The sequence below is a fragment of the Allobosea sp. GW821-FHT12C12 genome (genome assembly GCF_058807355.1).
Genome location: NZ_JBXAQP010000002.1, coordinates 54,605 through 278,901, shown reverse-complemented (window position 1 = coordinate 278,901; position 224,297 = coordinate 54,605). Strand labels below are relative to the sequence as shown.

218 protein-coding genes, 2 tRNA genes and 2 pseudogenes (2 of these 222 running past the window's edge) are annotated in these 224,297 nt (G+C 67.6%); 122 read left to right on the top strand and 100 right to left on the bottom strand.

Annotation, left to right across the window (positions count from 1 at the left end; translation table 11 throughout):
* The 7 genes from AC1RRW_RS04295 to AC1RRW_RS04265 form a co-directional block, all read right to left on the bottom strand.
* Window positions 1-679 carry the 5' portion of an SOS response-associated peptidase gene (locus tag AC1RRW_RS04295; protein ID WP_492899292.1) on the bottom strand. It extends 50 nt beyond the left edge of the window, so the window shows 679 of its 729 coding nt (coding positions 1-679); the start codon lies at window positions 677-679; its stop codon lies beyond the left edge, outside the window.
* Between the two features lie 245 nt (window positions 680-924).
* The gene (locus AC1RRW_RS04290; RefSeq protein ID WP_492899291.1) at window positions 925-1,245 is read right to left on the bottom strand and encodes a hypothetical protein; all 321 of its coding nucleotides are present in this window, start codon (window positions 1,243-1,245) and stop codon (window positions 925-927) included.
* A complete protein-coding gene (locus AC1RRW_RS04285) occupies window positions 1,242-1,532 on the bottom strand; it encodes a hypothetical protein (protein WP_492899290.1) in 291 nt (96 codons plus the stop codon). The genes AC1RRW_RS04290 and AC1RRW_RS04285 overlap by 4 nt, the downstream gene beginning before the upstream one ends.
* Complete coding sequence (locus AC1RRW_RS04280; RefSeq protein WP_492899289.1) at window positions 1,532-2,812, bottom strand: Y-family DNA polymerase; 1,281 nt, start codon at window positions 2,810-2,812, stop codon at window positions 1,532-1,534. Before AC1RRW_RS04280 ends, AC1RRW_RS04285 begins: the two co-directional genes overlap by 1 nt.
* Window positions 2,809-3,231: a LexA family protein gene (locus AC1RRW_RS04275; protein WP_492899288.1), complete on the bottom strand. Its 423-nt coding sequence runs from the start codon at window positions 3,229-3,231 to the stop codon at window positions 2,809-2,811. Before AC1RRW_RS04275 ends, AC1RRW_RS04280 begins: the two co-directional genes overlap by 4 nt.
* Before the next feature lie 217 nt (window positions 3,232-3,448).
* Entirely contained in the window at window positions 3,449-7,621 is a 4,173-nt protein-coding gene (mobF, locus tag AC1RRW_RS04270; protein ID WP_492899287.1) for a MobF family relaxase, read from the bottom strand.
* Window positions 7,622-7,888 (bottom strand): hypothetical protein, encoded by a 267-nt coding sequence (locus AC1RRW_RS04265; protein WP_492899286.1) that lies wholly within the window; start codon window positions 7,886-7,888, stop codon window positions 7,622-7,624.
* Window positions 7,889-8,134: 246 nt separating this feature from the next.
* Here AC1RRW_RS04265 and AC1RRW_RS04260 point away from each other — a divergent pair, with 246 nt between their 5' ends.
* Window positions 8,135-8,833, top strand: a complete 699-nt coding sequence (locus AC1RRW_RS04260; protein ID WP_492899285.1) for a hypothetical protein — start codon at window positions 8,135-8,137, stop codon at window positions 8,831-8,833.
* A gap of 43 nt (window positions 8,834-8,876) precedes the next feature.
* On the opposite strand, the gene AC1RRW_RS04255 is transcribed toward AC1RRW_RS04260, so the two are convergent.
* Window positions 8,877-9,698, bottom strand: a complete 822-nt coding sequence (locus tag AC1RRW_RS04255) for a hypothetical protein (RefSeq protein ID WP_492899284.1) — start codon at window positions 9,696-9,698, stop codon at window positions 8,877-8,879.
* A gap of 58 nt (window positions 9,699-9,756) precedes the next feature.
* On the opposite strand from AC1RRW_RS04255, the gene AC1RRW_RS04250 reads away from it, so the two are divergent.
* Window positions 9,757-10,230 (top strand): hypothetical protein, encoded by a 474-nt coding sequence (locus tag AC1RRW_RS04250; RefSeq protein ID WP_492899283.1) that lies wholly within the window; start codon window positions 9,757-9,759, stop codon window positions 10,228-10,230.
* A gap of 331 nt (window positions 10,231-10,561) precedes the next feature.
* Here the strand turns inward: AC1RRW_RS04250 and tam are convergent, their stop codons facing one another.
* From tam to AC1RRW_RS04200, 10 genes are all read right to left on the bottom strand, one after another.
* Entirely contained in the window at window positions 10,562-11,350 is a 789-nt protein-coding gene (gene tam, locus AC1RRW_RS04245; RefSeq protein WP_492899282.1) for a trans-aconitate 2-methyltransferase, read from the bottom strand.
* 43 nt (window positions 11,351-11,393) lie between these two features.
* Window positions 11,394-12,185 carry an MBL fold metallo-hydrolase gene (locus AC1RRW_RS04240; RefSeq protein ID WP_492899281.1) on the bottom strand — a complete coding sequence of 264 codons (792 nt, stop codon included), beginning with the start codon at window positions 12,183-12,185 and terminating at the stop codon, window positions 11,394-11,396.
* Entirely contained in the window at window positions 12,182-13,048 is an 867-nt protein-coding gene (locus AC1RRW_RS04235) for an amidohydrolase family protein (RefSeq protein WP_492899280.1), read from the bottom strand. Before AC1RRW_RS04235 ends, AC1RRW_RS04240 begins: the two co-directional genes overlap by 4 nt.
* A gap of 2 nt (window positions 13,049-13,050) precedes the next feature.
* On the bottom strand, window positions 13,051-15,681 hold the full coding sequence (gene acnA, locus AC1RRW_RS04230; protein ID WP_492899279.1) for an aconitate hydratase AcnA: 2,631 nt from the start codon (window positions 15,679-15,681) through the stop codon (window positions 13,051-13,053).
* Between the two features lie 5 nt (window positions 15,682-15,686).
* On the bottom strand, window positions 15,687-16,676 hold the full coding sequence (locus AC1RRW_RS04225) for a Bug family tripartite tricarboxylate transporter substrate binding protein (protein ID WP_492899278.1): 990 nt from the start codon (window positions 16,674-16,676) through the stop codon (window positions 15,687-15,689).
* Window positions 16,677-16,719: 43 nt separating this feature from the next.
* Window positions 16,720-17,382, bottom strand: coding sequence for an aspartate/glutamate racemase family protein (locus tag AC1RRW_RS04220; RefSeq protein ID WP_492899277.1), 663 nt, complete (start codon window positions 17,380-17,382; stop codon window positions 16,720-16,722).
* A 10-nt stretch (window positions 17,383-17,392) separates the two neighbouring features.
* The gene (locus AC1RRW_RS04215; RefSeq protein WP_492899276.1) at window positions 17,393-18,460 is read right to left on the bottom strand and encodes an ABC transporter ATP-binding protein; all 1,068 of its coding nucleotides are present in this window, start codon (window positions 18,458-18,460) and stop codon (window positions 17,393-17,395) included.
* The gene (locus AC1RRW_RS04210) at window positions 18,453-20,138 is read right to left on the bottom strand and encodes an ABC transporter permease (RefSeq protein WP_492899275.1); all 1,686 of its coding nucleotides are present in this window, start codon (window positions 20,136-20,138) and stop codon (window positions 18,453-18,455) included. The genes AC1RRW_RS04215 and AC1RRW_RS04210 overlap by 8 nt, the downstream gene beginning before the upstream one ends.
* Window positions 20,139-20,164: 26 nt before the next feature.
* Window positions 20,165-21,268, bottom strand: coding sequence for an ABC transporter substrate-binding protein (locus AC1RRW_RS04205; RefSeq protein ID WP_492899274.1), 1,104 nt, complete (start codon window positions 21,266-21,268; stop codon window positions 20,165-20,167).
* 150 nt (window positions 21,269-21,418) lie between these two features.
* The gene (locus AC1RRW_RS04200) at window positions 21,419-22,318 is read right to left on the bottom strand and encodes a GntR family transcriptional regulator (protein ID WP_492899273.1); all 900 of its coding nucleotides are present in this window, start codon (window positions 22,316-22,318) and stop codon (window positions 21,419-21,421) included.
* Window positions 22,319-22,457: 139 nt separating this feature from the next.
* Here AC1RRW_RS04200 and AC1RRW_RS04195 point away from each other — a divergent pair, with 139 nt between their 5' ends.
* The 6 genes from AC1RRW_RS04195 to pyk are packed head-to-tail and all read left to right on the top strand — an operon-like array spanning window position 22,458 to window position 28,089.
* The gene (locus tag AC1RRW_RS04195; protein ID WP_492899272.1) at window positions 22,458-23,534 is read left to right on the top strand and encodes an isocitrate/isopropylmalate dehydrogenase family protein; all 1,077 of its coding nucleotides are present in this window, start codon (window positions 22,458-22,460) and stop codon (window positions 23,532-23,534) included.
* 49 nt (window positions 23,535-23,583) lie between these two features.
* Complete coding sequence (locus AC1RRW_RS04190; protein WP_492899271.1) at window positions 23,584-24,318, top strand: transporter substrate-binding domain-containing protein; 735 nt, start codon at window positions 23,584-23,586, stop codon at window positions 24,316-24,318.
* A gap of 45 nt (window positions 24,319-24,363) precedes the next feature.
* Complete coding sequence (gene otnK / locus AC1RRW_RS04185; RefSeq protein WP_492899270.1) at window positions 24,364-25,638, top strand: 3-oxo-tetronate kinase; 1,275 nt, start codon at window positions 24,364-24,366, stop codon at window positions 25,636-25,638.
* Window positions 25,635-26,267 carry a 3-oxo-tetronate 4-phosphate decarboxylase gene (gene otnC, locus AC1RRW_RS04180; RefSeq protein WP_492899269.1) on the top strand — a complete coding sequence of 211 codons (633 nt, stop codon included), beginning with the start codon at window positions 25,635-25,637 and terminating at the stop codon, window positions 26,265-26,267. Before otnK ends, otnC begins: the two co-directional genes overlap by 4 nt.
* Before the next feature lie 3 nt (window positions 26,268-26,270).
* Window positions 26,271-26,651, top strand: a complete 381-nt coding sequence (locus AC1RRW_RS04175; protein WP_492899268.1) for a methylglyoxal synthase — start codon at window positions 26,271-26,273, stop codon at window positions 26,649-26,651.
* Between the two features lie 10 nt (window positions 26,652-26,661).
* The gene (pyk, locus tag AC1RRW_RS04170; protein WP_492899267.1) at window positions 26,662-28,089 is read left to right on the top strand and encodes a pyruvate kinase; all 1,428 of its coding nucleotides are present in this window, start codon (window positions 26,662-26,664) and stop codon (window positions 28,087-28,089) included.
* A 786-nt stretch (window positions 28,090-28,875) separates the two neighbouring features.
* On the opposite strand, the gene AC1RRW_RS04165 is transcribed toward pyk, so the two are convergent.
* From AC1RRW_RS04165 to AC1RRW_RS04140, 6 genes are all read right to left on the bottom strand, one after another.
* On the bottom strand, window positions 28,876-29,682 hold the full coding sequence (locus AC1RRW_RS04165; RefSeq protein WP_492899266.1) for a sugar phosphate isomerase/epimerase family protein: 807 nt from the start codon (window positions 29,680-29,682) through the stop codon (window positions 28,876-28,878).
* Between the two features lie 55 nt (window positions 29,683-29,737).
* Window positions 29,738-30,538: an SDR family NAD(P)-dependent oxidoreductase gene (locus AC1RRW_RS04160; RefSeq protein WP_492899265.1), complete on the bottom strand. Its 801-nt coding sequence runs from the start codon at window positions 30,536-30,538 to the stop codon at window positions 29,738-29,740.
* 69 nt (window positions 30,539-30,607) lie between these two features.
* Window positions 30,608-32,125 carry a UxaA family hydrolase gene (locus tag AC1RRW_RS04155; protein WP_492899264.1) on the bottom strand — a complete coding sequence of 506 codons (1,518 nt, stop codon included), beginning with the start codon at window positions 32,123-32,125 and terminating at the stop codon, window positions 30,608-30,610.
* A 90-nt stretch (window positions 32,126-32,215) separates the two neighbouring features.
* Window positions 32,216-32,890, bottom strand: a complete 675-nt coding sequence (locus AC1RRW_RS04150; RefSeq protein WP_492899263.1) for a hypothetical protein — start codon at window positions 32,888-32,890, stop codon at window positions 32,216-32,218.
* Window positions 32,891-32,994: 104 nt separating this feature from the next.
* The gene (locus tag AC1RRW_RS04145; RefSeq protein WP_492899262.1) at window positions 32,995-34,002 is read right to left on the bottom strand and encodes a Gfo/Idh/MocA family protein; all 1,008 of its coding nucleotides are present in this window, start codon (window positions 34,000-34,002) and stop codon (window positions 32,995-32,997) included.
* Between the two features lie 34 nt (window positions 34,003-34,036).
* The gene (locus tag AC1RRW_RS04140) at window positions 34,037-34,798 is read right to left on the bottom strand and encodes an SDR family NAD(P)-dependent oxidoreductase (RefSeq protein ID WP_492899261.1); all 762 of its coding nucleotides are present in this window, start codon (window positions 34,796-34,798) and stop codon (window positions 34,037-34,039) included.
* Between the two features lie 68 nt (window positions 34,799-34,866).
* Here AC1RRW_RS04140 and AC1RRW_RS04135 point away from each other — a divergent pair, with 68 nt between their 5' ends.
* From AC1RRW_RS04135 to AC1RRW_RS04105, 7 genes are all read left to right on the top strand, one after another.
* Window positions 34,867-35,718 (top strand): IclR family transcriptional regulator, encoded by an 852-nt coding sequence (locus AC1RRW_RS04135; protein ID WP_492899260.1) that lies wholly within the window; start codon window positions 34,867-34,869, stop codon window positions 35,716-35,718.
* 151 nt (window positions 35,719-35,869) lie between these two features.
* The gene (locus tag AC1RRW_RS04130) at window positions 35,870-36,922 is read left to right on the top strand and encodes an ABC transporter ATP-binding protein (RefSeq protein WP_492899259.1); all 1,053 of its coding nucleotides are present in this window, start codon (window positions 35,870-35,872) and stop codon (window positions 36,920-36,922) included.
* A 62-nt stretch (window positions 36,923-36,984) separates the two neighbouring features.
* Window positions 36,985-37,923 (top strand): carbohydrate ABC transporter permease, encoded by a 939-nt coding sequence (locus AC1RRW_RS04125; protein WP_492899258.1) that lies wholly within the window; start codon window positions 36,985-36,987, stop codon window positions 37,921-37,923.
* A 10-nt stretch (window positions 37,924-37,933) separates the two neighbouring features.
* On the top strand, window positions 37,934-38,782 hold the full coding sequence (locus AC1RRW_RS04120) for a carbohydrate ABC transporter permease (RefSeq protein ID WP_492899257.1): 849 nt from the start codon (window positions 37,934-37,936) through the stop codon (window positions 38,780-38,782).
* A gap of 80 nt (window positions 38,783-38,862) precedes the next feature.
* Window positions 38,863-40,137, top strand: a complete 1,275-nt coding sequence (locus tag AC1RRW_RS04115) for an ABC transporter substrate-binding protein (RefSeq protein ID WP_492899256.1) — start codon at window positions 38,863-38,865, stop codon at window positions 40,135-40,137.
* A gap of 72 nt (window positions 40,138-40,209) precedes the next feature.
* Window positions 40,210-41,058 (top strand): fumarylacetoacetate hydrolase family protein, encoded by an 849-nt coding sequence (locus AC1RRW_RS04110; protein ID WP_492899255.1) that lies wholly within the window; start codon window positions 40,210-40,212, stop codon window positions 41,056-41,058.
* Between the two features lie 128 nt (window positions 41,059-41,186).
* Window positions 41,187-41,945 carry a hypothetical protein gene (locus AC1RRW_RS04105; protein ID WP_492899254.1) on the top strand — a complete coding sequence of 253 codons (759 nt, stop codon included), beginning with the start codon at window positions 41,187-41,189 and terminating at the stop codon, window positions 41,943-41,945.
* 306 nt (window positions 41,946-42,251) lie between these two features.
* Here the strand turns inward: AC1RRW_RS04105 and AC1RRW_RS04100 are convergent, their stop codons facing one another.
* The 9 genes and pseudogenes from AC1RRW_RS04100 to AC1RRW_RS04060 form a co-directional block, all read right to left on the bottom strand.
* Window positions 42,252-42,413: a hypothetical protein gene (locus tag AC1RRW_RS04100; protein ID WP_492899405.1), complete on the bottom strand. Its 162-nt coding sequence runs from the start codon at window positions 42,411-42,413 to the stop codon at window positions 42,252-42,254.
* A 227-nt stretch (window positions 42,414-42,640) separates the two neighbouring features.
* Window positions 42,641-43,016, bottom strand: a pseudogene (locus AC1RRW_RS04095) (PrpF domain-containing protein); the annotation flags it as partial.
* A 90-nt stretch (window positions 43,017-43,106) separates the two neighbouring features.
* Window positions 43,107-43,835: an amino acid ABC transporter ATP-binding protein gene (locus AC1RRW_RS04090; RefSeq protein WP_492899399.1), complete on the bottom strand. Its 729-nt coding sequence runs from the start codon at window positions 43,833-43,835 to the stop codon at window positions 43,107-43,109.
* A gap of 38 nt (window positions 43,836-43,873) precedes the next feature.
* A complete protein-coding gene (locus AC1RRW_RS04085; protein ID WP_492899253.1) occupies window positions 43,874-44,521 on the bottom strand; it encodes an amino acid ABC transporter permease in 648 nt (215 codons plus the stop codon).
* Complete coding sequence (locus tag AC1RRW_RS04080; protein ID WP_492899252.1) at window positions 44,514-45,191, bottom strand: amino acid ABC transporter permease; 678 nt, start codon at window positions 45,189-45,191, stop codon at window positions 44,514-44,516. Before AC1RRW_RS04080 ends, AC1RRW_RS04085 begins: the two co-directional genes overlap by 8 nt.
* Window positions 45,192-45,243: 52 nt before the next feature.
* Window positions 45,244-46,047, bottom strand: coding sequence for a transporter substrate-binding domain-containing protein (locus AC1RRW_RS04075; RefSeq protein ID WP_492899251.1), 804 nt, complete (start codon window positions 46,045-46,047; stop codon window positions 45,244-45,246).
* 35 nt (window positions 46,048-46,082) lie between these two features.
* Window positions 46,083-47,231, bottom strand: coding sequence for a pyridoxal phosphate-dependent aminotransferase (locus AC1RRW_RS04070; RefSeq protein WP_492899250.1), 1,149 nt, complete (start codon window positions 47,229-47,231; stop codon window positions 46,083-46,085).
* Window positions 47,232-47,257: 26 nt separating this feature from the next.
* On the bottom strand, window positions 47,258-47,941 hold the full coding sequence (locus AC1RRW_RS04065) for a TetR/AcrR family transcriptional regulator (RefSeq protein WP_492899249.1): 684 nt from the start codon (window positions 47,939-47,941) through the stop codon (window positions 47,258-47,260).
* 162 nt (window positions 47,942-48,103) lie between these two features.
* A complete protein-coding gene (locus AC1RRW_RS04060; protein ID WP_492899248.1) occupies window positions 48,104-48,649 on the bottom strand; it encodes an amino acid ABC transporter ATP-binding protein in 546 nt (181 codons plus the stop codon).
* A 192-nt stretch (window positions 48,650-48,841) separates the two neighbouring features.
* Between AC1RRW_RS04060 and AC1RRW_RS04055 the strand changes: the two are divergent.
* Together AC1RRW_RS04055 and AC1RRW_RS04050 are read left to right on the top strand one after the other, a co-directional pair.
* A pseudogene (locus AC1RRW_RS04055) lies at window positions 48,842-49,543 on the top strand (helix-turn-helix domain-containing protein).
* A gap of 116 nt (window positions 49,544-49,659) precedes the next feature.
* Window positions 49,660-49,992, top strand: a complete 333-nt coding sequence (locus AC1RRW_RS04050; protein ID WP_492899247.1) for a molybdate ABC transporter substrate-binding protein — start codon at window positions 49,660-49,662, stop codon at window positions 49,990-49,992.
* Between the two features lie 19 nt (window positions 49,993-50,011).
* On the opposite strand, the gene AC1RRW_RS04045 is transcribed toward AC1RRW_RS04050, so the two are convergent.
* Both AC1RRW_RS04045 and AC1RRW_RS04040 read right to left on the bottom strand, forming a co-directional pair.
* Entirely contained in the window at window positions 50,012-50,662 is a 651-nt protein-coding gene (locus AC1RRW_RS04045; RefSeq protein ID WP_492899246.1) for a YcbK family protein, read from the bottom strand.
* A gap of 2 nt (window positions 50,663-50,664) precedes the next feature.
* A complete protein-coding gene (locus tag AC1RRW_RS04040; RefSeq protein WP_492899245.1) occupies window positions 50,665-50,985 on the bottom strand; it encodes an HdeA/HdeB family chaperone in 321 nt (106 codons plus the stop codon).
* A 329-nt stretch (window positions 50,986-51,314) separates the two neighbouring features.
* Between AC1RRW_RS04040 and AC1RRW_RS04035 the strand changes: the two genes are divergently transcribed.
* The 21 genes from AC1RRW_RS04035 (at window position 51,315) to AC1RRW_RS03935 (ending at window position 70,023) form a co-directional block, all read left to right on the top strand.
* Window positions 51,315-51,695 carry an NADH-quinone oxidoreductase subunit A gene (locus AC1RRW_RS04035; protein ID WP_492899244.1) on the top strand — a complete coding sequence of 127 codons (381 nt, stop codon included), beginning with the start codon at window positions 51,315-51,317 and terminating at the stop codon, window positions 51,693-51,695.
* A gap of 65 nt (window positions 51,696-51,760) precedes the next feature.
* Complete coding sequence (locus AC1RRW_RS04030; protein WP_492899243.1) at window positions 51,761-52,345, top strand: NuoB/complex I 20 kDa subunit family protein; 585 nt, start codon at window positions 51,761-51,763, stop codon at window positions 52,343-52,345.
* Between the two features lie 3 nt (window positions 52,346-52,348).
* Window positions 52,349-52,600: a hypothetical protein gene (locus AC1RRW_RS04025; RefSeq protein ID WP_492899242.1), complete on the top strand. Its 252-nt coding sequence runs from the start codon at window positions 52,349-52,351 to the stop codon at window positions 52,598-52,600.
* Window positions 52,597-53,202 carry an NADH-quinone oxidoreductase subunit C gene (locus tag AC1RRW_RS04020; protein ID WP_492899241.1) on the top strand — a complete coding sequence of 202 codons (606 nt, stop codon included), beginning with the start codon at window positions 52,597-52,599 and terminating at the stop codon, window positions 53,200-53,202. The genes AC1RRW_RS04025 and AC1RRW_RS04020 overlap by 4 nt, the downstream gene beginning before the upstream one ends.
* A gap of 12 nt (window positions 53,203-53,214) precedes the next feature.
* The gene (locus AC1RRW_RS04015; protein WP_492899240.1) at window positions 53,215-54,405 is read left to right on the top strand and encodes an NADH-quinone oxidoreductase subunit D; all 1,191 of its coding nucleotides are present in this window, start codon (window positions 53,215-53,217) and stop codon (window positions 54,403-54,405) included.
* Window positions 54,402-55,007, top strand: coding sequence for a Uma2 family endonuclease (locus AC1RRW_RS04010; protein WP_492899239.1), 606 nt, complete (start codon window positions 54,402-54,404; stop codon window positions 55,005-55,007). Before AC1RRW_RS04015 ends, AC1RRW_RS04010 begins: the two co-directional genes overlap by 4 nt.
* A gap of 4 nt (window positions 55,008-55,011) precedes the next feature.
* Entirely contained in the window at window positions 55,012-56,220 is a 1,209-nt protein-coding gene (nuoE, locus tag AC1RRW_RS04005; RefSeq protein WP_492899238.1) for an NADH-quinone oxidoreductase subunit NuoE, read from the top strand.
* Between the two features lie 10 nt (window positions 56,221-56,230).
* A complete protein-coding gene (locus tag AC1RRW_RS04000) occupies window positions 56,231-56,485 on the top strand; it encodes a hypothetical protein (protein WP_492899237.1) in 255 nt (84 codons plus the stop codon).
* Between the two features lie 8 nt (window positions 56,486-56,493).
* Window positions 56,494-57,798 carry an NADH-quinone oxidoreductase subunit NuoF gene (gene nuoF, locus AC1RRW_RS03995; RefSeq protein WP_492899236.1) on the top strand — a complete coding sequence of 435 codons (1,305 nt, stop codon included), beginning with the start codon at window positions 56,494-56,496 and terminating at the stop codon, window positions 57,796-57,798.
* Window positions 57,799-57,803: 5 nt separating this feature from the next.
* On the top strand, window positions 57,804-58,172 hold the full coding sequence (locus tag AC1RRW_RS03990; protein ID WP_492899235.1) for a bleomycin resistance protein: 369 nt from the start codon (window positions 57,804-57,806) through the stop codon (window positions 58,170-58,172).
* Between the two features lie 14 nt (window positions 58,173-58,186).
* A complete protein-coding gene (gene nuoG / locus AC1RRW_RS03985) occupies window positions 58,187-60,247 on the top strand; it encodes an NADH-quinone oxidoreductase subunit NuoG (protein ID WP_492899234.1) in 2,061 nt (686 codons plus the stop codon).
* A 4-nt stretch (window positions 60,248-60,251) separates the two neighbouring features.
* Window positions 60,252-61,271 carry an NADH-quinone oxidoreductase subunit NuoH gene (nuoH, locus tag AC1RRW_RS03980; protein ID WP_492899233.1) on the top strand — a complete coding sequence of 340 codons (1,020 nt, stop codon included), beginning with the start codon at window positions 60,252-60,254 and terminating at the stop codon, window positions 61,269-61,271.
* Window positions 61,271-61,510: a hypothetical protein gene (locus tag AC1RRW_RS03975; protein WP_492899232.1), complete on the top strand. Its 240-nt coding sequence runs from the start codon at window positions 61,271-61,273 to the stop codon at window positions 61,508-61,510. The genes nuoH and AC1RRW_RS03975 overlap by 1 nt, the downstream gene beginning before the upstream one ends.
* A gap of 21 nt (window positions 61,511-61,531) precedes the next feature.
* Complete coding sequence (locus AC1RRW_RS03970; protein ID WP_492899231.1) at window positions 61,532-62,587, top strand: M15 family metallopeptidase; 1,056 nt, start codon at window positions 61,532-61,534, stop codon at window positions 62,585-62,587.
* A gap of 9 nt (window positions 62,588-62,596) precedes the next feature.
* On the top strand, window positions 62,597-63,085 hold the full coding sequence (gene nuoI / locus AC1RRW_RS03965) for an NADH-quinone oxidoreductase subunit NuoI (protein WP_492899230.1): 489 nt from the start codon (window positions 62,597-62,599) through the stop codon (window positions 63,083-63,085).
* Window positions 63,086-63,233: 148 nt separating this feature from the next.
* Window positions 63,234-63,857, top strand: coding sequence for an NADH-quinone oxidoreductase subunit J (locus AC1RRW_RS03960; protein WP_492899229.1), 624 nt, complete (start codon window positions 63,234-63,236; stop codon window positions 63,855-63,857).
* Window positions 63,854-64,162, top strand: a complete 309-nt coding sequence (gene nuoK, locus AC1RRW_RS03955; protein WP_492899228.1) for an NADH-quinone oxidoreductase subunit NuoK — start codon at window positions 63,854-63,856, stop codon at window positions 64,160-64,162. The genes AC1RRW_RS03960 and nuoK overlap by 4 nt, the downstream gene beginning before the upstream one ends.
* Window positions 64,163-64,173: 11 nt before the next feature.
* On the top strand, window positions 64,174-66,198 hold the full coding sequence (gene nuoL / locus AC1RRW_RS03950) for an NADH-quinone oxidoreductase subunit L (protein ID WP_492899227.1): 2,025 nt from the start codon (window positions 64,174-64,176) through the stop codon (window positions 66,196-66,198).
* Between the two features lie 4 nt (window positions 66,199-66,202).
* Window positions 66,203-67,714 carry an NADH-quinone oxidoreductase subunit M gene (locus AC1RRW_RS03945; RefSeq protein ID WP_492899226.1) on the top strand — a complete coding sequence of 504 codons (1,512 nt, stop codon included), beginning with the start codon at window positions 66,203-66,205 and terminating at the stop codon, window positions 67,712-67,714.
* 12 nt (window positions 67,715-67,726) lie between these two features.
* A complete protein-coding gene (nuoN, locus tag AC1RRW_RS03940) occupies window positions 67,727-69,157 on the top strand; it encodes an NADH-quinone oxidoreductase subunit NuoN (RefSeq protein ID WP_492899225.1) in 1,431 nt (476 codons plus the stop codon).
* 101 nt (window positions 69,158-69,258) lie between these two features.
* Window positions 69,259-70,023: a biotin--[acetyl-CoA-carboxylase] ligase gene (locus tag AC1RRW_RS03935; protein WP_492899224.1), complete on the top strand. Its 765-nt coding sequence runs from the start codon at window positions 69,259-69,261 to the stop codon at window positions 70,021-70,023.
* Here AC1RRW_RS03935 and AC1RRW_RS03930 read toward each other — a convergent pair.
* From AC1RRW_RS03930 to AC1RRW_RS03920, 3 genes are read right to left on the bottom strand one after another with little or no spacing between them, the layout of a single operon-like run.
* Window positions 70,020-70,613 (bottom strand): DUF3109 family protein, encoded by a 594-nt coding sequence (locus tag AC1RRW_RS03930; RefSeq protein ID WP_492899223.1) that lies wholly within the window; start codon window positions 70,611-70,613, stop codon window positions 70,020-70,022. The genes AC1RRW_RS03935 and AC1RRW_RS03930 overlap by 4 nt on opposite strands.
* 4 nt (window positions 70,614-70,617) lie before the next feature.
* The gene (locus AC1RRW_RS03925; protein WP_492899222.1) at window positions 70,618-71,070 is read right to left on the bottom strand and encodes a GNAT family N-acetyltransferase; all 453 of its coding nucleotides are present in this window, start codon (window positions 71,068-71,070) and stop codon (window positions 70,618-70,620) included.
* Between the two features lie 11 nt (window positions 71,071-71,081).
* Entirely contained in the window at window positions 71,082-71,912 is an 831-nt protein-coding gene (locus AC1RRW_RS03920) for a D-alanine--D-alanine ligase family protein (protein WP_492899221.1), read from the bottom strand.
* 212 nt (window positions 71,913-72,124) lie between these two features.
* Here AC1RRW_RS03920 and AC1RRW_RS03915 point away from each other — a divergent pair, with 212 nt between their 5' ends.
* From AC1RRW_RS03915 to AC1RRW_RS03860, 12 genes are all read left to right on the top strand, one after another.
* Window positions 72,125-73,123, top strand: a complete 999-nt coding sequence (locus AC1RRW_RS03915) for a D-alanine--D-alanine ligase family protein (protein ID WP_492899220.1) — start codon at window positions 72,125-72,127, stop codon at window positions 73,121-73,123.
* Complete coding sequence (locus AC1RRW_RS03910) at window positions 73,120-73,536, top strand: hypothetical protein (protein WP_492899219.1); 417 nt, start codon at window positions 73,120-73,122, stop codon at window positions 73,534-73,536. Before AC1RRW_RS03915 ends, AC1RRW_RS03910 begins: the two co-directional genes overlap by 4 nt.
* A gap of 138 nt (window positions 73,537-73,674) precedes the next feature.
* Entirely contained in the window at window positions 73,675-75,345 is a 1,671-nt protein-coding gene (locus tag AC1RRW_RS03905) for a ribonuclease J (protein ID WP_492899218.1), read from the top strand.
* A 27-nt stretch (window positions 75,346-75,372) separates the two neighbouring features.
* Window positions 75,373-75,777 (top strand): methylmalonyl-CoA epimerase, encoded by a 405-nt coding sequence (gene mce / locus AC1RRW_RS03900; protein WP_492899217.1) that lies wholly within the window; start codon window positions 75,373-75,375, stop codon window positions 75,775-75,777.
* A gap of 5 nt (window positions 75,778-75,782) precedes the next feature.
* Window positions 75,783-76,196, top strand: coding sequence for a RidA family protein (locus tag AC1RRW_RS03895; RefSeq protein ID WP_492899216.1), 414 nt, complete (start codon window positions 75,783-75,785; stop codon window positions 76,194-76,196).
* Window positions 76,193-76,423, top strand: a complete 231-nt coding sequence (locus AC1RRW_RS03890) for a DUF1467 family protein (RefSeq protein ID WP_492899215.1) — start codon at window positions 76,193-76,195, stop codon at window positions 76,421-76,423. The genes AC1RRW_RS03895 and AC1RRW_RS03890 overlap by 4 nt, the downstream gene beginning before the upstream one ends.
* Window positions 76,424-76,801: 378 nt before the next feature.
* A complete protein-coding gene (locus tag AC1RRW_RS03885) occupies window positions 76,802-77,344 on the top strand; it encodes a peptidylprolyl isomerase (protein WP_492899214.1) in 543 nt (180 codons plus the stop codon).
* 15 nt (window positions 77,345-77,359) lie between these two features.
* Window positions 77,360-78,022 carry a UCP034077 family protein gene (locus tag AC1RRW_RS03880; RefSeq protein WP_492899213.1) on the top strand — a complete coding sequence of 221 codons (663 nt, stop codon included), beginning with the start codon at window positions 77,360-77,362 and terminating at the stop codon, window positions 78,020-78,022.
* Complete coding sequence (locus tag AC1RRW_RS03875) at window positions 78,022-78,492, top strand: peptidylprolyl isomerase (RefSeq protein ID WP_492899212.1); 471 nt, start codon at window positions 78,022-78,024, stop codon at window positions 78,490-78,492. The genes AC1RRW_RS03880 and AC1RRW_RS03875 overlap by 1 nt, the downstream gene beginning before the upstream one ends.
* Window positions 78,493-78,501: 9 nt before the next feature.
* A complete protein-coding gene (queA, locus tag AC1RRW_RS03870; RefSeq protein WP_492899211.1) occupies window positions 78,502-79,599 on the top strand; it encodes a tRNA preQ1(34) S-adenosylmethionine ribosyltransferase-isomerase QueA in 1,098 nt (365 codons plus the stop codon).
* A gap of 169 nt (window positions 79,600-79,768) precedes the next feature.
* On the top strand, window positions 79,769-79,969 hold the full coding sequence (locus tag AC1RRW_RS03865; RefSeq protein ID WP_492899210.1) for a hypothetical protein: 201 nt from the start codon (window positions 79,769-79,771) through the stop codon (window positions 79,967-79,969).
* Window positions 79,970-80,035: 66 nt separating this feature from the next.
* On the top strand, window positions 80,036-81,271 hold the full coding sequence (locus tag AC1RRW_RS03860; protein WP_492899209.1) for a glycosyltransferase family 4 protein: 1,236 nt from the start codon (window positions 80,036-80,038) through the stop codon (window positions 81,269-81,271).
* Window positions 81,272-81,409: 138 nt separating this feature from the next.
* On the opposite strand, the gene glnA is transcribed toward AC1RRW_RS03860, so the two are convergent.
* Window positions 81,410-82,819 carry a type I glutamate--ammonia ligase gene (gene glnA / locus AC1RRW_RS03855; protein ID WP_492899208.1) on the bottom strand — a complete coding sequence of 470 codons (1,410 nt, stop codon included), beginning with the start codon at window positions 82,817-82,819 and terminating at the stop codon, window positions 81,410-81,412.
* A gap of 98 nt (window positions 82,820-82,917) precedes the next feature.
* A complete protein-coding gene (locus AC1RRW_RS03850; protein WP_492899207.1) occupies window positions 82,918-83,256 on the bottom strand; it encodes a P-II family nitrogen regulator in 339 nt (112 codons plus the stop codon).
* Between the two features lie 293 nt (window positions 83,257-83,549).
* Between AC1RRW_RS03850 and AC1RRW_RS03845 the strand changes: the two genes are divergently transcribed.
* Window positions 83,550-85,070 (top strand): NAD(P)H-hydrate dehydratase, encoded by a 1,521-nt coding sequence (locus tag AC1RRW_RS03845; protein ID WP_492899206.1) that lies wholly within the window; start codon window positions 83,550-83,552, stop codon window positions 85,068-85,070.
* 76 nt (window positions 85,071-85,146) lie between these two features.
* Here AC1RRW_RS03845 and AC1RRW_RS03840 read toward each other — a convergent pair whose 3' ends face one another.
* Window positions 85,147-85,719: a PRC-barrel domain-containing protein gene (locus AC1RRW_RS03840; protein WP_492899205.1), complete on the bottom strand. Its 573-nt coding sequence runs from the start codon at window positions 85,717-85,719 to the stop codon at window positions 85,147-85,149.
* A gap of 559 nt (window positions 85,720-86,278) precedes the next feature.
* A tRNA-Lys gene (locus AC1RRW_RS03835) sits at window positions 86,279-86,353 on the bottom strand.
* Window positions 86,354-86,501: 148 nt separating this feature from the next.
* Here AC1RRW_RS03835 and AC1RRW_RS03830 point away from each other — a divergent pair.
* The 16 genes from AC1RRW_RS03830 (at window position 86,502) to AC1RRW_RS03755 (ending at window position 101,848) form a co-directional block, all read left to right on the top strand.
* Window positions 86,502-86,813, top strand: a complete 312-nt coding sequence (locus tag AC1RRW_RS03830; protein ID WP_492899204.1) for an FtsB family cell division protein — start codon at window positions 86,502-86,504, stop codon at window positions 86,811-86,813.
* Between the two features lie 296 nt (window positions 86,814-87,109).
* A complete protein-coding gene (gene pdhA, locus AC1RRW_RS03825; protein ID WP_492899398.1) occupies window positions 87,110-88,090 on the top strand; it encodes a pyruvate dehydrogenase (acetyl-transferring) E1 component subunit alpha in 981 nt (326 codons plus the stop codon).
* Between the two features lie 85 nt (window positions 88,091-88,175).
* Window positions 88,176-89,597: a pyruvate dehydrogenase complex E1 component subunit beta gene (locus tag AC1RRW_RS03820; protein WP_492899203.1), complete on the top strand. Its 1,422-nt coding sequence runs from the start codon at window positions 88,176-88,178 to the stop codon at window positions 89,595-89,597.
* Window positions 89,598-89,649: 52 nt separating this feature from the next.
* On the top strand, window positions 89,650-89,994 hold the full coding sequence (locus tag AC1RRW_RS03815; RefSeq protein ID WP_492899202.1) for a hypothetical protein: 345 nt from the start codon (window positions 89,650-89,652) through the stop codon (window positions 89,992-89,994).
* Window positions 89,995-90,045: 51 nt separating this feature from the next.
* Window positions 90,046-91,428, top strand: coding sequence for a pyruvate dehydrogenase complex dihydrolipoamide acetyltransferase (locus AC1RRW_RS03810; protein ID WP_492899201.1), 1,383 nt, complete (start codon window positions 90,046-90,048; stop codon window positions 91,426-91,428).
* 7 nt (window positions 91,429-91,435) lie between these two features.
* A complete protein-coding gene (locus tag AC1RRW_RS03805) occupies window positions 91,436-92,128 on the top strand; it encodes an SGNH/GDSL hydrolase family protein (protein WP_492899200.1) in 693 nt (230 codons plus the stop codon).
* A gap of 81 nt (window positions 92,129-92,209) precedes the next feature.
* Window positions 92,210-93,649, top strand: coding sequence for a dihydrolipoyl dehydrogenase (gene lpdA / locus AC1RRW_RS03800; protein WP_492899199.1), 1,440 nt, complete (start codon window positions 92,210-92,212; stop codon window positions 93,647-93,649).
* A gap of 147 nt (window positions 93,650-93,796) precedes the next feature.
* Complete coding sequence (locus AC1RRW_RS03795; protein ID WP_492899198.1) at window positions 93,797-94,189, top strand: hypothetical protein; 393 nt, start codon at window positions 93,797-93,799, stop codon at window positions 94,187-94,189.
* A gap of 48 nt (window positions 94,190-94,237) precedes the next feature.
* A complete protein-coding gene (locus AC1RRW_RS03790; protein WP_492899197.1) occupies window positions 94,238-94,465 on the top strand; it encodes a hypothetical protein in 228 nt (75 codons plus the stop codon).
* A 41-nt stretch (window positions 94,466-94,506) separates the two neighbouring features.
* Entirely contained in the window at window positions 94,507-95,637 is a 1,131-nt protein-coding gene (locus tag AC1RRW_RS03785; protein WP_492899196.1) for a septal ring lytic transglycosylase RlpA family protein, read from the top strand.
* A 49-nt stretch (window positions 95,638-95,686) separates the two neighbouring features.
* Window positions 95,687-96,916, top strand: coding sequence for a D-alanyl-D-alanine carboxypeptidase family protein (locus AC1RRW_RS03780; protein ID WP_492899195.1), 1,230 nt, complete (start codon window positions 95,687-95,689; stop codon window positions 96,914-96,916).
* Window positions 96,877-97,578, top strand: a complete 702-nt coding sequence (tmk, locus tag AC1RRW_RS03775; RefSeq protein WP_492899194.1) for a dTMP kinase — start codon at window positions 96,877-96,879, stop codon at window positions 97,576-97,578. The genes AC1RRW_RS03780 and tmk overlap by 40 nt, the downstream gene beginning before the upstream one ends.
* Window positions 97,578-98,648, top strand: a complete 1,071-nt coding sequence (locus AC1RRW_RS03770) for a DNA polymerase III subunit delta' (protein WP_492899193.1) — start codon at window positions 97,578-97,580, stop codon at window positions 98,646-98,648. The genes tmk and AC1RRW_RS03770 overlap by 1 nt, the downstream gene beginning before the upstream one ends.
* 22 nt (window positions 98,649-98,670) lie before the next feature.
* A complete protein-coding gene (gene metG / locus AC1RRW_RS03765; RefSeq protein WP_492899192.1) occupies window positions 98,671-100,242 on the top strand; it encodes a methionine--tRNA ligase in 1,572 nt (523 codons plus the stop codon).
* Window positions 100,236-101,036 carry a TatD family hydrolase gene (locus AC1RRW_RS03760; protein ID WP_492899191.1) on the top strand — a complete coding sequence of 267 codons (801 nt, stop codon included), beginning with the start codon at window positions 100,236-100,238 and terminating at the stop codon, window positions 101,034-101,036. The genes metG and AC1RRW_RS03760 overlap by 7 nt, the downstream gene beginning before the upstream one ends.
* A gap of 14 nt (window positions 101,037-101,050) precedes the next feature.
* On the top strand, window positions 101,051-101,848 hold the full coding sequence (locus AC1RRW_RS03755) for an MBL fold metallo-hydrolase (protein WP_492899190.1): 798 nt from the start codon (window positions 101,051-101,053) through the stop codon (window positions 101,846-101,848).
* Window positions 101,849-102,002: 154 nt separating this feature from the next.
* On the opposite strand, the gene AC1RRW_RS03750 is transcribed toward AC1RRW_RS03755, so the two are convergent.
* Window positions 102,003-102,509 (bottom strand): class I SAM-dependent methyltransferase, encoded by a 507-nt coding sequence (locus tag AC1RRW_RS03750; protein ID WP_492899189.1) that lies wholly within the window; start codon window positions 102,507-102,509, stop codon window positions 102,003-102,005.
* Between the two features lie 182 nt (window positions 102,510-102,691).
* On the opposite strand from AC1RRW_RS03750, the gene AC1RRW_RS03745 reads away from it, so the two are divergent.
* A complete protein-coding gene (locus AC1RRW_RS03745; RefSeq protein WP_492899188.1) occupies window positions 102,692-103,672 on the top strand; it encodes a Bug family tripartite tricarboxylate transporter substrate binding protein in 981 nt (326 codons plus the stop codon).
* 24 nt (window positions 103,673-103,696) lie between these two features.
* Here the strand turns inward: AC1RRW_RS03745 and AC1RRW_RS03740 are convergent, their stop codons facing one another.
* Together AC1RRW_RS03740 and arfB are read right to left on the bottom strand one after the other, a co-directional pair.
* A complete protein-coding gene (locus tag AC1RRW_RS03740; protein ID WP_492899187.1) occupies window positions 103,697-104,257 on the bottom strand; it encodes a regulatory protein RecX in 561 nt (186 codons plus the stop codon).
* Window positions 104,257-104,676 (bottom strand): alternative ribosome rescue aminoacyl-tRNA hydrolase ArfB, encoded by a 420-nt coding sequence (gene arfB, locus AC1RRW_RS03735; RefSeq protein WP_492899186.1) that lies wholly within the window; start codon window positions 104,674-104,676, stop codon window positions 104,257-104,259. Before arfB ends, AC1RRW_RS03740 begins: the two co-directional genes overlap by 1 nt.
* A gap of 36 nt (window positions 104,677-104,712) precedes the next feature.
* Between arfB and mazG the strand changes: the two genes are divergently transcribed.
* Window positions 104,713-105,546, top strand: a complete 834-nt coding sequence (gene mazG, locus AC1RRW_RS03730; RefSeq protein ID WP_492899185.1) for a nucleoside triphosphate pyrophosphohydrolase — start codon at window positions 104,713-104,715, stop codon at window positions 105,544-105,546.
* Here mazG and hflX read toward each other — a convergent pair.
* The 7 genes from hflX to dusB form a co-directional block, all read right to left on the bottom strand.
* Window positions 105,543-106,928, bottom strand: a complete 1,386-nt coding sequence (gene hflX, locus AC1RRW_RS03725) for a GTPase HflX (RefSeq protein ID WP_492899184.1) — start codon at window positions 106,926-106,928, stop codon at window positions 105,543-105,545. The two genes, mazG and hflX, sit on opposite strands and share 4 nt — an antisense overlap.
* Window positions 106,929-106,944: 16 nt before the next feature.
* Entirely contained in the window at window positions 106,945-107,193 is a 249-nt protein-coding gene (hfq, locus tag AC1RRW_RS03720) for an RNA chaperone Hfq (protein ID WP_068184459.1), read from the bottom strand.
* Between the two features lie 216 nt (window positions 107,194-107,409).
* Window positions 107,410-108,777 carry a nitrogen assimilation response regulator NtrX gene (gene ntrX, locus AC1RRW_RS03715; RefSeq protein WP_492899183.1) on the bottom strand — a complete coding sequence of 456 codons (1,368 nt, stop codon included), beginning with the start codon at window positions 108,775-108,777 and terminating at the stop codon, window positions 107,410-107,412.
* Window positions 108,774-111,062, bottom strand: a complete 2,289-nt coding sequence (locus AC1RRW_RS03710; protein ID WP_492899182.1) for a sensor histidine kinase NtrY-like — start codon at window positions 111,060-111,062, stop codon at window positions 108,774-108,776. The genes ntrX and AC1RRW_RS03710 overlap by 4 nt, the downstream gene beginning before the upstream one ends.
* A 132-nt stretch (window positions 111,063-111,194) precedes the next feature.
* Window positions 111,195-112,643: a nitrogen regulation protein NR(I) gene (gene ntrC / locus AC1RRW_RS03705; protein ID WP_492899181.1), complete on the bottom strand. Its 1,449-nt coding sequence runs from the start codon at window positions 112,641-112,643 to the stop codon at window positions 111,195-111,197.
* A gap of 19 nt (window positions 112,644-112,662) precedes the next feature.
* Window positions 112,663-113,805, bottom strand: coding sequence for a two-component system sensor histidine kinase NtrB (locus AC1RRW_RS03700; RefSeq protein ID WP_492899180.1), 1,143 nt, complete (start codon window positions 113,803-113,805; stop codon window positions 112,663-112,665).
* Between the two features lie 17 nt (window positions 113,806-113,822).
* Window positions 113,823-114,815, bottom strand: a complete 993-nt coding sequence (dusB, locus tag AC1RRW_RS03695) for a tRNA dihydrouridine synthase DusB (protein ID WP_492899179.1) — start codon at window positions 114,813-114,815, stop codon at window positions 113,823-113,825.
* Between dusB and AC1RRW_RS03690 the strand changes: the two genes are divergently transcribed.
* The 3 genes from AC1RRW_RS03690 to AC1RRW_RS03680 are packed head-to-tail and all read left to right on the top strand — an operon-like array spanning window position 114,739 to window position 116,746.
* The gene (locus AC1RRW_RS03690) at window positions 114,739-115,062 is read left to right on the top strand and encodes a hypothetical protein (RefSeq protein WP_492899404.1); all 324 of its coding nucleotides are present in this window, start codon (window positions 114,739-114,741) and stop codon (window positions 115,060-115,062) included. The two genes, dusB and AC1RRW_RS03690, sit on opposite strands and share 77 nt — an antisense overlap.
* Window positions 115,059-116,246: a bifunctional 2-C-methyl-D-erythritol 4-phosphate cytidylyltransferase/2-C-methyl-D-erythritol 2,4-cyclodiphosphate synthase gene (locus tag AC1RRW_RS03685; protein ID WP_492899178.1), complete on the top strand. Its 1,188-nt coding sequence runs from the start codon at window positions 115,059-115,061 to the stop codon at window positions 116,244-116,246. Before AC1RRW_RS03690 ends, AC1RRW_RS03685 begins: the two co-directional genes overlap by 4 nt.
* 5 nt (window positions 116,247-116,251) lie before the next feature.
* Window positions 116,252-116,746 carry a CinA family protein gene (locus AC1RRW_RS03680; RefSeq protein WP_492899177.1) on the top strand — a complete coding sequence of 165 codons (495 nt, stop codon included), beginning with the start codon at window positions 116,252-116,254 and terminating at the stop codon, window positions 116,744-116,746.
* A gap of 4 nt (window positions 116,747-116,750) precedes the next feature.
* Here AC1RRW_RS03680 and AC1RRW_RS03675 read toward each other — a convergent pair whose 3' ends face one another.
* The 6 genes from AC1RRW_RS03675 to AC1RRW_RS03650 all read right to left on the bottom strand — a co-directional run bounded on the left by AC1RRW_RS03675 (window position 116,751) and on the right by AC1RRW_RS03650 (window position 119,617).
* Window positions 116,751-117,230, bottom strand: coding sequence for a type II toxin-antitoxin system RatA family toxin (locus AC1RRW_RS03675; RefSeq protein ID WP_492899176.1), 480 nt, complete (start codon window positions 117,228-117,230; stop codon window positions 116,751-116,753).
* Between the two features lie 15 nt (window positions 117,231-117,245).
* The gene (gene lipA, locus AC1RRW_RS03670) at window positions 117,246-118,238 is read right to left on the bottom strand and encodes a lipoyl synthase (RefSeq protein WP_492899175.1); all 993 of its coding nucleotides are present in this window, start codon (window positions 118,236-118,238) and stop codon (window positions 117,246-117,248) included.
* A gap of 101 nt (window positions 118,239-118,339) precedes the next feature.
* Window positions 118,340-118,618: a GlsB/YeaQ/YmgE family stress response membrane protein gene (locus AC1RRW_RS03665; protein ID WP_492899174.1), complete on the bottom strand. Its 279-nt coding sequence runs from the start codon at window positions 118,616-118,618 to the stop codon at window positions 118,340-118,342.
* A gap of 53 nt (window positions 118,619-118,671) precedes the next feature.
* Complete coding sequence (locus AC1RRW_RS03660) at window positions 118,672-119,010, bottom strand: GlsB/YeaQ/YmgE family stress response membrane protein (protein ID WP_492899173.1); 339 nt, start codon at window positions 119,008-119,010, stop codon at window positions 118,672-118,674.
* A 101-nt stretch (window positions 119,011-119,111) separates the two neighbouring features.
* Window positions 119,112-119,342, bottom strand: a complete 231-nt coding sequence (locus AC1RRW_RS03655) for a YdeI/OmpD-associated family protein (RefSeq protein ID WP_492899397.1) — start codon at window positions 119,340-119,342, stop codon at window positions 119,112-119,114.
* A gap of 185 nt (window positions 119,343-119,527) precedes the next feature.
* Window positions 119,528-119,617 (bottom strand) — tRNA-Ser (locus AC1RRW_RS03650).
* Between the two features lie 267 nt (window positions 119,618-119,884).
* Between AC1RRW_RS03650 and kdpF the strand changes: the two genes are divergently transcribed.
* The 19 genes from kdpF to rimO all read left to right on the top strand — a co-directional run bounded on the left by kdpF (window position 119,885) and on the right by rimO (window position 139,643).
* Entirely contained in the window at window positions 119,885-119,971 is an 87-nt protein-coding gene (kdpF, locus tag AC1RRW_RS03645) for a K(+)-transporting ATPase subunit F (protein WP_492899396.1), read from the top strand.
* 27 nt (window positions 119,972-119,998) lie between these two features.
* Window positions 119,999-121,708 carry a potassium-transporting ATPase subunit KdpA gene (gene kdpA / locus AC1RRW_RS03640; RefSeq protein WP_492899172.1) on the top strand — a complete coding sequence of 570 codons (1,710 nt, stop codon included), beginning with the start codon at window positions 119,999-120,001 and terminating at the stop codon, window positions 121,706-121,708.
* A gap of 22 nt (window positions 121,709-121,730) precedes the next feature.
* A complete protein-coding gene (gene kdpB / locus AC1RRW_RS03635) occupies window positions 121,731-123,785 on the top strand; it encodes a potassium-transporting ATPase subunit KdpB (RefSeq protein WP_492899171.1) in 2,055 nt (684 codons plus the stop codon).
* A 48-nt stretch (window positions 123,786-123,833) separates the two neighbouring features.
* The gene (gene kdpC, locus AC1RRW_RS03630) at window positions 123,834-124,430 is read left to right on the top strand and encodes a potassium-transporting ATPase subunit KdpC (RefSeq protein WP_492899170.1); all 597 of its coding nucleotides are present in this window, start codon (window positions 123,834-123,836) and stop codon (window positions 124,428-124,430) included.
* A 184-nt stretch (window positions 124,431-124,614) separates the two neighbouring features.
* The gene (locus AC1RRW_RS03625) at window positions 124,615-127,338 is read left to right on the top strand and encodes a DUF4118 domain-containing protein (RefSeq protein WP_492899169.1); all 2,724 of its coding nucleotides are present in this window, start codon (window positions 124,615-124,617) and stop codon (window positions 127,336-127,338) included.
* On the top strand, window positions 127,335-128,030 hold the full coding sequence (locus tag AC1RRW_RS03620) for a response regulator (RefSeq protein ID WP_492899168.1): 696 nt from the start codon (window positions 127,335-127,337) through the stop codon (window positions 128,028-128,030). The genes AC1RRW_RS03625 and AC1RRW_RS03620 overlap by 4 nt, the downstream gene beginning before the upstream one ends.
* Before the next feature lie 180 nt (window positions 128,031-128,210).
* Window positions 128,211-128,525, top strand: coding sequence for a 2Fe-2S iron-sulfur cluster-binding protein (locus AC1RRW_RS03615; RefSeq protein WP_492899167.1), 315 nt, complete (start codon window positions 128,211-128,213; stop codon window positions 128,523-128,525).
* Window positions 128,525-128,881 carry a DUF2849 domain-containing protein gene (locus AC1RRW_RS03610; protein WP_492899166.1) on the top strand — a complete coding sequence of 119 codons (357 nt, stop codon included), beginning with the start codon at window positions 128,525-128,527 and terminating at the stop codon, window positions 128,879-128,881. The genes AC1RRW_RS03615 and AC1RRW_RS03610 overlap by 1 nt, the downstream gene beginning before the upstream one ends.
* Window positions 128,881-130,551, top strand: coding sequence for a nitrite/sulfite reductase (locus AC1RRW_RS03605; RefSeq protein ID WP_492899165.1), 1,671 nt, complete (start codon window positions 128,881-128,883; stop codon window positions 130,549-130,551). The genes AC1RRW_RS03610 and AC1RRW_RS03605 overlap by 1 nt, the downstream gene beginning before the upstream one ends.
* On the top strand, window positions 130,538-131,059 hold the full coding sequence (locus tag AC1RRW_RS03600) for a DUF934 domain-containing protein (protein ID WP_492899164.1): 522 nt from the start codon (window positions 130,538-130,540) through the stop codon (window positions 131,057-131,059). Before AC1RRW_RS03605 ends, AC1RRW_RS03600 begins: the two co-directional genes overlap by 14 nt.
* Before the next feature lies 1 nt (window position 131,060).
* Window positions 131,061-131,303, top strand: a complete 243-nt coding sequence (locus tag AC1RRW_RS03595) for a hypothetical protein (RefSeq protein ID WP_492899163.1) — start codon at window positions 131,061-131,063, stop codon at window positions 131,301-131,303.
* Entirely contained in the window at window positions 131,300-132,751 is a 1,452-nt protein-coding gene (gene cysG, locus AC1RRW_RS03590; RefSeq protein WP_492899162.1) for a siroheme synthase CysG, read from the top strand. Before AC1RRW_RS03595 ends, cysG begins: the two co-directional genes overlap by 4 nt.
* Window positions 132,752-132,956: 205 nt before the next feature.
* Window positions 132,957-133,994 carry a sulfate ABC transporter substrate-binding protein gene (locus AC1RRW_RS03585; protein ID WP_492899161.1) on the top strand — a complete coding sequence of 346 codons (1,038 nt, stop codon included), beginning with the start codon at window positions 132,957-132,959 and terminating at the stop codon, window positions 133,992-133,994.
* A 3-nt stretch (window positions 133,995-133,997) separates the two neighbouring features.
* Window positions 133,998-134,849, top strand: a complete 852-nt coding sequence (gene cysT, locus AC1RRW_RS03580) for a sulfate ABC transporter permease subunit CysT (protein WP_492899160.1) — start codon at window positions 133,998-134,000, stop codon at window positions 134,847-134,849.
* The gene (gene cysW / locus AC1RRW_RS03575; protein WP_492899159.1) at window positions 134,842-135,732 is read left to right on the top strand and encodes a sulfate ABC transporter permease subunit CysW; all 891 of its coding nucleotides are present in this window, start codon (window positions 134,842-134,844) and stop codon (window positions 135,730-135,732) included. The genes cysT and cysW overlap by 8 nt, the downstream gene beginning before the upstream one ends.
* A 17-nt stretch (window positions 135,733-135,749) precedes the next feature.
* Window positions 135,750-136,796 carry a sulfate/molybdate ABC transporter ATP-binding protein gene (locus AC1RRW_RS03570; protein WP_492899158.1) on the top strand — a complete coding sequence of 349 codons (1,047 nt, stop codon included), beginning with the start codon at window positions 135,750-135,752 and terminating at the stop codon, window positions 136,794-136,796.
* Window positions 136,797-136,914: 118 nt separating this feature from the next.
* Complete coding sequence (locus tag AC1RRW_RS03565) at window positions 136,915-137,352, top strand: OsmC family protein (RefSeq protein WP_492899157.1); 438 nt, start codon at window positions 136,915-136,917, stop codon at window positions 137,350-137,352.
* Between the two features lie 2 nt (window positions 137,353-137,354).
* Window positions 137,355-138,218 (top strand): sulfurtransferase, encoded by an 864-nt coding sequence (locus AC1RRW_RS03560; protein ID WP_492899156.1) that lies wholly within the window; start codon window positions 137,355-137,357, stop codon window positions 138,216-138,218.
* 105 nt (window positions 138,219-138,323) lie between these two features.
* The gene (rimO, locus tag AC1RRW_RS03555) at window positions 138,324-139,643 is read left to right on the top strand and encodes a 30S ribosomal protein S12 methylthiotransferase RimO (RefSeq protein WP_492899155.1); all 1,320 of its coding nucleotides are present in this window, start codon (window positions 138,324-138,326) and stop codon (window positions 139,641-139,643) included.
* A gap of 229 nt (window positions 139,644-139,872) precedes the next feature.
* Here rimO and AC1RRW_RS03550 read toward each other — a convergent pair whose 3' ends face one another.
* Both AC1RRW_RS03550 and AC1RRW_RS03545 read right to left on the bottom strand, forming a co-directional pair.
* Window positions 139,873-140,919, bottom strand: coding sequence for a hypothetical protein (locus AC1RRW_RS03550; RefSeq protein ID WP_492899154.1), 1,047 nt, complete (start codon window positions 140,917-140,919; stop codon window positions 139,873-139,875).
* A gap of 127 nt (window positions 140,920-141,046) precedes the next feature.
* Entirely contained in the window at window positions 141,047-142,021 is a 975-nt protein-coding gene (locus AC1RRW_RS03545; protein ID WP_492899153.1) for a quinone oxidoreductase family protein, read from the bottom strand.
* 153 nt (window positions 142,022-142,174) lie between these two features.
* On the opposite strand from AC1RRW_RS03545, the gene AC1RRW_RS03540 reads away from it, so the two are divergent.
* Complete coding sequence (locus tag AC1RRW_RS03540) at window positions 142,175-143,347, top strand: UbiH/UbiF family hydroxylase (RefSeq protein ID WP_492899152.1); 1,173 nt, start codon at window positions 142,175-142,177, stop codon at window positions 143,345-143,347.
* On the opposite strand, the gene AC1RRW_RS03535 is transcribed toward AC1RRW_RS03540, so the two are convergent.
* A complete protein-coding gene (locus tag AC1RRW_RS03535; protein WP_492899151.1) occupies window positions 143,344-144,465 on the bottom strand; it encodes a CaiB/BaiF CoA transferase family protein in 1,122 nt (373 codons plus the stop codon). The genes AC1RRW_RS03540 and AC1RRW_RS03535 overlap by 4 nt on opposite strands.
* A gap of 41 nt (window positions 144,466-144,506) precedes the next feature.
* On the bottom strand, window positions 144,507-145,481 hold the full coding sequence (locus AC1RRW_RS03530; protein WP_492899150.1) for an AEC family transporter: 975 nt from the start codon (window positions 145,479-145,481) through the stop codon (window positions 144,507-144,509).
* Between the two features lie 303 nt (window positions 145,482-145,784).
* On the opposite strand from AC1RRW_RS03530, the gene AC1RRW_RS03525 reads away from it, so the two are divergent.
* Window positions 145,785-146,834, top strand: coding sequence for an HpcH/HpaI aldolase/citrate lyase family protein (locus AC1RRW_RS03525; protein ID WP_492899149.1), 1,050 nt, complete (start codon window positions 145,785-145,787; stop codon window positions 146,832-146,834).
* A gap of 113 nt (window positions 146,835-146,947) precedes the next feature.
* Window positions 146,948-147,277: a heat shock protein HspQ gene (gene hspQ, locus AC1RRW_RS03520; protein WP_492899148.1), complete on the top strand. Its 330-nt coding sequence runs from the start codon at window positions 146,948-146,950 to the stop codon at window positions 147,275-147,277.
* A 117-nt stretch (window positions 147,278-147,394) separates the two neighbouring features.
* Here the strand turns inward: hspQ and AC1RRW_RS03515 are convergent, their stop codons facing one another.
* Window positions 147,395-148,210, bottom strand: a complete 816-nt coding sequence (locus AC1RRW_RS03515) for an invasion associated locus B family protein (protein WP_492899147.1) — start codon at window positions 148,208-148,210, stop codon at window positions 147,395-147,397.
* Window positions 148,211-148,452: 242 nt separating this feature from the next.
* Between AC1RRW_RS03515 and AC1RRW_RS03510 the strand changes: the two genes are divergently transcribed.
* Entirely contained in the window at window positions 148,453-150,306 is a 1,854-nt protein-coding gene (locus tag AC1RRW_RS03510) for an extracellular solute-binding protein (RefSeq protein WP_492899146.1), read from the top strand.
* A 10-nt stretch (window positions 150,307-150,316) separates the two neighbouring features.
* Window positions 150,317-151,336, top strand: a complete 1,020-nt coding sequence (locus tag AC1RRW_RS03505) for an AMP-binding protein (protein ID WP_492899145.1) — start codon at window positions 150,317-150,319, stop codon at window positions 151,334-151,336.
* 30 nt (window positions 151,337-151,366) lie between these two features.
* Here the strand turns inward: AC1RRW_RS03505 and mfd are convergent, their stop codons facing one another.
* Together mfd and AC1RRW_RS03495 are read right to left on the bottom strand one after the other, a co-directional pair.
* Window positions 151,367-154,915 (bottom strand): transcription-repair coupling factor, encoded by a 3,549-nt coding sequence (mfd, locus tag AC1RRW_RS03500; protein WP_492899144.1) that lies wholly within the window; start codon window positions 154,913-154,915, stop codon window positions 151,367-151,369.
* 189 nt (window positions 154,916-155,104) lie between these two features.
* Window positions 155,105-155,401, bottom strand: coding sequence for an FAD assembly factor SdhE (locus tag AC1RRW_RS03495; RefSeq protein WP_492899143.1), 297 nt, complete (start codon window positions 155,399-155,401; stop codon window positions 155,105-155,107).
* A gap of 146 nt (window positions 155,402-155,547) precedes the next feature.
* Here AC1RRW_RS03495 and recG point away from each other — a divergent pair, with 146 nt between their 5' ends.
* A complete protein-coding gene (gene recG / locus AC1RRW_RS03490) occupies window positions 155,548-157,650 on the top strand; it encodes an ATP-dependent DNA helicase RecG (RefSeq protein WP_492899142.1) in 2,103 nt (700 codons plus the stop codon).
* Here recG and AC1RRW_RS03485 read toward each other — a convergent pair.
* From AC1RRW_RS03485 to glmU, 3 genes are all read right to left on the bottom strand, one after another.
* The gene (locus tag AC1RRW_RS03485) at window positions 157,628-158,344 is read right to left on the bottom strand and encodes a DUF502 domain-containing protein (RefSeq protein WP_492899141.1); all 717 of its coding nucleotides are present in this window, start codon (window positions 158,342-158,344) and stop codon (window positions 157,628-157,630) included. The two genes, recG and AC1RRW_RS03485, sit on opposite strands and share 23 nt — an antisense overlap.
* 354 nt (window positions 158,345-158,698) lie before the next feature.
* Window positions 158,699-160,525: a glutamine--fructose-6-phosphate transaminase (isomerizing) gene (gene glmS, locus AC1RRW_RS03480; protein ID WP_492899140.1), complete on the bottom strand. Its 1,827-nt coding sequence runs from the start codon at window positions 160,523-160,525 to the stop codon at window positions 158,699-158,701.
* A 119-nt stretch (window positions 160,526-160,644) separates the two neighbouring features.
* Entirely contained in the window at window positions 160,645-162,018 is a 1,374-nt protein-coding gene (gene glmU / locus AC1RRW_RS03475; protein ID WP_492899395.1) for a bifunctional UDP-N-acetylglucosamine diphosphorylase/glucosamine-1-phosphate N-acetyltransferase GlmU, read from the bottom strand.
* A gap of 314 nt (window positions 162,019-162,332) precedes the next feature.
* Between glmU and AC1RRW_RS03470 the strand changes: the two genes are divergently transcribed.
* Window positions 162,333-163,880 (top strand): OpgD/OpgG family glucan biosynthesis protein, encoded by a 1,548-nt coding sequence (locus AC1RRW_RS03470; protein WP_492899139.1) that lies wholly within the window; start codon window positions 162,333-162,335, stop codon window positions 163,878-163,880.
* 47 nt (window positions 163,881-163,927) lie between these two features.
* Window positions 163,928-166,069 carry a glucans biosynthesis glucosyltransferase MdoH gene (gene mdoH / locus AC1RRW_RS03465; RefSeq protein ID WP_492899394.1) on the top strand — a complete coding sequence of 714 codons (2,142 nt, stop codon included), beginning with the start codon at window positions 163,928-163,930 and terminating at the stop codon, window positions 166,067-166,069.
* 111 nt (window positions 166,070-166,180) lie between these two features.
* Here the strand turns inward: mdoH and AC1RRW_RS03460 are convergent, their stop codons facing one another.
* The 7 genes from AC1RRW_RS03460 to tpiA all read right to left on the bottom strand — a co-directional run bounded on the left by AC1RRW_RS03460 (window position 166,181) and on the right by tpiA (window position 172,608).
* Window positions 166,181-167,062, bottom strand: coding sequence for a VOC family protein (locus AC1RRW_RS03460; protein WP_492899138.1), 882 nt, complete (start codon window positions 167,060-167,062; stop codon window positions 166,181-166,183).
* Window positions 167,063-167,144: 82 nt separating this feature from the next.
* Window positions 167,145-168,314: a glutathionylspermidine synthase family protein gene (locus AC1RRW_RS03455; RefSeq protein WP_492899137.1), complete on the bottom strand. Its 1,170-nt coding sequence runs from the start codon at window positions 168,312-168,314 to the stop codon at window positions 167,145-167,147.
* 3 nt (window positions 168,315-168,317) lie between these two features.
* Window positions 168,318-168,929, bottom strand: coding sequence for a DUF1190 domain-containing protein (locus AC1RRW_RS03450; protein WP_492899136.1), 612 nt, complete (start codon window positions 168,927-168,929; stop codon window positions 168,318-168,320).
* A 16-nt stretch (window positions 168,930-168,945) separates the two neighbouring features.
* Window positions 168,946-169,347 (bottom strand): DUF350 domain-containing protein, encoded by a 402-nt coding sequence (locus AC1RRW_RS03445; RefSeq protein ID WP_492899135.1) that lies wholly within the window; start codon window positions 169,345-169,347, stop codon window positions 168,946-168,948.
* A gap of 148 nt (window positions 169,348-169,495) precedes the next feature.
* On the bottom strand, window positions 169,496-171,124 hold the full coding sequence (gene pyrG / locus AC1RRW_RS03440) for a CTP synthase (protein WP_492899134.1): 1,629 nt from the start codon (window positions 171,122-171,124) through the stop codon (window positions 169,496-169,498).
* Between the two features lie 155 nt (window positions 171,125-171,279).
* The gene (secG, locus tag AC1RRW_RS03435; protein ID WP_492899133.1) at window positions 171,280-171,681 is read right to left on the bottom strand and encodes a preprotein translocase subunit SecG; all 402 of its coding nucleotides are present in this window, start codon (window positions 171,679-171,681) and stop codon (window positions 171,280-171,282) included.
* Between the two features lie 165 nt (window positions 171,682-171,846).
* On the bottom strand, window positions 171,847-172,608 hold the full coding sequence (tpiA, locus tag AC1RRW_RS03430) for a triose-phosphate isomerase (protein WP_492899132.1): 762 nt from the start codon (window positions 172,606-172,608) through the stop codon (window positions 171,847-171,849).
* A 188-nt stretch (window positions 172,609-172,796) separates the two neighbouring features.
* Between tpiA and AC1RRW_RS03425 the strand changes: the two genes are divergently transcribed.
* The 8 genes from AC1RRW_RS03425 (at window position 172,797) to lexA (ending at window position 181,273) form a co-directional block, all read left to right on the top strand.
* A complete protein-coding gene (locus AC1RRW_RS03425) occupies window positions 172,797-174,710 on the top strand; it encodes a SurA N-terminal domain-containing protein (protein WP_492899131.1) in 1,914 nt (637 codons plus the stop codon).
* Between the two features lie 2 nt (window positions 174,711-174,712).
* Window positions 174,713-176,227, top strand: a complete 1,515-nt coding sequence (gene trpE, locus AC1RRW_RS03420) for an anthranilate synthase component I (RefSeq protein ID WP_492899130.1) — start codon at window positions 174,713-174,715, stop codon at window positions 176,225-176,227.
* Window positions 176,228-176,296: 69 nt separating this feature from the next.
* Window positions 176,297-176,944, top strand: a complete 648-nt coding sequence (locus tag AC1RRW_RS03415; RefSeq protein WP_492899129.1) for an anthranilate synthase component II — start codon at window positions 176,297-176,299, stop codon at window positions 176,942-176,944.
* Window positions 176,945-176,960: 16 nt separating this feature from the next.
* A complete protein-coding gene (gene trpD / locus AC1RRW_RS03410; protein WP_492899128.1) occupies window positions 176,961-177,974 on the top strand; it encodes an anthranilate phosphoribosyltransferase in 1,014 nt (337 codons plus the stop codon).
* A 7-nt stretch (window positions 177,975-177,981) separates the two neighbouring features.
* The gene (gene trpC, locus AC1RRW_RS03405; RefSeq protein WP_492899127.1) at window positions 177,982-178,794 is read left to right on the top strand and encodes an indole-3-glycerol phosphate synthase TrpC; all 813 of its coding nucleotides are present in this window, start codon (window positions 177,982-177,984) and stop codon (window positions 178,792-178,794) included.
* Window positions 178,791-179,273, top strand: coding sequence for a cyclic pyranopterin monophosphate synthase MoaC (gene moaC, locus AC1RRW_RS03400; RefSeq protein ID WP_492899126.1), 483 nt, complete (start codon window positions 178,791-178,793; stop codon window positions 179,271-179,273). The genes trpC and moaC overlap by 4 nt, the downstream gene beginning before the upstream one ends.
* Complete coding sequence (locus tag AC1RRW_RS03395; RefSeq protein WP_492899125.1) at window positions 179,273-180,484, top strand: molybdopterin molybdotransferase MoeA; 1,212 nt, start codon at window positions 179,273-179,275, stop codon at window positions 180,482-180,484. Before moaC ends, AC1RRW_RS03395 begins: the two co-directional genes overlap by 1 nt.
* 84 nt (window positions 180,485-180,568) lie before the next feature.
* Window positions 180,569-181,273, top strand: coding sequence for a transcriptional repressor LexA (gene lexA / locus AC1RRW_RS03390; RefSeq protein ID WP_492899124.1), 705 nt, complete (start codon window positions 180,569-180,571; stop codon window positions 181,271-181,273).
* Window positions 181,274-181,418: 145 nt separating this feature from the next.
* Here lexA and AC1RRW_RS03385 read toward each other — a convergent pair whose 3' ends face one another.
* The gene (locus AC1RRW_RS03385) at window positions 181,419-183,698 is read right to left on the bottom strand and encodes a ComEC/Rec2 family competence protein (protein ID WP_492899123.1); all 2,280 of its coding nucleotides are present in this window, start codon (window positions 183,696-183,698) and stop codon (window positions 181,419-181,421) included.
* 176 nt (window positions 183,699-183,874) lie between these two features.
* Here AC1RRW_RS03385 and gltX point away from each other — a divergent pair, with 176 nt between their 5' ends.
* The 3 genes from gltX to AC1RRW_RS03370 all read left to right on the top strand — a co-directional run bounded on the left by gltX (window position 183,875) and on the right by AC1RRW_RS03370 (window position 188,019).
* Window positions 183,875-185,299, top strand: coding sequence for a glutamate--tRNA ligase (gene gltX, locus AC1RRW_RS03380; RefSeq protein WP_492899122.1), 1,425 nt, complete (start codon window positions 183,875-183,877; stop codon window positions 185,297-185,299).
* Window positions 185,300-185,578: 279 nt separating this feature from the next.
* On the top strand, window positions 185,579-186,868 hold the full coding sequence (gltA, locus tag AC1RRW_RS03375; protein WP_492899121.1) for a citrate synthase: 1,290 nt from the start codon (window positions 185,579-185,581) through the stop codon (window positions 186,866-186,868).
* 167 nt (window positions 186,869-187,035) lie between these two features.
* Window positions 187,036-188,019: a Bug family tripartite tricarboxylate transporter substrate binding protein gene (locus tag AC1RRW_RS03370; protein WP_492899120.1), complete on the top strand. Its 984-nt coding sequence runs from the start codon at window positions 187,036-187,038 to the stop codon at window positions 188,017-188,019.
* Between the two features lie 11 nt (window positions 188,020-188,030).
* On the opposite strand, the gene lpxB is transcribed toward AC1RRW_RS03370, so the two are convergent.
* From lpxB to AC1RRW_RS03300, 14 genes are all read right to left on the bottom strand, one after another.
* The gene (lpxB, locus tag AC1RRW_RS03365) at window positions 188,031-189,212 is read right to left on the bottom strand and encodes a lipid-A-disaccharide synthase (RefSeq protein WP_492899119.1); all 1,182 of its coding nucleotides are present in this window, start codon (window positions 189,210-189,212) and stop codon (window positions 188,031-188,033) included.
* On the bottom strand, window positions 189,209-190,042 hold the full coding sequence (locus AC1RRW_RS03360; RefSeq protein WP_492899118.1) for an LpxI family protein: 834 nt from the start codon (window positions 190,040-190,042) through the stop codon (window positions 189,209-189,211). Before AC1RRW_RS03360 ends, lpxB begins: the two co-directional genes overlap by 4 nt.
* Before the next feature lie 26 nt (window positions 190,043-190,068).
* A complete protein-coding gene (gene lpxA / locus AC1RRW_RS03355; protein WP_492899117.1) occupies window positions 190,069-190,878 on the bottom strand; it encodes an acyl-ACP--UDP-N-acetylglucosamine O-acyltransferase in 810 nt (269 codons plus the stop codon).
* Between the two features lie 38 nt (window positions 190,879-190,916).
* A complete protein-coding gene (fabZ, locus tag AC1RRW_RS03350; RefSeq protein ID WP_492899116.1) occupies window positions 190,917-191,375 on the bottom strand; it encodes a 3-hydroxyacyl-ACP dehydratase FabZ in 459 nt (152 codons plus the stop codon).
* Between the two features lie 181 nt (window positions 191,376-191,556).
* A complete protein-coding gene (lpxD, locus tag AC1RRW_RS03345) occupies window positions 191,557-192,621 on the bottom strand; it encodes a UDP-3-O-(3-hydroxymyristoyl)glucosamine N-acyltransferase (protein WP_492899115.1) in 1,065 nt (354 codons plus the stop codon).
* A gap of 41 nt (window positions 192,622-192,662) precedes the next feature.
* Window positions 192,663-195,167, bottom strand: a complete 2,505-nt coding sequence (bamA, locus tag AC1RRW_RS03340; protein WP_492899114.1) for an outer membrane protein assembly factor BamA — start codon at window positions 195,165-195,167, stop codon at window positions 192,663-192,665.
* Window positions 195,168-195,392: 225 nt separating this feature from the next.
* On the bottom strand, window positions 195,393-196,541 hold the full coding sequence (gene rseP, locus AC1RRW_RS03335) for an RIP metalloprotease RseP (protein ID WP_492899113.1): 1,149 nt from the start codon (window positions 196,539-196,541) through the stop codon (window positions 195,393-195,395).
* A 146-nt stretch (window positions 196,542-196,687) separates the two neighbouring features.
* Window positions 196,688-197,845 carry a 1-deoxy-D-xylulose-5-phosphate reductoisomerase gene (gene dxr / locus AC1RRW_RS03330; RefSeq protein ID WP_492899112.1) on the bottom strand — a complete coding sequence of 386 codons (1,158 nt, stop codon included), beginning with the start codon at window positions 197,843-197,845 and terminating at the stop codon, window positions 196,688-196,690.
* Between the two features lie 7 nt (window positions 197,846-197,852).
* The gene (locus AC1RRW_RS03325; protein WP_492899111.1) at window positions 197,853-198,713 is read right to left on the bottom strand and encodes a phosphatidate cytidylyltransferase; all 861 of its coding nucleotides are present in this window, start codon (window positions 198,711-198,713) and stop codon (window positions 197,853-197,855) included.
* Window positions 198,710-199,501 carry an isoprenyl transferase gene (locus tag AC1RRW_RS03320; RefSeq protein WP_492899110.1) on the bottom strand — a complete coding sequence of 264 codons (792 nt, stop codon included), beginning with the start codon at window positions 199,499-199,501 and terminating at the stop codon, window positions 198,710-198,712. The genes AC1RRW_RS03325 and AC1RRW_RS03320 overlap by 4 nt, the downstream gene beginning before the upstream one ends.
* 140 nt (window positions 199,502-199,641) lie before the next feature.
* Window positions 199,642-200,205: a ribosome recycling factor gene (gene frr, locus AC1RRW_RS03315; RefSeq protein WP_492899109.1), complete on the bottom strand. Its 564-nt coding sequence runs from the start codon at window positions 200,203-200,205 to the stop codon at window positions 199,642-199,644.
* 92 nt (window positions 200,206-200,297) lie between these two features.
* Window positions 200,298-201,005: a UMP kinase gene (gene pyrH / locus AC1RRW_RS03310; protein ID WP_492899108.1), complete on the bottom strand. Its 708-nt coding sequence runs from the start codon at window positions 201,003-201,005 to the stop codon at window positions 200,298-200,300.
* Window positions 201,006-201,124: 119 nt separating this feature from the next.
* Window positions 201,125-202,048: a translation elongation factor Ts gene (gene tsf, locus AC1RRW_RS03305; protein ID WP_492899107.1), complete on the bottom strand. Its 924-nt coding sequence runs from the start codon at window positions 202,046-202,048 to the stop codon at window positions 201,125-201,127.
* Between the two features lie 192 nt (window positions 202,049-202,240).
* Window positions 202,241-203,260, bottom strand: coding sequence for a 30S ribosomal protein S2 (locus AC1RRW_RS03300; RefSeq protein WP_492899106.1), 1,020 nt, complete (start codon window positions 203,258-203,260; stop codon window positions 202,241-202,243).
* On the opposite strand from AC1RRW_RS03300, the gene AC1RRW_RS03295 reads away from it, so the two are divergent.
* Complete coding sequence (locus AC1RRW_RS03295) at window positions 203,254-203,598, top strand: BrnA antitoxin family protein (RefSeq protein WP_492899105.1); 345 nt, start codon at window positions 203,254-203,256, stop codon at window positions 203,596-203,598. The genes AC1RRW_RS03300 and AC1RRW_RS03295 overlap by 7 nt on opposite strands.
* Before the next feature lie 9 nt (window positions 203,599-203,607).
* On the opposite strand, the gene AC1RRW_RS03290 is transcribed toward AC1RRW_RS03295, so the two are convergent.
* The 3 genes from AC1RRW_RS03290 to AC1RRW_RS03280 are packed head-to-tail and all read right to left on the bottom strand — an operon-like array spanning window position 203,608 to window position 206,085.
* Window positions 203,608-204,090: a gluconokinase gene (locus AC1RRW_RS03290; protein WP_492899104.1), complete on the bottom strand. Its 483-nt coding sequence runs from the start codon at window positions 204,088-204,090 to the stop codon at window positions 203,608-203,610.
* A gap of 52 nt (window positions 204,091-204,142) precedes the next feature.
* Complete coding sequence (gene gnd, locus AC1RRW_RS03285; RefSeq protein WP_492899103.1) at window positions 204,143-205,129, bottom strand: phosphogluconate dehydrogenase (NAD(+)-dependent, decarboxylating); 987 nt, start codon at window positions 205,127-205,129, stop codon at window positions 204,143-204,145.
* 47 nt (window positions 205,130-205,176) lie between these two features.
* Window positions 205,177-206,085 (bottom strand): LysR substrate-binding domain-containing protein, encoded by a 909-nt coding sequence (locus AC1RRW_RS03280; protein WP_492899102.1) that lies wholly within the window; start codon window positions 206,083-206,085, stop codon window positions 205,177-205,179.
* A 138-nt stretch (window positions 206,086-206,223) separates the two neighbouring features.
* Here AC1RRW_RS03280 and argH point away from each other — a divergent pair, with 138 nt between their 5' ends.
* Genes argH through AC1RRW_RS03260 form a run of 4 tightly spaced genes read left to right on the top strand, consistent with a single transcriptional unit; the run spans window position 206,224 to window position 210,159 of the window.
* The gene (argH, locus tag AC1RRW_RS03275; protein ID WP_492899101.1) at window positions 206,224-207,648 is read left to right on the top strand and encodes an argininosuccinate lyase; all 1,425 of its coding nucleotides are present in this window, start codon (window positions 206,224-206,226) and stop codon (window positions 207,646-207,648) included.
* Window positions 207,645-208,514, top strand: a complete 870-nt coding sequence (locus AC1RRW_RS03270) for an amino acid ABC transporter permease (RefSeq protein WP_492899100.1) — start codon at window positions 207,645-207,647, stop codon at window positions 208,512-208,514. Before argH ends, AC1RRW_RS03270 begins: the two co-directional genes overlap by 4 nt.
* Window positions 208,507-209,283: an amino acid ABC transporter ATP-binding protein gene (locus tag AC1RRW_RS03265; RefSeq protein WP_492899099.1), complete on the top strand. Its 777-nt coding sequence runs from the start codon at window positions 208,507-208,509 to the stop codon at window positions 209,281-209,283. The genes AC1RRW_RS03270 and AC1RRW_RS03265 overlap by 8 nt, the downstream gene beginning before the upstream one ends.
* Window positions 209,284-209,319: 36 nt before the next feature.
* Entirely contained in the window at window positions 209,320-210,159 is an 840-nt protein-coding gene (locus tag AC1RRW_RS03260) for an ABC transporter substrate-binding protein (protein WP_492899098.1), read from the top strand.
* A 43-nt stretch (window positions 210,160-210,202) separates the two neighbouring features.
* On the opposite strand, the gene urtE is transcribed toward AC1RRW_RS03260, so the two are convergent.
* From urtE to urtA, 5 genes are all read right to left on the bottom strand, one after another.
* Complete coding sequence (gene urtE / locus AC1RRW_RS03255; RefSeq protein WP_492899097.1) at window positions 210,203-210,898, bottom strand: urea ABC transporter ATP-binding subunit UrtE; 696 nt, start codon at window positions 210,896-210,898, stop codon at window positions 210,203-210,205.
* A gap of 2 nt (window positions 210,899-210,900) precedes the next feature.
* Window positions 210,901-211,677, bottom strand: coding sequence for an urea ABC transporter ATP-binding protein UrtD (urtD, locus tag AC1RRW_RS03250; RefSeq protein ID WP_492899096.1), 777 nt, complete (start codon window positions 211,675-211,677; stop codon window positions 210,901-210,903).
* Window positions 211,678-211,682: 5 nt separating this feature from the next.
* A complete protein-coding gene (gene urtC / locus AC1RRW_RS03245) occupies window positions 211,683-212,801 on the bottom strand; it encodes an urea ABC transporter permease subunit UrtC (RefSeq protein WP_492899393.1) in 1,119 nt (372 codons plus the stop codon).
* A gap of 23 nt (window positions 212,802-212,824) precedes the next feature.
* Window positions 212,825-214,426, bottom strand: coding sequence for an urea ABC transporter permease subunit UrtB (gene urtB / locus AC1RRW_RS03240; RefSeq protein ID WP_492899095.1), 1,602 nt, complete (start codon window positions 214,424-214,426; stop codon window positions 212,825-212,827).
* A 221-nt stretch (window positions 214,427-214,647) separates the two neighbouring features.
* Entirely contained in the window at window positions 214,648-215,931 is a 1,284-nt protein-coding gene (gene urtA / locus AC1RRW_RS03235) for an urea ABC transporter substrate-binding protein (protein WP_492899094.1), read from the bottom strand.
* A 640-nt stretch (window positions 215,932-216,571) separates the two neighbouring features.
* Here urtA and rnr point away from each other — a divergent pair.
* From rnr to AC1RRW_RS03210, 5 genes are all read left to right on the top strand, one after another.
* Window positions 216,572-218,920, top strand: a complete 2,349-nt coding sequence (gene rnr / locus AC1RRW_RS03230; protein WP_492899093.1) for a ribonuclease R — start codon at window positions 216,572-216,574, stop codon at window positions 218,918-218,920.
* Window positions 218,920-219,360 carry a DUF983 domain-containing protein gene (locus AC1RRW_RS03225; protein WP_492899092.1) on the top strand — a complete coding sequence of 147 codons (441 nt, stop codon included), beginning with the start codon at window positions 218,920-218,922 and terminating at the stop codon, window positions 219,358-219,360. The genes rnr and AC1RRW_RS03225 overlap by 1 nt, the downstream gene beginning before the upstream one ends.
* The gene (locus tag AC1RRW_RS03220; RefSeq protein ID WP_492899091.1) at window positions 219,357-220,091 is read left to right on the top strand and encodes an NUDIX hydrolase; all 735 of its coding nucleotides are present in this window, start codon (window positions 219,357-219,359) and stop codon (window positions 220,089-220,091) included. Before AC1RRW_RS03225 ends, AC1RRW_RS03220 begins: the two co-directional genes overlap by 4 nt.
* 174 nt (window positions 220,092-220,265) lie before the next feature.
* Window positions 220,266-220,433: a 50S ribosomal protein L33 gene (gene rpmG / locus AC1RRW_RS03215; RefSeq protein WP_038367996.1), complete on the top strand. Its 168-nt coding sequence runs from the start codon at window positions 220,266-220,268 to the stop codon at window positions 220,431-220,433.
* A gap of 421 nt (window positions 220,434-220,854) precedes the next feature.
* Window positions 220,855-221,055 (top strand): hypothetical protein, encoded by a 201-nt coding sequence (locus tag AC1RRW_RS03210; protein ID WP_492899090.1) that lies wholly within the window; start codon window positions 220,855-220,857, stop codon window positions 221,053-221,055.
* Window positions 221,056-221,325: 270 nt separating this feature from the next.
* Here the strand turns inward: AC1RRW_RS03210 and AC1RRW_RS03205 are convergent, their stop codons facing one another.
* Both AC1RRW_RS03205 and AC1RRW_RS03200 read right to left on the bottom strand, forming a co-directional pair.
* Entirely contained in the window at window positions 221,326-222,702 is a 1,377-nt protein-coding gene (locus AC1RRW_RS03205; protein ID WP_492899089.1) for a PleD family two-component system response regulator, read from the bottom strand.
* An 18-nt stretch (window positions 222,703-222,720) separates the two neighbouring features.
* Window positions 222,721-223,089, bottom strand: a complete 369-nt coding sequence (locus AC1RRW_RS03200) for a response regulator (RefSeq protein ID WP_492899088.1) — start codon at window positions 223,087-223,089, stop codon at window positions 222,721-222,723.
* 153 nt (window positions 223,090-223,242) lie between these two features.
* Between AC1RRW_RS03200 and AC1RRW_RS03195 the strand changes: the two genes are divergently transcribed.
* Together AC1RRW_RS03195 and AC1RRW_RS03190 are read left to right on the top strand one after the other, a co-directional pair.
* Complete coding sequence (locus tag AC1RRW_RS03195) at window positions 223,243-223,521, top strand: DUF3572 domain-containing protein (protein ID WP_492899087.1); 279 nt, start codon at window positions 223,243-223,245, stop codon at window positions 223,519-223,521.
* A protein-coding gene (locus tag AC1RRW_RS03190; RefSeq protein ID WP_492899086.1) for a DNA polymerase IV crosses the window boundary here: on the top strand, window positions 223,518-224,297 show its 5' portion. It continues 591 nt past the right edge of the window; only the first 780 of its 1,371 coding nucleotides appear in the window; the start codon lies at window positions 223,518-223,520; the stop codon falls past the right edge of the window. Before AC1RRW_RS03195 ends, AC1RRW_RS03190 begins: the two co-directional genes overlap by 4 nt.

The following is a 224,297-nucleotide window of genomic DNA, read 5'->3' as shown; positions in this document are numbered from 1 at the left end:
ATGAGCCGTCCGGCATCGGTCGCTGCAGCGCCTTGGCTTGCTCCCATGGCGCCGTCATCCAGATCTCGACCTCCTCCGGCAGCGTCAGGATCACCGGCATGGCCTTGGGGTGAATGGCACCGACCTCGGCGTTGGGATCCGTCGTGAGGAAGGCGTAGAGGTCGGTCGTCTCAACGCCGGTCTTGATCTTCCTGACGCCTGTCCAGCCTGCCGTCCAAATGCCGGCAAAGAAGGCGAGCGGGCGGTCTTCCCCGAGCGCGAACCAGATGTCCTGCTTCGCTGCGTGATCGAACTCGCTGAACGATGTCAGCGGCACCACGCAGCGGTTAGCCACGCCCAGCCATGGCTTCCAGTGCGACGACGCGGTGTTGCGGACATTCGTTGTCCCGCTGTCCGGCTCCATACGTAGGAGTTCGTCGAAGTTGACGCTCTTTCCCTTGGCCTCCAGCTTCCCGGCCCGCTTCTTCGCAGCCTCGAAGATCGCCTTCTTCGACGACGGCATTCCCCAGCGGACCATGGCGAGCTCGCGCATGCCGTCAGGAGCGTTTCTGACGATCGGTGCGGGGTAATCCGGAAAGATCCCGGGAAGCGGCGGCAGATTGCCCGTGGTGTCCCGCATGGCCCGCGCCAGATCGCGGATCGCTTGCTGGCCCCTGGTCATCGCGTAAAGATTGCACATGCTGTCGTCCTGGCTCGCCCGCCGCCGCGCATATCAGGCTCTCGTCGACGCCGAGGCAACCCGGTTGGTCGATGCGGAAGGAGGAACTGGCTATTACACAGCACGTCAAGTTGCGCGTCTTGCCCGCGAGCGCGGCGACGTTCCCACCGCGAGGCTATGGAGCCGGGTCGCCCGACAGGTCGCCGACCGAACCGGTTTGGTTCCCGGGCATTCCAAGATCGGGCGGCCCGAAAGCGAATGGTAGATCAGGACTTCAGTGAGGTCGCCCACTCTGCGTAGGACGTGTTCTTGGCCAGATGTCGGTTGAGATCAGGCGCGCCGTCGTCCCACCAGACCGGACCGCGCTCGCCCAAGGCGACCTTGGCCGCGTCGACAGCTTGTCGCGCGGCGCGAATGTCGCCCTTGCCCCGCTTGGCCTCTTTCACGGACCTACGAGCATCCATCAGTTCGGCGACGAGCCGATGACGACGCTCCTCAGGAATGGCTGGGTTTGTGGACCGCCACAGCCGCCCTGCGACCAGGAAGTAACGGCCATCGGGCGTGGTCGGATAGGAGCGGCCGTTCAATCTGGATACTCGCGCGCCAGCCGCTCATAGGCGTCCTCGTCCGCGACGTCGCGGGACATGGCTTGCTCAAGCTCTCGGTCATCGACAAGGACGCCGCCGAAGTGGCCGATGAAGGCCCGCGCCAGACGCTGCTCTTCGAACGCGATGCGGATCGTCTCCGAACCCGGGAAGCGGTCCAGAACCCGAAAGCTTATCTCCCAGTCTGCGCACCAGCTTTCGATCCGCCGGAGCCGCCCGGTCGCGTCCTTGGCCGCAAGCTTCATCTCAATCTGATGATCGAACCCCATCACGCTCTTCCGATCACGGGCACTTCCTCCAGCCGCGTCGTGTACCGCGGCGACCGCATCTCGAATTTCGTGACCCAAGCCTTCTTCTGGCGAGCGATGCCCGCCGCTGCGGGGAAGACAACGCCACGTCCCAGCTTCCGGTTGCAGGCGTCCAAGGCTTCCATCAGCCGGCCGGACTTCTCCCGATCGAGGGCACCAATCAATGCCCGCTGCGAGGCCTCCAGCGGCACGAGGTCGACCGTCATCAGCCCGGCCTTGGCGTAGCGGTAGCCGGACTTCCAGATCCGTCTTGCGCCCCACTTGGCCGCGCGGACAAGAGAGAGCGTGTCGTTGCTCGCCTCGGGGAAATCGACGGTGGTCGAGACGGAGCGCGAGGGCCCACGATCGTGCGGTGACGTGTGGAAGAAGACCGTGACGTGATCGGTCGCCAGCCCATGATGACGCAGCTTCTCGCCGAGCCTCGTCGCATGGGCGGCAATGGCTTCCTGCATCATGTCCAGGCTCTCGACGCGGCCCGCAAAGCTTCGCGTGACGGCGCAGCCCTTCCGGGTTGGCGCCACGCTCTCCAGGTCGATGCAAGGCGCGCCCCGAAGTTCATGGATGATGCGCTTGCCGACGACTGTCAGGCTTTTCCGGGCGAGCTTGGGATCGAGCGCGGCGACGTCGGCGGCGGTTCGACACCCGAAGGCGGCAAGCTTGGCCTGGCTCGCGCGGCCGATGCCCCAGACATCTTCGAGATTGACCAATGGCATCCATTCCGATCGGGCCTCATCATTGGTGAGGTCGCAGACGCCACGCAGCTGTGGCGTGCTCTTGGCAATCTTGTTGGCCAGCTTGGCCAGGGTCTTCGTGGGACCGATGCCGACGCAGGTGGGAACGCCTGTCCAGGTCGAGACGGTCGAGCGCAGGTCCCGTGCCATTTCCTCGCGTTGGCCGCGTGCCACCGGGCTCATGTCGAGGAAGCTTTCGTCGATCGAGTAGACCTCGATGTCTGAAGCGAACCGCTCATAGACCGTGTTCATCCGGCGGCTCATGTCGCCATAGAGCGTGTAGTTCGACGAGAATACCACTACGCCCTCGCGCTGGCAGAGATCGCGGATCGTAAACATCGGCGCCCCCATCCTGATCCCGAGCGCCTTCGCCTCGGCCGTGCGCGCAACAGCGCAGCCGTCGTTGTTCGACAGCACAATGACCGGGCGCCGGCGCAGCTTCGGATCGAAGACCCGCTCACAGGAGCAGTAGAAGCTGTTCCCGTCGATCAGGGCGAAGGACCGGGTCATCGACGCAAGCGCCGCACCGCGTTGGTCACGACGCCAAAGATGTCGATCTCGGCATCCGGGCCGGGATCGTACTCGGGGTAGCGTCGGTTGCCGAACGCCAGGCTCGATCGTCCTCCGACGATCCTGAAGACCTTGATGCTGCGCTCCCCATTGACGTCGACCACGACAGCGTCGCCGTCCTTCGGCACCAGGCTGCGGTCGACCGTGATCAGACTGCCGTCGAAGATGCCGACGTCGATCGCGCTATCGCCGGCCACCGTCATGATGAAGGTCGCCGGGGCATTCTGGATGAGCGTTCGGGACAGATCGATCGGTTGGTCCAGGTAGTCGTCTGCCGGGCTCGGGAAGCCCGCCCGCACCGCCTTCAGATAGACCGGCAGGAAAATCGGTGGGCCGAGGAAGGCGGGCGACATGTGCATCGGCACGAGCTCCTATAGAGAACATAATAGGAACATCAGTCTCTCTGCCCGGAGTCAAGGTGGGGATTTCGCCACACGCGGCCTTTGGCGGAGTGCCGAGCCGCAAGCGGACGAGAATAGCCGCTTCGTGCGCTGAACCCCCTCGATGGTGATCACCAATGTCAGGAGGTGGTAGCTCTGGTCAGCTAACCACCAACCAGAGGTACGCCATCTCGGTTCATTCGCGATCCCGGTCCGGCCTCTTCCTGATACGCGGCCAGAAGCGCTTCCTCTTCGGCTTGGAATGGCCGGGCGATAACGGTGGAACAGCCGTTGGGAACTGCGGTTGCATCTGGGGTGGTTTCCCGTCCGCAGAAGCCATGGTCTCGGGGAGGCGATCCGGCGACTGCCAAGGCTCTGTCAGCTCTGTCTGCTGTCGCGCATGCGTTTCGGGGACGTTTCCGGCCGCCGCGCTAGGCTGCTTACGATCGGCGAGCGGGCGAGAACCCGTCTCCTGCCGCGAAGGCGGAAGTGTCGGGAGAATTTCGTGGGCGATCATGCTGGTTTCGACGCGTGCGATCATTTCCGCGAACGTGCTAGCGCGCGGGGGCGGTCGCCTGGCCCGCGGCTGTGGCGTCACATCGGGCGCTGGTGCTGTCTCGTCTGAGGCGGTTTGGCGGGGAGCGGTCGGAGTGTGCGCGTCGTCAGGCGCCAATTGCGGCGAGCGTGAGGGGCGACCATCAGCGCTGCTGCGGGCCTCATCTTGCGCCGGCGTTGTGAGAGAGGTGTACGGGCTGGGCGTGGTGCTAGACTCCACTTTGACCACGCTGTCGGCCTGATGTCGATCGAGAGGCGGCGGAGCGAGCTCGGTAGCCGCAACAGTTTCAGGAGACTGTTCCGGCACAGGTGACGAGGGGGAGTGCCGCGCGGCCTCGGCATCCCTCGCAGCCCATTGTTCAAACCGGCGCAAGCGCCTTGCGGCGCGTTCCTGATTTTCGACTCCGGCCGCGTGCTCAGCAGCCTGCTGGGCGTCGGCCGCCGCCATCGTCCGCCAGCGTTGAAGCCGGCGCTGCCGCCGCATCTCCCGGTCGTCGATCTCGGGCGTGGTCGCCCACGGCGGCGAGCGCCTGGGTGCTTCGCCCTCGATCGTGTCCTGATGCTCGCGGACGCGGCGATCCCTGGCGTGAGCCGCAGCGGCGAGGGGATTAAGGCCGCGCAATCCGAAGCTGCGCCGCACCCACGCTCGCGCCCACCGCAGGGGCTTCTGCAGGAGCAGGATCGCCATCTGCACGATCGGGTGATCCTGCATGGCACGGCATCGGGCGAGCGCCTGTCGCTGATCGGCCGACCAGTCGGGGAGGTTTCCAGTAAGCGTGATGGTGATGCCGGCGCCATCATGATGCAGGCGGGAAGGCGCAACGGCGCTCAGCTGGAATGCCTTCAGGACTGGCTCTGAGGTGAGCGGGATCGCATCAAGGCGAGCCATTTCCGCCTTGGAGAGAACTGTCGCATCACCTGACGCAACGATTTCCGGGGCTCTAGGCATCACGGGACCGATGCCGCCACGGCGGCCGCGACGCGTGATTTGCCGCTGGAATTCCTCGACGGGATCGTTCGAGGCGAGCCAGGCCGCTTTGTCGAAGATATGGAACGACGGGTTCGGATCGGTCTGAGGGCGGCGCATGCGGGCCTTGGCGAGCGCGATGGCGGCATCGCGCTCCTCCTTGGTCAGCATCACAGTCGCCCGATCCGGCGCTCCATCGTCGACAAGTTCGTTGCGCTTCGAGACACGTAAGACCTCGCGGCGGCGGCGCGACAGGCTCTTCTCCGCGCTGAGGTGGATGGACAGGCGATCACGATGTCGGGTCATCCCGACATAGGACGCCTCGGCGCTTAAGCCCTCGACGTCGACGAGCACGGATCGCTCGACTGTCGCACCCTGCGATCCGTGAACTGTCATCGCATAAGCATGCTGCAACTCGGGCACGCCGGCTTTGCTGAAGCGCGAGACGAGCTCGCTGTACCGCACCATGAAGGAGAGGGGCTGCCCATCGTCGTCTCCGCGATCAAGCACGAATGTCAGGCGCGGGTCGATGGAGTCGGAGTCGATCGCCATGATGCGCGCGACGTCGGAGTTGAAGATGGTGCGCGCGCGCAGCTCGAGGCGGGCGCCGAAGACGATGCGGTCGCCTACGGCGAGTGGGATTGTGACCGGCTCGCTGCCCTCGCGCTTGCCGCGCGGCAATGCCTTCACGTGCACGAGATCGGGGCCGAGCTGGCCAGTGGCCTGGAGCCGTTCGCGAACGCGTTCGTTGAGTGCGGCGACATCGCGGTTGCGAGACGTGATCAGTAAATGCAGACCGAGCGCGTCAGCCGCAGTGTCGTCGGCAGCCTGTCGCACATAGTCGTCCGCAGCGGCATCGAGCGTGCCTTCCCGGTCGACATGAACGGCAACGCAGCCGGCCTTGTCGTAGGCATCGACGGCTTGATCGGGACGATGCGCCGCAAGTTCGACCGAGGCTTCGCGCATCCAGTCGTGGCGCTGCCGGCGGATAGAGATCATCTCGGCGAAGCCGAGTTCTGAGGCGAGTGCCCGCATCGGTGCGCCGGATGCGACCGGCTGCAACTGCCGGACGTCACCAACCAGCACGATCTTAGCTTTCGCCTCACTGGCCATCCTGACGAGATCGGCGATGACGGCGAGGGGCGCCATGCCGGCTTCGTCAACGATGATGACGGTATGCTCGTTCAGGAGGAGACGGCCCTTGCCTATCTCAGCCATCAGCTTGGCGAGCGAGAAGGTATTGTCGGTGGAGAGGCTGGCCTCTCGCCGCAGGACCTGAGCAGCGGTCCAGGCGGCCGATGTGCCGATGACTCGCAGTCCATGATGCTCAGCGACACGTGCGATCGAGAAGGACATGAAGCTCTTGCCGGATCCGGCCGAGCCGTTGACGACGCAGACTCGATCCCGGTTGAGCGCATGCCTGACCGCAACATGCTGTTCGTTCGATAGCGTCGGAAAGGCCTTCAGCGCCGCTTCGACCTGTGGAGCTGTCAGCTTCGTCCAACGTGAGCGACCCTCGACGGCTCGCTTCAGCAGGTCGTGCTCGGCCCTGACGATGGCGGCAGAGGTGTAGACCGGCTCGCCATGGTCATGGTCAGGTAAAGCGATCAGCCGCGTGCGAAGCGCCTCGGCCATGGCGATCGCCTCGTCGGCATTGGCCGCGATCTGAACCTGGCGTGCGACATGGGCAAGCAGGTTTGGCCAGCTGAGCCTGGCATCGCGGGCGAAAGCCGTCTCGAGCAGGCGATCGGGATCGTGGCTCGCCAGCGGATCGGGTCTGGTCGGCGAGGACGTATGGCGCAAGACGGCCGCCTCGATTGGCGACATGAAGCTGTCAGGATCATGCCCGATCTGGCGAGCTTCCTGCTTCCATCCGGCACGCAGGCCATCGGCTGTGATCCCTTTCGCCTTCGATCGGCGGGTGTCGTAGCTGACTTTCTGGGCCGCCTTGCGGTCCTTACCCGGCTCGAAGCCGCGCGCTTCTGCCTCTTCCTGGATCGCGCGCCGGCGCTTCGAGAACAGTGTCACGACAGCTTCCGGAATCGCTGGCAGGCTGAAGCCATGCTCTTCCTTCTTGACCTCGAGACCGAGTTCGCGGTGGAGGATGGCGGCGAGCTCGGCCCGGTAGAGTTCGGTCATGGCGCTGCCAAAGGCGACGATCCGGCTGGTATCGACCGTTCCGATCGACCCGTCAGTGCGGCGGCAGAGGTTCATCGCCAAGCAATGGGTATGCAGATGCGGATCGTTCGCGCGGCTCAAGGTGTGGAAGTAGCCGGCGATCAGGGCATCTGCGACCGGTTCGCGCCTCAATCCGTCCTGCCCGGAGCGAGACTCGATCAGCCCATTCTCGCGGATGAAGGCCAGGGCTCTTACGACGGCGCGGTGATGGGCGGCGGCGAGGAGCGCGCGCAAGGGCGAGGAGGCGAGGGCCCAGAGAACGCTCACGTACTTTGGTGCGTTGATCTGGATGTCATGACCGACGACCTGTTGGGCATGTTTTTGAACGGCCTTCAGCCATCGCTTCTGATGTCGTAGCCGCAGCTTTCGGCCGGTTCTGGGGTGACGACGGTCAGCGATCCGGCGGATGATGGTCGTCTCCGCCACCGTTCCCGTGTCCAGTCCGGCGAAGAGGCTGCGCGGATCGCGGTCGCCACGGCACAGCCTTTGGAAGGTCCCAACCCCCTCTTCAACGCCATGATCATAGTAGCCGAGCCCGTCACGCCGGGTCTCGCGAGCTCTCCGCCCGCGGATCAGTGTGCGCTTCGCCCTGTCGACGAGGCGGCCCACATCCCCTGCGAGGGTGTCGTAGTATTCGATCGCGTGCACCGGCGAGACGTGTAGGACCATTCAGAACACCTCATCGTCGCCATGCCGCGCCATGGTTTGGCGGCGAGGGCCGGCTCCGTCGCGGTATCGGATGGTCGCGAGGAAGGCCGCGATCGGTTCGATTTGCGCAGCGAGCATCGCAACGTCAGTTTGCATCCGTTCGAATGACGAGCCGATCGCTGGCGGCAGGCCGTCGCTGCTGAGGTAGAGCGCGAGGGCTTTCTCGACGACCATTCGAAGGCCGATGCCTTCGCGCTTCGCCTGAGCCTGCGTCCGTTCCAGCAGCAAAGGATCAACGTCCGTGCTGAGCGACGATCTTGAGCGGGGTTTTGTCATAGGCAGGAAAACCTCAATGGCTTCAGCTGCTTGATCCCTGTTCCGCACCGAAAGGGTGCTCAGCGTATCGTGGCCCAGCTGGATAGTTGCTCAACCTGATAGCGGAGCCGTGTTTGACTCGCAAGCTCGATTGCGGCCAAGTTGACGAGCGAGCAGGTGGTCTGATTCGCCGTGTGTGGTGTTGAGCAGGAGGTTGCGATGAGTGGGAAGCAGGTGCGCAAGCCTGAGGAGCTGTCAGTCAACGGGCCGGCGTTTCGGTCGGTTCTCGAGCAGGCGCGGAAGCGTCAAGCGGTCAGGATCGGGCTGCGCGCGATGATCGATGAGGCGGGTATGGAGTTGCGGGATATCGTTCTGCGGCCGGGCGCGATCGAGGCGATGAAGAATGATTTGAGGGATAACCTGCGCGCGAAGGGCGAGCCCGGCGCCGACGAGCAGGCGAACGAGTTCGAGGCCATGCTCGTCGAGATCCGCCGCAGGGTAGAGCAGGGTATTCTTCGCTTCAGCCGGAAGACATCCGGGAAGGGGGCAGCCGCTAAGGATGCCGCATCGTCGAGTGGCGAAGCGACCGGTCAGAACGGGCTCGGCTCTTACGCAGTCCCTGAGGGGGAGCGCGGCGAAGAGGAAACTCCTCCTGCGAATGAGTCCGGGGATAGGCCTCAGGATCAGGCGTTCAGGACGAACGCCGAAGTTGATCCGACCGATAACGACGATGATGAAGGCGGGCTCGATGAGTCGAGCCAGTCGCCGGAACCTGAGACCGCTGAGATGGCGGAGGAGGATTCCGACAGTCGTAAGGACGACCAGGAGGAAGGCGACGGCCGAGCTTCTCAGCCTGATGCGCGAGCCACGGACTGGCGGAACCTGCCCGGTGGCGATGGTTCACGCGATGACAGCTGAACACCGGTCGCCATGTCGAGGCGCGCACGCCTATGAAGCCGGATCAGCCGAGCTCGATCAGCCGCGCCTTGACGTCGGCCGCCGGTGGACCGATCTGGTCGAGCACGCGGTTCGCGACCTCGAGGTCCTCGGACAGCCCGCAGAGCAGGAGTGCGTCGAAGCCGAGCCGGGCGTAGCCGGCGAGCGTCAGGATGGTCTGTGCGATCAGGGTCGCAGTCCGGGGCCGCTCGGCCTGGTGCGAAAGGATGGACACCAGCAGCATGGTGCATTCGCGCCGCGAGAAAACCAGATGCAGGATCGGCAGATGGTCGAGGCGGGCGAGAGCGCCCGGCGGCCGGTCGAAGCGCGATCCGGGAGGTCCCCAGCCGCGTCCCGCCCAGGCCAGTTGCGCTCCTGGGAAGAGCGAGGTGACGAGTTCGGCGGCCTTGGTCGAGGCATAGCTCTGCCAGGCCCGGTCGGTGGCGGCCATGACCCGTTCGCCTGTTCGCCGGTCCGTCTCTTCCGCGGCCGTCAGGCTGGCGAGGTTCAGCTCTCCAGCGACCAGCTTCCTTGCGGCGCGCATGGCGCGGTCCGGACCGTAGTTCGCCCAGCGGGCCAGCACGCTGACGCAAGTGAGGGGCTGGGTGCGCAGCCTGTTTGGAAGATCGCCCTGGTTCCAGTTCTCGGCCTCGGTGAGAAACCGATGGGCGCGAGCCAGCCGGCGCGGAACATGAATACTGACGCCCATCTCGCTGGCGATGCGCCGGTAAATGCTCTCGCGATCGCCATGCTGGGTGGCGTCGATCTCAGCGATCACCCGCGTGGCGAGCACATACCAATCGTCAGCCGTCGCCACCAGCGGCCGCTTCGCTGCTGCCCGTGCCACTTCAAGCATCCCTCTAAGCGAGCCCGCCGCCTGCGGACCAACAATAGGAGCGCGTAACATGAGCGACCATTCCTCCACCAGCGACGACGCCGATCGCTGGGGTCTCGGTCTCGCGAAGCCCAACAGTGACCGGCGCAAGGAACTCGAGGATCCCGAGACCGGCGATCCGCATCAGTACAGGCTGAGCGACGCCGCGATAGGACGCCGGAACTCCGAGGTTGCAGTCGAGCTGCTGCGGATTTTTTCGCACCAGGGCCGCGTGTTTCTAACGCCTGACGCTGCAGGGATCTATGCGGTAGCGATCAACGCGGTGACCTCGAGCAAGGATGCGATCGCGTTGTTCGATGGGATTCGGGAAGGCAGCATTACTATAGGCTCGGTCATGAAATTAGTGAGAGAGCTCGATGATGCTGCGAAGCGCCAGCGAATCGATGCCAAAACGCGGGCGGAAGCCGAAGCCCAAGCTGACGCCGACGCTTATCAAGGTCGAAAAGCGCCCGCATCGGGTTTTGCTGACCGGATCAAGCAGTAGCGTGGAGGAGTGCCAATGAGTGCCGCAAATCCGCTCGCGACGACCGTGAAAGTCACCGTTCCTGTGATTGGTTCGATCGTGGGTGGGCATTTCGACCACGCCCGAGCGCCGATTGTCGCGATGTCGCCGTCCCGCCGGTCTGGAGCCGAGACCAGAATCCGCGCCTGACGTCGCATCCTTCGGACCTGCGATCCCGCAGGCCAGATCGTGAGAATTGTTGTCTCGATCCCGCATGCGTCGTCAAAGTTCGACTGCCCACGACGGCGGATGCGACCCGGCCGGACCGAGGCGAACGCAGTCCAATCCTGCGGATTAATTGGAGCCACTAAGCTCAATGTGGCCCTCGGGTCGCAATAATAAACAGCCGCGGGAAACGCAGCAACACGCGCCCGTCGGGTTCCGCCGGGTAGGCGTCCGCGATCCTCGCGCGGTAGCGTTCAAGAAAGAGGGCACGCTCCGCCTCGGGCAGCGGATCGATGTAGGGCTTAAGCCCTGTACTCATGAACCAGTCGACGATGGCTTGGTGGCTCGCCAACGCATGAACGTACGTGGTCTGCCAGAGATCGGTGGTGCAGTCCGCCTCCGCGAGCCAGCGGCGGTAATCGGAGAATGAGCCGATCGGCGCCTTGGCCTTGGCCGCCTCCGCCAGCCGCTCCGCCCACGGTTCGTCGGCCGCGACCTCGGCCATCGAGACATGCGATGGCTCCGAAAGGTTGTTCGGCATCTGAACGGCAAGGACGCCACCGGGCGCGAGGCAGCCCGCCAGCCGCGCGAACAGCACGGCATGATCCGGGATCCATTGCAGAACGGCGTTGGCGAAGATCAGGTCGTAGGGCTCGGCGGCCGACCAGCTCTCGAGATCCGCGAGCTCGAATTCGAGCTTCGGGAGGCGCTTGCGGGCTTTCTCGATCATGTCCGGCGACGAATCCAGACCAACCGTGACGGCTCCCGGGAAGCGCGCGGCGACGAGCTCGGTGCTGTTGCCAGGGCCGCAACCGAGATCGATGCAGCGCAACGGCGCATCGAGCCGCACCCTGTGGATCAGGTCGATGGAAGGCCTGGTGCGCTCGTCCTCGAACCGGAGATAGAGGTCGGCATTCCAGTCGGCGCGCGCGGTCATCGTGTCGGTCCGTCGTTCTGTGGCAGGTGTCGGATTGTGGGGATCAGCCGGTTCCGGTGGCCGCCAGATCCAGCTCGGTCAGCGTCGTCATGTCGTCGCCGAACCAGGCCCGGATCGAGGCCTTGCGCTTGCCGAGGTATTGCGGCTTGCCGTCGACGAGAACCATCGGCAGATCGTGGCCTGGAACGACGACGGTGCCGGGACGGGCTCGCCAGCGCTGCCGGATCATCTCGATCGAAGCGCGACTGATCGCGGCGTCGTAGGTCATGTCGGTGTCGCCGGAGACCAGCTCCGCCCGGTTCTTGGCGGCATCCCCGGTGAAGATGATGTCGCGCTTCGGTGTCCGCCAATGGAAAATCAGGCAACCCGGCGTATGGCCGGGAGCCAGATGCGCGGTCATGCCCGGGAACACCTCGGCGCCGTCGGCGACCTTCTCGCAGGTCGGCCAATCGTTGAGCGCGCGCACGTAGAGTTCCGGGACCGGGGTCTCGCCCCAGGGTTCGTCGAGCGCCCAGTCAAGCTCGACGGCGCCGACCATGATCCGCGCGTCCCGGAACAGCGTCCAGTTGACCGAGTGGTCGTAATGCGAGTGCGTCAGCAGCAGGTCGGTGACCTGGGCGGGCTTCAAGCCACGCTGGCCGAGCTGCTCTATGATGAGCTTGCGCATGCCGAAATTGCCGGCGTCGACCAGGGCGATGCGATCCCCCGAGCGCAGGATGGCCACCGTGCTCCAGCCCAGACCGCCATGACAGGCGGACTTGCCCGGGAAGCCGCAGATGACGAGGTCGAGGTTGGATTCCGCCAGCTCGGGCGGGGTATCGAATGGCCTGGTCATCGCTCGAATCCATAAAGCCGCGCCGGATTGGCAACGAGGATGCGGTGAAGCGTAGCCTGATCGCCGATTGCGTGCGACAGGGCCGCCAGCGAGGCCGCGTCGTCGATCTCGGAGAACGGCTCGATCTCGTCGATCGAGCGCTTGTCGCGCCCGTCGCCGGTATGCGGCCAGTCCGATCCCCAGACGAGGCGATCGGGACGCGTCTCGACCAAGGCGCGCACGAAGGGCGCGATTCTGTCCTGCGGCCGTGACGCGCACAGGCGCCCGATCGACGAGAGCTTGACCCACACGTTGCCCGTGCCGAGCAGCCGCAGCAGCGCCGGGAAGCCGGATTGATCGATGGGGCCGTCGATATCCGGGCGCCCAAAATGGTCGATTACGAGGGGCGCGGGGAGGGTGGCGATGCGGGACTCCAGCGCCTCGATCACCGACAGGCGCGTCAGGATCTGAGTGTGCCATCCCAGGCGAGCGCAGCGCTCGGAGTCGGCTACCAGCGCTGCCCATACTGATTCCGGCTCGATTACGCCCCCGGTATCGACGTTGAGCCGCAGGCCGGAGACACCCGCCGCCTTCATCGCGATCAGCTCAGGCTCCGGAGCATCCCCGGACGCGACCGCTACGGCCCGGGCCCGCTCGCCCAGGCGGGTGAGGGCGGCCAGCATGCACGCGTTGTCGAAACCGTAGGGGCTGGGCTGGATCAGCACGACGCGGTCGATTCCGAGACGACGATGCAGGGCGAGCAGCATCTCCTCGTCCGCCTCGCCTGGGGTGTAGACCCGATCCGAGGCGAAGGGGTAGCGCTCCGGCGGCCCGAAGACGTGGACGTGGCAGTCGCAGACCCCCTCCGGCAGCGCCGTCGCCATGATCATGCCGCTCCCTTCGCCAACTCCGGTGCCTCCAACAGGCCCGACAGCACGTGCGGGATCAACCCGCCGGATTTGAGTAGGGTGACCTCGAGCGAGGTTTCGATCCCCGCCCGCAGGACCAGATGCTGCCTACGGCCGTCGGCCTTCACGATGGCGAACGGCACGTCGCAGCGCGGCGCCAGTCCCTCCGGGGACAGGTCGATCTCGAAAGCATCCGTTGACGCCAGATCGAGCGACCCGGGACTGGTTCCCTCCGGCAGCAGGAGCGGCAGCACGCCCATACCGATCAGGTTCGTGCGGTGGATGCGCTCGATACTCGAGGCGATGACCGCGCGCACGCCGAGCAGGGCGACGGCCTTCGCGGCCCAGTCGCGCGACGAACCCATGCCGTAACGCTCCCCGGCGAAGAGCAGCAGCGCCGTCCCCTCGCGGTGATAGCGCTCGGCGGCTTCGGTCAGCGTTACCACGTCGCCCGAAGGTTCGTGTCGTGTCATCCCGGCAGGTGCCTCCAGGACGAGCCGGTTGATCGCGAGGCGGTTGGTGAAGGCACCGCGTACCATCACCTCGAAATTGCCGCGCCGCGAGGCATAGACATTGAGATCGGCGGGATCGCCACCGCGCTCGACGATGTGGCGACCGGCAGCGCTGTCCGGGCGGATCTGGTTGGCCGGCGAGATGTGGTCGGTCGTAACGTCGTCGCCGAGCACGAGCAGCGCGCGGGCGGATCCTTGGGACGGCGGCAATTCGGCCGGCCGTACAAAAGGCGGTCGACGCAGATAGGTCGAGGCCTGATCCCAAGGGAAGCGCGGCCCCTTTGGGGCGTCGAGGTCGACCCAGAGTGGGCGTGTCGCGGCCTCGCGATAGGCAACATCGAAATCCCCGACGTCCCAGCCGCCTGCGACCGCCTCGTCGATCTCCAAACCGGTCGGCCAGATGTCGCGCAGCATGACCGGCTGTCCATCCGCCGCGACGCCGATCGGTTCGCGGGTGATGTCGATGTCGGCCGTCCCGGCCAAGGCGAAGGCGATCACGAGCGGGGGCGAGGCCAGGAAGCCGTATTCGAGGTCGGGATGGACACGCCCCGGGAAGTTCCGGTTGCCGGAGAGCACAGCGACCGGTCGAAAGCCGGGACGCCCGAGTTCGTTGCGGACCATCTCGGGCAGGGCGCCGGAATTGCCGATGCAGGTGGTGCAGCCGTAGCCGACGATGCCGAAGCCGAGCGCCTCGAGGTCCGCCATCAACCCGGCCCGACGCAGGAAGCGCTCGGCCGTCGGCGACCCAGGCGCCAGCGAGGTTTTGACGTAAGCCTTGGGTCGGAGCCCCAGCGCCCGCGCCTTGCGAGCGAGCACGCCTGCCGCCGCGAGCATGCTGGCATCGGAGGTGTTGGTGCAACTCGTGATGGCGGCGATGACGACCGCGCCGTCCGGGACAGAAGCGTCGCCCGTAACCAACGGCGGCGTGAAGCAGGCGCGAGTGTCGCCCGCCGGGTGGCGGTCCTGGGGACGACGAGGCCCGGCGACGCTCGCCCCGATGACGTCGAGGTCGATCGTGATGCTCCGGGTGAAGCGGATCGCGGCATCGGGATCGAACCAAAGCCCCGCGGCCTTGGCGTAGGCATCGACCAGTGCGCAATCGGCTTCGGAGCGGCCGATCTTGGCGAGGTAGGCCAGCGAGGCCGCGTCGATCGGAAAATAGCCTGTCGAGGCGCCGTATTCCGGCGCCATGTTGGCGATCGCTGCCCGCTCGCCGACGGAGAGCGTGGCGACGCCGGGGCCGTGGAACTCGACGAAATCGCCGGTCACGCCGATCTCGCGTAGCGCGCGCGTGACCTCCAGCGCGAGGTCGGTGGCCATCGCGCCACTGCGCAGCCGTCCGGTCAGCCGCACGCCGATCACGTCGGGGATGCGCAGTACCACGGGGACGCCGAACAGGGCGCCCTCGGCCTCGAGCCCGCCGACGCCCCAGCCGAGCACGCCGAGGCCATTGACGGTCGGAGTATGGCTGTCGGTCCCGATCAGCGCGTCGGGAAAGGCGTAATGCCTGCCGTCACGGGTTCCCCGGACGACCACGCGCGACAGGCGCTCGAGGTTGATCGTGTGCATGATGCCGGACCCGGGCGGGTGGACCCGGATCCCCGGCATCGCCGCGGATGCCCATTTCATCAGCCGGTAGCGCTCTGCGTTGCGCCCGAACTCCTTCTCCAAATTGCGCTGGAAGGCGTCGGCGCGGCCGAAGAAATCGACGCCCGAGGAATGATCGGTCGAGACGTCGACCGGGATCCGGGGCATCAGCAGATCGGGGTCACGGCCGTGCTCGCTCAGGACGTCGCGCATGGCGGCGATGTCGACCAGGGCAGGGCCGCAGGTCGTGTCGTGCATCATGATGCGGTTCGGCAGGAACGGGATCTCGGCGAGGCTCGTGCCGTCGGCCAGCCATTCCCGGAAGACTTCCGGCAGGTGTCGCGTTTCCGCCGCCGGTGCCGTCCGCATGGCGTTCTCGAACAGGATGCGCAGCACGTGCGGCAGCCTGCGGTAGTCCGGGCCGAGCAGCGATGCGCAATCGAGGTGGAGGATGCTCTGACCTCCAACCTCGAAAGGCGCCCAGTGTTGAGTTCCGTCTTCGTATTCCACGTCGATTAATCGGGCTTGAAACCCGCCTTGTTGAGGATCTCGGCCCAGCGGTCGATTTCCGAGTTCACGAGTTTCTGCATCGCTGCGCCGCCGCGCTCGTCGGCATTCGGCACGCGTGCGCCGATGGTGGTCAGCCGCTTCCCCACCTCGGGATCGCTGAGGGCGGTGGCCACGGCCTTTTCCAGGATGCTGCGGATCGGCGCGGGCGTGTTCGCGGGAACGAAGAGCCCGGTCCAGGTCTCCGCCTGGAACTCCGGAATTCCGGCCTCGACCGCGGTCGGAACGTCGGGCAGGGTCGGCGAGCGCTCCTTGGTTGCAACGACCAGTGCCTTGACGAGCCCCGATTGGGCCTGCCCCGCGACGGATGCGACAAGATCGCAGGAACCATCGATCTTGCTGCTGATGATGTCGTTGACCGTTTGCCCGAAGCCTCGATAGGGCACGTAGGTCGGCGACACCTTGATCAATCCGAAGAAGAACAGGCAGGTGATGTGCGAGGCCGCGCCGTTGCCCGAGTGGCCGAAGGTGATGTCGGACTTCTTCTGCTGCGCGAGGGCGATGAACTCCCGCGCCGTCGCCACGGGCAAGTCCTTGCGGACGAAGATGACGTTCGGGGTCGAGGCTACGACGCCGAGATAGGCGAAATCCGTTTTGGGATTGTGCGGCAGCTTCGGCGTAACGGTGACGGCGGCAGCAAGCGTTCCGGTATGGCCAAGCCCGATCGTATAGCCGTCTGCTTGAGCATTCTTCACCCGCGTCGACCCCGTCGCGCCGCCGGCACCGCCGACGTTCTCGACGACGATGCTCTTGCCGAGTGCGCGCGACATCCCCTCGGCCAGGATACGTCCCGTCGCATCGGCGGCGCCGCCGGCCGCGAACGGGACGATCATCGTGATCGGCCGCTCCGGGAAGGTCTGCGCACTGGTAGACGCCACTCCTACGCACAACAGGACACCCGCGAGGATCGCCTTGGCTCCGGCCGTTTTCATCGTCATCTAGGCCTCCCTGGTTACGGCTCGGCTTTGCGAGCTTCGTTCTTTAGTTCTCCAGCAAGCGCCGGAGCTTCCGGACAGCAGCATCAGGCGATGAGAGGACGGGACGGGAGGTGGTGGCCTTGCACGCCGCCAAAGCCCTCGATGTCGAAAAGTGAGCGAGCAGGATGGCGTCGCATTCGCCGAGTTTGGTTGCGCCTTCGGCTACGCTGCGGTTGTGCGTTTCCGCGTCACCGCCGCGCAGGGCCTCGATCGCCCCAGTGGCCAGATGCGTTCTGATCCGGGCGGTCGGCCTCATCCGCTTCGCTTCCTCAACGAACTCCTCCTCCATCCCGGCAACCGCGGGTCCGAAGGTCGCGACCATGCCGATGTCGTCGCCGAAGCCGAGGGCCTCCTCGAACATCGCCTCATTCGGCTTCAGCACCGGGATCCGCAGCGAGCGGGCGGCGGCCTCGATCGCCGTACCGAAGGCGGAGCAGGTGAAGAGGATGGCCTTCGCGCCGGTCGAGGCTCCGTAAGTGGCGAGCGCGCCGATGCGAGCCGAGAGTTCGTCGGTCAGTGCCCCCGCAGCGGCGCGATCGATGGCCAGCCCTTCGTCGAGGACGCCGAGCGGCTCCGCTTCCGGCCAGAGGTCCCGGAACGACTGCGCGATCGGATCGACGGCCACCGGGGTGGCGTGGATCAGGGCGATACGGGTGCGCTTTATCATCGAGTGAACGTCACGGGTTGAACAGCCAAGTCGCCGAGGCCGGAATCCGGCAGTGGGCGACGGGGCCGGGGAGTTCGTCATGGCCCTGGGCGCGCAGGCGCAGGTCACCGCGCTTTAGGCGGTATTCCCATTTCTCGCCGAGATAGATGCAGCCTTCGACATCGAACGGAGCACTGTCGGGAACCGCATCCGCCGTCACCGAGATGGCCTCCAGCCTGATGACGGCCTTGACCGAGGCAGGATCGGCCGGCGGCTCCCTGTCCTTCCAGACGCCGGCGAGGGACAGCCCGGCGCAGTCGATCGCATCGGGCTTGCCGGCGTCACGGACGAGCTTGCCTGCGAGGACGTTGTTCGCGCCCATGAAATCCGCGGCGTAGAACGTCTCCGGCTTGCCGTAGATCTCGCGCGGGCTACCGGACTGCACGATGCTGCCGCCCTTCAGCAGGAGCACTTGGTCGGCGATGGCGAGCGCCTCGGCCTGATCATGCGTCACCATGATGGCGCAGATCTCGAGCTCGAGGATCAGCTTGCGGATCCAGAACCGCGCTTCCTCGCGCAGTTTGGCATCGAGATTGGAGAGCGGCTCGTCGAGCAGCAGGACCTTGGGTTCGTAGACGAGCGCCCGGCAGATCGCGACGCGCTGCTGCTGGCCGCCCGAGAGCTGGTCGGGATAGCGCGCGGCGAGATGGGCAAGCCCGAGCTTGTCGAGGATCGCCTCGACCTTCGTCTTGATCTCGCTCTCGGGCAGCTTCCTGAGCTTCAGACCATAGGCGACATTCTCGAAGACGGTCCGGTGCGGCCAGAGCGCGTAGGATTGGAAGACAAGCCCGATCTTCCGCTGTTCGGGAGGCAGGGCGATGCCCGCCTTGTCGTCCAGAACCGGCGTGCCGCCGATCGTGATGCGGCCGATTTCCGGCTGTTCGAGGCCTGCGATGCAACGCAGCAGCGTAGTCTTGCCGCTGCCCGAGGCGCCCAGCAGCGCGACGATGCGGCCCTTCTGCGCGGTGAAGCTGGCGCCGGAGAGGATTTGAAGGCCACCCAGCCATTTTTGGACGTTTTCGACAACGAGATCAGTCATGGATCTTGGCTCCGAGGCGCAGGGCGAGCGTGAGCCCGACCGCGGTCAGCAGGATCGAGATGAAGGAGAGCGCGGCGATCTGGTCCATCGCGCCGGAGGTCAGAAGTGAAACCATCAGCGAGCCGATGACCTCGGTTCCGGAGCTCATCAGGTAGACGCCGGTCGCGTACTCCCGAAGGAAGACGATCATGATCATCGCCCAGGCCCCGGCGAGGCCGGGCCTGACCAGCGGGATCACGACGTCGCGCCAGGTCCTGAAGGTGGTGGCGCCGGCGGTGCGCGCCGACTCCTCGAGTTCGGGAGCGACCTGCAAGAGCGTCGCCTGGATGATGCGCAGCCCGTAGGACAGGCCGACGATGATGTAAGCGATCAGCAGGCTGAACAGCGTCGTGCGCAGCGGCACGAGGAACGGCACGAACAGGAACAGCCAGAAGAAAGCGAGGCCGACGATCAGCCCCGGCAGGGCGCGCGGGATCAGGACGGAATAATCCAGCAGCGTGCCGGTCTTGCCGTGGTTGCGGTGACCTGCAAGGCCCGCCATCAGATAGAAGCCGACGGCAACGGCGCCACCGACCGCTGCCAGCAGGATCGTGTTGATGATGCCGCGCGACAGGCTGGGCAGTTCGAAGATGCGCCTGAAGTTGTCGAGCGTGAGTTGATCGGTGATGCGAATCCCTTCGCCCCAGTTCTCGACGAAGGCACGCAGGATCACGCCGCCGACGGGGAGGAAGACCGAGACGATCAGCCAGATGCCGATGATCGAGATCGCGATCACCTGTCCGGTTCGACCGAGCTTGAGCAGGTTGGTGCGCGCGCCCTTGCCACCGACGGCCGCGAAGCGGCGCGCATGGCGCAGCAGTCTGCGCTGGATGAAGACGAGCGGCAGCGTGATCAGGATCAGGAAGACGGTGACCGCAGCCATGACCTGGTAGGTCGGCGCACCGAAGATGGTGTTGACCTTGTAGATATAGGTCGTGAGCACGAGGATGCCGTTGGGATCGCCGAGGACGAGCGGGATACCGAAGGTCTCGAAGCCCAGCAGCAGGTTCAGCGCCGCGCTGAAGACCAGCGCCGGCAGCACCATCGGCAGGGTGACGTCGAGCGAGACGCGCCAGATGCTTGCGCCCGCGGTCCGGGCAGCTTCTTCCAGGTCGCTCGGCAAGCGGCGCATTGCCGATGCGACATAGAGATAGACAGTCGGGACGTGGCTCAAGCCCCCGATCAGGATGATGCCCGGCAGCGTGTAGATGCTCCACGGCGCCGATCCGAAGATGCTCTTGAACGCGATCGTGACGAAGCCGGACGGTCCGATCGCGACCGTGTAACCGAAGGCGAGCACGATCGAGGACAGGAACATCGGCACGAGCACGAGAGGCTCGAGCCAGCCGCGCCCCTTCAGATCCGTCCGCGTGATCAGGAAGGCCAGGATTCCGCCCAGCGGCACGGCGACGAGCACCATGCCGAAGGCGTAGAGCGTGGTCGTCCAGAGCGCCCGGTAGAACTCGGGATCGGTGAGGATGAACTCGTAGGCTTCGAAACTCGGCCGGGCGGCTTCGTCGAAGAACGGCGCATTCAGGAAGCTCTGGTAGATGATCAGGACGGCCGGAGCCGCGACCATCGCGAACAGGGCCAGGATGACGGTGGCCCTGTAGCGAGGTGCTTGAACTGCGAGAGACATGATGGTGGCTCCGGGAACTGCGCGGCTCAGCCGCGCAGCGCCTCCTTCCAGCGGCGGAAGAACTCAGCGCGGTTCTTCGGCTCCGTGGCCTCCAGCAAAGTGGTCGTGATCGGGATCGGCTTCAGATTGCCGTTCGCCATCTCGTTGAGCTTGGCGAGGTTGAGGCCGCTAGTGACGTCGGTGCGGATCGACGGAGCCCCGTTGGCCGCCAGCGCGGACTGCCCGGCGGACGAGAGAAGGAAGTCAAGGAAGACGCGGGCCGCGTTGGGATGGGGAGCGCCCTTCGAGATATTCGCCACGCGCGAGAAGGCTGCCGTGTAGTCCGAGGTCAGGATGTAGCCGAGTGCCGGGTTCTTGGCTGCCCATTCGATCGCGTAGGAGGCGATGATGTTGAAGGCGAAGACGTGCTCGCCGGAGACGATCTTCTCGCGCATCGCGCCCGAGCTGCCGTAAATCTTGCCGTCGGCGGCGCCGAAGGCCCGGACGAGATCAAACGTGTCGGACCGCGTCTTCGCGTCGTTGTTGAAGAACAGGAACCCGGTCCCGCTCTTCTCGGGATCGAAGGTCGCGAGCTTGCCCTTCAGCGCGTCCTTGTTGTCCTTCATGAAGGCGAGCAACTCGACGCGCGTCTTCGGCAATTTCAGCGATGCCGTCTGCGCCTTGTTGTAGAGAATCCCGACCGGCTCGGCCGTCGTGCCGTAGAGCGTGTCGTTGAAGTTCGCCCAGTCCGGGAGCTTCCCGGTCTCCGGAGACTTGTAGGCCTCGGCCAGACCACGCTGCACGAGAACCATCTGGAGATCCATCGCGGACGTCCAGACGACGTCGGAGCCGACCTGCTTGGCGGCGGCTTCGGAGATGACGCGGTTATAGGCGCCGTTGGTGCCGATGTCGTTGTAGTCGACGCGGATGCCGGGGAAGGCGGCCTTGAAGGCCTCGACCAGCGGGCGCCCCTGCACATCATCCGTCGACGTGTAGATCGACACCGCGCCTTCGGCTTTCGCCTTCTCGACGATGTCCTTGTAGTCGGCCGGATAGCCGGCGGGGATCGTTTGGGCCCCGGCGGGGAACCCGAAGCTCAGTGCGCTCACACCAGCCGCGGAGCCGAGAACGAAGTGGCGACGATTGATCATGCTGAAGCCTCCCGAATGGTTGTTGTTATCCGGGCAACTTAGCATCAAGATTGGTTTTAGCAATATCTAAAACCAACTTACTTGGTATGTAGTTCGTCTGACCCCGGAATGCGGGGCATATCGAGGATCGCGAATGAGTCCGGGGAGGCTCTAGATCGGCTCGTGCCGCGGGTGAATGACCGGCGATTTTGATGCAAGGGCGCCGCTCAGGTGTCGCCGCATCAGATGCGCGGCTTCCAGATTGTCGCCGCGGGCAAGGAGGTCGAGGATCTGAAGGTGCTCGAGGCTTTGCAGCGAGATGCGCCGGGGATCGACTTTCAGGCGATACTCCGCCAGGCGGCGCAACTGGTTCGCCCGCTCCAGGGCCTGGAAGAACATCGGATTATTCGACATCCGGATGATCGTCTCGTGAAACTCGGCGCCAGCGGCGGTCATCGCTGCTGGGGCCATGCCTTCGAGCTTACCGGATGCAAGTCGCTCCTGGGTTTTCCGGAGGGCCGAGGCGGCGCGCTTGTCGAAGCAGAAGGTCGGCTCCAGCAGAGCTGCTGGCTCAATCACGGCGCGAAACCGGTAGATCGCTTCAAACGCCTCCGCTGTCTTGGCAACCTGGCGCAGCTTCCAGCCGTAGCCCGGCTTGGGCTCGGCCCATCCTTCCCTGGCGGCTCTCAGCAGAAGTTCCTGGGCCTGAGCGCGCGAAAGGCCGTACCGGTCCCGGATTGCCTGCTCTGTCTGGTCGGCGCTGATCCTGTCGTGCAGCCAATCCTCTGCAAAAAGGTAATACGGCTCGTCGACGGCCGGAACCAATGGCTCGATCGCGTTCCCGCCGTTTCCGGAGTGTGTCGGAAGAACGAAGAACCCGCGATTCCGGCGGCTTTCGATCAGCCCTTTGCTTGACAGAAGCGACAGCGCTTCCCGAACAGGCGAGCGCGAGACTTCGAAACGCGCAGCCAGGGCCTCCGTCGCGAGGTGTGAGCCGGGTTCGAGCTCGCCCATGCCGATCTGGGCGACGATGTCGTTGGCGATACGAAGGGCGAGTGGGCTGCTTGCCATGCTCGGGGCGTGTGACCGTGATGTTGGACGTGTGAGTCTAATACCGATCCAAATCGGCTAAAGCCATCTTGACCGATGATTGGTTTTATACGATGCAATAGCCAATTCCAGGGCCTGGGCCGGAAACTGAGGAAACATCATGAAGATTCTCGTCTTGCCATGCGATGGCATCGGGCCGGAAATCGTTGCCGCGTCGATCGAGGTTCTGGAGGTCGCCAGTGACAAGTTCGGCCTCGAGCTTGCTTTCGATTACGACGAAGTCGGCTTCAAGAGCCTCGAGAAGCACGGTACCACGCTGCGCGAGAGCGTGCTGGACAAGGCCCGCGCCGATTACGACGGGGTGATCCTGGGCACCCAGTCCCACGCCGACTATCCGGCGCCGGAGAAGGGCGGTCGTAACGTCTCGGCGGGCTTCCGGATCGGGCTCGACCTTTATGCCAATGTCCGGCCTGCGCGCACACGCTCCTTCATCGAATCCAACATGAAGCCCGGCAAGACGATGGACCTCGTCATTATGCGCGAGGCCACCGAAGGCTTCTACCCCGATCGGAACATGCATCTCGGCTGGGCGGAGCTCATGCCCTCGCCGGACATGGCGATCTCGCTCCGCAAGATCACGGCGCACTGCTCGAACCGGATCGCGCGCCGCGCCTTCGAACTTGCCGCCAAGCGCCGCAAGAAGGTCACCGCCGTGCATAAGGTCAACAGCTTCCACCAGACCGACGGGCTGTTCCTGCGCGAGGTCCGCAAGGTGGCTCAGGAGTTCCCGGACGTTCAGCTCGATGACCTGCTGATCGATGCCTCGACCGCGCATCTGGTGCGCAACCCGGAGCGCTTCGACGTCATCTGCGCGACCAACTTCTACGGCGACATCATCTCCGATCTGGCCAGCGAGCTCTCCGGAAGCCTCGGCCTGGCGGGTTCGATGATGGCGAGCGATACCCACTGCTGCGCCCAGGCCCAGCACGGCTCGGCGCCTGACATCCAGAACAAGGACAAGGCGAATCCGGTCTCGATGATCCTGTCCTGCGGCATGCTCTTGCAGTGGGTGGGTGAGAAGCGCGGTCTCCCGGCGTTCGAACAGGCCTTCCACGCCATCGACAAGGCGATCGACGAGGTCCTGACCGACCCGGCGTCCCGCACCCCGGACCTCGGCGGCAAGACCGGCACGAAGCGCTTCGGCCAGCTCGTCGCCGAGACCCTGAAAGCCGCCTGAGATGTCCTCGGCAGTGGAGAGCCTGAAGGCCAAGCTCGGACCCGCTCCGATGGCGGTCCGTTCCGCCCTCTCGCGGCACGGCAAGCTCCGGGCTGGGATCAACCTCTCGAACTTCCTGCTCGTTTCCAGCCAGACGCCCGACGGCGGTCCGGCCGGAGTGTCCCCGGATATGGCGGCGGCCCTGGCCGCTTGTCTCGAGCTGCCGCTGGAATACGTCTCGTACGAGAACCCGGGCAAGCTTGCCGATGCGGCCGAGCGCGATGAGTGGGATGTCGGGCTGGTCGCGGCCGAGCCGCAGCGCGCCGCGGTGATCGACTTCACCTCGGCTTATGCCGAGATCGAGGCGACCTATCTGCTGCCGCCGGGATCCACCCTCCGGGAGGTCTCGGACGTCGATCGGAAGGGCCACCGGATCGCGGCCGCGGCGCGTACCGCCTATGGCCTCTGGCTCGAGCGAAACGTCCACGAGGCCGAGATGGTCTGGGGCAATGGCTTCGACGAGACCTACAGGTTGTTCATCGACGGCAAGCTCGATGCCTTGGCCTGTCTTCGCCAGAAGCTGATCGAGGAGCAGGCCCGGTTGCCTGGGTCGAAACTGCTGACGGGCCGCTTCATGTCCGTGATGCAGGCGATCGGAACGCCCAAAGTATCCGGCATCGCTATCGACTATCTCCGCGCCTTCGTGGAGGCAGCAGTCGATATCGGCCTCGTTGCTGAGTTGATCGCGAAGCATGGCGTCATTGGTTTGACGATCGCTACCCGGGAAGTGGGTCGAGCGGCCTGAGCCCCTCGACCGATCCCCTTTCGCAACGTTACGGATGAGTGCGACATGCTGATCGGCGTCATCGCGGACGACTTCACCGGCGCGAGCGACATCGCGAACACCCTAGCCAAGGGCGGCGGGGGGACCCCGGGGCTCGCAACCACGCAATTTCTCGGCGTACCGTCGCGGCCCGCAGATCCCGAATGCCAGGCGGGTGTGGTCGCACTCAAGAGCAGGTCGATCCCTGCCGGGGAGGCCGTGGAGCAATCCCTCGCGGCTCTCGCCTGGCTCCGGCAGCAGGGCTGTCGTCAGATCGTCTTCAAATACTGCTCGACCTTCGACTCGACGGCCGAAGGCAATATCGGTCCCGTCGGTGAGGCGATCGCCGCGGAGCTCGGGGTTCGCGGCGTGGTCGCGTGCCCGGCCTTCCCGGGTGCCGGTCGCAGCGTCTACATGGGAAATCTCTTCGTCGGTGACGTGCCGCTCAACGAGTCGAGCCTCCGGCATCATCCGCTCACGCCAATGACGGACAGCGACATTCGTCGCTGGCTGCGCTCACAGTCACGCCAGCCGGTAGGTTTCGTGCCTTGGACCACGGTGTCGAAAGGTGGCGCCGAGCTGCGCGCCGCGTTGGCGAAATGCGCTGCCGATGGCGACACGCTGGTTATCGTCGATGCTCTCACCGATGAGGACCTGCTCGCCATCGGTGAGGCATGCGCTGAAGCAGCCTTCATCACCGGAGGGTCGGGAATTGCGATCGGCCTGCCGCGGAATTTCCATCGCGCCGGTCTGGTCGAGACGGCGCAGAGGACCTTCCGTCCGGTCTCTGGGCGCGAAGCCATACTGGCGGGAAGCTGTTCGCAGGCGACGCTCGCGCAGATCGCCGAACACGAGAAGGCGCATCCGGTGCTCCGATTGCCCGTGTTCGAAATCGTCGAGGGCAGCGTCACCGCGGCGGATGTGATCGACTTCGTCGAGCGCAACGAGGGCAGGGCGCCTCTGGTCAGCACATCGCAGCCTCCCGAAGACGTTCGCGCCTTACAGGCCCGCTTCGGATCCGAAGTCGTCGCGCACGCGATCGATCGCCTGTTCGCCGAATCCGCCTCGGCCCTCGTTTCCGGAGGGCTCCGGCGCCTGGTCGTTGCCGGCGGCGAGACCTCCGGCGCGGTGGCTTCGGCGCTGGGTGTCGAATCCTTGAACATCGGGCCGGAGATCGCTCCCGGAGTGCCCGCCGTGTCGACACAGAATGGTCGCCTTGCGCTCGCCCTCAAATCCGGGAACTTCGGGCAGGTCGATTTCTTCGCGCGCGCGCTGGCGAAGCTCGAAGGAACCGTGCGATGAGCGAAGCCGCTACGCGTGCCGAACTCGTGAGGTTCTCCCGCTCGCTGTTCGAGCGCGGCTACTCGGTCGGGTCCTCTGGCAACATCAGCGTCGCTGTCGACGATGGCATCCTGATCACCCCGACGAACTCCTGCCTTGGCTTCCTCGAAGCGGATCGCATCGCCAAGATCGACCGTGACGGGCGCCATGTCTCGGGGGACAAGCCATCGAAGGAGATTTTTCTTCACAAGGCCTTCTACGAGACGCGACCCGGCACCGGAGCCGTGGTTCATCTCCATTCGACCTATGCGACTGCCATTTCCTGCCTGAACGGCATCGACGAGGACGACGCCGTTCCCTCGTTGACGCCCTACGTCGTGATGCGCGTCGGAACAGTCCGGCGGTTGCCTTACGTGCGTCCCGGCGATCCGAAGATAGGCGAGATGATCCGGGACCTAGGTGGGCGCAAGGCGGCGGTTCTGCTCGCCAACCACGGTCCGGTCGTCGCAGGAAAGGATCTCTTGAGCACGGTATACGCGGCGGAGGAACTGGAGGAGACAGCGAAGCTCCTGATGCTGCTCTCCGGGCGCAACCACGATCTGCTCGGCGATGCCGAAGTCGAAGAGCTCCAGCGCGTGTTCGGTAACTGAGACATGACGCTGACCATCGGCATGGTGGCTCATGACAGCAAGAAGCCGGATCTCGTGGCCTGGGCCGAGCGTCACGCCGGGTCGATTGGTAGACATCGCATCGTTGCGACCGCCACGACCGGTAGCCTGCTTCGCGCCGCGATGCCCGACGCAGCAATCCGTCTCGTCAAGAGCGGCCCGCTCGGTGGCGACCAGCAGATCGGCGCGATGATCGCGCAGGGCGAACTAGACGTGCTGCTGTTCTTTCCCGATCCGCTCGCCGCGCAGCCGCACGACGTGGACGTCAAGGCGCTGCTGAGGCTGGTACTCGTCTACGATCTTCCCGCGGCGTTCAGCCCGAGCACCGCGACGGCCTTGGCCGGTTCCGGCCTTTTCGACCAGTGAAAGTGACAGGATGCGACGCACACGCCATGCCAAGATCGTCGCGACGATCGGTCCTGCAAGCTCGTCGCCCGATCGCCTGAGGGAGCTGTTCGCCGCCGGGGTCGACACCTTTCGGCTCAACTTCAGCCACGGCTCCCACGCCGATCATGCCGCGGTCTTCGCGGCGATCCGCTCGCTGGAGCACGAGGTGGCGCGCCCGATCGGCATTCTCCAGGATCTTCAGGGACCCAAGATCCGGATCGGCCAGGTGCGAAATGGCGGTGTTGCTGTCGCTCAAGGCGATATCATTCGGTTTCGGGTGGATGGCGTCGAGGGAGATCAGACGGCGATCCCGCTGCCGCACCCTGAAATCTTCGAAGCTGTCCTGCCCAACCAGCATCTGTTGATCGACGACGGGCGGATTCGCGTCGAGGTCACCGGATTGGAAGCTCGCTGCATCGAAGCGAGAGTCCTGGTCGGGGGAATCCTCAAGGACCGCAAGGGCGTCAACCTTCCCGGAACGCTGCTAAAGGTCTCGCCCTTGACCCGTAAGGACCGCGAGGATCTCGCGTTCGGCCTCGACCTTGGCGTCGACTGGGTCGCGCTTTCCTTCGTGCAGACGCCGTCGGACGTGATCGAGGCCAAAGCGCTGATCGGTGACCGTGCCGGGTTGATCTCGAAGATCGAGAAGCCGTCCGCGCTCGAGCGGATCGACGACATCGTTCGCCTCTCGGACGGCATCATGGTCGCGCGCGGCGACATGGGTGTGGAGTTGCCGCAGGAGGAGGTGCCTGGTCGGCAAAAGGAGCTGATCAGGGCCTGTCGGGAGGCTGGTCGACCGGTGATCGTCGCGACACAGATGCTGGAGTCGATGGTCTCGTCGCCGACGCCCACGCGCGCCGAAGCATCGGATGTTGCGACGGCGATTTTCGATGGCGCGGATGCGGTCATGCTGTCGGCAGAGTCGGCGACGGGACAATACCCGGTCGAGACGGTGCAGATGATGGATCGCATCATCCGGCAATCAGAGAAGCACCGCTTCTTCCGCTCCCTGGTGCATGCGGCGGAGCCCAATCTTGAAACGACGCCTCCGCACGCCGTCGCCGCAGCGGCCGCACAGTTGGCCGAGACGCTGTCCGCCGACGCCGTTGTGGCGTATACCGCGACCGGAACGACGGCCACCCGTGTCGCTCGCGGCCGTCCCATTATACCGGTTCTTGCCCTTACGCCCAGCGAACTGGTGGCGCGGCAATTGACGCTGCTCTGGGGGACGCACAGCCTGAAGGTGGACGAACTGGTCGATGAGACCGACATGCTCGAGCAGGCAATTAAAGCCTGCGCCACCGAAGGCTTCGTCGACAGCAATGGAGTTGCGGTTATCGTCGCTGGGATACCATTCGGAGCAAGTGGCGGGACGAACAACATCCGGCTTGCCACCATACGGCAGAGGCCAACTTAGTTAGCCAAGCCTGTCGGAGTAACGCGACTATGGATCCGCTACGCCGGACCTCTACAGGTGCCGGTTCTTGGTATTGGAAATACTAAATTTGTATTAGTGTTACGTTCTTTTCTGTAGAAAACTTATCTAGGGGCCTATGTTGACCTATTTCGGATTTGTGATACTAATTGTGCGGGATAAAATTAAGGCAATAACAATAGTCCCGCAAAGGTCACGCCGGCGGCCTTGACGACCTCGAGATCGATCACGCTCAGTAGCCAAGGGAATGAGGGATAGCGGCCGTCAGGGGGCGTGTTGGCCAGTAGCGCACCGAGTCCGCCGATCCTGTCACTCGTCGCCGTCCTGAGGGCATTGGCCGGATTGGGCATTCCCGCTAGGTGACGCATCGCCGGAAAAGCGGGACGAGATATCAAATAGGCCTTCCGGTCGGATGGCGACCACGGACGGGCCGATCCCCGGGCGCTAGACCCGACCGGCAAGGGCGCCCGCGTAACCGTCGGCGGGTAACACTTGATCGGAGCCGCCGGAACGCTGGGCGTCTGCGCTCATAATGGTTCTCCCGTTCATCTGTCGCAGGGTCGGGCTGTGCCGAGCGCGGTACGCCTTCGGCGGGGTACAGCTCGCGCGCCGAGCCGGAAAGTCAGGGATGGGTTCGTTTGTCCGAGAGCCATACACGTGATAGAAGTTCCTTCTTGTCGCGTCAGCCGACTGTCCGGCTAGAACTGGTCCGAGCCGCGCCGTTTCTGAGGCGTTGTCCGCGAGTTGCACGATGCGCGATCAGGGGCATCACAGCTTCCATCCCCTGTTCTTAAGCTCAGCGATGCCTTTCTGGATCTCCAGCAGTGGTTGCTGATCCCGAATGATTTCGAGGACCACGTTCTCGATCCCGCACGTCTGGTCGACCGCCTTCGCCAAACCTTCGAAATCGATAACGCCGGTGCCGATCGGGTCGTGACCCCACACATCGAGCCCAGTGTCTGAAATATGCACCAGAGCAATTTCTTGATGGCCGGAGAGCAGGCAAGCCACGGGGTCCTCGTTGATGTAGGCGGCATTGGCCACGTCGTAGACGATCTTCAGATTGGCGTTGCCGTAGTCCCTGACGAGCCCCGCCATTTCATCGAAAGTGGGCCTGAAGCAGTAAGGCGTGTTCTCCAGCAGCAGCCTCACACCGGCCTGCTCGGCCTGCGGCAGCAGCACATCCAGGCTTTCGTAGAGCCAGCCGAACGTCTTTTCGAGCGAGGGCGAGATCATCGGGCGTCGCGTGCCCGGCGAAATCACGACGTCGACCGTACCCCACTCATGAGCCAGTTCGATCACGTGCTTGATGTGGTCCGTGCTCTTGCGCCTCATATTCGCGGCCGGGCTCGCCAGATTGATGTCGTACCCGCCTGCATTGAGCGACCTGATACTGGCGCCGCAGTCCTCCAGGCGCCGCTTCGCCGTCGCACGTGCGGACGGATTCATCTCGTCCGGCCAGCAATGCGGCGAACTGACGGGCACCTCGAAGACGCTGAACCCGTGGCCGCTGAGCTCGACGATGGCGTCGATCGCGGTCGACGACCAAAGGTAGGAAAATGTATTGATGATCATCGGATGGTCTCCCTGGGCATCGCCCATGCGCGACGCGTCGACGTCGCGATCGGCGTCACGCGTTCTGGGGCGTGGAGCTCGGTCGCCCGGGGATGTGGCTCAGGATCGAACTGCTGAAGCCGCCGTCGACGCACAGATCCTGTCCGGTCACGTAGCCTGCCAGCGGGCTGACCAGGAACTCAATAGCGTTGGCGATATCGATCGGCTGGCCGATTCGCGCGAGGGGAATGAGCTTCTCTCGCGCGGCCTTGATCGCCGGATCGGCATACATCTTCTCGGACATTGGCGTGTGAGTCATGCCGGGCGAGACGACGTTGACGCGGATGCCGTCCGGCGCCCATTCGAGCGCCAGCGTCCGCGCAAGCATCGCCAACGCAGCCTTGGTCGGGCTATAGGCGCCCGAGCCGGCATGGGGCACCCGGCCCGACATCGACGAGGTGAAGCAGGCTGCGCCGCGGCTCGCCTTGAGATGGGGATAGGCATGTTTGGCCACGAGCCAGGGCCCGCGCAGGTTGATCGCGAACATTCCGTCCCAATCGTCGAGCGAGAGGTCGCTGATCTTGCCCGGCTTCGCCACGCCGGCGTTCGCGACCAGAGCGTCGAGGCCCCCAAACTCCGCAATGGCCGCATCGACCAGCTTCGCGGGCGCATCCACGTCTCCCATGTCTCCGCTGAGAGCAATCGCCTCGCCCCCAAGCTCGCGTACCCTGGCGGCGATCTCTTCCTGCTTGTCGGAGGCGTCGCGGCCGCACACGGCGATGCGGGGCCGTTCGCCCCTTGCGAGCGCAGCTTCGGCTATACGCACGCAAACCGCCGCTCCGATCCCGCGGCTTCCGCCGGTCACCAAGGCTCTCATCAATCGTTCCTCCTTTAGAATCTGCTTGTTTTCGAAGATGTTGCCCGCATGGGTCTGCCGTCGCGGCGCCTAGACCGTGACGCCTAGCGGCCAGGGCGCGAACTCGGCCGATCCGGAATCGAACATTTCGCTCTTCGTGCGCTCGCCGGACGCGGTCCGGAGAATGAGGTCGAAGATTTTCTGTCCGGCTCCCGCGACGCTCTCCTCGCCGTCGAGGATCGCGCCGCAGTTGACGTCCATGTCCTCCTCCATCCGTGCGTAGAGAGGCGAGTTGGTCGCGATCTTAATCGAGGGAGCCGGCTTGCAGCCGAACACGCTGCCTCGCCCCGTCGTAAAGCATACGACATTGGCGCCGCCGGCGACCTGGCCGGTCGCCGAGACGGGGTCGAAGCCAGGCGTATCCATGAAGACGAAGCCTTTCGCGGTCACCGGATCGGCGTAGCCGATCACGTCCACCAAGTTGGTGCTGCCGGCCTTCGCCATGGCGCCGAGCGATTTTTCGAGGATTGTCGTCAGGCCCCCGGCCTTGTTGCCGGGAGAGGGATTCGCGTTGATCTCGACCCCGTGCCTGCGGGTGTAGTCCTCCCACCAAATCATCAGATCGACGAGCTTCTCGCCAACCGCCTGGCTGACGGCCCTGCGGGTGAAAAGATGCTCGGCGCCGTATGTCTCCGTCGTTTCCGATAGGATAACCGTGCCGCCATTGCGCACGACGAGATCGCTCGCCACTCCGAGAGCCGGGTTGGCCGAGACGCCAGAGTAGCCATCGGAGCCACCGCATTGCAGCGCGATCTTGAGCTCGCTGGCTGGGACCGTCTCGCGGCCCACCTGGTTTGAATCGGCCAGCACGTCCCGCACGAAATCCATCCCGGCTTCGACCGTCTTGCGAGTGCCGCCCATGGCCTGGATATCCATGTTGCGGATTCGGTCGCTCAGATTGTGCTCTTTCAGCATCGCGCCGATCTGGTTGACCTCGCAGCCCAGGCCCAGCACAACGATATGGGAGAAGTTCGGATGCCGGGCGTAACCGGCGAGTGTGCGCCGCAAGAGCTTCAGCGGTTCTCCCTCCGCCATGCCGCAGCCGGTCTTGTGCGTCAGCGCGACAACGCCATCAACGTTCGGATAGTCGGTCAGGCGCTCGATGCCGATCATCGGATGGCGCTTGAAGGCGTCGGCGACGAGGCCGGCCACGTGGGCGCTGCAGTTCACCGAGGTGAGGATGCCGATATAGTTGCGTGTCGCGACGCGGCCATCCGGCCGGCGGATGCCCTCGAATGTGGCCGGCACTGCGACATAGTCGGTCGGCTTGACGTCCCGCCCGTAAGCATAGTCCTTCGCGAAATCGCCCATGCCCAGGTTATGGACATGGACGTGCTCTCCCGCGGGGATATCGACTGTGGCCACGCCGATCACCTGATTATAGCGGCGCACCTGTTCGCCACGTGCGATCGGCCGCGTCGCGACCTTGTGTCCCGCGGGAATGCGGACGGAGGTGACGACACCGTTTCCGACCGGCGTGTCGGTCGGCAACGCTACGCGCGCAATGGCGACATGGTCGGAGGGGTGAAGGCTGATGACGTGGTGCATCGTCCCGGTTTCCTGTTCGTCGAACTGTGCGTCTGCCGTTGCCGGCTCGCGAACCGGTTCGGGCGCATGCGAAGCGACAGCCTGCTCTCGTCAGCTGCCGACGAGGTCGAACTGGAGCTGGTAGATCCCCTGCAAGGCATCGGGAGCCCCGAGTCGATCGAGCGTGGCGGGGCTGAGATGGGCCGACAGGACATGCTCGACCGCTTCCCGCGTGGCGCCTTCCACCAGCAGCACCCAGCGCGGAACCATGTTGGCAGCGCGCCCCTTCTGCTCGGCCGTCTTGAGGTTGCTGGCGCCCTCGTCGGCGCGGCAGATATGCGCAGCCGAGATCGCGGGCGCCTTTGTGATATCCGGTATGACGGACCCCGACAGCGTTTCTAGGATGGCGGGATCCCGAGAGGGCTCGCAATCGAAGCGGACCGTCCCGATGAATCCACCGGACCCCGCTCCCAGCGAAACCTCGACGTCGCACAGCGACCGAGAGGTGTTGCGGAAGTGCTGGACCGAGCGCGTGGTCCATTCGGTCGGGCTGTTCAGCCGCGCGAGATAGTCCGCGCCAGTGAGCACCGATTTGTGCTCGACCTCATAGAGCGTGAAATACTCCGGCGTGCCCGACAGGGCGATGTAACGGCGGCCGCGCAGAAAGCCCGGAATGCCGACCCGCTCCGGAATATGCTCGCGGTCGTGCCATTCGTAGAAATTGGCACGACCCTCATCGGTGATGTCGTTCCAGATGGCGATAACGCCCGATCCTGACAAAGCCATGAAAAGCTCCTCGCTTGTTGGTTGTCCCGTTGCATTCGTCCGACCCGAGAGGGCAGGGAACGCGATGGAGTCGCATCGTGATTGGTCGCTGGGCGGTTGGAGACCTAAGCTGCGTGTTCGACCGTCTGGGGTATGCCGCCGTCGGCCGCGGAACGGTATGCCGCCTCGAGCACGGCGATCGCGTGTTCCGCCTCTCGCAGACCTGCGACTGGCGCTCGGCCTTCGGCCAGATCCGCCCAGCTGCGCCGGAGAAACACCGGGTAATATTCGTCGGTGTTGTACTCGACAGTGGTGGAGCGCCCGGGCTGCTGGTCGCGCCCTTTCACATGGAGCTGATCGGCATAGGCTCGCACATAGGCTGAGCTGTGCGAGATCGAGAACGCGAAATCGCGCTGGTCTTCCGCCGTCGAGGGATAGAGGTAGCCGGTTTCGATCAGGCCGATCTGGCCCGCCGCATTCCGGCAGGTCAGGATGGCCTGCTCGTCGACGGTGACGTCGGGCCGGAACGTCCGTGCCTGCGCCGAAACATGCGTGATTGGAGCGCCCGTCAAGGACGCGATCAGATCGACAAAGTGAATGCCGACATTCAGGAGGGAGCCGCCGCCTGCCTGCCGCTTGTCCAGCATCCAGCCGTTTCCGTTTCGCTCGTAGCGATCAGCCAGGCCAACGATGAATCTGAAGGACAGATGCTCAAATCCTTCCGGCGCGAACCCTTTGGCCGGCGACAGATGTGAAGCCCAGTCGCTGACCCGGTTGATGAAGGGGACGCTGACGTGCACGCGCCGCTGCTCCGCCAGCTGCCGAATGCGGCGGACCTCCTTCAGATCGAGACCGCAAGGCTTCTCGATCAGAAACGGAATGCCGCGATCGATCAATCGCTCAGCCAAGGCGGCCATTCTGGAATGACGGCTGAACACGAGCGCGAAGTCGAAATCCTCATCGAAAAGCGCTTCGTTCGAGTTGAAGAGCTTGTAGTTCAGCCGCTGTGCGAAGCGCGCACCCGAAAATGCTTCGCTGTCGGAAATGCCGACGATTTCGATCCCTGGATCGCTCAGCGCCGGGATATAGAGCGGAAAATGCCAGTGGCTGACGTCGAATAGTGCGATCTTCATGGGAAGCTCCGTGACAGCGGGAGTGTCGAACCACTCAATCCATGTAGGAGCCGCCGTTGACGCTCAGGGTCTCGCCGAAGATGTAGCTGGCGTCGTCGGAGACGAGGAAAGCCGTCGCCCGACCGATTTCCTCGGGACGACCGAGGCGGCCGGCGGGAATTCGCGAGATGGTCGTCGCCTTCATCTCGCTGCTCATCCCGTCGGTGAGCTCTGTCGCGAAAAGTCCAGGCGCGACGGCATTGACGTTGATGCCGAACGGGGCGGCGTAGAGCGCCAAAGATTTCGTCAGGCCGATGATCCCGGCCTTGGCTGCGGTATAATGCGCGTTGCCGATGAAATCGCCGCGCTTGCCTGCGACGGAACTGATGTTGACGATCTTTCCGTAGCCCCGATCCTTCATGCCCGCCAGAACGGCCTGGCAGCAGTTGAACGAGCCCTTCAGGTGAATATCGAGCATCCGGTCCCATTTCTCGGGGCTGATCTCCGGAAAGCTGACAAAGTCGCCGATCCCGGCGTTGTTGACGAGAATGTCCACGCGGCCGCGCTCTCTCCGGATCGTCTCGAATGCGTTATTGACCTGGGTCGAGACGGCCACATCGAACGCGATGGCGCTGGCGCTATCACCTCGTGCCCGCACCGCAGCTGCGGCCTCTTCAGCCGGCTCAAGGGTCAGGTCGTTGACGACGACATGGGCGCCTCGGGCCGCGAGCACATCGACTATGGCCTTGCCCAGGCCCCGTCCCGCCCCGGTGACCACGGCGATCTTCCCCGACAGATCCTGCTGAACTGACCGCATGTTGACTCCCAGTATCGCCCGGCTGGTTATCGGGCCGCCGCGTTTGCGAGAACCGGCGAGTTATGCTATTGGAATATCGTTCCAGCAACCTCTTGCTACGTGGTGCCATGCGGCTTGTCAAATCCCTCGTCGAGCGCTGCTTCGACCTCATCAACCTGCTAAGCGAACACGCTGGCGCCATGCCTCTCGGCGAGATCAGCCGCCGTCTGGAGGTGCCCAAGAGTGCGGCGCACCGCCTTCTGACGACCCTATGCGAACTGGGGTGGGCCGAGCAGGACGCAGATAGCGGCTTCTATCGCCTGTCCTTGCGCCTGGCGATCGTGGGCCAGCGGCTCCTGGTGGCGACACGTATTCCTGATATATGTCAACCAATTCTCGATCGATTAGCAAATGAAACTGAAGGTCTTGGCCGGATCGCAATCGTCGATTCCGATGGTCTAACTTGGATTGCGCAGTCACAAGGTGCGAGGTTTGGGTTGATTTACCAGCCAGAAATTGCAGCGAAAGTTCCGCTTCACATGACGGCAAATGGCAAAGCTTGGCTTGCGACGCTGGATCGCGATGAAGCTTTGGCGCGAGCCATCGCCAGTGGGCTCGGACGAACCGATCTCGGCGGACCCCGGGTCATTACGACCAAGCCGACGTTCTCAGCTGCGCTGGACGAGACTGTTGAGCGCGGCTGGGGCGCGGCGATCGAGGAAGCCGAGCCGGGCGTCGCTGCAGTTGCGGCCGCGATCCGTGTTGGCGGGCAGGTCGTCGGAACGGTCAGTGTTGCCGGCCCCCTCCATCGCTTTTCACCTATGATCGTTCCCGAAGTCGCGCAGCGGGTCACGGCGACTGCGCAGGAGCTTTCTGATCTCTGGCCATACCGCATTGCGCCGCAGCAGAGACTGCCAGTAGCCGCCACCGCAAGCGCCTGACAAGTCTCAATAAATTTCGACCAAACCGAAGGAGAGCACTTTCCGTCGACATTGGAATTGACAAAACAGTGGTTAACGGAATAGCGTTCCATTAACAGCCGGTTGCCGGCCAATGAGAAAAGCGGCTCGTCATGGGCCAGGGGAGAGAGCAGTGGCGAATGTAGAGCTGCAGGCCGTCCGCAAGTCGTATGGCACCGCGCCCGTGATTCACGGCGTAACCGTCGACATCGACGATGGCGAGTTCGTCACGCTGGTCGGGCCGTCCGGATGCGGAAAATCGACGTTGCTGCGCATGATCGCCGGTCTCGAAGACATTTCGGGCGGGCAGATCCGGATCGGCGGCAGGACGGTGAACGGCATTCCGCCCAAGGAGCGCGACATCGCGATGGTGTTCCAGAACTACGCGCTCTATCCGCATATGACCGTGGCCGAGAACATGGGCTTCTCCCTGAAGCTGAAGAAGGCGTCCCGGGACGAGCGCGATGCGGGCGTGAAGCGCGCCGCCGAGATCCTCAGCCTCACCAAGCTGCTCGATCGCTATCCCCGCGAGCTCTCCGGCGGCCAGCGTCAGCGCGTGGCGATGGGACGCGCGATCGTCAGAAACCCACAGGTCTTCCTGTTCGACGAGCCGCTCTCCAATCTCGACGCCAAGTTGCGCGTTCAGATGCGCACCGAGATCAAGGAGCTGCATCAGCGTCTCAAGACCACAACCGTCTATGTCACCCACGACCAGGTCGAGGCCATGACGATGGCCGACAAGATCGTGGTGATGCATGATGGCTTGGTAGAGCAGATCGGCGCTCCGCTTGAGCTCTACAATCACCCAGCCAACATGTTCGTCGCGGGCTTTATCGGATCGCCGGCGATGAACTTCCTGAAGGGTCGCTGCGAGAAGGGGCGGTTCATGCTGGACGACGGCTCAGCCCTGCCACTGCCGGCCGAGCTGCAGCATCTTTCATGCAGCGCAGTCTACGGCGTCAGGCCCGAGCATCTCGTCAGGAGCGACGACGGCCTGGCTTTGACGGTTGCGGTCGTCGAGCCGACGGGGGCCGAGACGCAGGTCATCGCTCGCCACGGTTCGCAGAGCATCGTGTGCATCTTCCGGGATTCCGAACTTCCGCATCCCGGCGAGACGATCCGCGTCAGGCCGGACGTCACACGCGTCCATGTGTTCGACGAGGGCGACGGCAACCGCCTGTCCTGAGCGGCGGGCAATCCGCCTGCCGCCCGCAACGGCTGCCGCGCGAAGATTTTACGGGACACATCATGTCAGCAAGCCGCACACAGTCGGTGGTCGACACCTCCAGAGCCGGCGTCCTGGGCGGAACGCCCGAGACGCGCAGCCCGGCGCGCATCTCATGGGCGCCGTTTTTCTGGTTTGCGCCGGCGATCCTGATACTGTTTCTGGTGACGCTCTATCCGACGGTTTTTGTCGGCTGGTTGAGCTTTCAGAAGACGAGATATTACGATCTGACGGGCTTCGTTGGTCTGGCAAATTACGTCGAAGTCTTCAGCTCCCCGGCCTTCTGGAACACGGTCTATGTCTCCTTGGGCTATGTCGCGGGGTCGCTTGCGGGCGCGGTGATCCTGGGTATGGCCGCCGCACTCGTGCTGAACAATGCCGGGTCGACCGGGACGGTCCTGCGCGTATTCATCCTGTTCCCCTGGACGCTGTCGATGTCGGTCGTCGGCAGCATCTGGCTGTGGCTGCTCAACCCATCCTTTGGACCCATTCCATATCTGATGCAGCTGACTGGCATCGATCCCGGCCTGATGCTGGGCGATCCGGGCCTGGCATTGCCGCTGATCATCATCGTCACTGCATGGTGGTCCTTCCCCTATGTCATGGTCATGGCGACCGCCGCCATGCAGTCGATCCCCAAAGAGCTTTACGAAGCGGTGGAGATCGATGGCGGCGGCGCGCTGGTGAAGTTTCGGTATGTCACGCTGACGCAGATCCTGCCGACGCTGGGCAGCACCGCGCTCACCTTGTCGATCATGTATCTGACCCTGATGACGCTGATCATCGTCATGACCGGCGGCGGACCGCTCGGATCCACCACGACACTGAGCTTCGAGGCGTTCCGCGGAACCGTTCAGGCCGTCAACATCGGCCCCACCGCGGTGGTCTCAATCGTCGTCCTGCTGATCAATGTCGGCCTCGGGGTGGTCTACACCCGGCTGACCGGCCGCGTCACCGGATAGGATTTCGCAGATGAGTGCCGCTATATCCTCCGGTCGCCCCACCAACCGTGCCCCCGCGATCCTGATGTCGCTCTTCTTCGCGGTCATCGTCCTCGGGCCCGTCGCCTGGGCGCTGGCGACCTCGTTCAAGACGGAGGTTGAGGCGGTGGCCGTCCCGCCGACGCTCTGGCCCAACAAGGCGACGATCGAAAACTACCTCAAGGTTTTCCGGGACCAGTCTTTCGCCCGCGATTTTTTGAACTCGGTGCTCTATGCCGTCGGTGCCGTGGTCCTCGCATTGCTCGTCGGGATACCGGCCGGCTATGCGGCCGCGCGCTTCACCTTCAAGGGCAAGCGCGCCTTGATGCTCGTCATCCTGGCAACCTCGATGGTGCCGGGCGTCGCGCTCCTGGTTCCCACCTATTACCTGCTCGACACGATCGGGCTGCTCAACAGCGGCATCGTCGTGACGATCATCCTGTCGGCGCGGATCATCCCGCAGACCGTCTGGTTCATCGCCAACTTCGTCGAGGCCGTTCCCGTCGAGATCGAGGAATCGGCCTTCATGGACGGTGCGAACCGCTTCGAGATCATCTGGAATCTCATTTTGCCCCTGATCCGGCCTGGCATCGCAGCCGTCGCGACGATCGGGATCGTCACGACCTGGAACGACTACATCACCGTCGCGGTCTTCGCTCCGGATGTCGCCAAACGGACGCTGCAGGTCGCGCTCGTCAACCAAGTCTTCGACGCGGTTGGCATCTCGTGGTCGTACATGATGGCCTTCGTCGTCATCGCCTCGATGCCAGTCATCCTCATGTTCGGTCTCGTACAAAAGTGGTTCATCTCCGGCCTTACGGCAGGAGCGGTAAAGGGCTGACCGCAATACCAGCCTTCGATCTGCATGCAAGACAAAAAGCGAGAGGGGAAACACAGATGACTGCTACATCAAGACGCGCAATGATCAAGGCAGCGGCAGTATTAACCGTCTTCACCGGCGTGTCGGCCGCATTGATCGACCGTGCGAGCGCTCAGGCGACGGAAATCGTCTACTCGACCTTCCTCGATCCCAACAACGCTAACGATCCTCGGGCGGCAGCCCAGACGAAGATGATCCAGGAGTTCGAGAGCAAGAATCCAAGCATCAAGATCAAGCTTCTCGTCGATCCGACGGGCGCGACCGTGACGAGGGCAGTAAAGACCCGCAGTGAAACGCCCGACGTCATCCGTGTAGTGAGCTTCGGTCTTCCCGAGTACGCGGCAACCGGCAATCTTGTTCCGCTCGACGACCTGGTGAAGAAGGACGGCATTCCTGAGGACGACTGGCTCCTGCCGCTCTCGACAGGCCAGATCGACGGCAAGCTCTACGCCCTTCCGCAGGATTTCCGCATTCCGATCCTGACCTATCGCAAGGGCGCCATTCAGGAAGCAGGCGTGACGCCGCCCAAGACCTGGGACGAGGTCTGCGCCGCGGGCGCGAAGTTCAAGCAGCCGAACGTCAATGGGTTTGCCGTTCCGCTTGGTGCCACCGGCGGCATCGGCGGTGCCCAGAGCCTTGCAGAATTCTTTCTGAGCACGATGCTGGTCGGCTCCGACGGCCGGTACTTCGCGCCCGATGGGAAGATCGCCTTCTCGAAGGAAAACTTCATCCGAGCTGGCCTGACGATCAAGGATCTCTTCACGAAGTGCAAGGTCACGTCGCTCCGCAGCGCCCAAATGGGGATCAACGAGGTCCATGACGGGCTCCGATCCGGCACGATCGGGATGACGAACTTCGGTCTCTATCGCTTCAAGACTCTCCAGGCGCAGGGCGCGGGCGAGGATCTCGGCTGGGCGCCTGCGCCATCATACAGCGAGGCCGACAAGCAGACCGTCTACAGCTACACCATCGCACTGAACAAGCAGTCGAAGAAGCAGGATGCAGCCTGGACCTTCATGAAGTTCGTAATTTCGCCCGAGGCGCAGGCGATCGCGGCAGAAGGCGGCGAAGTGGTGTCCCGGAAGTCGGCCTACAATACGCCTTATCTCCAGAGCGATGTGGGCAGGAACCAGAAGCAGTGGGCCGATCTGGTGAGCCAGCGCGGCCGCGCGGTCGCCTACTCGCCGATCCTGTCGACCTTCCACACCATTCTCGGCGAGGCGTTCCAGCGGATGGTGCTGCGCGACGAGACGCCTGAGAACGCCTATGCCGAGGTCGTCAAGCGCTACGATGAGGCCCTGACCAAGGCGCAGTAACTGCAAAACGGTGTCGAGCGGGCGGGTTGGCTCAAGGGTCAATCCGCCCCCGACCGAACGAGGGGCTAAACCATGAAATTGTTGCGATACGGACCCGCGGGCGCGGAAAGGCCCGCTCTCCTTGAAGCCGATGGTACCGTGAGGGATCTGAGCGGCCTCGTCCCAGACGTCAACGGTGCGGCCGTGACCCCCGAGATGTTGCGAAAGATCGCTGGAAGCGATCCCAAAGCGCTGCCCGTCGTAACTCAAATCGATCGTATCGGCCCCTGTCTCAGCGGTGTCGGCAAGTTCATCTGCATCGGTCTCAATTACATCGATCATGCCCGGGAAACGGGCAACCAGGCGCCGGCCGAGCCCGTCGTGTTCATGAAGGCGACGAGCGCGATCGTCGGGCCCAATGACGACATCGTCCGCCCCCGTGGCTCCAAGAAGCTCGACTGGGAAGTCGAACTGGGCGTTGTGATCGGAACGAAGGCGAAGTATGTGTCGCAGGAGCGCGCGCTTGCCCATGTGGCGGGCTATTTCCTGGCGAACGATGTATCCGAAAGGGCGTTCCAGACCGAGGGGACAGGTCAATGGACCAAGGGCAAGAGCTGCGACACCTTTGGCCCGATCGGGCCATGGTTGGTCACCGCCGATGAGATCCCGAATCCCCAGTCATTGCGGCTCTGGCTCGATGTCGATGGCGTCCGGCGCCAGGACGGCACGACGGAGAACATGATCTTCAGCGTCGCCGAGATCGTGAGCTATCTCAGCGGCCTGATGACGCTTCACCCCGGCGATGTGATCATCACGGGGACGCCGGCCGGTGTCGGCCAGGGCATGAAGCCTCCGCTCTACCTCGAACCCGGCCAGGTGATCACGCTCGGTATCGAAGGACTCGGTGAACAGAGGCAGACGGTCGTCGCGGACGCCGCCTGATCCTTGCGCACGGTGAGCGATCCCCGGTGCTGACGGCCTCGGCGGGTCGTCGGCTGCCGGTCGTATCGTCATCTATTCCGAATATGGGCGTTGGCCTTTCACAAACCATATCGAATTGACGGGTCACCATGGATCGCGATCATCCATCCACATTCGACCGCGCTTCCGTCGTCGAACTGCTCCGTGCGCATTCGACAGGGCTAAAGCTTTCTGTCGGTCTGCCCACTCCCGATAGTGCCGGCGCGGCCATGGGCGTTCAGGCCGGGGTCCAGAAGGGGCTGGCGAAGCCCGTGACGGGCTGGAAGGTGGCGATCGGGCCGCAGCAGCTGCCGGTCGCGGCGCCATTGCTGGACATCTATGCTAACGGCGCCGAGGTTTCGGCATCTCCGCACTGCCTGGTCGAAGTCGAATTCGCCGTGCGGCTCTCGAGGGATATTCCGGCGAGACGGGAGCGCCCCTACGCCCGCCACGACATGCTCGACGCCATCGAGAGCGCGTTCCTGGGGATAGAGGTGGTGGACGGACGTTTCGACGGCGCTGCCAATGTGCCGTTCCTGACGTTCCTCGCCGATCACCTCGGCAATCGCGCTTATATCGTGGGAGACAGCGTCCCTGTCTCGGCGCTCGACGAGCTTGGTGGTGTGGAGTGCCAGGTCGCTCTTGACGGCCTGTCACTCCATAAGGCCCAGGCCGTTCATCCGGCCGGCGATCCTCTTTTGCCGCTGCTGGCTTATGCAAACGCTCAGATTGACGACCTCGGGGGACTGAGGGCGGGGCAAGTGGTAACTACGGGCAGCCTGTGCGGGGTGCTGCCGATCCACGCAAGCGGTCGATTAACGGCGCGTGTGTGCGGTTTGGGCGAGGTCTCTGCAACCCTTCTGCTCTAGGGTCGAGACTCTGAATCTAACGCGTTGAGATGGTGCTGCGAATTCCGTCGACAGTGCGGAGGCGAGCAATAGCGAAACGCATAAATGACCTGTTCATGGGCCTGTGAACCAAATCTGAACTCGAAAATAAAGGTCGGACTGCCGTTACACTTTCTAATCGATTGTGGTCGGTTCTGACCGTGAAATGTGTAACGGCTCATTGTAACTGTTATGAGAATTCTGGCCTGTCACGCCGGAGGTCGCGGGTTCGAGCCCCGTCGCCCACGCCATTAAATCAATGACTTAGCCCGATTGATCTCTCGATCATTACACTTTTACAGCGGGCTCATTACACTTTTCGCCTCGGTTGTTCTTTCTGAGCTTGGCCCGGCCTTCGCGACGGTTGGCGTCGACGTCGCGTACCGTGGCGATGTTGACGGGGTTGTAGGTCTGCTGAAGCCGGGTCGAGGCGGCCAGCGTATTGGCCATCTTGGTGGAGATGGCCTGAGCGCTCGCACCACCCGCCGTCGCCTCGACAGTTCCGGATCTGCGCATGTCGGCGAGTTGCCTCGTTTCGTCCGGACCGAACTCGGCGATGCGAACGACACGGAAATCGAAACCGAGCTTGTTCTTCGAGTAGGGGGCTGGCTGGGGTGGTTTGCCTGACCCGGCGCGCCGTCGATGCGGACATCGCCGCCATAGTTCACCCGCCCGCCGGGCGTCTCGATCAACAGCTCGGCAATGGTGCCGGTGTTGACGGTGCGGACGCGGACCCGCGTCTGGTCTCCCGCCGGCGCGATCAGCCCGCGCTCGATCGCGAATGGGCCGACGCCGGAAAGGGTGTTGCCGCAATTTGGCGTGTGTCGATGACCGGCTGGGCGATGCCGACCTGGCCGAAGAGGAAGTCGATGTCGCAATCCGGCAACGTCGAACGCGAGACGATCGCGGTCTTGCTGGTCAGCGGATGAGTTCCGCCGACGTCGTCGACCTGGCGCGGCCGAAGATGCTGAGTAGCAGCCGGTCGCGCGCGGCAGGGTCCGACGGCAGCTCCTCAGCGAGGAAATAAGCGCCCTTGGACGTGCCGCCCCGCATCAGCATGCATCTGACGGGAATCTGCATCGTTGAACCTCCCTTGCCTCGTGGCCGCCGCCCGGCGCCGAACCGTTCTCGTGGTGCATGGCTTCAATGCGCCAGGATCTTCGACAGGAACTCGCGGGCGCGCTCGCTGGCGGGCGCCGCGAAGAACGGCTCCTTGGCCGCGTCCTCGACGATGCGGCCCTGGTCCATGAAGATGACGCGATCGGCGACACGCCGGGCGAAACCCATCTCATGGGTCACGACCACCATGGTCATGCCCTCGCCGGCGAGTTCGATCATCACGTCGAGCACTTCGCTGATCATCTCCGGATCCAGCGCCGAGGTCGGTTCGTCGAACAGCATCACCTGCGGGTCGAGCGCCAGCGCGCGGGCGATGGCGACACGCTGCTGCTGGCCGCCGGACAGGTTAGCCGGCCTGGAATCGGCCTTGGCCTCCAGCCCCACCCGCTTGAGCAGGCTGCGCGAGCGGGCCTCGGCCTCGGCGCGCGAGCGCTTTAGGGCGCGGACCTGCGCCAGCATGATGTTCTCCAGCGCCGTCATGTGCGGGTAGAGTTCGAAATGCTGGAAGACCATGCCGATGCGCATGCGCAGGTTCGGCAGGTTGGTATGGGGCGAGCCGACCTCGACCCCCTCCACCTTGATGCTGCCGGTCTGGAACGGCTCCAGCCCGTTGACGCATTTGATCAGTGTACTCTTGCCGGAGCCCGAAGGGCCGCAGACGACCACGACCTCACCCTTGCCGATGCGCGTGCTGCAATTGCGCAGCACCTGCGCCGGGCCATAGGCCTTGGAGACGTCGTCGATGACGATGATGGGGTTGTCCATGCGGGAAACCTTGTAAGCGGAGGCCATCAGCTCAGCGCCAGCCGCGCATAGAGCCAGCGGCCGATCCCGGACAGGATCAGGCAGATCACCAGATAGGTGAGCGCGACAAAGGCGAGGATCGTCACCGGCTGGAACTCGCGGGCATTAACGAGCATGGCGTTGCCGGTGAACTCCGACACGCCGATGACCGAGGCCACCGAGGTGAACTTGAAGAGCCGGACATATTGGTTGAACAGCGTCGGGATGATCCGGCGTATGGCGATCGGGACTACGACGAAGCGCAGGGCCTGGCCGCGCGTCAGCCCGGTCGCCTGCGCGGCCTGGGCCAGCGTCGGCTTCACCGTCCTCAGGCCGCTGCGGATGTCCTCGGCCAGATAGGCGCCGATGAACAGGATGAAGGCGACGATCGTCGCCTTGTAGGCGGTGGTCTGGTAGCCGAACAGGGCGGGCAGGCCGAAGAAGGCGATGAACAGCACGACCAGCAGCGGCGTGCCGCGGATGAACTCGATATAGACACGCGACACCGCCGAGAGCACCGGTACGCGGCTGTAGAGGATCACGGCGACCGCGAGCCCGAGCAGCGTGCCGCCGAGTGCCACGATGCCGGAGATCTGCAGGCTGGTCGCCAGGCCCTGCAGCATGAAGGGCAGGTTCTTGAGGATGACCTCAGGCATCGGCGACTCTCCGGGCGAGGCCGTCGCCGCGGGTGCCTGCCAGGATAGTCAGCGTCTGGCTGACCACGGTCACCAGGGCGAGGTAGAGCAGGCAGACGGTGATGTAGATTTCGAAGGTGCGGAAGGTCTGTCCCTCGATGGCACTCGCCTGATAGGTGATGTCGGCGACCGCGATGACCGAGGCGAGCGAGGAATCCTTGATGAGCTGCGAGAACACGCTGGCGAGCGAAGGGATGATGGCGCGGATCGCCTGCGGATAGACGACGAAAAGCATGGCCTGCGCGTTCGTCAGGCCGCTGGCGAGCGCCGCCTGGCGCTGCCCGCGCGGTACGCTGCCGATGCCGGAACGCACGATCTCCGCGACATAGGCACCCGAATAAAGCGAGAGCCCGAGGACGCCGCACCAGAACGCCGGAATCTTTAAGAAAGACAGGCCGTTATACCAGAAGTACATATGGATCAGCAGCGGGATGTTCCGCATCGACTCGACATAGGCGATCGAGAGCGCGCGCGCCGTCCGGCCCTGCGCCGTCGCCGCCGTCCCGATGACGATACCGATCAGGATGGCGAGCACGAGCGCCGCAGCCGAGAGCAGGATCGTGGTGACAAAGCCGTCTAGGATAAGGGCGCGGTTGTCCCAGATCGGGTCGAACTGCAGGGTATAATTCACCGGTCAGACCTTCTGTGCCGGCGGGCCTTGCGGCCCGCCGAATCTCGTTCGCTCACGGCCAGGTTTCGATGGGATAGGTCGGATCCGCGTTGAACCACTTGCGGTAGAGCGCGGTGTATTCGCCGGAGGTCCAGAGATCCTGGAGGGTGAAGTTCACGGCGTCGCGCAGCTCGGAATCACCTTGGCGGATGCCGATGCCGAAAGGCTCGATGCTGAAGAGCTCGCCGACGATCTTGAACTTCGGGTTGTCCTTCTGGAAGCCCTGCAGGATGTTGAGGCTACCGGTCAGCGCCTCGACGCGGCCCTGGGCCAGCGCCAGCCAGGCGCTGTTGTAGTCCTTGAAGGCGATGACCTTGGACTTGGGCGCGGCCGCAGCGATGTTCTTCTCCAGCGTCGTACCCTGTTGGACCGCGACCTCTTTGCCGTCGAGGTCCTTCAGGCCGGCGACCTTGCTGTCGCTCGCCACCATCAGCGACTGGCCGCCGGTATAGTAGGTGATGCTGAAGTCGATCGCCTTGTCGCGTTCGCGGGTATGGGTCATCGAGGCCGCGACGATGTCGACATTGCCGCTGACCAGCAGCGGCACGCGGGTCGGCGAGGTCACCTTCACGAACTCGACCTTGACGCCGAGCTTCTCGCCGATCTTGCGGACGATGTCGAGGTCGAAGCCGGCGGGCTCGTTTTTGTCGTCGAGGAAGCCGAAGGGCGGGGTGTCGTATTTGACGCCGGCCCGGATCGTGCCGCGCTCCTTGATCTTGGCCATGCTGTCGGTCTGCGCCTGCGCGGCGCCTAGCGGCACCAGCGTCGCCGCTGCGGCAAGAGCCGCCGCGAACTGGAATTGTCTGCGATCAATCATGTTTCGGTTCCCCTTGTTTTGGTTGACGACGTGGTTCAGGCAGCCAGGCCGATGCGCGCGATCCGGTCGAGGGCTTCCTCGAGATCGGCATCGGGGCAGGTCAGCGACAGGCGCAGATGGTTCTTGCCGGGCGCGCCGAAGAAGGAGCCGGGCAGGGACGAGACGTTGACCTCGTCGAGCCAGCGCTTGGCCACGGCGACGTCGTCGCCGGCGATCGCGGGGAAGAGATAGAAGGTCGCCAGCGGCATTCTCGCCTCGATGCCGTCGATCTTTGACAGACCGGCCACCGCGATCTCCAGCCGGCGGCGAAAGGTCTCGCGATACTGCGGCACGACCTCGTCATAGAGCGAGAGCGCCGCGATGCCGGCGAGCTGGATGAAGTCCGGCACGCAATAGACCGAATGCTGTATGAACTTGAGAACCGCCTTGGAGAGGCCGGCCGGCATCATCAGCGCGCCGAGCCGCCAGCCCGTCATGCCGAAGGTCTTGGAGAAGCTGTCGACGACGAAGGTGCGCTCGCGACCGCCCGGCAGCGCCTGCGGGCTCGGGAAGCGGCCGCTGTGCAGCAGGTCGCAATAGACCTGGTCGAAAATGATCCACATGTCGTGGCGAACGGCGAAGTCGACGAGGCCGGAGATCTCATCAGTGCCGAGCACCCGCCCGGTCGGATTCACCGGCGAGTTGACGATGATGGCCTTGGTTCGCGGGGTGACGGCGCGCTCCAACATCTCCAGATCGAGCCGGTCGAGCAGCGAGAGCGGCACGGGCGTGCCGCCGCAGAGCCGGACGCAGGGGCCGTAGCTGACCCAGCCGGGCTCCGGCACCAGCACCTCGTCGCCAGCCTCGACAGTGGCCATCAGAGCGGTGAGCAGCGCGAACTTGCCGCCGAGCGTGACGATGATGTCCGCAGGATCATAGGCTGCGCCGGAGCGGATCTGCTCGCGCTGGGCGATAGCCTCGCGCAGTGCCGGCAGACCGGCGGCCGGCCCGTAATGCGTGGCGCCGCCGCGCATGGCACGCTCGGCCGCGTCGATAATGCGCGGATCGGTGTCGATGCTCGGATCGCCGCTCGACAGTGCCAGGATGCGACGGCCGGAAGCCCGCGCCGCACGTACTCGCTCCGTCATCTCGACGGTGGCGGACGGTTTCAACGAGGTGACGCGGTCGACGAGGGAGCGTGGCATAACGGCAGTTTCCTGGAGACAGACGTTCAGGCGGATGCGGGAGCGGGGGGTGTGAGATCGAGCAGCGCCCTGTCGCAGGGCGGGGCGCGAAAGCCGGCTGCGGCGAAGGCGACCATCTCGGCGAGCGCCGCGTCGAGATCGGCCGGGTCGCACTGGCCGTCGGAGAGCGCCTGAATGCGGCCGGGATTCGACAGCGTGTAGTAGTGCGCGCCGAGCAGGAAGTGGAAGCGCCAGTAGACGTCGTTGGCCGAGAGATGTGGCGTCGCGGCGGCGATGGCGGCGATGAAGCGCTGGCTCGTCGCGTTGAAATGCTTGGCGATCAGGTTCTTCGACAGCTCGGCCTGCTCATGCGCGACGACCGAGCGCAGCCGCATGAAGCGCCGCGCGCCCTCGTCGTCGGAGGGCTGCGCAAAAGACGGGCGCAGATAGGCCGCGAGTACCTGCTCAAGCACCGGGGCGCGGTCCGGCCCTTCGGCACAAACATCCAGCAGCGCGAGGCGCGCCGCGTTGATGGCGCCCGAGCGCCGCGCGAAGATCTCCTCCAGCAGGATCTGCTTCGAGCCGAAATGATAGTGCACGGCGGCGATATTGGCGTCGCAGGCGCGGGTGATCGAGCGCAGCGAGACGGCCCGATAGCCCTGCTCCGCGAACATCTCCTCAGCCACATCCAGAATGCGATCTGCCGTGGCAGCCGGCTGGCTATCACCCATGCCAATCCCGTTCACACGACCTATTCAATCACCTTATTGAAATAGGTGTTTGCGGAAGTCAAGCCGCCCTGATCGAAGCAAGAGGTGTTCCGGACACGCGGCAACGTTCAGACGCCGCTCTCGATGGCGCCTGGCGTCGGTTGCGATATGCGCGGGGTCAGTTCAAAGGCCGGCGCTTTCGAAGAAGCGCTTGGACCGTTCCGATGAGGGACGGGTGAAGATGTCCATGGCCGGGGCGAACTCCGTCACCCCCTCGTGATCGAGCATTATCACATGGGAAGCGACGTCGCGTGCGAAGCTGAGCTCGTGCGTTACGATCAACGAGGTGCGGCCGCCCAGCGCCAGCCCCTTGATCCCGTTCAGAACCTCTGCCGTGAGCTCCGGATCGAGCGCCGAGGTCGGCTCGTCCAACAGCATGATCGAGGGCTCCATCATCAGGGCCCGCGCGATCGCGATGCGTTGCTGCTGGCCGCCGGAGAGGCGGTATGGATAGGCTTCCTCCTTGTCGGCCAGCCCGACCTTGGCCAGCAGTTCGCGCGTCCGCCCGACCGCCTTCTCCCGGCTCCAGCCGAGCACGCCGATCGGCGCCTCGATTAGGTTCTTCAGGACATTGAGGTGCTGGAACAGGTTGAACGATTGAAACACCATGCCGATGCCGGTGCGATACTTGGGCAACTGTCGCTCGGTCAGCCGCCGGCTGCCGCGCAAGGCTCCGTTCGGCGTCAGGCCTCTCCGAGACGTTCACCCAGATCTGCCTGCCCGACTGCATGACGCTCTTGGCGCGCGGGGGTAAGAGACTGCGCGTATGGACGTCATAATACCAACGGCCTCCTGCTTTGCCTCAAGAGGGTAGCGGGGGGCGATTGTAGTGATTCTCTTGGCGCGAGGAGGATTCGCGCCATGCCTGCCGCCGTTTCGCTGAGGAGCGATTTCAGCGCTTCCGCCCTTCGTCGTCCTGCTGCGAGCTCGCGCCACGCCAACCAGAGCCGACGCCCGCTGTCGCTGGCGGTGGTGCTGGACGGGATGAACCATGATGCGGCGGCCCGGATCGGCGGCATGGACCGTCAGACGCCGCGCGACCGGGTCCACCGCTTCAACGAGCACGGTCCCGACGGGCTGAAGGACATCCGCTCGAAGGGACATCCGCCACGGCTTTCGGCCGATCAGATGGCGGCCTTCGCCGCCCCTTTGTCGAAACCGGTCCCGACCGCGCGGTCGATGGCGTCGTCCGCTGGCGGCGGATCGACCTGAAGCGGGTGATCGAGGAACGCTTCGGCGTCGCCTGCCACGAGCGCACGATCGGCAAGCTGCTCAGGCAGATCGGCTTTTCCCATGTCGGCGCGCGGCCGCGCCACCCCGCTCAGGATGAGCGCGTGATCGAGATGTATAAAAAATCGTTTCCTCCCGTCGCGCTCCCCGGAGCTCAATCCGGTCGAGAACATCTGGCAATGCCTGCGCGCGAACTGGCTCTCGAACCGCGTCCTCGGCGCCTATGCCGACATACTCGATGCCGCCTGCGAGGCTTGGAACTGGCTCACCGCCATGCCGTCCGTCATCGCTTCCATCGGCGCCAGGAAATGGGCCAATATCGGTCAGCCATGAGGCCCGCTGGTATTACTGAGCAATTTCCAGCCTGTCACGCCGGAGGTCGCGGGTTCGGACCCCGTCGCCCGCGCCATTTTCTTTCAATCATATCAAGGATTTGCTGCCCGGCGGCCATGGTCGTTCGCAGCGGCGCATCCGAGACGATGGGCATCGCCGACAACGTGAAGGCCAAGGCCGTGCTGGCGCCGGGCGGGCTCGTGGCGCAGCGCCTCGCCACGGGCGAGGCCGATCTCGCCATCCACCAGATCAGCGAGATCCTCGCCGTGCCGGGCGCGACGCTGGTCGGGCCGCTGCCGCGCGAGATCCAGAACTACACCGCCCATGCCGGCGGACTCGGCACGGGGGCGGCGCAGCCCGACGCCGCGATGGCTCCGATCGCGTTCCTCGGCGGCGATGTCGCGCGGCGCGTGCTGGCCGAGAAGGGCATGGAGGCTGCGGGGAGCTGATGTGCCCGACCGCCCGGCCTCACCAGGGCCGACGCGGGCCGGTGTCGATGTGGATCAGCCCGTTCCAGTAGACCTTGTTGCCGCCGACCTCGGGCAATGAGCGGGCGTAATCCAGCACGGTGCGCGGGCGCATGCCCGGCACGCGGAAATCCATCGCCTCGCAGCGCTTGTGATAGGAGCCGCGCCGCGACCGCCAGGGCGGCCGCCATGTCGAGGTCACCTTCACCGCGCCGAACCTGTCGCCGATCTTGCCGAGGATCGCCTTCTGGGTCTGCGGCAGGCAGACGATCGAGGTGCCGGGATCGGTCGAGATGCCGGGTTTCTCCGGCTTCTCGTCGGGATCGAAGAACGGCTCGGCCCCCGCCTTCTGGCCGGGCGCGAGTTTCGGCCATTCCGGGCCCTCGTCCTCGTCCGGCTCGATCGCGTTCGGCGCGCCCGCATTCGTGGCCGGCGTGGCCGGGTTCACCGACGCGGCGGGCGGCGGCGCGACGGGCGCGGCCGGAACGACGATGACAGGCTGGCGCTGAGGCGGCGGCAGATCGAGGTCGAAGGGGCGCGACGGAGGCAGGGGCGCGCGCACGCTCTGTCCGTCCTGCCCCAATGCGGAGGCCGCGGCGGCGAGCAGGCAGGCGAGCGCCAGCAGCGGCGCGGCGCGACCCGGGATCGGCACCGTCAGGGCGCCGCGGGCGAGACGAAGACGGCGCGCGTTTCCGCGCCGATCAGCGGAGCCTGCGGCGTCTTGGCGCAGAGTTCGGCCAGGGCTGCGGGCGCAGCCGTGATCTTCTCGATGTCGAGCATCGGACGCTGCGCCGCGCCGGCGAAGTATCCCGCGAGCCAGAGCGAGATCTGGTCGCGGTCGGCTCCGTTCATCGCGACGAAATCGGCGCATGATGCGCGCATCAGGTCGATCGGCTCGGCCCTCGCCACGCCGGCGCAGCACAAGGCCGCCATGACGCCCGCCAGTCTCAGGGCCTGTCGCCAACGCAGCACCATGGAACGCCTTTCCGGAAACAGGTCTTCAAGCGGCCTGCAGCGATTCGCAGGCAGTGTGTCGCGACAGGATGCGATCTGCCAGCGCGCTGCCGGCGATATGCGGCAAAATTCCTGTTTCGTCGATCCTGCCGGCACGGCTCGCGGCACGAGAGTCTCCGGCTGACGCGATATTCCCGCCAGACGGGTCGCTTCTGCGCGAATGACGACATTGTGCGACGCGGCATACTCTTGCTTCATTCCAAAGCAGGGTCTAATCGACGGAGCGACAAGGGTTTGGGCAAGGGCCCTGGGCCGCGCGCAGGCGCGATGCCGCGCGAGAGGAGACCGTGATGCAGACACTCCAGGCGCCGTCGCTGCTGAACGACTACCTGCCGCTGGCGATCTTCATCGGCGTGTCGGCGTTCATCGGCCTCGCCCTGCTGGTCGCGCCCTTCGTCATCGCCTATTCCAAGCCCGACGCCGAGAAGCTCTCGGCCTATGAATGCGGTTTCAACGCCTTCGACGACGCCCGCATGAAGTTCGACGTGCGCTTCTATCTGGTCGCGATCCTGTTCATCATCTTCGATCTGGAGGTCGCCTTCCTGTTCCCCTGGGCGGTCGCGTTCGGCGGGCTCGGCTGGTATGGTTTCTGGTCGATGATGATCTTCCTCGGCGTGCTGACCGTCGGCTTCGTCTATGAATGGCGCAAGGGCGCGCTGGAGTGGGACTGACCGTGGCGTACCGGTTTCGCGCAGGGCGCATCATCTGACGGTCGAGGCTTCACGAGGGTAACAGAATGGCAGTCACAGCGATCGATCGCGGCGACCCGCTGGTCGCGCCGGCGCCCAAGGGCCTGCTCGGCCCCGACGGCAAGCCGGTCGGCGCGCGCGACCCGTTCTTCACCTCGATCAACGCCGAACTCGCCGACAAGGGCTTCCTCGTCACCGCGACCGACGACCTGATCAACTGGTCGCGCACCGGCTCGCTGATGTGGATGACCTTCGGGCTCGCCTGCTGCGCCGTCGAGATGATACAGCTCTCGATGCCGCGCTACGACGTCGAGCGCTTCGGCTTCGCGCCGCGCGCGAGCCCGCGCCAGTCCGACGTGATGATCGTCGCGGGCACGCTGACCAACAAGATGGCGCCGGCCCTGCGCAAGGTCTACGACCAGATGCCGGAGCCGCGCTACGTCATCTCGATGGGCTCCTGCGCCAATGGCGGCGGCTACTACCACTACAGCTATTCGGTGGTGCGCGGCTGCGACCGGATCGTGCCGATCGACATCTACGTGCCGGGCTGCCCGCCGACGGCGGAGGCGCTGCTCTACGGCGTGCTGCTGCTGCAGAAGAAGATCCGCCGCACCGGCACGATCGAGAGGTGAGCCATGGCTGAGCCAACGGACATGATTTTGCCTATGCTGCGCGAAATGCGGGCGGATCTAGTGGCGCGCCTCGACCAGCATTCGACCCGCTTCGATCTCGTCGATAAGCGCCTTACGAAGATTGAGGGACATATCGAATCCTTTCGGCATGCTCTGACCGCGGACACGCTGATGAGCAAACTGGTCACCGGCGAGTTTGAAGAGCGCATCGAGGCGCTTGAAGCTAAGGTTCGCGAACTGGAGACCCCCAAGTGAGCGAGGCTCTCATCGCACTTGGCGAAGAGATCAAGGCGGCGCTGCCCGGCGCGGTCACGGACGCGATCGTCGCCTTCGACGAGCTGACGATCCATGCCGAGGCCGCCGCGATCGTCGAAGTGCTGCGCACGCTCTATGCCGAGCCGCGCTTTCGCTTCGTCAACTTCACCGATATCGCAGGCGCCGATTATCCCGGCCGCGAGAGGCGCTTCGACGTCGTCTATCACCTGCTCGCGCCGCATCATAACCGGCGCGTCCGGGTCAAGGTCCAGACCGACGAGGCGACGCCCGTTCCCTCCGTGATCGACGTCTTTCCGGCGGCGAACTGGTACGAGCGCGAGGCCTACGACTTCTACGGCATCCTGTTCTCGGGCCATCCCGACCTGCGCCGCATCCTCACCGACTACGGCTTCGAGGGCTATCCGCTGCGCAAGGATTTTCCGCTGACCGGCTTCGTCGAGGTCCGCTACGACGACGAGCAGAAGCGCGTCGTCTACGAGCCGGTGAAGCTGAACCAGGAGTTCCGCAACTTCGATTTCCTCTCGCCCTGGGAAGGCACGGACTACGTGCTGCCAGGCGACGAGAAGGCGAAAACGGCCTGATCGGATCCAGCGATGACGGAACACAACATCCGCAATTTCAGCATCAATTTCGGCCCGCAGCACCCGGCGGCCCATGGCGTGCTGCGCCTGGTGCTGGAGCTCGACGGCGAGGTGGTCGAGCGCGTCGATCCGCATATCGGCCTGCTGCATCGCGGCACCGAGAAGCTGATCGAGGCCAAGACCTATCTGCAGGCGCTGCCCTATTTCGACCGGCTCGACTATGTCGCGCCGATGAACCAGGAGCACGCCTATTCGCTCGCGGTCGAGAAGCTGATGGGCGTGACCGTGCCGCGCCGCGGCCAGCTCATCCGCGTGCTCTATTCCGAGATCGGCCGCATCCTCTCGCACCTCCTCAACGTCACCACGCAGGCGCTGGACGTCGGCGCGCTGACGCCGCCCTTGTGGGGCTTCGAGGAGCGCGAGAAGCTGATGATCTTCTACGAGCGGGCCTGCGGCGCGCGCATGCATGCGGCCTATGTCAGGCCGGGCGGCGTCCATCAGGACCTGCCGGTCTCGCTGATCCACGACATCGCCGAATGGTGCGACCCCTTCCTCAAGGTCTGCGACGACCTCGAGACGCTGCTGACCGACAACCGCATCTTCAAGCAGCGCAATGTCGACATCGGCGTGGTCGATCTCGAGACCTGCTGGAAATGGGGCTTTTCGGGCGTGATGGTGCGCGGCTCCGGCGCGCCCTGGGACCTGCGCAAGGCGCAGCCCTACGAGTGCTACGAGGAGATGGAATTCGACATCCCCGTCGGCAGGAACGGCGACTGCTACGACCGCTACCACATCCGCATGGAGGAGATGCGCCAGTCCGCCTCGATCATGAAACAGTGTTGCGAGAAGCTGCTCGCGACCGATGCCGGCGGGCCGGTCTCCTCGCTCGACGGCAAGATGGTGCCGCCCAAGCGCGGCGAGATGAAGCGCTCGATGGAAGCGCTGATCCACCATTTCAAGCTCTACACCGAGGGCTACAAGGTTCCGGCAGGCGAGGTCTACGCCGCCGTCGAGGCGCCCAAGGGCGAATTCGGCGTCTATCTCGTCTCCGACGGCACCAACAGGCCCTATCGCTGCAAGATCAAGGCGCCGGGCTTCGCGCATCTCCAGGCCATGGATTTCATGTGCCGCAAGCATATGCTGGCGGATGTCAGCGCGATCCTTGGTTCGCTGGACATCGTGTTCGGGGAGGTCGATCGGTGAGCGGCGCGGCAACGCAATGGCCCGAAGGCCGGCTCTCGATCGAGCAGTATCTGGCCTGGGTCGAGACCGATCCGCCGGGCCGGCACGAACTCGTCGATGGATTGGTGGTCGCGATGTCGCCCGAGCGGGTGAGGCATAACCGAGCCAAGAGAACGATCTTCCGCGCGCTCGAAGAGGCGGTGGAGAAAGCGGGCCTACCCTGCGAGGTCTTTACAGACGGGGTGGCCGTGCGCACCGGCGAAGCGACGCTTCGCGAGCCAGATGCGTCGGTCCAGTGCGGCGTCTCGGCCGATCCAGACACGATGATCCTGGAACGACCGCTCATCGTGGTTAAGGTCGTGTCGCCCGGCTCCGGTCTGATGGATACCGGGCGAAAGCTGGTTGAGTATTTCGGTATCGAGAGTGTGCGCCACTATTTGATCGTCGATCCGGAACTCGGGGCTGTCGTGCATCACGCCCGTATCGGCGAGGCGGTTAGCACCAGCATCCACCGCGGAGGTTCGATCCGGCTCGACCCACCCGGTCTCGCCCTTGCGCTCGATCCAGTGATCTCAGCCGGCGCCCTTGGCAGCCGCAACGCCGTCGATCGGGAGACGAAGTAACACCATGTCCGTCCGTCGTCTCGCCCCCGATCACGTCCAGCCCGCCTCCTTCGCCTTCGACGCGGCGAACGAGAACTGGGCCGATCGCGAGATCGCCAAATATCCGCAGGGCCGGCAGGCCTCGGCGGTGATCCCGCTTTTGTGGAAGGCGCAGGAGCAGCATCACGGCTGGGTGCCGCGCGCCGCGATCGAGGCGGTGGCGAGGAAGCTCGACATGGCGCCGATGCGCGTCATGGAGATCGCGACCTTCTACACCATGTTCAACCTGCAGCCGGTCGGTGAGCATTATGTGCAGCTCTGCGGCACGACGCCCTGCGCCTTGCGCGGCGCCGAGGCCCTGAAGAAGGTCTGCGAGGAGGTCATCGGACCGCAATCGACCGTCTCGGCCGACGGCAAGCTGTCCTGGCTCGAGGTCGAGTGCCTCGGCGCCTGCTGCAACGCCCCGATGGCGCAGATCGATTTCGACTATTACGAGGACCTGACGCCGGACAATTTCCGGGCGCTGCTCGACGATCTGCGCCATGGCCGGCCGGTCAAGCCCGGCCCGCAGAACGACCGCTCCTGCTCGGAGCCGCTCGGGGGCGGCGAGACGCTGAAGGATGCCGGGCTCTACGACGGCTCGATGATCGGCGCGGGCGACTGGCAGAAGCGCGTTCTCGACCAGCGCAAGGCCGCGGCCGAGGCCGCCGCCGCCAAGGCCGCCGCCGAAGCCGAGGCGAAGAAGGCCGAGGCGACGCCTGCGGCCGTCGAGGCCAAGCCCGCGAGCGAAACCGCCGCCGCCGGCCGGCCGAAGCCGTCTGCGCCGGCGCAGCCGTCGAGCGCCGCCAACGATACGCCGGCGGCGCATGGCAAGGTCGACGCGAAGGCCGCGGCCGAGGCCGCCAAGCCGTCTGCCGTCGCAAAGCCCGCACCGGCCGCGGTTCCCGTCGCCGAGGCCAAGCCCGAGCTGCTGACCGCCGCTCGCGACAACAAGCCCGACGATCTCTCGCTGATCTGGGGCGTAGGTCCGAAACTTGCGACGATGCTCAACGCGATGGGCGTCTGGCATTTCGACCAGATCTCCGCATGGAAGGCCGAGGAACTCGCCTGGGTCGATGCAAGGCTGACCGGCTTCAAGGGCCGCGCCACCCGCGACGACTGGATCTCGCAGGCGAAGAAGCTGGCGACGGGCTGGCGGCCGGATTCGGCCCTCGGCGACAAGCCGGTGAAGTAAGGGGGTGGCGATGGCCGAAGTCACCAACGAGCCGATCTGCGAGGCGCTGAAAGCCGTTCAGGCGCGGCTCGGCAATCTCGATGAAGCAGTGCGCGACGAGCGTGGCCAACTGGCCGCGATCCGTGGCGATCTGCGCGCCGTCCATGCCGAAATTGCCTCGGTCAAGACCGATGTCGGCAATATCTACCAGACACAGGGCGCGATGGATTCGCGGCTGGCGCGGATCGAGCGTCGGCTGGAAATCATCGACAGCCCGGTCAGTTGAGGCCCGACATGCTCGCAGACCGCGACCGGATCTTTACCAATCTCTACGGCCGTCACGACCTGTCGCTGAAGGGCGCGATCGCGCGCGGCGCATGGGACGGCACGAAGTTCCTGCTGGAGCAGGGCCGCGACTGGATCATCGACGAGATGAAGAAGTCGGGCCTGCGCGGACGCGGCGGGGCCGGCTTTCCGACCGGGCTGAAATGGTCGTTCATGCCAAAGCAGAGCGACGGCCGGCCGCACTATCTCGTGGTCAACGCCGACGAATCGGAGCCCGGCACCTGCAAGGATCGCGAGATCATGCGCAACGACCCGCACACGCTGGTCGAGGGCTGCCTGATCGCCTCCTTCGCGATGGGCGCGAACGCGGCCTATATCTACATCCGGGGCGAATACATCCGCGAGCGCGAGGCGCTGCAGCGCGCCGTCGACGAGGCCTATGAGGCCAAGCTCATCGGCAAGGACAACAAGCACGGCTACCCCTTTGATCTCTATGTGCATCACGGGGCAGGGGCCTATATCTGCGGCGAGGAGACGGCGCTGCTCGAAAGCCTCGAAGGCAAGAAGGGCATGCCGCGCCTGAAGCCGCCGTTTCCGGCCAATGTCGGCCTTTATGGCTGCCCGACGACCGTCAACAACGTCGAGTCGATCGCGGTCGCGCCGACCATCCTGCGCCGTGGCGCGGCCTGGTTCTCCTCGCTCGGCAATCCGAACAATGTCGGCACGAAGCTGTTCTGCGTCTCGGGGCATGTGAACAAGCCCTGCAATGTCGAGGAGGTGATGGGCATCCCCTTCCGCGAGCTGATCGACCGCCATTGCGGCGGCATTCGCGGCGGCTGGGACAATCTGCTGGCGGTCATCCCGGGCGGCTCCTCGGTGAGGATGGTGCCGGCCGAACAGATCATCGACACGCCGATGGATTTCGATTCGCTGTCCAAGCTGAAATCGGGTCTCGGCACGGCGGCCGTCATCGTGATGGACAAGTCGACCGACATCGTCCGGGCGATCGCGCGCATCAGCTATTTCTACAAGCACGAGAGCTGCGGCCAGTGCACGCCCTGCCGCGAGGGCACCGGCTGGATGTGGCGCGTGATGACGCGCATGGCCGAGGGCAGGGCGCAGAAGCGCGAGATCGACATGCTGCTCGACGTCACCAAGCAGATCGAGGGCCACACCATCTGCGCGCTGGGCGATGCCGCCGCCTGGCCGATCCAGGGCCTGATCGCGCATTTCCGTCACGAGATCGAGAAGCGCATCGACGACTATTCGGCCAATCCGCATTCCGAGCCGGCGCGGCTGATGGCGGCGGAGTGAGAGCGATGGCAAAAGTGACGAAAGCCTGCCCGATCCTGCCCGCCGCGGACGTCGCCGCGACCGCCGCATGGTATCGCGACAAGCTCGGCTTCGAGCTTCATCTCGACCATGGCGATTACGCCATCCTGATCCGCGACGGCGTCGAACTGCATTTCTGGCAGTGCGCCGACCGCAACATCGCCGAGAATTCCTCGGCCTATCTGCGGGTCGAGGATATCGACGGCGTCCATGCCGCGCTGAGCCGGGCAGCCGAGGGCGGCCGCATCTCCCCGGTGGCCGACCGGGAATGGGGCATGCGCGAGTTTTACGTCTGGGATCCGAACGGCAATCTTCTGCGCTTCGGCGTGCCATCGGCCGCGCGCAAGATCGCCTGAGGGGAATCGAGCGAATGACCAAACTCCTCATCGACGGCATCGAGGTCGACGTTCCCGCCGACTACACCGTGCTCCAGGCCTGCGAGGCCGCCGGCGCCGAGGTGCCGCGCTTCTGCTTCCATGAGCGGCTCTCGATCGCCGGCAATTGCCGCATGTGCCTGGTCGAGGTGAAGGGCGGCCCGCCCAAGCCGCAGGCCTCCTGCGCCATCGGCGTGCGCGATCTGCGTCCCGGCCCGAACGGCGAGCCGCCGGTGGTCTCGACCAGGTCGCCGATGGTCAAGAAGGCCCGCGAGGGGGTGATGGAGTTCCTCCTCATCAACCATCCGCTGGATTGCCCGATCTGCGACCAGGGCGGCGAATGCGATTTGCAGGACCAGGCGATGGCCTATGGCGTCGACACCTCGCGCTATGCCGAGAACAAGCGCGCGGTCGAGGACAAATATATCGGCCCGCTGGTCAAGACCTCGATGACGCGCTGCATCCAGTGCACGCGCTGCGTCCGCTTCACCACGGAAGTCGCCGGCGGCGCCGACCTCGGCGCGATCGGACGCGGCGAGGACATGGAGATCACGACCTATCTCGAACAGGCGATGACCTCCGAGCTGCAGGGCAATGTCGTCGATCTCTGCCCGGTCGGCGCGCTGACCTCGAAGCCCTATCAGAACAAGGCCCGTCCCTGGGAGCTGACCAAGACGCAGTCGGTCGACGTGATGGATGCGGTCGGCTCGGCGATCCGGGTCGATTCGCGCGGCCGCGAGGTGATGCGCATCTTGCCGCGCCTCAACGAGGCGGTGAACGAGGAGTGGATCTCCGACAAGACCCGACACGTCGTCGACGGCCTGCGCACGCAGCGGCTCGACCGGCCCTATATTCGCGTCGGTGGGGCGCTGAAGCCCGCAAGCTGGGCCGAGGCCTTCGCGCTGATCGCCGGCAAGGTGAAGGCCGCGACGCCTGCGAGGATCGGCGCGATCGCCGGCGATCTCGCCGCGGTCGAGGAGATGTTCGCGCTGAAGGCGCTGATGGCCTCGCTCGGCAGCGCCAATCTTGACTGCCGGCAGGACGGCACGAAGCTCGATCCGAAGTTCGGCCGCGCATCTTACGTGCTGAACGCCGGCATCGCTGGGCTGGACGAGGCGGAGTCGCTGCTGATCATCGGCGCGAATCCGCGCCGGGAAGCGCCGATCCTGAACGCGCGCATCCGCAAGCGCTGGCTGCGCGGCGACTTCAAGATCAGCGTCATCGGCGAGCAGGCCGACCTAACCTACGCCTATGATTATCTCGGGGCCGGTCCGGATTCCCTGGCCGAGCTGGTCAAGTCCGCGGCCGCCGGCAAGGCGAAACCGATGGTGCTGGTCGGGCAGGGCGCCCTGGCGCGGCCCGATGGCGAGGCGATCCTCTCGATGGCGGCGAAGGCCGCGCAGCGTCTGGGCGCCGCCGAAGGCTGGAACGGTTTCGGCGTGCTGCACACGGCCGCCGCGCGCGTCGGCGGTCTCGATCTCGGCTTCTTTCCCGGCGAGGGCGGGCTCGACGTCGCCGGCATGCTCCAGCCCGGCGCGCTCGACCTGCTGTTCCTGCTCGGGGCCGACGAGATCGAGGTTCCCGCCGGAGCCTTCGTGGTCTATCAGGGCACGCATGGCGACAAGGGCGCGCATCGCGCCGACGTCATCCTGCCGGGCGCGGCCTACACCGAGAAATCGGGCACCTACGTCAACACCGAGGGCAGGGTGCAGATGACCGACCGCGCCACCTTCCCGCCGGGCGACGCCCGCGAGGACTGGGCGATCCTGCGGGCGCTGTCGGCGACGCTGGGCAGGACGCTGCCGTTCGATTCGCTCGCCGGCCTGCGCAAGGCGCTCTATGGCGAGCATCCGCATCTCGCCGCGCTCGACTCGGCGCCGGTCAACGACGCAGGCGTTCTCGCCTCGCTCGCCGACCTCGGCGGCAAGGCGGAGAAGGCCGGCTTCGTCTCGTCCGTCGTCGACTTCTACCAGACCAACCCGATCGCGCGCGCATCCGCCGTGATGGCCGAATGCTCGGCGCTGGCCTCGGGCCGCATGCGGCAGGCGGCGGAGTAGGGCCATGAACTGGAATCTCGTCCTCGACCTCCTGATCTTGCTGGGCAAGAGCTTCCTGCTCATCGCCTGCCTGCTCGTCTTCATCGCCTATATCCTGCTGGCCGACCGCAAGATCTGGGCGGCGGTGCAGCTCAGGCGCGGCCCCAACGTGGTCGGGCCCTTCGGCCTGTTCCAGAGCTTCGCCGACCTTTTGAAATTCGCCTTCAAGGAGCCGATCATCCCGTCGGGCGCCAACAAGGGCGTGTTCCTGCTGGCCCCGCTGGTGACCTGCCTGCTGGCGCTCTCGGCCTGGGCGGTGATTCCGGTGGCCGAAGGCTGGGCGATCGCGGACATCAATGTCGGCATACTCTACGTGCTGGCGATCTCGTCGCTCGGCATCTACGGCGTGATCATGGCCGGCTGGGCCTCGAACTCGAAATACCCGTTCATGGGCGCGCTGCGCTCGGCGGCGCAGATGGTCTCCTACGAGGTCTCGATCGGCTTCGTCATCATCACCGTGCTGCTCTGCGTCGGCTCGCTCAACCTCTCGGCCATCGTCGAGGCGCAGAATTCGCGGGCGGGCCTGTTCGGCTGGTACTGGCTGCCGCTGTTCCCGATGTTCGTGATCTTCTTCATCTCGGCGCTGGCCGAGACGAACCGGCCGCCCTTCGACCTGCCGGAGGCGGAATCGGAGCTCGTCGCCGGATACATGGTCGAATACTCGTCGACGCCCTATCTCCTGTTCATGCTCGGCGAGTACGTGGCGATCATGACCATGTGCGCGCTGATGACGGTGCTGTTCCTCGGCGGCTGGCTGCCGCCGTTCCCGGTCGCGCCCTTCACCTGGCTGCCGGGCGTGGTCTGGTTCGCGCTGAAGGTCTGCGCCGTGTTCTTCATGTTCGCCATGGTGAAGGCCTTCGTGCCGCGCTACCGCTACGACCAGCTGATGCGGCTGGGCTGGAAGGTGTTCCTGCCGCTATCGCTGGCGTCGGTGGTGGTGGTGGCGCTGGTGCTGCAGCTCACGGGCTGGGGGCCGGTGCGCTAGTGGCAGCCTATGCAGGCCCGATCGGAGCCTTGATCGGCCTCGTGCTGGGCCTGGTCGAATACAAGCTGATCTCCGGCGTCGTCGTCTCGGCGCTGCGTCGGACGAACAGCTCGGCGACCGAAGCCGAGCACGAGGACTACGAGCGTCGCATCCGCATCCTGCGGGTGGCGCTGATGGCGATGACGATCGGCGCGATGCCGCTCGTGGGTTATTTCGTCGGCCGGGCGTTGTTCGGCTAATGCGAGGAGCAAAGTTCTAGAATGGCCATCGAGGGAGTCGATAAGTTGACTGCTGAGCAGGTAGTCGCACTGAATCGGCGCCAGCAAAACATTGGCCTTGTTCAGATCATCCTCGTCGGCTTTCTCGTTGCGGTGGTCACTGTGGCCGCTCCGAACATCGTCGCTTGGATTCAAGCACAGCTGGCGTACCAGCAGAAGCGTCAGGAAAACGAGATAAGCGGTTTCAACGCCAGACGTGAGTTCGCACGAACGTTCCTTGAACAGGGTACGTCGGCAGACATTGAAGTCCGCATTCGAGCAGCCGAATATTTTGCTGCGGTGTCTGAAGAAGAGGATCGCAAGCGCTGGGATATCTATCTCAGTAAACTCATCGCTAACCGCGACGCGAGCTTACAGGCAATCCGTGGGCTGCATGAGACGCTCCGGAGTCTGAATGCCGACGATCCCAAACGCGCGGATATCGATCGCGAAATCGAATGGGCCTATGCGCGGATTGGAGCGATCCGCCAAAACGAAAGCACGGTCGTTCGCGATATTCGTCGAACCGCGAGCTTGCCGGCGCTTGGGGTCGCCGCTGCGAACCCGGCGTTTCTGCTAGAGCGCTTGGGTAAGCCGCGTGACAGCTTCACCGAGGACTGCCAGCCGATCACCAATCCACAACTTGCGCCTCTCGTCGAGCGGCGGAATGTGGGACCGTTTACGGTGCAACTACTCAAGCCGGCTCTCGACAGCCTAGCGGCTGCTTTCTCCGACCTGCGGCTGACGAAGCCTGATCTATTTGCTCGCCTTTCGCTGATGGGCGGGATATGTGCGCGCTTCGTGAGAGGCAGCAACTCCGCCATCTCGAACCATTCTTGGGGCGTTGCCATCGATATGACGCTCGGTGGCAATTTTCCGGCGATGGGCTCGGTGCTCGACGGTCAGGAGCGGGATGATTGGATCCAACTCGCGATCGTGCTCGCCCGTCACGGATGGTATTGGGGCGGACACTTCCGCATCCCGGAGTGGGGCCACTTTGAAGTAGGTCGCGACAAGATTGACGAGTGGCTTGCGTCTGGCCAATTGCCCAAGCCATAGGAGCCAAAGATGACACTCGCGCAAGCCGCCAAGGGCCTGCTCCTCAAGGAGTTCGTCTCGGCGTTCGCCTTGTCGATGCGCTATCTGCTGAAGCCGAAGGCGACGCTGAACTACCCCTTCGAGAAGGGGCAGCTTTCGCCGCGCTTCCGCGGCGAGCACGCCTTGCGGCGCTATCCGAACGGCGAGGAGCGCTGCATCGCCTGCAAGCTCTGCGAGGCGATCTGCCCGGCGCAGGCGATCACGATCGAGGCCGGGCCGCGCCGCAACGACGGCACGCGCCGCACGACGCGCTACGACATCGACATGACGAAGTGCATCTATTGCGGCTTCTGCCAGGAGGCCTGCCCGGTCGACGCCATCGTCGAGGGGCCGAACTACGAGTTCGCGACCGAGACCCGCGAGGAGCTGTTCTACGACAAGGACCGGCTGCTCGCGAACGGCGCGCGCTGGGAGCGCGAGATCGCCCGCAACATCGCGATGGATGCGCCGTATCGGTAGGAACCGGGCAGCAGGCAGCGGCACGCGATCCTTCGACCGCCGATTGCCTACTGCCGGCTGCCCTGACTATAGACGCTCGAAACTGCATCCGACTCGATTGGAAGCAGTTCAACATGGGCCGCCCGCGAGGGCGGAAAGGCTGGCCAGGATGAACGCCGCAGCGGCTTTCTTCTATCTTTTCGCGGGCGTCACGGTCGCATCCGCCTTCATGGTGGTGACCTCGCGCAATCCCGTGCATTCGGTGCTGTTCCTGATCCTCGCCTTCGTCAACGCGGCGGGGCTGTTCCTGCTGCTCGGAGCCGAGTTCCTCGCGATGCTGCTGATCGTCGTCTATGTCGGCGCGGTGGCGGTGCTGTTCCTGTTCGTTGTGATGATGCTCGACGTCGACTTCGCCGAGTTCCGCCAGGGCTTCCAGAACTACCTGCCTTTGGGCGCGCTGATCGGGCTGATCTTCGCGGTCGAGCTCCTGCTCGTCGTCGGCGCCTGGGCGATCGACCCGCGGATCGTGCGGACGCCGGTCGCGGCGATCCCGGCGACGATGAGCAACACCGAGGCGTTGGGCCGGGTGCTCTACACGCAGTATATCTACTACTTCCAGGCGGCCGGCCTCGTGCTGCTCGTCGCCATGATCGGCGCGATCGTGCTGACCCTGCGCGACCGCCCCGGCGTCAAGCGCCAGGACATCCCGACCCAGAACGCGCGCACCAAGGCGGCCGCGATGGACGTCAGGCAGGTGCCGTCGCGCGCCGGCGTGCCCGAGGAGATGGCGTGATGATCGGCCTCGGACACTATCTCGCCGTCGCCGCGATCCTGTTAACGCTCGGCGTGCTCGGCATCTTCCTCAACCGCAAGAACGTCATCGTCATCCTGATGTCGGTCGAGCTCATCCTGCTCGCGGTCAACATCAATTTCGTCGCGTTCTCCAGCTTCCTGAACGACATCGTCGGGCAGGTCTTCGCGCTGCTCGTGCTGACGGTCGCGGCGGCCGAGGCCGCCATCGGGCTCGCCATCCTCGTCGTCTACTTCCGCAACCGCGGCACGATCGCGGTGGAAGACATCAACATGATGAAGGGCTGAGCGGGCCGGCCATGTATCACGCGATCGTCTTCCTTCCCCTGATCGGTTTCCTGATCACCGGCCTGTTCGGCCGGCTGATCGGCGCGCGCGGCTCGGAGATCGTCACCACCTCGCTGCTGATGGTTTCGGCCGTCCTGTCTTGGATCGCCTTCTTCAATGTCGGCTTCGGCTCCGGCACGACGCGGGTGCAGGTCGCGACCTGGATGGCCTCGGGCGACCTGCGCGTCGACTGGGCCTTCCGGATCGACACCCTGACGGTCGTGATGCTGGTCGTGGTCAACACCGTGTCGTCGCTCGTGCACCTGTACTCGATCGGCTACATGCACGAGGACGAGCACAGGCCGCGCTTCTTCGCCTATCTCTCGCTCTTCACCTTCGCCATGCTGATGCTGGTGACGGCCGACAACCTCGTCCAGATGTTCTTCGGCTGGGAGGGGGTCGGCCTCGCCTCCTATCTGCTGATCGGCTTCTGGTACGGGAAGCCCTCGGCCAACGCCGCCGCGATGAAGGCCTTCATCGTCAACCGCGTCGGCGACTTCGGCTTCGCGCTCGGCATCTTCCTCGTCTTCGTGCTGTTCGGCTCGGTCGGTTTCGACGCGATCTTCCCCCGTGTCGGCGAGATGACGAACCAGACATTCCGCTTCATCGGCTACGAGTGGAACGCGCTGACGCTCGCCGCGCTGCTGCTGTTCATGGGCGCGATGGGCAAGTCGGCCCAGTTCCTGCTGCATACCTGGCTGCCGGACGCGATGGAGGGGCCGACCCCGGTCTCGGCGCTGATCCATGCCGCGACCATGGTCACGGCCGGCGTCTTCATGGTGGCCAGGCTCTCGCCGATCTTCGAATACGCGCCGGCGGCGCTCACCGTCGTCGTCGTCATCGGCGCGACCACGGCGTTCTTCGCAGCCACCGTCGGCCTCGTCCAGAACGACATCAAGCGCGTCATCGCCTATTCGACCTGCTCGCAGCTCGGCTACATGTTCGTCGCGCTCGGCGTCGGGGCCTATTCCGCCGCCATCTTCCACCTCTTCACCCATGCCTTCTTCAAGGCGCTGCTGTTCCTCGGCGCGGGCTCGGTCATCCACGCGATGCATCACGAGCAGGACATGCGCAAGATGGGGGGCTTGCGGAAGCATATCCCGCTGACGGCCGCCGCCATGACGATCGGCACGCTGGCGCTGACGGGCTTTCCGCTCTTCGCCGGCTACTTCTCCAAGGACGCGATCATCGAAAGCGCCTTTGCGGCCCGGAAGGGCTTCGCGAGCGAATACGCCTTCGTGCTGCTGGTCGCCGCCGCCTGCATGACCTCGTTCTACTCGTGGCGGCTCTACTTCATGACCTTCGAGGGCAAGCCGCGCTGGGGCGCCGGGGCGCATGCCCATGGGCACGATGGGCATGCGCATGCCGCCACTGCCCATGGCGACCATGCCCATGCCGCGCATGATGGCCATCATGGCCACGGTCATGACCACACGCCGCATGAAAGTCCGCTCGTCATGCTGATTCCGCTGGGCGTGCTGGCGCTCGGCGCCGTCTTCGCCGGACTGGCCTTCAAGGGCGTCTTCCTCGGCGACGGCTATGAGGGCTTCTGGAAGGGCTCGCTGTTCACGGGCAAGGACAACCAGATCCTGCAAGCCGTCCACGAGAGCCCGAAATGGGTGGTCTGGTCGCCCTTCGCCGCCATGGTGGTCGGCCTCGGGCTGGCGCTCTGGATGTACGTGCTGCGCACCGACATCCCCGGAAGGCTCGCCGCCGCCAACCCGGTTCTCTACAAGTTCCTGCTCAACAAGTGGTATTTCGACGAGCTCTACGACTTCCTCTTCGTCCGGCCGGCGAAATGGCTCGGCCGCTTCCTCTGGAAGAAGGGCGACGGCATGGTCATCGACGGGCTGGGACCGGACGGCATCTCGGCCCGCGTCGTCGACGTCACCAACCGCGTGGTGCGGCTGCAGACCGGCTATTTGTATCACTACGCCTTCGCCATGCTGATGGGCGTGGCCGGATTGGTGACCTGGTATCTCCTGGTTCGCGGGTGAGATGATGTTCGGCTTCGGTATCCTCACCGGACTTCTCGTCCTGCCGCTGGTCGGCGCGGCCTTCATCCTGGCGCAACGCGGCGACCAGGCCTCGGTCGATTCCAATGCCCGCTATGCGGCGCTGGCGGCCACGGTCGCGACCTTCGTTCTGGCGCTCGTCGCCTGGACGCGCTTCGACGCGGCCAATCCCGGCTTCCAGCTCGTCGAGAGCCATGGCTGGGTGTCGGATCAGATCAAGTTCAAGCTCGGCGTCGACGGCTTCTCCTTCCCGTTCATCGTGCTGACCGCATTCCTGATGCCGTTCTGCATCCTCGCGTCGTGGAACTCGGTGACGAAGCGGGTGCGCGAGTACATGGTCGCGTTCCTGATCCTCGAGACGCTGATGATCGGCGTGTTCGCGGCGCTCGACCTCGTGCTGTTCTACCTGTTCTTCGAGGCCGGCCTGATCCCGATGTTCCTGATCATCGGCATCTGGGGCGGCAAGCGCCGGGTCTACGCCTCCTACAAGTTCTTCCTCTACACGCTGCTCGGCTCGGTGCTGATGCTGCTCGCCCTGATGGCGATGTACTGGAACGCCGGCACGACCGACATCCCGACGCTGCTGGCGCACAAGTTCCCGCCCGGCATGCAGACCTGGCTCTGGCTCGCCTTCTTCGCCTCCTTCGCGGTGAAGATGCCGATGTGGCCGGTCCACACCTGGCTGCCAGACGCCCATGTCGAGGCGCCGACCGCCGGCTCCGTCATCCTGGCGGCGATCCTGCTGAAGATGGGCGGCTACGGCTTCATCCGCTTCTCGATCCCGATGTTCCCCGAGGCGTCGCTCTATTTCGCCCCGCTGGTCTATGCGCTCTCCGTCATCGCCATCGTCTACACCTCGCTGGTCGCGCTGATGCAGGAGGACATCAAGAAGCTGATCGCCTACTCGTCGGTGGCGCATATGGGCTTCGTCACCATGGGCCTGTTCACCATGACGCCGCAGGGCATCCAGGGCGCGATGTTCCAGATGATGAGCCACGGCCTCGTCTCCGGCGCGCTCTTCCTCTGCGTCGGCGTGGTCTACGACCGGATGCACACCCGCGAGATCGCCGCCTATGGCGGGCTGGTCAACCGCATGCCGATTTACGCCGTGATCTTCATGGTCTTCACCATGGCCAATGTCGGCCTGCCGGGCACGGCCGGTTTCGTCGGCGAGTTCCTGACGCTGATGGGCGCGTTCAAGGCCAATCCCTGGATCGCCCTCATCGCGACCTCTGGCGTCATTCTGTCCGCGGCCTACGCGCTCTGGCTCTATCGCCGCGTCATGTTCGGCGAACTGGTCAAGCCCGAGCTCAAGGGCATCGCCGACCTCAACCGCCGCGAGATGGCGACGCTGGTTCCGCTCGTCGTGCTGACGATCTGGTATGGCGTGCGCCCCGGCACGATCCTCGACGCCTTCGCCGCGCCGACCGAAGCCCTCATCAAGAACTATCAGGCCGCCATCACCGCCGCGAAAACGGCGATGCTGGCGGTCCAGTAAGGTTTGGCCGCGATGACCACCGTTCACGCCCTTGGCCCGGCTCTGCCCGAGATCATCCTGGCGCTCGGCGCCATCGCCATGGTGCTTTATGGCGCGATCCGGGGCGAGCGTTCGACCCGCCTCCTGGAATACGCCGCGATCGCGCTGTTCGGGCTCGCGCTGGTTCTCGTGCTGTCTGGAACCGGCAAGGCCGTGACCTTCAACGGCGGCTTCGTCGCCGACGGATTCGCCCGCTTCATGAAGGTGCTGACGCTGCTCGGCGCGGCGGCCGCGATCCTGCTCTCGTCGGATTCGCTGCGCCGCGACGGGACGATGCGCTTCGAATTCCCGATCCTGATCGTGCTGTCGACCATCGGCATGATGATGATGATCTCGGCGAGCGACCTGATCAGCCTCTATGTCGGCCTCGAACTGCAGTCGCTGGCGCTCTATGTCGTCGCCGCCTTCGACCGCGACAACGCCAGGTCGACCGAGGCCGGGCTGAAATACTTCGTCCTCGGCGCGCTCTCCTCGGGGATGCTGCTCTACGGCGCGTCGCTGGTCTACGGCTTCACCGGCACGGTGAACTATGCCGGGATCGCGGCCGTGGCGCAGGGCGGCGAACCCGGACTCGGGCTGATCTTCGGCATCGTCTTCGTCGCGGCCGGTCTCGCCTTCAAGATCTCGGCCGTGCCGTTCCACATGTGGACGCCCGACGTCTACGAGGGCGCGCCGACCCCGGTCGCGGCCTTCTTCGCCGCCGCGCCGAAAATGGCGGCGATGGCGATGACCGTGCGCGTCTTCGTCGGGGCGTTTCCCGGCGCGCTGCACGAATGGCGGCAGATCGTGATCTTCATCTCGATCGCCTCGATGGCGCTCGGCGCCTTCGCGGCGATCGGGCAGATCAACATCAAGCGGCTGCTGGCCTATTCCTCGATTGCCAATATGGGCTATGCGCTGGTCGGTCTGGCTGCCGGCACGGCTGGCGGCGTGCAGGGCGTGATGGTCTACATGGCGATCTATCTCGCCACGACGCTCGGGGCCTTCGCCTGCGTGCTGATGATGCGGCGCGACGGCAGGCCGGTCGAGGACATCGGCGAGCTCGCCGGCCTGTCGCGGACCAATCCCTGGATGGCCTTCGCGCTGGCGATGATGATGTTCTCGCTCGCCGGCATTCCGCCGCTGGCCGGCTTCTGGGCGAAGTTCTACGTCTTCCTCGCGGCGATCGACGCCAAGCTCTACACGCTCGCCGTCGTCGGCGTCGTGACCAGCGTGGTTGGGGCCTACTACTATCTGCGGCTCGTCAAGATCATCTATTTCGACGAGGCCAGGCCCGCCTTCGAGCGCGGCGATCCCGGCGTGCGCGCCGTGCTGCTGGTCTCGGCCGGCTTCGTGCTGGTGCTCTCGCTCGCGCCGGCGCCGCTGTTCGACTCGGCGGCGGCGGCGGTGAAGTCGCTGTTTTGAGTTTCACTCGTCATTGCGAGCGCGGCGAAGCAATCCAGACGTCTCGCTCGACGTTGCCTGGATTGCGTCGTCGCGTCGCTCCCCGCAATGACGGTTGAACGATGCTCTCCGACGCCGCCCGCGCCGCCGGCTACCGGCTGATCGTCCGCGACGCCGTCGGCTCGACCATGGAGGAGGCGCGCCGCGCGCTCCGCGACGACGATGCCGGAAACCTCTGGATCGTCGCGCGCGAGCAGACCTCCGGGCGCGGCCGACATGGCCGGGTCTGGGGGTCTCCGCCCGGCAATCTCTATGCGAGCCTTCTATTGACCAATCCGTGCGAGCCGGCGCTCGCCCCGCAACTAGGCTTCGTCGCGGGGCTGGCGCTGCATGACGCGGCCTTGCGGGTGCTGGGCGCTCCGGCGGCAGCCGGCCTCGCGCTGAAATGGCCCAACGATCTTCTGGTCGGCCGCGCCAAGACCGCCGGCCTGCTGCTGGAAGGCGAGAGCCGGGCAGGCCGGCTCGACCTGATCATCGGCTTCGGCGTCAACATCGCCTCCTTCCCGACGGACACGCCCTATCCGGCCACCGCGCTCGCCGCGCACGCGCCGGGGGCGACCGTCGAGGCGATGCTGACCGCGCTGAGCGAGGCGTGGGTCTCGCGCCACGCGGCGTGGTCGCGGCCCGGCGGCTTCGGGCCGACGCGTCAGGCCTGGCTCGAACGCGCGGCCTTCCTGGGCGAGACCATCGCCGTCAGGCTGACGGACCAGCCGCTGACCGGCCGCTTCCTCGGGCTCGATCCCTCCGGCCGTCTCCGGCTCGATACCGATCAGGGACCGCGGCTGGTCGATGCCGGCGATCTCTATCTGCTGCCGGACTCAGGCTAGGACGACGTCCGTCCGGAGACGGGCCGATCCGGCTCGGAGCCTCCGTCGGGCCGGCCTGCCTCGTTCAGCGAAAGGCCTTGCGCCAAGGCGATCTCCTCCCGCAGGGAAGCAACGGCTGGCGTGTCGGTGCGCTCGGGGTCGAGACAAAACAGGTCCCACGCTTCCCGGTTATGACCCCATTGCCTGACATGCCAGCGGTCGCGGCTGTCCTTGGCCAGCGGGAACAACGCGCAGGGCGCTGGCTTGTAGCGATGTTTCTCGCCTTCCTCCGCGCCGAGCTTGTGAAGCACGCAGCCCCCGTTGAAGAACACGCACCAGCCCGAGACGACGCGGAGCATCGGCTGATCCTTGAGCCCGCGCCGACTGAGATAACCCTGCTTTTCCAGCAACGCCCGCGCCTCGGGACGAAGCCGCGGCAGGATTCTCGCGATATTCGCGTCGATCCGCGCCGATTCGGCTCCGGTCACGGGCGGCCGGCCGTTGCGGCAGCACAACCCGTCGCATCCGCGCCCATAAGTGCATTCGAACCGCGCCGTTCCGGCATTGACGATGACGAAGTCGGGCGACTTTCCGGGCTCCGGTTCGCTCATGCGCTCACTCCCCGGCCAGCGGCTTGGAATAGATGACGCAGTCGTCGTTGCGATCGTAGAAGTCCGGAATGCGGCCGACTTCGGCGAATCCGGCCTTGCGGTAGAAGCGTCGCGCAGGCGCGTAATCCGGCCGTCCGCTCGTCTCGAGGACCAGCCTCGCTCCACCACGCTCGCGAATGGCGGCCTCGACGGCCGATTGCAGCCGGCGACCCAGGCCTTTCGCCTGCGCATCGCGCGCGATGCAGATCCAGTAGAGATACCAGGAACGAAGGGTCAGAGGCGCGGGCCCGAAGCAGGCATAGCCATGCAGAGCCGCGCCGTCCGCCACCGCCAGCAGCTCATACTCGCCGTCGAGACCGGACTGCACCATGTCGAGCGCGGTCCGCACCTCGATGCCGGTGAACGCGCCGCATTCCAGCAGCATGGCGCGCACCGGCTCGCGGTCGGCCGACGTCATCGCCCTGATCGTCACGCCCATTCGACTTGCTGTCGCACGAAGCGCTCCCAGCTCCATCCAGCCTCCTCGGCCGCGCGCGCGATCCCGACGCCGGGTCCGAGGTCGGGATTGGGATTGACCTCCAGAACCACAGGCTTGCCGGACGTGTCGAGCCGGATGTCGACCGTCAGATAACCACGCGCGCCGACGGCCTTCCAGGCCGCGATCGCCGCGGCGAAGAGCTTGCGCCGCAGGTCCGGGTCGGCCGTCGCGTAAAGATAGGGCGAGTTGGCGAATTCGGCGCTGTGCTCGTCCCATTTCGCGCGATAGGTGGTCAGCCGCAACCCGTTGAGGAACCGCGTCTCGGTCAGCGAGACATGGTCTGGACGGTCGCGCCCCCAGAGCGCAACCGCGAACTCCCGGCCGGGGATGAATTCCTCGATCAGCGCAGGGCCAGGCAGGCGCGCGGTCGCACGCGCCACGGCGGCCTCGTCCTCGCACACCGAATTCGCGAAGATGCCGGCGGACCCATCCTCATCCACCGGCTTGACGATGCAGGGGAACCCATTCGCGCGCGGAACCCGTATGCCGGCGGCCGCCAGAACGGCCTTCGCCCGATCCTTGCGCCGGCACAAGGCGAGGGTTTCGCTGCCGCAGCCGGTGAAGCGCACGCCGAGCCATTCCAGAACGGCCGCGACATGCGCCTCGAGGTCGGGCCGGCCGAGCGGCGCCTCACAGGCGTTGAATACGACGTCCGGCTGCTGGGCCGCGAGGCAGGCGAGGAGTTCAGCCACTTCGCCCCTGATGCCGGCGACGACAGCCGACGGCAAGGCCGCCGCGACCTCTTGGGCGGCTTCGCTCAAGTCGAACTCATAGGGAGAACGATCGCCGATGGCGGACGGCGGAAGGCTATGGAGCACGAGAACCTTCACGCGCGGCTCCGGGAAGGTTCGCAACGCTTCCCGCAACGCAGGAATTCTGCTGATCTGACCGTCGGCCCCACGAGTGGTTTCATCCCGATGCGTCCCTGCCGCCGGTTTCGATATTCAAGGCCGCGGCCAGAGGACGACCCGCCATGAGAATTGCGGTGCTGCACAACCCCCGGCCAGAAGAGCTCGCCGACGGGCTGCCCGACGACATGTTCGAGGAGTATGATACGCCCGAAACCATCGAGGCAATCTGCGCGGCGCTGGGCGGCCTCGGCGTCAAGCCAGTGCCCGTCGTGGCCGACAGGAGCCTTGCCCGGACGTTGGAGGCGGGCGATTTCGGCTTCGCCTTCAATCTAGCCGAGGGCGAAGGCCGTCGCTGTCGCGAAGCCCTTGCCGCGGCGGTCTGCGAACTGCTCGGCCTGCCGTTCACGGGCTCCGACGCCCTGACCTTGGCGGCGGCCCAGGACAAGGCGATCGCCCGCCGGATCGTATCGCCCGACGTGCCTGTCCCGTCAGGGTGTCTGATCGTCGATGAAGCGGATGAGCCCGCGCTCGCAAACCTGACCTATCCGGTGATCGTCAAGCCGAACGACGAAGGATCGAGCAAGGGAATCGGCCGGGGATCGCTCTGCGGCTCGGCCGGGGCCGCGGCAAGCCGTTGCCGCTGGGTGCGCTCCCGCTACGGCGCGCCGGCGCTCGTCGAGGAGTTCCTGCCCGGCATGGAGGTGACGGTCGGTCTTCGCGGCAATGGCGCAGAGCGGAGCATCCTCGCGCTGATGGAGATCGCGCCGGCCGAGCCTCACGGTTCAGCCAAGCCGTTTCTGTACGACATCGAGACCAAGCGCGACTGGCGACGCCAAGTCCGCTATCACGTTCCCGCCCGCCTGCCGGCGGCGACGCGTCAGTCGATCGAGGCCCATGCGCTGCGCGCCGCCGCGTTGCTCGGCTGCCGCGACATCGCGCGGATCGATTTCCGGCTCGACAGCGAGGGCAGGCCGTTCTTGCTGGAGTGCAATCCGCTGCCGGGATTGAACCCGCATCATAGTGACATCGTGATCTTGTCGAGGCATGATCTGCCCTACGACGATCTCGTTCGCGGCGTTCTGCTGGATGCCGCACGACGCGTCGGGATATCGATCGGATGAAGACCTCCCGGTTTGCTTGGCGGAGTTGGCCCTGCAAACCTGGCTTCCATAGCCAAGGCTTTGCGTCTGGTTGCGATCCTTGCTGGCAATGGGAGGCGCTTGCGATGCCTGCTGTGTATCCGCCGCTGCTGCGAGCGGTCCTCGCCAACATCAAGCAGGTCGGCTGGGTCGAGGTCGATGGAGACGACAAGCTCGAATGGTTTTCCCTCAAGCCGAGAGGAATTCCGGACTGGGTGCTGTTTCAGAAGCTGTCAGGAACATGGCTGAAGATCGTCACGCGGGCCGGCAAGCCTCAATTCGCACTGGTCTATTGCCGCTTCGGACCCAATGCCGGCCTCTGGCTGCATTACCTCTCCACGCCGCGACTGCGCGCCGAATATCAGGCCGCCTGCGAAGAGATCTATTACTGGTAGACGCGCTGGCGAACATCGCGCCGGCGCGCTTCGCCGGTTTGCTTGGGGCGCGCTATGGAGGCTGCCTTGCTGGCGTGCTAGGGGTCCGCCCGCTGCCTGGCGCGACGGCGCCCCCAAACACCCCAGTCAGGACTTTTCGTGACGCGCTCCCCGGACCAACTCGTCTTCGTTCCCCTCGGCGGCCTCGGCGAGATCGGCATGAACGCCGCGCTCTACGGTTTCGGGCCGGAGGGCCGGCGAAAATGGATCCTGGTCGATTGCGGTCTGTCCTTCGCCGGGCCGGAGGCGCCGGGCGTCGACATCATCCTGCCGGACCTAAGCTACATCGTCGCCGAGCGCGCCAACCTGCTCGGCATCGTCATCACCCACGCGCATGAGGACCATATCGGCGCGCTCGCCGCTCTCTGGCCGTCGCTTCGCGCGCCGGTCTACTGCACGCGCTTCGCCGCAGGCCTGCTGGCGACGCGCCGGCTCTCGGAGCCCGGCGCGCCGAAGGTGCCGATGAACGTGATCAACCAGGGCGGGCGCTGCACGCTCGGACCGTTCGACATCGAGTTCGTCCCAGTAGCGCATTCGATCCCGGAATCCTGCGCGCTGGCCATCCGCACGCCCGCCGGCCTCGTCGTCCACACCGGCGACTGGAAGATCGACCCGACGCCGCAGGTCGGGCTGCCGACCGACGAGAAGCGCCTGCGCGAACTCGGCGAGGAGGGCGTGCTCGCCCTGATCTGCGATTCGACCAACGTCATGCGCGACGGCGCCTCGCCGAGCGAGGCCGATGTCGCGGCCAAGCTGAAGGAACTGGTGCATTCGGCGCCGGGCCGCGTCGCGGTCACCACCTTCGCCTCGAACGTCGCGCGGCTGAAGGCGGTGGCCGAGGCCGCCATGGCCGACGGGCGCGAGGTCGTCGTGGTCGGCCGCGCCATGGACCGCGTCATCGATGTCGCGCGCGAATGCGGCTATCTCGACGGCATCCCGGCCTTCCGCTCGGCCGACACCTATGGCTACCTGCCGCGCGACAAGGTCGTGGCGCTCCTGACCGGCAGCCAGGGCGAGCCGCGCGCCGCGCTCTCGCGAATCGCCTCCGACGACCACCCCGAGATCGCGCTCTCGCCCGGCGACCGGGTGATCTTCTCCTCGCGCACCATTCCGGGCAACGAGAAGGCCGTCGGCAACATCCACAACGCGCTGGCGCGCGACGCTATCGAGATCGTCACCGACCGGACCCATCTCGTCCATGTCTCGGGCCATCCGCGGCGCGAGGAGATGGCCAGGCTCTATGGCTGGCTCAAGCCCCGGATCGTGATCCCGGCTCATGGCGAGGACCTGCATCTCTCCGAGCACGCGACCTTCGCGCGGGGGCTAGGCGTCAAGACGGTGGTGCGCGCCGGCAACGGCGACGTCGTCGCGATCGGTCCCGAGGGCGCGAGCAAGATCGACGAGGTCAACCACGGGCGGCTCTACCAGGACGGCAGCCTGCTGGTGAACGCGCTGGAGAAGACCATTTCGGAGCGCCGCAAGCTCTCCTTCGCCGGCATGATCTCGGTCGCGGTCGCGGTCGACGAGAAGGGCGGCGTCGCCGGCGATCCGGAGATCGCCGTGCTCGGTCTGCCGCCGCGCACCCGCGACGGCATCGATTTCGACGAATATGTCGCCGACGCGGTCTCGGAACTGCTCGACAACATCCCCAAGGCGCGCCGGCGCGACCCCGAGGCCCTGCGCAACGCGCTGGAGCGCGGCCTGCGCAGCGCCGTCAACGAGGAGTGGGGCAAGAAGCCGCTGGTGCATGCGCTGGTGATCGAGGTCTAGAATGGTCCGGCTCGCGGGGAACATCGCATGATCGGACGCCTCAACCACGTCGCCATCGCCGTGAAGGATCTCGGCGCCTCGACCGCGCTCTATCGCGACACGCTCGGCGCGCGCGTCTCGCAGGCGCTGCCGCAGCCCGGGCATGGCGTCACGGTCGTCTTCGTCGAGCTGCCCAACACCAAGATCGAGCTGCTGGAGCCGATGGGCGCGGATTCGCCGGTGGCGAAATTCCTGGAGCGCAACCCCGACGGCGGCATCCACCATATCTGCTACGAGGTCGACGATATTCTGGCGGCGCGCGACAAGCTGAAGGCGGACGGCGCGCGCGTTCTCGGCTCCGGCGAGCCGCGCATCGGCGCGCATGGCAAGCCGGTGCTGTTCCTGCACCCGAAGGATTTCTGCGGGACGCTCGTCGAGCTCGAACAGGCGTGAGCGCGATGGAGGACGGAGCCATCGACTTCCTCGGCCAGCCGCCGGCCGGCTCGCCGCGGCCGTTCAGCGAGGCGACGCGGGCCGGCGGGCTTGTCTTCGTCTCGGGCCATTCGGCTCCGCACGACCCCGAGCGCGGCCTCCATCGCGGCGAGACCCCGGCCGACGAGGTCCGCAACGCCCTGGCCAAGGTGGCCGCGATCCTCAGCGGGGCCGGCAGCTCGCTCGATCGCGTCGTCCAGATGACCATGCTGATCACCGATCCGGCCGACTACGCCGCCTGCAACGCCGAATATGTGAAGCATTTTCCGGGCGGCCTGCCGGCGCGTCACACGGCCCGCTTCGGCGTGCCGACGCAGGCGCGCGTCGCCTTCGCCTGCATCGCGCTGGCCAGCGATGCGTCGAAAGGACATGACTCATGACGATCGCCGGCGGGCTCGCGGTCTATTTCGTGATCTGGTGGACGGTGCTGTTCGTCGTGCTGCCCTTCGGCGTGCGCAGCCAGGCCGAGGCGGGCGAGGTGACGCAAGGCACCGATCCGGGCGCGCCGCCGCCGCCGCCCCTGCTCAGGATCGCGCTGATCAACTCGGTGATCGCCGGCCTCGTCTTCGCGCTGGTCTGGTATATCTGGGCGACATTCGAGCTGTAGTCTTCGTGTCCTGGTCTGCAAAACAAAAGGGCAAGGCCAAAGCCTTGCCCTTCAAGTCTGTTTTTACCGCAGTATCGGCGCGCATCGGGTGTGCGCGACTCATATACTAGGCGGCCATTTGTTCCTCCCGAGACCTGGTCCGCGGCGCTCAAGTCGAACCGAGCGTGCCCAGCGCCTTTTGACTAGCCGATTGTGACACGCCTGTCACCACTTTAGGCAGGCGAAGCCTCATCTTTTTGCATATTTATTCTCCAATCCGCTTGTGCGCTGCAACATTGTTCCTGTCAGGCCATGGGAGCGCCTTGTTCGCGCCCGAGGATGCCGCTACCAAACCCGCCGTCGAACCTGTCGAATCCAGCGGCAGGCAGGAGAAAACCCATGCTGCGCACATCCATCGCCATCCTCGCTCTCGCCGGGGCGCTCAGCGCAGCCCAGGCCCAGGCGCCAGACCCGAAAAACACGCTGATCCTCGAGACCAAGGATGGGCCGGTGACGATCCGCCTGCGTCCCGATCTCGCGCCCAAGCATGTCGCTCAGATCAAGGCGCTGACGCAGAAAGGCTTTTACGACGGCATCGTCTTCCATCGCGTCATCGACGGCTTCATGGCTCAGACCGGCGACCCGACCGGCACCGGCACCGGCAAGTCCGATCTGCCGAACCTGCCGGCCGAGTTCACGCCGACGCCCTACAAGGTCGGCTCCGTCGGCATGGCGCGGTCGAGCTCGCCCGACTCCGCCAACTCGCAGTTCTTCATCTGCTACGAAGGTTGCGGCCCGCTGACCGGCCAATATACGCTGTTCGGCGAGGTCGTTTCCGGCATGGACGCGGTGCGCAAGATCAAGAAGGGCGCACCGGGGTCGGGACAGGTGACGGGCCCGGACAAGATCATCCGCATGCGTGTGCAGGCCGACGTCAAGTAGGACCGCCGCGGTTCGATGCGCGCCCTGAACGCTTTGGTTTTCGCGCTCGTCCTGCCCGCTTTGGCGGGCGGTGCGGGCGCGGTCGGCGCGCAGGGCACGATCGACCTCGGCCTGCCGCCGCCCTCCGGCTCGCAGAACCCCGTCCTGCCGCCGCCATCGGGCTCGCAGAACCCGGTGCTGCCGCCGCCGTCCGGCCAGCGCTACGGACCCGGCATCGGCGGCCGCTTCGGCGGCGACGACGACATTCCGGGGCTGCGCCAGCGGCCGCTGCCGCCGGCGCCGGGCGCCGGCAGCGCAGAGCTTGGCCTATCCGGCTCGCTTTCGCCGGCGACCGTGCCGAACGGCGCGGGCCAGGAAATCGACAGGCTTGCCGATCTCGGGCCGGCGCTGCGGCGTTGCTGGGACCCGCCGCAACCGGATGGGCCGACCGCCGGCGCCATGGCGACCGTGCGTTTCAGCCTGCGCCGGGACGGCTCGCTGTTCGGCCAGCCGCGCGTGGCCTGGGGCACGCGCCGCACCGACCCGGCTCCGCGGGCGAGCTTTGCCAGATCCGTCGTCCGCGCCGTGCGCGACTGCACGCCGTTGAGGTTGTCGCCGCGTCTCGGAGCGAGTATCGCGGGGCGACCCTTGTCCATCCGCTTCCACGGCCGCGCGCCGTTCAACGAAAGGCCGACCTGATGTCGCTCGATCCCGAGAACACCCTCGTCATGGAAACCACCAAGGGCAAGGTGGTGATCAGGCTGCGCCCCGACCTCGCGCCCGCCCATGCCGAGCGCCTGAAGGTGCTGTCGCGTCAGGGCTTCTACGACGGCATCGTCTTCCACCGCGTCATCGACGGCTTCATGGCGCAGGTCGGCTGCCCGCACGGCACCGGCACCGGCGGCTCCGACCTGCCCGACCTCAAGGCCGAGTTCAACGCCGAGCCGCATGTGCGCGGCATCTGCTCGATGGCCCGCTCGCAGAACCCGAACTCGGCAAACAGCCAGTTTTTCATCGTCTTCGAGGACGCCCGCTTCCTCGACAAGCAGTACACGGTCTGGGGCGAGGTCGTCGAAGGCATGGAGAATGTCGACAGGATCAAGCGCGGCGAGCCGGTTCGCGATCCCGATTCGATCGTCTCGATGAAGGTGATGGCCGACGCGGCCTGAGCCGGAGCCGTGGATGTCGATCTCTTCGATTTCGACCTTCCCGAAGACCGAATCGCGCTGAGGCCGGCGAACCCGCGAGATTCGGCGCGCCTGCTCGTCGTCGATCCCGGCGCGGCGCGGCCTTTCGAGGATCGCGGCGTGCGCGACCTCGTCGCCCTGCTGCGACCGGGCGACGCGCTCGTCCTCAACGATACGCGCGTGATCCCGTCGCGGCTCCATGGCCGCCGCTGGCGCGGCGAGGCCTCGGCGCGCATCGAGATCATGCTGCACAAGCGCGACGCCGCCGATCGCTGGCTCGCCTTCGCCCGGCCGGCCAAAAAGCTCGTCCTCGGCGAGACCATCGTCTTCGGCTTCGGCGACGCGGCATCGAACGTCTGCGAACTCGGTCGGCTGGAGGCCGTCGTCGTCGCGAAGGCCAAGGGCGGCGAGGTCGAGCTGCGCTTCGCCCTGGCAGGGCCGGCGCTCGACGAGGCCATCGCCCGGCTCGGCGAATTGCCGCTGCCGCCCTACATAGCCGGCAAGAGACCGACCGACGGGCGAGACGCGCTCGACTACCAGACGATGTACGCGCGGGAGGACGGCGCGGTCGCGGCGCCGACGGCTGGCCTGCATTTCACGCCGGAGCTGGCGGCGGCGCTGGAGGCGCGCGGCGTCTCGCGCCATTTCGTGACGCTGCATGTCGGGGCAGGGACCTTTCTTCCGGTCAAGGCGGCCGATACGCGCGACCACCGCATGCATGCCGAAACCGGAACCGTCTCTGCCGAGACGGCCGCGGCGCTGAACGTCGTGAGGGCGCGAGGCGGGCGCATCGTCGCGGTGGGCACCACATCGCTGCGGCTGCTCGAAAGCGCGGCCGGCGAGGATGGCGTGATCGCGCCGTTTTCGGGCGACACCGCGATCTTCATCACGCCGGGCTATCGCTTCCGCGCGGTCGACCTGCTGATGACCAATTTCCACCTGCCGCGCTCGACGCTGTTCATGCTGGTCTGCGCCTTCGGCGGGCTCGACCTGATGCGCCGGGCCTATGCCCATGCCATCGCGCAGGGTTACCGCTTCTACTCCTATGGCGATTCCAGCCTGTTGGCGCGGGCGGATCCGTCGGGCTGAGACTGCCGGATAGCCACGTCGCATCACCGTCATCCGTTCATGCGACCAGCCGTCCATCGGGCTGAAACCGATTCAGGCTTCGTTCAGGGCGGTATGCGAAAGTGGCATGGCTGGCAGGCTTTCCGTCCTGGCTGTTCCTGCGCTAGGCTTGCCGCTAGGGGAGAGTGTCGTGGCGTTGCGCTCGTCGGTCGCGAGGATCAGGATTTCGGGGCTGGAGCGGACGGCGCGTCTCGCCGGCGAATCCTTCGGCCATGAGGAACTCGGCCGGCTCGACCAGCTCCGCCTGACGCCGACGCCGTCCACGCGCTGGCTCTGGGGCATCGCCGCGCTGCTCTCCGTCGTCGGGCTGAGCCTGCTCGCCCTGCGCTGAGACGTCCGAGCCGCTCCGACGAAAAATCAACCTTTGCGGCCTAGCCTCCCGCGCGGAGGACTTGCCATGCGTTGCGTCATCATCAGCGATTTCGGTTCCGTCAACGGCGGCGCCGCCAAGGTGGCCATCGAGAGCGCGCGCGGGCTGGCCGAGGCCGGCGTCGACATCGTCTTCGCCTGCGCGATCGGCCCCGTCTCCGAGCGGCTGACGCATCCGCGCATCGAGATCGCGATGTTCCGGGGGGAGGAAATCTGGAAGGTCGGCAGCAAGATCGCCGCCGCCCGGCAGGGCATCTGGAACGCGCCGGCCCATGCCTTCCTGACCGAGCTGCTGGCGCGCCAGCCCAAATCCGGGACGCTGGTCCACCTGCATCAGTGGACCAAGGCGTTCAGCCCGGCGGCGCTGTCGGCGGCCGGCGAGAGCGGTTTGCCGGTCGCGGTGACGATGCACGACTATTTCTCGTTCTGCCCGACCGGCGGCTATTTCGATTTCAAGGCCGGCGCGCCATGCCGGCAGAAGCCGATGTCGGCGGGCTGCGCCAGCTCGAACTGCGACCGCGCCTCCTACATCCACAAGCTCGTCCGCGTGGCGCGGCAATGGCGCTCCGACGAGGCGATGCGCGGGCTGAGCGCGCCGCTCTTCATCCATGTCAGCGATTTCGCGCGCGATTTCGCCGCGCCGTTCCTGCCGAGGCATGCCCGCCATGTCGTGGTCGAGAACATGATGGAGGCCGAGCGGCTGGCGCCGGCGGACGTCGCGGCCAACCGGCACGCCCTGTTCCTCGGGCGCTTCACCCAGGAAAAGGCCCCCGACATTCTGGCGGCGGCGGCCGCGCGCGCCGGCATGCCGGTGCGCTTCGTCGGCGAGGGGCCGCTGTCGGACGCGATAGCAAGCGCCAATCCGGCCGCCGAGATCCGCGGCTGGGTCTCGGCCGAGATGGTGTTCGAGGAGATCGCCAAGGCGCGCTGTCTCGTGCTGCCGTCGCTCTGGTACGAGCCCGGTCCGCTCGTCATCGCCGAGGCGCGCTCGCTCGGCGTGCCGGTGGTGCTGGCGCGGACGACCGGGCCGGCAAGCTGGATCGCGGACGGCCGGGACGGCATCCTTGTCGACGGCGGCGACGCGGCCGGGCTTTCGGCCGCGCTGACGCGGCTGAAGGACGATCGCGTCGCGTCCGCTATGGGCGCGAGCGCCTATCGCCGCTACTGGGCCGACCCGCTGACGACGCAGCGCCATGTCGCGCGGACGGTCGAGGCCTATCGCGGGCTGGTCGCCGGCGATACGAAGCGCGGCGCGGTCGCCTGAGCACGACAGATCCAATGAAAAACCGGGGCGTCGCCGCCCCGGTTGGAAGGTGGACCGCGAACCCTTCGCGGTCGGGAGGAAGCTCGTCTTCCCCTGAGCCAGGCTCAGCAGGAGTAGTAGCTCAGTAAGAGTAGTAGCTCAGTAAGAGTAGTACATGGCGAACTCGACCGGGTGCGGCGTCATCTCGAAGCGCGCCACGTCCTGCATCTTGAGTTCGATGTAGCTTTCGATGAAGTCGTCGTTGAAGACGCCGCCGGCCTTGAGATAGGCGTTGTCCTTCTTGAGCGACTCCAGCGCCTCGCGCAGCGAACCGCAGACCGTCGGGATCTTCTTCAGCTCGCGCGGCGGGAGGTCGTAGAGATCCTTGTCCATCGCCGGGCCGGGATCGATCTTGTTCACGATGCCGTCGATGCCGGCCATTAGCATGGCGGCGAAGGCGAGATAGGGGTTCGCCATCGGGTCGGGGAAGCGGACCTCGACGCGCTTGGCCTTGGGCGAGGTCGTCCACGGGATGCGGCAGGAGGCCGAGCGGTTGCGCGCCGAATAGGCGAGAAGCACCGGGGCCTCATAGCCCGGGACGAGGCGCTTGTAGGAGTTGGTCGAGGGGTTGGTGAAGGCGTTCAGGGACTTGGCGTGCTTGATGATGCCGCCGATGTACCAGAGGCACTCCTGCGAGAGATCGGCATATTTGTTGCCGGCCATCACTGGCTTGCCGCCCTTCCAGATCGACTGGTGGACATGCATGCCCGAGCCGTTGTCGCCATAGATCGGTTTCGGCATGAAGGTCGCGGTCTTGCCGTAGCTCTGCGCGACGTTGTGGATCGCGTATTTGTAGACCTGCATCTGGTCGGCCATGTGCGTCAGCGTGTCGAACTTCATGCCGAGTTCGTGCTGCGCCGAGGCGACCTCATGATGGTGCTTCTCGACCTTGACGCCCATGGCCGCCATGGCCGCCAGCATCTCGCCGCGCATGTCCTGGGCGGAATCCTGGGGCGGCACCGGGAAGTAGCCGCCCTTGGTGGCGATGCGGTGGCCGAGATTGCCGCCCTCGTACTCGGTCTGGCCGTTGATCGGCAGCTCGACGTTGTCGAGCTTGAAGCCCGTATTGTAGGGATCGGCCGAAATCTTGACGTCGTCGAAGACGAAGAATTCGGCTTCCGGACCGACATAGACGGTGTCGCCGATGCCGGTCGACTTGAGATAGGCCTCGGCCTTCTTGGCCATGCCGCGCGGATCGCGGCCATAGGGCTCGCCGGTCGCGGGCTCGAGCACGTCGCAGGTGACGACCATCGTCGCGGCCGAGAAGAACGGGTCCATGCAGGCCGTCGTCGGGTCCGGCATCAGCAGCATGTCGGACTCGTTGATCGCCTTCCAGCCGGCGATCGAGGAGCCGTCGAACATGGTGCCTTCGGCGAAGATGTCCTCGTCGATCATCGTGACGTCGAAGGTCACGTGCTGCCACTTGCCGCGCGGGTCGGTGAAGCGGAAGTCCACATATTTGACGTCGTTGTCCTTGATCGCCTTGAGGACATCCTTGGCGCTCTTCATCTCAGCATTCCTCTCGCAAGCAGTTTCTCAGATTCACTCGATCCGCGGGGTCTTTCAGGAACCGCCGGGACACGCATCTCTCGGGTCGGGAAAACGCCTCAGATCGCATCCGCGCCGGTCTCGCCGGTGCGGATGCGGATCGCCCCCTCCACCGTCGATACAAAAATCTTGCCATCGCCGATGCGACCCGTCTGGGCCGCTTTCTTGATCGCCTCGATGGCGGCGTCGACCATCTCGTCGGCCAGGACGATCTCGATCTTCACCTTGGGCAGGAAATCGACGACATACTCGGCGCCGCGATAGAGTTCGGTGTGGCCCTTCTGCCGGCCGAAACCCTTGGCCTCCAGCACGGTGATGCCCTGCAGGCCGACCTCCTGAAGCGCCTCCTTCACCTCGTCCAGCTTGAACGGCTTGATGATCGCTTCGATCTTTTTCATGCGCCGACCGGCCTCCCTTGCGCGTTGACGTGAGTTGGGACTTTGCCTGAGCCCGTCCTCGCGGATCATCCGCAGCCCTGCATGAGCCGGACCAGCTTTTCGATCCGTCGGATCCGCATCCGCACTCTGCTCATAGCATCGGCGCATGCGCCTCGCCATGCGGAAGAAAGCCGTGAAACGCCTGATCGGAAGGCAATAAACAGCTCATAAAATATGCAGATGACTATCTAAAGGGCAATCTCGACCGTCCCGGCCCGCTTGCTCCGCGCAGCCGCGTCTCCGATGATGCTCGCGTGCAAACTGACGACAAAAGCGCGGCGGCGCTGCTGAGCGTCGCCGAGATGGCGGCCGCCGACAAGGCCGCGATCGCGGCCGGCACGACGGGCGCGGCGCTGATGGAACGCGCCGGCCGCGCCGTCGCGGATGCGGTGAGCCGCCGCCTGCGGCCGGGCGAGCCGGTGCTGGTGGCCTGCGGGCCGGGGCATAACGGCGGCGACGGCTTCGTCGCCGCGCGGCTCCTGCGCGAACGCGGCCTGCGCGTGACGCTTGCGCTCGCGGGTGAGCGCGACGCCATCCGCGGCGATGCGGTCGCGGCCGCGGCGCGCTGGCCAGGCGAGGTCGGCACGCTCGCCGCTGCCGAGCCCGGCGAGCATGCGCTCGTGGTCGATGCGCTGTTCGGGGCCGGGCTGAACCGGCCGATAACGGGCGCGGCCGCCGACCTGATCGCGCGCGTCAACGCCAGCGGCAGGCCGGTCGTGGCGGTCGACGTCCCCAGCGGGCTCTCGGGCGATGGCGGGCCGGCGGCCGGACCTGCGATCCGGGCGGCCGAGACCGTGACCTTCTTCCGGCTAAAGCCCGGCCATCTGCTCTATCCTGGGCGGGCGCTCTGCGGCGTCGTCACGCTCGCCGATATCGGGATTGCGCCCGGGACCGCCTTCGGCGCGGGCGGCATCGTCCCTACGGCGTTTCGCAACGATGCCGCGCTCTGGCGCGAGCATCTGCCCGCGCATGCCGGCGATACGCACAAATACCGGCGCGGTTCGGCGCTGGTCGTCGCCGGCGGTTTGCCCGGCGTCGGCGCGCCGCGCCTGTCCGCCCGCGCGGCGCTCAGGATCGGCGCGGGCCTCGTGACGATAGCCTGCCGTCCCGACGCCCTGGCGGCTCATGCCGGACAGGACCCCAACGCGTTGATGCAACGGAGCTACGCCGACGAGGCGGAGCTTGCCGCTCTGCTGGCGGAGCGTCGGCTGGGAGCCGTCGTCGCGGGGCCGGCGCTCGGCCTTGACGCACGGGCGCGCGCCGCGACGCTTGCCGTGCTGCGCGGCGCCGTTCCCGCCGTGCTCGACGCGGACGCGCTGACGCTGTTGGAGGGACGGACCGGATCGCTGGCGCGGCTGGCCGCGCGCCGGGGCGCGGCTTGCGTGCTGACGCCGCATGAGGGCGAGTTCCAGCGCCTGTTCGGCGAGCAGATCGCGCCCGACGCCGGCTCGAAGCTCGACAGGGCCCGGCTCGCGGCGCGGCGGTCCGGTTGCGTCATCGTTCTGAAGGGCGCCGACAGCGTGATCGCGGCGCCGGACGGCATGGCGGCGATCAATGCGACCGGCTCGCCGGCGCTGGCGACGGCAGGCTCCGGCGACGTGCTGGCCGGCATGATCGCCGGTTTGCTGGCCCAGGGCATGCCTGCCTTCGAGGCGGCCTGCGCGTCCGCGCATCTGCATGGGCTCGCCGGCGAGGCGCTGGGCATGGGCCTGATCGCCGACGACCTGCCGGAGGCGATTCCGGCGGTCCTGAAGGCGTTGTCCGAGCCCGGCTAACCATTCTCGCATCGAAAAAGCCCGCCCTCTTTGGAGGGCGGGCCGCTTTTGACTGAACCTTATCGGCTGGCGCCGATCAGCTTCCCGTGAAGCTGGCGGCCGGGGCGCTGGTGAGCTGCTCCTTGGTCATGGTGACGACGCCATGATCGGGATACATGTTCGGCGCTTTCGGAGCGCTCGCCGCCGGAGCGGCCGACATCGAGGTCGAGCCCGCGCCCGGCGCCGTCGAGCCGGAACCCGAGCCGGCCATGCCGCCCGACGGAGCCGGGGCAGGAGCCGCCGCCGACATCGGCTGGTCGCTCCAGGTGATCTGGCCGAACGGGATCGCGACATCCTTGGAGCCGATGCCGAGGAAGCCGCCCACGCCGATCGTCACGGTCTCGATCGCGCCGGACTTGTCGAACACGACCTCGGTGACGTCGCCGATCTTCTTCTGGTCGGGACCATAGATGTCGACGCCGATCAGCTTGGAGGCGCGCCACTTGCCCGGAACGGCGAGGTTCTGTGCCGGCTCCTTCGCGGCAGGCGCCGTCGTCGCCGAAGGGGCGCCGGACGGAGCGCTCGGAGAAGGCGCGCCGGTCTGAGCCATCGCGGTGGTGGCGAGCATGGCAAAACCGATCGTGCCGATCGCGATATGACGTTTGAACATGATGTCCTCCTGATTGTCTCCGCACCGGGCGGTATGTCGGGACAACGCGGCACATCAGGTTTGGTTCGCGTCGGATCAGCGAAAAGCCGCGGGCCGAACGCCGATTCGGATCGCGCATCGGGCTACCCAGATTTGCCGAGCGACGTTGAGGATTTTCTCAGGATTGAGGGCGCTTTTGGAGTGGAGAGGGTCAAGACAACGGAGTAGCCATGAGGCCTCTCGCCCCGCCGCACGGACCGTCGCGCCATCGCCGGCGGAGCCGGCGCTCCTCGCGATGACGCCCGCCGTTCTCGCGCTGATCGCCGGAACCGCGGACGCGGCTGCGTTCTGGTAACGCTCGCAGTGGTCGCGCTGCACGGATGCGCGGACGGCGGCGGAAGCGAACACATATCGCTGCCGGCAGCTCGGCCCGACCGTGACGGCTTCGGCCATGCCGCCTATGGCGGCGCTCCGGGCGGTTAGGAGGGCGGCCGGTCCCGGCCGGGGCGATGCGGCGTGGCGAGTCGTGGTCAGGCGGCTGGGCTAGCGCCGCGGCGCTGCCTCAAACAGGGCGCCGTCGTGGTGAGCGGGGAGGGGATCGAACCCTCGACCACATGATTAAAAGTCACGTGCTCTACCACTGAGCTACCCGCCCTCACTGGGGCGCTGACATAGGCAGGCCGGCGGGCGCGGTCAACCGCTTGCGCCGCTTTCCCGCCGGCTACGCGGCGAGCGGCGTAATCCCGCTCTTCGGCAGCCATCCGTTAACGCCTTGGAAACCAAGGCCGCGCCATCGTGGCGCCATGGTCATCCGTCGCGGCATCCGCTCGATCGTTATTGCGCTGGCGCTCTACCTCGTCTCAGGCGGGGCGGTGTCCTATTTCCTGTTCCATGCCCAGCGCGGCGCGCGCGGCCTCGACGCGCGCGACGAGCTCAAGGATGTGCTCAAGGTCCAGCAGGCCGAGCTCGACGCGCTCACGGTCGAGCGCAAGACCTGGGAGCAGCGCCTGACGTTGATGCGCGACGAATCCGTCGACCGCGATCTCTTGGAAGAGCAGGTCCGGTACACGCTCGGGCGGATCCACCGCAACGACGTCATCCTGATGGGCCGCTAAGTAGCCCCGGCAATGCCGCGAATGGTTCCGCGCGCGCCGATCAACTGAAATCCAGTTAATCGAAGAAAGTGCATGTCTTGCAGCATCTTGGCTGATGCTGCATTGCGAGATGGCTTACTCGCCAAGGGTTTTGCGATCCTCTACAACCGGAGACGACGTTCTCTGGAGGACCGCCGATGGCCGTTGCCGCGCGCAAGACGAAAGCCCCCGCCCAAGCCAAGGCCCCGGCGGCCAAGTCGGCGGCGAAATCCGCAGGCAAGTCGCAAGGCAAGCCGGCGACGAAGTCGCTGAGCAACATGCCGGTCTTCAGCAAGGAGGAGGAGCTTCACGCCTATCGCGAGATGCTGCTGATCCGCCGCTTCGAGGAGAAGGCCGGCCAGATGTACGGCATGGGCCTGATCGGCGGCTTCTGCCACCTCTATATCGGGCAGGAAGCCGTCGTCATCGGCATGCAGATGGCGTCCAAGGAAGGCGACCAGGTCATCACCGGCTATCGCGACCACGGCCACATGCTGGCCTGCGGCATGGAATCGCGCGGCGTGATGGCGGAGTTGACCGGCCGGCGCGGCGGCTATTCGCGCGGCAAGGGCGGCTCGATGCACATGTTCAGCCGCGAGAAGAACTTCTATGGCGGCCACGGCATCGTCGGCGCGCAGGTCTCGCTCGGGGCGGGCCTCGGCTTCGCCAACTGGTATCGCGAGGACGGCCGCGTCTCGATGGCCTATTTCGGCGACGGCGCGGCCAATCAGGGCCAGGTCTACGAGAGCTTCAACATGGCCCAGCTCTGGAAGCTGCCGGTCGTGTTCGTGATCGAGAACAACCGCTACGCCATGGGCACCTCGGTCAGCCGCGCCTCGGCGCAGACCGATTTCTCCAAGCGCGGCGTCTCCTTCGGCATTCCGGGCGAGCAGGTCGACGGCATGGACGTGCGCGCCGTGCGCGAGGCGGCGACGCGGGCGATCGAGCATGCCCGCTCCGGCAAGGGCCCCTACATCCTCGAGATGCAGACCTATCGCTATCGCGGCCACTCGATGTCCGACCCGGCCAAGTATCGCTCCAAGGACGAGGTCCAGCGCATGCGCGAGGAGCACGATCCGATCGAGCAGGTGAGGGGGCGACTGACCCGCGACTTCAAGGTCGGCGAGGACGAGCTCAAGGCGATCGACGCCAAGGTGCGCGAGATCGTCAACGACGCGGCCGAGTTCGCGACGCATGATCCCGAGCCCGATCCCTCCGAGCTGTGGACCGACATCACGCTGGAAGCCGCCCGCGCCTGAGGGCGCAATCCTGCTCCGCGAAGCCGCCGGGTCCTCCAGGCGGCCTTCACCACTTCCCGCGTCTCTCGAAAATCCGGGTGCGTTCATGCCGATCGACATTCTCATGCCTGCCCTTTCGCCGACCATGGAACAGGGCAAGCTCGCCAAATGGCTCAAAGCCGAGGGCGACAGCGTCAAGGCCGGCGACATCATCGCCGAGATCGAGACCGACAAGGCGACCATGGAGGTCGAGGCCGTCGACGAGGGCATCCTCGCCAGGATTCTGATCGCGGACGGCACCGAGAACGTCGCGGTCAATACGCCGATCGGCGTCATCGCGGCCGAGGGCGAGGACGCCGGCGCCGCGAGCAAACCGGCCGCGAAACCGGCCGAGCCGTCGCCGCCGGCGGCGCAATCGGCTCCGCCAGCGACCGAGGGCGAGGGGCCGAAGGCGGCCGCCGCGCCCAAGGCCGAATCGGCCGTCGCCAATCCGCCGGCGACGCCCAGGAGCTACGACGCCTCGGCCGAGTTCCCGGCCGGCGCGGAGGTCGTCTCGATGACCGTGCGCGAGGCGCTGCGCGACGCCATGGCCGAGGAGATGCGCCGCGACAAGGACGTCTTCGTGATGGGCGAGGAGGTCGCCGAATACCAGGGCGCCTACAAGGTCACGCAGGGGCTGCTGCAGGAGTTCGGGGCCAAGCGCGTCATCGACACGCCGATCACCGAGCACGGTTTCGCCGGCATCGGCGTCGGCGCGGCGCTGACGGGCCTGAAACCCATCGTCGAGTTCATGACCTTCAACTTCGCCATGCAGGCGATCGACCAGATCATCAACTCCGCCGCCAAGACGCTCTACATGTCGGGCGGGCAGATGGGCTGCCCGATCGTGTTCCGCGGGCCCAACGGGGCCGCCGCCCGCGTCGGCGCGCAGCACAGCCACGACTACGCCGCCTGGTATTCCAACGTGCCGGGGCTGAAGGTGATCGCGCCCTACAGCGCGTCGGACGCCAAGGGCCTGCTCAAGAGCGCGATCCGCGACCCGAACCCGGTCATCTTCCTCGAGAACGAGATCCTCTACGGCCGCCAGTTCGAGGTGCCCAAGGGCGACGACTTCCTGATCCCGCTCGGCAAGGCCAAGGTGGCGCGGCCGGGCACGGACGTCACCATCGTCTCCTTCGGCATCGGCATGACCTATGCGCTCGCCGCCGCCGAGGCGCTGGCCAAGGAAGGCATCGAGGCGGAGGTGATCGACCTGCGCACGATCCGGCCGATGGACATCGAGACGGTGATCGCCTCGGTGCGGAAGACCCATCGCTGCGTCGCGGTCGAGGAGGGCTTTCCGCAGTCCGGCGTCACCGCCGAGATCGGCATGAAGATCATGGAGGCCGCGTTCGACTATCTGGATGCGCCGGTCGCCCGCGTCACCGGAAAGGACGTGCCGATGCCCTATGCGGCGAACCTGGAGAAACTCGCGCTGCCGAATGTCGGCGAGGTCGTCGCGGCGGCCAAAGCCGTCTGTTATCGGTGACGCGTCATGACGCGGGTGGCCTCGCTGTGTTGTGCCGGTGTCTGTCGATGGGATGCGTCGCCCTGCTGGGCATCGCCTTGCCGCAAACGGCATCGGCGCAACGCTGCGGATCGATCCGACGCCTTTCACGCATGCCGAATTCGAGCGCCTCGCCCCGTCAGCCCGGTCCCGCGCGATCAATGCGATGGCGCGGGAGCGCTGGGGCAGGCCATGCGCCGCCTCCCAACAGACGCTCGCCGCCCTGGGCCCGAAAGCCGCGTCATGGCATGTCGCCTGCGACGGCAGCGGGGTGCTCGACTATATGCTGCTTCTGCCGACCCGTTCGCGGGACGAGGGAGCGCGATTCATCTACTGCGGCCCATCCACCGCTGGCGGCCGCGCCTGTGCCCTCAACTGAGTCGTCTCGTAGCGCTGATCCGCGCCCCGTCGTCGAGAGTGAGCTGACGCCATGCCCGTGAACATCCTGATGCCCGCGCTCTCTCCGACGATGGAGAAGGGCAATCTCGCCAAATGGCTGAAGAAGGAAGGCGACGCGATCAAGTCGGGCGACATCATCGCCGAGATCGAGACCGACAAGGCGACCATGGAGGTCGAGGCCGTCGACGAGGGCATCCTGGCCAGGATCCTGGTGCCGGACGGCACGGCCGACGTCGCGGTCAACGAGATCATCGGCGTGATCGCGGCCGAGGGCGAGGACGCCAAGGCCGCCGCCGCGCCGGCCAAAGCCGAGCCCCCGAAGGCGGACGCCAAGCCGGCGGACGCGCCCAAGTCTTCCGAGGCCAAGTCTTCCGACGCCAAACCTGCCGACGCCAAGCAGCCGGCGGCCGTGTCGCAGCCGGCTATGACCGCCGAGGCGGGCATGAACACCGGCGGCAAGAGCGTCGCGGGCGACCGGCCCTTTGCCTCGCCGCTGGCGCGGCGTCTGGCCAGGGAGGCCGGGCTCGACCTGGCGCAGGTGCAGGGTTCGGGTCCGCACGGGCGCATCGTCGAGAAGGACATCGCGGCGGCGAAGGCCGGCGGCGGCGCTAAGGCTCCGGCAGCCGCCGCGGCTCCCTCCGCGCCCAAGCCCGCCGCCGCGCCGCTCGCGACCGGGCCTTCCGACGAGCAGACCAAGAAGCTCTTCGCGGCCGGATCCTACGAGGAGGTTCCCCATGACGGCATGCGCAAGACGATCGCGCGCCGCCTGCTGGAGGCCAAGCAGACCGTCCCGCATTTCTACGTCACGGTCGATTGCGAGCTCGACGCGCTCCTGAAGCTGCGCGGCGAACTCAACTCCGCCGCGCCCGAGAAGGACGGCAAGCCGGCCTACAAGCTCTCGGTCAACGACATGGTGATCAAGGCGCTGGCGCTGGCGCTGCGCGACGTGCCGGACGCCAACGTCTCCTGGACCGACAACGCCATGCTCAGGCACAGGCACGCCGATGTCGGGGTCGCGGTCTCCATCCCGGGCGGGCTGATCACGCCGATCATCCGCGACGCCTGCCACAAGACGCTGTCGCAGATCTCCAACGAGATGAAAGACATGGCCGCACGCGCCAAGGCGCGCAAGCTCAAGCCCGAGGAGTATCAGGGCGGCACCACGGCGGTCAGCAATCTCGGCATGTTCGGCGTCAAGGATTTCGCCGCGATCGTGAACCCGCCGCATGCGACGATCCTGGCGGTCGGCGCCGGCGAGCAGCGGGCGGTGGTCAAGGGCGGCCAGCTCGCGGTCGCGACCGTGATGTCGGTGACGCTCTCGACCGACCACCGCGCGGTGGACGGGGCGCTGGGGGCGGAGCTGCTCGCGGCGTTCAAGGGCTATGTCGAGAAGCCGATGGCGATGCTGGTGTGAGCGCGCCATGACCCGCCCGGCGCGCATCCTGGCCTTCGGCGACTCCCTGACCTGGGGCCGCATCGCGAACCAGCCCGGGCGGCATGGCGACGACGTGCGCTGGCCGCGCGTGCTGGAGAAGGCGCTCGGCGGCCATGCCACGGTGATCGAGGAAGGTCTGAACGGGCGGAGGATCGCGCTCGACGATCCCTTGCGTCCCTATCGCTCTGGCCTCTCCCTGCTGCCGCTGTTCATCGAATGCCATGCGCCGCTCGATCTCGTCATCCTGATGCTCGGCACCAATGACTGCCAGCGGCAGCATTCGCTCGCGCCCTATGACGTCGCCCGCTCGATGCGGATGCTGGCGCAAATCGCGCAGCGCCCGCCCCTCGAGCCCGGCATGCCGGCGCCGCAGGTGCTGATCGTTGCGCCGCCGCTGGTGCGACCACCCGACGATCCGGAGCACGAGGCGCATTTCTTCATGGAAGGCGCCGCGGAGAAGACGGCTCTGCTGGCAGGGTATTACCATCGGATAGCAGCCGAGATCGGCGCCGCCTGTTTCGACGCCGCGAGCGTCGCGACCGTGACGGGGGCGGACGGCATCCATCTCGACGCGGAGAACACGCGGGCGATCGGACGCGCATTGGCGCCGCTCGCGGCCGGACTGCTCGGCCTGCCGCTGCCGGCGATGGCGCCGCCGCTGCGGATCGCCGGCTCGTGAGCCCGACGATTTCAACCGGGGCTCCCGCCCCGATTCCCGACCCCTCTCCGCGCCGGAGAAGGGAAAGCGGAGGAGCTTCCCATGGCTGACTACGACATCATCATCATCGGCTCCGGCCCGGGCGGCTATGTCGCCGCCATCCGCGCGGCGCAGCTCGGCTTCAGGACCGCGATCGTCGAGCGCGAGCATCTCGCCGGCATCTGCTCGAACTGGGGCTGCATCCCGACCAAGGCGCTGCTGCGCTCGGCCGAGATCCTGCATTACGGCCAGCACGCCAAGGATTACGGGCTGGTGCTGGAGGGCACGTTCAAGGCCGATCTCGACGCGGTGGTGAAGCGCTCGCGCGGCATCGCGGCAAGGATGAACAACGGCGTCCAGTTCCTGATGAAGAAGAACAAGGTCGACGTGATCTGGGGCGAGGCCAGGCTGACCAAGCCGGGCTCGATCGCCGTCGCGCCGACCAAGAAGCCGGCGATGCAGCCGCAGGTGCCGCCGCCCAAGGGCGCGAAAGGCGAGGGGACCTACACCGCCGATCACGTCATCGTCGCGACCGGCGCGCGGCCGCGCGCGCTGCCCGGCATCGAGCCGGACGGCAAGCTGATCTGGACCTATTTCGAGGCGATGGTGCCGGCCAAGATGCCGAAATCGCTCCTGGTGATGGGCTCGGGCGCGATCGGCATCGAGTTCGCCTCGTTCTACCGGACGATGGGCGTCGAGGTCACGGTCGTCGAGGTGATGCCGCAGGTCGTGCCGATCGAGGACGCCGAGATCGGCGCGTTCGCGCGCAAGGCCTTCGAGAAGCAGGGCATGAAGATCCTGACCGGGGCCAAGGTGACCAAGGTCGAGAAGGGCGCCGACTCCGTCACCGCCCATGTCGAGGACGAGAAGGGCGGCAAGCAGACCATCACGGCCGACCGGATGATCTCGGCCGTCGGCGTCGTCGGCAATATCGAGAACCTCGGCCTCGAGGCGCTCGGCGTGAAGACCGATCGCGGCTGCATCGTCATCGACGATTTCTGCCGGTCCAACGTCAAGGGCGTCTACGCGATCGGCGACGTGGCCGGCCCGCCGATGCTGGCGCACAAGGCCGAGCACGAGGCCGTGATCTGCGTCGAGGCGATCAAGGGCCTGCACCCGCACCCGATGGACAAGCTGATGATCCCGGGCTGCACCTATTGCCACCCGCAGATCGCCAGCGTCGGCCTGACCGAGGCCAAGGCGAAGGCGGCCGGGCACGCGCTCAAGGTCGGCCGCTTCGGTTTCGTCGCAAACGGCAAGGCGGTGGCGCTGGGCGAGGAGGGCGGCATGGTCAAGACGATCTTCGACGCCAGGACCGGCAAGCTGCTGGGCGCGCACATGGTCGGCGCGGAGGTGACCGAGCTGATCCAGGGCTTCGTCGTCGCGATGAACCTCGAGACCACGGAGGAAGAACTGATGCACACGATCTTCCCGCATCCGACCATCTCCGAGACGATGAAGGAGAGCGTGCTGGACGCGTATGGGAAGGCGCTGAACGCGTAGCAGGCCGTCCGATGCAGGTCTCGCCCCGATCCCGTCTGCGCGAGCGCGACGCTTCCTGCTTACCCTCTCCGATCACGCCTCGTTGATCGATCGCATCCGGCAGGCCGCTTGCATCGTATCGAGATGAGGTTGCGACGGAGCTCCGCGATGACGAAGCTGAAATTCCATGGGCTGACGATCTGCCTCGCGATCGCGGCCGCCGGCGTTGCGCTCGCCAATACGCCCGTCGAGGGCGACGCCATCAGGCAGCTCGTCTCCGGCAAGCGGATCTATCTCGCCGCGCCCGCGGGCGGCGAGTTTCCGCTGTTCTATCGGCCGGACGGTCAGGTCGACGGGTCAGGCGAGGCCGTCGGTCTCGGCCGATTCCTCAAGCCCAACGACAAGGGGCGCTGGTGGGTGAACGGCAAGAATCTCTGCCAGAAGTGGGACACGTGGTACGACGGCAAGACGATCTGCTTCACCTTGACCGATCTTGGCGGCAACAAGGTGAAATGGGTCCAGGACAACGGAGACACCGGCATCGCCCGGATCGGCAACTGAGCCGTTCAGCGCCGTTTTTGGGCCGAAATGGCCTGATTCCGGCGCGATATGGCGAAGTCCGCCTCGGCGGTGCTGTTTCGTTGCGCGAAAGTCACGGCGCCGGGCAAAATCCCGGCAGTCCACCGGCTCCTTGACACCCGCCGCATTTCCGACACCTTTGTGACCGCTCAACGGCAGTATGGAGTCCGTCAAGCGCAGGGCCGCGCCGGCCGCTCGCTTAACGACTCCTTAACGGAAATGCCTGAAAACTTCGGTTTCGCCGCAGCCGCGGCCTGACCGAAACGATGTTTTTCGGCGAATGGCGGAACGATGGAATGATGCGCGGCGAAAGCTCTTCGGCCCCGAACGTTTCCAGCGATATCCGGGACTCGTCGAACGATTCGAGCCAGGGCGAGTTCGCCGGCCGCGCCGCAAAGCTGGGCTGCGTCGTCCTCGCCGGCCTGTTCCTCGCCAATTGCGCCAACGACAAGGTCGCCCGCAGCGGCGGCAAGTCCAAGGAGATCGGCGCCTTCTCGCATCCGAAATACGGAACCCCCAGCCCGCGCGTCGTCGCCGAAGGCGAGGAAGTGCCCAAGGGCGGCGGCCGCCAGCTGATCGGCAAGAGCTATTCGGTCGCCGGAAAGCGCTACACGCCTTATGTAAAGCCGATCGGCTACACCGCGATCGGAACAGCCTCCTGGTATGGCGAAGCGTTCCATGGCCGCCGCACGGCCAATGGCGAGATCTATGATCGCAATGGCATCAGCGCCGCGCATCCGACGATGCCGCTGCCGGCCTATGCCCGCGTCACCAACATGCTCAACCAGCGCTCGATCATCGTGCGGGTCAATGATCGCGGTCCCTATTATGGCGGCCGCGTGATGGACGTGTCGCAGCGCACGGCCGACGCGCTCGCCTTCCGCCATCTCGGCACGGCCCGGATCAAGGTCGAATATCTCGGCCAGGCCTCGCTTGGCGGATCGGACGACAATCTCCTGCTGGCGACGCTGCGCACGGACGGCCAGCCGGCCGCCATTCCCGGCACCAGCGCCCGAACCATGGTGGCGAGCTCGATCGATGTCGCGCCGGCACGCTCGCAGACCGCCGATCTCGACGACGCTTCCGCCGAACGCCAGCAGCCGGTCGTCCAGGCCTACGCGCCTGTCCGCACGGCTGCGTCCGCGGCGCCTGTCGCCGCGACGCTCGTCTCCACAGCGCCGCCCGGCGGCACTCCGGTGCGCGCCGCGCCGCTGCCGCCGAGCCGCCCGTTCGATCTCGACACCATCGCCAACGCCGGCACGCCGGTTCTGGTTCCCGCCACGCTGCGCAGCATGCCGCCGCCGGCCCGCACCACGGTCGCGAGCCTCTTCGCGGCTCCCGAACGGACGCCTGCCGAGCGTTTCACGAAGTCGCACCCGCTGGTCCGCGATCTCGCGCCGCAGACCCTGCAGCCGCTGTCGCGGAATTGAAGCGCGCGAGGCTTGACCGGCCTCGCTTGTCTCTGCTTCTGATCGCGACATGAGTTCGCGTCCCGATCCTGGAAAGAGCGTCTTCGGGCCGAGCTGTCCGGCGCTTCTGCTGTCCGTCGTCCTGGCGTTGCTTGCCTCGTGCTTCGCCACGCCAGCCGCCTTCGCGCAGAGCTTCCAGTCCTCGGCCCCGCACGCCGTGCTGATGGACGCCGCCAGCGGCGCGATCCTCTACGAGAAGGCCGCCGACGAACTGATGGCGCCGGCCAGCCTCGCCAAGATCGCGACCGCGCTCGTCGCCTTCGAGGAGATCGCGCAGGGGCGCATGACGCTCGACACCGAGATCGGCATCTCCGAGAACGCCTGGCGCAAGGGCGGCGGCGTCTCCGGCGGCTCGACCATGTTCGCGCAGCTCAACAGCCGCGTGAAACTCTCCGACATCCTGCAGGGCATCATCGTCCAGTCCGGCAACGACGCCTCGATCGCGCTCGCCGAAGCCGTCGCCGGCGACGAGGCGAGCTTCGCCCGGCTGATGACGGAGCGGGTGAGGGCGATCGGCCTAACGAAATCGGTCTTCCGCAACGCGACCGGCATGGGCGACCCGCAGCAGAAGGTCACGGCCCGCGAGCTGGCGCGGCTCTCCGACCACATCATCAGGACCTATCCGGACCTCTACAAGATCTTCGGCCAGCGCGAGTTCACCTGGAACAGGATCAGGCAGCAGAACCGCAATCCGCTGCTGACCATGGAGATCGGCGCCGACGGCCTCAAGACCGGCAATATCGACGAGTCCGGCTTCGGTCTGGTCGGCTCGGCGGTTCAGAACGGCCAGCGTCTGATCGTGGTGGTCAACGGCCTCAAGACGGCGCGCGACCGGGCGCAGGAAGCCCGCAAGCTGCTCGAATGGGGCTTTCGCGCTTTCGAGGCGCGCCGCATCTTCGGCGAGGGCGATATCGTCGGCGAGGCCAGCGTCTTCGGCGGCGAAAAGGGCCGGGTGGGCCTGCGCGCGAAGGGGCCGGTCAGCCTGCTGCTGCCGCGCGGCGGCGGCGAGCGGATCAGCGCCAGCATCGTCTATCGCGGCCCTCTTCCGGCGCCGGTGCGGGAGGGGGCCGAGATCGGCCGCCTCCTCGTCACCCGCGGCGACGTCAAGACGCTGGAGATCCCGCTCTATGCCGCCGAGGCGGTCCAGCCCGGTTCGCTGCGGCAGCGCGCGCTCGACGCCCTGCTGGAGATATCGACCGGATGGGTGCGCAAGGCGCTGGGGCGAAGCTGGGCGACGTGACGCCCGGGCGCTTCATTACGCTGGAAGGCGGCGAGGGCGCCGGCAAGTCGACGCTGGCGAAAGCGCTGGCCGAACGGCTGCGGGCGCGCGGGCTCAAGGTCGACCTGACCCGCGAGCCCGGCGGCTCGCCAAAGGCCGAGGCGATCCGCGAGACGATCCTGTCCGGTCAGGTCAAGCCGCATGGGTCCTTCGTCGAGGCGCTGATGTTCGCCGCCGCCCGCATCGACCATATCGACCGCCGCATCCGGCCGGCGCTGATGCGCGGCGACTGGGTGATCTGCGACCGTTTCATCGATTCGACGCGGGTGTATCAGGGCGCGCTCGGCAAGATCGAGCCCGGTCTCCTCGACGAACTGGAGCGCGTGACGATCGACGGACTCGTGCCGGATCTGACGCTGATCCTCGATCTCGACCCCGCCGCCGGGCTGGCGCGCGCCGCCAGGCGCCGCCGGCCGGGCGAAGTCACCGACCGCTTCGAGAGCGAGGCGATCGACTTCCATGCCCGGCTACGGCAGGCCTATCTCGCCATCGCCGGGGCGGAGCCGGAGCGCTGCGTCGTGCTCGACGCCGCCCTGCCGCCCGACGCGCTGGCGCAGGCGGCGTGGGAGGCGCTATCACGGCGGCTGCCGATTCCCGAAACACCTGACCAGATCGACGCCTGATGCTCCAGACGAGCGACGAACCCGACCGCCTGCCGAGCGCGCCGCATCCGCGCGAGACGCTGGCGCTGATCGGCCGCCAGGCTCAGGAAGACGCCTTCCTTGGCGCGCTGCGCTCGGGCCGGATGCATCATGGCTGGCTGCTCGGCGGCCCGGAAGGCGTCGGCAAGGCGAGCTTCGCCTATCGCGCCGCCCGCTTCATGCTGGCGGCCGGCGATCCGGTCGCGCGGGCGCGGGCCGCGCAGGACCTCGCCATGCCGGAGCAGGATCCGGCCACCCGCCGGGTGATGGCGCAGTCCCATCCGGACCTGCATGTGCTGCGGCGCTCGCCGAAGCAGGACGGCAAGGGTTTTACCAGCAACATCCCGGTGCCGGCGGTGCGCCGCGTGCTCGACCGCTTCGGCTCCAGCGCGGCCGAGGGCGGCTGGCGGGTCTGCATCGTCGATTGCGTCGAGGATATGGACCGGCCCTCGGCCAACGCCTTCCTGAAGCTGCTGGAGGAGCCGCCGCCGCGCGCGCTGTTCCTGATCGTGTCGCATGCGCCCGGCCGCCTGCTGCCGACGATCCGCTCGCGCTGCCGGCTGCTCGGCTTTTCGACGCTGAACGAGGACGCCGTCGCGCAGGCCGGCCTCACCGCGCTGGAGCGAATGGGCGGGCCGTTCGACGCCTCGGCGCTGGCGCGGGCCGCGAGACTGTCGGAGGGTTCGGTCCGGCGCGCGCTGACCTATGTCGCGCCCGAGACGCTGGCGCTGGTCGAGGCGGTGCGCGCCAGGCTCGACGCGCTGCCCGGGCTCGACATGGCGGGTCTCCTGGCGCTGGCCGAGGACGTCGCCGGCAAGGCGGGCGAGGGCGGCTTCGCGATCATGATCGAGACCGTGCAGGCCTGGCTCGGCGCCCATGTCCAAGCGCATGCGGGTGCGGGCGCCGGCCGCCTTGCACCGCTGGCGGAGGTATGGGACAAGCTCTCGCGCGCGGCCCGCGAGGTCGAGACCTATAATCTCGACCGCCGCCCGCTCGTGCTGACGATGTTTCATGATCTGTCGGATGCGGTCGCCCGCTCGCGCGCAGCGTGAAGCGCAAGCCTCCGGACAGACCATGGCCACGGCCCCGAAATTCTATCTGACGACCGCGATCCACTATACCAACGGGCCGCCGCATATCGGCCACGCCTATGAGATGGTGACATCGGACGCGATCGCGCGCTTCAAGCGGCTCGACGGCTACGACGTCTTCGCCATGACCGGCACCGACGAGCACGGCCAGAAGGTGCAGCGCACCGCCGCCGCGGCCGGACTGACGCCGAAGGACTTCGTCGACGGCATCGCCAGGCGCTTCGAGGAGATGGAGCGGCGGCTGAACTGCTCCTTCGACCGCTTCATCCGCACCACCGACGCCGACCATCTGCCCTCGACGCAGGAACTCTGGCGGCGGATGGAGGCCAATGGCGACATCTACCTCGCCAAGTATTCCGGCTGGTACTCGGTCCGGGACGAGGCCTTCTATGGCGAGGAGGAGACGAAGCTGCTGCCCGACGGCACGCGGCTCGGCGGGCAGGGCACGCCGGTCGAATGGGTCGAGGAGGAAAGCTATTTCTTCAGGCTGGGGTCCTATCAGGACAAGCTGCTGAAGCTCTATGCCGACGTGCCCGACTTCGTCTCGCCGGAGACGCGGAAGAACGAGATCGTCTCCTTCGTCAAGGGCGGGCTTGAAGACCTGTCGATCAGCCGGACCACCTTCGACTGGGGCCTGCCCGTTCCGGGCGACCCGAAGCATGTGATGTATGTCTGGGTCGATGCGCTGAACAACTACGTCACCGGCACGGGCTTCCCCGATCCGGCGGACCCGCGTGCGCATTACTGGCCGGCCGATGTCCATGTCATCGGCAAGGACATCGTGCGCTTCCACGCCGTCTACTGGCCGGCGATGCTGATGTCGGCCGGGCTGCCGCTGCCCAGGCGCGTCTTCGGCCATGGCTTCCTGCTCTCCAGGGGCGAGAAGATGTCGAAGTCGCTCGGCAACGTCGTCGATCCCTTCGATCTGGCCGAGGTCTACGGCGTCGACCAACTGCGCTATTTCTTCCTGCGCGAGGTCTCGTTCGGGCAGGACGGCAACTACAGCCACGAGGCGATCGTCGGGCGTATCAACGCCGACCTCGCCAACGACCTCGGCAATCTGGCGCAGCGCTCGCTCTCAATGATCGCCAGGAACTGCGAGGGCAGGACGCCGCCCCGCGGGACGCTGACCGATGCGGACTCGGCCATGCTGGCGCAGGCCGACGGCGCGCTGGCCAAGGCGCGCGCCGCCATGGGCGATTTCGCGCTGCATGTGCTGCTGGCCGATCTCTGGGCCGTCATCGCCGAGGCGAACCGCTATTTCGCCGCCAACGAGCCCTGGCGGCTGACCAAGACCGATCCGGCGCGACGCGACACCGTGCTCTACGTCACCGCCGAGGTGCTGCGGCAGGTCGCGATCCTGGTCCAGCCGGTGATGCCAGAGGCCATGGCCAAGCTGCTCGATCTGCTCGGCGTTCCGGCCGACGCGCGCAGCTTCGCCGCGCTGGGCGAGGGTGGTCGCCTGCTCTCCGGCACGGTCCTGCCGCCTCCAAGCGGCGTCTTCCCGCGCTTCGTCGAGCCCGAACCCCGACCCGAGGCCAAGGCCCGATGCTGATCGACAGCCATTGCCATCTCGACTTCCCGGACTTCGCCGCGGAGTTGCCGGCCTATGTCGCGCGCGCCGAGGCCGCCGGCGTCGGCCGGATGGTGACGATCTCGACCCGCGTGGCGCGCTTCGAGAGCTATGCCGGCCTGGCCGAGCGCTTTCCCGCCGTCTGGTGCAGCGTCGGCACGCATCCGCATCAGGCGCATGAGGAGCTTGACGTGACAGTCGAGCAACTCGTTGCGCTGTCGGCGCATCCGCGCTGCGTCGCGATCGGCGAGGCGGGTCTCGACTACCATTACGACAAGAGTCCGCGCGCGGCGCAGGCCCGAGGCTTGCGCACCCATATCGCGGCCGCCCGGGTCACGCAGTTGCCGCTCGTGATCCATTCGCGCCAGGCCGATGACGACATGATCGCGATCCTGCGCGAGGAGAGCGCCAGGGGCGCGTTCCCGGCGATCCTGCACTGCTTCACCGCAGGCGAAGCGCTGGCGCTGGCCGGCGTCGATCTCGGCTTCTACGTCTCGTTCTCCGGCATCCTGACCTTTAAGACTTCCGACGAGCTGCGCCGGATCGCGCGGCTCGTGCCGCGGGACCGGCTGCTGGTCGAGACGGATGCGCCCTATCTCGCGCCCACGCCGTTCCGGGGCAGGCGCAACGAACCGGCCTATGTCGTTGAGACCGCGAAGGTTCTCGGAGAGACGCTCGGCGTCGGCTTCGACGAAATAGCCGCTCTGACCACGGCCAATGCGCGGCGCTGCTACTGGAAGATGGACAACGCCGCGCCGCTCGCGGCCGTCGCCTGAAGCGGCCGCACAGCATGGCGCTGACCGTCACCATCCTCGGCTGCGGATCGTCGGGCGGCGTACCGCGTCCGGGCTCGGGCTGGGGCGCGTGCGATCCCGCCGAGCCGAGGAACCGGCGTCGCCGCTGCTCGATCCTGGTCGAGCGAGGGGGGGCTGGGGGCACGACAAGCCTGCTGGTCGATACCTCACCCGATCTCCGCGAACAGCTTATCGGCGCCGACATCCGGCATCTCGACGCGGTGCTCTACAGCCACGACCACGCCGACCATACCCACGGCATCGACGACATGCGCGCGCTGGTGCTGCATATGCGCCGCAAGGTCCCGGTCCATGCCGACGCCCGCACCGCCGCCACGCTGATGCGGCGCTTCGGCTACGTCTTCGAGACGCCGCCGGGCTCGTTCTATCCGCCGATCCTCGAACTGCGCCCGCTCAGTGCCGGGCGGGTCCTGGCGATCGAGGGCGCCGGGGGCGAGATCGCGGCGCTGCCGTTCGCGGTCGAGCATGGGCCGGGCTATGAGTCTCTCGGCTTCCGGTTCGACGATCTGGCCTATCTGCCCGATGTCAGCCTCGCGCCGGACGCAGCCAGGGCCGCCATGGCCGGGCTCGACATGCTGATCCTCGACTGCCTGCGCGAGACGCCGCATCCGAGCCATTTCAACCTGGACCAGTCGCTCGACCTGATCGCCGAACTGAAGCCGCGCCGCGCGATCCTGACCAATCTCCATAGCGATCTCGATTATGCGAGCCTTCTCAGTCGACTGCCGGAAAATGTTGACCTGGCGTATGATGGGATGGTCGTCGCGGCGTGATCTCCGGCCGTCGGGACGCCGGTTCAGGGCATCGGATTCAGTTCCATAATATGTCTTATGCGAATCACGGATATGATTGCGCGGGAGGTCGTACGAGATACCGGCCCTCGGGCCATCTCCTTCCTCATCGCGGCAGCCGAGGCTGGATTGTCGGTCACTCCGTTGCCGCCTCTCCCCGCCGCCGATAAGCGAAGTAGCGCTCCGCCTGCACGCCGTCGGGCAAGCCGACCGCGATCAACGCCGGATGCTCCAGCGCCGCTCCCGCGATCACCAGCGCATCGTCGGCCGCCAGCGCCGCGACATGGCCCGGCAGCCAGGCGAGCTCGACGCGGTCGCGTTCCGGCACGCCGGTCGTCGCGTCGACATGGATCAGCACGGCGTGCCGGCCATGGCGCGCCGCGAATGCCGGCAGCGTCTCCTGCATGTCGCCGAGCACCAGCATCTCGTGCGGCGGCATCGAGCGCGGGTTGGCGCTCAGCTTGCGCTCGAAGACGTGGATCGCCCGGTCCGGAACGATCTCGCGCAAATGGTCGTAGGTCCGGCCATTGCCGAGGCCGAGCTCCAGGACAAGGCCCGGCCGGTCGGATACCTGCTCGGCGGCCCAGTTCAGGATCAAGCGCTGCGCCTGAAGTCGCCTGATGAAGCTGTCGAGACGGCTCATGAGCGCAGTGATCGAAGGCCCTCACGCATAAGTCAAATGATGCGTCGCAAGTCGATGGCCGACCCGGCTTGCCATCGGCCTTTCGGAATGCCCTACTCACAGGATGCGGGCCGGGATCGGCCTGTCCTGATCGAAGGGCCGCCAAGAGCCTGTTCGAACGCTCTCCGGGAGGACTTCAATCCATGACCACGTCACGCCGTCTCGTGCTTCTCGCCGCCGCCAGCGGGCTTGCGCTCGCGGCCGGCGCGCCGGCCTTCGCCCAGGCCTGGCCGCAGCGGAACATCAACTTCATCGTGCCGTTTCCGGCCGGCGGCGGCACCGACGCCTTCGCGCGGCCGCTTGCGGCGCAGCTCGAACAGCAGCTCGGCCAGCGCATCATCATCGACAACCGCGGCGGCGCGGGCGGCACGGTCGGGGCCTCGGCGGCGTCGAAAGCCACGCCCGACGGCTACACCTTCCTCGTCGGCGCGGCCCATCACACCATCGCGCCGGCGCTCTATCCGAAGCTCGACTACAACCTCCAGACCGATTTCATCCCGATCGCCGTGATCGCCCAGCCGCCGCAGGTCATCGTCGTTCATCCCGGCAAGGTTCAGGCCAAGACGCTGGCCGAGCTGATCGCCTTCGCCAAGGCCAATCCCGACAAGCTGAACTACGCCTCGGCCGGCAACGGCACGACGCATCATCTCGCCGGCGAGCTGTTCAAGCTCGCCGCTGGCGTCAGCCTGACCCATGTGCCCTATCGCGGCGCCGGTCCGGCGATGCAGGACCTCGTCGCCGGCCAGGTCGACGTGATGTTCGACGGGCTCGGCTCGTCGGCGCCGCAGATCCAGAGCGGCGCGCTGCGCGGCCTGGCGGTGGCGGCTCCCGCCCGCTCGCCCGCGATCCCCGACGTGCCGACCGCCAAGGAAGCGGGGCTCGAGGGCTACGAGGTCGCGACCTGGTATGCGCTCTGGGCGCCGAAGGGGACGCCGGCCGAGGTGGTGACGAAGATGCGGGCCGAGGTCGCCAAGGCGCTGCAGGCCAAGATGATCTCCGACGCCTGGGCCAAGAACGGCTCGCCGATCCCGACGCTCGCCGGCGACGAGTTCGGCAAGTTCGTCGGCGCCGAGATCGCGCGCTGGGGCAAGGTCGTCGCCGACGCCAAGGTCAAGCTCGACTGAGATAGCCGACGCCACCAGCCTCCTTTACGTCTCGTCCTCGCCCGCGCCGTCGATCACGGCGCGGGCGATCGTCATTGGGAAGCCGGCCCGCGCCAAGGCGGCGAGTTGCTTCTGGCGCGACGCCATTCGATCTCCCCTCGCCCAAGGACCGAGCCGCTTACGCTTCCCCGCGATCCGGGCGGCGGCGAGTTCGTCCTCGGCCTCCACGGCGCTGGCCTGCGTCGCAAGTTCGCGTCCCACGCCCGTGGCGGAGAGTTTCGCCGCGACCATGCGCGACGACTGCCCGCGCCGGCGCAAGGTAGCGGCCCGCCCCTCGGCGAAGCGCCTGTCGTCGACGAGCCCGGACGACACGCAGCTCGCTACGACCTCGTCGAGCATGGCGTCGAATGCGCCCGGATCGTCGCCATGATGCCGGCAGCTCAGCGCGACCTTGCGCGCCAGAACGCGGCGCAGTTGCGCGGCCGGCGCGGCGTAGCTTTCGAGATAGTGCTTGGCGGCGCGGCGCAGATAGTCTGGCGTGATCTTGCACGGGGGCCGACGCTCGGTCCTGTCGCGGCGCGGCGGCGGAGCGCCCTCCTCCGCCACTAGTCGTCTCCCGGCTTGGCGCGAGCGGCCTTGATCGAGGCGCGCTTGTCCTTGGAGACGAGCCGCCTCTCCTTCGAGGCCTTGGTCGGCTTGGTCGGCCGGCGCGTCAGCGGCTTCACCGCGGCCTCGCGGATCAGCTCCAGCAGGCGCTCCAGCGCCTCCTCGCGGTTGCGCTTCTGGCTGCGCCGCGCCTGCGCCACGATGACGACGACGCCGTCCTGCGTCAGCCGGCTGCCGGCGAGCTTCATCAGCCGGATCGCGACGTCGTTGGGCAAAGAGGGCGAGCGCCTGATGTCGAATCTGAGCTGGACCGCGCTCGAGACCTTGTTGACGTTCTGCCCGCCCGGCCCCGAGGCGCGCACGAAGCTCTCCTCGATCTCGCTTTCGTCGATGGCGATGGACGGGGTGACCTGAATCATGGGAGCAGGCTAGCTCACCTTAAGGAGTTTTGCAGCGTGGAGCCTTCTCGCGACATCGGCCGCCTGATCGAGATCATGGCGGCGCTGCGCACGCCCGGGAGCGGCTGCCCCTGGGATCTGGAGCAGGACTTCGCCTCGATCGCGCCCTACACGATCGAGGAGGCCCATGAGGTCGCGGACGCGATCGCGCGCGGCGACAAGGTCGATCTCAGGGACGAGCTCGGCGACCTGCTGCTGCAGGTGGTCTATCACGCGCGGATGGCGCAGGAGGAAGGCTCATTCGCCTTTCCCGACGTGGTCGAGGCGATCACGAGGAAGCTGATCCGCCGACACCCGCATGTCTTCGGCGACACGCGCAATCTCTCGCCGGCCGAGGTCAAGGCGCTCTGGCACGGCATCAAGGCGCAGGAGAAGGCCGAGAAGGCGGCGGCGCGCCATGCCGCCGGTTTGCCGGAGACAATCGAGGACAAGGGCGTGCTCGCCGGCGTGCCGCGGAACTTGCCCGCACTGACCCGCGCCTGGAAGCTGCAGGCCAGGGCGTCGACCGTCGGCTTCGACTGGAACGACACGACGCTGGTGCTGGCCAAGGTCCGCGAGGAGACCGCCGAGATCGAGGAGGCGCTGGCGTCGGGCGACACGGCCCAGGTGAAGGAGGAGATCGGCGACCTGCTCTTCGTGCTGGCCAACCTCGCCCGCCACGTCGATGCCGAGCCCGAGGGCTGCCTGCAGGCCGCCAACGCCAAGTTCGAGCGCCGTTTCAGGGGCATCGAGCAGGCGCTGGAGGCGCAGGGCCGGTCGGTGAAGGAGGCGAGCCTCGACGAGATGGAGACGCTCTGGCAGGCGGTGAAGGCTGCCGAGAAGACCGCCTAGATCCGCTCTGCCTCCGGGAACCTCGCCCCAAACGCCCCTTCCCGCTCCGGCGGCAGCCGCACGGTCAGGCCGAGCGCGCCGTCGTCGCCGTCCGCACGCTCCAGCACTTCGCCATTGGCGTGGAGCCAGGCGAGCGACTTGCCGTCGCCCGGCGCGAGCCGCAGGCGGTAGACCGGGCGGCTCCTGGCGATGCGGCTCTCGATCGCGTCGCAGAGCGCCGGAACGCCCTCCCCGGTCAGCGCCGAGACCAGCACCGGTCGCGACGCCTCGGGCTTCAACGCCGCCAACCCGTATTGCCGTTCGCGCTCCCCGGGCGCGAGCAGGTCGGACTTGTTCCAGACCTCGAGCACGCGCTGGCCGTCGTCGGGGTCGATGCCGAGATCGCGCAAAATGCCCTGCACGTCGGCGGCCTGGGCCTGCGTGTCGTCATGGGCGACGTCGCGGACATGCAGCAGCACGTCGGCCTCGATCGCGTCCTCCAGCGTGGCGCGGAAGGCAGCCACCAGTTGCGTCGGCAGGTCCGAGATGAACCCGACCGTATCCGAGAGCATGATGCGCGCGCCATGCGGCAGCTTGATCGCGCGGGCGGTCGGGTCGAGCGTGGCGAAGAGCATGTCCTGCGCCAGCACCTCGGCCGAGGTCAGGCGGTTGAACAGCGTCGACTTGCCGGCATTGGTGTAGCCGACCAGCGCGACGACCGGATAGGGCACGCGCTTGCGGCTGGCGCGATGCAGCGAGCGGGTGCGCTTCACCGCTTCCAGATCGCGCTCGATCCTGGTCATGCGCTCCTGGATGATGCGCCGGTCGGCCTCGATCTGGGTCTCGCCGGGACCGCCGAGGAAGCCGAAGCCGCCGCGCTGGCGTTCCAGATGGGTCCAGGACCGGACCAGCCGGCTCTTCTGGTAGTTCAGATGCGCGAGCTCCACCTGCAGCGCGCCCTCGCGGGTGCGCGCCCGGCGGCCGAAGATCTCGAGGATCAGCCCGGTGCGGTCGATGACCTTGCAGCCGAAGGCCTTTTCGAGATTGCGCTGCTGCACCGGCGAGAGCGCGCAGTCCATCACGACGAGGCCGATCTCCTCGATCCGGATGCGTTCGGCCAGTTCCTCGACCTTGCCCTTGCCGAGATAGGTCGCGGGCCGCAGCGCGCCGAGCAGAACCTGGATCGGCTCGATCACGGTCAGGTCGATCGCGGCGGCGAGGCCCACCGCCTCGTCGAGCCTCGCCGCGAAGGAGCGCTGGTTGGCCGCGGAGGCCGCGCCGCGCTGGACATAGGGGCCGACGACATAGGCGCGGGTCCTCGCCGCGATGTCGCGTTCGATCTCGTCGAGAGGCTTGGCGACGGGCGGCGTCTCGGACGGTCCGCCGCGTCCGGCCCTGGCCATCAGGACTGCCTGACCATCAGGACTTGTCCGTGTCCTCCGGCTCGAACAACTGCACCGGATGTCCGGGCATGATGGTCGAGATGGCGTGCTTGTAGACGAGCTGGGAATGCCCGTCGCGACGCAGGAGAACGCAGAAATTGTCGAACCAGGTGACGACGCCCTGCAGCTTGACGCCGTTGACGAGAAATATCGTCAGCGGGATCTTCTGCTTGCGAACGTGGTTGAGGAAGGTGTCTTGAAGGTTTTGTGCCCGCTCGGCGGCCATGGTCAGCACCTGTTGTTGGGATCGCTCATCGGGTTCAATCCCGCGATCCATTTCGTTCCGTTCGCGGGCCCGAAGTCAGCGCCGGCCCGCATCGGAACACCGATGATCCATTAGATCGTCGAGTTTCGTCACAAAGCAAGGGTCGCGCCGTCTGCATTTGACGCATCGATCCTGCGTATTGCGCAGATGGGCATGCAAGCAGCGCCGGGCGACGGGTCAGCCGACGCCGAGCGACTTGAGTTTGCGGTGAAGCGCCGAGCGCTCCATGCCGATGAACTCCGCCGTGCGCGAGATATTGCCGGAAAAACGCGCGATCTGCGCGATCAGATACTCCCGCTCGAAGATCTCGCGGGCGTCGCGCAGGGGCAGGCTCATCAGCCGCTCGCCGCCGGAGCCGGACGGCGTCGTCGGCACCATGGCGCCGACCTCGGCCGGCAGCATCTCGATCGTGATGTCGGCGGTCGGGTCGCCCTTGGTCAGGATCATCAGCCGCTCGACGTTGTTCCTGAGCTCGCGGACGTTGCCCGGCCATTGATGCGACTGCAGCACGGCCATGGCGTCGGAGCCGATGCGCCGCTGCGGCAGCCCGGTCGCGACCGAGATCTGCTCCATGAAGAAGTCGATCAGCTCCGGCACGTCCTCGCGCCGCTCGGACAGCGCCGGCACCCGAACGGGCACGACGCTGAGGCGGTGATAGAGATCCTCGCGGAAATGGCCCTCGCCGATCAGCTTGGCGAGGTCGCGCGCGCTCGACGAAATGATCCGGACGTCGACATGGACGCGGGTCGTGCCGCCGACGCGCTGGAAGTTCTGGTCGACCAGCACGCGCAGGATGCGATTTTGCGTCTCGCGCGGCATGTCGCCGATCTCGTCGATGTAGAGCGAGCCGCCATGGGCCTCCTCCAGCGCGCCGACGCGGCGCGAGCGCCCCTCGCCCGCCTCGACGCCGAACAGTTCCTCCTCCATCGTCTCGGGCGTGATCGTCGCGGCGTTGATCACGACGAAAGGCGCCGAGGCGCGGCTCGAGGCCTCGTGCAGCGTGCGCGCGGTCAGTTCCTTGCCGCAGCCCGGCTCGCCGGTGATCAGCACGCGCGCATTGGTCGGCGCGACCCGCTCGATCGTCTGGCGCAGCTGGTTGACCACGGTCGAGCGGCCGACGATGCGGCTCGCCTGGACCGAGCGCGTCTTGAGCTCGCGGACCTCGCGCCTGAGCCGCGAGGCTTCCAGCGCGCGCTCGGCGACCAGCACCAGCCGGTCGGCCTTGAACGGCTTCTCGATGAAGTCGTAGGCGCCGCTCTTGATGGCGGAGACGGCGGTCTCGATGTTGCCGTGGCCGGAGATCATCACGACGGCGAGGTCGGGGTGGCTCTCCTTGACCAGTTCGAGCACCTGCAGCCCGTCGAGCCTGCTGCCCTGCAGCCAGATGTCGAGGAAGACGAGGTTGGGCCGGCGCGCCGCGATCGCCGCCAGGGCCTCGTCGGCGGAGCCGGCCTTGCGCGTGCGGTAGCCTTCGTCCTCGAGCAGGCCGGCGACGAGTTCGCGGATATCGGCCTCGTCGTCGACGACCAGAATGTCAGCGCTCATGCGAGTATCCCGTTGTCATGGTGTTGTTGGCTCGGGGCAGCGCGGTCGCGCCCGGCGGGCTTCTGGTCTTTCGGCTCCTTCCTGGGTCCATTCTCCGGGAACCAGAGCCTGATGCGCGCCCCGCGTTTGCCCTCGGCGGCGTCGGGCCTGTCGAGCAGTTCGATGCCGCCGCCATGGTCCTCGAGGATCTTGCCGACGATGGCGAGGCCGAGCCCCGTGCCGCCCTCGCGGGTGGTGATATAGGGCTCGAGCAGCTTCTGACGCTGATCGGCGGGCAGACCCTTGCCGTTGTCGATGACGTCGATGACGATCCGCCCGTCCTCCTGCCGCTCGAAGGCGACGTCGATCCGGCCCGCGCCGCGTTCCTCGACCGGCACCGCCTCGATCGCCTCGGTCGCGTTCTTGATCACGTTGGTCAGCGCCTGCGAGATCAGCCGCCGGTCGAACTGCGCCGGCACCGGCGTCTCCGGCAGGGTGTCGGCGATGGTCAGCTCCGGATTGCCGACCCGCATCAGGAAGACGATCTGGCGCACGGTCTCGACGATGTCCTCGCGCGCCAGCGAGGGCTTGGGCATGCGCGCGAAGGACGAGAACTCGTCGACCATGCGGCGGATGTCCTCGACCTGGCGGACGATCGTGTCGGTGCACTGGTCGAAAACGTCCTTGCCGTCGGTAATGACCTTGCCGAACCGGCGCTTGATGCGCTCGGCCGAGAGCTGGATCGGCGTCAGCGGGTTCTTGATTTCATGGGCGATGCGGCGCGCCACGTCGGCCCAGGCGGCGGTGCGCTGCGCCGAGACGAGGTCGGTGATGTCGTCGAGCGTCACGACGAGGCCGGCGCCCGCCCCCTCGCCTTCGCGGACGGCGCGGACATTGACCATCCGGTCGCGCCCGCCGCGCGTGATCGCGACCTGGCCGGAGACCAGCCGCTGGCGCCCGAGCAGGGCATCGGCGACGCAGGCCGCGATCTCGGGCGCGGCGCGCGCGATCGGCTCGCCGAGCAGCCGCCCGCCGCCGCCCAGCAGGCTCTCGGCCGAGCGGTTGACGATGGTGATGTGGCCGTCGCCATCGAGGCCGAGCACGCCCGACGAGACGCCCGACAGCACGGTTTCGGTGAAGCGCCGCCGGCGGTCGATGACGTCGCTGGCGGTGATCAGCCCGTCGCGCTGGCGGCGCAGCTCCGCCGTCATCTTGTTGAAGGTCTCGCCGAGATGGGCGAGATCGCCTTCCGAGCGGCGGATCGGCACCTGGACATAGAAATTGCCGCTCGACACCTGGTCGGTGGCGTGGATCATCCGCCGGATCGGCGCGACCAGCCGGTTGGCGAAACTCAGGCCCAGCCAGATCGCCGAGAGCAGCAGGATGACGGCGATCAGCGCATACATCGAGGCGAAGGCGATCTGCACGCCCTTCCGGCGCGCGTCCAGCGCCAGATATTCGACCGCCGCGCCGCGCGCCACCGTCGGGAACTCGACCGCCAGCGGATCGACCTCGCGCGCGATGTGCAGGAAGCCGTTCTCATAGGCCGGCAGCCTGACGAGCGCGCCGAAGACGCGGCCCTCGCGCGGCACGATGCAGATCGGCTCGGGCGCGGCCCTGGCGTCGTCGAACGCCGCTTGGTCGGGCTTGGCCGCATCGCGCAGCACGTCGATATTGGCGCGCGCGACGACGATATCGGGCGGCTGCATGAGGGCCGCGACCGGAGTGCCCAAGGCGGTGGCGCGCGCCGTCAGGAAACTGTCGAACCATCGGCGGTCGACGTCGAATGCCGGCTTGGCGCGGGTCAGATCGTCGGCGAGGATGCGGATCTCGCGGCCGAGACCGCTGCACTGGCTGGCGGTATAGGCGTCGGCGACGTCGACGGATTTGGCGATCGCGTCGCGCATCCGGTCGGAGAACCACGGCGCCAGCCCACGCTCGATCGTGACGGTGGCGATGACCGCGACCAGCACCGCCGGCAGGGCCGCGACGATGCTGAACAGGCTGACGATGCGCACATGCAGGCCGGCCGCCGCCGCGCCCGCCCGGCGCGCCCGGATCAACACCGCGGCCTCGAAGGCGACGGTGATCAGCAGCAGCAGGATCAGCAGGCCGTTGAGGATGAAGACGCCGACCACGACCTCGTGGACCGGCACGATGGGCGTGACGCCGGACAACACCAGGAAGGTGACCAGCGCCGAGATGAGCGCGAACGCGACGACGACGGCGCCGAGCCAGCCCGAAACGCGCCGCGGCGGGTCTTCGGCCCGCGGCATGATCCTGATGTCGGTATTGGAAGCGGACACGGCGGTTCGACAACTCCGGTGGGGTCTGCCAGGCGATGGCCGGGACCCGGCGCACCGCACTGATGCGCCGCCGCAACGGTGTTGTCAAAATATGACATGGGAAAGGCAGCGGCCCGCGCGCCGCCTCGCTCGTCAGCGCGGCGAGCGCACCACCTGCATGTCGAGCTCGCGAATTTTCTTGCGCAGGGTGTTCCGGTTGAGGCCGAGAAGCTCGGCGGCGCGGATCTGGTTGCCGCGCGTCGCCGCGAGCGCGGCCGCGATCAGCGGCGGCTCGACCTCGCGCAGGATGCGGTGATAGAGGCCGGGCGGCGGGATATTGTCGCCGAAGCCGCCGAAATACTGGTTGAGATGGCGCTCGACCGAGCCCGACAGCGTCTCGGCCCGCTCCTGAGCCGGCCCGCCGGAAAAACTGCTCGACGATGTCGCCGGCTGCAGCTCCGCGTCGACGATCGGCGCGGTGATGGTTTCCTGGGGATAGAGCGCCGCCAGCCTGCGGACCAGGTTCTCCAGCTCGCGGACGTTGCCGGGCCAGCGATAGCGCCGCAGCACGTCCATCGCTTCCGAATCGATCTGCTTGCGCGGCAGGCCCTCCTTCTCGACCAGCGCGAAGAAGTGGCGCACCAGATCGGGAATGTCCTCGACGCGCTCGCGCAAGGGCGGCAGCCGGATCGGCACGACGTTCAGCCGGAAGAACAGATCCTCGCGGAACAGCCCCTGCGCGATCGAGATGCGCAGATCCTTGTTGGTCGCCGCGACGATGCGGACATTGGTCTTGATCGGCGTGCGGCCGCCTACGGTGGTGTATTCGCCCTGCTGCAGCACGCGCAGCAGCCGCGTCTGCGCCTCCATCGGCATGTCGCCGATCTCGTCGAGGAAGAGCGTGCCGCCCTCGGCCTGCTCGAAGCGGCCCGACGAGCGCGTCAGCGCGCCGGTGAAAGCGCCCTTCTCGTGGCCGAAGAGCTCGGACTCGATCAGATCCTTCGGGATCGCCGCCATGTTGATCGCGACGAACGGCCCGTTCTTGCGCTTGCCGTAGTCGTGCAGCGCGCGCGCGACCAGCTCCTTGCCGGTGCCGGACTCGCCGTTGATCATCACGGTCAGGTCGATCGGCATCAGCCGGGCGAGCGCGCGGTAGACGTCCTGCATCGCCGGCGAGCGGCCGATCAGCGGGATGTCGTCGGGCTCGGCGGGATGGGAGCGGGCGCTGTCGCCGCGCGGCCGCGACAGGGCGCGGCCGACGATCGCGACCAGCTCCTTCAGGTCGAAGGGCTTGGGCAGATATTCGTAGGCGCCGCGCTCGGAGGCCTTGATCGCGGTCATGAAGGTGTTCTGCGCGCTCATCACGATGATCGGCAGCTCGGGCCGGACGCGCTTGATGCGCGGCAGCAGGTCGAAGGCGTTGCCGTCTGGCATCACCACGTCGGTAATGATGAGGTCGCCCAGCCCCTGCGCGGCCCAGGTCCAGAGCGTCGCCGCCTGGCCGGTGGTCCGCACCTCGTAACCTGCCCTGGCGAGGGCCTGGTTGAGCACCGTGCGGATCGCGGCGTCGTCGTCGGCGACGAGAATGTTACCAGTCGGCATTCAATCTGGTCCTGTAGCCCTAAACCGTCTGCCGGACGCGCGGCTGGTGCAGCGGCAGCAGAATTCTGAAAGTCGTCCGGCGGGGGACGGATTCGCATTCGACGATCCCGCCATGGTCGCCGATCACCTTGGCGACGAGTGCAAGTCCAAGGCCACTGCCTTGCGCCTTGGTCGTCACGAACGGATCGAACAGATGCGGCAGCAGGTCGGACGGCACGCCTGCCCCGTTGTCGCGGATGCCGATCTCGAGCGGCAGGGCGATGCGGCCGGGCGAGCCGGCGAGCTGCATCCGGATGCCGGGGCGGTAGGCGGTGGTCAGGCTGATCTCGCCGTCGATCGCTTGTGTGCCAATGGCTTCGGCCGCGTTCTTCACCAGGTTCAGCAGCACCTGGACCAGCTGGTCGCGGTTGCCGGCGACCGGCGGAAGCGAGGGATCGTAGATCTCGTTGAAGCGGATGTGGCGCGCGAAGCCCGACTGGGCGAGGCGCTTCACATGGTCGAGAACGTCGTGGACATTGACCGCGTCGCGCTCGCTCGGGCGTTCGTCGCCGAAGAGCTCGACCCGCTCGACGAGCTTCACGATCCGGTCCGTCTCGTCGCAGATCAGCTGGGTCAGGACCCGGTCGCCGTCCGGCGCCGAGGCTTCGAGCAGCTGCGCCGCCCCGCGGATGCCGGAGAGCGGGTTCTTGATCTCATGGGCGAGCATGGCGCCGAGCGCCGTGATCGAGCGCGCTGCCCCGCGATGGGTCAGCTGTCTGTCCATTTTTTCAGCAATTGTCCGTTCTTGAAGCATAAGCACGACGACATCGCCCTGGCTCGGCAAGGGAGAGGCGAAAACATCGACGACACGATCCATGCCGAGGCGCGGCGAGCCGAGGTCGAGCCGGTATTCGCTGACGCTCGCGCCGCGCCGCCTGACCTCGTCGACCAGCGCCAGCACCGGCGAGCCGAAGGCGATCAGGTCGTCGATGCGCTGCCGCTTCAGGACGACGGCGCTCGCCTGGAAGAAATCCTCGGCCGCGGTATTGGCATAGAGCACGCCGTGCTCCTCGCCGACGACCAGGACCGGCATCGGCAGCACGTTGAGGGCCTGGATTTCGAGCGAGTCGACCAGGAAGCCCTCCCCACTTGCTCCGCCAGCGTCGATGAACGCCATCGCCATACGCAACATCCCTCGTTTCAGGCCGCGACGCGGCCGCGCTCACGCGTGTAAAGACCGTCGAGCGCGGCCAGAACGGCGGCCGGCTCGGCGGATGTCAGGAGGGTTCGCCGCAGCCCGGCATCGGCGGCGCGGCCGCTGGCGAGCGCCTCGTCGGCATAGGCCGCAAGGTGCTTGCGGGCATGGCGCACGCCATGGGCGACGCCCATCAGGCTCAGCAGCCCCTCGTAGTGCTCGCGCGCGATCGCATGCTTCCGCGCGATCGACAGCCGGGGCGGCGTCCGGCCGGAAAGCCCCGCCCCGATCTCGCCGGCGAGCCAGGGTCGCCCGAGCGCCGCGCGACCGACCATGACGAAATCGGCCCCCGATCGGGCGAGACAGGTTTCGGCGTCGTCGAGGTCGTGGATGTCGCCATTGGCGACGAGCGGGAACGCGCCCTGCTTCCGGACGGCGGCGATGGCGCGCCAGTCCGCCGTGCCCTTGTAGAATTGCTGCCGCGTGCGGCCGTGAACCGTGATCATTGCGGCGCCGGACGCCACAGCGCGGCGCGCGAGTTCGGGCGCGTTGCGCGAGGCGTCGTCCCAGCCCAGCCGCATCTTGACGGTCACCGGCACGGACACAGCCTTCACGGCCGCCTCGACGAGCGCGAGCGCGTGGTCGGGATCGCGCATCAGCGCCGAGCCGGCCCAGCCGCCCGTGACCTTCTTGGCCGGGCAGCCCATGTTGATGTCGACGATCGCGGCGCCGTTGGCCTCGGCCAGCTTCGCCGCTTCGCCGAGCCAGCGCGGATCGCAGCCGGCAAGCTGCACGACATGGGGATGAATGCCCTCGCCCTCGGCGCGGATGCGGTATTCCTCGCTGCCGCGCACGAATTCGTCGGACGCGACCATTTCGGAGACGACGAGGCCGGCGCCATGGCGGGCCGCGATCCGGCGCATGACGATGTCGGTCACGCCCGACATCGGCGCGAGGAACGCCCGCGACGCCAGGACATGGCGGCCGATCGAAGGCATGCCCGACGCTTCGCGCCCGGCGCTCGCTAAAGTTGCGCCTGAATTAGAGGCAATTTCCATTGTGCATATTTATTGGACATCGCTGCGCGAGCGCAAGGGGCGCGGGCTGATATTGCAGTGCGTCATCGCCGCACCCGCGCCGCACCCGTCCCGCCGGGCCAAACCGCGGGTTCATGCCGCTTGGACTTTGCGCGTCCTGCGATTATCAGCGAAGAATCTGGACGACCATGGGCGCGGCCGAACGTGACACCCGAAAACCATGCCACTGTTGCGGCCCTGCTGGTCGCCGCCGGCCGTGGCCTGCGCGCCGGGGGCGAGGTGCCGAAGCAGTACAGGCTGCTGCGCGGCCGGCCAGTTCTTGCCCATGCGCTGACGCCTTTCGCGGCGGAGCGGCGGATCGGGCGGATCGTCGTGGTGATCGCCGAGGGCGACGAGGCGCGCTATGCCCAAAGCGTCGCCGGTGAAGACGCCGCGCCACTGCATGCGCCCGTCTTCGGCGGCGAGACCCGCCAGCAGTCGGTGCGGCTCGGCCTGCGCGCACTTGCGGCAAACGGTTTCGTCGGCACCGTGCTCGTTCACGACGCCGCGCGCCCCTTCGTCTCGACCGCGCTGATCGACCGGGCGATCGGCGCCATGCATGGCGAGATCGCCGCCATTCCGGCCCTGGCCGTGACCGACACGATCAAGCGCCTCGACGGGTCCGGCCGCATCGCGGAAACTCCGCCGCGACACCGCCTCGTCCGCGTGCAGACGCCGCAGGCCTTCGATCTCGGAGCGCTGCTGGCCGCCCATGAGAGCGCCCATGCGCAAGGACTTGGCGGCTTCACCGACGACGCCGCGCTGATGGAATGGGCCGGGCATCCGGTCGCGACCTTTGCCGGGGAGGCGGGCAATTTGAAACTGACCCATCCCGAAGACTTGGCCGGGCTCGATGCGGCGGCGCTGACCGTCCGCGTCGGCACCGGCTACGACGTGCATGCCTTCGGGCCCGGCGATCATGTCTCGCTCGGCGGCGTCCGCATACCTCACGAGCGCGGCGTCGTCGCCCATTCCGATGGAGACGTCGCGCTGCATGCCCTGACCGACGCGCTGCTGGGCGCGCTGGCCGAGGGCGACATCGGCACGCATTTCCCGCCTAGCGACCCGCAATGGCGCAATGCCGCCTCCGGGCGCTTCCTCGCCTTCGCGGCCGGGCGCGTCGCCGAGCGCGGCGGCCGCATCGACCATCTCGACATCACCGTGGTCTGCGAGACGCCGCGCATCGGGCCGCATCGCGAGGCGATCCGCGCCGAGATCGCCCGCATCGCCGGGGTTGCCGTGTCGCGCGTCGCGATCAAGGCGACGACCTCGGAGCGCATGGGTTTCACCGGCCGCGGCGAGGGACTGGCGGCGCTCGCGACCGCGACGATCCGCCTGCCCGACGAGGACTGAGGCCGATGTTCGACGCCGAGATCGCCGCATGCGCCGTCGCCGTGCTGGAAGCCTGCAGGGCGCGGAACCTGACGGTCGCCACGGTCGAATCCTGCACCGGCGGTCTGGTTTCGGGCGCGCTGACCGCGATCCCGGGCTCGTCGGATGTCGTTGTCGGCGGATTGGTGACCTATTCCAACGCCGCCAAGAGCGCGCTGGCCGGCGTGCCCTCGCCGCTGGTCGCCGCGCATGGCGCCGTCAGCGAGCCGGTCGCGCGCGCCATGGCGCAGGGCGGCCGGGCGCGATTGTCGGCGAGCCTGACGGTCGCGATCACCGGCGTCGCCGGTCCGGGCGGCGGCAGCCCCGGGAAGCCGGTGGGGCTGGTGCATTTCGCCTGCGCCTCGCCGGCCGGAACGGCCCATCGCGAAGAGCGCTTCGGCCCGCTCTCGCGCGACGAGATCAGGCGGCGTTCGGTGCTGGTCGCGCTGGAGATGCTGGCCGAGGCGGCTCGGTCCGGTTGAACGTTCAGCCGCCCGTCGCCGGCAGTGGCGCCCCGCCCTCCCCATAGACCAGATCGGCCCGGCGCTCGAAGGCCTCGGAGAATTTGCGGAAGGCCTTGTCGAACATCGCGCCCATCAGCAGGCCGAGCATGCGGCTGGCGAATTCGTAGGAAATGAAGAAGCCGACCTCGCAGCCGACCTCGTGCGGCTTGAAGCTCCAGCGGTTTTCGAGATGGCGGAAGGGCCCGTCGACATATTCGACCAGAATCTTGAGATTCGCGGGATCGAGCGTCACCCGGCTGGTGAAGGTCTCGCGGATCGCCTTGTAGCCGACGCTCATATCGGCCATCAGCACCTCGCCGCCGCCCTCGCGCGGGGTGCGCCGGCGCACGTTGAGCCCCTCGCAGAGCGGCAGGAACTGCGGGTACTGCTCGATATCGGCGACGAGCGCGAACATCTGCTCGGGCGAGTGCCGCACGCGCCGCGCGGAGTTGAACATCGGCATCGGACGTGCGCGCCCTCAGCCGGGTCTGGCGGCGCGGGCCGCGCGCAGCTTGGCGAAGTCCTCGCCGGCATGGTGCGATGAGCGCGTCAGCGGCGTCGAGGACACCATCAAAAAACCCTTCACATAGGCGATCGCCTCGAAACCCCTGAACTCGTCGGGCGTGACGAAGCGGATCACCGCATGGTGCTTGCGCGAGGGCGCGAGATACTGGCCGATGGTGATGAAATCGACATCGGCCGAGCGGAGATCGTCCATGAGCTGGAGCACCTCGTTCCGCTCCTCGCCGAGGCCGACCATGATGCCGGACTTGGTGAAGATCGCCGGATCGAGCTCCTTGACCCGCTGCAGCAGCCGCAGCGAGTGGAAATAGCGCGCCCCGGGCCGGACCGTCAGGTATTTGCCCGGCACCGTCTCGAGATTGTGGTTGAACACGTCGGGCTTGGCCGCGACCACGACCTCCAGCGCGCCGGGCTTGCGCAGGAAGTCCGGCGTCAGGATCTCGATCGTGGTGCCGGGCGAGGCAGCCCGGATGGCGCGGATGACCTGCGCGAAATGCCCGGCGCCGCCGTCCTTGAGATCGTCGCGATCGACCGAGGTGATGACGACATGCTCCAGCCCGAGCTTGGCGACGGCCTCGGCGACCTTGCGCGGCTCCTCGGCGTCGAGCGCCTCGGGCACGCCGGTCCTGACGTTGCAGAAGGCGCAGGCCCGCGTGCAGGTGTCGCCCATGATCATGAAGGTGGCGTGCTTCTTCTCCCAGCACTCGCCGATATTGGGGCAGCCCGCCTCCTCGCAGACGGTGACCAGCTTGTTCGCCTTCACGATCTCCCTGGTCTCGGCCCATTTCGGCGAGCCGGGCGCCTTGACCCTGATCCAGTCCGGCTTGCGCAGGATCGGGTTCTCGGGTCGCTTCTGCTTCTCGGGATGGCGCAGCTCGCCGGAATCGGCCCTCGGATTGCCGATATTCGGGCGCGGATCGCGGTTGAGCAGGTCGAGAACGAGAGCCATGGCACCTAAGTCCATCGCGGCGGCCCGCAAGGCCGCCGCCCAGGCTCCTAGCTAATCGTCCAGGCGGCGCAGAGCAACCGCATGCGGCGAAGACAACCGCGTCAGTTGCGGCCCCGCGCCGCGTTCCAGATGACGATGACGACGACCGCGCCGGCGATCGCCGCCGCCAGCGTGCGCCAGAAGCCGAAGATCGGGATGTCCATCAGCTCGGCGACGCGGCTGCCGATGAAGGAGCCGGCGACGCCGACCAGCATGTTGGTGAACAGGCCGTGGTCGGACGAGGTCAGGCGTTCGGCGATCCAGCCGGCCAGAATGCCGATCAGGATGGTGGCGAAGAAGCCGTAGCCCGGCTGGGCCATGGTGGCGGCGAAACTCTGCATGCGGGTAGTCCCCCATAAGGCGCGTGGTGCGCCGCGGCAAAAACAGGCGGAGCTCAGGCGATGAAGCGCGCCAGCAGCACGACGAGGATCGCGCCCAGCACCGCCATCGCCGACTCGTCGAGCAGCGCGGAGCCGGTGCGCACGCGCCAGCCGGTCAGCCTGACGATGCCCTGCCCGACCAGCATGCCGAGCACGCCGACGACGGCATGGCGCAGGAGCCCGCCGCCGCCGACGACCAGGCTGGCCGCGAAGCCGGTCGCCGTGCCGAGCGCGATCGTCGGAACGAGCCTGCGCCAGTCGAGCGCGAGCCCGCCTCCGGGCGGCAGGATCTCGACCTTGTCGTCGGGAATGATCCGGTCGGTCTGTCCGGGCTTGCGGCGGCGCGTGTCCATGGCGCGAATATGTGGATCGCCGCGGAGAAAGCCAGACCGGAGCGAAGCGAACCGGCGCCTTTCCGAAACGGCGGAACGGCGGCATTCGCCGGCACGCCGGTCTACGCGCCGTTCTTTCGCTTCCGGTCGATCAGCACGGCCTGCCGCCATCGGCTCGGCGGCTTGTCGGCGCGCTGGATGCAGCCTGCCCAGCAGCAGGGCCGCTTCTTCCCCTCCAGCACGTCCTCGCAGGTCCGCTCGATACGACGCCGGCGCGTCGAAGCCTGTTTCGCGTCCTCGACCCAGCAGATGAACTCGTTTCGACCGAGCGGCGTCAGGCTTTCCCACAGCATGAGCACGTTTGGATCCGACCGCCGCCCGGAAATCGTCGGCCGCCTCATGCACGGCGCCATGGGAAAAAGCGTTCACGACAAGACCTCCCGGCCATGCGGTCCGAACACCGGGTTCAATAGGGCGCATCTGCCGCAGATCGTGCCGTCCGTCGGAATCGGGATATCAAAGACAGTCGGTAGCGTGTTGGCGGAAGGGGTGGGATTCGAACCCACGGTGGGCTTTCACCCACGGCGGTTTTCAAGACCGCTGCCTTAAACCACTCGGCCACCCTTCCGGATCGCGCCTGTCAATGCCGCCGTGAAGCCGGTTTGGCAAGGCGAAACCTGCGCATCCTCATGCCGGGCCGGGCCGATCTTTACGCAGCCCTTATGCCCCGCCCCGCCCTTCCCGCTCGACCCTTGAGGGAAGGCGACGCCATCTCTCCGGTTCAATCTGACCGGAGTTCTGGGCTCATGGCCGACATCCTTTATCTCGCGCTCGGCGCAGGGGCGTTCGCGCTCCTCGGCGTCTATGCGTCGCTCCTGCGCAAGGCCTGAAGACCATGGCGCTGAGCTGGCTCTACGCGGCCGCGGCCCTCGGGCTCGCGGTCTACATGGTCGCCGCGCTGCTGCGCCCCGACCGATTCTGACCTCGCATTCGTAAAGGAGACCTCGCGATGGATTGGCGGGGCTGGGCCGAGATCGTCTTCACGATCGCGCTGACGGTGGCCATCGGATGGCCGCTGGGACTGTTCATGTGCCGCGTCTGGGCCGGCGAGCGCACCTGGCTCGATCCGGCGCTGCGCCCGGTCGAGCGGCTGGCCTACGCCGCCTTCGGGGTCGATCCGAAGCAGGGCCAGACCTGGCTCGGCTATGCCGGGGCCCTGCTCGCCTTCAGCGCGGCCGGCTTCGTGCTGCTCTATCTGCAGCTGCGCTTCCAGAACCTGCTGCCGCTGAACCCGCAGGGTTTCGACGGCCTGTCGCCGCATCTCGCCTTCAACACGGCGGTCAGCTTCGTCACCAACACGAACTGGCAGTCCTATGGCGGCGAGGCGACGATGAGCCATCTCAGCCAGATGGCCGGCTTGACCGTGCAGAACTTCGTCTCGGCCGGCGCGGGGCTCGCGGTGGCGGCCGCCATCGCGCGAGCCTTCGCCGCCGATCGCGGCGAGACGCTGGGCAATTTCTGGGTCGATGTGACGCGCGTCATCCTCTACGTCCTGTTGCCGCTCTCGATCGTCACCGCGATCGCGCTGGTCGCGGCCGGCGTGCCGCAGACGCTGCTCGCCAATGTCGAGGCTTCGACGCCGGAAGGCGCCAGGCAGGTGATCGCGCTGGCCCCGATCGCCTCGCAGGAGGCGATCAAGCAGTGGGGCACCAATGGCGGCGGCATCTTCAACGCCAACTCGGCCCATCCCTTCGAGAACCCCAACCCTCTGACCAATCTGATCGAGGTCGTCTCGCTGAACGCGCTCGCTTTCGGGACGGTCGTCGCCTTCGGCCGCGTCGCCGGCGCCCGCCGCGAGGCGCGCGCCCTGCTAGCGGCCATGGTCATCCTGGTCGGCGTCGCGGCGGCCGTGATCTACTCCTCCGAGACCTTGACGCCGCAGCCGGCGCTGACGGCTGCGGGCATCGCCAATCCTAGTTCCAACATGGAAGGCAAGGAAGTCCGCTTCGGCCCGGCGGCCAGCGCGCTCTGGGCGGCGCAGACCACCGGCGCCTCGAACGGCTCGGTCAACGCCATGCATGGCTCGTTCATGCCGCTCGGCGGCGGCATGGCGCTGTTCATGATCCAGCTCGGCGAGATCCTGCCGGGCGGCGTCGGCTCGGGGCTCTACGGCATCGTGGTGATGGCGCTGCTCGCCGTCTTCGTCGCGGGCCTGATGGTCGGGCGCACGCCGGAATATCTCGGCAAGAAGGTCGAGGCCCGCGAGATCAAGTTCGCGATGCTGGCGGTGCTGATCCTGCCGCTCGCCATCCTCGGCTTCTCCGGCGTCGCCGCCGTGCTGCCGGTGGCGCTGGAGGGTCTGCTCAACAAGGGGCCGCGCGGGCTGACCGAGATCCTCTATGCCTACTCCTCGGCCGCCGGCAACAACGGCTCGGCCTATGCGGGCCTGACCGCCAACGCGCCGTGGTGGAACACGACGCTCGGCATCGCGATGCTGCTCGGCCGCTTCGCCTATGCCGTGCCAGTGCTCGCCATCGCCGGCGCGATCGCCGCGAAGCCCAAGCTCAGCCCGACCGCGGGCACTTTGCCCTCGGACAGCCCGCTCTTCGTCGGCCTGCTGATCGGCATCATCCTGATCCTGGGCGGCCTGCAGTTCTTCCCCGCGCTCGCCCTGGGGCCGATCGTCGAGCATTTCCAGCTGCTTGCGGCCTCACGCTGAGCCGACAAAGGAAATTCGTTCCATGTCCGTGTCCGTTCCGAAACCAGAGCCTTTCGCCAAATCAGGCGCCTTCGACCAGGGCGTCATCCTGACCGCCCTGAAGCGCGCCCTGACCAAGCTCGACCCGCGCGCGCTCGCCGGCAATCCGGTCATCCTCGCGACCGAGGTGGTCGCGGCGCTCGCCACGGTCTCCGCCATCGTCGCGATCGCGTCGGGCCAGCCGGCCCTGTTCCCGGTCCAGATCGCGATCTGGCTCTGGCTGACCGTGCTCTTCGCCAATTTCGCCGAGGCCATCGCCGAGGGGCGCGGCAAGGCGGCGGCCGATTCGCTGCGCGCCACCCGCGTGACCACCAAGGCCAGGCTGATCATCGACGCCTCGCGCAATGCGATGATCCCGACGCCGGCGCACGAACTCGGCGTCGGCGACATCGTGCTGGTCGAGGCCGGCGACGTCATCCCCGCCGACGGCGAGATCATCGAGGGCGTCGCCTCGGTCAACGAGGCCGCGATCACCGGCGAGTCCGCGCCCGTCATCCGCGAGAGCGGCGGCGATCGCTCGGCCGTCACCGGCGGCACCACCGTCGTCTCCGACTGGATCAAGGTGAAGGTCACCTCGCAGCCGGGTTCGTCCTTTCTCGACCGCATGATCGCGATGGTGGAAGGGGCGGACCGCCGCAAGACGCCGAACGAGCTCGCGCTCGCCGTGCTGCTGGCCGGGCTGACGCTGATCTTCCTGATCGCGGTCGTGACGCTGACCGGCCTTGGCGCGTTCTCGGGCGTCACGCTCGACCCGATGGTGCTCGGCGCGCTGTTCGTAACGCTGATCCCGACCACGATCGGCGGCCTGCTCAGCGCCGTCGGCATCGCCGGCATGGACCGTCTGCTCAAGGTCAACGTGCTCGCGACCTCGGGCCGCGCGGTGGAAGCCGCCGGCGACGTCGATACGCTGCTGCTCGACAAGACCGGCACGATCACCTTCGGCAACCGCATGGCGGTCGAGGTCGTCCCGGCTCCGGGCGTGCGGCCGGATGCGGCCTTGCGCGCCGCGCTGATGGCTTCGCTCGCCGACGAGACGCCGGAAGGCCGCTCGATCGTCGAGCTCGCGCGCAACCAGGGCGTCACGGCGCAGGCCCCGGCCGGCGCGACGCCGATCCCCTTCACCGCGACGACGCGGCAGTCGGGCCTCGACGCCGAGGGCAGGAGCTGGCGCAAGGGCGCGGTCGAGGCCGTGCTGAAGACGCTCGATCTCTCGGAGTCGCAGGTGCCGGCCGGGATGCGGCAGGCCGTCGACAAGGTCGCGCGCTCGGGCGGCACGCCGCTCGCCGTCAGCGAGAACGGCGCTCTGGTCGGCATCATCCACCTCAAGGACGTGGTCAAGCCGGGCGTCAAGGCGCGTTTCGCGGATCTGCGACGCATGGGCGTGCGCACCGTGATGATCACAGGCGACAATCCGGTGACGGCCGCCGCGATCGCGTCGGAAGCCGGCGTCGACGATTTCCTCGCCGAGGCGACGCCCGAGGACAAGCTGCGCATCATCCGCGCCGAGCAGGGCAAGGGCCGGCTGGTCGCGATGTGCGGCGACGGCGCCAACGACGCCCCTGCCCTCGCGCAGGCCGATGTCGGCGTCGCCATGCAGACCGGAGCGCAGGCCGCGCGCGAGGCCGGCAACATGGTCGACCTCGATTCCGACCCGACCAAGGTCCTGGAGATCGTCGAGGTCGGCAAACAGCTCCTGATCACGCGCGGGGCGCTGACGACCTTCTCGATCGCCAACGACGTGGCGAAATACTTCGCCATCATTCCAGCCCTGTTCGTCGGTTCGCTGCCGGAGCTCGGCGGTCTGAACGTGATGGCGCTCGGCAGCCCGCAAAGCGCGATCCTCTCGGCCGTGATCTTCAACGCGCTGGTCATCGTCGCGCTGATCCCGCTGGCGCTGCGCGGCGTGCGCTATCGCGCCATCGGCGCGGCCAGGCTGCTCTCGCGCAACCTCGCCATCTACGGCGTCGGCGGGCTGATCGCGCCCTTCGCCGGCATCAAGCTGATCGACGTGATCGTCGTCGCGCTGAAGCTCGCCTGACTCTCTCCTCGATGACGGCAAACCACACCGCCACATAGGCCCAGAACCATGACCCTCGCCTCAAACCTCCGCCCCGCCCTCGTCTCGATGGCGCTGTTCACCCTCCTGCTCGGCGTCGCCTATCCGCTCGGCGTCACGGCCGTGTCGCAGGCGCTGTTTCCGGCCGAGGCCGGCGGCTCGCTGATCCGCAACGGCGCGGGCGAGGTCGTCGGCTCCGCCCTGATCGGACAGAGCTTCACCGGCGAGGCCTATCTGCGCTCGCGGCCCTCGGCCGCCGGCAAGGACGGCTACGACGCCTCCTCGTCCTCCGGCTCCAATCTCGGGCCCCTGAACGAGGATCTCGCCAGCCGCATCAAGACGGATGCGGAGGCCAGCCGCGCCGCCGACGGCAATGCGCCGATCCCGGTCGACGTCGTGCAGGCCTCGGCCTCGGGGCTCGACCCGCATATCTCGCCGGAGAACGCGGCACGGCAGGTCGAGCGCGTCGCCAGGGCGCGCGGCGTCCAGCCGGCGCAGGTGGCCGGGATCTTGGCGCAGAACACGGAAGGCTATCTCCTCGGCTTCATCGGCCGGCCGCGCGTCAACGTGCTGACCGCCAACCTCGCCCTCGACGCGCGCTACCCGAAGGCCCAAGCTGAGCCCTGATGACCGTGAGACACTCGACCCGCGCTCGCCGATGCGCCGCCCTGTTCCCCTCCTTCCGCTCGCGGCGGGGAAGGGTCAGGGATGGAGGGGCGTGCAGGACGAGCCCATTCGCCGGTCGCGGGGCGACGGCCTGGACTCTCCTCCCCGCCCCGGCCCTCCCCGCCGCAAGCGGGGGGAGGGAGACGTGAACGCCGACGAGACCCGATTCCGGGAGCAGGGTCGCCCCGATCCCGACGCGCTTCTGGCGCAGGCCGGCCGCGGAAAACGCGGCCGGCTCAAGATCTTTCTCGGCATGGCGCCGGGCGTCGGCAAGACCTACGAGATGCTGACGCAAGGCCGGCGCGCGCAGGAAGAGCATGGCGAGGTGCTGGTCGGGCTCGTCGAGACCCATGGCCGGCGCGAGACCGAGGCCCTGCTCGACGGGCTGGAGGTGATGGCGCGCCGGCCGATCGAGCATAACGGCCGCATGCTGATGGAGTTCGACCTCGATGCGGCGCTGGCCTGCAAGCCGCGCCTGCTGCTGGTCGACGAATACGCCCACTCCAACGCCCATGGCAGCCGCCATCCCAAGCGCTGGCAGGACATCGACGAGTTGCTGGCGGCCGGGATCGACGTCTGGACGACGCTCAACGTCCAGCATCTGGAGAGCCTCGTCGACGTGATCTGGAGGATCACCGGCGTGCGCCAGCGCGAGACGGTGCCCGACAGCGTGCTCAGCCGCGCCGACGAGATCGAACTGATCGACATCACCCCGACCGAACTGCGCCAGCGCATGGCCGAGGGCAAGGTCTATCTGCCCGAGACGGCGCGGCTCGCGGCCGACAACTTCTTCAAGCCCGAGAACCTGACGGCGCTGCGCGAGCTCGCGCTGCGCCGCGCCGCGCAGACCGTCGACGACCAGCTCAGCCAGGCGATGAAGCGCGCCGGGGTCGAGGGACCATGGGCGGCGGGCGAGCGCATCCTGGTGCTGATCGGACCCGACGCGATGGCGCGGTCGCTGGTGCGGGCCGGGCGCAGGCTGTCGGACATGATGATGGATGCGCCCTGGCTGGTCGCGCATGTCGAGCGGCCGAACCGGGCCGAAGGCGACGTCAAACGCGGGCAGAGGCTGGCCGAGGCGCTGAAGCTCGCCGAGCAGCTCGGCGCGGTTAACGTCGTGCTGACCGGCGACGATCTCGTCTCCAGCGTGCTGGATTATGCGCGGCGCAACAACGTCACCCAGATCGTCGTCGGCAAGTCACATCGCAGGGGCTGGCGCGCCTGGTTCCACAAATCGCTCGCTCCCGCGCTGCTGAAGGCCCAGAACGGCGCGGCGCTGCACGTCATCACCGATGTCGCCGCCGGCCCCGCCGAACCGTCGGCCGCCGCGCCGAGCCGGGTCTTCGCCTGGCGCGGCCATCTCGGGGCGGCGGCGATGGTCGCGATCGCGGTGGGCTTGGCCGCCCTGGTCGACCGGCAGACCGAGAACGTCAACCTCGCCATGCTGTTCCTGGTCGGCGTGCTCGGCGCGGGCGTCGCCTTCGGCCTCTGGCCGGCGCTGTCGGCGGCTGCGCTCGCCGCCTTCGCCTACAACTTCTTCTTCCTCGAGCCGCGCCTGACCTTCTGGATCGGCCACCCGGCCGATGTGCTGACCTTCCTCGTCTTCTTCGTCGCGGCGGTCGCGACCGGCGGCCTGACCGGCCGCATCCGCGACCAGGCGCGCGCCACGGCGAGGCGCGCCTCGGCGATCACGGCGCTGCTGGCGGCGAGCCGCCGGCTGTCGGCCGCCGCGCGCAAGGAGGACGCGGCGAACGTGCTGGCCGAGCAGCTCTCGGCCGCCACCTCGGGCAAGATCATCGTGCTGCTGCCGCAGGGCGACGAGATCGCGCCCGCCGCCGGCGCGCCCGTGTTGGAGGTTCTCACGACCGCGGACATGACGGCCGCGCGCTGGGCCTGGACGCGCGGCGAGCCGGCGGGCGCCGGCACCGGCACGCTGCCGAACGTCGCCTGGACCTTCCGGCCGCTGCAGGGCGTGCGGGTGCGCTCGGGCGTCGTCGGCTTCGAGCCCAAGGCGCTGCAGGGCGCGGAGGACGAGCGCTTCGCCATGGCGCTGCTCGACCAGGGGGCGATCGCGCTGGAACGGGCCGAACTCGCGCAGGCGGCGATCGACGCCGAGGCGCTGCAGCGCAGCGACCGCCTGCGTTCGGCGCTGCTGAACTCGGTCAGCCACGATCTGCGCACGCCGCTCGCCACCGTGCTCGGCTCGGTGACGACGCTGATCGACTTTGGCAAGAGCGTCGAGCCCGCCGTCGCCGACGATCTGCTGCTTTCGATCCGCGAGGAGGCCGAGCGCCTGAATCGCTATGTCGGCGACCTGCTCGACATGACGCGGCTGGAGGGCGGCGCGCTGGTGACGCGGCGCGACTGGACCGATGTCCGCGACGTCATCGCCGCCGCGATCGCCCGCGTCTCGCGCCGGCAGGGCAAGCGCCGCATTTTGCGCGATTTTCCGGCCTCGCTGTCGAGCGTGCGCGCCGACCCGACCCTGCTCGAACAGGCGCTGGTCAACATCCTGGAGAACGCCATCGCCTATGGCGAGGACGGTTCGACGATCGAGACGGCGGCCTATGAGGACCGCGGCAATGTCGTGATCTCGATCGAGGACGAGGGGCGCGGCATTCCGACGGCCGAGCTCGAGCGCGTCTTCGAGAAGTTCCGCCGCATGGAAGAGGCGACCGATCGCGGCGGCGAGCGCGGCAAGGGCGCAGGCCTCGGGCTTGCCATCGCCAAGGGTTTCGTCGAGGCCATGGGCGGGCGCATCGCCGCCGCAAGTCCGATCAGGCCAGACGGCGCCGGCGGCACCCGCATCCTGATCAGCCTGCGCAAGGAAGGCGTCGCGCCGGAGAACGAACCGGAGAGCCCGAAGTGACCGCGTTCCGCCCGCGAATCCTCGTCATCGACGACGAGCCGCAGATCCACCGCTTCCTCGGCCCGGCGCTTGACGCGGCCGGCTACGAGCATGTCCGCGCCGACGACGCCGCCGGCGGCCTGCGCGAGATCGCGCGCAAGCCGCCCGACGCCGTTGTGCTCGATCTCGGCCTGCCCGACATGGACGGCAAGGAGGCGCTGGCCAGGGCGCGCGCCTTCTATGACGGGCCGGTGATCATCCTTTCCGCCCGCGACCGCGAGACCGAGAAGATCGACGCGCTCGACGCCGGCGCCGACGACTATGTCGAGAAGCCCTTCGGCGTCGGCGAGTTGCTGGCGCGGCTGCGCGTCGCGCTGCGCCACAAGATCGAGCGTCACGGCGCCGAGGCCGTGATCCGCTCGGGCAATGTCGAGATCGACCTCGTCAACCGCCGCGTCAGCCGCGACGGCGTCCATGTCAGGCTGTCGCCGAAGGAATACGATCTGCTCGCCTCGCTCGCCGGCGGCAACGGGCGGGTGCTGACCCACCGCCAGATCCTGACCGCCGTCTGGGGTCCGGCGCATGAGCACGACGTGCAGTATCTGCGCGTCTTCGTCGGGCAACTGCGGCAGAAGCTCGAGGACGACCCGGCGTCGCCGAAGCTGATCGAGACCGAGCCGGGGGTGGGTTACCGGCTGGGCGGGCCGGCGTGACCGGCCGCAGCGCCTGCAAGGCACAATCTGCTCCGGCGGCGTCCGCCGGCCACATCGGCGAGGACAAATCTCCTCTTTCGAGTCGGAAATACAGAAAATCCCGCTACCTGCTGTGAATTGAACCGACCCGCCCGCTGGCTTATTTGAAACTTTCGACAGAACGAACGGGATCGGCAGCGCGTGGCATTTCTCAACGTCATCGACCGCAACGGACATCCGCACCGGCTGGAAGCCGTCGAAGGCTGGCGGGTGATGGAGCTGCTGCGCGACTACAAGGTCGGAATCGAGGGCGTCTGCGGCGGCTCCTGCGATTGCGCCACCTGCCATGTCGTGGTGGCGCCGGACTGGGCCGACCGCCTGCCCGAGCCGCGCGATGACGAGCTCGATGCGCTCGACACGCTGCCGCTGATCGAGCCGACCTCGCGCCTGTCCTGCCAGATCATCTGGTCGGACGAGCTCGACGGCCTGACGCTGACGTTGGCGGAGGCTGCGTGATGGCCGCCGCTCCCAAGCGCCCGCCCTTGCCGGCGATCCTGCTCGCCAACGACCTGCTCGACGGCGATGTCGTCTTCGCCCGCGCGGATGCGCGAGGTGCGATCGTCTGGACGCGCGATCCGGCGCTGGCGCTGGTCGCCGCCGCCGACGAGGCGGCAACGGGCCTGGAGGCCTTCGCGGCGGCCGAACTCGCCGGCAACCGCGTCGTCGACGCCTATCTCGTCGATGTCGAGATCCTGTCCGGCAAGCCCGTGCCGCGCCATTTCCGCGAGCGCTTCAAGACGCTCGGCCCCAGCAACCGCCCCGATCTCGGCAAGCAGGCCGGCGACGGGATCGCGAATCGGGGACAGGCCTGATGTATCGCTACGACGAATTCGACGAGCGCCTCGTGCGCGAACGGGTCGGCCAGTTCCGCGACCAGGTCGCGCGCCGGCTCGACGGCTCGCTGACCGAGGACGAGTTCAAGCCGCTCAGGCTCAAGAACGGCGTCTATCTGCAGCTCCATGCCTACATGCTGCGGATCGCGATCCCTTACGGCACGCTGTCCTCGACGCAGCTGCGCCAGCTCGCGCTGATCGGCGAGCGCTACGACCGCGGCTACGGCCATTTCACCACGCGGCAGAACCTGCAGTTCAACTGGCCGAAGCTGCGCGACATCCCCGCCATCCTCGACCTGCTCGCCGATGTCGAGATGCACGCCATCCAGACATCCGGAAACTGCATCCGCAACGTCACGGCCGACCATTTCGCCGGCGTCGCGCAGGACGAGATCGAGGATCCGCGCCCGACCGCCGAACTGATCAGGCAATGGTCGTCGCTCCATCCCGAATTCAGCTATCTGCCGCGCAAGTTCAAGATCGCGGTGACCGGGGCCGAGCACGACCGCGCCGTGATCAGGGCGCACGATATCGGCCTGCGCCTGCGCCGCCACCCGGATACGGGCGCTGTCGGCTACGAGGTCAGCGTCGGCGGCGGGCTGGGACGGACGCCGATGATCGGCAAGGTCGTGCGCGACCATCTGCCCAGGGCCGACCTGCTCGCCTATCTGGAAGCGATCATGCGGGTCTATAATCTGGAAGGCCGGCGCGACAACAAGTACAAGGCCAGGGTCAAGATCCTTGTCCACGAGATCGGCGCGGAGGAATTCACCCGCCGCGTCGAGGAGGAGTTCGCGCGGCTCGACGGCCCCTCGGTCAACGCCGACCCGGCCGAGGTCGCGCGCATCGCCGCCTATTTCGCCCCGCCGGCCTACGAGGCGCTGCCCGAGACCAGCCGCGCGCTCGAGGCGATGAAGGCCGCGAACCCGGTCTTCGCGCGCTGGGTCGAGGTCAACACCACGCCGCACAAGGCGCCGGGCTACACCGCGCTGACGATCTCGCTGAAGCCGATCGGCCAGGCGCCGGGCGACGCGACCTCCGACCAGATGCGGCTCGTCGCCGATCTGGCGGACGAATTCTCGCACTCCGAGATCCGCGTCACCCATGCGCAGAACCTCGTCCTGCCCTATGTCCGCCGGCGCGACCTGATCGCGATCTGGCAGCGGCTCGGCGAGGCCGGCCTCGCGAGCGCCAATGTCGGCCTGATCACCGACATCATCGCCTGCCCCGGCCTCGACTACTGCGCGCTGGCGACGGCGCGCTCGATCCCGATCGCGCGGGCGATCCAGAGCCGCTTCGCCGAGGCCGGGCGCGAGGCCGAGATCGGCACGCTCAACATCAAGATCTCGGGCTGCATCAACGCCTGCGGCCACCACCATGTCGGCCATATCGGCATTCTGGGGCTGGAGAAGCGCGGCATCGAATCCTACCAGATCACGCTCGGCGGCGACGCCACCGAGAACGCCGCGATCGGCGAGATCCTCGGGCCGGGCCTCGCGGCCGGGGATGTGCCGGACGCGATCGAGCGCATCGTCGGCGTCTACCTCGCCGAGCGGGTCGAGGGCGAGAGCTTCATCGACAATGTCCGCCGCATCGGACTCAGCCCTTTCAAATCCGCCTTCCAGGAGGCAGCCCATGCCGTTGCTTGACCGGAACGGGATCAAGATCGACGCCTGGACGCGCAGCGAGGGGCCGTCGATCGGCAACCTCTCGCAGGCGCTCGTGCCATGGGAAGCGCTCGTCGAGGCCCTGCCGCGGAAGACGCGCGACCAGCGCATCGGCGTGATCGTGCCCAACACGGTGCGGATCGCCGAGCTGAAACTCGTGCTGCGCCAGCTCTCGCTCGTGGCGATCTCCTTCCCGGCCTATTCGGACGGGCGCGGCTTCAGCCTCGCCAAGCATATCCGCAACCACGGCTTCACCGGGACCCTGCGCGCCGTCGGGCCGCTGATCGCCGACCAGTTCACTTACGCGCTGTCGTGCGGTTTCGACGAGATCGAGCTGCCCGAGGCGAATGCGGCGCGCCAGCCGGTCGAGCAATGGCTCAGGGCGCGCGACCTGATCAGCCATGGCTATCAGCGCGGCTATGGCGACAGCCGCAACATCCTGGACCAGCGCCGCGCGGCGCGCGGGGCCAGCCTCGCGGCGGCGTCCTGAGATGACAAACCTGGCGCCAGCCGACACGGACGCGCGCGCCCGGCAGGCCGCCTTGCGCGGCCTCGAGGAGGACAGCATGGACAGCGAGATCGCGACGATCCTGCCCGCCCGCCGGCATGAGCGCTGGTTCGATATTTGCTTTCGTCTTATCATCCTGGCATTGGCCGGATTCTGGCTGCTGACGCCCCCGGCGGGCGGGCAGTCCAAGGCCCTGGATGTGAAGGCGGCAAGCGCGAGCAGATGATAAGACGACCCGAGCCGACGACCGCGCGCCGCATCGAGCGGCTGGCGACACTGCCGCTCTTCCACAAGCTGGACGGGCGCAAGGTCGTTTTGGCCGGCGCGAGCGAGGGCGCGCTGTGGAAGGCCGAACTGCTGGCCGCGACCGGCGCGGAGCTGCACATTTTTGTTGCCGGCGAGCCGGAGCTCTTCGCGGGCCTCGCCGCCGATCCCCCGGCTGGCCGCGTCATCGTGCATGAGCGCCGCTGGCAGGCGGACGATCTGTCGGACGCCGCGCTGGCGATCGGCGACATCGAGCATCCCGACGAGGCGCGCAGCTTCGTCGCGGCGGCGCGGCAGGCCGGGGTCCCGGTCAATGTCGTCGACAAGCCGGAGTTCTGCGATTTCTCATTCGGCTCGCTGGTCAACCGTTCGCCTTTGATCGTGGCGATCTCGACCGATGGCGCGGCCCCCGTCTTCGGCCAGGCGCTCCGCGCCAAGATCGAGGCGCTGCTGCCGGCCGGGCTCAGGGCCTGGGCCCAGGCGGCCAAGGACTGGCGGCCGGCGGTGCAGGCGCGCGAATTGCCCTTCGCGCTGCGCCGGGCCTTCTGGGAGAAATTCACCAGCCGCGCCATGGCCGCGCCCGAGCAAGCGCCGGACGCATCCGACCGCGCCGCGCTGTTCGCCGAGCTCGGCCGGATCGAGGGCGCCCATGACGGCACGGGACGCGTCACCCTGGTCGGAGCGGGTCCCGGCGATCCCGAGCTGCTGACGCTGAAGGCGATCCGCGCGCTGCAGAGCGCCGACATCATCCTCTATGACGATCTGGTCTCGGCCGGCGTGCTCGAACTGGCGCGGCGCGAGGCCAAGCGCATGCTGGTCGGCAAGACCGGCTACGCGCCGTCCACAAAGCAGTCCGACATCAATGCGACGATGGTGGCGCTCGCCGCCCAGGGCAGGCATGTCGTCCGGCTGAAGGGCGGCGACCCCGGCATCTTCGGCCGCGCCGGCGAGGAGATCGAGGCCTGCGCGGCGGCGAGCATCCCCGTCACGATCGTGCCCGGCATCTCGGCGGCCCAAGGCGCGGCCGCATCGCTCGGGCTCTCGCTGACCCATCGCGACCATGCCCGCCGGCTGCAGTTCGTCACCGGCCACGCCCGCGACGGCCAGTTGCCCGGCGATCTCGACTGGCGCGCCATGGCTGATCCCCATGCGACCACGGTGATCTACATGCCGCGCGCGACGCTCGCCGGCTTCCGCGAGCGGGCGCTGGCGGCCGGGCTCGACCCGCGGACGCCGGCGATCGCGGTTCTGGGCGCGACGCGGCCGGACGAGGCGCGCATCGTCGCGACGATCGCGACCTTGCCGGAGCGGCTCTCGGAACTTCCGAGCAAGGGGCCGATTCTCGTCCTGGTCGGCCACGCTCTGGGCGCGGCGCCGGCGCGGACGCAGTCGGGACGGATTTCAGCCTGATTTGCGGCGGAGCATGCGCCACGCGGTAGAGGCGGAACCGCCGTCCGGGAGATGCGTTTTCTCTCGCGGGCTTGAAGTTTGGCAAAGGTCTGCTGCGGCAAGCCGTTGAGATATCGGCGACTATTCAGTACGTTTCGTTCGTTATTCAGAACATTCGGCGCGGTCTCGCAAGGGGCCGCGCCGTTGATCGCAACGGAGCCCTGACATGACGCGATCCCGCCTGATCCGCCTGGCCCGCGCCGGCCTTGTGCTCGGGGCTTTCACGCTCTGCTTCGGCGTCGTCGCAGGGGTTCGCGCGCAGACGACCGAACTGCTCAACGTCTCCTACGATCCCACGCGCGAACTCTACCGCGAGATCAATGCGGCCTTCGTCGCCGAGTGGAATGCAAAAAGCGGGCAGAAGCTCTCGATCCGCCAGTCGCATGGCGGCTCTGGCTCGCAGGCGCGGGCCGTGATCGACGGGCTCAACGCCGATGTGGTGACGCTGGCGCTGGCGGGCGACATCGACGCGATCGCGCAGCGCTCGAAGAAGTTGCCGGAGAACTGGCAGTCGAGGCTGCCCAACAACGCCTCGCCCTACACCTCGACGATCGTCTTCCTCGTCCGCAAAGGCAATCCGAAGGGCGTCAGGGACTGGGCCGATCTGGTGAAGCCCGGCGTAAAGGTGATCACGCCGAATCCGAAGACCTCGGGCGGAGCGCGCTGGAACTACCTCGCCGCATGGGCCTATGCCGAGAAGGCCTTCAACAAGGACGAGGCCAAGGTCCGCGACTATATCGGCAAGCTGCTCGCCAATGTACCTGTGCTCGACACCGCCGCGCGCGGCGCGACCACGACCTTCACCCAGCGCGGCATCGGCGACGCCTTCCTCGCCTGGGAGAACGAGGCCTTCCTGGCGCTGGCCGAGTTCGGCGCCGACAAGTTCGAGATCGTCGTGCCGTCGCTCTCGATCCTGGCCGAGCCGCCGGTCGCGGTCGTCGACGGCAATGTCGACGCCAGGGGCACGCGCGCCGCGGCCGAGGCCTATCTCCAGTTCCTCTATACGCCCAAGGCGCAGGCGATCATCGCCAAGAACTTCTACCGGCCGCGCAATCCCGAAGCCGCCGAGCCCAAGGACGTCGCGAACTTCCCGAAGGTCGACCTCGTCACCGTCGACACGGTCTTCGGCGGCTGGGCCAAGGCGCAGCCGACCCATTTCGGCGACGGCGGAACCTTCGACCAGCTCTATAAGCCGGCACGCTGAGGCATGGCCCGGGAGACGATCACACTGCGCTGGCGCGAGCCGAGCATCCTGCCCGGCTTCGGCATCGCGTTCGGGATCACGCTGACGGCCCTGTCGCTCGTGGTGCTGACCCCGCTCGCGGCGCTGTTCCTGAAGGCTGCGAGCGCGGGCCCGGCCGACATCTGGGCTGTCGCGACCTCGCCGCGGACGCTCGCCGCGCTAAGGCTGTCCTTCCTAGGGGCGCTGTTCGCGGCCGCGGTCAACGCCGTCTTCGGCCTGATCCTGGCCTGGGTGCTGGTGCGCTACCAGTTTCCCGGCCGGAGGCTGGTCGATGCCGCGGTCGACCTGCCCTTCGCGCTGCCGACGGCGGTGGCCGGCATTTCGCTGGCGGCGATCCATGCGCCGAACGGCTGGATCGGCGGCCTGCTCGCGCCGCTCGACATCAAGGTCGCCTATACGCCGCTCGGCGTGATGGTGGCGCTGATCTTCATCGGCCTGCCCTTCGTGGTGCGGACCGTGCAGCCGGTGCTGGAGGAGATGCAGGCCGATGTCGAGGAGGCGGCCGCGCTGCTCGGCGCGAGCCGGCGGCGCACGATCGTCCAGGTCATCCTGCCGCCGCTCTATCCGGCGCTGCTGACCGGCTTCGTGCTCGCCTTCGCGCGGGCCGTGGGCGAATACGGCTCGGTGATCTTCATCGCCGGCAACGTCCCGATGGTCTCCGAGATCGCGCCGCTGCTGATCGTGATCCGGCTGGAACAGTTCGACTATGCGGGCGCGGCCGTGGTCGCGACGCTGATGCTGCTGCTCGCCTTCGCGCTGATCCTCGCGGTCAATCTGATCCAGGCCGGGGCGCGGCGGAGGTTTGGCGATGTCTGACGCCGTCCTGCCCCTTCCGGCGACCCGCACGGCGCGCGCCAAAGCCCAGCGCGTGCGCGGCGAAAGCCTCGCCGTCCGCCTCCTGCTGATCGCGGTCTCGCTCGCCTTCCTCGCCCTCTTCGTGCTGCTGCCGCTGGTCTCGGTCTTCGTCGAGGCGGGCGCGCGCGGCTTTGCGGCCTACAAGGCCGCGATCACCGAGGCCGACGCGCTGGCCGCGATCCGGCTGACCCTGCTCGTCGCTTCCGTCGCCGTGCCGTTCAACATCGTCGTCGGCATCGCGGCCGCCTGGGCGATCGCCAAGTTCGAGTTCCGCGGCAAGAACTTCCTGATCAGCCTGATCGACCTTCCCTTCTCGGTCTCGCCGGTGATCTCGGGCCTCGTCTTCGTTCTGCTCTTCGGGGCGCAAGGCTATTTCGGCGCCTGGCTCAAGGCCAACGACATCGAGATCATCTTCGCGCTTCCCGGCCTCGTGCTGGCGACGGTGTTCGTCACCTTCCCCTTCGTCGCGCGCGAGCTGATCCCGCACATGCAGTCGCTCGGCTCGGCCGACGAGGAGGCGGCGCTGACGCTCGGCGCCTCGGGCTGGCGCGTCTTCTTCGCGATCACCCTGCCGAACGTGAAGTGGAGCCTGTTCTACGGCGTGCTGCTCTGCAACGCCCGCGCGATGGGCGAGTTCGGCGCGGTCGCGGTCGTCTCGGGCAAGATCCGGGGCCTGACCAACACCATGCCGCTGCATGTCGAGATCCTCTACAACGAATACATGGGCGCGGCCGCCTTCGCCGTCGCCTCGCTACTGGCCGGCCTCGCGCTCGTCACGCTCGCCCTGAAAACCCTGCTGGAATGGCGCTACGGCGACGCGATCGCCGCCAGCCGCCGCCATTGACCGGAGAGACGAACGCGATGTCGGTCGCCGTCACCATCGAATCGATCGAGAAGCGCTTCGAGGCCTTCCCGGCGCTGCGGGGGGTCTCGCTCGACATCCAGCCGGCCGAGCTCGTCGCGCTGCTCGGGCCCTCGGGATCGGGCAAGACGACGCTGCTGCGGCTGATCGCCGGGCTCGACCAGGCCGATCGCGGCCGGGTGATGTTCGGCGAGACCGACATGCGCGAGCTTTCGCTGCGCGACCGGCGCATCGGCTTCGTCTTCCAGCACTACGCGCTGTTCAAGACGATGACCGTGGCGGAGAACGTCGCCTTCGGGCTGAAGTCGCGGCCGCGCAACCAGCGTCCCGATGCGGCCGAAATCAGGAAGCGCGTCGGCGACCTGCTCGACCTCGTGCAACTGCCCGGCCTGGAGAAGCGCTATCCGAGCCAGCTCTCCGGCGGCCAGCGCCAGCGCGTCGCTCTGGCGCGGGCGCTCGCGATCGAACCGCGCGTGCTCCTGCTCGACGAGCCGTTCGGCGCGCTCGACGCCAAGGTTCGCAAGGATCTGCGCGCCTGGCTGCGGGACCTGCACCGGCGGACCGGCCACACCACCGTTTTCGTCACGCACGACCAGGAGGAGGCGCTCGAACTCGCCGACCGGGTCGCGATCCTGAACGACGGCCGGCTCGAGCAGGTCGGCACGCCCGACGACGTCTACGACCACCCGGCCTCGCCCTTCGTCTGCGAATTCCTCGGCGAGGCCAACAGGCTGCCGGTCAAGGTCGTCGGCAGCCAGGCCTTTCTCGGCGACCGGCCGGTGCTGGGGGGCTTGTCGCAGAACCATGGCGGGCAGGCCTCGCTCTATGTCCGGCCGCAGCACCTGCGCATCGTCGACGACGCGCCGCTGTCGCTGCCCGGCGTGGTCGAACATCTGCGCCGCAACGGTCCGCTGCGCCGGGCCGAGGTCGCGGTGCAGGGTCTGGCGAAGCGGCTCGACGTCGATCTCGCGAGCCAGGTCGCGCCGGCGATCGGCGAGCGGATCCGCTTGCGCATCACGCATGGCAGCCTGTTCGCGGCCGCCTGAGAGCACTCGCCTTCCGCTCGTCAGGCGATGCGCGGGCATGTCACGATCGAAAAAGTGGGGTCCCCTTTTCCGGAACATGCTCTAGCCTGCGCCGCAAATCAGCCGACGGAGTTCTGGCATGAAAGCGCGGGCGAGATGGGTCGAGGGCATGGCCTTCATGGGCGAGGCCGGCAGCGGCCACGCCGTCATGATGGACGGCGCGCCCGAATATGGCGGGCGCAACATCGGCATCCGCCCGATGGAGATGCTGCTGATCGGACTCGCCGGCTGCACCGGCTTCGACGTGGTGCAGATCCTGAAGAAGGGCCGCGAGCCGGTGACCGGCTGCGATGTCGAGGTGAAGGCCGAGCGCGCCGGCGAGGACCCCAAGGTCTTCACCGCGATCCACATCGCCTACAAGCTGAGCGGGCGGGGCCTGAGCCCGGCCAAGGTCGAGCGCGCCGTCACACTCTCGAAGGAAAAATACTGTTCGGCTTCGATCATGCTCGGCGCGACGGCCAGGATCACCTACGCGATCGAGCTCGACGACCAATCTCGGACGCTGGCCGCGGAGTGAGCATGAGCGATTTTTCAGGACTGATCCCGGCCGAGGCCGTCGCCGCGCGGCTCGACGATCCGACCCTCATCATCGTCGATATCCGCTCCTCGGTGGATGGCGGCGGCAAGGCCGCCTTCGAGGCGAGCCATATTCCACGCTCCGTCCATTGCGACTATGTCGCGGATGGCTGGCGCGCCAAGGTCGGCAACGCGCCGGGCATGCTGCCGCCGCTCGACGATCTCGCGGCGCTCGCCGGCCGGCTCGGAATCAGGCCGCATGACGACGTGGTCATTGTCCCGGCCGGCACGAGCGCGACCGACTTCGCCGCGGCGGCGCGGGTCTACTGGACGCTGAAGCTGATCGGCCACGGCCAGCAGGCGATTCTGGACGGCGGCTTCGCCGGCTGGCGCGAGGACACGCTGCGCCCGGTCGAGAGCGGCCCGTCCGCGCCGAAGCCCGCCGATCCGTATCCCGTGGTGATGCAGCAGCGCCTGCGCAGCAATGCCGATGCGACCTTCGTCGCCGCCCGCGGCAAGCTCGCCACCCTGGTCGACGCCCGCGCCGCGAGCTATTTCGAGGGCGCCGAGAAGGCGCCCGAGGCGCTGCGCGCCGGCCATATCCCCGGCGCGATCTCGCGCGACTACACGCAGGCGTTCGACCCTGCGACCGGGCGGCTGAAGCCGGTGCGGGAGCTCGCGGCGCTGTTTGCCGGCGTGCCGGCCGGCCCGACAATCTCCTACTGCAACACCGGCCACACGGCCGCCTTGAACTGGTTCGTTCTGTCGGAGGTGCTGGGACGGGAAGAGGTCGCGCTCTACGACGGCTCGATGACCGACTGGACGCAGGATCCGGAACGACCGGTGGAGACGTCCGCGGCAGCCTGAACGAAGCCGCCCATTTGCAAAACCGCGTGGAAAAGATCAAAGGAAGCGGCAGATGCGCCGGCCTCTGCCGCGCCCTTCCCTGATCCCGATCCGAGCTTGCCGCAGATGAACGCCGTCGCGCCGAAGATTTCATTCGTGTCCCTGGGCTGCCCCAAGGCGCTGGTCGATTCCGAGCGCATCATCACCTCGCTGCGCTCCAAGGGCTACGAGTTCAGCCGCGGCCATGCCGGGGCCGATCTCGTCATCGTGAACACCTGCGGCTTTCTCGACAGCGCCAAGGCGGAGTCGCTGGACGCGATCGGCGCCGCGATGGCCGAGAACGGCAAGGTCATCGTCACCGGCTGCATGGGCGCGGAGCCCGAGCAGATCCGCGACCGCTTCCCCAATCTGCTCGCGATCACCGGGCCGCAGGCCTATGAAAGCGTCGTCTCGGCGGTGCATCAGGCCGTGCCGCCGCGCCACGACCCCTTCGTCGATCTCGTGCCCGACCAGGGCGTCAAGCTGACGCCGCGCCACTACGCCTATCTGAAGATCTCCGAGGGCTGCAACAACCGCTGCAGCTTCTGCATCATCCCGAAGCTGCGCGGCGACCTGGTCTCGCGGCCGATCGGCGAGGTGCTGCGCGAGGCCGAGAAACTGGTCAAGGCCGGCGTCAAGGAGCTGCTGGTGATCTCGCAGGACACCAGCGCCTATGGGCTCGACATCAAGTATCGGCCCTCGCCCTGGCAGGATCGCGAGGTCCGGACGCGTTTCTTCGAGCTGGCGCGCGAACTCGGCCGGACGGGCGTCTGGGTCAGGCTGCACTACGTCTACCCCTACCCGCATGTCGACGAGGTCATCCCGCTGATGCGGGAGGGACTGGTGCTGCCCTATCTCGACATCCCGTTCCAGCATGCGTCTCCCAATGTTCTCAAGGCGATGAAACGGCCGGCTCATCAGGACCGGACGCTGGAGCGCATCGCGAGATGGCGCGCGATCTGCCCCGATCTCGCGATCCGCTCGACCTTCATCGTCGGCTTTCCCGGCGAGACGGAGGACGACGTGCAGTTCCTGCTCGACTGGCTCAAGGAGGCCAGGCTCGAGCGCGTCGGCTGCTTCAAATACGAGCCGGTCAAGGGCGCGCCGGCCAACGATCTCGGCCTCCCCCTCGTCCCCGAGGAGGAGAAGGAGGCGCGCTGGCGCCGCTTCATGAAGGCGCAGGCCGAGATATCGACCCGCATCGTCAAAAGCCGGGTCGGCAAGCGCATTCCCGTCATCATCGACGAGGCCGGACCGTCGGTCGCCAGGGGACGCTCGAAATGGGACGCGCCCGAGATCGACGGCAGCGTCTACGTGGCGAGCCGCCGGCCGCTCCGGGCCGGCGACATCGTCACCGTGAAGATCGAGCGGGCCGACGCCTATGACCTGCATGGCGTCGCCGTCTGAACATCCGCTCGGCGCATTCCGCCCCGCGGGTCGCAGGCATGGCCGATGACCGCGCCATAGGCGTCGGAGCGCGCAAGCACGCTGTCGCCGCCGCGGCGCTCGAAGACCGGCAGGATCTCGGGCCGGCCCGGTTCATGACCCGTCTCCCGAATGAGGACCGGCAAGCGCCGGCGCTCATTGGTCGCGGGCCGGCCGCGGCAGGTTCATGGTCTCCGGAAAAAATTCGCGGTCAGGCCGGCGCCGCCCGGCGCGGAACGAGCCTTCGGCCGAGCCACCAGCCGAAACGCTGCGCCAGCATGGCGCTGGCGAGCGCATAGCAAGCCAGCGCGAAGAGCCAGCCGAGCGCGCTCATGCTGATCGCGCCGAGCACGAGCGCGCCGCGCCCGAGCACCTTCAGCGTCGCGCGCAGGGTCGAAGGCTTTGCCGCGCCCAGCCGCGCCGCCTTGCGCAGGTCGCCGGCATCCTCGGCAACGGCCAGAACCTGCCGCAGCCCGCGCTGGCCGCCGCGCGCGTAGATCGCGCCGGCATCCTGCCCGAGACCGGCGAGGCGCGTCATCGCGGCCGGGCGGACAATGCCGCCCGCCGCGGCGCGCGTCGCCGCCAGATCAAGCCGCGCGGCGGCGGACAGGCCTGCCGCCAGCGCCGGGCGGTCGACGGCGTCGAGGGCGATGCGGCCGAGACTGGCGCTGAGCGCGGGAGAGAGCAGCTTCGCCCGGCTCGCGCCCTTGACCAGGCTCAGGCCGTTGCGGGCCGGCAGGCCGCCACCGAGGCTGACCCAGGTCGCGGCGCTGAGCGCGAGGCCTGCGGCCGCGAAGGCGAGGATGGTCGGGTCGGCCGCCTCGCCGTCGAGCCATTTGCGGCCTTCGATGGCGAGATCGCGCAGGTCGCCGAAGCCGACGACGTCGCCCGCGAGCGCCCCGGCGAATCCGGCCTCGCTGTCGCGGTCGCCGGCCAGAAAGCCCTGGCCGAAATCTGCGACGGCGCGCATCGCGACGCCGTCCTTGAGGGCGGCGAGGCGGGCGCGCCGATCCGCCGTGACGGCGAGCCCGCGCTCGCTCGCCAGCGCGATGAAGCTCTCGGCGAGGTCGGTGTCCCGCGCCACGAGCGCCGCATCGACCTCCGATGACAGGCGGTCCTGCGTCAGCGCCTCGTCGAGGCGCAGGCCCGCGAGCGCGACCGGATCGTCGCCCGCCCCCTGAAGCCGCCAATGCCGAAAGGCCGGCGGCGCGATGTAGAGGCCCGCGCCGGCAAGGCCTGGCAGCAGGAGCATCGTCAAGAGCAGCGGTCTGATGCGCAAGGACAGCCCCCGAAACGCCAGCCGCGCCCGGTGAGCGACCGGGCGCGGTTTTGCCATAGCGCGGAATTCGGGCGGGATTGGCGCAAACCCGCCGTCCGTCGTCCGATCAGGGGATCAGGACGGTCGAGCCCGTCGTGCCGCGCCCTTCGAGCGCGCGGTGGGCGTTGGCCGCGTCCGTCAGCGCGAAGGTGGCGTTGACGGGCACCGTGACCTTGCCGCTGGCGACGGTGGCGAACAGGTTCGCCGCCATCTCGACCGTGGTCGCACGCTTGGCGAGGTGGGTGAACAGCGTCGGGCGGGTGACGTAGAGCGAGCCCTTCGACCCGAGCAGGCCGAGGTTGAACGGCTCGACCGCGCCCGACGCATTGCCGAAGCTCGCCAGCACGCCGAAGGGGCGCAGGCAGTCGAGCGACTTCAGGAAGGTGTCCTTGCCGACGCCGTCATAGACCACGTCGCAGAGCTTGCCGCCGGTGATCTCCCTGACGCGGGCGACGAAGTCCTCCTCGCGATAGAGGATGGCGTGGTGCGCGCCATGAGCTTTTGCGAGGTCGGCCTTCTCCCGCGAGCCGACCGTGCCGATCACGGTCGCGCCCAGCGCCTTGCCCCATTGGCACAGGATCAGTCCGGTGCCGCCGGCCGCCGCGTGGACGAGGATCGTATCGCCCGGCACGACCTTGTAGGTGCGGTGGAGCAGGTATTCGGCGGTCATGCCCTTGAGCATCATCGAGGCGGCGGCCTCGCAGGACACAGCCTCGGGCAGCGCCACGACCGAATTCGCCGCGACGATGCGCTCTTCCGCATAGGAGCCCAGCGTCGCGACATAGGCGACGCGGTCGCCGGCCTTGAACTCGACGACGTCGGGGCCGACCGAGAGCACCTCGCCCGCGCCCTCGTTGCCTGGCACGAACGGCATCTGCGGCGCGGGATAGAGCCCGCTGCGGAAATAGGTGTCGATGAAATTCAGGCCGATCGCCCGGTTCCTGACCAGCAGTTCGCCCGGTCCCGGAGCGGGCAAGGTGATGTCCTCGACCTGAAGGACCTCTGGACCGCCGGTCTTGTGAACGCGGATGGCTTTGACCATGGCTGGAACTCCGTTTCGTATAGGCAGGACCATAGGGAGTCGGGCAGGCCGCGCGCAACGGGGCGTTTGCAGCCCGGGCCGGCATCCAGCGCCGGGCTCCATTCGGCGAGCGGCGCAGTGGCCAAGCCCGCGATCATCGGCTAGCCAAGCAGGATGAGCGCTCCCCGGAAGGATGAGGTCGAGATCGCCGTCGTCGGCGCCGGCGCGGCAGGGCTCGCCGCGGCGCTGGCGCTGGCGCGGGACGGCCGCCGCGTCGCCCTGCTCGGGCCGGCGAACGCGCCGCGAGACGGGCGCACCGTCGCCCTGCTCGACGCGTCGTGGCGGCTGCTCGACGAGTTCGGCCTGATGGCGGCGCTGACCGGGAAGGCGGCCCCGCTTTCGACCATGCGGATCGTCGACGACACCGGAAGCCTGTTCCGGCAGCCGCCGGTGGAGTTCCGCGCGTCCGAGGTCGGGCTCGAGGCGTTCGGCTGGAATGTCGAGAACGCCGAACTGGTCGCCGCGCTGGCCGGGCAGGCCAAGGCGACCGGCGCGATCCGGATGATTCCCGCTCTGGTCTCGTCGATCATGACCGGGGACGGCGCCGTGACCCTGTCAGGCGAGGGCTTCGATCCGCTGCGGGCGCGGCTCGTCGTCGGCGCGGACGGGCGGCGCTCGCAGGTTCGGGCGGCGGCCGGCATCGCGGCGCGCGACTGGAGCTATCCGCAGGTCGCGCTGACCGGCATCTTCAGCCATCGGCGCGAGCATCGCGACGCCTCGACCGAGTTCCACACCCGCGCCGGGCCCTTTACGCTGGTGCCGCTGCCGGGCAAACGCTCCTCGCTGGTCTGGATGCTGGCGCCGGAGGCGGCCGAGGCGGTCGCGGCGCTCGACGATGCCGGTTTCGCCCGGCGGGTCGAGACGCAGGCGCATTCGGCGCTCGGCGCATTGACGCTCGACGGGCCGCGCGGCCGCGCGCCGATGGCTGGGCTTTCGGTCGAGCGCTTCGCCGCCGGCCGGACGGCGCTGATCGGCGAGGCGGCGCATGTGTTTCCGCCGATCGGCGCGCAGGGGCTCAATCTCGGACTACGCGACGTGGTCGCGCTGCGCGAGGCCGTCCGCCGCGAGGACGATCCCGGCTCGGACGATGCGATGATCGCCTATGACGCGGCGCGCCGGGCCGACGTGCGCCTGCGCACCGGCGCCGTCGATGCGCTCAACCGGACGCTGCTGACCGACCTGATGCCGGCAGACCTGCTGCGCGGCGCGGGGCTGCTCGCCCTGTCGCGGATCGGGCCGCTGCGGCGCTTCGTGATGCGGCAGGGCCTCGCCGGCGGGACGCGCTAGTCCTCGCCGAGCACGGCTTTCGTCTGGGCTCCGCTCGCCGGGACGTCGCGCAGCGCCGCGGCCTTCTCGCGAAACGCAGGCGCGAGCGGCAGCGGCGTCGAGACCATGCGTCGGCCGCCCGGCTCCTGCGCCTGCGCGTCGAACAGCCCGCGCGCGGTCATGTGCGGGTCGGCCACGGCTTCGGCCAGGGTGCGGACCACGGTGCAACAGCAGTCGCGCGGCTCCAGAACGCTGCGCCAGTGCTCGGCCGGCTGAGCTGCGATGATGGCGGCGATGGCGGTGTGCGTCGCCCGCGGATCGCGCCGATCGTCGCGCAGCGCCGGCTCCAGCGCGATCGCCTCGCAAAAGGCCGCCCAGAACTTGGCTTCGAGGGCGCCGACAGCGAGGAAACAGCCATCCTGCGTCGGATAGAGGCCGTAGCGCGGGCTCCCGCCGGTCAGCAGCCCCTCCCCGCCTTGCGGATATCGCCCCGCCGCCTGCCCCTGCGCCAGCCCGTACCAGGCAAAGGTCGCCATGGCGTCGGTCATGGCGATGTCGAGATGGCAGCCCTGCCCCGTCCGCTCGCGCTGGCGCAGCGCCAGCAGAATGTTGATCACCGCCGGAAAGGCGCCGCCGGCGATGTCGGCGACGAGCGGCGGCGGCAGCGGGGCGAGCCCGCCTCGCGCCAGCGACTGGCCGAGCAGCCCGCCGATCGCCTGGTAGTTGATGTCGTGGCCGGCCTCCCGCGCGCGCGGCCCGCTCTGGCCGTAGCCGCTGATCGAGCAGTGGATCAGGCGCGGATTGAGCAATCTCAGCGCGTCGAAACCGAAGCCGAGGCGTTCCATCACGCCGGGGCGGAACTGCTCGACCAGGATGTCGGCCTTGGCGATCAGCGGCGTCAGGCGAGAGAGCGCGTCGCTCGCCTTCAGGTCGATCTCGACGCTCTCCTTGCCGCGGTTGAGCACGGCGAAGGGCGCCGAGGTCTCGCCGAAGCGGGGCGGAAAGCGGCGCATGTCCTCGCCGCCCGGCCGCTCGATCCGGATCACGCGCGCGCCGGCCTCGGCCAGGAACAGGCTCGCCATCGGGCCGGGCAACAGCGTCGAGAAATCCAGGACCAGAAGGTCGTCCAGCGGCAGCATCGGCGTCTCGCATGCGCCGCCGGCTTCGAGCCCTTGGCTGGTCAGGGGAACAGGTCGGCGGTCATCCTGCCCGTCTTCACCAGCCACAGGAAGCCCGTCAGCGTGATCATCGAGACGAGCGTGCCGATCAGGATGCAGGCCGAGGCGCGTTCGACGCCGACATCGTATTGCGTCGAGATCACGAAGATGTTCAATGCCGGCGGCAGCGCCGCCATGATCACGGCGGCGAAGACCCAGTTGTCCGGGAAATTGCCGAGCGCCGACAGCAGCACCCACACCAGCAGCGGGTGCAGCACGAGCTTGACGACGACGAGCAGCGGCACCTCGCCCGGCATCGCCCTGAGCGGCGGCCTGAGCGCCACGGTGACGCCGAGCAGGAACAGCGCGCAGGGCGCTGCGGCCTGCGAGAGCCAGAGCGTCATCTTGTCGAGCGCGGCCGGCAGCCGCAACTGGCTGTAGGCTGCCGCGACGCCCAGCACCGTCGCCACGTTGAAGGGGTGCGTCACGACCTTCCGGGCGACGTCGGCGGCGGTCGCGAGCAGGCTCTTCCTCTCGACGCCGGCGACCGCCATCAGGAAGGGAATCAGCGAGAACAGCAGCAGGTTGTCGAAGACGAAGATCAGCACGACGGGCGCGCTCGCCGCCGGCCCGAGCGCGGCCAGGACCAGCGGCGGTCCCATGTAGCCGATGTTGGAATAGGAGCCGGCGACGCCCTGCATCACCGACTGGGGCATGTCGCCGCGCGTGTATTTCAGCCCGACCGCGAAGGAGAGCGCGAAGGCGCAATATGTCGAGAGCGTGGTCGCGACCACGAAGCCCCAATTGGTCAGCTCCGAGAGCGGCTTGTCGGAGATCAGCCGGTAGAACAGGCAGGGCAGCGCGATGAAGATCAGGAAATGCTGCAGCCAGGCCAGGCCTTCCTCCGGCAGCCGCTTGTAGCGGCCGACCGCGAAGCCGAGCAGGATCAGCCCGAAGAAGGGCGCGACCAGATTGAACAGGTTGACGAGATCGGCCATGCGGGCGGGGAAACTCGGGCTCGGGGCCGTCGGCCGCGCTTGGGCCGGGACTTTCGGGGATGGCAGGCGTTTAGCCGCTTCCCTCCGCGCTGCAAAGCAGGCGCGGCGCGGGCCGGGCCGCATGGCAACGCGGAGCGGGAGTAAAATAATCCTAGGATTATTTCCTTGCCCATGTCGCGGCTTATTGTCCTAGGATTAATTTCCTCTTCCGCGGCCTTCCGGCCAAATGGCCGATGGACGCCGCCGCCCCGCTCCGCCAGATTGCCGCAACGCACCATGGAGCCCGCCAGGGGGATGCCCGCAATGACGGTCAAGACGCCGCGCCAGTTCTTCAAGCCGCTCGCCATCGGCGCGCCGGAGCCGTTCCGCGAGCTGCCGCCGAATGTGGAGCGGATGATCCATTTCGTGCCGCCGCATCTGGAGAAGGTCCGCGCCAAGGTCGGCGAGCTCGCCGGCCAGGTCGACGTCGTGCTCGGGAACCTGGAGGACGCCATTCCCGTCGAGGCCAAGCAGGCCGCGCGCGACGGCTTCATCGCGATGGGCAAGGCGCATGATTTCGGCAGGACGGGCCTGTGGACGCGGGTCAATGCGCTGAACTCGCCCTGGTTTCTCGACGACATCGCCGCGATCATGGCCGAGATCGGCGGCAAGCTCGACGTCGTGATGGTGCCCAAGGTCGAGGGGCCGTGGGACATCCACTATGTCGACCAGCTGCTGGCGCAGTTCGAGGCGAAGCATGCGCTGCCCAAGCCGATCCTGATCCACGCGATCCTGGAGACGGCCGAAGGCGTCAAGAACGTCGAGACGATCGCCACCGCCTCGCCGCGCATGCACGGGATGAGCCTGGGTCCGGCCGACCTCGCCGCCTCGCGCGCGATGAAGACGACCCGGGTCGGCGGCGGCCATCCCGACTACAGGGTCATCGCCGACCCCTCCCCCGAAGGCGGCGCACGTGCGGTGGCCCAGCAGGATCTCTGGCACTATACGCTGGCGAAAATGGTGGATGCCTGCGCGGCGGCCGGGATCAAGCCGTTCTACGGGCCTTTCGGCGATTTTTCCGACGAGGCCGCCTGCGAGGCGCAGTTCCGCAACGCCTTCCTGCTGGGCTGCGCCGGGGCCTGGACGCTGCACCCGTCCCAGATCGCGATCGCCAAGCGCGTCTTCAGCCCCGACCCGGCCGAGGTCGGGTTCGCGAAACGCATCCTCGAGGCGATGCCGGACGGCTCGGGCGCGGCGATGATCGACGGCAAGATGCAGGACGACGCGACCTGGAAGCAGGCCAGGGTCATCGTCGACCTGGCGAAACAGGTCGCCGCCCGCGATCCGGATCTGGCCGAACGCTACGGATTGTGACCATCCGTCCCGGGCGGGACCAGTTGATTTCGACGCATTTGCGACGCATTCGTAAAGCAAGCGCGAGAGCTTGCGTCGCCGGCGGCGTCCGGCCCACCATGGATCACGGCGTTATGGAAGCAAGATCGGCGAAGTTCCGCATCGGACAGGTGGTGAAGCACCGGGTCTATCCGTTCCGCGGCGTGATCTTCGATGTCGATCCGGTCTTCGCCAACACCGATGAGTGGTGGCTGGCGATCCCGGAACATCTGCGCCCGTCGAAGGACCAGCCGTTCTATCATCTCTTCGCGGAGAACGAGGAGACCGAATACGTCGCCTATGTGTCCGAGCAGAACCTCGTCGTCGACGAATCCGGCCGCCCGATCCGCCATCCGCGGGCCAGGGAGTTCTTCCGGCGCGACCGCAAGGGCCGCTACACGATCGACCGCACCGGGCTGAACTGAGCGGCCACGGCGACGATTCGAAGCATCGTCATCGCGAGCGCAGCGAAGCCATGACGTGAGACCATGAAAAGGCCGGTCCCTCGCGGGCCGGCCTCTTCCGTTTCGCCGATGCGACGATCAGGGACGGGGCGCGGCGGGAGCGGGAGCTCCCGGGACCGGCGCCAGGCCGGGGCCCGGCGCGGGAGCCGAACCGGGAACGGAGCCGGGGGCGCCGGGAGCCGCGTTGGCGCCGGCGCCGCCGAGACGCTGGCGCAGCTCTTCCTGGCGCTTGGCGAGTTCGTCCTGAAGCTGCTTCTGCTGCTGCTCCAGCACCGCCGGATCGATCGGCGCGCCGTCGAAGCCCTTGGCGAAATCGGAGAGCGGGATCGAGAACGAGACCTCGCGGGCGCCCTGGTTCTGGACGCTGACGCTGAGCGCCGCGCCCTTCTTCATCTGGTTGATGAAGTCGTCCTTGACCTGCGCCTCGGCGAAGCAGCCGTTCGGGAAGCAGATCGCATAGCGGCCGGACGTCGGCTGGGAGGTGTCGACGCCGAAGCGGATGCCGGGCTGCAGCAGCAGGCCGAGCGGCATCAGGAAGCGCACGATCTTGTTGGGATCGCCCTTCACGTCATAGACGGCGACGGCCAGCACCGGCTGGCCCTGGTCGGAGACGAAATCGCGCGTGGTGTAGCAGATCTCCTTGTTGGCGGCCTGGTCCTTGCCGCAGACCTTGGTCCAGCTCGTCTGGGACGGCTCGGGCTTGACCTGCACCACGGTCGGGCCCGTCGCGGCGGCCTGGCCGGCCGGGGGCTGCGCCGGCTGGGCGGGCTGCGCCGCGGGGCGCTGGGCCGGGCGCTGCGGCTGCTGGGCGAAGGCCGCGATCGGCGACAGGGCGAGCGAGGCGCTCAAGGCGGCGGCGAGGCCGCGCGAAATCAGGCGAAACGAAGCGGACATCGGTCTTCCTTACATCAGGCGAATTCGGGGATCACGACTTCGCAAGCCGCGCGCATCATCATCGGCGGCCCAACCCTTCGTCGACGCGGACCATCTGAGTCCGTGCACATCGTCAGGGATTGAGGCGTTTGCATGACACCACGCGACGCCTTTAACGAGTTCCGTTGCGGGATTCCAGCCCGAATAGCTGCGTGACTGCGCAGCCGGCGTGTTATCTTCGCGGCCGGGAATCAGGATCGGCGATGGATTTGCTTCGCGCGGGGCGCGCTGCCCTGCAGGCCATGACCGGGACGGCCGCCGCCTTCGCCGCGTTCCTCGCGCTGGCGGGAGCGACTTCGCTCGCCCGGGCGGCGGAACCGACGCATGCGGTGGCGATGCACGGCGAGCCGGCGCTCCAGCCCGGTTTCGCGCATCTGCCCTATGCGGACCCGGCCGCGCCCAAGGGCGGACGGATCATCTTCGGGCAACAGGGCACCTTCGACAGCCTGAACCCGCTGGTCGTGCTCGGCGTCGCGCCCGACGCGGTGCCGCGATATGTCCAGCAGAGCCTGCTGTTCCGCTCGGCCGACGAGCCCTTCACCGCTTACGGGCTCCTGGCCTCGCGCGTCGAACTCAATCCTGAGCGGACGAAGCTCGCCTTCGAGATCGACCCGCGCGCCAGGTTTTCCGACGGACGGCCGGTGACCGCCGAGGACGTGCTGTTCACCGTCGAGATGCTCAGGACCAAGGGCAAGCCGTTCCACCGCTCGAGCCTCGCCCGCATCACCAAGGCGCAGGCGCCCTCGCCGTCCAGGGTCGAGTTCGAGCTCGGCGACGGCTCGAATCGCGAATTGCCGCTGGTGATCGGGGCGCTGCCGATCTTCGCCAAGCATGCCACCGACGCGGAGAAATTCGGCGACACCAGCTTCAAGCCGGCGCTGGGTTCGGGCCCCTATCTCGTCAGCGAGATCAGGCCGGGCGAGTCGCTGACGCTGAAGCGCCGCAGCGATTTCTGGGCCGAGGACCATCCGCTGACGCGCGGGCTCTTCAACGCCGACGAGATCCGCTACGATTTCTACCGCGACTCCAACGCCCTGTTCGAGGCGTTCAAGGCCGGGCTCTACGATGTGAGGCTCGAAGGGGATCCGACGCGCTGGACGACCGGCTACGATATCCCGGCCGTTCGCGACGGGCGGATCGTCCGCGACACGCTGCGCTTCCGGTCGCCCAAGGGCATGACCGGGCTCGTCTTCAACACGCGCCGGCCGCTGTTCTCCGACATTCGCGTCCGCGAGGCGCTCGGCCTGATGTTCGATTTCGAATGGGTCAACCGCAACCTGTTCCACGGCGTCTATCGCCGGGCCGGCAGCTTCTTCTCCGATTCGGAGCTGTCGGCGCTGGGCGTGCCGGCCGATCAGCGCGAGACGGCGCTGCTCGCCGCCTTTCCGGGCAGCGTGCGGGCCGACATCCTGTCGGGGCAGTGGTCGCCGGCCGCCAGCGACGGCTCTGGCCGCGACCGCGAGCAGGCCCGCAAGGCGCTCGACCTGCTGAAAGCCGCCGGCTACGAGCTCTCCGACGGCACGCTGCGCAGGCGCGGCACGGCCGAGCCCTTCGCCTTCGAGATCACGGTGACCAGCCGGCCGCAGGAGCGGCTGGCGCTGAACTACGCCTCTTCGCTCGGCCGGATCGGCGTCGCGGTCTCGGTCAGGCTGATAGACGACGTGCAGTACTGGCGCAGGCTCTCGGCCTTCGATTTCGACATGATCCAGTGGACCTGGCCGGCCTCGGCCTCGCCCGGCAACGAGCAGATCGGGCGCTGGGGCTCGGCCAATGCCGACCGCAAGGGCGCGCTGAACTATGCCGGCGTGAGATCGCCGGCGATCGACGCCGTGATGCAGACGCTGCTCGGTGCGCGCGAGCGCGAGGATTTCGTCGCCGCCGTCAGGACGCTCGACCGGCTGCTGCTGTCGGGCTTCTATGTCGTGCCGCTGTATTACCTGCCCGACACCTGGCTCGCCCGCTCGCGCGACATCGTCCTGCCCGAGCGGCGGCCAGGCTATTTCTTCTCGACCGAGATTCTGGCGCGCGCTCCCGCGCCGCCGGCGCCGGCCAACTGAAAGCGCGACCATGCGGGCCGAACCCGACGAAGCCGTGGCCGCGCTGCTCGAGGGGCTCGATCTCGATTCGCTCTTGCAGGCGCTGACCCGCTCGCGCGGCTACGAGGCGGCCTTGCGCGATCCGCCCGGCAGGCGTGGCTGGAGCGACGCGATGCCGACCTCGCTCAGCTTCCTGCAACTGGATGAGCGGGTCGACCAACTGGCGCGGCTGCTGACCATCAACAAGGCGCAGCCCGGCGCGAGCGTGGCGATCCTCGCCCCGATGGGACAGGAGGCGCTGGTCTCGATCCTGGCCTGCCTGCGCGCCGGCCTGTCGCCGCTGATGCTGCCGCTGCACGGCAACGAGCTTGAACTGCTCAAGCTGGTCGAGGCGTCGGGCGCGGTGATGGCGCTGGGCACGGCGCGCGTCGGCCCGTTGAGGCCGCTGCTGATACTGCGCAATCTCGCGGTGCGCGCCTTCTCGACCCGCTTCGTCGGCGGCTTCGGCCATGAGGTGCCTGAAGGGGTCGCGGCGCTCGACACGCTGATGGCGAGCGCGAGGGCGCAGCCGCTGCCGACCGGCCTGCCCCGCCCTGCCCTGCAGGTGGTCGATGCGCGGACGCTGGCCGGGCCGATGCCGGTCTCCGAACGCATGGTTCTCGGCCGCGCGCTGGAGATGTCGCGGCTGGTCAAGCCGCTCGCTTCCTCGCGCATCGTCACCTCGCTCGTCGGCGGCGATCTCGCTGCGCTCGCCTGCGGACCCGGCATGTCGCTGCTCACCGGGGTCGAATTGCTGCCGCTCGGCCTGTTCAGCCTCGGCGACATGCAGGCCTGCCTGGAGGGCGGCCGCAAGGCGCATCTCGTGCTGCCGGCCGCGATGGAGCCCTCGCTGGCGCGCTCGAAGCTGGCGAGCCATCCGGCGCTGGCCAGCATCGTCTTCGTGCAGCGCGAGCCAGGAGAACGCCCCTTGCCCGCGCTCGACCGGCCGGATCTCGCGATCGTCGATGTCGCGGTGCATTCGGCTGCGGAGATTTCGATCTCGCGCCGGTAGACGGCGCCGCGCTCGCAATGACGATGAGGATCAGGCCGCCTTCTTGCGCTCCGCGATCCGCGTCAGGTCGGTCAGCAGCCGGCGCGTGCCCTTAAGCCGCTGCTCGGTCGTCTCGAAATCGTCGATGAAGACGACGCGCATGTCCGGGCGCACCTTCGCCAGCGTGCCGATCCTGGCGACATAGGAGACGAGCCCTTCCGGATTGGCGAACTCGTTGTCGCGGAAGGAGACGATGACGCCCTTCGGCCCGGCCTCGACCTTCTCGACATTGGCGCGCTTGCAGAGCGCCTTGATCGCGACGATCTCGAGCAGCTGCCGCACCTCCTCGGGCAATGGCCCGAAGCGGTCGACGAGCTCGGCGCCGAAGGACTGGATGTCGCCGTCGTCGTCCATGGTCGAGAGGCGCTTGTAGAGGGTCAGCCGGAGCGTGAGGTCGGCGACGTAATGCTCCGGGATCATCACCGGCGCGCCGATCTGGATCGCGGGCGACCATTGCGCGTCGGTCTCGAAATCGACGCCGGATTTCAGGGCGGCGACCGCCTCCTCCAGCATCTGCTGGTAGAGTTCGTAGCCGACCTCCTTGATATGGCCGGACTGCTCGTCGCCGAGCAGATTGCCGGCGCCGCGGATGTCGAGATCGTGGCTGGCGAGCTGGAAGCCGGCGCCGAGCGTGTCGAGCGACTGCAGCACCTTGAGGCGGCGCTCGGCCTGCTCGGTCAGCTTGCGGTTGGCCGGCATGGTGAAGAGCGCATAGGCGCGCACCTTCGAGCGGCCGACGCGGCCGCGGAGCTGGTAGAGCTGGGCCAGGCCGAACATGTCGGCGCGGTGGACGATCAGCGTGTTGGCGCTCGGGATGTCGAGGCCGGATTCGACGATCGTGGTCGAGAGCAGCACGTCGTACTGGCCCTCGTAGAACGCCGTCATCACGTCCTCGAGCTGGCCCGCCGCCATCTGGCCATGCGCGATGCCGACCTTGCATTCGGGCGCCTGCTTGTCGAGGAAGTCCTTGACGTCGGAGATGTCCTCGATGCGCGGCACGACATAGAAGGAGCGCCCGCCCCGATAGCGCTCGCGCAGCAGCGCCTCGCGCACGATCAGCGGGTCGAAGGGCGTGACGAAGGTGCGCACCGCGAGCCGGTCGACCGGCGGCGTCGCGATGATCGAGAGCTCGCGCACGCCGGTCATGGCGAGCTGGAGCGTGCGCGGGATCGGCGTCGCCGAGAGCGTCAGCATATGCACCTCGGCGCGGAACTCCTTGAGCCGCTCCTTGTGGGCGACGCCGAAATGCTGCTCCTCGTCGACGATGACGAGGCCGAGATCCTTGAACTCGACGCCCTTGCCGAGCAGCGCGTGGGTCCCGACGACGATGTCCATCGTGCCGTCCCTCACGCCCGCCTTGACCGCCTTCAGGTCCTGCGCGCCGACGAAACGCGAGGCCTGGCCGACATTGACCGGCAGGCCGGAGAAGCGCTCGGCGAAATTGCGGTAGTGCTGGCGCGCCAGCAGCGTCGTCGGGACCACGACCGCGACCTGCTTGCCGTTGAGCGCGCAGGCGAAGGCGGCCCGCAGCGCGACCTCGGTCTTGCCGAACCCGACATCGCCGCAGACCAGCCGGTCCATCGGCCGGCCCGCCGCCATGTCGTCGAGCACCGCGTCGATCGTCGTCTGCTGGTCCTCGGTCTCCTCGAACGGGAAGCGGGCGCAGAACTCGTCGTAGAGACCTGACTGCGGGATCAGGCGCGGCGCTTCCTTGAGGGCGCGCGCGGCGGCGATCGCGATCAGCTTGCCGGCCATCTCGCGGATGCGCTGCTTGAGCTTCGCCTTCCGGGCCTGCCAGCCGCCGCCGCCGAGCCGGTCGAGTGCGACCTCGGTATCCTCCGAGCCGTAGCGCGAGAGCAGCTCGATGTTCTCGACCGGCAGGAAGAGCTTGGCGTCCGAAGCGTAGTGGATCTCCAGGCAGTCATGCGGCGCGCCGGCGGCGGTGATCGATTTCAGCCCGATGAAGCGGCCGATGCCGTGGTCGACATGGACGACGAGATCGCCGGGCGAGAGCGAGGAGAGCTCGTTGATGAAATCCTGCGGCCGGCGCGACTTCTTGCGCGGGCGGACGAGGCGGTCGCCGAGAATGTCCTGCTCGCCGATGACCGCGAGCTTTCCGGCCTCGAAGCCGGTCTCGAAACCCCAGACGGCGAGCGCGACCGTGCCGGGCTTGAGATCGAAGGCGGCCCTGAGCGAGCCGGTCGCCTGCACGGTCTTGAGGCCGTGATCGGCGAGAACATGAGCCAGTCGCTCGCGCGAGCCTTCCGACCAGGCGGCGAGGATGACGCGGCGGCCGTCCTTCTCCAGCGCCTTCACATGGGCGACGGCGGCGTCGAAGACGCTGCCGGCATTGTCGGCGCGTTCGGCGGCGAAGCTGCGGCCCTGCCGCGCGCCGAGATCGACGATCAGCTTACCGTGGCTGTCGGGGAGCTGGAACGGCGTCAGCGACGCGACGCCGGACTGGTCGACGATGCCGCGCCAGTCTGCCGGCGACAGATAGAGCGCGTCGGGCTTGAGCGGCTTGTAGGGCATGCCCCCAGTGCTAGGCTGCTCCATCGCGGCCTTGCGGGCGTCGTAATAGTCCTTGATCAGGCTGATCCGCTCTCCGACCGCGTCCTCGGCCTGATGGTCGAGCACCAGCGGCACGTCGGGCAGATAGGTGAAGAGCGTGTCGAGGCTGGAAGCAAGCAGCGGCAGCCAGTGTTCGAGGCCGGCCGGGCGGCGGCCCTCGCTGACCGCCTCGTAGAGCGCGTCGTCGCGGCCCGGCGTGCCGAAATTCGCGATATAGCTTTGGCGAAAGCGCTTGATGCTCTCGCTCGTCATCTGCGCCTCTGACATCGGCACGAGATCGAGCCCGCGCATCTGCCCGGTGGTGCGCTGCGTCTCGGGATCGAAGGTGCGGATCGATTCCAGCGTGTCGCCGAAGAAGTCGAGCCGGATCGGCGCGGGCATGCCCGGCGGGTAGAGATCGACGATGCCGCCGCGCACCGCGAATTCGCCGGTCTCGCGCACGGTCGAGGTGCGCAGATAGCCGTTCATGTCGAGCCAGCGCGCGAGCTGGTCGGTGTCGACCATGTTGCCCGGCGCGGCCGAGAAGCTCTCGGACGCGACCTTGGAAAACGCCGGCACGCGCTGGAGCGCGGCGTTGACGGTGGTCAGCAGCAGGCGCGGCTTGTCGCCGGACTTGGTCTTGGCGAGCCGCGACAGCGTCGTCATGCGGTGCGCGACGATGCTCGGGGCCGGCGAGACCCGGTCATAGGGCTGGCAGTCCCAGGCCGGGAACGACATCACCTCGAGATCGGGCGCGACGAACTGCAGCGCGTTCTCCAGCACCTGCAGGCGCTGCCCGTCGCGCGCGACGAAGACGAGCATCGCCGGTCCTTCGGCCTTCTTCGCCCTGGCGCGGGTCAGGTCGGCGAGAAGGACGGCGTCGAAACCGTCCGACACGCCGGCGAGCACCGGCTTGTCGCCGCGATCGAGCCCGTCGAGGATGCGGTCGAGCTGGAGCTTTGCGATCTGGGCGGGAGGGGCGATGCTCATTGCAGGCAATCGTCAAGGGAAGCCGGCGCGGGGAACCCCTCTCCCGGATGGGAGAGGGGCAGGGGTGAGGGTGTGCCGCTGATTGTCGGGGCGCGACGGAACCGTTGCGCCTTCTTACTGCGATGGCGGGCCCTCATCCGGTCCTCCGGGCCACCTTCTCCCATTCGGGAGAAGGAACCGCGCGCGAGCTCACGCATGGATCGGCTTGCCGTGGTGGTGGAACGCCTTCAGCCGGCGGAAGACGTCGGTGTCGTAGTTGTCCGGCACCTGCGCCTCCCCCGTGATCCAGGAGATCAGGTCGCGGTCGAGCACCTCGATCAGGCGCTCGAACTCGTCGAGCTCGGCTTCGCTCAGATCGCCGATCGCGGCGTCGGCGAAGCGGCCCATGATCAGGTCGTTCTCGCGCATGCCGCGGTGCCACGACCTGAACAGGATCTTGCGCCGGCGCGGGTCGAGATCGGCGCTGGAGCGGGTCGAGCCGGACATGGGACAAACCTCTGGACTCAGGCGCGGGAATGGGGCCGGCCCCGTCGCGGAGCCTGCCGTCGCGGGCTATATAGCGTCGGCACCCGGCGAAGTCAGCGGCCCCGCGGCAGCAAACTTCGCGCTTCTGACAACGCCAGAGACCCCGCTTGCGTCCGACCCTGCTCGATCCGCTGTTCGCCACCGTCTCGACGCTGCCCGGCGTCGGACCGAAGACGGCCAAGGCGCTCGACAGGCTCCTGGGCGACGAGACCAGGCCGGCCCGCGTCGTCGACCTGCTGTTCTATCTGCCGACGGGGGCGATCGACCGGCGGCCGAGCGCGACGATCGCGGACGCGCCGATCGGCGACGTCGCGACCTTCAATGCGCGGGTGACCGAGCATCGCCCGCCTCCCGCGACCAAGGCCAAGGCGCCCTATCGCATCCTGGTCGAGGACGAGACCGGCGACGTGACGCTGGTGTTCTTCCACGCCGATGTCCGCCATCTGCTCCAGACCATGCCGATCGGCGCCTATCGCCTGATCTCGGGCAAGCTCGAACTCTGGGAAGGCATGCGCCAGATGGTGCATCCCGACCGCGCCCTCGATCCGAGGCTCGCGGCGACCATGCCGTCGATCGAGCCGGTCTATGGCCTGACCGAAGGCGTCGGGCCGCGCGTCATGACGCGGCTAGCCGCGAGCGCGGCCGAGAAATGCCCTGTCCTGGCGGAGTGGCAGGATCCGGCTTTCGTCGCCAAGGCCGGCTTCCCCTCCTTCGCGCAGGCGATGCAGGCGCTGCATCACCCGATGGACCTGAGGGCGATCGAGGGCGACACCCATGCCCGGCGCCGCGTCGCCTATGACGAGTTGCTGGCGAGCCAGATGGCGCTGGCGCTGGTGCGCCGCCAGCGGAAGAAGACGGCCGGCCGCGCCACGGCCGGCGATGGGACGCTGCGGCGCAAGGTGGAGGCCGCCCTGCCCTTTACACTGACGGACGGCCAGAAGCAGGCGCTCGCCGACATCCACGACGACATGGAAAAGCCCGAGCGCATGCTGCGGCTGCTGCAGGGCGATGTCGGCTCCGGCAAGACCGTCGTCGCGCTCATGGCGATGGCCGCCGCCGCCGAGGCCGGCCGGCAATCGGTGCTGATGGCCCCGACCGAAATCCTGGCGCGCCAGCATGCCGGGCGGCTGATGCCGCTGGCCGAGGCGGCCGGGCTGAAGCTCGCTCTGCTGACCGGCCGCGAGAAAGGCCCGGGCCGCGCCCGCGTTCTGGAGGAGCTGGCCAGCGGCGAGGTCGCGATCGCGGTCGGCACCCATGCGCTGTTCCAGGAGGGCGTCGCCTTCCGCGACCTCGCGCTCGCCATCGTCGACGAGCAGCACCGCTTCGGCGTGCATCAGCGCCTGCTGCTCGGCTCGAAGGGCGAGGCGGTCGATGTGCTGGTGATGACCGCGACGCCGATCCCGCGCACGCTCTCGCTGACCTGGTTCGGCGACATGGATATTTCCGTCCTCGCCGAAAAGCCCGCCGGCCGAAAGCCGATCGCGACCAAGGCGCTTCCGCTCGAGCGCCATGACGAGGTCGTCGCCGGACTCGGGCGTGCGATCGAGGCCGGCGCGCAGGTCTACTGGGTCTGCCCGCTGGTGCAGGAATCCGACCAGATCGACGTCGCCGCCGCGCAAGAGCGCTACGACGCGCTGCGCCAGGAGTTCGGTCCACAGGTCGGGCTGCTGCACGGCCAGATGCCCGGCCGCGACAAGGACGCGGCGATGGCCGATTTCGTCGCGGGGAGGACGCGCATCCTGGTCTCGACCACGGTGATCGAGGTCGGCGTCGACGTGCCCAACGCCAGCGTCATGGTGATCGAGCATGCCGAGCGCTTCGGGCTCGCGCAGCTCCACCAGCTGCGCGGGCGGATCGGACGCGGCTCGGCCGCCTCGACCTGCCTCCTGCTCTACAAGGGACCGCTCGGCCCGGTCGCCGAGGCGCGGCTCTCGATCATGCGCGAGACCGAGGACGGCTTTCGCATCGCCGAGGAAGACCTGCGCCTGCGCGGCGAGGGCGAGGTGCTGGGGACCAGGCAGTCCGGCTCGCCCGACTGGCGCATCGCGCGACCCGAGACGGACGGCGACCTGCTGGCGGCGGCGCGCGACGACGCGCGGCTGCTGATCGAGCGCGATCCCCATCTGGACGGGCCGCGCGGCGAGGCGGTCAGGACGCTGCTCTACCTGTTCGAGCGCGACGTCGCGATCAGGCTTCTGCGGGCGGGTTAGTCGCCGGCGTCAGCCTGGGCCCGGTCTCTCCCGGCTGGATCAGCCCCGCCGACATGATCAGCTTGGCGCCGTCCTCGACGGAGATGGTCAGCTCGACCACCTCCTTGCGCGGCAGATAGAAGAAGAACCCCGTGGTCGGGTTCGGCGTGCAGGGCAGGAAGACGCCGATCTGCTCCTCGCCGTCGGGCAGCATGCCGGCGATGTCCGGCGGAGCTTCCTGCGCGATGAAGACGATCGACCACATGCCGGGCTGCGGGAATTGCACCATGCCGACCTTGCGGAACGAGGTGCCCGACTGCGAGAAGATCGTCTCGAAGACCTGCTTGACGCCCTTGTAGAGGCTGCGCACCACCGGCATGCGGTTGAGGATCGCCTCGCCGGCGTCGACCAGCGTGCGCCCGACCAGATTGGCGGTCAGGAAGCCGAGCAGCGTCAGCCCGATCAGCCCGATGACGATGCCGAGCCCCGGAATCGGGAACGGCAGGTACGAATCGGGCAGATAGGCGGCCGGGATCAGCGGCTTCACCCAGCCGTCGATCAGGTTGACGAACCACCACGTCACCGAGGCGGTGATCGCGAGCGGGGCCGCCAGCACCAGCCCGGTGAAGAAATAGCGCCGGAAGCGCGTGCCGAGCGAGGGCCGCAGCAAATCGGTCTGGATCACGAGACGGGGGTCGATGGGACTTGGGTTCATCTGTCATCCGGACGGGTGGCGATCGCCCCTGGGCAGTCTTTTGCTGGCGACGCTGCGCCGCAATATGCGCAAGATAGGCGAGTTGGCGGCTTATACCACCCTCACCTTCGGCGATACGGGATCGGGCCGGTTTGGACAGCAAACGACCATTTCGGCTACGCCGCCCGCTCCTGCTCGCCGGCGGCTGGCTGTTCACCGCGCTCGGCGTGGTCGGGCTCATCCTGCCGGTCTGGCGAGCTTCGCACCGCTGGCGGCGACCGATGCGCCGCCGGTCGCGCTCTGGACAGCCGGCGCGGGCCTGCTGGCGGGGGCGCCTACGTCGCCAGCCGGCCGGAGCCGGCAGGCGACTGAGCGTCACTCGACCGTGACGGATTTCGCCAGATTGCGCGGCTGGTCGACGTCCTTGCCCATGAAGACGGCCGTCTGGTAGGCGATCATCTGGATCGGCAGGGCGTAGACCACGGCTGAGAAGACCGGGTCCATCTCCGGCAGGATGATGGTCGTCTCGGGCTCGATGCCGCATTCGGCCGCGCCCTTCGCGTCGGTGATCAGGATGATCCGCCCGCCGCGCGCCGCGACCTCCTGCATGTTCGACGCCGTCTTCTCGAAGAGCGCGTCATGCGGGGCGACGACGATGACCGGCATCGCCTCGTCGATCAGCGCGATCGGGCCATGCTTGAGCTCTCCGGCCGGATAACCTTCGGCGTGGATGTAGCTGATTTCCTTGAGCTTCAACGCGCCTTCCAGCGCCAGCGGGAACGAGGTTCCCCGGCCGAGATAGAGCACGTCCCCGGCCTTGGAGAGCTCGCGGGCGAGCTTCTCGATCTCGGGCTCGAGCTCCAGCGCCTTGGCCATCAGGCCGGGCAGCGCGATCAGGCTGCGGACATGGCGGGCCTCGTCCTCCGCCGTCAGCGTGCCGCGCGCCCTCGCCGCCGCCAGCGCCAGGCAGGCGAGCGCGGTCAACTGGCAGGTGAAGGCCTTGGTCGAGGCGACGCCGATCTCCGGGCCGGCCAGCGTCGGCGCGACGGCGTCGCTCTCGCGCGCGATCGTCGAAGTCGGCACGTTGACGATCGAAAGGATCGTCTGCTCCTCCTGGCGCGCATAGCGCAGGCAGGCGAGCGTGTCGGCGGTCTCGCCCGATTGCGAGACGAACAGCGCCAGCCCGTCCTTCGGCAGCGGGGCCTCGCGATAGCGGAACTCGGAGGCGACATCGATCTCGACCGGCAGCCGCGCCAGCTTCTCGAACCAGTATTTTCCGATCAGCCCGGCATAATAGGCGGTGCCGCAGGCGGACACCGACAGGCGCGACAGCGTCGCCCAGTCGATCTTGCCGGCGAAGGGCAGCCTGACCTTGCCCTCGACCATGTCGAGATACTGCGTCAGCGTGTGGCCGACGACCTCGGGCTGCTCGTAGATTTCCTTCGCCATGAAATGGCGGTGGTTGCCCTTCTCGACCAGGAACGCGCCGGCGGCGACGCGCTGGGCCCGGCGCTGCACCGGCCTGTTGTCCTTGTCGAAAAAGCTCGCGCCCTTGCGGTTGAGGACGACCCAGTCGCCCTCCTCCAGATAGGCGATCAGGCTGGTGAAGGGCGCGAGCGCGAGCGCGTCGGAACCGAGATACATCTCGCCGTCGCCGACGCCGACCGCGAGCGGCGAGCCCCTGCGCGCGCCGATCAGCAGGTCGTCCTCGCCCTGGAACAGGAAGGCGAGCGCGAATGCGCCGCGCAGCAGCGGCAGGCTCAGGCCCACCGCCTCGACCGGGCTCTTGCCGCGATCGAGCTCGCGCGTCACGAGATGGGCGACGATCTCGGTGTCGGTCTCGGTCGCGAAGAGGTAGCCGTCGGCCTGGAGCTCGGCGCGCAGCTCGCGGAAATTCTCGATGATGCCGTTGTGGACCACCGCGAGCTTCCCGGTGGCGTGCGGGTGGGCGTTGGTCTCGTTGGGCTTGCCATGCGTCGCCCAGCGGGTGTGGCCGATGCCGATCAGCCCGTCGAGAGGCTCGTTGGAGAGGCGGACCTCGAGGTTCCTGAGCTTGCCCTCGGCGCGCCGGCGCGTCAGCAGGCCGTTCTCCAGCGTCGCCACGCCGGCCGAGTCATAGCCGCGATATTCGAGCCGCCGCAGCGCCTCGACAACCTGCGTCGCGACCGCTTCCTTGCCCAGAATCCCCACGATGCCGCACATGCCAGACCCTCTTCAGCCGTTGCCGTCGGCTTTCGCATAGCGGCGAAAGGCGCTGCCGAAAAATCACTCTAGATGTCGAACTATGAACGCCGGCTTGCGCGGAAGCCGGATTCCAATGACTATTCCGGGGTTTTCGCCCTGGCTTCAGCCTTCCTTGCGGAAGCCTTCTCGCGGAAGGATTTCGCCCAGCCGTCGCGCTCGATCTGGCGCGCGCGCGACACGGCCAGCGCGTTGGCGGGCACGTCCTTCGTCACCACCGAGCCCGAGCCGACATAGGCCCCATCGCCGATCGTGACCGGCGCGACCAGCGACGAGTTCGAGCCGACGAAGGCTCCCGCGCCGATCACCGTCCTGTGCTTGAAGAAGCCGTCATAGTTGCAGGTGATCGTGCCGGCCCCGATATTCGCGCCGGCGCCGACGCTGGCGTCGCCGATATAGGTCAGGTGGCTGACCTTGGCCCCCTCGCCGATCTCGGCCGCCTTGACCTCGACGAAATTGCCGATCTTGGCGCCCGGGCCGAGCCTCGCGCCGGGACGCAACCGGCCATAGGGGCCGACGGTCGCGGCCTCGCCGACCAGCGCGCCTTCCAGATGCGAGAAGGCGTGGATCACCGCGCCGTCCGAGACAGTGACGCCCGGCCCGAACACGACATGCGGCTCGATCACGACGTCGCGGCCGATGATCGTGTCGAAGCTGAAGAACACCGTCTCGGGCGCGATCAGCGTCGCGCCGGCCAGCATGATCTCGCGGCGCTTGACGCGCTGGAACTCGGCCTCCACGGCGGCGAGCTGGACCCGGTCGTTGATGCCCTGGACCTCCGATTCGGGCGCGGTCAGCGAAACGGCCGACAAGCCCTCTGCCCGCGCCGCCGCGACCGCATCGGTCAGGTAGAACTCGTTCTGGGCGTTGGCGCTGCCGATGCCGTCGAGGATCGCCAGCGCGTGGCGGCCGTCGAGCGCCATCAGCCCGGCATTGCAGAGCGTGATCGCGCGCTGCCCGGCGCTGGCGTCCTTGTGCTCGACGATCGCCTCCAGCGCGTCGCCGCGCGTGACGAAGCGGCCATAGCCGGTCGGATCGCGCGCCACGAAGCCGAGCGCGGCGACGCCCGCGCCCTCCGCAAGCGCGCGACGCAGCGTCGCGAAGGTTTCCGGCCTGACCAGCGGCGTGTCGGCGAAGGCGACGATGACGTCGTCGTGGCCCCGCGCCAGCGCCTCGCGTGCGGCGAGAACGGCATGGGCGGTGCCCCTGCGCTCGGCCTGGATCACGACGCCGGCGGAGGGCAGGACCGCCTCGACCTCGGCCGCGACATCGGCGCGGTCGGGGCCGATCACGACGACGATCTCGTCCGCGCCGGCCTTGGCCACCGCCGCGAGCGCGTGACCGAGCATCGAACGGCCGGCGACCTCGTGCAGCACCTTCGGCCGGCGCGATCTCATGCGCGTGCCCTCGCCAGCCGCCAGGATGATGGCCAGGCAGGACCGGCCGGACTGCATTTCGGTCATGATTGTCGTTTCCCTTGCCGGCTCGCAGCAGGCGGTCGATCGCGCGCGGTCGCCTTGCGGGGCTGGGATAGCCGATCTCGCCGGCGTTTGCCAAAACGCTTGCCATCCTCTTGCCGCCCCCGCGCCGCCCACAGCCTGCCGCCTGCCGCTGCGACACCGGCGAAGAGCGATAACGATGATGCGGAACAATGCGCGCCCCGACCGAATTCGCAGCCGTGGCGGCTTTTCAGCCGGCGGCAAAATGCTCTAGAAGCGCATGGGGGCGAGGGCGTCGCCCGCCCAAGTTGGATATGATGGCGAAATCGTTGAATCGGCGGCAGTTTCTCGAAAGCTCGACGGGCGGGCTCGCAGCCGCTTCGCTGCTTGGCACAGGTCTCGCGCAGGCGCAGGGCGCGCCGCCCGCGCCGACACAGCCGCCCCAGGGCGAAGGCCAGCGTTTCGACCCGTCCTCGATCATCGAGACAGCCCGCGCCTTGGCGCGGCGGCCGCTGGCGCCGCTCGTGGCGACGGATCTGCCCGAGGGCTATGCGACGCTTCCTTTCGACCAGTATTCGGGAATCAGGGCGCAGCCCGGCAGCCTGATCTGGGCCGGCGAGAATCGCGGCTTCACCGTGGAGCCGCTGCATCGCGGCTATGTCTTCTCGAACCCGGTCAGCCTGTTCACGATCGAGGACGACACGGTGCGCCGCGTCGCCTTCGACCGCGGCAAGTTCGACTACGGCCGGGTCAATCCGCCGCCGGCCAATGTCGACCTGCAGTTCTCGGGGATGCGGATCGCGACCGGGCTGGAGCGGCCCTACGAGGTCGCGATCTTCCAGGGCGCGACCTTCTTCCGCTCGCTGGCGCGCGGGCAGAACTACGGCTCGATGGCGCGCGCCCTGATCCTGCGGCCGGGCGAGCAGCGCGGCGAGGAGATCCCGTTCTTCCGCGCCTTCTGGATCGAGCGGCCGAGCCCGGCCTCCGGCCTGCTCGTGGTCCATGCCCTGCTCGATTCCGAAAGCCTGACCGGCGCGCTCAGGATGACCCTGCGGCCCGGCGACGTCACGCTGATCGATGTCGAGATGACCCTGTTCGCCCGCCAGGCGCTCGACCATGTCGGCTTCGGCTGCACCATGGGCACCTTCCTGTCGGGACCGCAGAGCCGGCGCACCTTCGATGACATCCGGCCGGCCGTGCACGAGATCTCGGGCGTGCAGATGCTGACGGGCGCGGGCGAGTGGATCTACCGGCCGGTCAACAACCCGACCAATCTCCAGGTCTCGTCCTTCATGGACGCGAACCCGCGCGGCTTCGGCCTCGTCCAACGCGAGCGCGATCCGGCCGCCTTCCAGGACGACGACCAGCGCTACGAGTTGCGGCCGAGCGTCTGGACCGAGCCGCTCGGCGAATGGGGCCAGGGCTCGGTGCAGCTCATCGAAATCCCGAGCGATTCAGATATCAACGACAACGTCATCGCCTATTGGCGGCCGCGCGTCCCCTTCGCTCCAGGCAGCGAGACGACGATCGCCTATCGCCAGGCCTGGTGCTGGCAGCCGCCGGAACGCCCGGCGCTCGCCGTCGCCGGCCGGATGCGGCAGGGCCGCGGCTCGCAGGGGCGCAGGCGGCGCTTCATCGTGGATTTCACCGGCGACAGGCTGGCCGATGCTGCCACCGTCGCGGCGACGCGCGCCAACATCACGGCGACGCCCGGCGCGATCCAAAATGTCAGGCTCTGGCCCTATCCCGAGCGCAAGCTGATGCGCGTCGGATTCGAGGTCGATCCCGGCGCCGACAATCTCAGCGAGCTCAGGCTCGTGCTGCAGGCCGGCGGCCAGCCGGTCTCGGAAACCTGGCTCGACCGATGGACCTGGTGACCGCGGCGCGCCCGGAGGCCGCCGCCGGGACGACAGAGGAGGCGCCGATGGCGCCCGCCACGGCTCCTTCCGCGCCGGCGACGCCGCCGGAAAACCGGCTGATCATGCCGGTCCAGTCGTTCCGGAGCTGGCAGGCCTCGGAACGGCGCAAGCCGGCAGCGCCGGCGCGATGGACGACGCCCTGGCTGAAGCGGCTCTTCGTCTTCGGCGGCGCGCTGCTGGTCACCGGCTACGGCGCCTGGGAAATGTACAACGTCGTGTCGGTCAGCCGCACGACCTCGCTGCAGTACGCCCTGCTCGTGCTGTTCACGGTCAACTTCTCGTGGATCGCGCTCGCCTTCACCAGCGCCCTGCTCGGCTTCTTCGGCCTGCTCCTCGGCAAGGGGCTCGGCGGGAGGGTCGAAAGCCTGCGGCATCGCACCGTCGTCGTCATGCCGATCTACAACGAATCGACCGCGCGCACCTTCGCCGCGCTGGCGGCGATCCGCGAATCGGTCGAGGCGACGGGGCTCGGCGCGCATTTCGACTATTTCATCGTCTCCGACACGACGAACCCCGACATCTGGATCGCCGAGGAGCGCGCCTTCCTGGCCCTGCGCCGCCGGCTCGGACCCGACGCGCGCATCTATTATCGCCACCGCCCGAAGAACCATCACCGCAAGGCCGGCAACATCGCCGATTTCGTGACGCGCTGGGGCGGGCATTACGAGCATATGGTCGTGCTCGACGCCGACAGCCTGATGACCGGCACCTGCATCGTGCGCCTCGCCGCCGCGATGGAGGCCGACCCCGATTCCGGCATCATCCAGTCGCTGCCGCTGATCATCAACCGCAACACCTTCTTCGCCCGGCTGCAGCAGTTCGCGGCGCGGGTCTACGGCCCGGTCATCGCCACGGGACTGGCGATGTGGTCGGGCCGCGACGGCAACTACTGGGGCCACAACGCCATCATCCGGACGAAGGCCTTCGCGGATCATTGCGGCCTGCCCGATCTCAAGGGCAAGCCGCCCTTCGGCGGGCATGTGCTCTCCCATGATTTCGTCGAGGCGGCGCTGATGCGGCGCGCCGGCTGGTCGGTCTACATGCTGCCCGACCTGACGGGCTCCTATGAAGAAAGCCCGCCCTCGCTGATCGACATCTCGGTGCGCGACCGGCGCTGGTGCCAGGGCAACCTGCAGCATTCGCGCATCCTCGGCGCGAAGGGCTTCGTCTGGTCGACGCGGCAGCATTTCGCCACCGGCATCATGGGCTATCTCGCCTCGCCCTTCTGGCTGATGCAGCTCGTGGTCGGCACGCTGATCGTGCTCCAGGTCAGCTATGCGCGGCCTGAATATTTCACGGAGCAGTTCACGCTCTTCCCGGTCTGGCCGCGCTTCGACCCCGAGCGCGCGTTGAACCTGTTCGCTCTGACCATGGCGATCCTGCTCGCGCCGAAACTGTTCGGGCTGCTGCTGACCCTGTTCAACGGCAAGCTCAGGCGCGCCGGCGGCGGCGCGATCCGGCTCGTGATCTCGGCGATCATCGAGGTTCTGTTCTCGGCCTTCTTCGCCCCGATCATGATGCTGATCCAGTCGGGCTCGGTGTTCCAGATCCTGCTCGGGCGCGACACCGGCTGGAACCCGCAGCGGCGCGACGACGGCTCGATCCCGCTCAAGGACATCGTCCGCCGCCACCGCACGCACACCGCGCTCGGCGTCATCACCGGCATCTCGGCCTTCCTGATCGCGACCTCGCTGTTCGCCTGGATGTCGCCGACGATCGTCGGCCTCGTGCTGGCGATCCCGCTGTCATGGGCCTCGGGCCAGCTCGCGCTCGGGCTCTGGCTGAAGCGGCACAAGCTGCTGCTGACGCCGGAGGAAGGCGACCCGCCGGCGATCGCGCTGAGGGCCAACGTGCTGCAGGCGGAATTCGCCGAGGCCGGCTTCGACGAGGGCGACGGAATCGCGGCGCTGCATGCCGATCCGGCGCTGCGCGACGCGCATCAGGCGATGCTGCCCGAGGGCCAGGCGCGCCGGCGCGGCGACATCGAGCCCGACCGGGCCGTGGCGCAGGCCAAGCTGGTCGACGCCGAGACGATCCAGGACGCGACGATCTGGCTGAAGCCGAAGGAGCGCATGGTCGTGCTGCACGACCGCGCGCTGATCGGGCTGCTCGCCTCGCTGCCGCCGGAGCGTCCGGCCGCGTCCTGAGGCGGCCGGTTAGATCGCGGTGCGTCCCAACGGACGCAAAGTGACGATCTATCTCTTTATTCAAGCATCGGATTTTTCCAAAAAGCGGATTCCGCTTTTCGGTCCGATGCTCTACGCCGCCTCGAACGCGATGACGCAGCCGAAACCGGCCTCGGGCGAAAGCGAGATGCGTCCCTCGCCTTCATGGAACGAGATGTCCGCCCCGGACAGCCGTTGCTTGACCGCCCCCAGATCGGCGACCGAGACGCTGAAGCCGAGAAAGCGCGCCGGCGTCGGATCGGGCGCGACGCGGTAGATCGCCTCGGCCGCTTCCGCATCGAGCACGTCGATGCGTCCGCGCGGCAGCCCGACGACGAAATCCGCGTTGCCGTCGATGATCTCGGCCCCGCCCGTGAAAGCGGAAAGGAAGGCGCGATGAACCGCCGGCTCGTCAGCGACCATGATCGCCGCGGCGAGGCCGGTCGCGCCGTTGTCGTGCTGCTGGAAGGCCGGGTTCCAGAAATTCCGCGGCTCGTGCTGCTGGCAGACGAAGAAGCCGCATTCGGGCGCGGCCTCGTCGGCGGCGAAGGCGAGCGAGAAGGCGACGCGGACCTGCGAGCCGTCCGGGCGCAGCGCCGTCCGCTCGAAGAAGAACGGCTCGAAGTCGCCGATGCCGGCCGCCTTGTAGGTCGCCGCGTCGGCTTTCGCATCAGCGCTCTCCAGCACCAGCATCGCCATGCCCTCGCCGCGCGCGAGCGCGTCGCGCATGAAGGCGCCGAAGGAAAACCGCCCCGGCGCATGCGGCGGGATCGCCTGCGCGTCGCCGACCGTGAGCAGTTCGAGGAAGGCGCCGGGGAACTGCACGATGCGGTTCTCGGTGCCCCAGGGATGGCGGTTGCGCGCGCCGACCTTGAAGCCGAGCCGGGAATAGAACGCGCCCGCCGCGTCGAGATCGCGCACGCCGATGACGAGATGGTCGAGCCCGCGCGGGCTGGTGCTGGTCTGTTCAGGCATCGCAATCGCTTTCTCGGCTCGTCGGATGGCCTGCCTGTCTAGCAGGCGAAAGCGGCAGGGTCATGCCGCAAGCGCGAGTGTCTCACGGCTCGATGTAATGCGGCACGAAGCGCGAGGTGTTCCTGGTGATCGGCGTCACATCCTCCCGGACGCAGAGGCCGCAGGCCTGCGAGGCGACGAGCCAGGAGCCGAGCACGGCGAAGTTTCCGTCCGATTCGAACAGGTTGGGAGCCGCGTCCTGAAGCACGAAGCCCTCCGCGCCATAGGGACCGTCGTCGCTGTCGAGCACTTTTCCACGCTCGCTCAGCGTGACGTTGGCGCCCTCGCGCGAATAGAGCGGCTTGCGCACCCGGCGGGCCGAGAGCGTCTCGCAGCGCGGATCGCCCTCGAAGAAGGCCGGCAGCAGGTTGGGATGGCCGGGCTCCATCTCCCAGAGGCAGGCGAGCAGGCCCTTGTTCGAGACGATCGCCTTCCAGGGCGGTTCGACGAACTGGCAGCGCGAACCGCTGAGCGCTTCGGCGTAGCGCTCGCGGAAGAGCCATTCCCAGGGATAGAGCTTGAACAGCGTCTCGATCGGCTGGTTGGCGCCGTCGCAGAAGCGCCCGTCGGAAAGCAGGCCGATCTCCTCGATGTAGCTGAAGCGCGCGTCGAGCCCGGCCTGCTTCGCGCAATCCATCAGGTAGTCGACCGTGCCCTTGTCCTCGTCGCTGTTCTGGACACAGGACAGATGCAGCCTGAAAGGCGACGGCTCGCGCAGGCCCGCAAACGCCGCGATCAGCCGCCCGTGCAGCGAATTGAACTGGTCGCACCCCTTCGGCAGCGTGCCCAGCGCCATCGCCTGCTCCAGCCAGTCCCATTGCACGACCGCCGATTCGAACAGGGCGGTCGGCGTATCCGCGTTGTATTCCAGGAGCTTGGCCGGGCCTCTTCCATCATAGGCGAGGTCGAGCCGGCCGTAGAGATTGCGGTCGCCGCGCTGCCATGACGACCGGATGAAGTCCCATTGCGCCGGAGGGATCGCGAGCTTCGTCAGGATCGCCTCGTTGCCCAGCGCCGTGTCGATGAAGGCGAAGCAGAGCTGCTCGATCGCCTCGGTCGGCGCCTCGATGTCGCGCTCGATCTCGTCCAGCGTGAAGGCGTAGGCGACGCTCTCGTCCCAATAGGTCGCGCCGTCGATGGTGTGGAAGGCGAAGCCCAGCCGCTCGACCTGGGGTCGCCAGTCCGCGCGCGGGGGCAGCGTAACGCGGCGCATCGCTCAGGAGGAAGAAGACGAGGCGAACGAGCGCGAGGTCGAGCCGAAGCCGCCGCGCGAGGCGACGCCGGGGACGCTGGCGACGCCGGTCGAGGAGACGTTGCGCGCGACCAGCGCCTGACCCGACGTGGTCGAATAGGCGCGCGAACGGCCGCCGCCGCCGTAACTGCCGCCGCCGGACGAACCGGAGGACGACCGGGCCTGCTGGCATTCCGGTTGCTGGCTGCCGGGCGGGCAGGCCTGTTGCGTCGGCGGCAGCAAAGGCTGCGCCGCGCCGCCGCCCGAGGCGAAACTTCGCGCCAGCAGGATGCCCGCCAGCGCCGGGACGAAGATCTGCGCGCCGTTCCAGGTCGCGTTCCGACAGGAGCCCGCGCCGTACTCCGTCTCGCAGCTCGCATTGTCGCTGAACTTCCTGGCGTCGCGCAGATGGTTGGCCGAGGCCTCGTTGAAGCGCTGCTCGCATTGGCTCGCCGAGAGCTGGCCGGCCGCGCGGCAATCGGCGAGCGAGTTGTAGACGAGCGATTCCTCCTCGCTGCCGCCGCCGAAATACGACCAGCCGGCGGCGACCAAGACGACGCCCGCCGCCGCCAGACCGATCTGCGTCGAGCGTTTCATCGCCGCCCTCCCCGCCTCAGGCGGTCATGCTGGCGGCGGCCAGCGTGCCGGAAATGACCGCGATGACGGCGAGCATCGCCGCCGACGGCAGGCGGTCCTCCCCGATCTTGCGCGAGAGGTCCGGGATCAGGATGCGCGCGCCGCCATAGGCCGCGAACTGGATCAGCATCGCCGCGAGCGCCCAGATCAGCAGATCGGGAATGCTGCTCGCCTGCGCGATCGCCTTCTCCAGCGGGATCGAGAAGCCGGCGACGTTGCCGCCGAGCGCGACCGCCGCCGAGAGATTGCCGCCGCGGATCAGCGCGATCTCGTCATGGGCGGTGAATTTCAGATAGACCGCCGCGAAACAGGCGATCAGCGCGACGCCGAGGCAGAAATACAGCAGGAACGCGGGAAGCCCCGCCATCGAGATCGCCATGCCGCCGCCCCGCGCGCCGAGATCGTAATAGGCTCACTATACGTCACAAGTCTGGGCGCGCCAGTGGCTCGGGGAACCCCTCACGGCCAGGTCGGATGACTTCCGCTCGTGACTGTGAATTACTCATGCGCGTGAAAGTCGGCCGCCCTCACACCAGCCGGCTCTGCACCAGCGCCGCCTCGACGAAGCTCGCGAACAGCGGGTGCGGCTCGAAGGGCCGCGATTTCAGCTCGGGGTGGTATTGCACGCCGATGAACCAGGGGTGGTCGGGATATTCGACCGTCTCGGGCAGCAGGCCGTCGGGCGAGAGCCCGCAGAAGCTCAGGCCCCTGGCCTCCAGCCGCTCGCGATAGCCCATATTGACCTCGTAGCGGTGGCGGTGGCGCTCGGAAATCTGGGTCGAGCCGTAGATCTCGGCGATCTTGGAGCCGGCGGCCAGGGTCGAGGCATAGGCGCCGAGCCGCATCGTGCCGCCGAGGTCGCCATTGGCGGCGCGCTGCTCCAGCTCGTTGCCGCGCATCCATTCGGTCATCAGGCCGACGACCGGCTCGGTGGTGGGTCCGAACTCGGTCGAGTTGGCGTCGGGAATCCGCGCCAGCGAGCGCGCCGCCTCGATCACGGCCATCTGCATGCCGAAGCAGATGCCGAAATAGGGCACCCTGCGCTGCCTCGCGAAGCTCGCCGCCCTGATCTTGCCCTCGGCGCCGCGATGGCCGAAGCCGCCGGGCACCAGGATGCCGTGGACATGCTCGAGGAAGGGCGTCGGATCCTCCTTCTCGAAGACCTCCGACTCGATCCAGTCGAGGTTGACCTTGACGCGGTTGGCGATGCCGCCATGCATCAGCGCCTCGATCAGGGATTTGTAGGCGTCCTTCATCCCCGTGTATTTGCCGACGATGGCGATGGTGACCTCGCCCTCGGGGCTCTTGACCCGCTCGGAGATGCGCTTCCAGTTCGAGATGTCGGGCTCGGCCGAATGGTCCATGCCGAAGGCGGCGAGCACCTCGTTGTCGAGCCCCTCGGCGTGATAGGACAGCGGCACGTCGTAGATCGAGGCGACGTCGCGGGCCTCGATCACGGCGGTCTCGCGGACATTGCAGAACAAGGCGAGCTTGCGGCGCTCCTCGCGCGGGATCTCGCGATCGGTGCGGCAGAGCAGGATGTCGGGCTGGATGCCGATCGAGCGCAGTTCCGCGACCGAATGCTGCGTCGGCTTGGTCTTCAGTTCGCCGGCGGTGGGGATGTAGGGCAGCAGCGTCAGATGGATGAAGATGCACTGGTTGCGCGGAAGCTGCTGATTGACCTGCCGGATGGCTTCCAGGAAGGGCAGGCTCTCGATGTCGCCGACGGTGCCGCCGATCTCGACCAGGGTGAAGTCGTAAGACTCGTTGCCGTCGAGGATGAACTCCTTGATCGCGTTGGTGACGTGCGGAACGACCTGGATGGTCGCGCCGAGATAGTCGCCGCGGCGCTCCTTGGTCAGGATGTCCATGTAGATGCGGCCGGTGGTGATGTTGTCGCCCTTGTTGCAGGGCCGGCCGGTGAAGCGCTCGTAATGGCCGAGGTCGAGATCGGTCTCGGCCCCGTCGTCGGTGACGAAGACCTCGCCATGCTGATACGGGCTCATCGTGCCTGGATCGACGTTGAGATAAGGGTCGAGCTTGCGCAGCCGGACCGTGTGGCCACGCGCCTGCAGGAGGGCGGCGAGCGCCGCCGCCGCCAGGCCCTTGCCCAGCGAAGACACCACGCCGCCGGTGATGAAAACATACCGCGTCATGGGAGGTCACCTCTAACCACGGGATTTCGATTCGCTAGGCCCGACCGTGCAGGCAGGGCTTGCGCGGCGCGCTTGTCCACATGAAGAGAGCGGCCGGCCCGGACGTTCTCAGCCAAAAGAGAAGGGCCGGTTGCCCGGCCCCTGCCCCGTCTCGACTACTGCTGCGGCGCGGGCGCCGGAGGCGTCGGCGGCTGCGCGCCGCCGCTCGGCGCCTGCATCCGCCGCAGCTGGTCGAGCACGCCGCCCGCGTTCGGGGCGCTCGGCCCGGTCGGGTTGGCGGGCGCGGTCGTGCCCGGCGCGCCGTCGATGATCGAACGCTGGACGCGGCTGCGATTGGCGATCACAGCCAGCGCGATCGAGGTCAGGAAGAAGGCGGCCGCCAGGATCGCGGTGGCCCGCGTCAGGGCGTTGGCCTGGCCCCGGCCGGTCATGAAGCCGCCGGCTCCGCCGCCGCCGGAGCCCATGCCGAGCCCGCCGCCCTCGGAGCGCTGCAGCAGGACGACGCCGACGAGCGCGATCACGATGATCAGGTGGATGACGATGAGAACGTTCTGCATGGACTCACGAAAAAGTGTCGGGCTCAGGAAATGGGTATGGAGCGCGCCGCCGCCAAGAGCCGCCCGCTCCGTCTGTCCGCCCTGAGGCGCGGCTGCGCCTTGCGAACTCGGCGCGGCCCATAGCATGGGCGTGCGGGGCGCGCCAGCGGGCAAGTGAAGGCTGGTTCAGACGCAGGCCTTCGCGATCGCCAGGAAATCCGGCGCTTTAAGGCTCGCGCCGCCCACCAGGGCGCCGTCGACATTGGCGACGCCCAGCAGTTCGGCGGCGTTGGAGGGCTTGACCGAACCGCCATAGAGCAGGCGCACGCCGGCGGCGGCGGGCTTGCCGAGCAGGCGGCCAAGCTCGGCGCGGATCGCCGCGTGCATCTCGGCGACGTCGATGGCGGTCGGCGTCAGTCCGGTGCCGATCGCCCAGACCGGCTCGTAGGCGACGACCAGCGTCGCCGCGGCCGATCCGCCCGGGACCGAGCCGCGCAGTTGCTTCTTGACCACGGCGAGCGCCTTGCCGGCCTCGCGCTCGTCCTTCGTCTCACCGACGCAGACGATCGGGATGAGCAGCGCCGCCCGCGCCGCTTCGGCCTTGGTCTTGACCGTCGCATTGCTCTCGCCATGCAGGGTGCGGCGCTCGGAATGGCCGACGATGACGAAGCTCGCGCCGGCGTCGGCCAGCATCGCGGCCGAGAGATCGCCGGTGAAGGCGCCGCTTTCCCGCGCCGCGCAATCCTGGCCGCCCGTCGCGACGCGCGAGCCGATCAGGGCAGCGGTCGCGGGATGGAGCAGCGTCGCCGGCGGGCAGATCGCGAGATCGACGGCCGCCTTCAGCGTCGCATCGTAGCCCTTGGCGACCTCGGTCGCGATGGCGAGATCGGCCTTCAGCCCGTTCATCTTCCAGTTGCCGGCCACGAGCGGCCTGATGCTGCGCGTCAATTCCCGTCTCCTTCGCTCACCTCGACGGCTCTAGCAACGCCAGGCCCATGCCGCAATCGCATGCGGCGTTCGCGGCCGATTGCAGCTTGCGGCGCGGGTTTCTATAAGCAGCGCCGACCAGACGCTCGGCAGCCTCTTGGCGCAACCGCTTTTCGCCCCTTTCGGCGCTTCAGGGAAAGACCGACACGATGTTGATGCAGGGCATCCGCAAGGCGGGGCAGAGCCTCGTTGGCAAGCTGATCATCTTCGTGCTGTTCGGCTTCCTGATCTTCTCCTTCGCGATCTGGGGCATCGGCGACATCTTCCAGGGCTATGGCCGCAATTTGGTCGCCCGCGTCGGCAAGACCGAGATCGGGCTGGAGCAGATGCGCACCGCATACCAGAACGAAATCCAGACATTGACGCGCCAGCAGCGCCGGCAGGTCACGCCCGACACGGCGCGCGCGCTCGGGCTCGACCGGCAGGTGCTGTCGCGGCTCGTCACGGAAGCGACGCTCGACCAGACCGCGCGCGAGATGCGGCTCTCCGTCTCCGACGAGACCATCCGCAACCTGATCTTCGAGGATCAGAATTTCCGCGACGCATCGGGAAATTTCTCACCGGCGCGCTTCAACGAATTGCTGCGCAGCAACGGCTTCGCCGAGGCGAGCTATGTCCGCGAGCAGCGCGCCGCGATCCTGCGCCAGCAGCTCTCCGAGATGGTCGTCGGCGGCGTCTCCGCCCCCATGGCGCTGCAGGAGCTCGGCAACCGCCTGCGCAACGAGCGCCGCGACGCGACGCTGGCGCGCCTCCCCGCCGCGGCCGCCGGCGAGATCGCGGCCGCGACCGACGAGCAGCTCAAGGGCTTCTTCGAGTCGCGCAGGGCCGGCTTCCGCGCGCCCGAATACCGCAGCGCCAATGTGCTTTCGATCTCGGCCGAGACATTGGCTGACCCGTCGCAGGTCTCCGACGACGAGGCGAAAGCGCGCTACGAGCAGGTCAAGGCCCAGCGCTTCGGCAGCCCTGAGACGCGCACCATCCAGCAGATCAGCTTTCCGAGCCTCGAGGAGGCGCGGGCCGCCAAGACGCGGATCGACGAGGGCGACACGTTCGAGGCTTCGGCCTTCGCGCGCGGCGTTCTCGAAAAGGACCTGACGCTCGGCACCTTCAGCCGCACCCAGGTCTTCGACGCCGCCGTGCGCGACGCCGCCTTCGCCCTGGCCGAGGACGCGGTCAGCGCCCCGGTCGCAAGCGGTTTCGGCCCCGTGCTGGTGCGCGTCACCGCGATCAACCCGGAGCGCGTGCGCCCCTATGAGGAGGTCGCGGCCGAGCTCAGGCAGGAAATCGCGACGACGAAGGCGTCCGGGCGCATCGTCGAGCTTCACGACAGGATCGAGGACCAGCGCGCCGCGGCCAAGCCGCTGGCCGAGATCGCCAGGGAGTTCAACCTGCCGCTGCGGGCGCTCGGCCCGGTCGATTCGTCGCTGCGCAAGCCGGACGGCGGGCAGGAGCCGGCGCTGCCCGGCGGCGACGCGACGATCCAGGGCATCTTCCGCTCGGATATCGGCATCGACAACGAGGCGATCCGCCTCCCGCGCGACACAGGCTATGTCTGGTTCGACCTGACCAGGATCGACGCCGCCCGCGAGCGGACATTCGAGGAATCGAAGACCGAGGTCGAGGCGCAGTGGCGCACCGAGGAGATCGCGACGCGGCTGTCGGCGAAGACGCGCGAACTGGCGCAGCGGCTCGACAAGGGCGAGGCGTTCGACGCGGTCGCGGCCTCGGCCGGACTGACGATCGAGACGGCGGCGGGCCTCGGCCGGCAGGACCAGCGTCCGGACCTGCCCGCGAACGTCGTCAGCCTGATCTTCGGCACGGTCGCGGGCAAGAGCAATTCGGCCTCGCTCGCGGATGGCGGGCGCATCCTGTTCAAGGTCGATTCGGCCTATGTCCCGAGCTATGCCGCCACCACCCAGGAGGCCGAGAACTTCGCCCGCCTGCTCGGCAACAGCGTGAGCGAGGACATGCTGACGCAGTATGTCGCCAGGCTGCAGGCCGATCTCGGCGTCGCCGTCAACGAGACCGCCTTCCGCAACGCCACCGGCGGCGCGCAGAACTGACCATGAGCGCGCCGCCGGAGCTCGAGGCCTTCTCGCGCGGTTACGCGGCCGGCGCGCCGCAACTGCTGCGGCACGTTCTGGTCGGCGATTGCGAGACCCCGGTCGCGGCCTTCCTGAAGCTGCGCCATGCCGTGGCCGGGCCGGCCTTCCTGCTCGAATCGGTCGAGGGCGGAGCGGTGCGCGGGCGCTATTCGATGATCGGTCTGAAGCCCGACCTGATCTGGCGCTGCGAGCGCGGGCAGGCCTCGGTCCGCCGGCCGTCCGAGGGCGATAGCTTCGCCGCCGATCCGCGCCCGGCCTTCGAGAGCCTGCGCGCGCTGCTCGACGAGAGCGCCATCCCGACGGGGGCCGACCTGCCGCCGATGGCAGCCGGCATCTTCGGCTATCTCGGCTACGACATGGTCAGGCTGATGGAGCGCCTTCCGGAGCCGAAGGCGACCGGCGCCGGCGTGCCCGACGCCATCCTGATGCGGCCGACCGCGATGGTGGTGTTCGACGCGGTGCGCGACGAGATCCATGTCGTCACGCCGGTCAGGCCGAAGCCCGGTTTGTCCGCGCGCGCCGCGCATGAGCAGGCGCTGGAGCGGATCGAGGCGGTCGTCGCCGCGCTGGAAGGCCCCATGCCCCCGGACGCCGCGATCGACATCGCCAATTTGCCCGAGCCCGCGATCGCCTCCAACACCGGCGAGGCGCAATTCCGCGCCATGGTCGCGACGGCGCAGGATTACATCCGCGCCGGCGACATCTTTCAGGTCGTGCTGTCGCAGCGTTTCGAGGCGCCCTTCGCCCTGCCGCCCTTCGCGCTTTACCGCGCGCTGCGGCGGGTCAATCCGGCGCCCTTCCTGTGCTACCTCGATTTCCGCGACTTCCAGATCGTCTGCTCCAGCCCCGAGATCCTGGTGCGGCTGCGCGACGACACCGTCACCATCCGCCCGATCGCGGGCACCCGCCGGCGCGGCGCGACCCATGCCGAGGACGAGGCGCTGGCGGCGGAACTGCTGGCCGATCCGAAGGAGCGGGCCGAACACCTGATGCTGCTCGATCTCGGCCGCAACGATGTCGGCCGCGTCGCCCGGATCGGGACGGTCAAGGTGACGGATTCCTTCTTCGTCGAGCGCTACAGCCAGGTCATGCATATCGTCTCCAACGTCGAGGGGACGATCGACGCGAGGCACGACGCCTTGGCCGCTCTCGCGGCCGGCTTCCCGGCCGGCACCGTCTCGGGCGCCCCGAAGGTGCGGGCGATGGAGATCATCGACGAGCTCGAGCACGATGCGCGCGGCGCCTATGGCGGCTGCATCGGCTATTTCGGCGCCAATGGCGAGATGGACACCTGCATCGTGCTGCGCACGGCGGTGGTCAAGGACGGGCGCATGCATGTCCAGGCCGGCGCCGGCATCGTCTACGATTCCGACCCGGCCTCGGAGCAGCAGGAATGCGTCAACAAGGCCAAGGCGCTGTTCAAGGCGGCGGAAGAAGCGATCCGGTTCGCGGCGAGGGCCGGACGGGGGCGGTAGAAGCCGGGTAAGACGTCAATCCCGTCATTGCGAGAGCGGCCAACTTGACCGCCCCGCCCCCGACCGTGCATGACCTTCGCCCGAATTCACGGCGAACCCATGCGCATCCTGCTGATCGACAATTACGACAGCTTCACCTGGAACCTCGTCCACCTGATCGGCGGACTGGGAGCCGAGGTCGATGTCGTGCGCAACGATGCGCTGAGCGTGCCCGAGGCGCTGGCCGGCGGGCATGACGCGATCGTGCTCTCGCCCGGCCCCTGCACGCCGAACGAGGCCGGCATCTGCCTCGATCTCGTGCGCGAGGGCTCTGGGCGCGTGCCGATGTTCGGCGTCTGCCTCGGCCTGCAGGCGATCGGCCAGGCCTTCGGCGGCGAGATCGTGCGCGCGCCGCTGCCGATGCACGGCAAGATCTCGACGATCACGCATCATGCGCGCGGGCTGTTCCGCGGCATCAACGGTCCCCTGAAGGCGACGCGCTATCACTCGCTCGTCGTCGAATGCGGGAGCTGCCCGCCCGAGCTCGACATCGAGGCGACGACGGAGGACGGGCTGATCATGGCGCTGTCGCATCGCCAGATGCCGGTGCACGGCGTGCAGTTCCATCCCGAGAGCATCGCCTCGGAGCATGGCGCGACGATCCTGCGAAATTTCATGGATCTGGCGGAACGATGGTCGAGGACACATCGCGCACCCGCCCTTTCCGCGACAGCCTGACCAGACCAGAGTTCCCATGGACGATTTCAAACCCTTCATCGCCAAGGTCGCGACCGGAGCCACGCTCTCGCGCGACGAGGCGCGCGACGCCTTCGACGGCATCCTGTCCGGCGAGGTCACCAATGCGCAGGCGGCGGCCTTCCTGATGGCGCTGCGCGTGCGCGGCGAGACCACCGAGGAGATCACCGGCGCTGTCGCGGCCATGCGCGGCAAGATGCTGCCCGTGAAGGCTCCGGGCGACGCGATCGACATCGTCGGCACCGGCGGCGATTCGTCCGGCTCCTACAACGTCTCGACGCTGGCCGCGATCATCGCCGCCGCCTGCGGCGTGCCCGTCGCCAAGCATGGCAACCGCGCCGCCTCCTCGCGATCGGGCGCGGCCGACGTGCTGACCGCGCTCGGCGTCAAGGTCGGGCTCGATCCGGCGGGGACGGAAGCCTGCATCGTGAAGGCCGGCGTCGGCTTCATGTTCGCGCCGACGCACCACGCCTCGATGCGCCATGTCGCGCCGGTGCGCACCGAGCTCGGCACGCGCACGATCTTCAACCTGGTCGGGCCGCTCTCCAACCCGGCCGGCGTGAAGAAGCAGCTCATCGGCGCCTTCTCCGAGACCTGGCTGGAGCCGATGGTCAAGGTCCTGGCCTCGCTCGGCTCGACCCGGATCTGGGCCGTGCACGGTTCCGACGGGCTCGACGAGATCACGACCACCGGGCCGACCCGCGTCGTCTCGCTGGAGGACGGCAAGATCGAGAGTTTTCAGATCGGCCCCGACGATGTCGGGCTGGCGCGCGCAAAGCCCGAGGACCTGCGCGGCGGCGAGCCGGCCCAGAACGCGGCCGCGCTGACAGCGGTGCTCGATGGACAGAAGACCCCCTTCCGCGACATCGCCGCCTTCAACGCGGGCGCCGCGCTGCTGGTCGCGGGCAAGGCCGCCGATCTGCGCGACGGACTGGCGCAGGCTCAAGGAGCGCTCGATTCCGGCCGGGCCAAGGCGGCGCTCGCCGCGCTTGTTTCGGCCTCGAACGCGTGAGGCGGCGATGAGCGACATCCTCGCCCGGATCGAGGCCTACAAGCGCCAGGAGATCGCCGCCGCCAGGGCCGCGATCCCGCGGGCGGAGATCGAGATCCTCGCCCATACCGCGCCGCCGCCCAAGGGATTTGCGGCCGCGCTCGCCGTGAAGCACGCCGAGGGCAAGCCGGCGCTGATCGCCGAGATCAAGAAGGCGAGCCCGTCCAAGGGGCTGATCCGGGCCGATTTCGACCCGCCCGCGCTCGCCCGCGCCTACGCCGAGGGCGGCGCGGCCTGTCTCTCGGTGCTGACCGACGGCCCATCCTTCCAGGGCAGGCCGGAATTCCTGATGCAGGCCCGCGAGGCGAGCGGCCTGCCGACCCTGCGCAAGGATTTCCTCTACGATCCCTATCAGGTCTATGAGGCGCGCGCCTGGGGGGCGGACTGCATCCTGATCATCATGGCCGGCGTCGATGACATGGCCGCGCGCGCCCTGAACGAGACCGCGCGCGAACTCGGCATGGACGTGCTGGTCGAGGTCCATGACGAGGCCGAGCTGGAACGGGCGCTGCCGCTCGGCGCAAAGCTGCTCGGCATCAACAACCGCGACCTGCGCAGCTTCGCGGTCGACCTCGCCGTGACCGAGCGTCTCGCGCCGCTGGTGCCGGGCGACCGCGTCGTCGTCGGCGAGAGCGGCATCTTCGGTCCGGCCGACATCGCCAGGCTGTCGCGCTGCGGCGTCGACACCTTTCTCGTTGGCGAGAGCCTGATGCGGCAGGCCGACGTCGCGGCGGCGACACGCGAGTTGCTGGCCGTGCCGGCGCGGGACGCCGCCGCATGAGCGGGCTCAGCCATCTCGACGCAAAAGGCCAGGCCCATATGGTCGATGTCGGAGACAAGGCCGAGACGGCGCGGATCGCGATCGCCGAAGGCTGCGTCGTGATGGCGGCGGAGACGCTGGCGATCGTGCGCGCCGGGGACGCCAGAAAGGGCGACGTGCTCGGCACGGCGAGGCTTGCGGGCATCATGGCGGCCAAGCGCACGCATGAGCTGATCCCGCTCTGCCACCCGCTGCTGATCGGCAAGGTCGCGGTCGAACTCGTCATCGACGAGGCGCTGCCGGGAGTGCGCGTGACGGCGGAGGTCAGGATGAAGGGCCAGACCGGCGTCGAGATGGAGGCCCTGACGGCGGTCTCCGTCGCGTGCCTCACGGTCTACGACATGGTCAAGGCGGTCGATCGCGGCATGCGGATCGTGGACATCAGGCTCAAGCACAAATCCGGCGGCAAGTCCGGCGTCCATGAAGCGGAGCGCCGCTGATGGCGCTGACGCCGGTCAAGGCCGCGCTGAGGGCGCTGCTCGACAGCGTGCCGGGCCCGATGGCGGCCGAGACGCTGCCGCTGGCGCGATGCGCCGGCCGCGTGCTGGCTCAGGACATCGCGGCGCTGCGCACCCAGCCGCCCTTCGCCAACTCCGCCATGGACGGCTACGCGGTTCGCGCCGACGATCTCGCGCTGGCAAAGGAATTGCGCGTCATCGGCGAATCGGCTGCGGGTCGCGCCTTCGCTGGACGGCTCGGCGCCGGCGAAGCGGTTCGCATCTTCACCGGCGCCCCGATGCCCGACGGGGCGGACACGATCCTGATCCAGGAGAACGCCGACGGCGTCGGCGGCGCGACGATCCGTGTGCGCGAAGGCGCGGCCGAGGGACGATTCGTCCGGCCGGCGGGACTCGACTTCGGGGAGGGCGACGTCCTCCTCCCGGCCGGCCGCGCGCTCGACAGCGCCGCGCTCGGCCTCGCCGCGGCCGGCGGGCATCCGGCGCTGGCCGTGCGCCGCAAGCCCCTCGTCGCCATTCTCGCAACCGGCGACGAACTCGTGCTGCCGGGCGAGCCTGTCGGGCCGGACCAGATCGTCGCCTCCAACAGCTTCTCGCTGGCGGCGATCGTCGAGGCGGCGGGCGGCGCGGTGCTCGATCTCGGCATCGCGCGCGACAATCACCCCGATCTCGCCGATCGCATCGGCCGCGCCCGTGCCGCCGAAGCCGACGTGCTGCTCACGCTCGGCGGCGCCTCGGTCGGCGCGCACGATCTCGTCCAGGAGGCGCTGAAGCGCGCCGGCATGGACCTCGGCTTCTGGAAGATCGCGATGCGGCCGGGCAAGCCGATGATGATGGGCCGGCTCGGCCGCATGGTCGCCGTCGGACTGCCCGGCAATCCGGTCTCCTCGATCGTCTGCGGGCATCTCTTCGTCATGCCTCTGCTCGAGGCGCTGCTCGGTCTGCCCGACCCCGACAGGGACCGCAGCGAGCCAGGGATCATCGGAATCGATATGCCGGCTAACGATGAACGGGAGGACTATCTTCGTTCCGATCTCGTCCATTCCGCGGCCGGATGGATCGCGACGCCGTTCCAGAGGCAGGATTCCTCGATGCTGGGCACGCTCGCGAAGGCCAGGGCGTTGACGATCCGTCCGCCTTTCGCCGAGCCGGCAAAGCAGGGCGACCCCTGCCGGATCATCCGGCTGCGCTGAGGGGCGCTTGCGGAACACACCGCGAACCTGTATCATGTTCGTGATTTGTTTCGACTCCGCGCTTCGGGCGCTCCGGCGGGAATCATGCTGACACGCAAACAATTTGAACTGCTCCGCTTCATCCAGGAACGTCTGCGCGAAAGCGGCGTGCCGCCCTCCTTCGACGAGATGAAGGACGCGCTCGACCTCAAGTCCAAGTCCGGCATCCACCGCCTGATCATGGCGCTCGAGGAGCGCGGCTTCATCCGCCGGCTGCCGAACCGGGCCCGCGCGCTCGAGGTGATCAAGCTGCCGGACGGCGTCGCGGGCTCGCAGGCCCCGCGGGGGCGCTTCAGCCCCTCCGTCGTCCAGGGCGGCCTCGGCAAGGTCAAGCCGGCGAGCAGCCCGCCCGAGGACGATGCGCGCTCCACCATCGCCATTCCTGTGATGGGCCGGATCGCCGCCGGCACGCCGGTCTCGGCGATCCAGAGCCGCAGCCACAACGTCTCGCTGCCGGCCGACATGCTCGGCGCGGGCGAGCATTACGCGCTGGAGGTACGCGGCGATTCGATGGTCGAGGCCGGCATCCTCGACGGCGACACCGTGGTCATCCGCAAGCAGGACACCGCCAACACCGGCGACATCATCGTCGCGCTGATCGACGACGAGGAGGCGACGCTGAAGCGGCTGCGCAAGCGCGGCTCCTCGATCGCGCTGGAGGCGGCCAACCCGGCCTACGAGACGCGCGTGCTCGGTCCCGACCGCGTCAAGATCCAGGGGCGCCTCGTCAACCTGATGCGGCGCTACTAGGGCATGCCGATTTCACGCTGAAACATCGTCATCCCGGTCCTGATCCGGGATCCATCATAGATCGGCGACCGCGCCCTGTGTCGGATCCCGGATCCGCGCCGCTTTGCGGCTCGTCCGCGACGACTCGGTGGTTCCCGATGAGATTCTAAAATCGGTCGACAGGGTCCTCCTCGACCAGCGGCGTCGGCTGCGCCGCGGGCGTGGGAGCAGCCGCTTGCGGCCGGCGGCGGTTCCACGGGCGGCCGTCCTCGCCGCTTTCGGCGGCGAGCCTGCGCCAGGGCTGCCGGCCGGGCAGGATCGCGCCTGAGCGCACCAATGCGGTGGCGCCGTCGCGGCCGAGCGCCATGCGGTCGATCAGCATGGCCTTGCAGGGCGCGCTCCACGGGATCGGCGTGACGACGAGGTCGGCGCGGCGGCAATCCTCGACCAGAGCGATCCGGTCGCGGACGAAAGCCACGCTGCGACCGTCCCGCGTGGCGATGACGCAGCCCTGCGCGTCGCAGGCCGCGCCTTCGCGCAGGCTCGGGTCGTTGGGCTTGCGGCCGTCGCCATCGGCGGTCAGCCATTGCTGCAGCACGAAGGCGCTCGGCTTGCCGGCGACGACGAGGCGTCCGTCCTTGGCCCGGACCGCTAGACCCGAGCCGTCGCGCTCGATCAGGATCTCGGGCCGTTCGGGTTTGGCCGCGACCGCGACGCCCGTCACCAGCGGCAGGATGGCGAGGAAGCGCAGCTTCGTCGTCCAGAGCGTCAGCCAGAGCAACGCCAGCGCGAAGCAGACCAGCGCCGCGACGCCGAAGGCCGGAATCACCAGCGTGGAATGATCGATCGTCGCGACCCAGTTCGCCAGTTGCAACACGGCGTCCGAGGCCAGGCCCATCAGCTTCCAGGCCGGCCAATCGAGCCCGAACGGATAGGCCAGCACGCCGAAGACGGCCGCCGGCATGACGAAGAGCGAGACGAAGGGCAGCGCCAGCGCGTTGCCAAGCAGGCCGAACGGGTTGAAGGTCTGGAAATGATAGGCGCCGAAGGGCGCGGTCGCCGCCGTGGCGAGCAGGGTCGTCACCACGATGCCGATGGCGGCGAGCCGGACCGTCGCCAGCGGCCATGGCAGCGACGCCGGCGGCCGCGGCCGATCCCGCTCCTCCCAGCGTTCGGCGAAGGCGACGAGCGCGGCCACCGCGCCGAACGACATCTGGAAGCTCGGACCGAGCAGCGCCTCGGGCTCGCGCAGCAGCACGATGATCGCGGCCAGCGCCAGATTGCGCATGCTCAGCGCCGGCCGGTCGACCAGGATCGCGCCCAGCATGATCAGCGTCATGATCAGCGAGCGCACGGTCGCGACCTCCGCGCCGGAGAAGACACAATAGGCCGTCGCGCCGACCATCGCGGCGAGCGCCGCGATCTTCTTGATCGGCCAGCGCAAGGCGAGCGTCCGCGACAGCGCCAGCAGCGCCCGGACCAGCCAGAAGATCGTGCCCGCCGCCAGCACCATGTGCAGGCCCGAGATCGAGACGATGTGATAGATGCCGGCGGCGCGCAGATCGGCATTGGTCGCCTCGGTGATCAGGCCGCGCTTGCCGGTCACCAGCGCGGCGGCCATCGCGCCGGCCTGGCCGCCGCCGATCTCGGCGATGCGCTGCGTCAGCGCGTTGCGGGCCCGGTCGATCGCGACGGTGAGCGCGAGATCGCGCGGCGGCGGCTGCGGCGGCGTCGTCAGCGTGATCTTGCCGGCGACGCTGCCGACCGCGCCCAATCCGCGAAAGAAGGCGTCGCGCCCGAAATCATAGCCGCCCGGCCGCGCCGGCCCCGGCGGCGGCAGCAGGCGCGCCACGGCCGAGACATGGTCGCCGGGCGAGACGGTCCCGGTCCTGACATTGACGCGCACGCGCCTGGGCTGCTTCGCGGCCTCGACGCCGGCAATGCCTGTGACCAGCAGCACGATGCGCGCGCCGGCGTCACGCGTTTCGACCGATTCGACGAAGCCGCTGACCTGCCCTACCCTTGGCCGCTCCAGCATCGGAGCCGCGATCTGGGCGGTGCGCCAGGTCGCGGCCGTGAAACCGGCGAAGATCGCCGTCGTGGCGATGCAGGCGATCATGACGAGCCGCCTCCGGCGCAGCGCGACGGCGCCCGCGCCCGCCACCGCGAAGCCGGCGAGAGGCGCGGCCAGGGCCGGCTCCCGGTCGGCGGCGAAATAGAGCAGGATGCCGAGCCCCATCATCACCGGCAGCCAGAGGAAGAGCCGGCGGCGCTCGGCTTCGGCTTCCAGCGCGGCGCTCAGCGCCCGGCCGGCATCCGCGAGCCAGAGCGAGAGGCTGATCCCGCCAAGCCTCGCGCCGCGCAGCCGCGCGCCCCGTGGCCATGCCAGAGCCGCGCCGGCAGCGGCCGCGCGCGATCTGGACTGGCCTTCGGGAGCCTGGCGCATCGGCCTTGCCCGTGTTGCGGCGGTTGACGAGGTTGAGCTTAACGTCGGCGGGTCAGCCATGTTACAGGGGCCGCGCCGGATGTCATGCGGTCTCCGGTCGAAGTCATCGTTCGTCCCTTCGCGGGTCGCTTTTCCATTGCGCCGGCATCGACAAGCCGGCGGGAGCTTTGCCTTTCATGAGCGATGCCGTCGTCACGCGCTTTGCCCCCTCGCCCACCGGCTTCCTGCATATCGGCGGGGCGCGCACCGCGCTGTTCAACTGGCTCTATGCCCGCCGTCATGGCGGCCGTATGCTGCTGCGGATCGAGGACACCGACCGCGAACGCTCGACGGAGCCCGCGATCGCGGCGATCCTGGACGGACTGGCCTGGCTCGGCCTCGATTGGGACGGCGACACCATCTATCAGTTCGCGCGGGCCGAGCGGCACCGCGAGGTCTGTCACCAGATGCTCGCCTCCGGCAACGCCTATCATTGCTATGCCACGCCGGCCGAGCTCGACGAGATGCGCGAGCAGGCCAGGGCCGCCGGCAAGCCGATGAAATATGACGGGCGCTGGCGCGACCGCGATCCGGCGACCGCTCCCGCCGGCGTCAGGCCCGTCATCCGCCTGCGCGCGCGGCAGACCGGCGAGACCGTGGTCGAGGACGAGGTCCAGGGACGCGTCGTCTTCCAGAACGAGAATCTCGACGACCTCGTCCTGCTGCGCTCGGACGGCAACCCGACCTACAACCTCGCCGTCGTCGTCGACGATCACGACATGGGCGTGACCCATGTCATCCGCGGCGACGACCACCTGACCAACGCCGCGCGCCAGACCCAGATCTATCAGGCGATGGGCTGGAACGTTCCGAGCATGTCGCATGTCCCGATGATCCACGGGCCGGACGGCGGCAAGCTCTCCAAGCGCCATGGCGCTCTCGGCGTCGATGCCTATCGTTCGATGGGCTACCTGCCGGCGGCGCTGCGCAACTACCTGCTGCGGCTGGGCTGGAGCCATGGCGACCAGGAGATCTTCTCGACCGACGAGATGATCGCCCTGTTCAACCTGTCGTCGATCGGCCGTTCGCCGGCGCGCTTCGACTACGCCAAGCTGGAGAGCCTGAACGGGCTCTACATGCGGCAATCCGCCGATGGCGAGCTGCTGGCGGCGCTGAAGGTCATCCTGCCCGAGATCGGACCCGCGCGCGGGATCTCCGACGCCATGCCGCCCGAGCTGGAGGCCCGCTTCCTCGCTGCCATGCCGGGCCTGAAGGAGCGCGCCAGGACGCTGATCGAGCTGCTCGACTCAGCCTATTATCTACACGCGACGCGCCCGCTCCAGCTCGACGCCAAGGCGGCGGCGCTGCTCGACGAGGCCGGGCGGCAGCGGCTGCCGGGTCTGGCGGCCGCGCTCTCGGGCGTCGAAGGCTGGTCGGTCGAGGCGCTGGAAGCCGCGGTGCGTGGCTTCGCCGAGGAGCATGGCCTGAAGCTCGGCCAGGCTGCGCAGCCCTTGCGCGCGGCCCTGACGGGGCGCGCGATGTCGCCCGGACTCTTCGACGTCATGGCGGTTCTCGGACGCGAGGAAACGCTGGGCCGGCTCGCCGATCAGGTTGCGTCGTAAGCCGGGCAGGACCGTCTTTCGGCTCGGTTGAACCCCTTCCGCAAATGGTCTAGTGACGCGCCATGTGACCGGGTTCGCCTCGCGGGCGGCAGGGCACGAATTTTGCTTGAATATCAGTCGGATGACCCGTCTTTCCAGCCTTGTCCGCTTGTGCCGTTCCGTCACGGGGCCGTCATTTCCAGGCCCTCTCATGATGCCGACGTCTCACGCGCCACAATCCTCAAGTCTGGCGGACGGAACAGCGGGTGACCAGCAGCGAGCCTGAAAGGATCGGTTTCGATGAGCGGAAACAACGGACAGCTCCAGGTCGGCGACAAGACCGTCGACATGGCGATCAAGAAGGGTTCGATCGGCCCTTCCGTCATCGATATCGGCAAACTCTACGCCCAGACGGGCATGTTCACCTACGATCCGGGCTTCACCTCGACGGCGGCCTGCGAGTCGCAGATCACCTATATCGACGGCGATGAGGGCGTGCTGCTCTATCGCGGCTACCCGATCGAGCAGCTCGCCGAGCATGGCGACTTCCTCGAGACCTGCTACCTGCTGCTCGAAGGCGAACTGCCGACAGCCGCGCAGAAGGCGGATTTCGACTATCGCGTGACGCGCCACACCATGGTCCACGAGCAGATGGCCCGCTTCTTCCAGGGTTTTCGCCGCGACGCGCATCCGATGGCGGTCATGGTCGGCTCGATCGGCGCGATGTCGGCCTTCTATCACGACTCGACCGACATCTCGGACCCGCATCAGCGCATGGTCGCGTCGATGCGGATGATCGCGAAGATGCCGACGCTCGCCGCGATGGCGTACAAATACACGGTCGGCCAGCCCTTCATCTATCCGCTGAATTCGCTCGACTACACCTCGAACTTCCTGCGCATGTGCTTCGCGGTGCCGGCCGAGGACTACAAGGTCAATCCGGTGCTGTCGCGCGCGCTCGACCGCATCTTCATCCTGCACGCCGACCACGAGCAGAACGCCTCGACCTCGACGGTCAGGCTCGCCGGCTCGTCGGGCGCCAATCCCTTCGCCTGCATCGCGGCCGGCACGGCCTGCCTGTGGGGCCCCGCCCATGGCGGCGCCAACGAGGCCGCCCTGCAGATGCTGCAGGAGATCGGCTCGGTCGAGAACATTCCGAAATTCATCGCCAAGGCGAAGGACAAGAACGATCCCTTCCGCCTGATGGGCTTCGGCCACCGCGTCTACAAGAACTACGATCCGCGCGCCAAGATCATGCAGAAGACCACGCATGAGGTTCTGGCCGAGCTCGGCATCAAGGACGACCCGCTGCTCGACGTTGCGATGGAGCTGGAGCGGATCGCGCTGCACGACGAGTATTTCATCGAGAAGAAGCTCTATCCGAACATCGACTTCTATTCGGGCATCACCCTCAAGGCGATGGGCTTCCCGACCTCGATGTTCACCGCGCTGTTCGCGCTCGCCCGCACCGTCGGCTGGATCGCGCAGTGGAAGGAGATGATCGAGGATCCGTCCCAGCGCATCGGCCGCCCGCGCCAGCTCTATACCGGCGCGCCGGTGCGCGACTACACGCCGATCGGTCGGCGTTGAGGAACGCCGCCGCGCCGGCCTGGCCATCGGCGGCGCGACAGAGCAGACAGGGGCCGTGACGCGAAAGCGCCGCGGCCCTTTTTCTTGCGGCGAATTGTTGGCTTTTCCCGGTGCGATCCTGGGCTATGATCGAACGAACCCAGGGAGATTGAAAAACGATGTCGAACATGCATGACCTCAGCCGCCGCCATTTCCTCGCCGGCGCATCCGCGCTGTCGGTGGCAGGCCCCGCCTCGCTCGCCAATGCGCAGGCCTTCCCGACCCGGCCGATCACGCTCGTCGTTCCCTTCGCCGCCGGCGGCTCGACCGACATCGTCGCCCGCCTCGTCGGCCAGAAGATGACGGAACTGCTCGGCCAGTCCGTCGTGATCGAGAACCGCGCCGGCGCCGGCGGCAATGTCGGCTCGACCGCGGTCGCGCGCGCGACGCCGGACGGCTACACCATCCTGATGGGCACGATCTCGACCCATGCGCTCAACCCGGCGATCCTGAAGACAGTGACCTTCGACGCCGTGAAGGACTTTACGCCGATCTCGCTGCTCGCGCTCGTGCCGAACGTCATGGTCGTGCATCCGAGCTTCCCGGCCAAGACGGTGCAGGAAGTGATCAAGGTCCTGAAGGAGAACCCCGACAAATACTCCTACGCCTCGTCGGGCGTCGGCACGCCGCTCCACCTCTCGGGCGAGCTGTTCAAGTCGCTCGGCGGCGTCAAGATGAACCATGTTCCCTATCGCGGCGCGGGTCCGGCGCTGAACGACGTCGTCGCCGGCGCGGTGCCGATCATGTTCGACAACCTGCCTTCCTCGGCCCAGTTCATCCGCGGCGGCCAGTTGCGCGCCATCGGCGTGACGACGAAGGAACGCGTCTCGTCCTTCCCTGATCTGCCGACGATCGCCGAGGGCGGGCTCGCCGGCTACGAAACCTATACCTGGAACGCGCTGTTCGGCCCTGCCAAGATGCCGGCGGAGATCGTCGCCAAGCTCAACGCCGTCGCCAACCAGGCCCTGACCGACGCCACCGTGAAGCAGCGCCTGGCCGATGTCAGCGCCGAGATCGTCGGCTCGACGCCCGAAGCGCTCGGCGAGCACGTCAAGGTCGAGCTGGCGAAATGGGCGCCGATCGCGAAGGCGTCCGGCGCCGTGGTCGAGTGAGGTCGTCGCGATCAGTCCGTCCTGCGACGGCCTGATTCCAGCACGGCGAGCGCGGCTTCGACCGCGTTCGCCGCGGGGCTCGCTCCGGCCGACGCCATGATCGTCTCGACCTCGGCGAAGCCGGCGAGCTGGCTTTCGCGGGCCGGCCCGTCCGCCAGCGCATCGAGCACATGAGCCGCCAGCGCCTCGGCCGTGGCGGTGTCCTGGATGAATTCCGGCACGACGCTGCGGCCGAGGATCAGGTTCGGCAGGATCACGCTCGGCAGCTTGATCAGGCGCTTCGCCAGCGCGGCCTCCCAGTTCGCGCCACGATAGGCCGCGACAGTCGGCACCTGCGCCAGAGCGAGCTCCAGCGTGACCGTGCCGGACGCGGCGAGCGCTGCGCGCGCCGACCTGAACGCGGCGAGCTTGGCCTCCTCCCCCGTTACGACCTCCGGGCTGACCGGCCAGCTCGCAGCCGCCTCCGCGATCGATGCGGATAGATGCGCGACCGCCGGCAGGACGAAGCGCGCGCCCGGCATCGCCTGCGCGACCTTGCCGACCGCGGCGCCGAAGACCGGCATGAGATGGTTGATTTCGGAGCGTCGGCTGCCGGGCAGGATCAGGATCAGCGGGCCGCTCACGCCAGAGCGCCTCGCCGCCTCCGCGGTATCCGGCCGCAGCTCGGCCAGCCGCTCCATCAGCGGATGGCCGACATAGACCGTTTCGGGGCCGTGCAGCCGCGCCAGCGCCGCCGGCTCGAAGGGCAGCAGCGCCAGGATACGGTCGATATGCGGCGCCATCCGTTTCGCCCGGCCGGAACGCCAGGCCCAGACGCTGGGGCAGACCCAGTGGACGATCGGGATCGCGGGCGCGCGCCTGCGCAGCTTCTTCGCGACCCTGAGCGAGAAATCCGGCGCGTCGATCGTCAGCAGCAGATCGGGCGCGAAGGCGGCGATGCCCCGGGCCGCATCCTCCATCCGCCGCAGCAGCAGCGGCAGCCGGGCGATGACGGGGCCGAACCCCATCACGGCGATGTCGGCCTGCGGAAAGAGCGGCGTCAGGCCCGCCTCGACCAGCCCCTGCCCGCCGACGCCGGCCAGCACGAGCCCGCGCCCGCCGAGGCGCTCGCGCAGCGCCGCGACGAAACGCAGGGCGAGCGCGTCGCCGGAAGCCTCGCCCGCGACGATGGCCAGCCTGAAGGGACGGCTCACGCCACGCCCTCGACGAAGAGATTCTGCCGGTCGGCCAGCGCGCCGAGCGCCGCGGCGTCGCCGACGAGAACCTGCCCTGACCTGAGGCCGATACCGGCGAGACCGGCCTGTGCGACATGGTCGAGCGTGCGCGGACCGATCGCCGGCATGTCGACGCGCAGGTCCTGGCCGTGCTTGGGCGCCTTGACGAGGACGCCGTCGCCCTTGGCGATCCTGAGCCGGCCGGAGGCGGCCAACTCGGCGACGCGCGCGATCATGGCGTCGGTGCCCTCGGCCGCCTCGATCGCGATGACGCGGTGGTCGGCGAGGATCGCTGCCTGCCCGACATCGAAGGGCGAGAGCGCCGCCAGAAGCGAAAACCCGCGCTCGATCAAGGCCTTCTGACCGGGTGTCGCGACATGGCGGCCGAGGGGTCCCGGCTGCGCGGTAAGTTCGGGCGCGATCATGGCGGGGCCATGCACGCGAAAGCCCTGCGCCTCGAAGAACTCGACGACGCCGCGCAGCAGGTGATCGTCGCCGCCTTTGAAGGCGCGGGCGAAATGCGGCAGATATCTCAGGGTCGAGGCCTCGGGCCGCAGCGCGCCGAAATTCGGGCGCGGCAGCGAGCCCAGCAGAACCATGTCGCCGATCTGGCGCCGACGCAGGACCTCGAGCAGGCGGCCGAGCTGCCCGAGCCGGAACATCTCGATCTCGGCCGGCGCGAAGGCGGCGGGATCGGCCGCGCCGTCGAGCCCCGCGACGAAGACCGCATGGCCGCGACCTGCGGCCAGCCGCGCCAGCAGCGGCGGATAATCGCCGCCGCCGGCGATGATGGCGAGCGGTCCGCGCATCGGCGCCGCGCCTGCCGGATCAGGGTTCACCGATCCGACGTGTTGACGTCATGAGGCACGCAGATCGCGCGCTCGCCGCCGTTGCGGATGAAGTCGAGAATCTCGTGGATCAGCGGATGCGAGGCGAATTCGCTCGCCACGTCCTCGACGCGCTCCGACAGGGTTCCCTCGTCGGCGAAGAGCAGCCGGTAGGCCCGGCGCAGTTCGTGGATCTGCTCGCGGGTGAAGCCGCGCCGGCGCAATCCCACGAGGTTCAGGCCGGCGAGATGGGCGGGATTGTCGCGCACCATGCCGAACGGGATCACGTCGTGCATCACGCCGGCGCCGCCGCCGATGAAGGCGTGGTCGCCGACGCGGATGAACTGGTGCAGGCCGGTGCCGCCGCCGACGATGACGAAATTGCCGACCTTCACATGGCCGGCGCACATGACGTTGTTGGAGAAGATCACGCTGTCGCCGATCTGCGTGTCATGCGCGACATGCGAGTTCGCGAGAAAGAAGCAGCGATCGCCGATCGTCGTCTTCATGCCGCCGCCCTCGGTGCCCGGATTCATGGTCACGCCTTCGCGGATCATGCAATCGGCGCCGATCGTCAGCGTCGAGGGCTCGCCGTGATATTTCAGGTCCTGCGGCGGATGGCCGATCGAGGCAAAGGGATAGACCTTCGTGCGCGCGCCGATCGTGGTGTAGCCGGCGACGGCGACATGGCTGACGAGTTCGACGCCCTCGGCCAGCTCCACATCGGGGCCGACCGTGCAGAAGGGACCGATGACGACGCCGGCGGCGAGGCGCGCGCGGGAATCGACGACCGACATCGGATGGATGGTGGCGCTCATGCAGGGAGTGTCCTGGTTCTCGGCTCGTCGGCGGCGGCTCAGACGACCATGGCGGAAAGATCCGCCTCGGCCACCAGCGCACCGTCGACCCGCGCCTCGCCCCGGTAGAACCAGAGATTGCGCTTGCGCGTGATCTTGGTGAGGTGGAAGCGAAGCTGGTCGCCCGGAATGACGGGCTTGCGGAACTTGGCCTTGTCGATGGTGGTGAACAGCACGCTGGTCACGCCCGGATCGGCGCTGCCGCGCGCATTGACGACGAGCACGCCCGCGGTCTGGGCCATCGCCTCGATCATCAGCACGCCCGGAAAGACCGGCCGATCGGGAAAATGGCCGGTGAACTGCGGCTCGTTGATCGTGACGTTCTTGATGCCGACACCCGATTCGTCGCCGTCGATCTCGACGACGCGGTCGACCAGAAGAAACGGATAGCGGTGCGGGATGCAGGCCATGATCTTCTGGATGTCGACCACGCCCAGCGCCGTCCTCGGATCGTTCATCGTGTCCCATCTCCCAAACGGGCCCCGGCTCGGCGAGGCCCATCCACTGCCGCGATCCGAAGCCGCGATCTCACGCCGTCAGGCAGCATTCATCCATGCCGATGTGCCGGAAAGAGCACCCGGCCGGCAAGCTAAATCGACATGGAGCGGCTTTGCGGCGACCCGTGCGCCGGCGCGGCCGTCAACCGTCCGTGCGGTCCTTGGTCTTGCCGCGCCCGGCGACGAGCTGCTTGAGCAGGGCGCTCTCGCGCGCCCAGCTCAGGGCGGGCCGCGCCGGATAGCCGCCGTATTTCGCGCCGCGCGGAATGTCGCCGGCGACGCCGCTCTGGGCCGCGACCTGCGCGCCCATGCCCACGGTGAGATGGCCGGCGAGGCCGACCTGGCCGCCGAGAACGACGAAGTCCTCCAGCGTGGTCGAGCCGGCGATGCCGACCTGCGAGACGATGACGCAATGGCGGCCGATGACGCAGTTATGGCCGATCTGGACGAGGTTATCGATCTTGGTTCCCTCGCCGATCACCGTGTCGCGGCTGGCGCCGCGATCGATGCAGCTGTTGGCGCCGATCTCGACATCGTCCTGGACGATGACGCGGCCGATCTGCGGCACCTTCATATGGCCCTTGGGGCTCATCGCGAAGCCGAAGCCGTCCTGGCCGATGCGGACGCCGGGATGGATGATGACGCGATTGCCGATCAACGTGGAGTGCAGGGTCGCGCCGGCGCCGATCGCGCAATCGCGGCCGATGCGGACCTGCGGTCCGATCACCGCATGCGACTGGACGACCGTGCCCGCGCCGATCTCGGCGCCGGGACCGATCACCGCGCCGGGATCGACGGTCACGCCGGCTTCCAGAGCAGCCGTCGCATGAACGAAGGCGCCGGGCGCGACGCCGCCCTGCGAGCCGAAGACCGATCCGGGACGGAGCGCCTGCGGGAACAGCCGCGCCAGCACCTTGGCGAAGACGTGATAGGGGGTCGGCGTGACCAGCGCGAGCGTGCCCGCGGGGACGCGCGGCGCGAAACGCGGCGAGACCAGGCAGAGCCCCGCCTTCGTCGCGGCGAGCGCGTCGGTGTATTTGGCGTTGTCCATATAGGCGAGGTCGCCCTGCCCCGCCGTCTCCAGCGCCGCGACACCGGCGACGCGGCGGGCGGGGTCGACGCCATCAGGCAGCGCAATGCCGGTCATGGCCGCGACCTCGCCGAAGTCGAGCGCCGTCGCGGCCGGAAAGAACTGTGGTTCTGCCATGAAAAAGTCCGGAGCGGGGCGCGCGAGCACGCCCCGCCGCGTCAGAAGCGCGTGCCGCCCGAGAAGCGGAAGGCCTGCAGACGGTCGCCGCCGGTCTTGCGGCCGGTCGCCACGTTGATCTGGCCGTCATCCTTCGACAGGGCGAAGGCGTAGTCGAAGCGGATCGGCCCGAGCGGCGACTGCCACAGAAGGCTGGCGCCGACCGACGAGCGGATGACGTTCTTGTCGCGCACGCAGGCGACGTTGGTCTGGTAGATCGACGTCGTCGCGACGTTGAACTGCCTCGCCTCGGACCCTGTCGGGCACATGGTCGGCGTGGTGACCGTCTTGGAGCCGCCATCGTAATTGAACAGCGTGCCGGCATCCGCGAAGATCGCGCCGCGCAGGCCGAGATCGCGCGGCAGCCCGAAGATCGGGAACTGGATCTCGACCGTGCCGCCGAAATAGGTCGTGCCGCCGAGCGCGTTCGCCGTCGGATCGTTCAGCACGTCGCGCGGACCGATGCCGGACGGCGCGAAACCGCGCACCAGGGTCGGTCCGAGGAAGTAGTGGTCGATCATGCGCAGATTGCCGCTGGTGGCCTGCACATGGCCCGCCTGGCCGCGGATGAAGCCGACGACGTCGTCGAAGATTTCCCGGTAGTAGCGGGCGTCCGCGGAAATGCGCAGGAACTTAGAATCGCCGCCCACGCCGGCGAATTCCGGCTTCAGCTCTGCGACGAAGCCGTTGCGCGGCGACTGGATGTTGTCGAGCGAATTGTAGTTGAAGTTCAGGCCGACCAGCGAGGTCAGGGTCGTGCCCTGCGCTTCCTTGACCGCGATCGTCGCCTCGCCATTGGTCAGGCAGTTGAAGACGGCGTTCTCGGGCAGCCCCGAGCCGGGCGTGCCCGGCGTCGTGCCGAGGATCGGACGCGTGCAGTCGTTGAACGGATTGGCCGTCGTGTTCGGGATATCGATCTCGGTCGTGTAGATCGAATAGCGCGGCGTGATCGAGAACTCTTCCGTGATCGGGAAGGTCGCGCGGATCTGGCCGCCGGTGACGCGGCTCTCGAAGCGGCCGGTGTTGTAGTTGTCGTTGTATTTCGAGAACAGATCGAAGCCGGCCGCGATCCGCCTGCCGAGGAAATAGGGCTCGGTGAACGAGAAATCGACGCCTTTGCTGCGCTGGCCGAGCGTGCCGGCGATGCGGACGAACTGGCCGCGGCCGAGGAAGTTCGACTCCGACAGCGAGATTTCGCCGATGACGCCGTCCGAGGTCGAGTAGCCGCCGGCGATCGAGAACGAGCCGGTCGCCTTGTCCTCGACATCGATGTTGACGACCACGCGATCGGGCGCGCTGCCCGGCTCGTTGGTGATGCGGATCTTGTTGAAGAAGCCGAGATTGTTCAGGCGGCGCTCGGCCCGGTCGATCAGGACCTTGTTGTAGGCGTCGCCTTCGCCGAGATCGAGCTCGCGGCGCACGACATAGTCGCGCGTGCGGGTGTTGCCGCGCACGTTGATGCGCTCGACATAGACGCGCGGACCCTCGTCGACGACGTAGGTGATGCCGATCAGGCGGCCGGCCGCGTCGCGGTCGCCGCGCGGACGGACCTGCGCGAAGGCGTAGCCGCGGCGCGAAACCTCGGTGGTCAGGCTGACCAGCGACTTCTCGACCGCCTCGGCGTTGTAGGTGTCGCCCGCCGAGGTCGCGACCAGGCGCTGCAGCGCGCCCGGATCGAGATCGCGCAGGCGGGAATCGACGTTCACGCTGCCGACGCGATACTGCGGACCCTCATCGACCGCGATGTCGATGATCCAGCCCTGCGCGGCGTCGTCGAAACGCGCGCTGTTCGAGACGATCTGGAAATCGGCATAGCCGTTCTTCAGATAGAAGCGCCGCACCAGTTCGAGATCGGCCGAGATGCGGTCGGCGTCATAGACGTCGGAGGTCTTGATGAAGCTGAGGAAATTCGACTCGGTCGACTGCATCAGCCCGCGCAGGCGGCCCGACGAATAGGCGCTGTTGCCCGAGAAATTGATGCTCTTGATGCCGGTCTTGCCGGTCTCGACGATCGTGAAGACGACGTCGGAGCGGCCGTTCGGCAGCGGCGCGAGGCGGCCGCTGATCGACGAGGCGCCGTAGCCCGAGCGGCGATAGGCTTCCTTGAGGCGCTCGACGTCGGAGTCGATCAACGCCTGGCTCATCGGCCCCCGCGCCTTCGACTGCACGACCTGAAGCAACTGGTCGCTCTTCAGGCGGCGATTGCCCTCGAAGGCGACGCGGTTGATCGTGTCGTTCTCCTGCACGGAGATGACGGTCTGCGAGCCGCGGCGGCTGACCTGAACGCTGGAGAACAGGCCGGTCGCCAGCAGATTCTGGCGAACCTCCTGCGGGGCGCCCTGACTGGCGTAGGAGCGGATCGTCTCCGCGTCGACGCGCCTGTTGCCTTGGACAATCACGGCCTGTGCGAACACCACGCCGCCGCTGACGGCCAGCATGAAGGCCGAAAGTCCGACTGATCGAGAGAGCCGCGCTTTGAAGGGTCGGCTCTTTTGGGTCGACGTCATCGGGTCGCCTATTCCATCTCTAAGGTCGCCACCCCAAGCGGGGGTTCCGGCCATCAGCCGAAGCTCGGGAACTTTGCAGTCCAATCGCTTCTACAAAGTTTCCCGCGGGGTGCAAACCGCGTTTGTCGTTAACGAAATATTTTTAGACACCGCGTGGCCATGAGGCCACGCGCCCTGCCGTGATTCCGCCGTAAAGCGCGCCGCCGCCCGGCCCCAGAATGGCGTTCAGAGCAGCGATTTCACATGAACGAGGTCGTTCCAGGTCACGAACAGCATCAGCATGAGCACGAGGCCGAGACCGAAACGGAAGCCGAGCTCCTGCGTCCGTTCGCTCAGCGGCCTGCCGCGCAGCGCCTCGATCGCGTAGAACATCAGGTGGCCGCCATCCAGCATCGGGACGGGCAGCAGATTCATCAGGCCGATCGAGACGGAGAGAATGGCGGCGAGGTTGATCAGCGCCATGAGCCCGCCGCTTGCCGCGACGAGGCCCGAGACCTGCGCGATCCGGATCGGCCCCGAGAGCTGGTCGGTCGATTCCCGCCCGTTGACGAGCTTGGAGAGGTAGTCGTAGGTGCGATCGACGACGTACCAGGTCTCCGACAGGCCGTTCTGGAGCGCCTCCAGCGGGCCGAAGCGTTGCGTCGTCCAGTCCTCGGCCTTGCGCGAGGCCTGAACGCCGATCACGCCGATGCGCTGCTTGCCCAGCGGCGTCGCCGTTTCGACGAGATTGGGCGTCACCGGCAGCGTCAGCCTGCCGCCGTCCCGTTCGACGGTGATCTGGAGCGTCTCGTCGGGCCGGCCGGACACGGCGCGCTGCATATCGTTGAAGCTGACGATCGACTTGCCGTCGATCGACAGGACGAGATCGCCGGCGCGCAGTCCGCCGCGCTCGGCCGCGCTGCCGGCGACGATCTGCTCGATGCGCGGAACCAGCACCTGCTTGCCGAGGAAGAACACGGTGCCGGCGAAGATCGCGATCGCCAGCAGAAAATTGGCGATCGGGCCCGCGGCGACGATGGCGACGCGCTCGCCGATCGACTGGGCCGGGAAGGACCGCGCGCGCTCCTGCTCGCTCATCCGGGCGACCTCGGCGGTATCGGGCGCGCTCGAAACGTCGGCGTCCCCCGAGAACTTCACATAGCCGCCGAGCGGGATCATCGCGAAGCGCCAGCGCGTGCCGCGCCTGTCGTAGAAGCCGAAGATCTCGCGGCCGAAACCGATCGAAAACACCTTCACATCGACGCCGCACCAGCGGCCGACCAGGAAATGGCCGAGCTCGTGGACGAAGACGACGACAGTCAGGACGAACAGGAAGGGCAGGAGATAGGTGAGCAGGAAGCCGCCCGCGCCCATGATCGTCGCCACAATATCCATCGTGTTCTCCAGAACAGCCAAGAAAGCATGTCACCCGGGCGCCTCATCCGCGAGCCGCTCCGATCAGACGAATTAGCACAGGATTCGCGCGAAAAAACGATGCCCGCCAGTGTGCCGGCAGATGACTAGGTGACAGCGCCAGGCGCTCACCGCAAGAGCAGCCCGGCGCGCTTTCGCGCATCGTGGTCAATGGCGAGCGCCGCCGCGACATCGGCGGGCGCGGCCGGGTCGGGCGCCGTCTGCGCGCAGACCTGCTCGACCAGACGCGCGATTCCCGGGAACGGAATGCGCCCATCGAGGAAGGCCGCGACGGCGAGCTCGTTGGCGGCGTTCAGGATCGCCGGCATCGCCCCGCCCGCCTTCAGCGCGGCGATCGCCAGCCCCAGCGCCGGAAAGCGCACGAGATCGGGCCTCTCGAAGCTCAGCGGCGCGGTCTTCGCCAGATCGAGAAAGCGCGCGGGCGGCGCATCGAGCCGGCCGTCGACGCCGAGGCAATGGGCGGCGGCGACGCGCATGTCCGGCAACGCCATGCCGGCGCTGACCGAACCGTCGCGGAAGGCGATCAGCCCATGGACGATCTGCTGCGGGTGGACCAGGACCTCGAGCTGCTCCGGCGCGACCGAAAACAGGAAGCAGGCCTCGATCAGCTCCAGCCCCTTGTTCATCATGCCGGCCGAATCGATCGTAATCTTGGGACCCATCGCATAGTTCGGATGGTTGAGCGCCTGCTCGGGCGTGGCCGCCGCGATACGATCCGCGCTCCAGGTCCGGAACGGGCCTCCCGACGCGGTCAGGATCATGCTGGCGATCGACGAGACCGGCTCGACGCCGAGCACCTGGAACAGGGCGTTGTGCTCGGAATCGAGCGGCAGGATGCGCGCGCCGACAGCTTTCGCCCGCGCCATCACCGCCGCGCCCGCGCAGACGAGGCTCTCCTTGTTGGCGAGCGCCACGACCCGACCCGGCGTCAGCGCGGCGAAGGTCGCCTCCAGCCCGGCCGCGCCCGAAATCGCGCTGACGACGATGTCGCTCTCCATCGCGACCGCGTCGAGGATGGCCTGGCGCCCTGCCCCGCTGGCGATGCCGGTTCCAGACAGCGCCCCGGCCAGCGCCGGACCCGCGGCCTCATCGGCGAGAGCCGCGAAGCGCGCGCCGGTCTCGACCGCGACGCGGGCGAGCGCCGCGGCATCATGTCCGCCGACCACCGCGACGATGGCGAGCCGTTCGGGATTTTCCGCCACGACATCGCGCGTCGAGCGGCCGATCGAGCCCGTCGCGCCCAGCAAGGTGACGGTGCGGCGCATCCGCAAGTCAGCCATCGATGCGGGACAGGAACAGCGCAAGGCCGACGAAGACGAGCACCGCCCAATAGCCGTCGAGACGATCGAGGAAGCCGCCATGGCCGGGGATCAGCCGGCTCGAATCCTTCGTGCCGAAGCGGCGTTTGATCGCCGATTCGAACAGGTCGCCGGCCTGGCTGACGACGGAGGCGAAGAGCGAGGCCACGATGGCCGTCCATGGGCCGACGAGCATGGCCGCCGCCGGCGTCAGCGCCCAGACGGCGTAGCCGCCGAGCGTTCCGGAGACCGCGCCGCCAATGGCTCCGGACCAGGTCTTCCTCGGACTGACGCTCGGCATCAGCTTCGGGCCGCCGAGGCGGCGGCCGGTGAAATAGGCCGCGATATCCGTCAGCCAGACCACGGCGAAGCTCCAGACGATCAGCGCCAGACCGAAATCCGGAAAGGCGCGCAGCGCCGGCACGATCAGGGCGAAGGCCAGCGCATAGGCGACGCCGCAGGCTTCGAGGATGCGACGGTCGGAGACGAGCGGCGTCAGCACGGCGCCGATGAGCGCGGCCAGGGCGGCGACGCCGGCCAGGGCGGCGGCGCTGACAGGGGCGAAACCGAGCGCGACCCCGGCCAGAGCCACGCCGATGCCGCCGGGAACGGCGTTGCGCCGGCTGACGATGGCGAGCCATTCATAGGCGATGAGGCCGGCGACGAGCGCCCAGACCAGCCGGAACGGCCAGCCGCCCCACCAGGTCGTCACGAGCACGCCGGCCGCCAGGACGAGCGCCGAGACGACCCTGAGCCTGAGTTCGCTCGCGCCTGATCTGGCGTCGCCGGGATTGACGGCGCCGGAGGTCTTCCGGCCGGGAAGCGGGGCGCTCACGCAGCGCCCACATTGCGGTCTTCATCCTCGCCGAGCCCGCCGAAGCGGCGCTCGCGACGCCGGAACTCGACCAGCGCCGCCTCCAGCGCCGCCTTGTCGAAATCGGGCCAGAGCACGGGCGTGAAGACGAACTCGGCATAGGCCGCCTGCCAGAGCAGGAAGTTCGAGATGCGCGTCTCGCCGGAGGTGCGGATCACCAGATCCGGGTCCGGCAGGTCGGCGGTGTCGAGATAATCGTCGAGCAGGCTCTCGGTCACGGCGTCCGGCCCGAGACGGCCGGCGACGGCATCCTCGGCCATGCGGCGCGCGGCGCGGGCGATCTCGTCGCGGGAGCCGTAGTTGAAGGCGACGACCAGCGTCATGCCGCCATTGCCGCGCGTCATCGTCTCGGCCCGCTCGACCAGCATGCGCAGGTCCGGCGCGAGATCGTCGCGGCCGCCGATGATGCGGACACGAACGCCAGCATCGTGCAGTTCGGCCAGATCCTTCTCGACGAAACGCCTGAGCAGCCCCAGCAGGAAGGACACTTCCGTCTGGGGACGCCGCCAGTTTTCGGTCGAGAAGCTGTAGAGCGTCAGCACCTCGATGCCGAGCTCGCCGGCGTTGCGGACCGTGCGGCGCAGCGCCTCCAGTCCCCGGCGATGACCCTCCTGGCGCGGCAGGCCGCGCTGCTTCGCCCAGCGGCCGTTGCCGTCCATGATGATGGCGACATGGGACGGCGCGGCAGGCGCGGACGAGGCCTGCGCCGGACCTGCGCTCCGTTCCGGCTGGCGTTGGCCTGCTGACATTCCCCTAGCCCCGTTCGGCCTGCCCCGGATGATCGCCGCCGCGTTTGCGGGCGGCTCTGGCGCGCTTTCGCGTCAGATCGATCTTGAGCATGTTCCGATCGCAAGAGTGGTGTCCACTTTTGCGGAACATGACTGAGCGATCAGACGCTCAGGATTTCCTTTTCCTTCGCCGCGAGCGCCTGGTCGATCTCGGCGATGTGCTGGTCGGTCGCCTTCTGCACGAGGTCGGACTGGTGGGTGACGTCGTCCTTGGTGAAGGCGCCGTCCTTCTCCACCTTCTTGATGGTGTCCATGGCGTCGCGCCGGACATGACGCACCGCGATCTTCGATTCCTCGGCGTATTTATGCGCGACCTTGACCATCTCCTTGCGGCGCTGCTCGTTCAGCTCCGGGATGCGGATGCGCAGGACGGCGCCTTCGGTCTGCGGATTGAGGCCGAGATCGGATTCGCGGATCGCCTTCTCGACGGCGGAGACCATGCTCCGGTCCCAGACCTGGACGCTGAGCAGGCGCGCTTCCGGCACGCTGACGGTGGCGAGCTGGCTGAGCGGCGTGCGCGCGCCATAGGCCTCGACCTGGATCGGATCGAGCATGTTGGCGGAGGCCCGCCCGCTGCGCAGCGAGGCGAGATCGCCCTTGAAGGAGGTGACGGCGCCGTCCATGCGGCGCTTTACGTCGGCGAGATCGAATGTCGTCTGGGCCATCGTCTTCAAGACCTTGGAGTTTATACGAAACCGGCCGCGACCATGGCGGCGGGGCAAGGCACGGTCAAGGATTTCATCTTACAGCCGTTCGGCTACGGCGTCACATAGGTCGCCCGGCCCTCGCCGCGCAGCACGGCGGCGAGCGCGCCCTTCTCGGCGATCGAGAACACCACGATGGTCAGGCCGGCGTCGCGGGCGAGCGCGAAGGCGGCGGTGTCCATCACCTTGAGATCCTTCTTGATCGCGTCCGCGTGGGTCAGCGTGTCGTAGCGGGTCGCGGACGGGTCCTTCTTCGGATCGGCGGTGTAGACGCCGTCGACCTGCGTCGCCTTGAGGAGGTGGCCGCAGCCGAGTTCGGCGGCGCGCAGCGCGGCTCCGGTATCGGTGGTGAAATAGGGGTTGCCGGTGCCGCCGCCGAGCACCACCACCTTGCCGTGGCTGAGATGGTCGAGGGCGCGCTTGCGGGCGTAGCTCTCGCAGAGCGACGGCATCGGCACCGCCGACATGGCGCGCGCCGGGGCGCCGGCGCTCTCGATCGCATGCTCGAGCGCGAGCGCGTTCATCACCGTGCCGAGCATGCCGATCGAATCGGCGCTGGTGCGGTCGAGGCCCTTGTTCAGGCCCTGCACGCCGCGGAAGAAGTTGCCGCCGCCGACCACGATCGCGATCTCGACGCCCTCGCGGGCGGCATGGGAGATGTCGTCGGCGAGAGCCGTCAGCGTGCCGCCGTCCAGCCCGGATCCCGCCGCGCCCGCAAGGGCTTCGCCGGAGAGCTTCACGAGGACGCGTTTGGGTCTCATGGGTCGTCTCCTGCTTTACGCCACCGCCACGCAGCGCCGATTCGACGCTGCGCGAGCCTTCTTACACAAAAAAGGCCGCGCGGGGCGCGGCCTTTCGATGATGCCTGTCGACCGGGAAATCAGCCGGTCGCGCCGCCCGCCGCCGCGACCTCGGCCGCGAAATCCTGCTCTTCCTTCTCGATGCCCTCGCCGAGCGCGAAACGGGCGAATCCGGTCAGGGCGACCGGAGCGCCGAGCCTGCCCTCGGCTTCCTTGAGCACCTGGGCGACCGACTTGGAGCCGTCATGGATGTAGGCCTGCTCGAGCAGGCAGTATTCCTTGGCGTAGCTCTTCAGGCCGCTCTCGGTGATCTTGGCGAGGACATGCTCGGGCTTGCCGGCGTTCTTCTCGGCCAGGATCGCCTTCTCGCGGGCCAGCACCTCGGGATCGACCGAGGCGAGATCGAGCGCGACCGGGTTGGTCGCGGCGACATGCATGGCGAGCTGGCGGCCGAGCTGGCCGAGTTCCTCGACCTTGCCGGCCGATTCCAGCGCGACGATGACGCCGATCTTGCCGAGACCGTCCGCGACCGCGCCATGGACATAGGAGCCGATCACGCCGGCCGAGACCTTCAGCGAGGCGACGCGGCGCAACGTCATGTTCTCGCCGATGGTGGCGATGGCGTTGGCGATCGCATCGGCGACCGTGCCGCCGCCGGGATAGTGATGGGCGAGCACCGCCTCGACATCGCCGCCGCGCTCCAGCGCGACATTGGCGATGCCATGCGCCAGCGCCTGGAACTCGAGATTGCGGGCGACGAAGTCGGTCTCGGAGTTGAGCTCGATCACCACGCCGCTATGGCCCTTGAGCGCGACCGCGACGAGGCCTTCGGCGGCGACGCGGCCGGCCTTCTTGGCGGCCTTGGCGAGGCCCTTGGTGCGCAGCCAGTCGATCGCGGCCTCGATGTCGCCGTCGACGGCCGAGAGCGCGGTCTTGCAGTCCATCATGCCCGCGCCGGTCTTGTCGCGGAGTTCCTTCACCATCGCGGCGGTGATCGCAGCCATCTTGCCTGTCCTTGTCCTTGCAAGCCGCCGCCGTTCAGGCGCGGCCCCCGCACTTCGTTGGAAAACCTTGTCGTCGTGAAATCCTGCCGCAAGAACCAACGCCGACGCTCCGTTTCCGGCCGCCGGCGCTGGTCTCGCATCACTGAAGAATGCGCTTTCGCGACGCGCCGCCCGCGCGTCGCGGAAATCGGCTCAGGCGTCGGCGAGTTCGCGCGCCTGGGCGACCCAGCCGTCACGCTCGATGCGGCCAGCGAGCTTCAGGTCATGATCGACCTTGGCAACGTCGGCCGGCGTCATCGCGGCGATCTGCCAGAAGTGGAACAAGCCGCCATCGTTGAGCTTCTGAACCAGCTCGGGCCCCATGCCCGAGAGCTTCATCAGGTCGTCGGGCGCGCCGCGCGGGGCGGTCAGCAGCTCGAACACCGGACCGGCGTCGTTGGCGGGCTCGGCCAGACCCTGCTCGGCCAATGCCTCCTCGACGACCGGCGCGACAGCCGCGCCGATGTCCTCGCCACGGTCGCCCGAGGCGCGGCCGATGCCGTCGATGGCCGAGCGTGCGATCAGGTCGCAATAGAGCGCGATGGCGCGGCCGGCGTCGTCATTGGCCGGGACCGGGAAGGTGATGCCGTCGGGATCGGAGTTCGAATCGATGATCGCCGCGACGGGAATGCCGAGGCGCTGGGCCTCCTTGATCGCGAGCGCTTCCTTGTTGGTGTCGATCACGAAGATCATGTCCGGCGTGCCGCCCATGTCCTTGATGCCGCCGAGCGCCTTCTCGAGCTTGTCGCGCTCGCGCGCCAGCATCAGGCGCTCCTTCTTGGTCAGGCCCGCGCCGCCGCCGGAGAGCAGCTCGTCGACCTTGCGCAGGCGCTGGATCGAGGCCGAGATGGTCTTCCAGTTGGTCAGCATGCCGCCGAGCCAGCGCGAGTTGACGTAGTACTGGGCCGAACGCTTGGCGGCGTCGGCGATCGAGTCCTGCGCCTGGCGCTTGGTGCCGACGAAGAGGACGCGGCCGCCGCGGGCGACGGTGTCGGAAACCGCCTGCAGGGCGCGCGACAGCATCGGCACCGACTGCGAGAGATCGAGGATGTGGATGTTGTTGCGGGTGCCGAAGATGTAGGGCGACATCTTCGGGTTCCAACGATGCGCCTGGTGGCCGAAATGCGCGCCGGCCTCGAGCAATTGGCGCATGGAGAAATCGGGCAGTGCCATGGTGTTCTTCGTCCTTCCGGTTGAGCCTCTGGGGTGCGAATGAACCGAGCATAGGCTGCAAGGTCACCGGAACGCCTCGGAGACGAGGCGATGCTCCCCATGTGGGATGGGCTGCGCCTTACAGGGGATGGCGCGGGAATGCAAGATCGCCTACGGACAATTGGCGGCTGGCGCGACGGGGCGAATTCTACCGGCCGTTGAAGCAGGCCGTGACGATCCGGCTCGATTCGGACGTGGTGGCATGGTTCAAGGAGCAGGCTGCGGAAGGCGGCTACCAGACCGAGATCAATCGGGTCTTGCGGCGGCATGTCGCCGATGCCGAAAGACAAGACGCTTAAGAAATCTGGTTATTCCAGCCCGAGCCCGCCCAGCACCCGCCGCTCGATCTCTGCCTTCGGCAGGTCGACCGGGATGACCAGCGGGCGCTCGTCCTCGCCCGGCTCCTCCAGCGCCGCGAACTGGCTGTCGAGCAGGGCCGGCGGCATGAAATGGTGCTGGCGGGCGGCCATGCGCTTCCCGATCAGATCGCGCGAGCCCTTGAGATAGACCAGCGCCACGTCGGGCCGGTCGCCGATGATCACGTCCCGATAGCGTCTCTTCAGCGCCGAGCAGGTGACGATTCCGTTCCTGCCGGTGGACCGCAGTTCGTCGATCCAGGCCGCGATCGCCGCGAGCCAGGGCTTGCGGTCGTCGTCGTTCAGCGGCGTGCCGCCCGACATCTTGGCGACGTTCCCGGGCGGATGGAAGGAATCGGCGTCGCGAAACGGCCAGCCGAGACGCTTGGCCAGCCTTTCGCCGAGCGAGGTCTTGCCGGAGCTGGCCACGCCCATGACGACGATGACCGCCGGCTTTTGCCGTTGTTCTGAAGGCTGTGCCACTCGCTCAACCCTGCTTTTTGGGCTCGACATGGCCGCCGAACCCGGCCCGCATCGCCGACAGCACCTTCTCGGCGAAGGTGTGGTCCTTGCGCGAACGGAATCGGGTGTAGAGCGAGGAGGTCAGCACCTCCGCCGGCGTCGCGGTCTCGATCGCGGCCTGCACGGTCCAGCGGCCCTCGCCCGAATCCGAGACGTTGCCGGAATAGGAGGAGAGTTCCTCGTCGGCCGCCAGCGCCTCGGCGGTGAGGTCGAGCAGCCAGGAGGTGACGACCGAGCCGCGCCGCCAGACCTCCGAAATCTCGGCGACATCGAAATCGAAGCCGTATTCCGGCGGCAGGCCCTCCTTGGCGGAGGCGTTTCGCAGCAGGTCGAAGCCTTCCGCGAAGGCCTGCATCATGCCGTATTCGATGCCGTTATGGATCATCTTGACGAAATGGCCGGCCCCGACCGGGCCGCAATGCAGATAGCCCTGCTCGCTCGTCGGGTTGCGGCCCTCGCGGCGCCTCGTCGGCTCGATCCCGCCCTTGCCCGGCGCCAGCGTCTTGAAGATCGGCTCCAGCCGCCCGAAGGCCTCCCTGTCGCCGCCGATCATCAGGCAATAGCCGCGGTCGAGCCCGTGCACGCCGCCGGAGGTGCCGACATCCATGTAGTGCAAGCCCTTGGCCGCGAGTTCCTGCCCGCGCCGGACATCGTCCTTCCAGAAGGCGTTGCCGCCGTCGATCAGCGTGTCGCCAGACTCAAGCATGGCGGCGAGTTCGGCCAGCGTCCTTTCGGTGATCTCGCCGGCCGGCAGCATCACCCAGATCGCGCGCGGCGCGGCGAGCTTCGCGACCATGTCCTTCAGGTCGCCGGCGACGACGGCGCCGTCTGCCGCGAGCGCCGCGCCGGGCCTGGGATCGCGGTCGTAGACCACGCAGTCATGCCCGGCGCGCATCAGCCGGCGCACGATGTTGGCTCCCATCCGGCCGAGGCCGACCATTCCAAGCTGCATCGTCCCGACCCTTCATCCGCGATCGCCGGCTCGCTGGCCGCGACCCGTCAGAGCGCTTCTCGCATCCCGGCCGCCTCGGCGACAAGCCAGTCGCGCAGCAGCGTGAAGGCGGGAGTCGGCTGGCGTCCGGAGCCTTGAGTCAGCCAGTAGCCGTGGCGGCTGCGGAAACCGAGGCCGGCGGGATTGACGAGCTGGCCCGACGCCAGCTCCTCGCCGACCAGCGCGCGCGGCGCCAGAGCGAGCCCCTGCCCCGCGATCGCCGCGCGAATCACCAGCGCGTAGAAGCCGAAGCGGATCACGCGCTGCGGGCTCAACCCTTCGACGCCGTTCGCCTCGCCGAACTCGCTCCAGCGCAAAGGCGTCTGGAAATGGTCGAGCACGGGGAAGCGCGCCACGTCGGCGGCGCCTGCCATGCCGCCGAACCGCGCGATGGCGTCGGGCGCGCCGACCAGCGCGACGTCGCGGCCGAACAGATAGTCGCAGACCTGCCCCGGCCAGTCGCCCTCGCCGAAACGGAAGATGGCGTCGGGCGCTTCCGCGGTCTCCTGCGTGACGAGGGTGGTGAACTGCACGTCGATCCCGGGATGCAGCTCGGCGAAGCGCGAGAAGCGCGGCACGAGCCAGCGGTCGCCCAGGATCGGCAGGACATGCAGCCGGACGCGATGCTGCGCCGGGCGGAACGGCGCGAGGCCGGCGACGGCCGAGACGAGCCCAGCCAGGACCGCGCGCGCCGGCTCGATGAAGGCGCGGCCGGCCTCGGTCGGCTCCAGCCCGCGCCGCTTGCGCAAAAACAGCGCCGCGCCGACGATCTGCTCGACGGCCTTGAGTTGCTTGCTGACGGCGCTCTGCGTCATGTTGAGCTCGGCTGCCGCGCCCGAGCAGGAGGCATGGCGCGCCACCGCCTCGACGACGCGCAGGCCGGTGGTCGATGGCAAGGGCTGCGAATTGCCGGTCATGCCCGATCCTACGGGCGGACTGCCCCTGACGCAAAGTGCTATTCCGGAATGGAATGCCGGCCGGAAATCATCTCCTTTGCGCATGCCTTCGTCGCGGTCCTAGGGTGCCCTTGCGACATTCACAGCGGAGTTCGACCCGTGAACCAGCCCTTGCGTCTCTGGGGCGGCCGTTTCAGCGCCGAGCCCGATCCCGCGCTGACCCGGCTCTCGCGCTCCGAGCCGAGCTATTTCCGGCTCGCTCCTTACGATCTCGCCGGCTCGCGCGCCCATGTCCGCGAACTCGGCCGCGCCGGCCTGCTCGACGACGCCGAGATCGCCATCGTCCTGAAGGCGATCGGCGAGGTCGAGATCCAGCACGCGAAGGGCCTAATCGAGCCCTGGGCCGAGGACGAGGACGTCCACACCTTTCTGGAGCGCGTGCTGACGCAGAAGCTCGGGCCCCTCGGCGGAAAAATCCGCGCCGGGCGCTCGCGCAACGACCAGGCGGCGAACGACCTCAAACTGTTCCTGCGTCACCGCGCCCGGACGCTGATGACCGACCTGCTGGCGCTGCAGGACGCGCTGGTGGCGCAATCGCAGGCTCACAAGGCGACGCCGGTTCCGGGCGTCACCCATCTCCAGGCTGCCCAGCCGATCACCTTCGGCCATCACCTCATGGCCCACGCCCAGGCTTTCGCGCGCGATGCCGGCCGGCTGATCGACTGGGACCGGCGCAACGCGGTCTCGCCGCTCGGCGCCGCCGCGCTGGCGGGCTCGGCGATCGCGCTCAATCCCGAGATTTCGGCCGAGGAGCTCGGCTATGACGGCTCGTTCGAGAATTCGGTCGACGCGGTCGGCGCGCGCGACCATGTCGCGGAGTTCCTGTTCGCCGCGGCGATGCTGGCGGTGAACCTGTCGCGGCTGGCGGAGGAGATCGTGATCTGGTGCACGCAGCCCTATCGCTGGATTTCTCCGCACGATTCCTTCGCGACCGGCTCGTCGATCATGCCGCAGAAGAAGAACCCCGACATCGCGGAGCTGACGCGCGGGCGCTCGGCCCGGCTGATCGGCGGGGTCACGACCATGCTGGCGGCGCTGAAGAGCCTGCCGCTGTCCTACAACCGCGACCTCGCCGAGGACAAGAAGGCCGCTTTCGACGCCGTCGACGCGCTGGCGCTGGTGCTGCCGGCGATGGCCGGCATGGTCGCGACGATGACCGTGAACACCGGCAGGATGCGCGAGGCCGCTTCGCAGGGCTTCACGCTCGCCACCGAAGTCGCGGATTTCCTGGCGCGCAAGGGAGTGCCCTTCAGCGAGGCGCATGACATCACCGGCACGCTGGTCCGGCTCTGCGAGGAGCGCGACTGCGAGCTGCACGAGATCGACGACGCGGGGCTCGCCGGCGTCGATCCGCGCCTGACGCCCGACATCCGCGAGCACCTGACGCTGGAGGCCGCGCTCGACGCCCGCATGGCGCGCGGCGGCGCCTCGCCTGCTCGGGTGGGAGAACAGATCGAGCGCCTGACGCAGGAACTCGCCCGGCACCGCGCCTGGGCGCTGGACTATCAAGGGCCGAAGCCATGACCGACAGAGCGACGCAGGCCCCGGGCTTCGACCCCGCCATCCTGAACCTGCCCCGCGCCGGGCGGCCGCATCTCGGCCGCTGGCTTTCGGCCGCGCTCGTGCTGCTGGCGCTGGCCCTGGTGATCAAGGCGTTCGCCGAGGGCGATATCGCCTGGAAGGTCGTCGGCCAGTTCTTCACCGCGCCCGCGATCCTCGGCGGGCTCGTCAACACGGTGATCATGACGATCTGCGCCATGGCGCTCGGCATCACGCTCGGCGTGGTCTTCGCGATCATGGCGATGTCGCCGAACGCCGTGATGCGCGGCTGCGCCGCCTTCTACATCTGGTTCTTCCGCGGCACGCCGCTGATCCTGCAATTGCTGATCTGGTTCAACCTGGCGCTGGTCTTCCCGACCATCGGCATTCCCGGCCTCTTCTCCGTCCGCACCATCGACGTCATCGGCCCGTTCATGGCGACGCTGTTGGGCCTCGGCATCAACCAGGGCGCCTATACCGCGGAGGTCGTGCGCTCGGGCATCCTCTCCGTCGATCACGGCCAGACCGAAGCCGCCAAGACGATCGGCATGACGCGGCTGACGACGCTGCGCCGGATCGTGCTGCCGCAGGCGATGCGGGTGATCATCCCGCCGGTCGGCAACGAGGTCGTCAGCATGGTCAAGCTGACCTCGATCGCAAGCGTGATCCAGTTCTCCGAGATCCTGCGCAACGCGCAGACGATCTACTACGCCAATGCCCGCGTCATCGAACTGCTGATCGTCGCCGCCGGCTGGTACCTGATCGTGGTCTCGATCCTTTCGCTCGGACAGATCGTGCTGGAGCGGCGCTTCGCCAAGGGCCGCGCCGGAGCGGGAGCGCGCGATGCTTGAGACCGCGATCCCCATGGTCAAGGCGCTGTCCGTGACCAAGCGCTTCGGCCGGCTTGCCGCGCTCGACGCGGTGTCGCTGGAGATCGCCTCCGGCGAGGTCGTCTGCATCGTCGGCCCGTCCGGCTCGGGCAAGTCGACGCTGCTGCGCTGCATCAACCAGCTTGAGCGCATCGACGAGGGCGCGATCTGGGTCGACGGCGAACTGGCGGGCTTCCGGCAGGCCGGCGGCAGGCTGGTCGAACTTGTCGACCGCGACATCGCCCGGCAGCGGCTGGCGAGCGGCATGGTCTTCCAGCGCTTCAACCTGTTCGCCCATATGACGGCGCTGCAGAACGTGATCGAGGGGCCGGTGACGGTGCTGAAGCAACCCAGGGCCGCCGCCATCGCGGAGGCCGAGGCGCTGCTCGCCCGCGTCGGCCTGGCAGAGAAGCGCGACGCCTATCCGTCCGAGCTCTCCGGCGGCCAGCAGCAGCGCGTCGCCATCGCCCGCGCCTTGGCGATGAAGCCGCGGCTGATGCTGTTCGACGAGCCGACCTCGGCGCTCGATCCCGAACTCGTCGGCGAGGTTCTCGCCGTGATGCGCGATCTCGCCAGGAGCGGCATGACCATGGTCGTGGTGACCCACGAGCTCGGCTTCGCCCGCGAGGTCGCCGACCGCGTCGTCTTCATGGATCAGGGCCGCCTCGTCGAGCAGGGCCCGCCGGCGCAGGTGCTGGGCGCGCCCGAACACCAGCGCACCCGCGACTTCGTCGCCGCCGTCCTGACCTGAAACCCCGCCGTTCCGATCCGCACAGAGGAGTTGCCCATGTCCACGCTATCCGGCGGCCTGATCGCCGCCCTCGCCATCGCCCTGCCCGCCGCGGCCAGCGCGCAGGAGTTGCCCGCCCGGATCAAATCGGCCGGCAAGATCGTCGTCGCGACGCAGCCGAACTATCCGCCGATCATCTTCAAGGATCCGGCGACCAACACGCTGGGCGGGCTCGACATCGAGATCGGCGAGGCGATCGCGGCCGAGCTCGGCGTCAAGATCGAATGGCAGGAGACCGCCTTCGCGCAGATGCTGCCCTCGCTGCAGACGGGGCGCGTCGACATGGTCATGGCCGGCATGTCGGACAACGCGGCGCGGCGCGAGACGGTCGACTTCGTCGACTACTTCTCGTCAGGCGCACAGTTCTACACGATCACCGCGCTTGCGGCGGGCGGCATCAAGACGGCCGACGATCTCTGCGGCAAGAGCGTCGGCGCCAGCCGCTCGACGACCTGGCCGGCCGAGATGGCCAAATGGAGCCAGGAGAACTGCGTCGCCAGGGGCAAGCCGGCGATCACCGTCGTCGGCACGGAAGGCTCGGTCGACGCCCGCACTCAGCTCAAGACGCAGCGCCTGCAGGCCGCCGTGCAGGGCAGCGAGACGATGCCCTATTTCCTCAAGCTCGAACCCAACACCTATGTGCCGCTCGGCACGCCCTTCACCGACGTCCGCGCCGGCATCCCCTTCGTCAAGACGCCCGAGGGCAACCAGTTGCGCGACGCCGTCAAGGGCGCGCTCGACCGGCTCAGGGCCAAAGGGACCTACGAGGCGATCTTCGTGAAATACGGCCTGCAGGCGAGCGCGCTGCCGACGATCACGGTCAACGAGGGCAAGTGAAGGACGCGCGGCTTTCAGCTCACCGCATTGCGAGCGCCGCGCGTCACACCTGGATCAGACGCTGGATCTGGTTGGCGTCGAGGTCCTTCATCGCTCCCGAGAGCACGACCTCGCCGCGGTCCATCACGAACATCGTGTCGGCGAGGTCGCGGGCGAAGTCGAAATACTGCTCGACCAGCACGATCGCCATGTCGCCGCGCGAGCGCAGGAAATCGATCGCGCGGCCGATATCCTTGATGATCGAGGGCTGGATTCCCTCGGTCGGCTCGTCGAGCACCAGCAGTCTGGGTCGGGTCACCAGCGCCCGCGCGATCGCGAGCTGCTGCTGCTGGCCACCCGAGAGGTCTCCGCCGCGCCGGCCCAGCATGGACTTGAGCACGGGGAAGAGGTCGAAGAGCTCGGCGGGAACGAAACGCTCCCTGCGCGCCAGCGGCGCGTAGCCGGTCTCCAGATTCTCCTTCACCGTCAGCAGCGGGAAGACCTCCCGTCCCTGCGGCACATAGGCGATGCCGGACCGCGCGCGATCCTCGCTGCGCAGCGCCGAGATGTCCTCGCCGTTCAGGCTGATGCGCCCGCCCGAGATCGGCTGGTGGCCGACGATGGCGCGCATCAGCGAGGTCTTGCCGACGCCGTTGCGGCCCATCACGCAGGTGACCTTGCCGATCTCGGCCGCGATGGAGACGCGCCGCAGCGCCTGCGCCGCGCCGTAGTGGAGATCGATGGCGTCGACGGAGAGCATGCTCAGCGCCCCAGATAGACTTCGACGACGCGCTCGTTGGCGCTCACCTGGTCGAGGGGTCCCTCGGCCAGCACCGCACCCTCGTGCAGCACCGTGACCTTCACGCCGAGCTCGCGGATGAAGCCCATGTCGTGCTCGACCACGATGACCGAATGGTCCTTCGCGATCTCCTTGAGCAGCACGGCGGTCTCGGCCGTTTCGCCGTCGGTCATGCCGGCGGCGGGTTCGTCGACCAGCAGGAGCCTGGGGTCCTGCGCCAGCAGCATGCCGATCTCGAGCCACTGCTTCTGGCCGTGCGAGAGCGAGCCCGCGAGCCGGTCGCGCGCATCGGCGAGCCTGATGATGCCGAGGATGTCGTCGATGCGCTTCCGCTGCGTCGCGGCGGTGCTCCAGAACAGCGTCCGGCGCACGTCGCGCGGCGCCTTCAGCGCCAGCAGGATGTTGTCCTCGATCGTGTGGAAATCGAACACGGTGGGTTTCTGGAACTTGCGGCCGATGCCGAGATTGGCGATCGCGGCCTCGTCGAGCTTCGTCAGGTCGATCGAGCCGCCGAACATCACCGTGCCGACGTCCGGCCTGGTCTTGCCGGTGATGATGTCCATCATCGTGGTCTTGCCGGCCCCGTTGGGGCCGATGATGGCGCGCATCTCGCCGGGCGCGATCGTCAGGGAGAGGCCGCGTATGGCCTTGAAGCCGTCGAAGGAGACGCTGACGCCGTCGAGATAGAGCAGCGAGGAGGTCAGCGCGCCGGAGCCGAGAGAGGTTATGGTCGCGTTCATGCGCGTCACTCCGCCGCGGCCGGTTCGGTGGCGGGAGCGGCGGTGGCGGGCTTGCGCCCTCGCCTGCTCCACACCCCCTGCGCCGTGCCCAGAATGCCCCTGGGCATGAACAGCGTGACGAAGACGAAGAGCGCGCCCAGCGCGAACAGCCAGTAGGGCGCCATGAAGCCCGAGGTGAAGACAGTCTTGGCCCAGTTGACCACGACAGCGCCGAGCGCCGCCCCGACCAGCGTGCCACGCCCGCCGATCGCGACCCAGATCACGGTCTCGATCGAGTTGGCCGGGTTGAACTCGCTGGGATTGATGATGCCGACCTGCGGCACGTAGAGCGCGCCCGCGACGCCCGCCATGCAGGCCGAGACGGTGAAGACGAAGAGCTTGAAGCGGTCGACCCGGTAGCCGAGGAAGCGCGTGCGCGATTCCGCGTCGCGGATCGCGATCACGACCTTGCCGAGCTTGGAGACGACGATGCCGCGCGCGATCAGGAAGCCGGCGATCAGCATGACGCAGGTCATGGAAAAGAGCGCGGCGCGCGTCGTCTGCGCCTGGACGTTGAAGCCAAGGATATCCTTGAAGTCGGTCAGGCCGTTGTTGCCCCCGAAGCCCATGTCGTTGCGGAAGAAGGCGAGCAGCAGCGCATAGGTCAGCGCCTGGGTGATGATCGAGAGATAGACGCCGGTGACGCGCGAGCGGAAGGCGAACCAGCCGAAGACGAAGGCGAGCAGGCCCGGCGCGAGCAGCACCATCAGCATGGCGAAGGGAAAGGAGGAGAAGCCGGACCAGTACCAGGGCAATTGCTGCCAGTTCAGGAACACCATGAAGTCGGGCAGGACCGGATTGCCGTAGACGCCGCGCGAGCCGATCTGGCGCATCAGATACATGCCCATCGCATAGCCGCCGAGCGCGAAGAAGGCGCCATGTCCGAGCGAGAGGATGCCGCAATAGCCCCAGACCAGATCGAGCGAGATGGCGAGCAGCGCGTAGCAGAGATATTTGCCCCAGAGCGACATGGTCGAGGTCGGGACATGGAAGACCGAGCCGACCGGCACCAGCAGGTTCGACAACGGCACGAGCACGGCGATGGCCGCGATCAGGCCGAGGAAGACATATCCCCGCATGTCCATGTTCTGAAGCAGGAAGCGGGTGATCATGCCTCGACCGCCCTGCCCTTGAGCGCGAACAGGCCGCGCGGGCGCTTCTGGATGAACAGGATGATGAGGACGAGCAGCGCGATCTTGCCGAGCACCGCGCCGGCATAGGGTTCGAGCAGCTTGTTGGCGACGCCGAGCGTCATCGCGCCGACCAGCGTGCCCCAGAGATTGCCGACGCCGCCGAAGACCACGACCATGAACGAGTCGATGATGTAGCTCTGGCCGAGATTGGGGCTGACATTGTCGATCTGCGAGAGCGCGACGCCGGCCAGCCCCGCGACGCCCGAGCCGAGGCCGAAGGTCAGCGCGTCGACACGGCCGGTGCGGATGCCCATCGCCGAGGCCATGCGGCGGTTCTGGGTGACGGCGCGCATCTGCAGGCCGATCGGCGTCAGCCGCAGGATCGCCAGCAGCGAAGCGAAGACCAGCATGGCGAAGACGATGATCCAGAGCCGGTTCCAGGTGATCGCCAGTCCGCCGAGCTCGAAGGCGCCCGACATGAAGGCCGGCGCGCCGACCTCGCGGTTGGTCGGCCCGAAGGCGGTGCGCACGGCCTGCTGCAGGATCAGGCTGATGCCCCAGGTCGCGAGCAGCGTCTCCAGCGGGCGGCCATAGAGGAACCGGATGACGCCGCGCTCGATCGCGATGCCGACAAGCCCCGCGACGAGGAAGGCGAGCGGCAGCGCGATCGCCAGCGAATAGGGGAAGAGGCCCGGGAAGCTCGTCCGGATCACCTCCTGCACGATGAAGGTGGTGTAGGCCCCGAGCATGACCATCTCGCCATGGGCCATGTTGATCACGCCCATCACGCCGAAGGTGATGGCGAGCCCGATCGCCGCGAGCAGCAGCACGGAGCCGAGCGAGAGGCCGTACCAGAGGTTCTGCGCGGCGCGCCAGAGCGCGAGCTTGCCCTCGATCTCGGTCATGGCGCGCGCCTGCGCCTCCTTCAGCGATTGCGAGGCGTCGCCCTGCAGCGAGCGCAGGGCCGCGAGCGCATCCTGGTCGCCGCGCTCGCGCAATACGTCGACGGCGGCGAGCCTGTCGAAGGGCGGCGCATCGGTCTTGGCGATCAGGATCGCGGCCTGGGCCTGGCGCAGGACCATGCGCGCCTTCGCGTCGGTCTCCTTGCCGATCGCGGCCGTCAGCACCGGCAGCAGGCTGACATCGCGCGACTTGAACACGGCCTCGGCCGCGAGCGTGCGTTTGGCCGCATCGGGATTGAGCAGGCCGAGCCCGCCCAGCGCCGCCTGGACGACGCGGCGCAGAGTGTTGTTGAGACGGACGGGGTTCAGGCCGGCGGGCTGGGCGGCGAGCGCCTGTCCGTCGCGGGCGTCGATGAAGCCGCCCTCCTTCGTCCTCACCACCACCGCGCCGCCGCCGGCCAGCAGCCGGCTCTCGGCCAGCGCCTCGATGATCGGCGCGGCCTGGGGATGGGCGGTCGCGATCAGGATGTCGACGGCGCGGGCGGTCTCGGAAAAGCTGTCGGCGTTGAGGCGGGCGAAGGCCTCGTCGGTGGATTGGGCGGAGGCGGCCATCGGGGCGAACGCCACGGCTGCGGCAAGCAGAACGACACGCAGAAGGCGGTCAAGCAACGGCATTGGTTCGTTTTTCATCCGAGGCGAGCGAAACAAGGCAAGGCGCTGGAAGAACCCCTCTCCCGCAAGGAGAGGGGTGGGTGAGGTGACGGACGTTCGAGCAGTCGAGCGGGGATCGCGGCGGCGAGGTTGCGGCCAATCGCTGAACGGCCTCCCCCTCACCCCCGCCCCTCTCCTTGCGGGAGAGGGGTTCCTCGCGCCTCATTCGCCAAAGCGGATGGCGCTCAAGCGCCGCCGCACTTGCCGGTCTTGACGTTGAAGTTGCCGCACTTCTTCTCGACCCAGTCGCCGATCAGGTCCTTGGAGCCTTCGAGTTCCTTCGACCAGGCGTCGCCGGCGACGAGGCCGGTCTTGGAGACCACGTCGAACTGGCCGTCGGCCCTGATCTCGCCGATCAGCACCGGCTTGGTGATGTGGTGGTTCGGAAGCATCTTCGAGACGCCGCCGGTCAGATTCGGCGCCTCGATGCCGGGCAGAGCGTCGATGACCTTGTCGGGATCGAAGCTCCCGGCCTTTTCGACCGCCTTCACCCACATGGCGAAGCCGATGACATGGGCCTCCATCGGGTCGTTGGTCACGGCCTTGGGGTTCTTCTTGAACGCCTGCCACTGCTTGATGAAAGCCTCGTTCTCGGGCGTCTTGACCGACTGGAAGTAGTTCCAGGCGGCGAGGTGGCCGACGAGAGGCTTGGTGTCGATGCCGGCGAGCTCTTCCTCGCCGACCGAGAAGGCCACGACCGGAATGTCGGTCGCCTTGATGCCCTGGTTGCCGAGCTCCTTGTAGAACGGCACGTTGGCGTCGCCGTTGATGGTCGACACCACGGCCGTCTTCTTGCCGGCGGTGCCGAACTTCTTGATGTCGGAGACGATCGTCTGCCAGTCGGAATGGCCGAACGGCGTGTAGTTGATCAGGATGTCCTCCTTCTTGACGCCCTTGGCGAGAAGATAGGCCTCCAGGATCTTGTTGGTCGTGCGCGGATAGACGTAGTCGGTGCCGGCCAGCACCCAGCGCTGCACCTTCTCCTCCTTCTCGAGATAGTCGACCGCGGGAATCGCCTGCTGGTTCGGAGCGGCGCCGGTATAGAACACGTTGCGCTCGCTCTCCTCGCCCTCGTACTGGACCGGGTAGAACAGGATCGAGTTCAGCTCCTTGAAGACCGGCAGCACCGATTTGCGCGACACCGAGGTCCAGCAGCCGAACACGGCCGAAACCTTCTCCTTGGCGATCAGTTCGCGCGCCTTCTCGGCGAAGAGCGGCCAGTTCGAGGCCGGATCGACCACGACCGCCTCGAGCTTCTTGCCGAGCACGCCGCCCTTCTTGTTCTGCTCCTCGATGAGCATGAGCATGACGTCCTTCAACGTCGTCTCCGAAATCGCCATCGTGCCCGAGAGCGAATGCAGGATGCCGACCTTGACGATCTCCTGCGCGGCGGCCGGCAGACGGCCGCCGATGAATGTGGCGCCGAGTGCGGCCCCCAGAATGACGCGACGTGTTGTGTTCACGGACATGTCCCCCGAACGATCCCTGTGGAACGGCCCCGATGCGGACGCCGTCAGGCCTCACCGGCCTCGGAAGAGGGCTCGCAAGCGACATGCCAACGGCGCGACAGCGCCACGCGGGGCTGCAAATCTCTGCCGGCCCGCCGCCGATCGCCGCATTTCCTGCGGTTCATGGCTCTCTTGACGCAAGGATCGTTCGACATGACGCCCTCTGCCTAAATATGAGGCGACCTGGTTGCCCATGATTCCGGCACCATCGGCAACGGCTTGCGTTTTGACGGCCTGTGGCCAGTTTCGATGGTTCGGAGAGCGCGTTTTTTGACGTTTACGCGGCCGGCAGAATCGCGCAGCCTGCCCTGGTCGGCAACAACTGAAAGGAGGTGATCCAGTGTCTCATTGTCATCAGCCGCTGGAGCAAAGCGGGCGGACCTGGACTCATTCCCGGTGGGGGTCTTGTTCCGCGTGAGTTTTCGCGCCTTTGGGCCCGGTTCGCCGGGCCGCGGTTCGACAATGGAAGGGCTGTCCGCCAGGACAGCCCTTCTTTCGTTGCAGGGCAGCCTGCCCGGCCTGCTGCTGGCGTCCGCGTCATGTGCATGGCAAGTAGACGCCGTGTCGCAAGCACCCTGTCCCGAGCCGACGAGCCGAAACCGTGTCACCGCCCGCGCCTGAACCGAGCCGCGAGGCGATTCTCGATTTCATCGAATCCGGGCGCGCGGCCGGCCGCGACGTCGGTCGCCGCGAGATCGCGCGCGCCTTCGGCCTCGATGGCGGGGGCAAGATCTGGCTCAAGCGGCTGATGAAGGAACTGCGGGAGGACGAGGCGAGCGAGGGAGCGGAGGCGGCGAAGGCCGGCCACCCGCGCGGCGCCCTGCCCCCGGTGCTGCTCTCCGAGATCACGGCAAAGGATCGCGACGGCGATCTGATCGCGGCGCCGCTCGAATGGAACGAGACCGACCAGGGCGCGGCGCCGCGCATCCTGATCGAGCGGCCGCGCGAGTTCCGCGCCAAGCGTCATCAGGCCTCGACCGCGCCGGGCGTCGGCGACCGCGTCCTGCTCAAGCTGACGCGGCTGAAGGGCGTCGACGGCTTTGCCTGGTCGGGCCGCGTCCTGAAGGTGATGGGCAAGGGCAAGGCGCAGGCGCTCGGCATCTTTCGCGCGCTGCCCGACGGCTCGGGCCGGCTGATCCCGATCGACAAGAAGGCGCAGGGCCGCGAGGCCTTCATTCCTCAAGGCCGCACGGGCGAGGCGCGGGACGGCGACCTCGTCTCGGTCTCGCTTCGCAACGAGACGCGCCTCGGCCCGCCCGAGGCGCATGTCCGCGAGCGGCTCGGATCGATCAAGTCGGAGCGCGCCGTCAGCCTGATCGCGATCCATGCCCATGGCATCCCGAACGAGTTCAAGCCGGCGACGATCGCCGAGGCGAACGCCGTGCGCCCCGCCGGCGCGGCGGGGCGCGAGGACTGGCGCGCGTTGCCGCTGATCACGATCGACCCGGCCGACGCCAGGGACCACGACGACGCCGTCCACGCCGCGCCCGACGACGATCCCGACAATCTCGGCGGCCATGTCGTCACCGTGGCGATCGCCGATGTCGCGGCCTATGTCCGGCCCGGTTCGGCGCTCGACAGGGAGGCGCTTGAGCGCGGCAATTCGGTGTATTTTCCCGACCGCGTCGTGCCGATGCTGCCCGAACGCATCTCCAACGATCTGTGCTCGCTGCGCGGCGGGGAGGACCGGCCGGCGCTCGCGGTCAGGCTGGCGCTGAAGGCCGACGGCTCGAAGAAGAGCCACTCCTTCCACCGCATCCTGATGCGCTCGGCTGCGAAGCTCTCCTACCAGCAGGCGCAGGCCGCGATCGACGGCAAGCCCGACGAGACGACCGCGCCGATCCGCGATGCGATCCTGATGCCGCTCTGGGCCGCCTATGGCGTCGCCTCGCGAGCCCGCGACGCGCGCCAGCCGCTCGACCTCGACCTGCCGGAGCGCAAGCTGATCCTCAAAGCCGACGGCGCGGTCGACCGCGTCGTCGTGCCGGAGCGGCTGGCGGCGCATAGGCTGATCGAGGAGTTCATGATCCTCGCCAATGTCGCGGCGGCCGAGACGCTGGAGAAGGCCGGCAGCCTGCTGATCTATCGCTGCCATGACGAGCCCTCGCTGGAGAAGATGCGGGCGCTCGGCGAGGTGCTGGCCTCGATCGGCGTCAAGCTGCCCAAGGACGGCGCGCTCAGGCCGGCGCTGTTCAACCGGATACTGGCGATGATCAGGGGCTCGGAGAACGAGCCCTTCCTCAACGAGGTCGTGCTCCGGACGCAGGCGCAGGCCGAATACGTCGCCGAGAATTACGGGCATTTCGGTCTGAACCTGCGCCGCTATGCGCATTTCACCTCGCCGATCCGGCGCTATGCCGACCTGATCGTGCATCGCGCGCTGATCGCGGCGCAACGCTTCGGTGACGATGGGCTGCCGAAGAGCACGACCTTGCCGGAGTTGCGCGAGGTCTCGACCCGGATCTCCGCCGCCGAGCGTCGCGCCATGGCGGCCGAGCGCGAGACCACCGACCGGCTGATCGCGCATTTCCTCGCCGACCAGATCGGCTCCTCCTTCGACGGGCGCATCGGCGGCGTCAACCGCGCCGGCCTCTTCGTCAAGCTCGACGGCACCGGCGCGGACGGCTTCGTCCCCGCCTCGACGCTGGGAGCGGACTATTACCGCTACGACGAGGCAGGCCACGCGCTTGTCGGCGAGCGCGGCGGCGAGAGCTTCCGGCTCGGCGACCGGGTCCATGTCAAGCTGGTCGAGGCCGCGCCTGTCGCCGGCGCGCTGCGTTTCGAGTTGCTCTCGGAGGGCCGACATGTGACACCGGGCCACGCTGGCGGGCGCGCGGCGCGGCCACCACTTCCGGCGCGCGGGCGGTCGAACTCGTCCTTCTTCAAGCCGGGTTCGCCGAAGCCGGGCAAAGCAAAATCCGGCAGATCGAAACCGGGCAAGAGGCGCTGATGTCGGTGCGGGTTCACATATCCATGGGGCGGCCGGCCGAGCGCGACTGGCGTCTGGCGATCGGTCGCGGGCTGATGGGCAAGTGCCCGCATTGCGGCCAGGGCAGGCTGTTTCGCGCCTTCCTCAAGCCGGTCGACGCCTGCGAGGCCTGCGGCGAGGCGATGCATCACCAGCGCGCCGACGACCTGCCGCCCTATGTCGTCATCACCATCGTCGGACATATCGTCGTCGGCGGCCTGTTGTTGGCCGAGAAATACGCCTCATGGCCGATGTGGCTGCACATGACGATCTGGCCGGCGCTGACCATCCTTCTCGCCGTCCCGATGATGCAGCCGGTGAAGGGCGGCGTGGTCGGCCTGCAATGGGCGCTGCGCATGCACGGTTTCGGCGGCGAGCCGCCCCGGCCCGAACGCCAGCCCATGCCGGCGGCGCGTCCATGAACGACCATGCCGTCATCCTGACCAAGGCCGAGCGCGCCCGAGTCGCCGTCAACCTGCGCCCGCGCGACGCCGCGACCATGATGATTCTCGATCGCAGCGCGAAGAAGCCGCGCGTGCTGATGGGCAAACGCCACGCGAGCCACAAGTTCATGCCGGGCAAGTTCGTGTTTCCGGGCGGCCGCGTCGAGCCCGGCGACCGGCGCATGGCGGCGACGGGCGCTCTCGGGCAGATCTGCGAGGACCGGCTGGGCAAGCGCACGGCCAAGCAGAGTTCCGGCAAGGGGCGCGCGCTGGCGCTCGCCGCGATCCGCGAGACCTTCGAGGAGACCGGGCTGCTGTTCGGCTCGCGCGAATTCGGCGCGCCGGAAAGGCCGCCCGCCGGCAGCTGGACCGAATTCGCCGCGCATGGCGTCTATCCCGACCTCGGCAGCGTCACCTATGTCGCCCGCGCGATCACGCCGCCGCGCCGGCCCAAGCGCTTCGACACGCGCTTCTTCGTAGTCGATTTCGACGGCGTCGCCGCCAAGGTCGAGGACCTGGTCGGGCCGGATACCGAGCTGGTCGAGCTGGTCTGGGTCGATTTCGACGAGGCGAAGGAGCTCGACCTGCCGACGATCACCAAGGTGATCGTCCAGGAGGTCGACGCGCGCATCGCCGCCGGCTTCGGCCCGCATCTGCCGGTGCCGTTCTACTGGGAGAAACAGGGCCGCTTCGTCCGCGAGGAGCTTTAGCGCCCACGGCGCAGGCGACGACCCGCAGGCCCGCCGCGCGCAGGCGCAAGCTCCATTCTTCCTTGACTTGGCCGCCGGCTTGCGGCATCTCCCGCGCACGGTTTGCCGGGGTCTTGCCCGGCCATTTTCTTTTCTGCGGGCCTTCAAGCGCCCACGAGCCTCGGGGATATCGCCATGGCCAAGGCCGTGACCATCAAGATCAAGCTGCTCTCGACCGCCGACACCGGCTTCTTCTACGTGACCAAGAAGAACTCGCGTACGATGACCGAGAAGATGTCGAAGAAGAAATACGACCCGGTCGCGCGCAAGCACGTCGAGTTCAAGGAAACCAAGATCAAGTGATCCTGGTCGCCTGTCAGGCGCGACGAAACCATTTCGAAAGACCGCTCGGCTTCCGGGCGGTTTTTCGTTTGGAGCGGCGCTGACGTGCCGCCCGCTACGCGCCGGGCTTCGCAAGAACAGGCAGAACGGCTTCTCGCTCGGCGCGACCAAGGCGCCGCCGAGTATCCCGGCCCGGCGGCGTGGCTGCGGATCGTCACCAAGGCATCGCAGGCACGGTCAGCGGGATCGGGCATGTTGCGATGCAGCATACCCCGCTGGCGAACCATGCCGGAGCCGCTGGATTTCCCGCGATTGAGACGAAATTGTCACGCTTTTCGATGATCGGCGCGCGAAGAATGCCGTATAGTCAGCGCCAGATGACGGCGCTCGCGACGGCAGCGCCGGAACCAGATGCCACGTTGCAGCGGTCAGGACGAATCCCTTGAGCATCGACCGCAAGGATGACCAGCCTCCGCAGGCACGCTCCGGGCCGCTGCGGAAAGTGCTGCGTCTGATCGTGGAGAGCGACAGCTCGCGCTTCATCGGCAACAGGATCGGCGCATCGCTGCTGCTGCTCGGCCTGATCGCGCTGTTCGCGTTGGCGGGCTATGGCGTGCCGGCGCTGTTCGCGCGCTATTTCTGACTTTGGACAGGCCCGGACGAGGTGGCCGGCCGACGACGGGTCCGAGGAGGCCGGATATCCCGTCGCCGACCGACCGAGCCCAGCGGTTTCCCAGGAGATGCGGCGGACCTGAGCACCCGGAGGGCATTCCGGAGCGGCCGGATCGCGGCCGCTGCTGAGGACGACCCTACATAGGCGTTGCCGCGAATCAATCGAAGACGGGTGATTCACCAATGTTCATCGATGGTTAACCCTACCTCGCAAGATTAACGCCTGCGCTGGCGCGGTGCGTCAGGCCGCGTTGGCGACGATGACGCGGTTGCGGCCGGCGGCCTTGGCCCGGTAGAGCGCGTCGTCGGCGCGCTTCATCATGTCGGCGGAGGAGGCATCGCCGGCGCGGCGGCTGGCGACGCCGACCGACACCGTGACCGGAATCTGCCGGGCGTTGGAATGGATCGCGAAGGGTTCGGCCTCGACGCGCTCGCGAATCCGCTCGGCGACGGCATAGGCCGCCTCCAGCGTGGTGTCCGGCAGCACCACGACGATCTCCTCGCCGCCCATTCTCGCGACGAGATCGATGCCGCGCGTGCAGGCGCGGACGCGATCGGCGAATTCGCGCAGGACATCGTCGCCGGCGTCGTGACCCCAGCTGTCGTTGACCGACTTGAAGCGGTCGACATCGAGCACCAGCATCGCCAGCGAGCGGGCGCGCAAGGCCGATTCGTCGAACATCACGACCAGCCGGCTGTCCATGAAGCGGCGGTTGTGCAGCCCGGTGAGCTGGTCCATCACCGCCATTTCCATGGAGGACTGGACGCTGTCGCGCAGCTTCTCGGCGAAGCGCTTGCGGCGGATCTGCGTGCGCACGCGGGCCAGGAGTTCGTTGCGGTCGATCGGCCGGATCAGGAAGTCGTGCGCGCCGATCTCCAGCCCGCGCAGGATGCGGGCGCGATCCTCGACCTCGGCCAGCATCAGCACGGAGACGTTGCGGGTGCGCTCCAGCGAGCGCAACTGGCTGCACAGGCGCAGGCCGTCATAGGACTTCACGTCGAGGCTGACGAGGATGCTGTCGAAATCGCCCTCGGCCGCGCGTTGCAGCGCCCGCTGAGGATCGGCCTCGATCTCGACCGAATGAAACGCGGACAGCGCGCTCTGCAGCCGTTCGACCACAGTGACGCGGTCCTCGACGACGAGGATGCGGCCGTTCAGCCCGGCTTCGGAGGCCGCAGCCGTCAGCGGATCGGCGATGCCGAGCCGGCGCGAGGCGAGCGCGCGATTGCGCAGCTCGTCCGTCACCGATTTCAGGCGCACCAGACTGCGCACGCGCGCGAACAGCGCCGTATCGTCGAGTGGCTTGGTCAGGAAGTCGTCGGCGCCGGCATCGAGCCCCTTCAGGCGGTCGCTCGGCTGGTCGAGCGCGGTCACCATCACCACCGGGATATGGGCGGTGGTTGCCCCGTTCTTCAGGCGGCGGCAGACCTCGAACCCGTCCATGCCCGGCATCATGACGTCGAGCAGCACGATATCGGCCTCGCCGCGCTCGCAGATCGCCAGCGCATCCAGCCCGTTCAGCGCGGCGACGACGTCGAAATACTCCGCCGAGAGCTTGGCCTCGAGCAGCTTCACATTGGTGGCGATATCGTCGACGACCAGGACACGCGCGGACATGAGGCTGCTTTCGGCTGTTCAGGCTGCGCCGGCATAGGCACGAACGGTTTCGAGAAACTTCGCGACCGAGATCGGCTTCGAGAGATAGGCCTCGCAGCCGCCATCGCGAATGCGCTCCTCGTCGCCCTTCATCGCGAAGGCCGTGACCGCGATCACGGGAATCGACTTCAGGGCGTCGTCCTCCTTGATCCATTTCGTCACCTCCAGCCCCGACACCTCGGGGAGCTGGATGTCCATCAGGATCAGATCGGGGTGATGCGCGCGCGCCAGCTCGATCGCCTCGATACCGTCCGCTGTCTTCAGCGTGGCGTAGCCATGCGCCTCGAGGAGGTCGTTGAAGAGCTTCATGTTGAGCTCGTTATCCTCGACGATCAGAACCGTCTTCATCGTGCCGCCCTTCATCCGCACCCCGTCCGATCCGGACAGTTCCGGATTGCCCAGGCTGGCGGCCTCGTCCAAAGATCACGTTAGCATGAGAGCCGTTGACGAAACGCAAACCGAACATCCGAGATCGAGACCCATCCTGCCATGATCATGCCGATGACCATCGAGGCGGCCGAGACGCTGGCCCTGCGCGCGCTCGGCTTCCTGGCGGCGGAACCCGAGCGACTCGAGCCCTTTCTCGCGACCACGGGCCTCGGGCCGTCGACCTTGCGCGCCGCCGCATGCGAACCGGGCTTCCTCGCCGCCATCCTCGACCATCTCGCCGGCAGCGATTCGCTGCTGCTGGAGTTTGCCGGAAATTCAAGCCTGAATCCGGAAATCGTCGCGCGGGCCCGCGCCACGCTCTCCGGCGCGGGCTCCGGCGAGTTCCCTTGAACGCGGCAAGGAACACTGAAAGCCCCGGCGCGGCAGGCCGTGTCCTGTGCCGCGACTGCCTCGCCGACCGTGACGAGGCGGCCTCGCCCTTGCGCCGCTGCGCGACCTGCGGCTCGCCCCGCCTGCTGCGCCACGCCGAGCGCGACGCGCTCAGCCTCGCCCATATCGACTGCGACGCCTTCTACGCCGCGATCGAGAAGCGCGACGACCCGGGCCTCGCCGACAAGCCGCTGATTATCGGCGGCGGCAAGCGCGGCGTGGTCTCGACCGCCTGCTACATCGCCCGGACCTACGGCGTGCGCTCGGCGATGCCGATGTTCAAGGCGCTGAAGGCCTGCCCCGAGGCGATCGTCGTCAAACCCGACATGGCCAAATACGTCGCGGTCGGCCGGCAGGTCCGCGCCCTGATGCAGGAGCTGACGCCGCTGGTCGAGCCGATCTCGATCGACGAGGCGTTTCTCGACCTCGCCGGAACCGAGCTGCTGCATCACGCCAGTCCGGCGGTGACGCTGGCGCGCTTCGCGAGGCGCGTCGAAAGCGAGATCGGCATCACCGTCTCGGTCGGGCTGTCCTATGCCAAGTTCCTGGCCAAGGTGGCCTCCGACATGGACAAGCCGCGCGGCTTCTCGATCATCGGCCGGGCGGAGGCGGTCGCCTTCCTCTCCGGCAAGCCGGTCGGGCTGATCCCGGGCATCGGCCAGGCCAGCGCCGCCAGGCTCGCCGAATCCGGGTTCAGGCTGATCGGCGATCTGCGCGATGCGCCGGTCGAAAAGCTG

Coding starts and splice junctions, on each gene's coding strand:
- AC1RRW_RS04285 (WP_492899290.1), bottom strand. CDS start 1,532: ATGGGGTTCGATCATCAGATTGAGATGAAGCTTGCGGCCAAGGACGCG.
- AC1RRW_RS04280 (WP_492899289.1), bottom strand. CDS start 2,812: ATGACCCGGTCCTTCGCCCTGATCGACGGGAACAGCTTCTACTGCTCC.
- AC1RRW_RS04275 (WP_492899288.1), bottom strand. CDS start 3,231: ATGCACATGTCGCCCGCCTTCCTCGGCCCACCGATTTTCCTGCCGGTC.
- mobF (WP_492899287.1), bottom strand. CDS start 7,621: ATGGTCCTACACGTCTCGCCGGTGCACGCGATCGAATACTACGACACC.
- AC1RRW_RS04260 (WP_492899285.1), top strand. CDS start 8,135: ATGAGTGGGAAGCAGGTGCGCAAGCCTGAGGAGCTGTCAGTCAACGGG.
- AC1RRW_RS04250 (WP_492899283.1), top strand. CDS start 9,757: ATGAGCGACCATTCCTCCACCAGCGACGACGCCGATCGCTGGGGTCTC.
- tam (WP_492899282.1), bottom strand. CDS start 11,350: ATGACCGCGCGCGCCGACTGGAATGCCGACCTCTATCTCCGGTTCGAG.
- AC1RRW_RS04240 (WP_492899281.1), bottom strand. CDS start 12,185: ATGACCAGGCCATTCGATACCCCGCCCGAGCTGGCGGAATCCAACCTC.
- AC1RRW_RS04235 (WP_492899280.1), bottom strand. CDS start 13,048: ATGGCGACGGCGCTGCCGGAGGGGGTCTGCGACTGCCACGTCCACGTC.
- AC1RRW_RS04225 (WP_492899278.1), bottom strand. CDS start 16,676: ATGACGATGAAAACGGCCGGAGCCAAGGCGATCCTCGCGGGTGTCCTG.
- AC1RRW_RS04220 (WP_492899277.1), bottom strand. CDS start 17,382: ATGATAAAGCGCACCCGTATCGCCCTGATCCACGCCACCCCGGTGGCC.
- AC1RRW_RS04215 (WP_492899276.1), bottom strand. CDS start 18,460: ATGACTGATCTCGTTGTCGAAAACGTCCAAAAATGGCTGGGTGGCCTT.
- AC1RRW_RS04210 (WP_492899275.1), bottom strand. CDS start 20,138: ATGTCTCTCGCAGTTCAAGCACCTCGCTACAGGGCCACCGTCATCCTG.
- AC1RRW_RS04205 (WP_492899274.1), bottom strand. CDS start 21,268: ATGATCAATCGTCGCCACTTCGTTCTCGGCTCCGCGGCTGGTGTGAGC.
- AC1RRW_RS04200 (WP_492899273.1), bottom strand. CDS start 22,318: ATGGCAAGCAGCCCACTCGCCCTTCGTATCGCCAACGACATCGTCGCC.
- AC1RRW_RS04195 (WP_492899272.1), top strand. CDS start 22,458: ATGAAGATTCTCGTCTTGCCATGCGATGGCATCGGGCCGGAAATCGTT.
- AC1RRW_RS04190 (WP_492899271.1), top strand. CDS start 23,584: ATGGCGGTCCGTTCCGCCCTCTCGCGGCACGGCAAGCTCCGGGCTGGG.
- otnK (WP_492899270.1), top strand. CDS start 24,364: ATGCTGATCGGCGTCATCGCGGACGACTTCACCGGCGCGAGCGACATC.
- otnC (WP_492899269.1), top strand. CDS start 25,635: ATGAGCGAAGCCGCTACGCGTGCCGAACTCGTGAGGTTCTCCCGCTCG.
- AC1RRW_RS04175 (WP_492899268.1), top strand. CDS start 26,271: ATGACGCTGACCATCGGCATGGTGGCTCATGACAGCAAGAAGCCGGAT.
- pyk (WP_492899267.1), top strand. CDS start 26,662: ATGCGACGCACACGCCATGCCAAGATCGTCGCGACGATCGGTCCTGCA.
- AC1RRW_RS04165 (WP_492899266.1), bottom strand. CDS start 29,682: ATGATCATCAATACATTTTCCTACCTTTGGTCGTCGACCGCGATCGAC.
- AC1RRW_RS04160 (WP_492899265.1), bottom strand. CDS start 30,538: ATGAGAGCCTTGGTGACCGGCGGAAGCCGCGGGATCGGAGCGGCGGTT.
- AC1RRW_RS04155 (WP_492899264.1), bottom strand. CDS start 32,125: ATGCACCACGTCATCAGCCTTCACCCCTCCGACCATGTCGCCATTGCG.
- AC1RRW_RS04150 (WP_492899263.1), bottom strand. CDS start 32,890: ATGGCTTTGTCAGGATCGGGCGTTATCGCCATCTGGAACGACATCACC.
- AC1RRW_RS04145 (WP_492899262.1), bottom strand. CDS start 34,002: ATGAAGATCGCACTATTCGACGTCAGCCACTGGCATTTTCCGCTCTAT.
- AC1RRW_RS04140 (WP_492899261.1), bottom strand. CDS start 34,798: ATGCGGTCAGTTCAGCAGGATCTGTCGGGGAAGATCGCCGTGGTCACC.
- AC1RRW_RS04125 (WP_492899258.1), top strand. CDS start 36,985: ATGTCAGCAAGCCGCACACAGTCGGTGGTCGACACCTCCAGAGCCGGC.
- AC1RRW_RS04120 (WP_492899257.1), top strand. CDS start 37,934: ATGAGTGCCGCTATATCCTCCGGTCGCCCCACCAACCGTGCCCCCGCG.
- AC1RRW_RS04115 (WP_492899256.1), top strand. CDS start 38,863: ATGATCAAGGCAGCGGCAGTATTAACCGTCTTCACCGGCGTGTCGGCC.
- AC1RRW_RS04110 (WP_492899255.1), top strand. CDS start 40,210: ATGAAATTGTTGCGATACGGACCCGCGGGCGCGGAAAGGCCCGCTCTC.
- AC1RRW_RS04105 (WP_492899254.1), top strand. CDS start 41,187: ATGGATCGCGATCATCCATCCACATTCGACCGCGCTTCCGTCGTCGAA.
- AC1RRW_RS04100 (WP_492899405.1), bottom strand. CDS start 42,413: ATGGCCAATACGCTGGCCGCCTCGACCCGGCTTCAGCAGACCTACAAC.
- AC1RRW_RS04085 (WP_492899253.1), bottom strand. CDS start 44,521: ATGCCTGAGGTCATCCTCAAGAACCTGCCCTTCATGCTGCAGGGCCTG.
- AC1RRW_RS04075 (WP_492899251.1), bottom strand. CDS start 46,047: ATGATTGATCGCAGACAATTCCAGTTCGCGGCGGCTCTTGCCGCAGCG.
- AC1RRW_RS04070 (WP_492899250.1), bottom strand. CDS start 47,231: ATGCCACGCTCCCTCGTCGACCGCGTCACCTCGTTGAAACCGTCCGCC.
- AC1RRW_RS04065 (WP_492899249.1), bottom strand. CDS start 47,941: ATGGGTGATAGCCAGCCGGCTGCCACGGCAGATCGCATTCTGGATGTG.
- AC1RRW_RS04050 (WP_492899247.1), top strand. CDS start 49,660: ATGGTCGTTCGCAGCGGCGCATCCGAGACGATGGGCATCGCCGACAAC.
- AC1RRW_RS04040 (WP_492899245.1), bottom strand. CDS start 50,985: ATGGTGCTGCGTTGGCGACAGGCCCTGAGACTGGCGGGCGTCATGGCG.
- AC1RRW_RS04035 (WP_492899244.1), top strand. CDS start 51,315: ATGCAGACACTCCAGGCGCCGTCGCTGCTGAACGACTACCTGCCGCTG.
- AC1RRW_RS04030 (WP_492899243.1), top strand. CDS start 51,761: ATGGCAGTCACAGCGATCGATCGCGGCGACCCGCTGGTCGCGCCGGCG.
- AC1RRW_RS04025 (WP_492899242.1), top strand. CDS start 52,349: ATGGCTGAGCCAACGGACATGATTTTGCCTATGCTGCGCGAAATGCGG.
- AC1RRW_RS04015 (WP_492899240.1), top strand. CDS start 53,215: ATGACGGAACACAACATCCGCAATTTCAGCATCAATTTCGGCCCGCAG.
- nuoE (WP_492899238.1), top strand. CDS start 55,012: ATGTCCGTCCGTCGTCTCGCCCCCGATCACGTCCAGCCCGCCTCCTTC.
- AC1RRW_RS04000 (WP_492899237.1), top strand. CDS start 56,231: ATGGCCGAAGTCACCAACGAGCCGATCTGCGAGGCGCTGAAAGCCGTT.
- nuoF (WP_492899236.1), top strand. CDS start 56,494: ATGCTCGCAGACCGCGACCGGATCTTTACCAATCTCTACGGCCGTCAC.
- AC1RRW_RS03990 (WP_492899235.1), top strand. CDS start 57,804: ATGGCAAAAGTGACGAAAGCCTGCCCGATCCTGCCCGCCGCGGACGTC.
- nuoG (WP_492899234.1), top strand. CDS start 58,187: ATGACCAAACTCCTCATCGACGGCATCGAGGTCGACGTTCCCGCCGAC.
- nuoH (WP_492899233.1), top strand. CDS start 60,252: ATGAACTGGAATCTCGTCCTCGACCTCCTGATCTTGCTGGGCAAGAGC.
- AC1RRW_RS03970 (WP_492899231.1), top strand. CDS start 61,532: ATGGCCATCGAGGGAGTCGATAAGTTGACTGCTGAGCAGGTAGTCGCA.
- nuoI (WP_492899230.1), top strand. CDS start 62,597: ATGACACTCGCGCAAGCCGCCAAGGGCCTGCTCCTCAAGGAGTTCGTC.
- AC1RRW_RS03960 (WP_492899229.1), top strand. CDS start 63,234: ATGAACGCCGCAGCGGCTTTCTTCTATCTTTTCGCGGGCGTCACGGTC.
- nuoL (WP_492899227.1), top strand. CDS start 64,174: ATGTATCACGCGATCGTCTTCCTTCCCCTGATCGGTTTCCTGATCACC.
- AC1RRW_RS03945 (WP_492899226.1), top strand. CDS start 66,203: ATGTTCGGCTTCGGTATCCTCACCGGACTTCTCGTCCTGCCGCTGGTC.
- nuoN (WP_492899225.1), top strand. CDS start 67,727: ATGACCACCGTTCACGCCCTTGGCCCGGCTCTGCCCGAGATCATCCTG.
- AC1RRW_RS03935 (WP_492899224.1), top strand. CDS start 69,259: ATGCTCTCCGACGCCGCCCGCGCCGCCGGCTACCGGCTGATCGTCCGC.
- AC1RRW_RS03930 (WP_492899223.1), bottom strand. CDS start 70,613: ATGAGCGAACCGGAGCCCGGAAAGTCGCCCGACTTCGTCATCGTCAAT.
- AC1RRW_RS03925 (WP_492899222.1), bottom strand. CDS start 71,070: ATGACGTCGGCCGACCGCGAGCCGGTGCGCGCCATGCTGCTGGAATGC.
- AC1RRW_RS03915 (WP_492899220.1), top strand. CDS start 72,125: ATGAGAATTGCGGTGCTGCACAACCCCCGGCCAGAAGAGCTCGCCGAC.
- AC1RRW_RS03910 (WP_492899219.1), top strand. CDS start 73,120: ATGAAGACCTCCCGGTTTGCTTGGCGGAGTTGGCCCTGCAAACCTGGC.
- mce (WP_492899217.1), top strand. CDS start 75,373: ATGATCGGACGCCTCAACCACGTCGCCATCGCCGTGAAGGATCTCGGC.
- AC1RRW_RS03895 (WP_492899216.1), top strand. CDS start 75,783: ATGGAGGACGGAGCCATCGACTTCCTCGGCCAGCCGCCGGCCGGCTCG.
- AC1RRW_RS03890 (WP_492899215.1), top strand. CDS start 76,193: ATGACGATCGCCGGCGGGCTCGCGGTCTATTTCGTGATCTGGTGGACG.
- AC1RRW_RS03885 (WP_492899214.1), top strand. CDS start 76,802: ATGCTGCGCACATCCATCGCCATCCTCGCTCTCGCCGGGGCGCTCAGC.
- AC1RRW_RS03880 (WP_492899213.1), top strand. CDS start 77,360: ATGCGCGCCCTGAACGCTTTGGTTTTCGCGCTCGTCCTGCCCGCTTTG.
- AC1RRW_RS03875 (WP_492899212.1), top strand. CDS start 78,022: ATGTCGCTCGATCCCGAGAACACCCTCGTCATGGAAACCACCAAGGGC.
- AC1RRW_RS03860 (WP_492899209.1), top strand. CDS start 80,036: ATGCGTTGCGTCATCATCAGCGATTTCGGTTCCGTCAACGGCGGCGCC.
- glnA (WP_492899208.1), bottom strand. CDS start 82,819: ATGAAGAGCGCCAAGGATGTCCTCAAGGCGATCAAGGACAACGACGTC.
- AC1RRW_RS03850 (WP_492899207.1), bottom strand. CDS start 83,256: ATGAAAAAGATCGAAGCGATCATCAAGCCGTTCAAGCTGGACGAGGTG.
- AC1RRW_RS03840 (WP_492899205.1), bottom strand. CDS start 85,719: ATGTTCAAACGTCATATCGCGATCGGCACGATCGGTTTTGCCATGCTC.
- AC1RRW_RS03830 (WP_492899204.1), top strand. CDS start 86,502: ATGGTCATCCGTCGCGGCATCCGCTCGATCGTTATTGCGCTGGCGCTC.
- pdhA (WP_492899398.1), top strand. CDS start 87,110: ATGCCGGTCTTCAGCAAGGAGGAGGAGCTTCACGCCTATCGCGAGATG.
- AC1RRW_RS03820 (WP_492899203.1), top strand. CDS start 88,176: ATGCCGATCGACATTCTCATGCCTGCCCTTTCGCCGACCATGGAACAG.
- AC1RRW_RS03815 (WP_492899202.1), top strand. CDS start 89,650: ATGCGTCGCCCTGCTGGGCATCGCCTTGCCGCAAACGGCATCGGCGCA.
- AC1RRW_RS03810 (WP_492899201.1), top strand. CDS start 90,046: ATGCCCGTGAACATCCTGATGCCCGCGCTCTCTCCGACGATGGAGAAG.
- AC1RRW_RS03805 (WP_492899200.1), top strand. CDS start 91,436: ATGACCCGCCCGGCGCGCATCCTGGCCTTCGGCGACTCCCTGACCTGG.
- lpdA (WP_492899199.1), top strand. CDS start 92,210: ATGGCTGACTACGACATCATCATCATCGGCTCCGGCCCGGGCGGCTAT.
- AC1RRW_RS03795 (WP_492899198.1), top strand. CDS start 93,797: ATGACGAAGCTGAAATTCCATGGGCTGACGATCTGCCTCGCGATCGCG.
- AC1RRW_RS03790 (WP_492899197.1), top strand. CDS start 94,238: ATGGCGAAGTCCGCCTCGGCGGTGCTGTTTCGTTGCGCGAAAGTCACG.
- AC1RRW_RS03785 (WP_492899196.1), top strand. CDS start 94,507: ATGCGCGGCGAAAGCTCTTCGGCCCCGAACGTTTCCAGCGATATCCGG.
- AC1RRW_RS03780 (WP_492899195.1), top strand. CDS start 95,687: ATGAGTTCGCGTCCCGATCCTGGAAAGAGCGTCTTCGGGCCGAGCTGT.
- tmk (WP_492899194.1), top strand. CDS start 96,877: ATGGGTGCGCAAGGCGCTGGGGCGAAGCTGGGCGACGTGACGCCCGGG.
- AC1RRW_RS03770 (WP_492899193.1), top strand. CDS start 97,578: ATGCTCCAGACGAGCGACGAACCCGACCGCCTGCCGAGCGCGCCGCAT.
- metG (WP_492899192.1), top strand. CDS start 98,671: ATGGCCACGGCCCCGAAATTCTATCTGACGACCGCGATCCACTATACC.
- AC1RRW_RS03760 (WP_492899191.1), top strand. CDS start 100,236: ATGCTGATCGACAGCCATTGCCATCTCGACTTCCCGGACTTCGCCGCG.
- AC1RRW_RS03755 (WP_492899190.1), top strand. CDS start 101,051: ATGGCGCTGACCGTCACCATCCTCGGCTGCGGATCGTCGGGCGGCGTA.
- AC1RRW_RS03750 (WP_492899189.1), bottom strand. CDS start 102,509: ATGAGCCGTCTCGACAGCTTCATCAGGCGACTTCAGGCGCAGCGCTTG.
- AC1RRW_RS03745 (WP_492899188.1), top strand. CDS start 102,692: ATGACCACGTCACGCCGTCTCGTGCTTCTCGCCGCCGCCAGCGGGCTT.
- arfB (WP_492899186.1), bottom strand. CDS start 104,676: ATGATTCAGGTCACCCCGTCCATCGCCATCGACGAAAGCGAGATCGAG.
- hflX (WP_492899184.1), bottom strand. CDS start 106,928: ATGGCCAGGGCCGGACGCGGCGGACCGTCCGAGACGCCGCCCGTCGCC.
- hfq (WP_068184459.1), bottom strand. CDS start 107,193: ATGGCCGCCGAGCGGGCACAAAACCTTCAAGACACCTTCCTCAACCAC.
- ntrX (WP_492899183.1), bottom strand. CDS start 108,777: ATGAGCGCTGACATTCTGGTCGTCGACGACGAGGCCGATATCCGCGAA.
- ntrC (WP_492899181.1), bottom strand. CDS start 112,643: ATGCCGACTGGTAACATTCTCGTCGCCGACGACGACGCCGCGATCCGC.
- AC1RRW_RS03700 (WP_492899180.1), bottom strand. CDS start 113,805: ATGGCGATGGCGTTCATCGACGCTGGCGGAGCAAGTGGGGAGGGCTTC.
- AC1RRW_RS03690 (WP_492899404.1), top strand. CDS start 114,739: ATGACGATGTCGGTCACGCCCGACATCGGCGCGAGGAACGCCCGCGAC.
- dusB (WP_492899179.1), bottom strand. CDS start 114,815: ATGCCTTCGATCGGCCGCCATGTCCTGGCGTCGCGGGCGTTCCTCGCG.
- AC1RRW_RS03680 (WP_492899177.1), top strand. CDS start 116,252: ATGTTCGACGCCGAGATCGCCGCATGCGCCGTCGCCGTGCTGGAAGCC.
- AC1RRW_RS03675 (WP_492899176.1), bottom strand. CDS start 117,230: ATGCCGATGTTCAACTCCGCGCGGCGCGTGCGGCACTCGCCCGAGCAG.
- lipA (WP_492899175.1), bottom strand. CDS start 118,238: ATGGCTCTCGTTCTCGACCTGCTCAACCGCGATCCGCGCCCGAATATC.
- AC1RRW_RS03665 (WP_492899174.1), bottom strand. CDS start 118,618: ATGCAGAGTTTCGCCGCCACCATGGCCCAGCCGGGCTACGGCTTCTTC.
- AC1RRW_RS03660 (WP_492899173.1), bottom strand. CDS start 119,010: ATGGACACGCGCCGCCGCAAGCCCGGACAGACCGACCGGATCATTCCC.
- AC1RRW_RS03655 (WP_492899397.1), bottom strand. CDS start 119,342: ATGCTGTGGGAAAGCCTGACGCCGCTCGGTCGAAACGAGTTCATCTGC.
- kdpF (WP_492899396.1), top strand. CDS start 119,885: ATGGCGCTGAGCTGGCTCTACGCGGCCGCGGCCCTCGGGCTCGCGGTC.
- kdpA (WP_492899172.1), top strand. CDS start 119,999: ATGGATTGGCGGGGCTGGGCCGAGATCGTCTTCACGATCGCGCTGACG.
- kdpB (WP_492899171.1), top strand. CDS start 121,731: ATGTCCGTGTCCGTTCCGAAACCAGAGCCTTTCGCCAAATCAGGCGCC.
- kdpC (WP_492899170.1), top strand. CDS start 123,834: ATGACCCTCGCCTCAAACCTCCGCCCCGCCCTCGTCTCGATGGCGCTG.
- AC1RRW_RS03610 (WP_492899166.1), top strand. CDS start 128,525: ATGGCCGCCGCTCCCAAGCGCCCGCCCTTGCCGGCGATCCTGCTCGCC.
- AC1RRW_RS03605 (WP_492899165.1), top strand. CDS start 128,881: ATGTATCGCTACGACGAATTCGACGAGCGCCTCGTGCGCGAACGGGTC.
- AC1RRW_RS03600 (WP_492899164.1), top strand. CDS start 130,538: ATGCCGTTGCTTGACCGGAACGGGATCAAGATCGACGCCTGGACGCGC.
- AC1RRW_RS03595 (WP_492899163.1), top strand. CDS start 131,061: ATGACAAACCTGGCGCCAGCCGACACGGACGCGCGCGCCCGGCAGGCC.
- cysG (WP_492899162.1), top strand. CDS start 131,300: ATGATAAGACGACCCGAGCCGACGACCGCGCGCCGCATCGAGCGGCTG.
- AC1RRW_RS03585 (WP_492899161.1), top strand. CDS start 132,957: ATGACGCGATCCCGCCTGATCCGCCTGGCCCGCGCCGGCCTTGTGCTC.
- cysT (WP_492899160.1), top strand. CDS start 133,998: ATGGCCCGGGAGACGATCACACTGCGCTGGCGCGAGCCGAGCATCCTG.
- cysW (WP_492899159.1), top strand. CDS start 134,842: ATGTCTGACGCCGTCCTGCCCCTTCCGGCGACCCGCACGGCGCGCGCC.
- AC1RRW_RS03570 (WP_492899158.1), top strand. CDS start 135,750: ATGTCGGTCGCCGTCACCATCGAATCGATCGAGAAGCGCTTCGAGGCC.
- AC1RRW_RS03565 (WP_492899157.1), top strand. CDS start 136,915: ATGAAAGCGCGGGCGAGATGGGTCGAGGGCATGGCCTTCATGGGCGAG.
- AC1RRW_RS03560 (WP_492899156.1), top strand. CDS start 137,355: ATGAGCGATTTTTCAGGACTGATCCCGGCCGAGGCCGTCGCCGCGCGG.
- rimO (WP_492899155.1), top strand. CDS start 138,324: ATGAACGCCGTCGCGCCGAAGATTTCATTCGTGTCCCTGGGCTGCCCC.
- AC1RRW_RS03545 (WP_492899153.1), bottom strand. CDS start 142,021: ATGGTCAAAGCCATCCGCGTTCACAAGACCGGCGGTCCAGAGGTCCTT.
- AC1RRW_RS03540 (WP_492899152.1), top strand. CDS start 142,175: ATGAGCGCTCCCCGGAAGGATGAGGTCGAGATCGCCGTCGTCGGCGCC.
- AC1RRW_RS03535 (WP_492899151.1), bottom strand. CDS start 144,465: ATGCTGCCGCTGGACGACCTTCTGGTCCTGGATTTCTCGACGCTGTTG.
- AC1RRW_RS03530 (WP_492899150.1), bottom strand. CDS start 145,481: ATGGCCGATCTCGTCAACCTGTTCAATCTGGTCGCGCCCTTCTTCGGG.
- AC1RRW_RS03525 (WP_492899149.1), top strand. CDS start 145,785: ATGACGGTCAAGACGCCGCGCCAGTTCTTCAAGCCGCTCGCCATCGGC.
- hspQ (WP_492899148.1), top strand. CDS start 146,948: ATGGAAGCAAGATCGGCGAAGTTCCGCATCGGACAGGTGGTGAAGCAC.
- AC1RRW_RS03515 (WP_492899147.1), bottom strand. CDS start 148,210: ATGTCCGCTTCGTTTCGCCTGATTTCGCGCGGCCTCGCCGCCGCCTTG.
- AC1RRW_RS03510 (WP_492899146.1), top strand. CDS start 148,453: ATGGATTTGCTTCGCGCGGGGCGCGCTGCCCTGCAGGCCATGACCGGG.
- AC1RRW_RS03505 (WP_492899145.1), top strand. CDS start 150,317: ATGCGGGCCGAACCCGACGAAGCCGTGGCCGCGCTGCTCGAGGGGCTC.
- mfd (WP_492899144.1), bottom strand. CDS start 154,915: ATGAGCATCGCCCCTCCCGCCCAGATCGCAAAGCTCCAGCTCGACCGC.
- AC1RRW_RS03495 (WP_492899143.1), bottom strand. CDS start 155,401: ATGTCCGGCTCGACCCGCTCCAGCGCCGATCTCGACCCGCGCCGGCGC.
- AC1RRW_RS03485 (WP_492899141.1), bottom strand. CDS start 158,344: ATGAACCCAAGTCCCATCGACCCCCGTCTCGTGATCCAGACCGATTTG.
- glmS (WP_492899140.1), bottom strand. CDS start 160,525: ATGTGCGGCATCGTGGGGATTCTGGGCAAGGAAGCGGTCGCGACGCAG.
- glmU (WP_492899395.1), bottom strand. CDS start 162,018: ATGCAGTCCGGCCGGTCCTGCCTGGCCATCATCCTGGCGGCTGGCGAG.
- mdoH (WP_492899394.1), top strand. CDS start 163,928: ATGGCGCCCGCCACGGCTCCTTCCGCGCCGGCGACGCCGCCGGAAAAC.
- AC1RRW_RS03460 (WP_492899138.1), bottom strand. CDS start 167,062: ATGCCTGAACAGACCAGCACCAGCCCGCGCGGGCTCGACCATCTCGTC.
- AC1RRW_RS03455 (WP_492899137.1), bottom strand. CDS start 168,314: ATGCGCCGCGTTACGCTGCCCCCGCGCGCGGACTGGCGACCCCAGGTC.
- AC1RRW_RS03450 (WP_492899136.1), bottom strand. CDS start 168,929: ATGAAACGCTCGACGCAGATCGGTCTGGCGGCGGCGGGCGTCGTCTTG.
- AC1RRW_RS03445 (WP_492899135.1), bottom strand. CDS start 169,347: ATGGCGATCTCGATGGCGGGGCTTCCCGCGTTCCTGCTGTATTTCTGC.
- pyrG (WP_492899134.1), bottom strand. CDS start 171,124: ATGACGCGGTATGTTTTCATCACCGGCGGCGTGGTGTCTTCGCTGGGC.
- secG (WP_492899133.1), bottom strand. CDS start 171,681: ATGCAGAACGTTCTCATCGTCATCCACCTGATCATCGTGATCGCGCTC.
- AC1RRW_RS03425 (WP_492899131.1), top strand. CDS start 172,797: ATGTTGATGCAGGGCATCCGCAAGGCGGGGCAGAGCCTCGTTGGCAAG.
- trpE (WP_492899130.1), top strand. CDS start 174,713: ATGAGCGCGCCGCCGGAGCTCGAGGCCTTCTCGCGCGGTTACGCGGCC.
- AC1RRW_RS03415 (WP_492899129.1), top strand. CDS start 176,297: ATGACCTTCGCCCGAATTCACGGCGAACCCATGCGCATCCTGCTGATC.
- trpD (WP_492899128.1), top strand. CDS start 176,961: ATGGACGATTTCAAACCCTTCATCGCCAAGGTCGCGACCGGAGCCACG.
- trpC (WP_492899127.1), top strand. CDS start 177,982: ATGAGCGACATCCTCGCCCGGATCGAGGCCTACAAGCGCCAGGAGATC.
- moaC (WP_492899126.1), top strand. CDS start 178,791: ATGAGCGGGCTCAGCCATCTCGACGCAAAAGGCCAGGCCCATATGGTC.
- AC1RRW_RS03395 (WP_492899125.1), top strand. CDS start 179,273: ATGGCGCTGACGCCGGTCAAGGCCGCGCTGAGGGCGCTGCTCGACAGC.
- lexA (WP_492899124.1), top strand. CDS start 180,569: ATGCTGACACGCAAACAATTTGAACTGCTCCGCTTCATCCAGGAACGT.
- AC1RRW_RS03385 (WP_492899123.1), bottom strand. CDS start 183,698: ATGCGCCAGGCTCCCGAAGGCCAGTCCAGATCGCGCGCGGCCGCTGCC.
- gltX (WP_492899122.1), top strand. CDS start 183,875: ATGAGCGATGCCGTCGTCACGCGCTTTGCCCCCTCGCCCACCGGCTTC.
- gltA (WP_492899121.1), top strand. CDS start 185,579: ATGAGCGGAAACAACGGACAGCTCCAGGTCGGCGACAAGACCGTCGAC.
- AC1RRW_RS03370 (WP_492899120.1), top strand. CDS start 187,036: ATGCATGACCTCAGCCGCCGCCATTTCCTCGCCGGCGCATCCGCGCTG.
- AC1RRW_RS03360 (WP_492899118.1), bottom strand. CDS start 190,042: ATGCGCGGACCGCTCGCCATCATCGCCGGCGGCGGCGATTATCCGCCG.
- lpxA (WP_492899117.1), bottom strand. CDS start 190,878: ATGAGCGCCACCATCCATCCGATGTCGGTCGTCGATTCCCGCGCGCGC.
- fabZ (WP_492899116.1), bottom strand. CDS start 191,375: ATGAACGATCCGAGGACGGCGCTGGGCGTGGTCGACATCCAGAAGATC.
- lpxD (WP_492899115.1), bottom strand. CDS start 192,621: ATGGCAGAACCACAGTTCTTTCCGGCCGCGACGGCGCTCGACTTCGGC.
- bamA (WP_492899114.1), bottom strand. CDS start 195,167: ATGACGTCGACCCAAAAGAGCCGACCCTTCAAAGCGCGGCTCTCTCGA.
- rseP (WP_492899113.1), bottom strand. CDS start 196,541: ATGGATATTGTGGCGACGATCATGGGCGCGGGCGGCTTCCTGCTCACC.
- dxr (WP_492899112.1), bottom strand. CDS start 197,845: ATGCGCCGCACCGTCACCTTGCTGGGCGCGACGGGCTCGATCGGCCGC.
- AC1RRW_RS03320 (WP_492899110.1), bottom strand. CDS start 199,501: ATGTCAGCAGGCCAACGCCAGCCGGAACGGAGCGCAGGTCCGGCGCAG.
- frr (WP_492899109.1), bottom strand. CDS start 200,205: ATGGCCCAGACGACATTCGATCTCGCCGACGTAAAGCGCCGCATGGAC.
- pyrH (WP_492899108.1), bottom strand. CDS start 201,005: ATGAGACCCAAACGCGTCCTCGTGAAGCTCTCCGGCGAAGCCCTTGCG.
- tsf (WP_492899107.1), bottom strand. CDS start 202,048: ATGGCTGCGATCACCGCCGCGATGGTGAAGGAACTCCGCGACAAGACC.
- AC1RRW_RS03300 (WP_492899106.1), bottom strand. CDS start 203,260: ATGGCACTGCCCGATTTCTCCATGCGCCAATTGCTCGAGGCCGGCGCG.
- AC1RRW_RS03290 (WP_492899104.1), bottom strand. CDS start 204,090: ATGGGCGTGGCCAGCTCCGGCAAGACCTCGCTCGGCGAAAGGCTGGCC.
- gnd (WP_492899103.1), bottom strand. CDS start 205,129: ATGCAGCTTGGAATGGTCGGCCTCGGCCGGATGGGAGCCAACATCGTG.
- AC1RRW_RS03280 (WP_492899102.1), bottom strand. CDS start 206,085: ATGACCGGCAATTCGCAGCCCTTGCCATCGACCACCGGCCTGCGCGTC.
- AC1RRW_RS03270 (WP_492899100.1), top strand. CDS start 207,645: ATGACCGACAGAGCGACGCAGGCCCCGGGCTTCGACCCCGCCATCCTG.
- AC1RRW_RS03265 (WP_492899099.1), top strand. CDS start 208,507: ATGCTTGAGACCGCGATCCCCATGGTCAAGGCGCTGTCCGTGACCAAG.
- AC1RRW_RS03260 (WP_492899098.1), top strand. CDS start 209,320: ATGTCCACGCTATCCGGCGGCCTGATCGCCGCCCTCGCCATCGCCCTG.
- urtE (WP_492899097.1), bottom strand. CDS start 210,898: ATGCTCTCCGTCGACGCCATCGATCTCCACTACGGCGCGGCGCAGGCG.
- urtD (WP_492899096.1), bottom strand. CDS start 211,677: ATGAACGCGACCATAACCTCTCTCGGCTCCGGCGCGCTGACCTCCTCG.
- urtC (WP_492899393.1), bottom strand. CDS start 212,801: ATGGACATGCGGGGATATGTCTTCCTCGGCCTGATCGCGGCCATCGCC.
- urtB (WP_492899095.1), bottom strand. CDS start 214,426: ATGCCGTTGCTTGACCGCCTTCTGCGTGTCGTTCTGCTTGCCGCAGCC.
- urtA (WP_492899094.1), bottom strand. CDS start 215,931: ATGTCCGTGAACACAACACGTCGCGTCATTCTGGGGGCCGCACTCGGC.
- AC1RRW_RS03225 (WP_492899092.1), top strand. CDS start 218,920: ATGTCGGTGCGGGTTCACATATCCATGGGGCGGCCGGCCGAGCGCGAC.
- AC1RRW_RS03220 (WP_492899091.1), top strand. CDS start 219,357: ATGAACGACCATGCCGTCATCCTGACCAAGGCCGAGCGCGCCCGAGTC.
- rpmG (WP_038367996.1), top strand. CDS start 220,266: ATGGCCAAGGCCGTGACCATCAAGATCAAGCTGCTCTCGACCGCCGAC.
- AC1RRW_RS03205 (WP_492899089.1), bottom strand. CDS start 222,702: ATGTCCGCGCGTGTCCTGGTCGTCGACGATATCGCCACCAATGTGAAG.
- AC1RRW_RS03200 (WP_492899088.1), bottom strand. CDS start 223,089: ATGAAGACGGTTCTGATCGTCGAGGATAACGAGCTCAACATGAAGCTC.
- AC1RRW_RS03195 (WP_492899087.1), top strand. CDS start 223,243: ATGACCATCGAGGCGGCCGAGACGCTGGCCCTGCGCGCGCTCGGCTTC.